The organism is Erwinia sp. AC075 (genome assembly GCF_979253995.1).
In genome coordinates, this window is the sequence record NZ_CEEDEU010000001.1 from 1366466 (window position 1) to 1597151 (window position 230686).

Below are 230686 nucleotides of genomic sequence, written 5' to 3' on the forward strand. Positions count from 1 at the left end.
CCGCCCTGTCGGTTATTGCGCACGTCCGGCGAATTGCGCCGTCAGGTCTACTTAACTCCCTTTCTCGTTAATCGTTTTAGCTAAACTTGCTAAATTCTTGTTAAGAAAAGTTCCGCCACAACTAACGGAACTTTCAGGAAGATATTCTCATCTGATTACATATTCGTTACATCTGACACGCATTATCCCTTGTCGGCCCGTTATGGCCTTCTGAATAAGGCAATGCTGCGCCCTTCCAGCTCGAAATCCTTTTCCCGGGTAATCACCAGCCCCGGTTTCGCGGTCAACGAGGTGGCGGTGGTCAGTTCAAGCACCCAGCCACCTTCACCAAACTGCGGGATCTGGAACGGTACGTTGCCCTCATACGGGTTAAACAGCATCAGCACGTCATGCCAGATGCCCTCTTCGGTATGCAGATCCGGGCGGCCAATATACACCCCGAGCGTAACGCCTTCGTCCCACTGATCCGGCTGCTGGAAACCACCGCCGGCATTGAACCACTTAATATCCATGCCATCGCGCCAGCTTTCACGGCGTAGCAACGGCTGTTCTGCACGCAGCTTGATCACCTGGCGGGTAAATTCGCGCAGTGCCGCACCGGTATCCGGCACTTTGTCCCACTCTACCCAGGAAATTTCGCTGTCCTGACAGTAGCCATTGTTGTTGCCCAGCTGGCTGCGGCCAAACTCATCGCCGGCCAGCAACATCGGCGTGCCGTGAGAGAAGAGAATGGTGGTGAGGAAATTGCGGCGCTGTCGATCGCGCACCGCGTTAATGCCTTCGTCCGTGGTCGGGCCTTCGGCACCATAATTGTACGATCGGTTATCATTATGGCCGTCGTTGTTGTCCTCGCCGTTGGCTTCGTTGTGCTTGTCGTTGTAGGACGTCAGATCGTTAAGCGTGAAGCCATCATGGGCGGTGATAAAGTTGACGCTTGCCCATGGCCGACGGCCCCGCAAATCGTATAAGTCGCCGGAGCCCAGCAGGCGTGCAGCAAACTCAGACGCGACGTTGTCACCTTTCCAGTATTCGCGCACCGTGTCGCGATATTTGTCATTCCACTCTGCCCAGCCCGGCGGGAATCCGCCCACCTGATAGCCGCCAGGCCCAATGTCCCACGGCTCGCCAATCAGCTTCAGTTTCGACAGCACCGGATCCTGCATTATGGCGTCAAAGAAGCCGCTGCGCTGATCGAAACCTTCCGGCTCGCGGCCAAGAATGGTGCCTAAATCGAAGCGAAAACCGTCGATATGCATCGATTCCGCCCAGTAGCGCAGCGAATCCATAATCATTTGCAAGACGCGCGGATGCGAGGTGTTTACCGTGTTGCCCGTACCGGTATCGTTGATGTAATAGCGGTGTTGTTCGGGGAAGGTGCGGTAATAAGAGTAGTTGTCGATGCCCTTGAATGACAGCGTCGGACCCAGCTCATTGCCTTCGGCGGTGTGGTTATACACCACGTCGAGGATCACCTCGATACCGGCATCGTGATAAGCCTTCACCATATCGCGGAAACCCTGAATGCCATTCGGGCCGAAATAGCGGCTGGCGGGCGAGAAGAAATTCAGCGTGTTGTAGCCCCAGTAGTTCTTCAGCCCTTTTTCCAGCAGATGCTGATCGTCCGGGAACCAGTGAACCGGGAGCAGTTCAACGGAGGTAATGCCCAGGTTTTTGATGTAATCGACGGTGGCCTTGTGTGCCATGCCTTCGTAGGTGCCGCGGATGGCTTCCGGTACGGCGGAGTTGAGCTGCGTAAAGCCCTTCACATGGGTTTCGTAAATCACCGTTTCCGGCCAGCCGATCACCGGGCGATTCTCATCCTGCCAGTTGAACTCATCGGGGTCGATAACCCGGCATTTTGGCGTATATGGCGCGCTGTCGCGATCGTCGAAGGTCAGGTCTTTGTCATCATCATACAGGTTGTAAGCGAAGTGCGATTCGTCCCACTCAATTTCACCAGACAGCTCACGGGCATAAGGATCCAGTAGCAGCTTGTTAGGATTAAAGCGGTGGCCATTTTCCGGATCGTAAGGGCCATACACGCGATAGCCATACAGCGCGCCAGCTTGCAGATCCGGCACATAGCCGTGCCAGACTTCATCGGTGTATTCCGGCAGATCCAGCCGGGTGATTTCAAATACCCCGGTTGGATCGTAAAGACAGAGTTCGACCCGTTCGGCATGAGCGGAGAACAGCGCGAAATTCACCCCCTTGCCATCATAATTAGCGCCAAGACGCAGGCTGTTACCCGCGGTGATCCCGTAAGGTTTACCGTTAGACATGCCACTCTCCATTGCAAACGTTAATGTGACTGCGGTTTTTAGATTGTTTTTTTTCAATCAACCCTGAAGGATCACAGGGGTAACGCATTCAATATTTTCTAAATTGAAGCGGCCGCTGAGGAAGTGTTCTTCCCCGGTCAGCACATCGCGATAACGACGCTGAGCCAGCTCAGGCGGCAGGTTAATCACAGCGTTATTCCAGTATTGCTTCGGCCCGGCAGACAGGCTTTCACCCACCAGACCCAACACCAGTCGCGGCAGGATCACAATGATTGCGTTAGCCCCGTCGCTGCGGGCGAAGGCCAGAATGTTCTCCGCCTGCTTTCCGCTGGCCTGCAGCGGCAAATATTCGCCTTTTCTGAACAGCTCAGGATTATCCAGCCGCAGATGCAGCAGTCGGGCGATCGCCTGCTGTTTCAGCTTGCCGCTGCGCCAGTCGGCTTCTTCACAGGACGATGGCAATACGCTGTCAGCCGTCAGCTGGTGTTGCAGCAGCGGGAAATCAGGATCGCGACGGTTATCAGGATCGACCAGGCTGAAATTCAGCGCTTCGCTTCCCTGATAAATATCCGGTACGCCGGGTGCGACAAGCTTAATCACCGACTGGGTCAGGCTGTTGACCAGCCCCGCCCGCACAAAGGGTTGCAGCGAACGGTGGAAGTCCTGCAGGAAGGTCTGATTCTGCGGATCGAGAAGATGGCGGGTATAGTCGAATACCGCCTGTTCGTAGGGTTCGTTGGTGTCGGCCCAGTCGGTGCGCTGCTTCGCTTCGCGCAGGGCTTTTTCCACATAGGCGAGGAAGCGTTCTTCCAGCGCTTTTAAGCCCGCTTGATCCTGCGGCTCAAGCGTGGCCGGCCAGACGCCAGCCAGCGCCTGATACAGCATCCACTCTACCGCCGGTTTCGGCGCCAGGCCATCCGCCAGCTTGCTGACCTTATGCTGATTCATCTGCTGCCAGCGAACGATGCATGCCTGCCAGATGTGCGGCACTTCCGTCAGCGTATACAGTCGGGCGCGGGCATCCTCACCGCGTTTGGTGTCATGGGTTGAGGTGCTGGAAATCGCATCGGGCTGAAGTTGCAGCCGCTGCGCCATCTCCTGATGAAAACGCTCTGGCGTAAAGGTGCGCGGCAAGGGCTCGGCACCGACTTCATTCAGCGCCAGCTCCATATGCTGACGGAAGAACAAGGTGTCCTCTACCGATTTCGCCATCAGCGGTCCGGTAAGCTGCTGGAAACGGGTACGGAAGGTATCCGCCTCTTCCGTGGCACCGTCTGACACCTTGCCCGCGAGGATACGGGTGAGAAAATCTACCGCGCCACGATCAGGCACGTTCTCGCCCGTTTTAACCTCTCCGGCCACCTGGTGCAGCATTTCAGTGCCTTCTTCCGGCAGACCTTCTTCGGTGCCGTAGGTGCGGTACACCGGGAAAGCGATCAGCAGTTCGCGTAGCGCTTCCCGCCCGGTTTCCTCGTCCAGCCTGACGTTTTCTTTGTTGGCAATCTCGGTGGCCAGCGTCAGCAAGGTGCTGAACTCACCGGCGAAATTTCGGTCCGCCATCAGCATTTTGGCGGCGCGCAGTTCCGCCTCCATATCAACCTGTCGGCCAATCACCCGCTCATAGACTTTGCGCAAGGTGCCGATCTGCTTGCCGTCGACCAGCGCGTCGGAAATCGCCGCAATAAATTCATAGCCGGTGGTGCCGGAAATCGGCCAGTCCGCCGGGATAACCTCACCCTCACCCAGAATTTTCTCAACGGTCAGGTAGCAGTCCGGGCCAACCTGCTGGCGCAACAGCTCAAGGTAGCCTTTCGGATCGGCCAGGCCATCCACATGATCCACCCTGAGTCCGTCAACCGCGCCGGCATGCACCAGTTCGAGGATCAGCCGGTGGGTATCATCAAACACGGCGCGATCTTCCACCCGCACGCCCGCCAGACCGGTAATTTCAAAGAAGCGACGGTAGGAGAGCTCTTCTGGCGCATCGCGCCACGACATCAGCCGCCAGGGCTGAAGGTCATGCAGTTCAGCAATGGCCGTTTTGTCGGTGAGTTGCAGGATTTCCTGCTCTTTCCCTTGCCAGCTTTCCGGCGTCAGCGGATAAAAACTCTCGAAGTAGGCCAGCGCCGGACGCCCGGTGGCAGGATCGGCTTTGACCGTGATGTCGCCCTTTTCCAGCGCGACGTCAAAGGTGTCTCCAAGGAAAGGTAAGGTCAGCCGCCGCGACCAGTCGATATCGAAATAACGCGCATAACGGCTGTTTTCACCGTGTTCGATAACGTCACGCCACCAGGGATTTTCCAGCGAGGCCGCCATATGGTTCGGCACAATGTCGAGGATCAGGCCCAGTCCGGCGTCCTTTAACGCCCTGACCATGCGGTCAAAACCGGCGCGGCCACCGATATCCGGATCGATTTCATTGGCATCAGTAATGTCATAGCCGTGCGTGGACCCCTGGGTGGCGGTAAATATCGGCGATGCATACAGGTGGCTGATGCCGAGTTGCAGCAAATAAGGCACCAGATCGGCGGCACGATCGAAGGTCATGCCGTTGCGGAATTGAATTCGGTAAGTTGCAGCGGGAATGGTCACTTCAGCTCTCCCTGGCCAGACGGACAATAATGGCGTTTTGCGCCAGCTTTTCTTCAGCGGCAGGCCAGGCGAACAGGGTTTCACCCGGAAGGTCGACCAGCGGCTGAGCGGTTTCAGCCAGATTGATGGCCAGAGACAGCGTGCCATCCGGGAAGGTCCAGCTTACGGCGAGGAAACCTTCCGCCGTCTTCAGCACCTTGCCGCTGTTTCCGCCGGCCTTGTCCAGCAACGGCACGATATATTGCTGACGCAGCGTCAGCAGCTGTTTTGTCAGTGCCAGCCACTGCTTGCCGTCTTCGCGGGTGAGTTTCTCCCAGTCGAGTTTTGAGCTGAGGAAGGTTTGCTTGTCGTTAGGATCGGGCACGCGTGTCCCCTGGTGTCCGGCGTGACCCGCGAACTCCCGTGCGCGCCCTTCGCGCACCGCTTTGGCCAGATCGCCATGGAAGTCGGTGAAGAACAGGAACGGCTGGGTTTCGCCATACTCTTCGCCCATAAACAGCAGCGGTATGTGCGGTGAAAGCAGTAGCATTGCCAGCAGCACCTGGGTGCGCTCGGCACCCGCCAGATCGATCAGCCGTTCGCCGAGCGCCCGGTTACCGATTTGGTCGTGGTTCTGGATGAAATCAATAAAGGTCACCGGCGGTTGACTGAGGCTACTGACGCCTCTTTTCTCGCCAGACTGCGGCGCCACTTCGCCCTGATAGGCAAAGCCTTCGGTCAGCGTTCGGGCCACCAGCTTTTCGGGCTGCCGGGCAAAATCCTGGTAATAGGCATGGGTTTCGCCGGTGGCAAACACATGTACCGCATTGTGGAAGTCATCGTTCCATTCGGCGGTAAACAACGGCGCTGAGCCGTCCGCCGCGCGCGGATGCAGGAAGGTGACATTGCGGCAATCTTCGGTCGACAGATGGATATGGCGGTCAGGAAACTGATGGCGGATGCGTTCGGCAATTTCAATCAGCGCATGCTTCTCCGAGCTGTCTTCAATCTGGTCGATGGCGTCAAAGCGCAGGCCGTCAAGGTTGTACTCTTCCAGCCAGAACAGCGGCGCTTCAACCATATAGTCGCGCGCGGCCGCAACATCATAGGCGATGCCCGCTCCCCAGGGCGTCATCCGCTCTTTATGGAAGAAGTCCGGTGCCAGCAGCGGCAAATAATTGCCTTCCGGCCCGAAGTGGTTGAGCACGATATCCAGCACCACCGAGATGCCGTGATGGTGGGCACTGTCGACAAAGGCCTTAAAATCATCGGGCGTGCCGTACGTCGAGTGTGGCGCGTACAGCAGCACGCCATCATAACCCCAGCCACGACGGCCGCCGAACTGCGACAATGGCAGAACTTCAATCATGGTGATGCCGAGGTCGGCCAGATAAGGCAGCTTTTCACTGGCGGCGGCGAAGGTCCCTTCAGGCGTGAAGGTGCCGATATGCAGTTCATAAACCACGCTTTCAGACCAAGGACGGCCTTTCCAGTCGGCGTTATGCCAGATGTAGTGCTCAGGATCGACCACCAGCGAGGGACCGTTAACGTCCGACTTTTGCGCACGTGATGCCGGATCGGGTACCACCATGCCATCGGCCAGCACGAAGTTATATTCCGCCCCTGCTGAAACGCCGCTGGCCTGATATTCAAACCAGCCGTCGGCTTGCGCCGTCATCGGATGATCTTCACCCGCAAGCCTTAAGATCACCTCTTTTTGCCCGGTCGCCCACAAACGAAAGCGGACTTTTCCGTCGCCAACGATCTCACTACCCCAACGTTTGATAAAAGATTTGGACGCCATTCGATTCCCTCGTTTAAGCCAGCAATGGGCAAAAGCAATAATGGTGGAGAAGAAAAAACGCGGTGGAGTCCGGTTCTCAGGCACTCATGGTAAAAAATAATCATAGACGATGAATTACCCGCTGATGGCCAGCCGGTGAAACTTTCCCCGGCTCAAGCGCCCGGAAAGTCAGGTGTTGCCCGCAGGATTGATCGGACGTCCGGACCGAATCAGACCGATGGCCAGCTAAGGACATTCGCCGGACAGCCAGCTGAATCGAGTTCAGCTTTTCGCTTTTCGTCCTCTTCCAGGTCACATCCCGTTGATGAAAACTAAAATAACGCTCATGATTTCGTGATGAAACTCTAAGTTCTGCCGCCTTTTTCAACGAATTTACCTTGCGGTGACCCTGTTCACGTTTTTAATGCTCAGTGCTTTGTACTCTCGGGACGTTTTCAGCTAAATCAATTCAGCAAAAAGGCAGATAATAATGAAAAAACGTACCCTGGCTCTCGCACTACTCGCTGTAATCAGTACCCAGACCCCAGCTAAAACCTGGGTGCTGACGGACACAAGCACCAGTACTGAAAAGGGAAACTGGAAAATCTCCAGCGATCAGCTGAAGGCTGGCGGAGAGAACTTCAGCATCGAACAGCAGGTGTTGCACGGCGGCAAGCAGGAAGGATCGAAAATTATTACCCTGACCAGCGCCAACGGCCTGACTATCACCCTCAGCCCAACCCGAGGCATGGATTTACTGCATGTGCAGGGTCATGGCGTGCGTTTAGGGTGGGATTCCCCGGTGAACGAAGTGGTTAATCCGGCTTATATAAATCTGGAGAGTCGCAACGGCCTCGGCTGGCTGGAAGGCTTCAACGAAATGATGGTGCGCTGCGGCTTTGAGTGGACCGGCCATCCGGTGACCAAAGACGGCGTTATTTATACGCTGCATGGCAAGGCAGGCAATACACCAGCATCAAGAGTCGAGGTGATTGTTGATGACCAGGCGCCGCACCAGATCCGCATCCGCGGTCTGTTGAAGGAACATACCTTCAAGAAAGCCAATCTGGAGACCTGGACGGAACTGCGCTATACGCCGGGCAGCGACTCCTTTACCGTGCATGACGTGCTGACCAACCAGGCGGATTACCCGCACGACTACCAGATTATTTATCACAGTAACTTTGGTACGCCGATCCTCGAGAAGAATGCCCGCTTTATCGCTCCGCTGGAATCGGTATCGCCGTTCAATGACTATGCCAAAAAAGGCCTGGATGGCTGGTCAACCTATGGTGCGCCAACCAAAGACTTTGATGAGATGGTGTTTAACCTGAAGCCGAAAGCGGACAAAGATGGCAAGACGCTGGCCGCGGTGATTAACAGTAAAGGGGATAAAGGCGCGTCGATTGAGTTCGATACCCATCAACTGCCGTTGCTGACCATGTGGAAGAATACCGACACGCTGAAACAGGGTTATGTCACCGGCATTGAACCGGGCACCAACTACGCCTATCCGGTCACCATCGAAAAAGAACAGGGTCGGGTTAAGCAACTGCAACCGGGCCAGAGCACCGAATTCACCCTCACCTATTCCCTGCTGAAAGACGCGGCGGCGGTGCAGAAAGTTGAACAGCGGGTTAAAACAATTCAGGGAGATGAGCCGGCCAAGATCGATGAGAAACCGATTGCGGTTGAGTAAGTCGGGATCGCGATTGAACTGAACCAAACGCCCGGCTCTGCGCAACAGCAGTTCGCAGAGCCGGGGCATTCAGCCTTTACTCACTGACAAGGGCCACCGTCTCAGGCACGGCTTCTTTTGCGGGCTCGCTGCGGCGGGCTTTTAAGGTAATCAACGTCAGTTCCGAAGGACGTCCCAGCCTCAGCGCCATGCCCGGCCACAGGCCGGTACCGTTGTTGACGTAAAGCGTCATCCCCTCCACATCATAAAATCCCGAAACAAAACCGCCATTCGCCGGTGCGAAGAACCGATCGAGCCCGGAAATCAATCCGCCGTGCGTATGACCAGAGAGCTGCAGCTGAACACCGCGTGCCGCGGCCTGGCGGGCATTTCTCGGCTGATGATCAAGCAGGATAATCGGCGCGCCGACCGGGGCATTTTCCAGCGCCTGATCCAGATCGGATGAGGTGGAAGAACGGTTGCTGGCGGAAAGATCGTTCACGCCGGCCAGCAGCAGCTTAGCACCGTTGCGGTTGATGACCGCATGCTTGTTCGGCAGTGACTTCATGCCCAGCTGGATCAGGTGTTCCGTCCATTTTTTCTGTTCAAAGAAATATTCATGGTTGCCGGTGATCACATATACGCCATCCGGCGCGCTCAGGTCACGCAGCGGTTCAACATCCTTCCGGCGATTGTTAACGGTACCGTCAATCACATCGCCGGTAATCGCAATCAGATCCGCGCCCAGTCCGTTGGCTTTTTTCACCACGGCCGCCGACCACGAGGCAGGAAACAAGCGGCTGATGTGCATATCGGTCAGTTGCACAATCTTATAGCCCTCAAACTCGGCCGGCAGACCGCTGACTTCCACAGTGATGTTTTTCACCGGCGGCACCCGTATCGCCTGATGCACGCCATACGCCGACAGCACCACGGCAATCAGTCCGATGGTGTAACGGTAGCCCGGCAGAATGGCGATTTTGTGCTGAACGATCAGCGAAATCAGCGCGACCGCATCGGTGGCGATCTGCATCAGCGCGATCAGGAAGATGGCGCAGAACGCCCAGTTAAACAGAATAACGATAAAGCGCGGCATTTCCGGCGCAAACACGCTGCCTGAAGAAAAGCGGCAGAAAAGATGGTACTGAGAAGCGATCAGCAGCAACAGCGCCGTTGCCAGCCGGACGGACAATGGCCAGGGCATTGGGCCAATAAAACGCGTAATAACGTACAGCGAAGGCAAACTGAAAATCAGGTGAAACATGGAACTGCTCCTCAGTGAAAGACGGTAACCGTAATACCGGCTGAATGGCACGGCGGCGCCGGACTCGCCAGACTACGCGACAATCCGGGGAATAGCAGCACACAGCGTGCTCAGATGAATGAAACATTTCTCTGCTGGCAACGCCTGCCGACGCGTTTTAAGGTAGGGGCTCTCTTGATGACTTAACAGGATCACACAATGCGTATTCTGGTGGTGGGTGCCGGAGCAACCGGCGGCTATTTTGGTGGACGTCTGGCGCAGGCCGGTCGTGATGTAACCTTTCTGGTGCGCGAACGTCGCCTGCAGCAGTTGCAGCAAAACGGGCTGATATTACAAACGCCCAGTGGAACCGAGACGCTGCATCCGCAGCTGGCGCAGGCCAGCACGCTCAACGGGCCGTTTGATTTGATTATCCTGACGGTCAAAAGCGTCGGCCTTGAACAGGCCATGCAGGATATCGCGCCGGCGGTCGGGCCGGAGACGCTGATCATGCCGATCCTCAACGGCATGCGCCATATCGACACCCTTCGCGATCGCTTTGGCGAGCACCGTGTCATCGGCGGCCTGTGTAAAATCAACGCCACGCTGGGAGCCAATGGCGAAGTGGTGCAAATGACGCCGCTGCAGCAAATTTATTACGGCGCGCTGGATGGCAACAATGACGCGCGCCTGGAGCGGGTCGATGCGGCGTTAAGCGATTGCGGCTTAGAGACGATTTTCAGCGACGACATTATCAGCGAGCTGTGGGAAAAGTGGCTGCTGCTCAGCACGCTGGGCGCGGTCACCTGCCTGTCACGCGGCAACACTCAGCAGATCCTGCGGTCACAAGGCGGCGAAGCGCTGTTGCAGGGCGTGTTCAGCGAGATCCTCGCGGTCATCAGCGCCGATGGCTATCACCCTCGCCCGGCGGTGACCGCCAAAATTTACGCCATCCTCAGCAACCCTGACACGCCGATGACCTCGTCGATGTACCGCGATTTGAGCCAGGGCTATGACATTGAGTCAGACCAGGTGATTGGCGATTTGCTGCTGCGCGCGTCAAGGAACAGCGTCAGCACGCCGCTACTGAACGCGGTAAACGTCAATTTGCAGGTGTATCGTCAGGCCTTAGCCTGACCGGTTAGCCAGTATTTTTTATATTTGGCCGGTGGGATCCCCACCATATTATTAAATATGCGGTGGAAGTTATTCACGTTATCGTAACCCACCGCATTCGCCACTTCCGTCACGCCCAGTTCGGTACTGAGTAATAAGTTCTGCGCCTCACCTATTCTGCGACGGCTCTGATAATGCTTGGGCGAGTAGCCTGAGAAATCCTTAAAGACATGGGCCAGATAAAACGGACTCATATTGATGGCCGCGGTAATCGATTTCAGGTCGATATCCTCTTTATAATGATCGTCGATATAATCTTTAATGCGCTGCCCCAATAATACTTCCGTGGTGTCATCAAGCGCTGTATTTTCGATCCACAGGCTGCGGCAAAGCAGTAACAATACGTTCAACAGATTGTTGCCAATGTCCGCACCATGCAGCTTTTTAGCGCTGACGTGTCGCCACATTTGCTCAAAAAGATGACGGATCTCATCGTAACACTCACCGCTGGGCATCACCGCAATGTGCGAACGTGGCGTCAGAACGTTAACCGGCAATCCTTCAAATTTCAGCTGCTCAACACCACAGCTGTACAGCAACAGATCGTCTGACGCATGCGGGTTTTCATCATGCAACACGCCGACATTAAACAGCATCAGGTCACCGCGTTTGACCTGATAACCGCGTCCATCAATGTTGTAGCTTCCCGTCCCTTCAACCACAAACATCAGTTCAAAACGCTCGTCATGCTTGTGCATTATCCTCGGTTTAGCCGCTTCTTTTCCCTGATGTTTGCAGATGAACATCAGCCGGGGACGACTGTCCTGGGCAAAACCGCCTGATGAAGGCTGTTGGTTACTGCAAAAAGTCAGCATGGCGCCTCCGCTGAGTTTGTCGCTATTCTTGCGGCCTGTTGTACGACCAATTTTGCGTGTTAATTAAAACTACGCAACTGATTTCCTGAATCCCGTCGCGTTATCTTTTTTCGGCCCATTTTTCGCTTATTTCGCTTCTCTCCATTCTTGCTATGTCAACGCGTTAAACCGTAACTGGGATGACCGTCACGGCTATTTCTCTTTTTGTATTCAGATAATTGATCTTCAGCACAGTCTGAAATCACGCTTTTTTCCGCTGCGTCGCTTTCATTCATCTCTCTGTTATAACGATGCTCTGACTCTGAATAAGGATATGTTATGAAACTCGCCCTTTGTACCGACGTTCTGGCTGATTTATCGTTTGAGAAAATGTTGGATAAAGTTAAAAGCTACGGCATTACCGGCGTTGAAATGACGGCCGGCGGCTGGTCGCCCTGCCCGCATGTCAATACTGAAGAACTGCTCTCCTCGGCAGAAAAGCTCGACCAGTTTCGTCACGCGCTTGCCCAGCGTGAAATGGAGATTGTTGCCCTTAACTGCTCAGGGAATCCTTTAGCGCCGGGTGAGCTGGGCGAGCAACACACGCAAAGCAGCTATCGTACCGTTGAGCTGGCAGGCAAGCTGGGTGTTAAAAAGATCGTGATGATGAGCGGTTTGCCCGGCGGCGGACCGGAAGATCGTATACCCAACTGGATCACCTCAACCGTTTCCTGGCCGGGCTATATGCCAGGAGTGATTGATTATCAGTGGAACAAAGTGGCTATTCCGTGGTGGAAGAAATTTGTCGCCCATGCCAGAGAACATGGCATTGAGCAGATTGCGATCGAAGAGTTCCCTTGCCAGCTGGTGTTTAACCCATCGACATTACTGCGTTTGCGGGAGGCGGTCGGCGAGATGATCGGGATGAATCTCGACCCCTCGCACCTGATTGCCATGGGCGCCGATCCTATCGCTGCAGCGCGCAAGCTTGAGGGTGCGGTTTACCATGTTCATGGCAAAGATGCGCGCATCGAACGCGGGCTGGCCGACATCGATGGGCTGATGGAGTATCAGCCGGTGACCAACACCAAAACCCGCACCTGGAACTATGTCGCGGTCGGCTGTGGCCAGGATCTGCGCTGGTGGAAAGAGTTCTTTTCGGTGCTGCGTATGACCGGCTACGACGGCTATGTTTCGCTGGAGATGGAAGATCTGACCATGAGCGTCGAGGCGGGGTTACAAACGTCGATTGATGCGCTGAACGCCACGCTCAGCCGTTAATCGGACGGGATGATAACGACGCAACCCCCTCTGCAGCGGGGGTTGCGTCTTCAGTACGGACGGGTGTCAGTGGATCCACAGGCTTAACAGCAGCACCATTCCCAGGCCGACCACCGAGTTAATTAACTCAAGCAATCCCCAGGTCTTAAAGGTGTCTTTCATCGAGATGCCAAAGGTCTCCTTAAACAGCAGGAAACCCCCGTCATACATGAGCGTAATGGTGTTACTGCCGCAGGCTACGGCCAGCACCATCAAGGCCGGATTAAGATGGAAGGCACCGACCATCGGCGCCACAATGCCGGCGGAGGTAATGGCGGCCACCGCACCCTGACCGGTCAGGATGCGAATGACGGCGGTAATCAGCCAGGCAATCACAAATGGCGAGAACGGCACGCTGCTCATCACGTGGACAATGCTGTCGCCAACGTCCGAATCAATAATCACCTGTTTGAGTATCCCGCCGGCGCTGATCACAAATAGCACGTTAGCGATCTGCGAAATCGACAGGCTGACGTTATTTGTCACGGCGTCCGCGGTCATCCCACGTCGGATACCGAGGAACCAGATGGCGGTACAAGTAGCAATTAACATGCTGATTTCCGCACTGCCGAGGAAATCACATAACTGCGTCAGCAAGGTCCCCTTGTCGGCCAGTGGCTTAATTATTGATGCCAGAATCATCAAAATAGCCGGGATCAGCGGCACCATGATGCTGGTTTTAAACGAAGGCAGCGACTGCGGATCTAACTCGGCAACGGGTTTGATCATCGAATTGAGCGGGATGTTTTTAATGCCTGGCAGGAATTTAGGCAGCAGGATCCCGGCACAAAACAGCGCAGGTATAATCACCAGCACGCCATACAGATAGACCTGCGCGATATCGGCATTAAAGGCACTGATGAGTGCCACCGGCCCCGGTTGCGGCGGGAACAGGCTGTGTCCCATAGTTGCACCGACAACAGTTGGGATCACCAGCTTCATATAGGGGATGTTGGCTTTTTTGGCGATATTCATCACCAGCGGCATAGCGATCAGGAAGGCCACTTCGTAAAACATGGCGATACCGAAGATGACCCCGATAAACATCAGCCCGACGCTCAGATATCGCGTGCCACAGCGCCGGATTACCGTGTCGGCAATTTGCTGGCTGGCACCGGATTCGGTCATAAACTTACCGATCACTGCACCGAAGATAATAATCAGCGCCAGGTGGCCCATGATACTGCCAATACCCTGCTGTACCGTGGAAACAATCTTATCTAGCGGGATCCCCTCTAAAATCGCCACCAGCACGCCGGCAATCAACAGCGAAAAGATATTATGAAATTTATATTTGAGATTCAGTACGACTAATAACGCAATCCCTAGCAGAACCCATGTAAGTGATAATACAGGCGACATAATGATCCCTCATAATGATGTTATCTATCTGTAAGCCGACACCGGGAAATAGCGGGGAAAGCTCCCCGCTGGAGAGGTTATTTACTGCTGACGGCTTCCCACAAGCCAAGAAGATAGGTAACGCCTAATGCACGATCGTACAAACCATAGCCCGGACGACCGGTCTCGCCCCAGATAAAGCGGCCATGATCCGGACGGATATAGCCATCAAAGCCATTGTCGTGCAGCGACTGAATGACCTTCAGCATATTCAGGGAACCGTACTGAGTGGGATGCGCCGATTCGTAGAAATCCTTGTCCTGAATGATTTTGATGTTGCGGACATGGGCAAAGTGAATGCGCTTACGACGCGAAAACTCAGCCAGAATGCCGTACACGTCGTTAGCCGGATCTTCCGCAATGGAACCGGTGCAGAGCGTAATGCCGTTTGCCTCGGAATCGACCGCGTTACAGATCCAGTCCAGATCGTCGCGGTTTTTCACTACGCGCGGCAGGCCGAAAATGGAATACGGGGGATCGTCCGGGTGGATCGCCATCTTCACACCGACTTCTTCACACACCGGGATCACCGCTTTCAGGAAGTAGGCCAGATTTTCACGCAGTTTTACATCATCGACGTCTTTATACTGGGCAAAAAGCTCCTGCACTTTACCCAGACGCTCCGGTTCCCAGCCTGGCAAGGCAAACCCGTTGGAATTTTCCAGAACCTCTTTCACCACCTCTTCCAGACTCTTGTCGATACCCTTCTTCTCGAAGGCCATGGTCAGGGAACCGTCTGGCAGCACGTAGTTCATATCGGTCTTCATCCAGTCAAATACCGGCATGAAGTTATAACAAATCACCTTCACACCCGCTTTGGCCAGATGACGGATAGTTTGCTGATAATTGGCGATGTAACGGTCACGGCTTGGCAGGCCAATCTTGATGTCGTCGTGAATATTCACGCTTTCGATCACTTCCATCGTCAGTCCTGCGGCCTGAGCCTGCCCCACCAGCGCGGCAATCTTCTCTTCCGGCCAGACTTCACCGACGGCGACATCGTACAGTGCCCCAACCACGCCTTCCACGCCCGGTACCTGACGGAAATACTCCAGGGGGATTTTGTCCTGCTCCGGACCGAACCAACGCATCGTCATTTGCATGATAAATTCTCGCTATACTGTTTATCTTGTATGGTAGCCTACCATCGTAGTATAAACAGATAGCCAGCAATTGGGTTGATGGCCGTCACAGAATGAATTGTTGTCCCGGAGAATATGGCAGCGGCGACTCCCAAACAGGATTAATGCTGCTGTCCGGCCATCAGCACATATTTCACCTGCACATATTCCTCAATACCGTAATGCCCGCCTTCACGACCGTAGCCGGAATGCTTGATGCCGCCAAAGGGAACCGACGCGGTGCCAACCGAGCCGGAATTCATGATGATCATCCCCGCTTCCAGCTGTTTCGACAGGCGGAAAGCGCGGCCAAGCTGGTTGGTCCAGGCATACGTCACCAGGCCATATTCGGTGTTGTTGGCGCGACGGATGGCTTCTTCCTCGGTTTTGAAGCGATACAGGGCGAATACCGGGCCGAAAATCTCGGTGTTGTGCAGCGCTGAGCTGTCCTGTAAATCACCGAGGATAGTCGGCTGGAAAAACAATCCGCCTTTTTCATGCAGTTTCCCACCCAGATGGACGGTCGCGCCTTGGGTAATGGCATCATTCACCAGCGACGTGACTTTGTCCACCGCCTGCTGGTTGATCAGCGGCCCGACAACAAATTCCTCCTGCATGCCCTGGTCCACCCGAATTTTCGAGACGGCCGCGATGAGCTGCTCTACAAAACGGGAATAAATGCCTTCCTGCACAAAGATCCGGTTGGGCGAAATACATACCTGTCCAGAATTACGCAGCTTGGCGCTGACCAGGCCGGCTACCGCGTCCGTAAGCGTGGCATCGTCGAAGACGATAAATGGCGCATTGCCACCCAGTTCCAGGGTCATTTTTTTCAGCGTGGTGCCGCACTGGCTCGCGAGGATCTTTCCAACGCGGGTCGAACCGGTGAACGACACCTTATGGATACGCTCGTCGCGGGTAAAGGCTTCGCCTATCGCTTGCGGATCGCCGGTGACCATTTCAAACACCCCGGACGGAATACCGGCTTCGCGCGCATATTCCAGTAACTTCCACGCCGTCAGCGGCGTCTCTTCTGCCGGTTTGATCACCATGGTGCAGCCCGCTGCCAGCGCGGTGGCCACCTTGCGGGTGATCATCATAAAGGGGAAATTCCATGGCGTAATGGCGGCAGTCGGGCCAACCGGCTCCTTCATCACCAGCACCGAGGCATTGGCATCGTGCGACGGGAGGGTGTCGCCATACACGCGTCGCGCTTCCTCGGCATACCATTCGATAAAGCCCAAACCGTACTCGATTTCGCCCAGCGCTTCGCTCAGGCATTTGCCGTTTTCTCTGACCATCAGTTCGGCGAACACGCGCTTATCGGCGCGCACAAGGTCATACCAGCGGCGCAGGATATCGCTGCGTTGTTTGGCGGTTTTTAGCGCCCATGCCGGAAAGGCTTCACAGGTGCGGTCGATCGCCTCGGCGACCTCTGCCGGGCTCATTAACGGCGTCTGGCCGATCACCGAGCCGTCGGCGGGATTGATTACATCGATCATGATGATTTCCTGGGTTGTCGTCTGAACAGGCTCTTCTCAATCGGACGGAGGAGAGGTGTCCCGAGAGTGTGCTGCGATAGCTTTCTCGCCACAATCGATTAAAATTACGCAATCATTGAGAAAAACTAAATCGGGAAATTTCTGTGCGTGAGCTTCCACCGTTAAATGCCCTGCTCGCCTTTGAATCCGTTGCCCGCACCGGCAGCGTGCGCGCCGCGGCGGAATCCTTGTCGGTGACGCCTGGTGCGGTCAGTCGGCAGTTGCGCCTGTTAGAAGAACATTTTGCCACTGAACTGTTCCGTCGACAGGGACGCGGCTTGCTGCTGACTCACGCAGGGAATGCGTATTACCAGCAGGTCAGCGTGCATTTTGAAGGCTTACGCAAGGCCGGCGGCCTCTTGCATCGGAGCGCAGGGAAATCCGTTATCCGCCTGCACTCTTTTACCACCTTCGCCACGCGCTGGCTGATCCCCAGGCTGACGTCATTTCAGCTGGCGCATCCGGCTATCGATATCCGGCTGACCACCGCCTCGGACTGGGACGATGCCACCGATTATGATGCCGCTATCCGCCTGGGCAGCGGCGACTGGCCGCAGCTCCATGCCACCGCCTTAGTTGGCAACGTGCTGGTTCCGGTCTGTCGACCGACGCCGGGCAGAAAAGAAAGTTTCCGGCCCGACAGCCTGAATAAACATACCTTGTTAAGCGTGCGCGGAAGACCGGATGACTGGCAGATTTGGGGTGAGGCGTTTGGCGTCGATCTGAATCAACAGAGCTGGCGTGAACTGGAAAGCTCCGCGCTGGCGTATCAGGCGGCGCTTGAAGGTCAGGGAATTGCTCTGGCGCAACGGGTCTTGGTTGAAAGCGAGCTGCAGGCTGGTTCGCTGATCGCCATGGAAGCGCACCAGGTTGACTGCGGCAAGCTGACCTACTATCTGGTGTGGAGAGAAAACAGTCTGAAGGAAGCCAGTTTACGGCTACTGGAAAACTGGCTTAGCAAGAATGGTTAATGGGTTAACGTCCCCGGTCTGACCCACCGGGGAAATCGTCAGGTCGGCGCCGAGTGATAATTACGCCACGATCCTGCGATCGATATATCGTTGTCGGTTATTTACTGGCAAGAAAGAGATTTTTCTTATCGCTATTAAACGAAATTTCCGCCCCGACTTCTTTTTTCAGCCGGCGCGCCTGGTAATAAACCGATTTCCAGTACGGATTATCCAGCGACGAACGCATCACGCCATTACTGACTGACGCATGCAGGAACTGATCCTGAGTATCATAAAAACCAACATGCAGCTCATTATGAATACGGAAAAACACCAGGTCGCCGGTTTGCAGTTGATTTCTTGCGACCGGCTTACCCATTTCAATCAGCTCTTTGGTAGTCACCCGGTCCATTGGAATATTGAAGCGATCCTTTAACGTGCGCCAGACAAACCCGGAGCAGTCAACGCCCTGCAGGTTGGTCCCGCCCCAGTGATACGGCGTGCCCTGCCAGGAGTGCATTTGATCGTGCAAAGCGGCGAGCACCGGAATCAAATCGGGTTGCTCCGCCGTGTTACTATTTTGCTGTTCATTATTATCTGCAACGTCACGGCCAGAATCATGTTTCGATGAACATCCCGCAATGACGATAAAGGCGAGAGTGGACAGATTCTTGAATGTGAATAAATGTTTCATTAATACGGCCGCAGGGAGAGATAAAAGATAACAACTTATACCGTATATAATTATCCGACTAAACAGCCAGTGTTAACAATCCACCCCACCTTACTTATCTTTACAAAACTTCCCTGCTGAAAAATAACATCGGGCGACGCTCAGGAGAAAAATTGCACTTATTTCCCCTGCCCCCCCTTATTAACGCCAGCTCGCTGTGCTTATTTTCAAGGTGAATCTACCCTCATCTGTTAACGACGAAGCGGCGCTTCAGGCAGCAGCCAGGATAAAATAAAGGCGAGGATCATCACGCACATCGCCATTAAAAATGCCGCATGAATGGCATCCCCAAACGCCAGCAGATAGTCATGATGAATGGCCGTCGGCAAATGCTGTATCGCTTTGGGATCCATGCTGCGCGGCAATTCTGTTCCTTCCGGTATCAGACGTTCCAGCCCGGACTTCAGCACCTGACTGAATACCGTGCCAAACAGCGCCACGCCAATCGAGCCGCCAACGGAGCGGAACAGCGTCACGGATGAGGTCGCCACGCCGAGCAAATGCGGCTCCACGGTGTTCTGCACCACAATAACCAGCACCTGCATCACCATGCCCAGCCCCATTCCCATCACGCAGGTAAACAGATAAAGATGCCAGGTGGGCGACTCGGTGGTAATGGTGGTCAGCAGCCCCATACCGATACTGGCCAGTAAGGTGCCGGCAATCGGGAAGACGCGATATTTACCGGTGCGGCTGATGATGCGGCCACTGATAATTGACGTCAGTAATAACCCGCCCATCAACGGCAACAGCTGCATTCCCGCCTGGGTGGGCGTTGCCTCTTTCACTATCTGCAAATAGAGCGGCAGGAAGGTCACGCTGCCGAACAAAGACATGCCGATAATAAAGCCGATCAGGCTCGACAGCAGGAAGCTACGCTCGCGGAACAGCCGCAGCGGGATTATCGGCTCCGAGGCCAGCCGCTCTTCGTGGATAAAGCCAATCACACCGACGATGCCAAACGCCAGGATGCACCATAATGCCGGATCGGACCAGGCTTTCACCGAGCCGCCTTCACTGGTAAACAGCGTGATGCCCACCAGCGCCATGCTGAGATAAAAGGCGCCCAGCACATCAATCTCATGCTGTTTGCGCTTGCCGCCGGGCTTCAGCACCAGGCCAATAATCACCAGCGCCAGCAGCCCCAGCGGCAGATTGATATAGAAAATCCAGCGCCACGACATATGCTGGACGATAAAGCCGCCGGTTAACGGCCCGATCACTGTGGCCAGGCCAAACACGCCGCCGAACAGCCCCTGATAACGACCCCGCGTGGCGGGTGGAACCACATCGGCCACCGCCGCCATACTGACCACCATCAGCCCGCCGCCGCCAAGCCCCTGAAGCGCCCGGGTCAACACCAACTGATCCATGTTTTGCGCCAGTCCGCACAGCGCCGATCCCAGCAGGAACAACACGATCGACAGCTGCAGTACCGGCTTACGACCGTAAAGATCGCCGAACTTACCGTACAGCGGCACCACCACCGTGGAGGCCAGCGTATAGGCCACCACCACCCAGGTGAGCTTATCCAGCCCGCCCAACTCGCCCACGATGGTCGGCAGCGCCGTTGATACGATGGTCTGGTCCAGTGCGGCCAGCAGCATAACCAGCAGTAATGCGCTAAACAGCAGACGCAAAGAAGGCTCTTTGGTCTGGACGTCAGGCTGATTTAATGAAGTGGATTCTGAATCCATGAGATGACTCGCTTGTAATTAATTAAATGCACAATTAATATTTACCGCAAAGCTTAACATGAACGCAACAGGCAGGTAAAAAATGTCCGCACTGAAAGCAAATTCCGGCGCTAAGCTGCTGAAAACTGGTCCACGTAAGCCAGGCCGCCCTCGCGGCGGTGCGATTAACGTCGAGCAGCGCGATCATCTGCTGGATATTGCGCTCCATCTTTTTGCCCAACAGGGCATCGCCGAAACCTCAATGAACGCCATCGCCCGTAACGCCGGTGTGACGCCGGCGATGATGAATTACTACTTTCACTCCAGAGAAGCCCTGCTCGATATCATTATCGAAGAGCGTTTCCTGCCGGTGCGCAGTCGTATTTTTGCGGTTTTTGTCGCCAACGCTGACGCACCGATGCTGGCGATTGAACAGATGGTCAGGGAACTGGCGTCCACCGCGCAGCGCGACAGCTGGTTTGCCCCCCTGTGGATGCAGGAAGCGGTCAGTGAAAACTCGCCCCTTCGCCTGCGGATCCAGGAAAAATTTGGCAAAGAAGCGCGAATAAAAATCCTCAGCATTATGGAGGGTTGGAAAAAACAGGGAAAAATCAACGCGCAAATCAATACTGTGCTGTTGATGAGTTCTCTACTTAGCCTGGTGCTGGTGCCCCTCGTTCAACTGCGGCCGGGTAATGATGATGAAATCCGTGAAGCGATCGTCCAACACGCGCTTGCCCTGTTGTGCAAAGGGATTTCGCCGGAGTAACCGCCCCACCATTCTTGCCTGCCTTATGTCCGACATAATGACAGGCGTTATTTTCAAGGCCACTTTAAATATAAAGGTTTTTTAAAAGTGTCGTCATTATCACCATTTCAGTCACCTTATATTATCCCTTTTCTCAGACGATATAATCCCGCATATATTGCACATGTACAAAAAAATTGCACAGGTCAGCCGCAAACCTGTACAGAATTATTTCAATCGTCCACATTCATCTTCACGTTGCTGTATTCCTTCCATAAAATCTTCCAACCCCAAAGCTGATAACAATGCACGCATTGGATAAAAAACCATATTTTTCATGGATATATGAAAATTTTCCGTTTTTACAAAGATCCTGCCTTGCATAACGTAAGGTTTTTACTAAGGTTAATTCAAAATATTACTGATTTAACAAACACATTTTCTCATTGGAACATCACGTTATTTGATTTTTAACCGTATCGCTGCTGAGCCTGAATTTTTCCTCGAATTAATTACCCTGATAACTAATTTTAACGTGAGAGAAATATCCATTTTTTACAGCCATTCTTTCTTCTGAAAGCAGGCAAATGTCAGTGCGAACCTGATTAATCGGGTCAGGTTCGCCAACTTTCGATAGCGGTTTGCTGCGCGTAATCACTGAGGACAGGAATGTGAAGATCACCTTAAAGCAACTGGCTTGCGGAAGTGTTGTACTGATGTTTTCAGGCCATGCCATTGCGGGCGGCCTGTATCTCTACGAGATTGGCACCGATGACCTGGGCCTGGCCGGCGCGGGCCAGGCGGCGCGCGCTCAGGATGCGGGCACGCTGTTTACCAATCCGGCTGGGATGACGCTGCTTCCGGATCGTTCCCTGTCTTTGGGTGGCCAGGCGTTATATGGCGATACCCCCTACCATCTGAGTGATGACGCGCAACTAAACGGCAAAAGTCCCGGTAACGTGATCGGCTGGTTTCCGGGAGGTAGCGCTTTCTATACGCAAAAACTCAGTCCTGACGTTACTGCCGGGATTGGCCTGTACGGTAATTACGGCTTAGGACTCCACTTCGGTAACTGGGCGGGTGAAAACCTGATAAAAGACAGCACGTTGCTGGCATTAACGCTGATGCCAGCCATGGCCTGGCAGGTTAACGACGCGCTGTCACTGGGTGCCGGAATCGGCATTAACTACGGGTATCTCTCCCTCAAGCGGCAAAATCTACAGGGTGATACGCAAGAACAGACGGATCATGACTGGGCCTTAAACGTCAAAGCAGGCGCGTTATATCAGTTCAACAGCCATACCCGGGCGGGGATCACCTATACCAGCCGCACCGATTACCATTTCAATATTGCGCCCACCGTCACCCTGTCACAGTTAAATGATTCGCCCTCCTACACCCTGCCGATTGCAGCCACCGTCAACACGCCACAACAGGTGATGACCAGCCTGTATCACGATCTGAACGCGCGCTGGGCGATCATGGGTGACCTGGGCTGGCAGGACTGGAGTGCATACAGCAACAGCGACATTCGGGTAAATGGACGTTCGACGGCGGGCAACGATCGCCTGCGTGATACCTGGCATCTGGCGCTGGGTACGCAGTTCCGCGCTACCGAAGCCTGGACGTTTAATACCGGCGTCGCCTTTGACAGCAGTTTTTACCGCAACCAGAACGATGCCTCCATGACCATGCCGTCGGGCGATACCTGGCGATGGGGTGTTGGCACGCGTTATCAGCTTGATAACAGCAGCAGTATCGGTGCGGCATTCGAATATGCCCATATCGATTCTTCCCAGGTTTCCTCCCCGCTGCTGAAAGGCGGATATTCCAACCCGGCACTGTATTTCTTTGGCGTGAACTACAACCGGACCTTTTAACCCTCGCGACGGGAGGATTTAAGCCCAAGCAGTCCAGCCTCTTTGCCGTCAATATCCTGCCGGCACAGGTAAACCCAAAGCTCAACCCAATGGAGCGCAAAATGTCACGAATGCCTTTTTGCAAAACCTTGTTAGCCTCGATGCTGTCTGTTGCCTGCTGTTCATTCAGCGCACAGGCGGCACCGGCCAGCAATACCGCGACCACCGCCCCGGAACAAAGTAAGGGCAAACCCAATATCGTGGTGATCTTTGGCGATGATATTGGTTACTGGAATCTCAGTACCTATAACCAGGGAATGATGGGGTATAAAACCCCGAATATTGACAGCATCGCGGCGGAAGGGGCTAAGTTTACCTCCTACTACGCGGAGCAGAGCTCCACCGCAGGCCGTTCGTCCTTTATCACCGGCCAGATGCCGTTTCGTACCGGGATGAGCAAAGTCGGCATGCCTGGCGCGCCGCAGGGTCTGCAGAAAGAAGACCCCACCATCGCGTCGGTTCTCAAACAACTCGGTTATGCCACCGGCCAGTTTGGTAAAAACCACCTCGGCGATCGGGATGAGTTTCTGCCGACGGCCCATGGCTTCGACGAGTTTATGGGTAATCTCTACCACCTGAATGCGGAAGAAGAACCGGAGAACCCGGACTATCCGAAAGACCCGGAATTCCGCAAAGAGTTCGGCCCGCGTGGCGTCATCAAATCGACTGCCGATGGCAAGATTGAAGACACCGGCCCGCTTAACACCAAGCGCATGGAAACGGTCGATGAAGAGACGCTGGCGGCCAACAATGATTTTATGGAACGTCAGGTTAAAGCCAATAAGCCTTTCTTTACCTGGTATAACACCACCCGCATGCACAATAAGACCCATATCAAAGCCGCTGATAAAGGCGTGACCGGATCGGGTGACTACGCTGACGGCATGGTTGAGCACGACAAGATTGTGGGCGAAGTGCTGAAGAAGATAAAAGATCTCGGCATTGAGGATAACACCATCGTGGTTTACACCACTGATAACGGCCCGATGATCGCCACCTGGCCTGACTCGGGCATGACGCCGTTCCGTGGCGAGAAAAACACCGGCTGGGAAGGCGGTTTCCGCGTACCGGCGATGGTCAAATGGCCAGGGCACATCAAGCCAGGCACGCTGATCAACGATATGTTCGGCAGCAATGACTGGTTCCCGACGCTGGTTGCCGCCGCCGGGGTACCGGATATCAAACAACAGTTGCTGAAGGGTTACAAAACCAGCGCAATGACCTACAAAGTTCATCTGGATGGCTATAACCAGCTGGACTTCCTGCAGGGTAAAGCACCGGATCAACGTAAAGAGTTCTTCTACTGGAGTGATGACGGCGACTTACTGGCGATGCGCTATGGCCGCTGGAAAATGCACTTCATGATCCAGGAACATACCGGTCTGGATCTGTGGAAATACCCATTTGTTAAGTTGCGTACGCCGCTGCTGTTCGATCTGGAAATCGATCCACTCGAAAAAGGGGATGACGGCATGGACTACAACCACTGGTTCTATGACCGCCTGTTCCTGCTGGGCGGCGCGCAGAAATACGCCAAAGAAATGATTGAAAGCTTCAAAGAATTCCCGCCGAGGCAGAAACCGGGCTCCTTCACCGTATCGGATGTATCCGCGTTGATCGAGCAAGGTAATCCGTCAACTAACTGATGTGACGACCCACAGCCGGGCGGTTATCTGCCCGGCTTCCGGAGGCTGAGATGAAATACAGTACCACTCTTCCTGCTAAGGCACTGCCCACGGCAGAAAAGTACAACGGTCGGGGCCCGGAATATAAGCGCCGTTTTCATGTTATGGCGAAACCCACGGGATCGCGTTGCAATATCGACTGTAATTACTGTTTCTACCTGCATAAAGAGCAGTTGCTGAAGCAGGATCACAGCGGGATGAGCGATGAGGTGCTCGAGGCTTTTATCCGCGATTACATCGACAGTCAGGATGGCGAACAGGTGGTGTTTTCCTGGCAAGGCGGCGAACCCACGCTGATGGGACTGGCGTATTTTGAGAAAATTGTTGCGTTGCAAAAGCGATATAAGAAGCCCGGCCAGCGGATTGAAAACGATCTGCAAACTAACGGCATTTTGTTGAATGATAAGTGGGCCACATTTTTGAAGCGGCACCATTTCCTGGTGGGTCTGTCGATTGATGGCCCGGCGGAACTTCACGATCGTTACCGCGTGACGCGCAGCGGCAAACCAACCTTTGCCATGGTGATGAAAGGCGTCGAGGCGCTGAAGCGCCATCAGGTGCCGTTTAATGCCCTGGTCACCGTTAATCGCACCAATGCACAGTATCCGCTGGAGGTTTATCGCTTCCTGACGCGGGAACTGGGTGCCACCTATATTCAGTTCAATCCGTGCGTCGAGCCGGTGGACTTCAAAAGTACCGCGCCGCAATTCTGGCGTGATGACAGCATTCCGATCACCGGCACCCGTCGCGCAAAACCCGGAGACCTGGATTCCATCGTCACCGACTGGTCGGTCGATCCTGATGACTGGGGCAGCTTCCTGATTGCCGTCTTTGAAGAGTGGGTTAATAACGACCTGGGCCGCGTGCAGGTCAATCTTTTCGAAACCGCCGTTGCCCAGACCATGGGCATGCCCGCGCAGATCTGCGTCACCTCGGAGTTCTGCGGTAAAGGGCTGGCCATCGAAAAAAATGGCGATATCTACTCCTGCGACCACTATGTCTACCCCGAATACCAGTTGGGCAATATCAAACAAACCAAACTGGCGCATCTGGCGTTTTCTGAACGGCAAAAAGCCTTCGGCTACGGTAAGCGCGAAACCCTGCCGCAGGCCTGCAAAAGCTGCCCCTATCTGAAGCTGTGTTATGGCGAATGCCCGAAAAATCGTCTGGTGCGCAGTGAAGACGGCGAACTGGGCCTCAACTATCTCTGCCCAGGCATTAAAGCCTTTTTCAACTATTCACACCCGATGCTGGTTGGCCTTGCCACCCTTCTGCAACCTAAACCGGTGGAGCAGCTATGACTCAAAGGGAAAAAATGCTGGCACTGGAAACCGAGATGAACGCGCAGGTGCTCGGGCAGGAAGAGCTGGTCAGAATGTTGATCGTGGCCCTGCTCTGCGACGGCCATGTGCTGCTTGAGGGTTTGCCCGGCCTGGCAAAAACCCGTGCCGTGCGCGAACTGGCGAAACACCTTGAGGGCGATTTTTGCCGTATCCAGTTCACCCCCGATCTGTTGCCGTCGGACATTACCGGCAGCGAAATCTACCAGCAAAATGCCACGCGCGAAGAAGACCAGTTCCGCTTTCGTCCTGGCCCGGTGTTCGGCAACATTATTCTGGCGGATGAAATTAACCGCGCCTCAGCCCGCGTGCAGTCGGCATTACTGGAAGCGATGGAAGAGCGGCACGTCACCGTGGCCGGGAAAACCTGGCCACTTCCCGGCGTGTTTATGGTGCTGGCAACGCAAAACCCCATCGATCAGGAAGGCACCTGGCCGTTGCCGGAAGCGCAGCTGGACCGCTTTCTGATGAAAATCCTCGTCAGCTATCCGTCACAGGAAAACGAACAAAAGGTGATGCAACTGGTGCGGGCCGAGCAGCAGGCACAGTATCAGGCGGCCAAGCCCGACGCCGTCGCCGCAGCGATCACCCGGCTAAGCCAGGCCGACATAGCCAACTGCTGGCAGGAGATTGCCAGCGTTTACGTCGCGCCAACGGTGGAGAGTTACATCGTTAATCTGGTCGAAATGACCCGGCAGCCCGCCTCAGTCAGTGACACCTTTGCCAGCTATATCGCCCTTGGGGTCAGCCCGCGCGGCACGCTGGCGCTGGATCGCTGTGGTCGCGCGCTGGCGTGGCTCGAAGGCCGCGATGCGGTGTTACCCGAAGACATCAAGCGCATTGCGCCTGCGGTGTTACGCCACCGCCTGCTATTGAGTTATCAGGCCAATGCCGATAACTGTAGCGCCGATCGGGCAATACAAATGCTGCTTGATGCCGTGGTGGCATGATGAGCAGCCCTCTGGTGATCGATCGTGCCGCGCTGATGGCGCTGGCTGGCGAAGCCCGCAGGCTGAACAACCCGCCGGGACAGATGCCGCCAGGAGCCATGGCGGGTGAACGGGCGTCAAAACAGCAGGGTCGCGGCCTCAATTTTGACAGCCTGCGTCGCTATCAGCCGGGGGATGATGTCCGGCTGATTGACTGGCAGGCCACGGCCAGGCTGCGTTCGCCCTGGATAAGGCTGTATAACGAAGAGCGTGAGCGCCCGGTGTTTCTGCTGGTCGATCAGCGTCTGGATATGTATTTCGCCACCCGGGGGCAGAGCAAGTCGGTGGTTGCTGCAACGCTGGCCGGGCTGCTGGCCTGGCGCAGCTGGCATGATGGCGATCGCCTCGGGTGCCTGGTTTTTGACGATGAAACCTGTGCGCTGACTCCCTGCCGCTCGCCCAAAACCAGCCTGACCCCGCTGCTGAGCCACCTTGAGCGTTATAACCAGCGTTTAGCGGAACAATATCCGCAGGAAGTAACCACAACGATGACCCTGGCAGGCAGCCTGGAACGGATCGCTGGCAGCGTGCCGGCCGGTAGCTGGCTGGCGATTATCAGTGATTTCCACGACCTGGATGATCACAGTGAAGCGCTGTTGGCGGGTTTGCGCCGTCGCTGCGAAATCAGCGCGTTTGTTACCCTCGACGACCTGCATCTGAGTTTACCGGCACAAGGCCAACTGGCCGCCTGGTATCAGGATCGGCAAACCACCCTTTCGCTTTCGCCCGCCCTGCGCAGCCAAATTCAGGACAGCGTGACCACCCGGCTGGCAAACCAGAAGAACCGGCTGACACGGCTGGGTATTAAGGTCAATCAGATTGTGGTCGGTGATGATCTGCTACCGCAATTACAAAAGGGGTTTTAAATGCTGGCAAAAGGATTTTCCGTGCCTGATTTGGCGCATCCCGCCCTGCCTGCGGCGATCCCGTGGCTGCCCTTGCCGCCGGGCTGGATTGTGCTCGGCGCGTTACTGTTCGCAGCGTTGCTGTTGTGGTTCTGCCTCCGGCTGTTGCGCTGGCGGCGGAACCGGTGGCGACGTGAAGCGCGACGCCATATCCGGCAGGAGCAAAGTGCCGACGGCTGGCTGGCGGTGATCAAACGCATTTTGCTGGTGCACCATCCGCGCGATGACATCTCAACGCTGGACCGTCCAGAAGCCCTGCTCGCCCGTTTGCCGCTGGATGAACCGGACCGACAACTGCTGATTGGTCGCTATTGTCAGCGGGATAACCGGCTGGAGCCGGATCAGAATGCACGTCTGCAACAGCAACTCTCTCGCTGGCTGGAGACGCTACCCGATGTCTGAGCTGCTGACGCACATTGATTTTGCCTGGCCGCTGGCCTGGATCCTGTTGCTGCTGCCGCTGCTTATGCGCTTTCTGCCGACAAAAGAACGGCAGCAGGAAGAAAAAGTCCGCGTGCCGTTTTTACCGGCGCTGGCGGAAGAGCTGAAGCTGCATACCCCACCGGCAAAAATTCGCTGGCCGACCCAGCTGGTATTCTGGCTGGTGTGGACGCTGCTGGTGTGTGCGCTGGCCCGGCCGGAATACCTGATGCCGCCACAGCAAATCATCAAGCCGATGCGCAATATGGTGCTGATTCTGGACGTGTCCGGATCGATGGAGAAAAACGATGCGCAGGATGGCATCACCCGGCTGCAGGCGGTACAGCGATCGGTACGTGCTTTTGTCGCCCAGCGCAAAACGGATCGCATCGGACTGGTTATTTTTGCCAGCAGCGCCTGGCCCTTTGCGCCCATCAGTGAGGATAAGCAGGCGTTACTCTCGCGGATTAACCAGCTGGCGCCCGGCATGATTGGCCAGCAAACCGCCATCGGTGATGCGCTGGGTGTGGCGGTCAAGTTGCTGGACAGCAGCCTGGATCGGGATGCCAGCAAGTTGGCGATCCTGCTGACCGATGGCAATGATACCGCGTCACAGCTCTCTCCGGCGCTGGCGGCACAGCTGGCAGCAACGCATCACGTTCAGGTGCATACCATCGCCTTTGGCGACATCAACAGCAGTGGCGAGGACAAGGTGGATACGGCGCTGTTGAAACAGATCGCCCAGTTGACCGGTGGGGAAGCCCTGCAGGCAAACACATCCGCTGATGCGCTGGACAACGTCTGGCAGCAGATTGATGCGATGACGCCTTCGCAGGTCAAGACCACGGGATTCTCCTGGCACCTGCCGCTGTTCCACTGGCCGTTAATGCTGGCGATGTTTCTGCTGCTGGCGTTCACCGTGCTACGGCTTATCCGGGAGCGCAGATCATGACGGACTTGCACTTTATCTATCCGTGGCGGCTGCTGGGACTGCTGCTCTGCCCGCTGCTGTGGTTTCTCGCCAGCGGTTCGCGCAGCGCCTGGCACCGGATTATGACCAAACCCTTCGCACGCGCACTCATTCATGGCCAGCGCCGCTCGCTGTTCCAGGTGCTGCCGTGGCTGTTCGCGGCGGGCTGTATTGCGCTGGCCGGGCCGAGCTGGCAAAAAGATCTGCCCGCCGGCATGACCTCGCAAACTCAGGTCATGGTGATCCTGCAACAGGACCTGGGCATGATGGCGCAGGATTTACCGCCGTCCCGTCATCAACGCATGCAGCCGAAAATTGAGGCGTTGATGAGCCGGCTTCCCGGCAGCCATATGGGCCTGGTGGTGTACAACGCGCAGGCATTTTTGACCACGCCCATGACCAACGACAGCGCATTTTTCCGGCTGTTTCTCGACGCGCAGCAGCCCACGCAACTGCCCGAAGGGGAAGGTTCCGGATTACAGGCAGCCATTGCGCTGGCGCTAAAAAACCTGCCGCAGTCGCCGACGGTGCCGCACAGCCTGCTGCTGGTGGCCGACAACCTCAGCGCGGAAGACGCGCGCTGGCTGGCGGAACAGAAACTGCCGTTGCAGGTATGGGTGCCCGGCACGGCTAAAGGCGGCGCGCTGCCGGAGGCGCTGGCAGCGCGAGGGATTGATACCCGCCTGAACGTGCCGCGTTTCGAACAGCTGCGCAATAACGGTATTCCGGTAACGCTGGCGACCGCTGACGATGACGACCTGCCCGCCATTCTGCAAAACATTCAGCAGTCCGTGGTGGCGCAGCAAAACTCCCTCAGCGATCTGCATTGGAAAAACAGTGGTTACCTGCTGATTATCCCAATGCTGTTATTGCTGCTGGTCTGGCGTCAGCAGATGATTTTACTGCTGCTGATCGCCGTCTCGCTGACCACCTTTACGCCACCGGCCGCCGCAGCCTGGACTGAGGCCTTTATCAGTCCGGATCAACAGGGGCAGCGGGCCTTCAACCGGGGTGATTATGCTGAGGCAGCAGCGCATTTCACCAATCCCCTGTGGCGCGGCATTGCCCTTTACAACGCCGGCGATTTCCCTGCGGCCACCAGCGCTTTTCTTCAGGCGCCAGCCACACCCGATACCCTGCTGTGGATCGGCAACAGCTACGCGCAGCAAAAGCAGTGGCAGCAGGCGCTGACCAGTTATGACCAGGCATTAAGCCTGCGGCCTGACTGGACGATGGCGAAAGATAACCGGGCGAAGATTGCGCACATCATCATGCAATTACTGCAAAAAGAGCGCGATCGTCAGGATTCTCAGCATAAGGAACAGGATGAAACGCCCGATGCGATCAAAAACGATCTGAAGAAAGATCAGGGCGTTAAGCAGCAGGATATGCAGGTCACGGCGGGCAACTCGCCGCAGGTGAACCAGTGGTACGACAATCTCAGCCTGTCACCCAGCGGCCTGCTGGAAAACCTCTACAACTCAGCGCCTGCGGAGGGGAAATGAGACCGTTTCTGCTGATACTTTTACTGTTTTCCGCGATGCCGCAGGCGGCAATGACGCTGACCCGCGAACTGGAAGCTCCGGATCATCTGGTCCCCGGACAACCTGTACGGGTGGCGATCACCTTCTGGACGGACAGCTGGTTTAATCCTCCGCCAGAATGGCCAGAAATGACGGTCGAAAATGGCACGCTGCTGACCACTTCGCTGCCCAACCAGCTGGTTTCACGGCGCGATGGAAGTACCAGTTGGAGCGGCATCAGGATGGAGCGCCAGCTGGTGGCCTGGGATGGCGGTATGCTGAGGCTGCCGGCGATGGATTTGACGCTAAGCCCGGCCGGGCAGCCGCCGCAAACGGTGACGCTGCCGGCGATAGAGAAACAGGTCAGCTGGCCTGCCGGCGTACAGCAGCCGGATCGTTTTCTGCCGGCCAGCGCCCTCAGCCTGAGGCAGAAAATACAGGTCTGGCGGGCCGACGGCGACCGGACGATTCATGTTGGCGACGTCATTGAACGGCAGGTAACGGTGCAGGCGCAGGCGGTGATCCCGGCGCAGATCCCGCAAATCCTGTTCGCCATTCCTGGCTCAGGTACACAACGCCTGACGCCGGAAAACAGCCTGCTAACCGAGGGCCGCGGTGAGGTGATCGGCGCCCAGCGCACTGAACGCCTGCGCTATCTGCCCGCCACGGCCGGCACCCTGACCCTGCCCGAGATCAAGCTGCGTTGGTGGGACACCCGCAATCAGCAGTGGCAGACTGCCTCGCTGCCCGCAGCCTCCTACACCATCGCGCCCGCACGGGCGGCAGGCAGTGAAAACGTCCTGCGAGCTAAAGGCACGAGCACCCTTTGGCCTGCCGTATCGATTGCTGTCGCGCTCATTTTGCTGGCGATTGTCGGCTGGTTTATGCGTCACGCGTTATGGCGAACGGGCCGTTTTGTTATCCAACGCGGGTTGCGGACCTGGCGCATTGTGCCGCTGCCCGACCTGGCAACGCTGAAAAGGAAGAAAACATGAAGAGTAAACTCTGTGCTCTGGCACTGTTATGCGGCGTGGGCGTGTGTCAGGCTGCCGCCGATCCGACGCTGTCGGCATGGAATGACACCGCCGCCAAAACGGCCATCGAACAGTGGGTTGGCCATGCCACAACGCCGGGCGATCCCGCCTTTATCCCGCAGAAGCAGCGCTACGTGGTGTTTGATAATGATGGCACCCTGTGGCCAGAAGCGCCGGTCACCTTCCAGCTGCAGTTTGCGCTGGATGAGCTGAAGCGGCTGGCACCAGCCCACCCGGAATGGCAAAGCGATCCGCTGATTTCTGCGGCGTTAAAGAACGACATCAAAACGCTGGCCGCGTCGGGCAGCAAAGGACTGTTTAAGCTGGTCGCTCTGACCCACAGCAATATGACCACCGAAGAATTCACCCAACGCGTGACCGACTGGGTCAGCACGCAGAAACACGCACGCTTTGGTTGCGGTTACGATCGGCTGGGGTATTTACCGATGCGCCAGTTGCTGGATTATCTGCGGCAAAACGGCTTTAAAACCTGGATTATCTCCGGTGGCGGCGTGGATTTTATGCGTGTGCTGGCAGAGAAAATGTATGACATCCCGCCTGAGCAAGTGGTGGGTTCCTTTTCGTTATCTGAATTTTCCCTTACCGACAACGGCACCCAACTGCGCAAAACCATGAACGGTGCGTTCTATGATGATGCCGCCGCCAAGCCGGTGGCGATCCATCTGTTTATGGGCCATCGCCCGGTAGCCGCTTTTGGCAACAGCGATGGCGATGTGCCCATGTTGCAATACACTTCAGCTAATCCCGACGTGAAAACCTTTGGTTTGCTGGTACACCATACCGACAGCCAACGCGAATATGCCTACGATGCGCATCCGCCGGCCAGCGGAACCTTAGTGAACGGATTAACGCTGGCAGGAAAATACGGCTGGACGATTGTTGATATGAAAAAAGACTGGAAAACGGTGTTCGATCCCGCCTTGTGTCCGGGGAATGGCACCGTACTCACCACCACAACGCCCTAACTTCTGCAGGAGCAACAGCATGAACTTTCGCAAAACGATTCTGGCCGGTGTTTTATTTTCGCTGACGGCTTCCGCCGTGGCAGCACCGTACGACGACCTGGCTTATGCGCTGAGGCAGCAAAAAATCATCAATGACTTACGCAGCCATTGCCAGATTGATCCCGCTATTCCCGATGCAAAAATAAAATCCACGTTCCTGCACGATAAGCAGACCGAATCGCAGATCCTCGCCGTGGCCGCGGCGTTACGGAATAAAAACAACGACGCCTACGGCGAAGCTATCGACGACATAGAGTGCCCTGACATTAAATAGTGAATGAACACGGGAAGCCATTCTGCGGCAGCAAACGCCGCGGTCAGGTGCGATTTTTTTCCGGATGTGCCAGAGGTTTGCCGATGATCAAACCCGCGATCTGCTGCCTGCTCTGGGGAATATTGCTGTCATTCCCTTTTCTTTCTCATAGCGCCGAGCCGCGCCAGTCGCCTTCTCCGCAGGAGAGAGCCCGCACGCTGTTCTTACTTAATCAACCGGTGGTGATGCTTCAGGCGAAATTCGGCCTCACCACGCCCGAGGAGCGGGTAAAGCGCATTGTGAATACCGTGCGGGCTTTGAGCCAGGATGACCTGCGCCATCCGCTGGTCCTCACCCCAATCACCCGTTATCAACGCCAGGCGGTCTTGTTTAGCGTCAATAACAAGCCCCTTATGCTGCTGGCCGATAGCGATCTGGATGAAGGCGATGACCTGACGTTGCCGCAGGCCGCCACGAAAGTGGCACAACGATTACAGACGCTGCAACAGGCGATGATTGAGCAGTATTCACCGAAATACCTGCTGTTATCACTGGGCAAAAGCCTTGCCGGTTTGATAACGGTCATCGCCTTGTGTGTTGCGGCGGGCTATTCCATCAGGCCGGTGAAGCACTTCTTCGCTGAACGTCAGCAAAAGAACAAAAGCCTGATCCCCCGATCGTTACGGGGTTTTATCGGCGCTTTTGAACTGCGGTTATATTTATTACTGGTCACCCTTGTGTGCCTGCTGGCCTTCTATCTCTGGATCAGTTGGGTACTCAGGCTGTTCCCCTATACGCGCATCTGGGGCATGGAGCTGGGTGGCTACAGCGTGGGCATGGTGCAAAAAGCCGGGGTGATTCTCCTGTCTGCCCTGCCTGGGCTGTTTATCGTCTGCGTTATCTTTGTTCTGACCGGAATTATCCAGCGTCTGCTCAAACTGGTTTTGCAGCGGGTTGAAACCGGCAGCCTGCAGCTGCCGGGATTGCACCCGGATACCGTTGGCGTCACCCGTAAATTAATCAGCGTGATGATCTGGCTGTTTGCGCTGTCGATCGCCTATCCATTTCTGCCGGGTGCAAATTCACTGGCCTTCAAAGGGATCAGCGTGTTCTTTGGTTTAATGCTGACGCTGGGTTCCGCCGGGGTGATGAACCATGCGATGAGCGGACTGGTGTTGACCTATTCCCGCGCGCTGCGCCGGGGTGACATTATCCGGCTGGCGGATCATGAAGGCATGGTCAGTGAGGTGGGCATTCTGGCGACGAAAATCATCACCCGGGAAAATTATGAAGTGACGGTACCCAATGCCGTGGTGGTGAGCGGGAAAATTGTCAATCTGAGTACCCACGTCCAAAGCGGCGGCGTTAACATGACCACCGGCGTCACCATCGGTTACGACACGCCGTGGCGACAGGTACATGCAATGCTTGAGCTTGCCGCCAGCCGGACAAGCGGCATCGATGGCATGCAGCCGCCGGTGGTGCGCCAACTGGCGTTAATGGACTGGTATATCTCGTATGAATTGCAGGTGAGACTGCTGAAAGGCCAGTCGCTGGCCGCGGTCAGAAGTGAACTCAACGGCCATATACAGGACGTGTTCAGCGAATTTGCCGTGCAGATTATGTCGCCTAACTTTGTGAATCAGCCCGACGCGCCGGTCCTGGTGAAAGAAGCGGACTGGTACAGTGCGCCGGCAAAAAAATAACGGCGGGTAGCGATAGCGGAACAGCGGCCAACCTTCAGCGCTCACCCTGCTGACATGCGCTGCGTGCCCCTAACGGCACCAGCGGTTACGGCCCTGCTCCTTGGCACGATACAGTGCGGCATCGGCCTCGGCGAGGATCTGCGCCACGCCCTTACTGCCATCCGATGAGGCAATGCCCATACTCACCGTGACAGTGTCACTCACATCTGACCGTTCGTGCCGCAGATGCGCCTGTTGCAGGTTAGCCTGAATGCGTTCGGCAATCTGCTCTGCGCCCGCTGGCGTTGCGCCAAACAGCATCACCACAAACTCTTCACCGCCATAACGCGCCACCAGATCCTCGGAGGTGCGTACCGCCGTTTTCAGCACCGCAGCCACTTCCGCCAGACAGACATCTCCGGCCTGATGACCATAATGGTCGTTGTAGCGTTTAAAATAATCGACATCGAGCATAATCAGCTCAACGCTCGCCTGTCGGCTGACGGCATTGTGCAGATGATCTTCCAGCGCACGGCGGTTGGCGGTGCCGGTCAGAACATCCTGGTGGGCCAGCGTATCCAGCCTGGAAATCAGCAGCTGATTTTCCTGAAAGCGCAGCCAGGCTTCATTAAACCAGCCCTGCAACATATGGCGGCCGTAAATCAGGATCAGCGTGAAGATCAGGCACACCGCTGAAAAACGCAGATTCAACCCGGCATTGACCTGCAGATTCCCCGCCACCGTGGCCAGCCAGATGGGCACCACAAACAGCAGCAGACCTGAAGGCCAGTAATAGAGGGCGGCCAGCGCGCTCATCATCAAGATCGAACTTAAGGGATAGGCAAGCGGCGTCTGCAACGCGGTGATAAAGCTGAAGCAGCTGGCGGCCCAGAGTCCGCTTTGCAGCAGCAACAGGAGCGAGAGTAAAGGCTTAATTGCTGGAGATGGCTTCGCCTTCAAAACGAAAGAGATGGCCAGCATGGCGACCGACACCAGCAGGGTCGCTAACATCAGCAGGTCGATCACCGTCAGAAGTTTGCCAGAGACAACCACTCCCGCATCAAAATTGCCAAACATGATGTTGCGCAGGTAAATCATCAGCGCAAAGCTGCCGTTCACAAAGGCGAACCAGCTCAGGCTTTTCGCTAAGGCATGGCTGACCATATGGCCACGGCTCTGCCACAAGGGAATGGAGGAAAGCGTGGTTTTACGCTGCTCGTTGATCACGACGTTGTTCCTTAACATGATAAAAATGAATCATTAAAAGAGTATGCGACGGATCCGGCCTTCTCGCCAATGGCGGCATGGGCGCTGTGATCCACCCTGCGCATTCCCCTTTTCACCGTCCCTGCCCACAGGCCGAAATGAACATAACGTGCGCAATGCCGATCGCTGTCTGTTGCTATTTACTATCGTAAGATATAAAACTAGCACTATCTTACGATACAGTCGTAAGATACCTTTCAATCTGGAGAACCCTATGTTTAAAGAAATGTTTAATGATCGCCGTGGCGGTCGCCACCATTCTCACTCCCAGTCTCAGGACCGTCGCAGTGATTGCTTCCAACAGGCCGAAAGTCGCGAAGAGGCGCTGGCGATGATGTTTGACCAGTGGCGTGAAGCGATGCGCAATGAGCGGATGCGCAGCCGCCATGAAGATCCCCGCAGCGGACATCAGCACCACCATCGCGGGCGTCATGATGCGTCTGGTGAACGTCATTTCGATCGCCGTGGCGATCGTCATGATGGGCATCGCGGCGGACACCGTGGCGGCCGGGACGACGCCGGTCATCGCGATCGCCCTTCTTTCCTGCGTGGCCGTAAGTTTGGCGCGGACGAACTGCAGTTGCTGCTGCTGTCCCTGTTAAAAGTACAGGCCAGCTACGGTTATGAGCTGATTAAGATCCTGACCGACAAGAGCGGTGGCTTTTATACGCCAAGCCCAGGCGTAATTTATCCGGCGCTGACCTACCTTGAGGATGTGGGTTTTGTGACCGTTCAGCAGGAAGGCAACCGCAAACGCTATGCGATTAATGAGCAAGGCGAAGCGCATCTGAACGAAAACAAGGCGGTGGCTGATGCCCTGATTGCCAAGCTGGCCCTGTTTGCCAGCCAGAGTGATTCCGTCAGTCAGGCGATGTTCGAACACCGCCAGCCGTTTTCACCGGAGTTGACCCAGGCCATCCACGATTTGCGCAGCCAGCTGCATGCGTATCACGGCAGCGATGAAGACACGCAGCGCAAGGTTGCAGAGATTCTGCAGGCGACGCTGGTACAAATGCAGTCCGTTGGCCGTTAAGGCGACGCGCGGGGGGCATTTCCCCCGCACGTTATCAACTTAAGCCAAATTGATTTTCAATTTAAATTAATAAACGCTGGCCCCAAATAATAAACAAAGTTATCATCACACAATGTTATTACATGGAGTGTAGAAGAAGCGATGGCACTGAATGGAACTCTGATTCTGAACGGCGCGGATTACGTACCCTTTAACCTTTATGGTGTGGGCGTTTTTATGGCCTTTTCTGGCAAAGGCGCTTACATGAACAATGCCGCCTGCGGAGCAATTCCCAACGAAGGGCCTGTTCCACCAGGAAAATACTGGATAGTTGAGCGTGGTGGCGGTGGGTTAGGCTCGTGGCTTAAAGCCAAGTCTCAAGATATTTATAACAGCATTTATAATGGCGCTGAATTTGGTCGTGATGAATGGTTTGCATTGTTCAGGGATGACTTGACGATTGACGATCATACCTGGATAAATGGAGTTAAACGTGGATTATTCAGACTTCACCCCGGCCGTTCCTCTGAAGGATGCATTACATTAGTTCATAACTCTGATTATGCCTTGATTCGTGATGCATTACTTCAAACTGCACCAGTACAGGTTCCCTGCATGAAATCTCTTATGGCTCGGGGATTGATAGAGGTGATTGCCGGTGGCAATAAGAACTTTTGTCCGTAGAACAATCAAAGCAATCTTTTATTTCGGGGTGTCATTAATCACCGGAAGAGCGCTCGGCAGTCCTGAATTTTGGTTTGATCATGATTTAGCGACTAGGATTGCTAGACTTATCTATGGTGATGTAGAGATAGGAGCTGATAATTTTTACGATCTGTATTTTTATATCTCTGTCATCTCTGTATTTTCCATAACTACTGTAATTTATATTTTAACAATGAAGTTACTACGAAAAATAAGGAGAAGTTAAATGCCAATTCCACCTTATATGTGGCTAACCGATGATGGCGGCGCAGTAATTAAAGGCTCTGTCGATGTTCGTGATCGTGAAGGAAGCATTGAAATAATTGGATTAAGTCACGGCATAAACCTACCGGTAGACACTGCAGCAGGAAAAATTACAGGCACGCGACAGCACTCATCAATGCGTATTGAAAAGGATGTCGATAGCTCAACTCCCTATCTATACAAGGCAGCAGCTACCGGACAGTCATTAAAAAGTGCTGAAATCCGCTTCTATAACATCAATGATGCGGGGCAAGAGGTTTGCTACTATATGGTGCTTCTGGAAAATGTAAAAATCACCAGCGTTCACTGCTCAGTGCCCAATGTAAAACTTACGGGAAACGATAAAATGAACCACTCAGAAAGCGTCAGTATGCAGTATGAAAAAATTACCTGGCGCATTGTAGATGGCAATATCCAGTACACTGATGCATGGAATGAAAGAGCTACAGCATAATTGAGGTTGACGATGAATCAGTCCCCTGTCCGTTTTGAGCTTACGTCTGTCCCGCCACCCAAGACCTTCCCTGATGCAAAATCGCCGGCGATCGGCGATGAGGCGATGCGTCAGCGGCTGCAGAATATTCTCCTGGCCATGCAGCAGCATCGGCTTGATGCCATTGCGATTTATGCCGACAAAGAGCATGGCGGGAATTTCGAATACCTCGCCGGATTTATTCCGCGCTTTGAAGAAGCCTTGCTGATCCTCACGGCGCAGGGGGAACTGACTTACGTGATGGGTAATGAGAATCTGAAACTGGTTCCCTTTGCGCGCAACGGCGGCAAATGCCTGCACGCACCGGCCTTTTCCCTGCCTAATCAACCAATGGATAACGACGCGCCGTTAGTGGATGTACTGCTGCAGGCAGGCCTCACCAGCGGAAGCCAGATCGGCGTGGTCGGCTGGAAGTTATTTACCAACCGGCTGCGCGACACCCGTTATACCTTCGACGTGCCGTCGTTTATTGTTGAAGCCATTATCGACGCCGCAGGCGAGCGGAAAAATGTGGTTAACGCCACCTCGCTGTTTATTTCCGCTGACGTTGGCGTGCGTCGGCTAAATACCGCCAGCGAAATCGCCTTTTATGAGTATGGCGCTAATCTGGCTTCAACCAACGTGCTGGCCGCGCTTGAGCAGATTGAACCCGGTAAAACCGAGAAGCAGATTGGCCAGCTATTAGCTGCGGATGGTCAGCCGAATAGCGTCATTACCATCGCCGCCACCGGCGACCGCTTTGCCAATGCGGGCTTATACCCCACGGATAAAGCGATTCAGGCCGGTGATAAGTTCTCGATGACCGTCGGCTTTAAGGGCGGGCTGACCAGTCGTTCCGCCTATGTGGTGGCGGCTGAAAATGAACTGCCTGCGGCAGTGGCGGATTATCTGCCGGCGTTAGCCATCCCCTACTATCGTGCGGTAACCCGCTGGCTGGAAGCCCTTCGCCCAGGCCTGACGGGCGGCGAGCTTTATCAGGTTGTTGAAGAAGCCATGCCGAAGGCGAAATGGCACTGGCATTTAAATCCGGGCCATCTGGTGGCGGATGAAGAGTGGCTCTGCTCGCCGGTCTACCCGGATTCGACGATCGCGCTTGAGAGCGGAATGATTTTTCAGATCGACATTATTCCGTCACTGCCTGGCTATGGCGGTTGCAGCATTGAAGATACCGTTGCGCTGGCTGATGCGGCGCTAAGAGAAGCACTGCAAACCCACTATCCGGATGTCTGGCAGCGGATGGAAACCCGCAAACGCTATCTGCGCGATGTGCTGAATATCACGGTATCAGAGGATGTCATCCTGCTTTCCAACACCGTCGGTTATCTGCGCCCTTTCCTGCTGGATAAAACACGGGCGCTGGTGCGTCAACCCTGATCGCTCCGCCAGCCACATCCTTTGTGGCTGGCGTTAATCAACCCCCTCACGTTAACACCACGCAACATCCTCTTGACACTTCCTCACAACCCATGCATAACTAAACCGTACAGTTCAGTTATAAACTGAGTTTATCCACTGACCTTTCTCTCTCCTTATTCCAGGGCCTAAAAATGATCAGACCGTCGACTGTTGCCTTACTCACCGTAGCTGTTTTCCTGACCGGTTGTGCCGGCACGCCACCCGGCCGCTATGCCGGGATAGATTCCGCCTCGCGGCTGACACCCAATACGGGCGATGAAGCGGATCGCATCCCGTTTAAGTACAGCACGCAGGTGGACTGGAATCAGTACAGCACCATGATTGTTGAACCGGTGACGATTTATCAGGGTGCTGACAGCCAGTTTGGCGATATGTCGCCAGCCGATCGCCAACAGCTGGCGGCCTATATGAAGGAGAAATTCACCGCCAGTCTTCGCGCGCACTATCAGGAAACCACCGTGGTTGCGCCGAAAACGTTGCGGATAAAACTGACATTGACCGGAGCGGATACCACCACCCAGGTCGTGGGTACCTTCACCAAATTCGATCTTGCAGGCGGCCCGTACAATATCGTGCAGTCGGTTCGCGGTGGCCGGGGCATGTTCAGTGGTTATGTCGACTATGCGGTTGAAGTTTACGATGCGCAGAGCAATACATTACTGACTGCCTGGGTTGCCCGTCAGTATCCGAATGCCATGAACATCTCCGCAACGATTGGATCGCTTAGCGCGGCCAAAGTCGGCATCGACAAAGGGGCCGATGAATTAGCGAATACGCTGAAGTGATCCGCCACGGCCGGCCCATGAACCCAGAATCAGAATTGGTGGTGTGCCCACAGTGCAACTACCTGCATCGCCTGTCTCCTCCGGTTGGAAGTCAGGCGGCACTCTGTTGTCGCTGTCGTGCACCGCTGTGGCGAAAAGCAGGCCAGGCGCCATCGCTGTTACCCCTTGCTGTCGCGGCCGCGCTGGGCTGGCTGTTTGCCTGCCTGTTGCCCGTGATCAGCCTGAATTTTCAGGGCAGCTCAAAAGAGATGACGTTATGGCAAGCCGCCTGGCTGGGTCCGGGCGAGGCACACTCGCTGCTGCTGTCGGTGCTGTCGACTTTTTTGATCGTCGTCGCGCCGATGACGCAGATTTTGCTGATCGTCTGGCTGTCACTATTTGGTCAATTTCAGCGAAAAGCCCCGGGTTTTGCTGCAATTACCTCCCTGCTCAGAACCATCGCCCCCTGGAGCATGCCGCTGGTGGTTGCCGTGGGGTTTCTGGTGGTGGGCATCAAGCTATCCACATTGCTTCAGGTAAAACCCGGTGCCGGCGCATGGGCACTTGCGGCGTCTGAGCTGCTTTTCTTCCGGCTATCTGCACGGGATCTTCGTCCCTTCTGGGCAGCACCGTCGGTACCTGACCAGCATGGAGGCAACGGTCAGGCGTGGGCGCTGTTGATAGCCGCGATGATTTTTTACCTGCCCGCGAATGTGCTGCCGGTGATGTTTACCTCTTTTTTCGGCACCGGCAGCGAGAAAACCATCTTCGAGGGGATCATTGAGTTCTGGCGCAGCGGATCTCCGGGCATTGCGCTGCTGATCTTCCTGGCCAGTATGGTTATTCCTTTTATTAAATTTATCGCATTGGGCCTGCTGCTGCTGACCAGCCAGCGCAAAAGCCCGTGGGCGCGACGCGAAAGAGACCGGTTGTATCGCTTCACCGAATGGGTCGGGTGTTGGTCAATGCTTGATGTCTTCGTGGTGGTGATTATCACCGGTCTGGTGCAATTTCCGGGCTTGAGTGAAGCCGAACCCCGGCCTGGGATTATCTATTTCGCGCTGGTGGTGATCCTGACGATGCTGTCGGCACAGCGTTTTCGTTCACAAAGTATCTGGGAAGTCACGCCATGAACGCACAGCCAACTGACGAGCCACTCTATCTGCGCAGCCAACCCTATCTGATTTGGCTGGTGCCCATGGTGGCTTTGGTGATCGGGATAACCCTGCTCATACAGTCTCATCTGGCCGCAGGGCCGCTGATCACCGTTGTCTTCACCAATGCTTCAGGACTGGAGGCGGGAAAAACCGTGGTGAAGTTCAAAGAGGTCAACGTCGGTGTGGTGGAGGCGGTTTCGCTAAGTTCTGACGATGCAAAGGTGCTGGTGCAGGTCAGACTGAATAAAAATGCAGAGAATTTAACCGCCGCAGACAGCCGTTTTTGGGTCGTCCGGCCGCGCGTGGCTATCAATGGCGTGAGCGGAATTGATACCTTGTTTTCCGGTGCCTATATCGGCGTGGATAAAGGCAAAGCCGCGCAACATGCCAGCGAATTTACCGGGCTTGAACAGCCGCCTTCGGTGATCAACGATACGCCCGGCAGTCAATTTCTGCTTAACACAGACGATCTGGGCTCGCTGGATGTGGGTTCGCCGGTCTACTTTCGCCGGGTGCAGGTTGGCCGCATTGCCTCCTACCATCTTCAGGAGGACGGGAAAGGCGTTCAGCTGCGAGTCTTTATTGACGCCCCTTACGATCGCCTGGTCACCGCCAATAGTCGGTTCTGGAACGTCAGCGGGCTGGATCTTTCCGTTGGCAGTAACGGTTTCCAGTTAAAGACACAAACGGTGGCCGCCATTATGGCCGGCGGCATCGCCTTTTACACGCCGGACAGTCAGCCATCAGCACCCGCTAATCCTGCCGCCATTTTCCCGCTGGCCGCCGATCAGGATAAAGCGATGGCGCCCGCAGATGGTCAGGCGATGACTTTTCGCCTTAGATTTGAACACTCGGTGCGTGGATTGGAGGTGGGCGCGCCGGTGGTGTTCGCCAGCGTCAGGATCGGCCGGGTCTCTGCCGTCTCGCTGGACTACGATCCCCACGGCTATCGTTTCCCCACGCTGGTCGATATTGAGGTCTATCCGGCCAGAATGGGCAACGTGCTCAATAAACTGCCTAAATCTTCAGGCGATCCGGCAATGGCGGCCGCTGTTTTCACCGAGGATCTGGTCGATCACGGGTTACGGGCGCAAGCCGTTGCCAGCAGCCTGTTAACCGGACAGCTGACCCTGACACTGGATTTTTTCCCCAAGGCGGCAAAGGTCCCGTTTGATCGCCATGCCCGGCCGTTAATGCTGCCAACGATCGGCGGCGGACTGGATGAAATTCAGCAACAGCTCGCCGATATCGTCGGTAAGGTCAATAAAATGCCGCTGGAATCGATCGGCAACCGGTTGGACAGCACGCTGTTCGAACTGAGCAAAACCCTGCGCATCGTCAATACACAAACCTTACCTGGCGCCAATTCGCTGCTGCTGTCGGTACAGAAAAGCAGTGACAACGTTCAGAACATAACTTCCGAAGATTCACCGCTGTTAATGGGGTTAGTGCAGACCCTGCAGGAATCGGCACGGGCGTTTAAAGCGATCAGAAATGTCAGCGACCAGCTGAGCCGCCATCCCGAATCGTTGATTCAGGGCCGCGCGGCCGATCGCCAGGCGAAGTCAGAAGGGAAACAGTAATGGAGGGTCGAGTGAGATATTTACTGCCCGGAATATGCCTGCTGCTGGCGGCATGTACGTCGCCTGATAGTCACTATCACACCTTAATGAGCAGCACGCCTTCCGCCGCTTATCGGAGCCATTTTGATATCAGTGTTTTGCCGGTTATCGTGCCGGCACAGCTCGATATGCAGCAGGTGGTGATCAGAGAGAACAGCAGCGGCGCGGCGATACTTGAAAACGAGCGCTGGTTAAGCCCGCTGGCTGATGAGTTTACCACCGCCCTGTCCGCTCAACTGGCGGAGCGACTGGCAACGCAGGATATTTCCGGGTTGGCGAATCAGCCGAACCGGCCCGAGGTCACCGTGAAGGTAAAAGTGCGCCGTTTTGACAGCTGGCCAGGAAACAAAATCCACCTGCAGGCTGACTGGGTGCTGACGCTGAAACCTGAAAACCGTCAGGCCCTGTGTCACAGCGATTTATCACAAGCGGTAAGGGGTGACGTTTCAGCGCTGTTCCCGGCGTGGCAAACCCTGCTCAACCGGCTCAGTGAACAGATTGCAGCGACCGCAATCACCTTGTCGACGCAAACAGCATCCTGTCCGGCACAGGGAAACTTATGACTGGCGACCCGCCTGCCCAGCCAGGGTGCCGTACAGGAAGACGTTCACGCCCCTGGTCACCATCAGTGCGATCTGCCCTGAGGTGAATTGGGGAATTTCCCGCTGCAGCATGAAACCGTCTATCTCGGCTTTCATTAACGACGTGAATTGCTGGGCTCGCAGCATCGGATCGGCTTCACTCAGCTCACCTTTCCGCATGGCTTCAGACATCACCTGGCCAAGCGTGCCCATACTTTCGCGAATGCCGGCATCGAGGAAAAGGTTGCCGATATCAGAATGCCCCGCTTCACCGACCACCACGCGGTAAATTTGCATCGCCTGATTGTCACCGCCCAGCACCTTCAACATCCCTTCCCCAAACTGAATAAGCCGTTGTTCCAGGTTCTGGCCAACGTTTTCTTCTGCCACCAGTTGCAACGCGGCTTCAGTCAGAAAGCGGGTGCTGTGATGGCGGACCACCGTTTCAAAAAGCGCTTCTTTCGAAGCGAAATAGTTATACAGCGTGGCTTTGGAACCGCCGGCTCGTTTTGCTACTTCATTCATTGAGGCGCGTTCGTAGCCAACATCCTGGAAAAGTTGGGAAGCCGCGACAATGATTGCCTGACGTTTTTCCTCTGTCAGTGTTCTCATAATTATTCCTTAAAAACGGGTTGAGCCTTGATGCGATGACGATCGGAACCGCATTATTAATTACTGAACCGTACGGTTTATTATACGCAGTATGCCACAGCTCAGGACGATAGCGTATTTTGCGGCCGACAGACGCTCAGCAGCAGTTGGCGCAGCCAGCGATGTGCGGCATCCGCATCCAGCCTGGGATGCCACATCTGCGCAACGGTGATCTCGGCCGTTTTCACCGGCAGCGCAAAGGCAACCAGTCGCCCCGACAGCATGGCGTTGTTCAGGCAGGAAGCGGGCACCAGCGCCACCAAATCGGACGCTTCAGCTACCGCCAGCGCGGCAGAAAAGCCCGGCACCACTGCCGCAATTTTCCGCTGCAGGCCGGACTCTGCCAGCGCGTCATCTACCGGACCCCGTAGCTTTCCACGGCGTGAAGCGATCACATGACTAAAGGAAACATAACTCGCTTTGCTGACAGGGGTTTCTGCCGCCAGCGGATGCCCTTTTCTGACCACGCCAACAAAACGATCGCGGAACAGCGCCTGCAACCGTACCTCCGGCCCCATCTCACCCAGTACGCCGATCTCAATATCAATCAGCCCTTCCCTGAGCGGTTCGGCACTTTTTTCCGGCTTGGGCGCAAACCGCAGACACACGCCGGGCGCAACGGCAGCGGCGGCTGCAATCAATGCCGCACCGAACGTTTCCACAAAACCGTCATTGGTACGCAGCGTAAAGGTTCGCTCCAGGGTGGCTAACTGCAAGGTGTTGGTGGAAGGTCGCAGCAGCGATCGGGCATCGGAAACCGCGTGATGGGTGCGTTCGCGCAGGCCGTCGGCATAGGGTGTCAGCACCATTTTTCGTCCGGCACGCACCAGTAACGGATCGCCGGTTACCGCACGCAGCCGGCTCAGGGTGCGGCTCATCGCCGAAGCTTTTAAGCCAAGCCGACGCGCAGCGCCAGCCACACTGACTTCAGCCAGCAGCACATCTAACGCAATCAGTAAGTTCAGATCGGGATCAGTCATGCCCTATCCTGGCATGCAACAGAAACGGTGGGAAGGCGTTTGATGCAGGTTATTACTGCAAATGCTGCGTCTTCCGCCCGGTCTGTTACGGGTCTATATTTCTTTCAGTGACGCAAACGTCTTCGCTTCCCAGACCGGAAGCCTTATTCAGAGGAACTGCATAATGCCTTTATCACATGCCAAAACCGTGCTGATCGTCGGCGCTTCTCGCGGGCTGGGATTCGCGCTGGTCGAAGAGTATCTGCAGCGCGGCTGCAAGGTGGTTGCCACCGGCCGCAGCGCTTCCACCGAAAAACTGGAGATGCTCGCAGAGCAGTTCCCGCATGCGCTTGAAGTGGAAACCGTCGACATCACCGTGCCGGACGAGGTTCAGGATCTGCACTCACGCCTCAGTGAACATCGCTTTGAGATGCTGTTTGTTAATGCGGGGGTGAAAAACAAGGACGGAGAAACCATCGCCGATGTGTCCACCGAGGAGTTTATTCGCGTGATGATCACCAATGCCCTCAGCCCGATGCGCTTTATCGAAGCGTTTCAGGATTTGGTGGAGCAAAACGGAACCCTGGCGGTGATGTCTTCCGGCCAGGGCAGCCTGACCAATAACACCAACGGCAATTACGAACTCTATCGCGGCAGCAAGGCGGCGTTGAATATGTTTATGCGCAGTTTTGCCGCGCGCCACAGTGATGACAGCAAAACGCTGCTGTTGATGGCGCCAGGCTGGGTACGTACCGATATGGGCGGTGCCGGCGCGCGGTTAACCATCGGTGAAAGCATCCCGTCACTGGTCAATACCATGGCGGAATATGAAGGCCGCCGCGGGCTGCACTATCTGGATTATCAGGGAAAGGTGGTGCCGTGGTAAGGCGCGGATCATTGATCTGGAGAGGGGTTATTGTGTTATAACGCCTTAAAATCAGAGCAAAAAGGGACCGCAATGAAACTGACCGTCAGCCATAAAATTACCGATAAAGATCGTGAAGAATTGCTGGATGGGCTTCGAGCGTATAACCGCCAATTTTTCAGTAACAGCCAGTGGCATGAGGTGGGGATTTACCGCCACGACAGTGAAGGCAAGATGACCGGCGGGTTAATTGCCGCCAAAAGAGGTCCCTGGCTGTGCATTGATTATCTGTGGGTCAGCGAAAGCAGCAGAGGCTCTGGATTAGGCAGTGAACTGATGAAAGCGGCAGAGCAGGAAGCCCTGACGCTGGGCTGCCTGCATGTTCAGGTCGATACGATGAGCTTCCAGGCGCTGCCGTTTTACCAGAAACTCGGCTATGCGCTGAAAATGTCTCTGCCGGATTTCCCCGAGCGAGGCATGCAGAGACATTATCTGACCAAAGAGGATCTGGCTGACTAAAGGGTCATCACCACGCGGCCAATGCGGCCGCGCTCTTCTGCACGGCGATGGGCTTCGGCCACATCGGCGAAGGCGAAGGTGGCGTCAATCGGCACGTTCAGTTCGCCGCTAAGCGCCTGGTTGAGCAGTTCCTCAATCAGTTTACGCGGTTCCGGCTCACCCATAATTGGGCCAAGCAGGCAGCCAATCACCGTTTGACGGCGCATCAGCAATTGTCCGGCATCGATTTGCGTTTTGCGGCCACCGAATACACCAACCAATACCGCCCGTCCGCCTTCGTTCAATGCCTGAAGCGCGTCATTTAATACATCGCCGCCGACGTTATCGATAATCAGATCGACGCCTTTGCCGTCCAGCAGTGCGCGAACCTGCTCATGGGCGGTTTTATCGGCGGTGACGATGGCGTCAGACAGGCCATATTCGCGCAGTTTTTCCAGGCTTTCCGCACGGGTGCCGGTGCCAATCACGCGCGCGCCCTTCTTCGCCGCCAGTTGCACTGCCGCCACGCCCACGCCACCGCTGGCACCTAACACCAGCACGGTCTGACCGGCCTTGAGCGCGCCCAGTTCCAGAACCCATGCCGCCGTTCCGGCACTGACCGGGATGGTGGCCGCCACGCCCAAATCCAGCCCATCCGGTACCACAAAACAGTTGCCCGCCGGAACAGCGCGCAACTCAGCGTGGGAGCCTTTCCACGAGAAGGTCGTGACCTTTTGACCCAGACTAAATCCGCTGACGTCTTTACCGATTTGTACGATTTCACCGGCGGCGGAATAGCCGATCACCGCATGGTCTTCCTGAGGAAATTCGCGGCGATTTACCAGATCACCCCCCTCAATGCTGATCGCTTCAACCCGAATCAACAGTTCATTATCCGCAGGAACCGGATCGGCAACGTCAGCAATATGGAGGACTTCAGGTTTGCCAGGTGAGGTGTAGATTGCAGCTTTCATGGGTAATCCTTTCGTTATTCGTCATAAACCAGCGCTGACCGTCAGGTCGTTGCCATGATGAATGAAAGAGTATCAGCCATAAATGCCTGCTCACTTGCCCGAACATGCCTTAAGCGCTAAGAAGCCTCTGATTTACTGGTCTTTCTTTTTCCAGTTCGCCCAGGGATCTTCGGTGAGGATGTCTGGCTCGTGCGTCGCGCTGTGATCGGGCACCGGCGCAGATTGCGGCACTGCTGTGGCGCGGGTGGTCGCGGCAGATTTGTCGTTCAGCGAGGCAAGGTACAAATCCTCCACTTCCTTACGTGCCCACGGCGTGCGGCGCAGGAATTTCAGGCTGGATTTGACGCTCGGGTCGCTTTTGAAGCAGTTGATGTTGATGCGGTTGGCCAACTCGGCCCAACCAAAGCGATCCACTAAAGCGAGAACGACGGCTTCAAGGGTTACGCCATGCATTGGGTCATTTGAAGAGTGAGTGGTCATGGTATGTCCTGATCCGGGTGAGAATGGCGGACAACATACTGAATGCTGCGCGGGAGTGCAATAACACTGATTATAGCGGGTGAATGCCCGGCTTCAGACAATAAAAAACCAGCGCACAGTGCGCTGGTTAACAATGTCAGGAACTTTTAGGCGCGAATCAGAAATCCGCTTTCAGAACCACACGGAAATTCGCTTTACCGGCGCGGACATGATCCAACGCGTCGTTGATTTTCGACATTGGGAAGAACTCGACCTGTGGGGCGATATTGGCACGGGATGCCAGCTTCATCAGAGAGCGCAGCTGGCCCGGAGAACCGGTAGAAGAACCCGTTACCGCTTTGTCGCCCATAATCAGGTCGAACGCGCTGACCTGGAACGGCTTCATCACTGCACCCACGGTATGGAATTTACCCTGTGGCGCCAGCGCGTCAAAGTACGGTTTCCAGTCGAGGTCGACAGCCACGGTGCTGAGGATCAGATCGAAACGTCCGGCCTGCGCTTTCAGGGCTTCAGGATCGCGGCTGTTCACCACTTCATCTGCACCCATATCCAGAATCGACTGCTTTTTGCCTGGCGTTGAGCTGAATGCCACCACTTCCGCGCCCATTGCACGCAGGATTTTGATGGCGATGTGGCCCAGACCACCAATCCCAATCACCGCGACGCGGCTCATGGCGTTGATATTGCTCATCAGCAGCGGTTTGAACACCGTAATGCCGCCACACAGCAGCGGACCGGCGCTGGCCACGTCCAGACTTTCCGGAAGCGGGATCACCCACTGCCAGTCTGCACGCAGTTTTTCAGCAAAACCGCCGTGATTCAGGATGGTCGGCGTTGAACCATTTTCACAGTTAACCTGTTCACCCTTGATACAGGAATCGCAGTGCTGACAGCTTTTCGCCGTCCAGCCAATGCCGACACGCTGACCGACTTTCAGGCCTTTGCCCGCAGCCGCTTCGCCCAGTGCCGAAACGCGACCAATCACTTCATGGCCGGCAATGGTCGGGTAGCTGGAGATGCCCCACTCATTATCAATCATCGACAGGTCAGAATGGCAGACGCCGCAGTATTCAACCTCCACTTCCACTTCTTCTGTACTCAGTGCACCTGCTTCGTATTCGTACAGTTCAAGGGCCTGTCCGGCTTGCATAGCTGCGTAGCTTTTAATTTTCACTCTTCACCTCGGTTTTTGAAATTACCTGAGAGAGTTTAGCAAACCGCTCAAGGCTGCCATGGACCGAAACGCGTCATAAGAGACCAGTCTATTGTATCTGATTGTAACTATTGCGGTTTTATCGACCAGACCGCGCGAAAATTAACCTCGCGGTAAAATGAACCGCGAGGCGTCGATAACCAGAGATTACGCCGGGCGCCACTTAATCCGTCAGTTTGTGGGTAACGTGGCCGATCGCTTCGACAACCTGCGAGGAATTGGCCTGAATATCGACGATCACGTTGCCCGCTTCGCGCACCAGATGGACGCCTTCATCGGCGCGCACCAGGTTTGCGGTGATGTTCTTCTGCGCCATCGCCGCTAACTCGTGATTGCGATCGACCACGCCGGAGATCTCCTGACTGGCGGTATGAATATTGGCCGCCAGGCTGCGCACCTCGTTGGCAACCACCGCAAAGCTGCGGCCATGGGTGCCGGCGCGTGCAGCTTCCACCGCCGCATTCAGCGCCAGCAGGTTCGTCTGGCTGGCAATCGAGCGGATAGTTTCGACAATCACCCCAATTTGCGCCGACTGCGAGCTGAGCCCGTTAATATCGTTGGAGACTTTGCGCAGCTCGCTGGCAATTTCATTCATTTTGCGCACGCTGTTTTCAATCACCGTCACGCCAACGCGGGTATTTTCACTGGTTTCCAGCGCGGCCTGATAGGCGTGCTCGGCGGCTTCGCGCTCCTGCTGGTTTTTCATCACCTGTGGTGAAACGTCGGTGGCAAACTTCACCACTTCATACAGCTGATTGTTTTCGTCGAATACCGGGTTATAGGTGGCGCGCAGCCAGATGGTTTTGCCCTGCTTATTGATGCGCGCAAACTGCCCGGAAACAAAGTCGCCACGGCGCAGCTTTTTCCAGAACTCGGCATATTCCCGGCTGTTCGCCAGCTCAGGCGTACAAAACTGGCTGTGATTTTTGCCGATAATTTCATGGGACTGGTAGCCCATGGTTTTCAGGAAATTGTCATTGGCGCGCAGCACCTGGCCGCGCAGGTTAAAGGCAATCACCGCCATTGAGCGGTTAATCGCATTGGTCATCGCCCGCTGTTCCTGCGCATCCAGAATGTGGTCGGTGATGTCCGAGGCCAGCTTAACGATTTTGATCACCCGCCCGCTGCGGTCCTGCACCGGCACGTAATTGGCCTCCAGCCATAAGGGACGGCTGTTTTTGGCAATGCGCAGAAATTTATTGCTAAAGCTTTCGCCCTGTTTCAGCCGTTGCCAGAAGTGGGCATATTCGGGCGAACTGACCAGTGATGGCGGGCAAAACATCCGGTGATGCTGTCCAATCACCTCATGCAACTCGTAATCCATCTTTTCTAAAAACAGCGCATTGGCATTCAAAATAATGCCTTCGGGCGTGAATTCGATCATCGCAATGGCGTCGTTCAGCGAACTTAATGTCGCTTTTGAATGACGGGTATTGTTGTAGAAAACACGTGATAAAACCCCGGATTTAATCGTGCTAATCATGTTGTAACCTTATTGTCATATTTATGGTATTCGTCACAAGTACACTATCGGCAGATTTGGCGGAAATTTAAGCTGTAATTGAGAGGCATCTTTAAAACGGTTTTTTCTGATTATTTTCAATGCGATTTGAAACCCTGTTGATTTCATGGCTATACTTCGGGCACCGATTAACCCTTAACCAATAGTAAGGAGGCCCCCATGCAGTATTGTGAAATGAATTTATTTTCACGTACTTTTGGTATTTGGGCTGCTCAGGCTAATCCGCTTTCCTGCGGCGATGACCTGAGCTTGAGCGAAGCTACCTACTGATTTTCCCTTCCCTCCAGCTTTCCGGGTTGTCGTCTGCTTTTTATGACGACGGGCATGCTTTTGCCTGCAACTCTGGATTAAGCAATGAGCACATTACTTTCTGCACAATCACTCTGTTTTGATAACGCCTTTGGTCCGCTGTTGGATCGGGTTTCCCTGACGCTTTCACGCGGCGATCGTATTGGCCTGATTGGTCATAACGGCTGTGGCAAAAGCACCCTTCTGCATCTGCTTTCCGCCGAGATCGAGCCTGTTTCCGGTTCGGTGACTAAAGCCAGTCATTGTCTGATGGCGCATATCGAACAGCACCTTCCCGCCGCGTTGACCCAATCGACGTTGATTGACGCGGTTGTTGCCCAACTTCCCGCTGCCGAACGTCAAAGCGATCGCTGGCAGGCCGAGGTAATGCTCGACCGCTTAGGCTTTGACGAAGCGGTCTGGCAACAACAGGTTGATACCCTCAGCGGCGGACAGCATACGCGTCTGCTGCTGGCGAGAGCGTTAATGCTGCAGCCCGATTTATTGCTGCTTGATGAACCGGGCAACCACCTGGATTTGCCGACGCTACTGTGGCTGGAGCAGTTTCTGAAAAGCTGGCACGGCAGTTTTGTACTGGTGTCTCATGACCGCTATCTGCTGGATCGCGTCACTCAGCGCAGCTGGATTATGCGTGACCAGCAGCTGCACAGCTTTCACTTGCCCTGTAGCCAGGCGCTGGCGGAACTGGCCCTGCGGGATGAGACCGATGCGTTACGCAATCAGGCCGAGCAGCGTGAAATCGATCGGGTGACGAAAAGCGCGAAACGGCTGGCAGTATGGGGACAGGTTTACGATAACGAGGATTTGTCCCGCAAGGCTAAGCAGATGGAGAAGCGCGTCGACAAGCTCCGGGATGAGCAAACGCTGCTGACGGAAGGATCGAAATGGCGGCTGACGCTACAGGGCGAAGCACTGCCTGCCGATCGGCTTATTGAGCTACACAATGCGGCGATTTCCGCCGATGTTGGCTGTCCGCGGCTGTTTACCGTCAACAGTCTGAAGGTCAAAAGTGGCGATCGCGTGGCGATTATCGGCGCCAACGGCGGCGGTAAATCCTCTCTGCTGCGTACCGTCTGGCAGGGATTTTCGCACCCGCGTGACGGGCTGGTGTTTCATCCCCGCGTTGAGGTGGGCTATTACGATCAGCGGCTAATGCAGCTCGATGAGCGTGAAAGCCTGAGCGATGCGCTGGCGCGTTTTGCCCCGATGACCAGCGAACAGCGGAAAATGGCGTTAATCAGCGCCGGATTTTCGTGGGTACGCCATCAGCAAGCGGTCAGTACGCTGAGCGGCGGCGAGCGATCGAGGCTGCTTTTTGTCGGCCTCTCGCTGGCGCGTTATTCCCTGCTGCTGCTCGACGAGCCGACCAACCATCTGGATCTGGATGGCAAAGCGCAGCTCGCCGCTACGTTAGGTAACTATCAGGGTGCCGCGCTGATCGTCAGTCACGACCGGGAGCTGATCGCCTCAAGCTGCAATCGCTTCCTGCTGATCGACCAGCATCGCATTGAGGAATGGCACGATCTGGACAGGCTGTACGCCCGTTTAGCCGGCGAGTAAACGGTTAAACGGCAGGATATCCCCCGGCCATGGATGGCCACCGTGAATTTTCACCCTATTCAGCACCGCCTTTCGCGCATCCCATTGCGAAAGTAATCACCTGTTTACCCTCTTATTTCCGCCTTAGCCTTAAGTCAAATTCAACTACACTATCGGCAACACTGGAGAATAGTTTACTTTCCACTTCTGACTAGAAGGTCCTTTTTGCGTGGCAAAATCATTCTTACGCAGCGGAAGTCTGGATGCGGTTCTGCCTCTTGGCGAGAACGGTCAGCCCGTTTATTTGTCAGCCCTGCAACTGCGCGAAACGCTGCGCCTCAGGAAACAACCTCAGATTGCTGATTGCCTGGCTATCCCTCAGCCTAACGATGCCGGCGATCGCCTTGACTGGTACTCACCGATTTCCGGAAAGGTCACTTCCTGGGCCGCCGCGAGCGAAAGCTCCCGCAGCCATGCGCTCAATCAGCTGATCGCCTGCCAGCAGGCCGTTGCGGATATGTGCCAGAAAGCACAGCAGTCAGAAAAAACCAGCCAGAAGCTGTTCGGTGCCCTGCTCGCCAAGGCGCTGCAGTTCCCCGACCAGAACTTTGTCTATCTGGTGGGCGGTAAGCCGGTGCTGACCTTCTGGGGCTTCGTCAGCCTGGATAAAAAATCCCGTCAGGATGCACTGGATTGCCTGCGCGCCGTGGAAGAGGACGAGCCGCCACTGAATCTCTCCAAAATGACGGCGACGATCCCCGCGGTTACCGCCGTGGCCCCGGTTATCGTTCCTGCTCCGGTTGCCGCCGCACCTGACGTGCTGCCAGAGCCGGTTGCCGTGACGCCTTTATTACCGGAAGCCCCGGTGGATGCAGCCCCTGCAGCCGTAGAAGCGCAACCGCCGGTGACATCGCCTGCCGCGAAAAACAAGCTGATCCGCTACGGCTGGATGGTGCCGGCTGCCGCGTTGCTGATTGCCTTTGGCGTGCAGATTAAAGGCTGTGTTTCCCAACCGGATACGGCGAAAACCGCCACGCCGGAGGAAGTGAAACCGGCCGCGCCTGAAGCGACGAAAGCGCAGCCAGAAGCCCAGCCACAGCCTGAAGCGACAGCCACAACGCCCGCCGTAGCACCTCAGTCTGCTGCCGCACCTCAGTCCGCAGCTGCACCTCAGCCAGCAGCCGCGCCTGAAGCCGCTAAACCGCAAACGCCTGCCGACGTGAAACCTGCGCTGCCGGTCGCGCCTTCAACCGTTGCCCCGGTTGACGCGACGCCTGCGGCGACACCCGCGGCACAACAACCCGCTGAACCGGTCGCCGACCTGCCACCCGCGCAGAAAGATGACCTGGTGCTGCCGGCCAATGCGGTGAAGCTGGGATCAACCAAATTCCTTGACGGTCAGTGGCGCGTGATTGTTGGCGGCAAGAACCCGATCACCGGCAAGCCACCGAGCCTGCGCTATCAGATGAAAGCCGGCAAAGGCGTGGCAAAAATGACCATGGGCGATGGCATCGTGTGCCGCGTTGATGTGTATGCCGGCCTGATGAAATCCGGCAACCTGGTGATCAACAGCCGCACCAAAGCCAAATGCAGTGACGGTTCGCGCTATCAGATGCCGGACCTGGTATGTAAACAAGGCCTGACTGGCGCAGCCGAATGCAGCGGACAGTACGATGCCAATACGGTGTTACCGATGACGATGAAGCGCGAGAGTAAATGATGATGCTGGCAACGATCGCTGATTTTAAACCGAATATGACGCTGATTCAGAACAGTGGCATTCAGTTCCTCGACTTTGCGCTGACGCCTGAGCTGGACGCCGATCTGCCGGGCAAATTTGTCCGCCAGACCGCCAACGGCCCGCTGCTGCGCCTGAACTTCAACACGCAAAATGGCAAATATATGCTGCCGGTGAACGCCGGCACCGCGCCTGAAGTGGTGAAGCCGGAGTTCAGCTTCCCGCTGGCGCAATCCCTTGCGCTGCTGAACGGCATCTGGCTGCCGCTGCCCTTCCTGCGCTTCAATCCACCGCGCACCTTTATAGGTGGCCCGGATAACTGGGCGCGCATGCAGATTATCGCCCTTGAAAAGCCGGATCAGAATGGCAACTCGCACCGCGTCTGCCTGGCCTTTGAAACCCGTGTCTGGGCCGAAGGTGAAGATGAGTCGCTGGCGCTGAACGAAAGCGACGTCAAAAATGGCGTCAGCTTTGCGCTGGCACATCGCAGTAACGAACTGGGTGAATTCCTCGACCACACCTGGATTGACGGCTGGCTGCGCGAAGTGTTCAGCCAGCAGGCAGCCAGCGTGGAAGACCGCCCGCAGGTCAATATTCGTGCCGCCCTGCGCGAGTTTGAATATCAGGCGCATTACCTGAATGTCCTGCATATGCTCGGCGAGCAGCTAAACCTGCCAGAGCTGAAAATCAGCGCCGCCACTCTGCAGGAACCGGCGATCCCGGTGGATTTAATCCTCGATGTCGGCAACTCGCACACCTGCGGCATTATGGTGGAAGAGCATGTTGACGATCATCATGGCCTCAAGCACACCTACGAACTGCATCTGCGCAACCTGAGCGAACCGCATCAGCTGTTTAACGAGCTGTTTGAAAGCCGCGTGGAATTTGCCCAGGCCAACTTTGGCAAACAGAACTTCTCGGTCGAAAGCGGCCGCGATGACGCCTTTATCTGGCCGTCGATCACCCGCGTTGGCCGCGAAGCCAGCCATCTGGCGTTGCAACGTCTCGGCACCGAAGGCGCCACCGGCATCTCCAGCCCGCGTCGCTACCTGTGGGATGAAGAGAGCTACACGCCGGGCTGGCGCTTCAGCCGGACGCCGGGCAACGCCGCTCAGGAGCCGCTGGCCACCGCTGCGCCGATGACCAATCTGGTCAATGACGAAGGCCAGCCGCTGTATAATCAACCGTTTGATGAGCGTCTGCCGGTGTTCCTGCCGCAGTACAGCCGCAGCTCGGTAATGAGCTTTATGCTGTCCGAACTGCTGGCCCAGGCCCTGATGCAGATGAACAGCGCCATCCAGCGCCAGAAAATGCTGCACAGCAGCGCGCCGCGCCAGTTACGCAACATCATCCTGACGCTACCGTCGGCGATGCCGAAACCCGAGCGGGAAATCTTCCGCCGCCGGATGCACGAAGCCATCGCGCTGGTGTGGAAAGCGATGGGCTGGCACCCGGCGGATGACGACTTTACCAGCGCCAAAGACAAGGCCAAAAGCCTGGTACCGGTGCCGGAAGTGCAAATGGAATGGGATGAAGCCACCTGTGGTCAGATGGTCTATCTCTACAATGAAACCCAGGTGAACTTCGGTGGCCGTGCGGAAGCCTTCTTTGTCAGCATGGCACGCCCGGACCGCGCCCGCGCGGCGGATGAGCCGGTTGGCAAAACCCTGCGCATCGCCTCGATTGATATCGGCGGCGGCACCACGGACCTGGCGATCACCCAGTACCGTCTTGATGATGGCGTCGGCAACAACGTCAAAATCATGCCGCGCCTGCTGTTCCGTGAAGGCTTTAAGCTGGCGGGTGACGACATCTTACTCGACGTGATCCAGCTGTATGTCCTGCCGGCCTTACAGGCGGCGTTTAAGCAGGCTGGGATGGTCAACCCGGAAGGCGTGATGACCCGCCTGTTCGGCCATGAAGGTCGTCTGGACGGACACTCCACGCTGCGTCAGCAGGTGACCTTGCAGGTGTTTATTCCGGTCGGCCAGGCGATTCTGGAAGCCTACGAGCGCTTCGACCCGCTGGATCTGAATGCCGAAGTGGATGCCCGCTTTGAAGAGTTGCTGGCGCTGCCACCGACCAGCAAGCTGCTGGATTACATCAACCGGGAAATCCAGCGCGAGCTGCCGGGTGAAGCCGATGAGTTTGATATTCTGCGCGTGCCGCTGATCGTCAAGTTGAGCAAGCTGCACGCCGAGTTCCTTTCACCGCGCATGAATATCACCCACAGCCTGCGTTCGATGGCGGAAGTGGTGGCGGTATATGATTGCGATGTGCTGCTGCTTACCGGCCGCCCTTCACGCTTCCCTGGCGTGCAGGCGCTGTTCCGCCACCTTCAGCCGCTGCCGGTCAGCCGTATTCTGTCGCTGGACGGTTACCACACCAACGACTGGTATCCGTTTAACAAACAGGGCCGCATTGAGAACCCTAAATCTACCGCCGCCGTCGGGGCAATGCTCTGCCTGCTGTCGCTGGATTTACGCCTGGCGAACTTCTGGTTCAAGGCCGGCGATTTCCAGCCCTATTCAACCATCCGCTATCTGGGGATGCTGGACAGCAACGGCGCGCTGAGCACGGATAACGTCTGGTATGGCGATATCGATCTGGATGACGAGAAGTTCAGCCTCGATTCCCGTCAGCGTTTCCAGGTACGCGGTGCCCTGACGCTGGGCTTCCGTCAGCTGGATAATGACCGCTGGCCCGCCTCGCCGCTTTACACCCTGCACATTGCCGATCCACAGCTGGCGCGCAGCGTGGCTGGCGATAAGGTGCTGAAAATTAAACTTGCTGTCGCTAAAGAATCCGGCGACTTTGGCCCGGAACGCTTTGAAATTGCGGACGCCACGCTCGATGACGGCACCCAGGTTCCGCTGGAGCATTTACGCCTGAAGCTGAATACCTTAGCCAGCAGCGGATCGGGATTAACCCATTACTGGATCGACAGCGGGAGCGTATACAAGAAATGAAACCTTTGACGCCAAAACAGCTGTCCGGCACCTTCGGCAAAAAACTGGAAACGCTGGCCAAAGGCATTGAGCGCTCGGTCAGCTGGCTGGAAAGCGCCCGCGAAACCTCGCCGCGCCTGAATATGGAAGCCGATCGCCTGAGCGTGCGGCTGCAGCGTCAGCTGAATAAAGCCACTAACCTGCTGGAAGCCGCCGGGAAAGAGTGCGCAATTGGCTTCTTTGGCCTGTCGCAGGCGGGAAAGTCCTATCTGATCACCTCCCTGGCGGCCAGCGAAAAAGGCAAAACCGAAATTGCGCTGGGCAGTTCAGTGATCGACTACAGCGTGCTGAATCCGCAGCAGCTGACCGGCACCATGGTGGTTCGCTACAGCGGTCAGCAGGTTCGCGTTGATAACGAGTGGCCGGTGCAGCTGGCGCTGTTAAGTGAAGCAGAGCTGGTCGCTATTCTGGCCGACGTCTGGTCACGCCGCTGCGGCGATCAACCGGCGGTGCTCGACGAGCAGCAGATTTCTGAACGGCTGAAAACAGTATCGATGTACCGTCAGCCAGAGGCCATCGAGGGCATGAGCCGTCAGGACGTGGTGGCCTTGTGGGATCGCCTCGCCACCTCGCAGCTGTGTTCCGGTAAAGCGCTGGAAACGCACTTCTGGCCGCTGGCGATTGAGCTGGCGCCGATGCTCGGCGTCGACGATCGTGCCCGCCTGTTCTCGCTGTTATGGAATGAAGATCGCGGGCTGACCGCCCTTTATCGCCAGCTGGCGCACGTGCTGCATCATGTCTCCTGCGTGCCTCGCGTGCTGGCTCCGCTGGCGGCGCTGGACGATGCGTCCCTGAGTATTTTGAACAGCAACGGCCTGCGTTATTTCAACGCCTCGTCGGATCGCGTGATTCAGGTGGTGCCTCAGCATAACGGCCGCAACCTGCAGCCGGTCAATCTGCCGCTGGCCGAGCTGGCGCTGTTAGGCCGTGAAGTGCTGATGCCGCTGTACAGCGCCCCGCGTGAGAGCCTGTTTGAGCAGGTTGATATGCTGGATTATCCCGGCTTCGAACAGCCTGCGGTGCTGCCCGATGATGAACACCATGAGCTGGCGCTGGCCTTTATGACCGCCAAGCGCCCTTTCCTGTTAACCCGTGCCGCAGAGCATCAGGATGTTAACCTGCTGATGGTGTGCAGCGCCGTCGGTCACCGTTCAGAGACCCGCACCGTTGGCCGCGTGCTGGATAACTGGGTGAAGCAGACTCAGGGCGAAAATACCCAGGTGCGCAGCCGCCGCAAGCCCGGCCTGATTTGGGCACTGACGCCGTTCGATCAGCGCATCACCCGTGGACAGAACTTTGATGCTGCCGTTCAGCGTTATGTCGGTAATCCGGGCGATGTCTGGGGATCGATGCTGGCGATGGATGAAAAAGGCGTTAAGCGCATGGCGGGCTGGCTGATGACCGAGATCCGTCGCGAAGCCAAAGTGGAAAGATTGCAGGAACAGAGCGCCGAAATCCGTCGTGAACTGGCAGAAAACCTGCTGGGCCGCTGGTATCTGGCCTCCGAGAAGGAAGAGCCGCAGGCGCGTCTGCGCATTGCCGGAAGCCTGCTGAAATCCTTGCAGGCCAGAACCGGCGTGCATGGCGAGCTGCTGGAAAGGTTGTTGCCTGCGCGTGAAACCCTGCGTCACCTGTTCCTGCAGCGTCAGAACCCCGGCGAGCGTCCGCTGGTGGAAGAGTATGCGTTAAGTGAAGATGACCCGTTTGGCATCGGCATGAGCATCGATTTACTGAGCGATGAGCCGGTTGCCGGACTGCTGAATGCGGAAGAGCAAAACATCGCCGAAGAGCCTGAAGCCGAATTTGCCCAGCAGGTGTATCGACACTGGATCAATATTCTGCGTCAGTTGCCGGATCAGGGGCCGCTGCTGGAGCTGCTGGGCGTGAACAAGCCGACGTTGGAAATGCTGACCGAAGAGTTGGTGACCGCCAGTATCCGTTTAGATATTGAAGCCCTGCTGGTGAAAAAGCTCACCGATCATGACGCGTCAGGCACGCCGGTTGAAATGATGGCCGATCGTCAGGTTTCCCGCGCGCTAAGCGTGATGGGGGATTTTGTCGCCTGGTTAGGTTTCCAGCACGTGCCGGAAGCCGAACGTCCACAGAGCAAGATCAACCGTGGAAAGCCGATTTTCGCCAAACCGGAAACGCAGACAGCGAGCCTGGGCCCCGGCCAGCGCCTGACCAAACTGGATCTGAAACCGAACAATTACGCGGCCTGGTATATTTATGACTGGCTGGTGGGATTAAACGAGATGATTTTACAAAACGCGGGCTACTCGGCGGCGCGTGAAATCAACAGCGAACAGCGTGACGAGCTGGCGTTAATTCTGAAGCAGATAAAGTAGACGATAAAAAACCGGGGCAGAAAGCCTGCCCCGGCAACACAATTAGTGCAAAACTACAGCAAACCTCAACACACGACCCTACTTTCAACACATTCCTTCACCTCACGGTGATGGTTTCGACGTTCATTCATTACGCTACACGGACTTTCCCGATGGATTTCCTAAGCTGTGACCCACTTACGGGGTTACTGCGATTCAGCGTTGGCAAACCATCTTGGATCGAAATTGCCAAAATCCAGGCCATACATACCGGCGATAGGAATAATCGACTCAAACACGCGTTCTGAGATCGGATTGTGATTGGCCATTTCATCGGTTTGCCCGTTAGCGATCTGCCCAAACAGGCGAGTTAACCAGTTGCTCATCATCATCTCCTAAAGGATTATTCGTTCTGTGACACCAGATTTACCGGATCCCAGCATTGAACGGAAATAAGGATATCTGCATCCGTTATGCGGTGGACAGATATGCCAGGCGCTCACTTATCTGACCTTATAAAAGCCGCGACCTGTTCGCCGACATATCATCAGTGAAACAGGTTGCCACCCTGTTTCTATCGCCTTAATTTATCTACAAAAAACCCCGCTTATGCGGGGTTAAATTTATTCTAACGTCAACTGTTCGGGATCACACTTATAGAGTTGGGCAAGCCTTTCTAAATTATCTTTTCTGGGTTTTTCTGACTTTTCAAACTCTGAAACAGTTGCTTGAGTGATTCCTAATTTTTCAGCAACTTGCTTTTGAGTCATGCCTCTGTAGAGTCGCCAGGCAGCCTGCATGGTGCAGTTTTTCGATGAGAATATGTTTATCACCTCATTGGGGTATTTAACGTTATCGCTGGGGCCCCTTTCGGTTTCAAGGTATTCATAAAGCTCATCTAACTCGCTGTTAAAAATTAACTTTTTAAACAAATCCATAGGCACAATAGCCGAAAGTTTTTCACCTTTACTGTTGGTGATATATTGAATCGCCATGCCATTAATCCTTCCTAATTCAGAGAGTTATAAAATTATCATTATGCTGCTTGTTTTGGCGTCTTAGCCCAAAAATCATAAGCTAAGGTGAAAAGCCAGACGGATCGCCCAGTTTGCTTAGTAGGTCGAGTTGTTTCGGCGAAGAACGTGCAGAATTTCAATCACTACTGGGGTTCCACCATGTAACTCTATGAGGACACGATAATTTCCAACTCTGAGGCGAAACTGGTTTTTCATATCGGTAAGCTTTTTGAAATCAAGATTGCCGATAATGGGGAAATCACCCAGAGAATTAACCTTGCTGCGCACAGCTTCCTGGTCTCTCGCTGGTAGTTTTCGCAGGTCTTTCGCTGCTTTACCTGTCCAATAGATCTGAACCATATAACATCCTTGTTAGCTTAACATCCTTAAAACGCCATCCCAGCGCCATGCGAAATATAGGGTCGAAAACCTATATTGTCAACAAATCAACCCTATACTTCTGCAAAATACCAATATTTTTAATAAACAATCCCCTGCGGATTCACCGTGGAATGAGCAATCGCTTCATCCTGCTCGCCCCAGCGTTGCAGCACCTGTTGATACTGCCCGCCGGCAATGGTGCCATCCAGCGCGGTTTGTAATGCCGGGGCCAGGCCGTTGCCCTTTTTGGTGGTGACGGCCACCCAGGCGCGGAATGGGCCGTTGCCCACCAGTTTGGTTTGCCCACGAGATGCCACTTTCCAGGCGGCGATAGAGTGTGGACCAAACATCGCATCCGCGCGGCCGGATAGCAGCGACAGCGTCGCCGAGGCATCATCGGTCAGATAAATCGGCTCAACCGGCGCCAGCCCTTTTTCCCGGTTCTGCTGGTCCCAACTCAACAGGATGCGTTCCTGATTGGTGCCAGAGGCAACGATAATCCGCTTACCGGCGACATCCTTCGGCGAATTAATGGCGGCGATCGGGCTGTTGGCCTTCACCGAAAACGCATGGTTATCCGAGCGATAGGTGGCAAAATCGAACTTCTTTTTGCGCTCTTCGGTGACCGCAATATTAAACATCGCCACATCATAACGCCCGGCCGCGATCCCTAACGGCCAGTCCTCCCACGAAGCCGGCACCAGTCGCAGCTTTAAGCCCAGACTGTCGGCTAATAAGCGGGCGATATCCGGGTCGCTGCCAATGCGGGTTTTATTGTCCGACGCCAGCAACGCCAGCGGCGGCGAATTGGTGGCTGAGGTCGCCACCGTCAGGTAACCCGGTTCGATAAAATGAAATCCCGCCGGGATCTTGCCGATCGCGTCCGGGTTCGCCGGCGCATTAATTGGCGTTTCGTTCTTCAACACGTCCAGTTTTTCTGCCGCCGTGGCGGTAACGCTGCTGAGCCAGATCACGCTGGTCAGCGAAGCGGCAAGCAGACTGCATTGCCATAATGGGTTTGCTTTGATCATCATGTCCCTTCCTTACAGCACACGGGCGAGGAAACGCCGCGTTCGTTCATGACGGGCATTGTTCAACACCTGGGTGCTGCTGCCCTGCTCGATGATTTTGCCCTCGTCCATAAACACCACATGGTCCGCCACTTCACGGGCGAAGCCGATCTCATGGGTAACGATCACCAGCGTGGTGCCGGACCGTGCCAGCTTCTTGATCACGTCCAGCACTTCGCTGACCAGCTCCGGATCCAGCGCGGAGGTCGGCTCGTCAAACAGCATCACCCGCGGATTCAGCATCAGCGCCCGCGCAATGGCGACGCGCTGCTGCTGACCGCCGGAAAGATGGCGCGGCCAGGCATCGGCCTTGTGACGCAGGCCAACAATATCCAGCAGCTCACCGGCGCGAATAATCGCATCGCGTTTTGACAGCTGACGATGGGCGATCGGTGCTTCAATCAGGTTCTCCAGCACGCTCAGATGGGGAAACAGATTGAAGTTCTGGAACACGTAGCCGACGTTGATGCGCTGCCGCAGGATCGCCTTCTCCTTCAGTTCATACAGCTTGTCTCCCCGCTGCTGATAGCCAATGTAGTCGCCATCAATGCGGATAAAGCCCTCGTCAACCCGCTCCAGATGGTTAATCGAGCGTAGCAGGGTGGATTTCCCGGAGCCCGACGGGCCGAGGATCACCGTGACCGAACCGGGTTCCAGTTCCAGCGAGACGTCGTTCAACGCCTTATGCTGGCCAAAGCTTTTGCTGACGCCGGTAATGCTGATGGCACCGGTGGCATTGACGTTGCGGTAATCAATGGCTTCTGACATGAACGATCTCCTCTGACGGGGTAACAGGCGTGACGCGGGTACGCCATTGACGCCAGCGTGAAGGTCTAGGTTCGCGGGTGACGCTGCGTGCCAGCCAGCTTTCCACGTTATGTTGGATCACGGACAGCACGGTGGTGATAATCAGATACCAGGCCGCACCCACCATCAACAGCGGGATCACTTCCTGATTGCGGTTGTAAATCATCTGAATGGTGTAGAACAGTTCCGGCATCGCCAGCACGTACACCATCGCGGTGCCCTTCGCCAGGCTGATGATTTCATTAAAGGCGGTCGGAATAATGGCGCGTAACGCCTGCGGTAAAATGATGCGGAAGGTACGGCGGAAAGCCGATAAGCCGAGCGCCGACGCCGCTTCGTGCTGACCAAAATCCACCCCGAGGAAACCGCCGCGAATGATTTCGGCGCTGTACGCCGCCTGCACCAGCGTCAGGCCAATAATCGCGGCCGGGAACTGACCGAGCACGTTAATGGTCTGGAAATGGCCCCACGACAGGCTGGTAAAAGGTACGCCAACCGACAGGGTTTCGTACAGGTACGAGAAGTTATACAGAATGATCAGCACCACAATCAGCGGCAGCGAACGGAACAGCCAGATATAGCCCCAGGCCAGGCTGCTCAGCAACCAGGAGGAGGAGAGCCTGGCCAGTGCCAGCACGCCGCCGAACGCCAGGCTGAACACCGTGCCTAACAGGGTCAGCAGCAGCGTCTGGCCCAACCCGTGCAGGATCACCGGATCGAAGAACCAGCGGGCAAACACGCCCCATTCCCAGCGCGGGTTAAAGGCCACCGACTGCACCACACCGGCAAGAATAAACAGGGCGACCACCGCCCCGATGATGCGCCCCGGGTACCGGGCCGGTACCACTTCCAGCTGCTTTTCCATGCTCACTCCTTAACTGGCCTGGGCGATGCGGTCCGCATCGACCACTTTAATAAAACGCAGGCGACCATCATGCGGCGGCTGGCTGTAACGCTCCAGGTCGCCACTCAGATCGAACTGCGGCACGTAGCCATGTCCGCTGTACAGGCGCACGGCTTCGGGCTGACGGAATCCGGTGGTGAGGAAAAAGCGGCTGTAGCCGGCGAGGATCGCCCGGCGCTCCAGCTCTTTGACCACAATCAGCGCCAACCCCTGACGACGCAGATCGCTGCGCGTCCAGATGCGCTTCAGCTCTGCCGTCTGCGCGTCATACGGCTTATACGCGCCCATTGCGATGATCTCGCCATCACTCTCCAGCACGATAAACAGCCCCTGCGGCGGCAGATACCATTCGGTCAGCTCCACCTCTTTCAGACTGCTAAAGTAATCGCCGTAGCGCGCGGCATACTCGCCAAACAACCCGGTGAGGATCGGTTGCAGTTCGGGCGCCTCCGGCGAGACATCGCGGAATTGTCTGTGGCTCATTGCGGGCTCCTTAGTCGCCTAATCCTGGTGGGTTGATTTCGGAATGGTCGATGGCTTCAACCCCTTCTCCCCAGCGATTCAGCACCTTTTGGTAGTCGCCGTTCTTCATCACGCCATTCAGCGCGATATTCACCGGATCGACCAGGCCGCTGCCTTTTTTCAGCGTCACCGCGATATGCGCCGCCTTTGGCCAGCCACCATCGACGCTGCCGACCAGTCGGGTTTTACCGGTCAGCGCCGCTTTCCAGGCACCTATCACGTTCGGGCCAAAATAGGCATCCGCGCGGCCGGACTGCAGCGCCAGCGTCTGGGCGGCATCATCTTTGGAATAGACCGGGGTAAACGGCTTCAGCCCTTTCGCCTGGTTCTCTTTATCCCAGGCCAGCAGAATCGCTTCCTGGTTGGTGCCGGAACCGACGATGATGCGCAGGCCAGCGATGTCTTCCGCTTTGCTCAGCGATTTAATCGGGCTGCTGGTTTTGACGTAGAAGCCCAGTGAGTCTTTACGGTAGGTGGCGAAATCAAACTTCTCTTTGCGCTCTTTGGTGACGGTAATATTGGTGATCGCCGCATCATATTTGCCGGAAGCCACGCCCAGCGGCCAGTCTTCCCAGGAAGTCGGCACCACGTTGAGCTTCAGGCCGAGGCTGTCGGCCACCAGACGGGCGATATCCACTTCGCTGCCGAGCAGGGTTTTGTTGTCATCGGAAAACACCGTCAGCGGCGGCGAATTCAGCGCTGCCACCGCCACGGTAAAGGAGCCGGGAACCGCCGGGCGGAATCCAGCGGGTAATGCCGAGACCGCCTGCGGATTTTTTTCGGTATTGACCGGGGTTTTATTGGCTTCAAGACTGACGCGCTGACCGTTAACCGCCACATTGGTGGTATCTGCAAGGCTACTGCCGCTGGCGGCCAGTAACAGTAAGGCGATAAAGGTATGAGTTTTCTGCATTGTTCAGGCTCTTATTATTTAGCGAACTGATTAAGGGGATTTTTCAGGGCAAAGCTGTCGCGCAGGGTTTTGCCGGGATACTCGCTACGTGACAGGCCTCTTGCCTGCAGGATCGGCACCACGCGATCGACAAAGCGCTCAAAGGTATCCGGCGTCCCGCCATTGATGATGAAGCCATCGGCCGCTTCGCTGTCGAACCACAGTTGCAAACCGTCGGCGACCTGTTCCGGCGTGCCGTGGAACAGCGGACGCGGCGTGGCCGATTCCAGCGCGGCCTGACGCAGGGTGTGGCCGTGCTGACGGGCTTTCTGTTTGATCTCATCGGTGGTGCTGCGGAAGCTGTTCTGGCCAATCTCGCCCAGCTCCGGGAACGGCTCATCCAGCGGGTATTGCGAGAAGTCATGATGGTCGAAGAAACGCCCCAGATAGTTCAGCGCATCTTTGATCGACACCAGCGCGGCGGTGGCCTGATACTGATCCTCAACATCCTGCGCATCGTTACCGACAATCACGCTGACGCCCTGGAAAATATGCAGCTCATCCGCCTGACGGCCGTTCTGCACCACCTGATTTTTCACATCGCGGTAAAAAGCCTGCGCCTCTTCACGGGTCGGTTGATGGGTAAAGATGGCATCAGCATGGCGGGCGGCCAGCTTGCGACCATCTTCAGACGCGCCGGCCTGGAAGATCACCGGACGGCCCTGCGGCGTGCGCTCAATGTTCAGCGGGCCCTGCACCTGGAAGAAATCGCCGTGGTGATTTGGCGTGTGCAGTTTCTGCGGATCGAAGAACTGACCGCTCTCCTTGTTGCGCACAAACGCGCCCTCTTCCCAGGAATCCCACAGCCCTTTCACCACCTGCAGATATTCATCCGCAATGCGGTAGCGCAGCGCGTGTTCCGGGTGCTGCTGGCGCGAGAAGTTCTTTGCCGAGCCTTCCAGCGGCGAAGTGACCACGTTCCAGCCGGCGCGACCGCCGCTCAGGTGATCGAGGCTGGCAAACTGTCGGGCGACGGTAAAGGGTTCGCTGTAAGAGGTGGAAACCGTTCCCACCAGCCCCAGATGCTCGGTGGCGCCCGCCAGTGCGGACAACAGCGTTAGCGGCTCAAAGCGATTGAGGAAGTGCGGGATCGACTTTTCGTTGATAAACAGACCGTCGGCGACAAACAGGAAGTCCAGCTTGCCCTGCTCGGCTTTACGGGCGATTTTTTTGGCGTAATCAATGTTGATGCTGGCATCTGCCTGCGCCGCCGGATGGCGCCATGCGGACATATTGCCAGATGCGCCGTGCAGAATAGTGCCCAGTCGAAGCTGTCTACGGGTCATGATGTTCTCTCTTTTTTAGCGATAGCGGTGCCGGACGGGAGGACGGTGATCCTCCCGCTCAGGCGTTAATCGGGGATTTAGTGCGTTTCGGTCAGGGGCGTACAACATCGGGCGTTAAGCTGTTGCAACGCCTTCTGCGCCAGTAGCGCGAAATAGTGTGAGGCCGGGGCGATAGACGCCTCGTCAGGATTGAAGCTGCCGTGATGCAGGCCATATTCGCTGGCGCTGCCGATGCTGACAAAAGCGCCTGGCACCTGTTGCAGATAGAAGGCAAAGTCTTCGCCCCCCAGATGCAGATCGGCATTCAGCACCCGGTAACCGGCCTGCTCAGCGACTTGCGCGCTGAACTGCGCCCAGTCCGCATCGTTCACCAGCACCGGCGGGCCGGCATGCCAGCTCAGGGTGGCTTCTGCGCCGCTGGCCAGCGCGTAGCTTTCCACCAGCTGGCGCACGCGGGCTTCCAGCTCTGCGCGCACCTGCAGATCGTGGGTCCGTGCGGTGCCACCAAATTCGACGCCCGCTGGCAGCACGTTCCAGGTTTTTCCGCCGTCAATGCGGGTAATGCTCAGCACCAGGCTGTCGAGGGTATTGAAGCTGCGGCTGGTCAGCCCTTGCAGCCCCTGAATAATCTTGCTGGCGACGACAATCGCATCAACCCCCTGTTCGGGATGGGCGGCGTGCGCGCCTTTGCCGGTCACCCGAATAATAAATTTGTCGGCGTTGGCATAAAACGCGCCGCTGCGCGTGGCAAAGGTGCCGACCGGCAGGCCCGGCTCGTTATGCATGCCGAAAATCGCCTGCACGCCGTCGAGCAGTCCGGCGGCGATCAGTTGCTTTGCCCCGACGGCGATCTCTTCCGCCGGTTGAAACAGGATGCGTACCCGGCCTTTCAGCTGCGCTTCATTGGCCTTCAGCTCCAGCGCGGCACCGAGCATCACCGCGCTGTGCAGGTCATGACCGCAGGCATGCATCACGCCCGCTTCCCGCGAGTGAAAACGCACGCCGCTGGTTTCAAAAATCGGTAACGCATCGATGTCCGCACGCAGCGCAATCAGCGGTTCACCCTCACCGATTTCCGCCACAACGCCGGTTTCCAGCGCCGTTTCCAGCAGCCTGATGCCGGCATTCTGCAACCATTCACGCAGGCGTCGGGTGGTGGCAAACTCTTTGCCGGACAGCTCCGGCCAGGTGTGCAATTCGCGACGCCATTCAATCAGCTGTGCTTCATTTGGCTTCAAGGTAAACCTCCGCTGCACGTTTCAGGCCGCGATCAGATGATGGGTCGCCAGCAGTTCCAGCGAGTTTCGTCGCGCTGCGGCATCGACGATCGGTGTATCGATGATGAATTCATCAATGCCAAAGTTCTGATGGAGCGCTTCAAACTGCGCATGAACCTGCGCGGCGGTGCCTTTCAGCAGCGATGGCGTGCGCGGTTCGATCAGGTAATCGGTAAAGCCGCCCTGTCGTATATAGCGTTCCGCCTGTTCAAGGCTGGCAACATTAACGCCGGGACCGTTTTTGACCTGCACGTGGAACTGCTTCATGCCGGAGACCAGCAGCTCGGCCTGCGCCGGCGAGTCCGCCGCCACCACCTGCACCGCCACCAGCGCTTTCTGTCCCTGGCTTAAGCGTGCATAGGTGTTTAACGCGTTTTCCAGCTGCTTTCTGTCGCCGTTGATATGCGCCGCGAAGACAAACTGCCAGTTCAGCTCAGCCGCCAGCCGCGCACTCTCTTCACTGGCCCCCAACAAAAAGCGGGACACCGGTTTTAACGGCAGCGGCGTGGCATTCAGCGTTTCCTCATCGGCTTCATCACCCGGCGATGGGGTTTGCAACCAGTTATCCAGTAAGCTCAACTGTTCGGCAAAGCTGCCCTTTTCGTCAGCATGAACGCCTTGCTGTAATGCATGGGTCGAAAGGGGTAATCCACCGGGCGCTTTACCGACGCCAAGATCAATTCGACCGGGCGCCAGTGAGGCGAGTAAATTAAAATTCTCGGCAACTTTATACGGGCTGTAATGCTGCAACATCACGCCGCCAGAGCCGACGCGAATATGTCGGGTCTGGGCGATAATCCACGCAATTAATACTTCTGGCGAAGGCCCAGCCAGATGACGGGTATTATGGTGTTCAGCCAGCCAGAAACGATGAAAGCCCCAGGCTTCCGCCTGCTGAGCCAGTTGCAGCGTGCGCTGCAGGGCTGCGCCCGGCGTTTCACCCGGTGCAACCGGTGATTTATCTAACAGACTCAGTCGATATGCCATTCACCCATTCCTTTTCACGTCTAATTGCCACTGAGTGTGGCGTGGCAATGCGAACAGGTAAAACAACAAAAAGTGAAATATGTAGTGATAAAATGGCAATACGCCATTTACCTCGCAAGCAGATTGAAGTTGACGTAATTAACACGGCAAAATTCGGTTATTTTATTTTCGGCAAAGCTTTGCCTGAAACAGATTAAGCAATGCGGTTTGCTGTATTTGGGGTGGGGTTTTCATGGCCAGTTAAATGGCACACGGGTAATAAAAGGGGATGGTTCGAGCTTCAGGCTAATTATGGTTTTCAAGCGGCGTGAGGAAACGGAAAAAAGCCCCTGTCCGGCAGGAGCTGTGAAATAGTGAACTTACGGCGCTTTGATCTGTTGCGCCTGGACATGGCGGGATTTGCCCTGACCTTTCACATAGCCGCTCAGGCGGACCAGATCTTTGGCGCTGTACTCTTTACCTTTCCAGGCGCTTTGCGGCACGGTGACGCGGATGGTGCCGCTGTCATCGCGGAAATCGAAGGTTTCCGCCCCGGTTTTCTTAATCAAAAATCCTTCCAGCGTCACCCAGGCATTTAATCGTTGATCCGCCAGTGAGGCGACCGTGCTTTCGGCGGTATCTTCGGTGCCTTTTTTACCCGCATCTTTCTGCTGCGGTGGCGGTGGCGCTTCGCCGGTTTTATATCCGCCCTCTGCGGCCATCGTGTGGCTGCTAAAAGCCAGTAATGCGGCCAGTGCCAGCATCTTTTTCATTGGTTCTCCTTAAGGTCTCAGGCGATGTCTTATGCTATGCATCGCTGTTAAGCCTGGCACAGGAAAGCAGGGTTAGCTGGGTTCAGAGCGGTTATGACGGTACTGGCTGATGGGATGATCGTCCGGCAGCCTTGATTGCCCTTCGCCCTGTAACCGCTCACGCAGCGTTAAGGGCGTGGCCGGTCTGGCGGCGATCCTGCCGCGCGCCGCGAGTTCAGGCACCACATAGTGGACGAAATCTTCAAAGCTGCCGGGACTGATCGCATAACCGATATTAAAACCATCGACGCCGGATTCAGCCGCAAACTGCTCAAGCCGATCGGCGACAGTGGCCGCGCCGCCGACCAGCGTCGGATGCAGGCCACCAATGGCGATGTAACCTGCCGCTTCCCGCAGCGTCCACTGTCGGCCTGCGTCAATTCGGGTCAGGCTGGCCAGCGCGGAACGGCAGGCATCGGTTTCGATATACTCCAGCGGACGATCCAAATCGAACGCCGACCAGTCAACGCCGGTCCAGGCGGAGAACAGCGCCAGCGCCGCCTCTTCACTGATGTAGTGCTGGAAATCCTCATAGCGCGCCTGGGCCTGCGCATCGTTTTCCCCGGTGACCACGGTGACCGCCGCAATAAAGCGCAGCGAGGCGGGATCGCGCCCGTACTCCGCCGCCAGCGTGCGAATAAGCGCAATATCGTTGCGGATCGCCTCGGCGGTCAGCCCGGCCATAAAAATGACTTCGGCATGTTTCGCGGCAAAGTGGCTGCCGCGCGATGAGGTGCCCGCTTGCAGCAGCACCGGCGTGCGTTGTGGACTGGGCTCGCTGAGGTGCGCATCCGGCACCTGATAATAGCGGCCCTGGTGCGCGATCGGATGCACCTTGCGCGGGTCGGTATACACCCCCTGCCGTTTGTTATTCCGCACCGCGTCGTCTTCCCAGGACCCTTCCCATAACTTGCCGGTGACCTGCAGAAACTCTTCCGCGCGATCGTAGCGTTCGTCATGGGAAATTTGCCGGGTCAGTCCGAGGTTGCGAGCCGCTGAATCCAGCATTGAAGTGACGATATTCCAGCCAATCCGGCCGTTGGTCAGATGATCGAGGGTGGTGAATTTTCGTGCCAGCAGATAGGGGTGTTCATAAGTGGTCGACACCGTCACCCCAAAGCTCAGATCGCGGGTGGCGGCCGCCATCGCCGAAACCAGCAGCAGCGGATCGTTCACCGGCATCTGCGCCGCCAGTCGCAAGGCGCTGTCAGCGTTGCCCTGGTAGACATCCAGCTGCCCCAACGCATCGGCGAGGAACAGCGCGTCAAAGCCCGCATCATCCAGCAAGCGGGCGATCTCCACCCAGTAGCGGATATCCTTATAGCGGTCGGCGCTGTCCTCGGGATGGCGCCATAATCCGGCGGAAATATGCCCGACCACGTTCATCATAAAGCCGAACAGGATAAAGGGTTGCGGCGTCTTGTCAGTCATCATTGTTCCTTGTTCAGGCGCGTTGCCGGCCTTTCAGCGCACCGGCGGCCAGCACCAGAAAAATCAGCACGCCGGTGGCGACCTGCTGCCAGTAAAAGTTCCAGCCAATCAGCAACAGCCCGTTGGCGACAAAGCTCAGCAACACCACGCCCAGCAAGGTCCCCGCGACGTTGGGCCGCCGTTGAGCCGAAAAGGTGCTGCCGATAAAGGCCGCGCCGATAGCGTTCAGCAGGTAGGCATTGCCCGACATCGGCACCCAGGCCTTAACGTTGGCGGCCAGCATCAGCCCCACCACGCCCGCCACCACCGCGCTGAGCACAAATCCCACCGCCAGCGTGCGGCCCACGGCGATGCCCGAGTAGCGGGCGACGCTGATCTGCACGCCGGTAAAGGTCAGCGCGCGACCAAAGCGGGTGCGTTGCAGCAGGATATGCAGCACCACGGCAATCACCAGCACGTACCACAGCGGCAGCGGGATCCCCGCCAGCGAACCGTGGCTGATGGCGGAGAAGCCTGGCGGCAGCACCTGGCTGAGTAAATAGACCGGCTGGCCGCCGCCCGACGAAAGCTGTTGCACGCTCTGGCCGATAAACAGCGTGCCGAGCGTGGCCAGAAACGGCTCCACGCCGAGCACCGCCACCAGAAAGGCGTTGAACAGCCCGACGCACAGCGCCGCCAGTAACGCCGCGCCCAGCGCCAGCGGCAGGCCGACCTGATGCAGCATCAGCGTCACCAGCACCAGGCAGGCAAAATCGATGGCGGTACCGATAGACAGGTCAATGGCCCCCATCGAGGCCACCACGGTCATCGCCAGCGCGGCAATCGCCAGCGGCGCGACATTATTCAGCAGCACGCTTTGCAGATTATTGAGGCTGAAGAATCCTGGCGCGAAGCAGCTAAAGAAGATCAGCAGCGCAGCAAAACAGATCAACACGCTGACCCGCAGCAGGTTGCCACGCAGCCGGGTCAGGACCGGCGACAGAGTGATATCAGACAAGGACCTTACTCCTTTGATGGCGTTGACGCAGGAAGGCGGTCAGCGAGACAACCAGCAGGATCAGCACGCCTTCCACGCCGTTGATCCAGTAGCTGGAGACGTTGATCAGCTGGAAACCATTGGCGATCAGCCCGAGGAACACCACGCTGACCAGCGTGCCGAGGATGGTGGGCACCAGCCGACGCGAGAAGACCACGCCAAGCAACACGGCGGCGATCACCATCAGCAGGTTATCGTTGGCACCCGGCGAACTGCCGCTGAGCACCGTGACCGAACCGAATGCCGCCAGACCGGCTGCCAGCCCGCAAAGCACGTAGCTGGCGGCAAGATAGCGCGCGACGGACAGCCCGTTGGCCCGTGCGGCCAGCGGATGACTGCCCACCGCCTGCAGCCGCAGGCCGAACGGAGAAAGATGGGTCAGAACAGCGAACAGCCCTGCCACAATGGCAAAGGCCCAGGCCAGCCACGGCAGCGATAGCGGCCCTGCGCCAATCAGCGTATCGAACAGCGGGCCGCTCACCGGCACCGTTGAATTCTGCGTCACCACCATCTCCAGCCCGAGGGCAATATTCATGGTGGTCAGGGTGGCTAACAGCGGCAGAATCTTCAGCCACACCACCGCGATGGCGTTGACCAGCCCGACCGCGCCGCCGGTAAGTAATGCCAACAGCAAGGCGGTTTCAAGCGACGCGCCCTGGCTAAGCTGAGTGGCAAAAACCGCCGCGCTGAGGCCCATATTGGCCGCCACCGACAGATCGATGCCGCCGGTCAGCGAATGGCTGCCGCCACCGCTCAGCACCAGCGTCAGGCCAAAGGCCAGCGTGCCGGTGACCGCAGTTTGCTGCAGGACGTTGCCCAGATTGCCGAAGGTGAGGAAAATGGGTGACAGGAAGGCAAACACCGCCAGCACCGCAATAATCAGCAGAAACGCGCCCACTTGCAGCAGCGGCCCTTTACGATCGCGCGCGGAGGCAGTGCGTCCGCTAACCGCCGTTGCTGACGCAGCAGAAGAAAGTTCGGTCATGTTAACGCTCCCGTCTCTGCCGACTGTGCGCCAGCGGCCCAGGCGAGGATTTCATGGTCATCGGTGTCCGCGCCCTGCAGGGTTTTCACCACTTTGCCGCGCGCCATCACCAGGATGCGATCGCTGAGCGACTGCAACTCCAGTAAATCGGTTGAGAACAGGATCACCAGCGCCCCTCTGGCCGCCAGCTGGTGCAGCGCGCGGTAGATTTCGGCCTTCGCACCGATATCCACCCCCACCGTCGGCTCATCCAGCAGAAAGACTTTCGCCCCGGTATTCAGCCATTTTGCCAGCACCACCTTTTGCTGGTTGCCGCCGGACAGCAGGCGCACGGCGGCCCGCTCGCCGGGCGTGCGGATCCCCAGATCGCGGATATTGTCCGCCACCAGGCGGCGTTCTTTACCGCCATCGATCAGCAGCTTTTGCGTTAAGGCCGACAGGCTGGTCAGCGCGATATTTTCCCTGACGCTCAGATCCGGCGCGATGCCGTTGGCCCGGCGATCTTCCGGCACAAAGGCCACGCCATGCTTCACCGCCTGATGCGGCGAATGCGGCAGCCAGGCCTCGCCATCCAGCGTCAGCGCGCCGCTCAGGCCATGTTCCAGCCCAAACAGCGCGCGCACCAGCGCCTTGCCGCCGGAGCCCAGCAGGCCGGTGATACCAAGGATTTCACCGCGATACGCGGTAAAGCTGACCTGTTCGAAGCGCCCGGCGGCCGCCAGATTGTCAACCCGCAACAGCGGATGCGTTTGCGGCTGCGCATCCCGGCGGGTCAGCGCTTTTTGTTCGCCGCCAAGCATATCGCCGATCAGCTGGCTGGCGGTGATCTGACTGACCTGATGATGGGCGACGTTACGGCCATCGCGCAGCACGGTCACCTGCTGACAAAGCGCGGTAATTTCATCGAGATAATGCGAGACGTAGAGGATCGCCAGACCCTTTTGCTGCAAGCGGCGAATGGCGCGAAACAACGCCGCCACTTCATGTTGCCCTAATGCGGCGGTCGGCTCGTCAAACACCAGAATGCGCGGCGACTGGCGCATGGCTCGGGTAATCTGCACCAGCTGCTGCTCCGCCACGCTTAAATCGGCGATCAGGCGATCGGGAGGAATGGCGATGCCAAACAGATCGGTAATCGCCTGTGCCGCCGTGCGGCGCATCAGCCGTCGGTTGATCAACGGCAGGCCGGGATAGCGCGGCTCCTCACCCAGTAACAGCGCTTCCGCCACCGTCAGGCTCGGGGCCAGCAGCCGCTCCTGATGGACAATTTCAATCCCCAGCGCCTTTGCCGCCTGCGGCGAAGGAAGCGCGGTTTCCCGCCCTTCCAGCACAATCTGCCCGTCATCCGCCTGCTGCAGCCCGGCGAGAATTTTGATCAGCGTCGATTTGCCCGCGCCGTTATGGCCGATCAGGCCATGGATTTCCCCGGCTGCCAGCGTCAGCGACACCTGACGCAGCGCCGGGATACCGGCAAAAGCTTTACTGATGTTGCTCATCGCCAGCAGCGGAGCGCTATTTTGCATCGCTCTGTCCCAGCGTTTTCTGCACCTCAGCGGCATTCTCTTTGGTCACCACCAGCGCCGGTACGTAGGTGGCTGGCGGCAGAGAACGATCGCCCGCCAGATAGCGTGCGACGTTCTGCACCGCGGTCTGGCCGATCAGGTACGGTTGCTGCGCCACGACCGACGCGGCGCTGGATTTCGGATCCTTCACCAGCGACACCACGTCCGGGCTGCCGTCAACGGCGTAGGTTTTGATTTCGCTGCGCCCGGCGGCATCCACCGCCTGGGTAGCCCCAATTTGCGGCACATCCCACGCCGCCCAGATCGCCTGCACCGTGCCTTTCGGGTATTTATTTAACAGCTGGCTAATTTGCGCATAGGCATCCTGCACCGTATTGGGGATCACATCACGCAGTTCCGGCTGAATGATTTTAATTTTTGGATACCATTTTAATACCGCTTTGAGCTGGTCATAACGCATGGCAACCACCGGCACACCATAGAAACCGTTAAATACCAGAATATTGCCCTCGCCATGCAGATCGTTAACCATTTTCAGCGCCAGCTGCTCGCCAATATAAAAGTTATCTGAGGTGGTAACGTTAATACTCGACGGACTGGCGGTATCGACGGTAAATAAGGGGATCCCGGCGGCGCGAATCTTTTTCAGCCAGGGTTCCAGTACCGAGGCGGTGCCGAGCGTTTCGATAATTGCGTCCGGCTTTTGCGCGATCAGCGTCTGGATCTGGCCGATTTGCTGCGCCTCCTTCCTGCCGCCATCCAGCGCGATTGGTGTGCCGCCAAGGCGTTTCACCTCATCCACCTGACCCTGATAGGCTTTCAGGTCCCAGTAGTGATCGGTCCCGGCCACGGTGATCCCGATGCGTTTCCCCTGCAACGACGGCACTTCACCATTCGGTGCCGCCTGAGCGGATAAGGAAAATAACACCGACAGGGTAAATAAGGCTAAACCTGACGCACGCAAACCTGACTTAATAACCGCACTGTTTTTTATATTTTGGCTAATCATCATCTGTACCTGGTGAAATTAATAAGAGTTCAACTTAGCATGCTGAAATTAATCCATTCAGATCAATTTCAGCTAAGCCTGAGCGAGTTTTAGCAATAGAACGGATTACTGATTATTGCGGTAATTCCGCCCTCCTTTACGCCAGGCTGCGGCCGGATGGCGTTCGGCAAGCCTGTCGCTATTAAACAGTTTTTTCCGCAGCGAGCCGGGCTGATAAGCGGTCTTATACCGCCCGCGCTGTTGCAGTTCCGGCACCACTAATTCAATAAAGTCGATATAGCTTTGCGGATTAACGATGCGCGTGAGGTTAAAGCCGTCGATCCCGGCCTGGTCGATCCAGTCGATCAGCGCGGTCGCGACCTGTTGCGGATCGCCGACAATCAGCGCGTAGCGTCCCCCCAACGCATGCTGCTCCAGCAGCTGACGTTTGGTCCAGCCGCTGTAGGCTTTGCTGACCGACTCGATCGCCCGGGTGGCACCGCTCTGAATCGGCTCATCAAGGTCGAACGCCGCCAGATCGATGCCGGTCGAGCTGGAGAAGTGGGCAATGCCCGCCTCCGGGCTGGCATAACGCAGGTATTCCTGATGCTTCTCCTGCGCCTCGCGTTCGGTGGGAGCGACGATCACCGAAATGCCCATAAAGATTTTCAGATCCTCCGGCAACCTGCCGGCCTCTTTCGCCGCCTGCCGCAGCCTGTCCACCTGTGCGCGCATCGCCTGTGGCGTGCTGCCATTAACAAAGGTGCACTCCGCATGGCGCGCGGCGAACTGGATGCCCCGTGCAGAACTTCCCGCCTGGAACAGCAGCGGCGTGCGTTGCGGAGACGGCTGGGAAAGGTGATAACCCTCAACCTGATAAAATTCCCCGTGATGACGCACAGGATGAATTTTGCTGGCATCGGCATAGCGCCGCTGTTGACGGTCGGCCAGCACCGCATCCTCTTCCCAGCTGCCTTCCCACAGCTGATAGCTGACGTCGAGGAACTCATCGGCCTGATCGTAGCGACGGTCATGCCCCAACAGCTGCGTCTGCCCCATGGCGCGGGCGGCGCTGTCGAGATAACCGGTGACGATATTCCAGCCCACCCGACCGGCGGTCAGGTGATCGAGCGTCGAAAAGCGGCGGGCAAACGGATACGGCGCTTCGTAACTCAGGTTGGCGGTCAAACCAAAGCCCAGATGTTCGGTGACGCTGGCCATTGCCGACACCAGCATCAGCGGATCGTTGACCGGCAGCTGGATAGATTCGCTGGCGGTCAGGGCGATCCCCTGCTGATAGACGTCGTACACGCCGAGAATGTCGGCGATAAACAGCCCGTCAAACAGCCCTTTTTCGAGGATCTTCGCCAGGTCCAGCCAGTAACTCAGGCTGTTAAATTCCGTGGAACGATCCTGAGGATGCGTCCACATGCCGTGATGAATATGCCCAACGCAGTTCATATTGAAGGCGTTTAACAGGATTTTTTTCGGCGCGTCCACAGCCCTATTCCCCATTGCCAATCTGCCAGATAAACGTCGGTTCGCGGCCATTAACCGCCCAGTCGCCGACGTTGCGGATTTTGTAAATCACCGGGTTGTGTGACGCCACGGTGCGCGCGTTACGCCAGTGACGATCCAGCGCCTTGCTGACGCGGGTGTCCGATGCGCCCAGCGCGTTAAACAGTTCGGTGGCGGCACGCGGGATCAGCTCGGTGGCAATCACCTGCGCTTTGGCAGCTTCCAGCTCCGCCTGCACGTTGGCCTGCTGGATCGCCTCTTCGCTGCCGCCCTGATGCTCGACGTCAAACGCCCGTTGCAGCGAATGGCCGGCGCGCTGCACGGCGGACTCCACCGCCCATGCCCAGCTGTCGATCTGTCCGACCACCTGCAGCACCTGCACATCCTGCTTCACCAGCGGCGCGTTGCCGTGGCTGTAGATACGCTTACGCGCCGCCACGCCCTGCGCAGCATCGCGGCTGACGGCGCGGCCAATGCCGGCCAGCGTCGCCAGCAATACGTGCTGGTAAAACGCGGTCTGATAGCGGAAGCGTTCGCTGAAGTCATAGACGTGCGCCTGCTCCACCTCCGCCTCGTTAAAGCGCGTGGTGCCGCTGCCGGTCAGGCGCTGACCAAAGCCATCCCAGTCATCGTCGCGCTGGACCGCCGGTTGATGGGTACTGACCAGCGCAATCACATCGCGGTCGTTGTCGGTGCGCTTCGCAAAGACATCGATCCAGTCGGCGTACAGCGTGCCGGTGCTGTAAAACTTCTCGCCGTTCAGCCGCCAGCCGTTTTCGCCCGGCGACACCCGGGTTTTGATTTCGCCCAGCTTCAGGTTGCCGATTTCGCTCCAGCCGCTGCCGACCAGTTCACCGTCGGCAAACCGGCTGAACCACTGGCGACGCCCTTCACTGTCGGGCTGATTCAGGCGATCTTCGACAAAGGCAAAATGGGCGCGCAGCGCCTGCGGCAGGTTGGAGTCGGCTTCGGCCAGTTCAGTCAGCAACTGGAACAGCTGCGGCAGGCTGGCACCCAATCCGCCCTGATCGACCGGGATGCGCAGGGTGCCGAATCCGGCCTGCTTCAGCCAGCGGATCGGCTCATCGGCCAGCGTCCGCTGATGTTCACGCGCGACCGCGCCTTCGGCAATCTGGTTAAATATCGGACGGAATCGGGCGGCCAGAATTTCGTAATCCGGGTAAGTGGCTTCAGACATGGTGTTCTCCAGTTTCGTGTTCGGTGTCAATGTCCTGACGGGTCGGTTCGAAGCGAATAATCAGCAGGAAGAAAATCGGGATAATGGCGGCCAGCGAGACAATCCAGAACATATTGGTGCCGTACGCCGCCTGCAGGATCGGCAGGATAAACAGCGCCAGCGCGCTGCCAATGCCCGACAGCGAGCGGCCAAAGCCGACGCCGGTGGCGCGAATATGGGTGGGATAAGAGAGCGCCGGATAGATCATCATCTGCGCGCCAGGGCCAAAGCCTTCGGCGAACAGCCACAGACCCAGCATCAGCATGGCAAACACCACCCCGGCGGTCGCTTCAGGATGGCCGACCAGCGCCAGCGAAATCAGCGCGATAAACTGCAGCGCAAAGCCGGCGATCGCCACATGCCGTGACGGGAATTTCCACGCCAGGCGCATGCCCAACAGGCCGCCGGTAAAGGCAAACAGTGCGTTAAGGCCGAGCGAGGCGGAGATGGTTTCAAACACGCCGGCGCCCAAGAACTGCGCCAGAATCGACGGCAGGAAGAAGGCAATCGCGGTGTATTCAAACGAGATACAGACGTTCATCACCGCGGTCACCACGGTGCGCTCCAGATAGGGTTTCTGGAACAGCACGCGGAAGCTGACCTTTGGCGGCGCTTTTTTCTCAACCGCCGGCTTTTCTGGCTCAGCCTCGTGGGCAACGATGCCGTAGGAATCGCGCAGGATACGCACCGCACCACTCAGATCGCCCTGATTGGCCGCCCACAGCGGCGATTCATTCATAAACTTGCTGCGCACGGCGATGATCAGCAGCGCAGGCACCGCGCCAAACAGCAGCGATGCGCGCCACAGCCAGTCCAGATGCTCTTTCGGCAGCAGGAAATAGAGGGCAAAAATGATAAAGAAACAGGCCGAGGACGCGGCGTACCACATCGGGCACCAGGCTGCCAGCCGCGAGGCTTTATTGCCCTTGCCGGTGAATTTAGAGAATTCCGCCAGGTAGGCCATCGCCACCGGCAAATCAATCCCGACGCCGACGCCCATCAGGAAACGCGCGCCGATCAGCACCCAGACGTTCGGTGCCAGTCCAGCAGCGATCGCCGACACCACAAAAAACAGCATGTCGGCCATAAATACCGAGTAGCGGCCGTACTTATCGGTCAGCCAGCCGCCGACCAGGTTGCCGACGATGGTGCCGATCATGATCGACGAGGTCACCAGCCCGGTCAGGGTTGGCGTCAGCCCGAACTCTTTCACCACGTCATCAATCCCGTAGGACAGCGTGGTCAGATCGTAGGCATCGAGGAAGACGCCGCCCAGTGCCAGAAACACGATCCAGCGGGCGTAGCTGTTTTTACTGCTGCTGCTGTTAATGACGTTTGCCACGTCACTGACAGAGCTTATCGGTGTTGAATGCGGCGGCGGGAGTATCCGTTCGCCCTCAAGATTAATCGTGCTCATACTGGCCTCATCATTTTATTATTCGCGGGTGATGAGCTGTTTATAGAAGGATCTTGCGGCGGGGACAAACAACAAATAATCATTATAAAACCATAAAAATCAATAAGATATTCACGTTTTTTTGACAAGCTGAATCACCGGATAAGCCAAAGGCCTATCCGGTGATTCAGGGTTAAAACGCGCGCGATTATTCTGCCGAAACAGGCACCAGCACACCTTTCACTAACGGGTCATTGGTCTCTTTCAGCCACTGCTGCAAGCGTGGGTCGGCAAAGGCCTTCTTCAGCTTGACGATGTTCTCGTCGTCCAGATACGGCGTGCCAATCACCAGCTGCGAGGCAAAGGTTTTCGGCGCGGGCGGGAAAAGGATCCCTTTCTCACGCGGGACTTTGCCGGCGTCAAACTGGGACACGTAGCCAATCGCCGCATCCACCGAGTTCAATGCGCGCGGCATGGTTAACAGGTCCAGCTCCTTGAACTTGAAATTATGCGGGTTGGTTTTGATGTCCTTAAGCTGCGCCATTCGCGGCTCCACCGCCGGATCCAGACCAATCAGGCCGATGCGTTGCAACAACCACAGCGCCTGGCCCTGATTGGCACCGTCATTGGGCACCACAATTTCCGCGCCTTCCGGTAAATCCTTAATCGAGCTATAGCGATCGGAGTAGATGCCAAACGCCCACTGGAAAATCGGCAGCGCCGGGGTTAAAGCAAACTTGTTGGCGTCGACCACCTGCTTTAACCACCACTGATGCTGATAGACGGTGGCGGCATACTGGCCGTCGGCCACCGTGCGGTCTGCCTGCACCGGATCCTGCAGGCCCACCGCTTCCAGCTTGATGCCGTAATCCGGCGCGATATGCTGACCGACGTACTGGATAATGCGCTCCTCACCGGCCATCGCCGGTTCAAAGTGGACTTTCAGCGTGTCGGTAAAGGTGACGGCGTCACTCTTTTTCGCCAGCAGATGCCAGGCCACGCCCGCCACGGCAATCACTACCACCACGGCGACAACGCCCGGCCATTTTTTCTTTTTTCTGATTTCAAACTGGTGCTGCGACATGGTCAGGATCCCTGAGAAGGTTGAAGTGCGGCAACCAGGCGGTCGCCAGTAAACTGAATCAGTTGAATGGTGGCAATAAGCACCAGAATGGTGGCGATCATGATGTGGTTGTCGAAGCGCTGATAGCCGTAGACCACCGCCAGATAACCGATACCGCCTGCGCCGATGGTGCCGGCAATCGCCGAGTACTCAATCATCGAGATCAGGTTAAGCACGATAGCCGCAACGATGGCGGGCAAGGCTTCGCTGACCTGCGCCCGGCGGATGATTTGCCAGGTCGACCCGCCGGAGACCAGCCCCACGGCGGTGACGTCAGCCGGCAGCTCGCGCAGCGCCGTTTCCACCAGCCGGGCAAAGAACGGCGTACCGGCAACAATCATTGGGATCACCGCCGCAGGGATGCCGATGGTGCTACCCGTCAGCCAGAAGGTGAACGGAATGATCGCCGCCATCAGCACCAGAAACGGCAGTGAGCGTCCCATGTTCACTATCCAGCTCAGGCTGCGGTTCAGTGCCACATGTGGAAACAATCCGCGCTTTGAGGTGTTAAACAGCACGATGCCCAACAGGCCGCCGAAGGTGACCACAAACAGCATCACGATGCCGACCATCAGCCAGGTTTCGCCGTAGGCCGGCAGCATCAGGGTGTGGATATCGCGCCACGGGGTGTCATGGCTCATGACGTCTGCGGGTTTCATCCGGCCTCCTGCAATGCGGGCTGGAGATCGAGAATTTCGGCATTGATACCCAGTTGATAAAGCTGCTGGATCAGCACCTGATGGCGGGGCCGCTGCGCGCCAAAGCGCACGGCGATGCGCATCCGCCCTGCCAGCCGCTCACCCACCTGCTCAACGTGCGCCGCCAGCAGATCGATGTGCAGCTGATATTGCTGGCTAAGCTGGCTGATCCAGTCGGTGGCCAGCGGGCGATCGCCATAGGTCAGCTGCAGCAAAATATCCCCCGACGCCTCCAGCGGCTGTAGCGGAAACAGCCGTTGTCCCAGGCTCGACTGCGGGCTGGAGAGCAGATCGCTCAGGGTGCCCTGCTGCACCAGCCGACCGTCGCTGATTTCGGCTACCGCATCCGCCGCCCTGCGCACCACGTCCATTTCATGGGTGATCAAAATAATCGACAGGCCAAAGCGATCGCGCAGCTGTTTCAGCAATGCGAGGATTGAACTGGTGGCCTGCGGATCCAGCCCCGAAGTGGCTTCATCGGCCAGCAGCACCGACGGTTTCAGCGCCAGCGCGCGGGCAATCCCGACACGCTGGCGCTGGCCGCCGGACAGCTGCGCCGGAAAGGCGTTGGCTTTATCGCTCAGGCCGACGCTGTCCAGCAGCTGCCCGACGTGGCGTTTGATTTCACCGGGCACCACGCCGAGCCACTCCAGCGGCAGCGCGATGTTTTCCCAGGCGGTTTTACGCTGCAACAGCGCTGACGACTGAAACACGGTGCCAATGGCCCGGCGTTTGGCGCGCAGCGCGTCACCCGACAGCTGCGACAGATCCTCGCCATTGACCCGGATGCTGCCCGACGAGGGTTTTTCCAGCAGGCTGATGCACTTCGCTAGCGTGGATTTTCCCGCGCCGCTCGGGCCGACCACGGCGGTGATCGACGCCACTGGTACGGTCAGCGAGATGCCTTTCAACACCTCCACCGTTTTCCCGCCCGGCGCGGGATAGTGTTTTTTCAGCTCAGAGATTTCAATCATTGAGCACCTCACTCTCCGGCTGCGGCACGTCGCCCGACACGCGGCGATAGCCCACGCCAGGATGCGGCGCTGCAAGACGGTCGCCCTGGCCAAACAGTTTTTCGCGCAGGGTGCCCGGCTGATAGTCCTTCTTGTAGACGCCGCGTTTTTGCAGCTCCGGGATCAGCAACTCCACCACATCGGTGAAGGTTTCGTGAGTGACGGCGTAGGCGAGGTTAAAGCCATCGACATCGGTCTCTTCCACCCAGCTTTGCAGCTCGTCGGCGACGGTTTCTGCACTGCCCACCAGCAGCGGGCCAAAACCACCAATCCCCACCCAGTCGGCCAGCGCCTGCACCGTCCACTGACGATCCGGATCGGCGGTGGAGAAGGTTTCCACCGCCGACTGGATGGCGTTGGTGTGCAGGTGTTTAAGTACCTGGTCCGGCTGATACTGGCCAAAATCGATCCCGGTCCAGCCGGAGATCAGCGCCAGCGCGCCCTCATAGCTGACGTATTTTTTGTACTCTTCCCACTTCGCCTGCGCTGCCTGGTCGGTTTCGCCGACGATCACCGTTTGCAGGTTAAAAATCAGGATACTGCGCGGATCGCGGCCGGCCTCCGCCGCGCGACGGCGAATATCCGCCACGGTTTTCTTCAGCAGCACTTTTGATGGCGCGGCAACAAACACGCACTCGGCATGCTCAGCAGCAAACTGCTTGCCCCGGCTGGAGGCTCCGGCCTGATACAGCACCGGCGTGCGCTGCGGCGACGGTTCGCACAGGTGAATGCCCGGCACCTGGAAGAAGGTGCCCTGATGGTTAATCGGGTGGATTTTTGTCGGATCGCTGAAGATGCCGCGCACGCGGTCGCGTACCACCGCATCGTCTTCCCAGCTGCCTTCCAGCAGCTTGTACACCACCTGCAGATATTCGTCGGCATAGTCATAACGCGCATCGTGATCGGTCTGGCTCTGATGACCGATATTCTTTGCCCCGCTCTCCAGATACGAGGTGACGATGTTCCAGCCGATGCGACCTTTGGTCAGGTGATCCAGCGTGGAAATGCGGCGGGCAAACGGATAAGGATGCTCGAAGGAGAGCGAGGCGGTCAGGCCAAAACCAAGGTGTTCGGTGACTAACGCCATTGGGGTGATCAGCGCCAGCGGATCGTTAACCGGTACCTGGGTCGCGTTGCGGATCGCGGCATGGTTGTTGCCGTCCAGCACGTCATACACCCCCAGCACGTCGGCAATAAACAGCCCGTCGAATTTGCCTCTTTCCAGCAGGCGGGCCAAATCGGTCCAGTAGGCCAGATCCTTATATTCCCACGAGCGGTCGCGCGGGTGCGCCCACAGGCCGGGAGACTGGTGACCGACACAGTTCATATCAAAAGCGTTCAGGCGAATTTCACGTTGCGATGACATAGCAGACTCCATAGCAGGCACGGCAAGGGCTCGCCCTTCCGTTCCGGCAATCAGTAAAAGGATATTTTTCAGGAAAAATCAGCGGATCAGGACGGGGGACATCGCTCGCCGTCGGACGGGGAAACGATCCCCAGCAGCTGCTGCGCCAGGGATTCGGCGTGTTCGGCAACCTGCGGTAAGCCCATTAATTCACCGAAGCGGCCGCGCGCGGCGGGCCCGACGACGTAAAGATGGGGATTGCTTTGGTCGTGGCGGTTCAGGGTGCGGGAATGGGCATCGACAGCGATCCCCAGCGCCAGCGGATCGGCCTTAATCAGCCCTTCCGTCGCCAACTGCTGTAGCAGCGGATTACTGCTTAACAGCGCGCCGTGGGCCGGGCCGGTGGTGACGATCAGCCGGTCGACCTGCACGCTGTCGGCCTGTGCCTGGCCGCGTCGCTTCAGGGTCAGGATCACCGTGTCATTATCGACCGCCACCTGTTGCAGGCTGGCGGCCAGCACCTGAAGGTGCCCGCTGTGCAGCAGTCGCGTCAGCACCGCGCTGACCTGCGGCGCAATGCGGTAGCGATGAACATCCCACCACGGCCGCAGATGGCGCAGAAAACTGCGCTGCTGGCTGAGCGACAGCTGTTGCCACAGGCGTTGACCGTTGAGGCGAATATCGTCCAGCACCAGCTGCCACGGCTGCTGTTCGGCGGCGGCCAGACGAACTTCCTGGCGGATACGGCGCAACCAGCCAAGCGCCGTCGCGGCCTGCGGTTGCTGGTAATCCAGTGGTCGCGGCGCAAAGTCACCGGTGATATTCGGACGCGGCAGCTGACCCCGGCGGGAGAAGGCGACGATGCTGCCGCGATGTCCCTGACGGTGCAGCGAGGCAACCACGTCCGACATGGTTAAGCCGGATCCGATAATGGCCACCCGATCGTCTTTCGCCACCTGACTTAGCGCATCGCTCTGCCACGGATTGGCGATCAGGCCCGGATGCCCGCCCAGCGCCTGCTGAAGTTTTGCCGGCACCGCAGGCGGCGGATGGCTGACCGCCAGCACCACGTCATCCGCGCGGTATTTTCTGCCGGATGCCGTCAGCACCTCGCCGTTTTGCAGCGCTATCGCCCGATCCTGAATATGGCTCACCCGCACCGCCGAGGTTTTCAGCGCCTCGGCCAGCTTGCCTGCCACGTAAGCGCCAAACTGGCCGCGCTGCGGATAGACCTTGCCGTCCTGCCACAAGGCTTTGGCATCGATCTGAAAGGCGGCCGAGGCGCGATACCAACGGTCAAAGTCGCCTTCTTCCGCCGCTGAAAGCTGCATTCTGGCCGCCGGCACGTTAATCCTGTGCGCCGGATCGATGGTGCCATAGGCCACCCCCTGAGCCAGCTGGGCGCGCGGTTCAATAATTGTCACCTCCAGTCCGGCGTGACCCAACCGCGCCAGGTGGACAGCCAGCGCCGTGCCGGTAAAGCCGCCGCCGATAATGACAATCTGCCGATCGCTCATGACTCAGTTTCCCTGTTTGCCCGGACGGCGATCGCCACCGATGGTTTCGCCAAAGGGTCCGGTATTGATGGTACGCTGGCGCTTCTCGGCATTGCTGGCCAGCGGCAGCAACGGCATCACCAGTTCCGCAAAGCGGTGCGCTTCTTCCAGATGAGGATAGCCCGAGAAGATAAAGTTTTTGATGCCCAGTGCCTGATATTCACGAATACGATCCGCCACCTGCTGCGGACTGCCTACCAGCGCCGTGCCCGCTCCGCCACGCACCAGGCCAACGCCGGCCCACAGGTTAGGCGCGATGCGCAACCCGTCTTTCGAGCCGCCGTGCAGCGCGCTCATGCGGGCCTGTCCGGTGGAATCCATCCGCGAGAAGATCTTCTGCGCGGCGGCGATGGTGTCATCATCAAGGTGGGCAATCAGCTTGTCGGCGGCGGCCCAGGCTTCTTCTTCGGTTTCCCGCACAATCACGTGCAGACGAATGCCGTAATCCAGCGTGCGGCCCCGCTCTTCAGCGCGCTGACGCACCACGGCGATTTTCTCCGCCACCTGTTCAACCGGTTCGCCCCAGGTCAGATAGGTATCGATCTGGTTGGCGGCCACCTCCAGCGCTTCTTCCGAAGAACCACCAAAGAACAGCGGCGGACCGTCTTCCTGCACCGGCGGGAACAGCACTTCAGCCCCTTCCACGCGGATATGCTCGCCGTGGTAATCGACCTTCTCGCCCTTTAACAGGCGCGAATAGACTTCGAGGAACTCGCGGGTGACCTGGTATCGTTCGGCGTGGCTGAGGAAGATGCCGTCGCCCTTGTTTTCTACCGGATCGCCGCCGGTCACCACGTTGATCAGCAGACGCCCTTCCGACAGGCGATCCAGCGTGGCGGCCATTCGCGCGGCCAGGCTCGGCGGCTGTAAGCCGGGACGCACCGCGACCAGATAGCGCAGCCGTTTGGTGATCGGCGCCAGCGCGGAGGCCACTAACCAGGAATCCTCGCAGCTTTTGCCGGTGGGGATCAGTACGCCGTAATACCCCAGATTGTCGGCGGCGAGCGCCACCTGCTGCAGGTACGGCAGATCGACGGCTCTTCCGCCTTCGGTGGTGCCGAGATAACGGCCATCGCCGTGGGTCGGTAAAAACCAAAATACGTTGAGATTGTCCTGCGCTGCGTCGCTCATTATCCGTTTCCTATATAACGATATCTGAATTTATTGTATTGATTATTCTCGTTTGGTTATAAAGACCATAGCAGGAACCATGCCACAATTAAATCCTGCCATTGTTATTATTTTTCAATGGGTTAGATTTTAAGATCCCCGTCCCTTTTTGCTGCAAATGCAACAGCCACTGATGACCGTCTGCTGCATTTGCAGCAAACCGGCCGGTCACCCCCTCGTTATCGCCCGCGTCTGAAGGTATGGTTTCCGTTCCGCTTAATGTGAGGGATCCCCGATGCAAACCCACGGCCCGGTGTTAATTGATCCTGCTTCTATTGCCTTCCAGAGCGTTCTGGACCGCCTGGCGCCGACCGACGCCACGGTGCTGATCGTCGGGGAAACCGGCACCGGCAAAGAGGTGGTGGCGCGCTATCTGCATCATCACAGCCCGCGACGCGACCGGCCGTTCCTGGCGGTTAACTGCGGTGCGCTGACCGAAAGCCTCGCCGAATCCGAACTGTTCGGTCATGAGAAAGGCGCCTTTACCGGCGCGGCAGATCGTCATCAGGGCTGGTTTGAAGCGGCGGAAGGCGGCACGCTGCTGCTGGATGAAATCGGCGAGCTGAGCCTGCCGTTGCAGGTGAAGCTGCTGCGGGTGTTGCAGGAGCGCGAAGTGACGCGGGTGGGATCGCGTCGCCCGTTAAAGGTCAACGTTCGGGTGGTGGCGGCCACCCATGTCGATCTGGCGCATGCCATCCGTGAACGTCGTTTCCGTGAAGACCTCTATTACCGGCTGAATGTCGCGGCGGTGGCGCTGCCGCCGTTACGCCAGCGGCGGGAAGACATTCCGCTGCTGGCCGATCACTTTTTAACGCTGTATGCCCGGCGGCTGGGCCGTCCGCAGCTGCGTCTCAGTGAGGAAGCGCTGGGCACGCTGATGGATTATGCCTGGCCGGGGAATATACGCGAGCTGGAAAACACCCTGCACAATGCGGTGCTGTTGAGCAGAGAGCCGCTGATTACGCCGCAGCAGCTGCGGCTCAGCGCCGCCAATCTGACCTCGCTGCCCCATGATGACGATTCGCTGGATGCGTTCTTACGCCAGCAGCTGGTGGAAAATGACAGCCCGCTTTATCAGCGGGTGCTGGATTCGCTGGTGCGCAATGCCTTTGAACTGAGCCAGGGCAACCAGCTGCAAACTGCCACCCTGTTGGGCATCAGCCGCAATACGCTACGCACCCATCTTGGCCATCTGGGCCTGATTAAAGCCCGCCGCAGTGTGGCCGGCGCGACAGGCAAAACCCCGAACGAATCGGGCAGCAGCGAGCGCGAACTGCGGATTGGTTACCAGAAGTTTGGCAATCTGGGGATTTTGAAAGTGCGGCAGACGCTGGAAACGCAGTTTGCCGATCGTGGCGTCAGCGTGCTGTGGAGCGAGTTCCCCGCCGGTCCGCAGTTGCTGCACGCGCTGACCAACGGTGAGATCGATTTTGGCACCACCGGCGAGGTGCCGCCGCTGTTCGCCCAGGCCAGCAACAGTCCGCTGCTGTATGTCGCCTGGGAACCCGCCGCGCCGCAAAGCGTGGCGCTGCTGGTGGCGCACGACAGCCCGGTGCAGACGCCGGCCGATTTACGCGGCAAGCGCATCGCGGTGAATAAAGGCTCCAACGTCCATTACCTGTTGCTGCAAATTCTCGATGAGGCGGGCCTGACGGTGGACGACGTGCGCGTGGTCTATGCCCCGCCGAAATATCCGCTGACCCCCAGCGATCATCATGCGGTCGATGCCTGGATGATGTGGGACCCGCTGCTGAGCGATGCCGAACACGGCGAGCAGCTGCGGGTGATCGCCAACGGCGTTGGCCGGGTGAACAACCATCAGTTCTATCTGGCGCATCGCGACTTTGTCGGGCATTCCGCCGATTTGCTGGACACGCTGATGTCGGCCCTGGAACACACCGGACAGTATATCGAGGCACACCGCGATGAGGCCGCCGCGCTGCTCTCCGCCGAGCTCGGGCTGTCCACCGCGTCCCTCGGCCATGCGCTGGCGCGCCGCAGCCATCAGCCCCGGCGCATGGATTTGACCATTATTCGTCAGCAGCAGGCGATTGCGGATCGCTTTTACGCGCTGGGCCTGCTTTCCCGTGCGATCAAGGTGCGAGAGGCGGTCTGGCCATGATTTTTTCAGCTAAGCAAAGCAATTTTACTCGTTAAGCCGTTTTCATGCGGTTTGCTATGTTGCTGAAACATTACCTATTACACCGGGATTAAAGATGAAAAAAATCGTATTGAGCGGCCTGATTGCCGCCGCACTCAGTGCCTCGGCGTTTAACGTTATGGCAGAAACTGCCCCTAAACAGGTCACTATCGGTTTCCAGAAAGCCAATATTTTTGCGCTGCTGAAGTACCGCGGCACGCTTGACGCCGAGTTTAAAAAACAGGGCATCGCGGTGAAGTGGGTCGAATTCCCGGCCGGCCCGCAGATGCTGGAAGGGCTAAACGTCGGCAGTATCGATCTGGCCGCCACCGGCGATGCGCCACCGACCTTCGCCCAGGCGGCGCAGGCCGACCTGGTGTATCTGGCGCACTCGCCCGCTAACCCAAAAACCGAAGCGATTGTGGTGCCGGAAAACTCAGACATCAAAACCGTGGCCGACCTGAAAGGCAAACGCGTGGCGCTGAATAAAGGCTCCGACGTTAACTATCTGCTGGTCAGCGCGCTGGAAAATGCCGGATTAAGCTACAAGGACGTGAAGGCCATTTATCTGCCGCCTGCCGATGCGCGTGCCGCCTTCCAGCGTGGCGCGGTCGATGCCTGGGTGATTTGGGATCCCTACTACGCGGAAGTGGAAACCAATGCCAAAGCCCGTTTGATCAAAAATGCCGAAGGGCTGGTGCCGCATTACACCTTCTATCTCTCCAGCCGTAAGTTTGCCGATACCTATCCGCAGACCGCCAAACAGGTGGTCGATCAGCTCGGCACGCTGAGCGACTGGGCCAACAAAAACCCGGAAGAGGCAGCCAAAATACTGTCAACGTCGACCGGTTTGCCGCAGCCGATCTGGCAGCGGGCGATTGCCAGAATGCCGTTTGGCGCAGAGCGAATGACGCCGGAAGTGTTTAAGGAACAGCAGGCGCTGGCAGATAAGTTTACCCAGATTGGCCTGCTGCCGGTGAAGGTTAACGTTGCCAGCGCAACCTGGTCGCTGGATAAGAAATAATGTTGATGTAATGGCAAAAAGGGCAATCAGCTGATTGCCCTTTTTTATGGGCTGGGGTGACTCAGGCGATCGCTTCCGCCTGGCGATTCAGCGCGGCCGCCTGCAGCTGTTCAACGCTGAGGGCGGGATCGAACAGGCCGGTGGAGAGGTAGGTCAGGCCGCTGTCCGCGAGGATCGCCACAATCCGCTTGCCGGCATATTCCGGCCGCCGGGCAACCTCGCGCGCGGCATACAGCACCGCACCCGAGGACTCACCCACCAGGATGCCATCCGACAAGGCGACTTCCCTCGCCGTCTGCACCGCCTGCCAGCTCTCCACCGCAATCGCTTCATCGCACAAACCGCGATCGAGCGTCAGTGGCACCCGCTCCGGGGGCACCTCGCTGAAGGCATGCACGCCGGTGATCTCGCGGGTGTCCGGGTTGTCCTTGTCCGGGATGCTGAAGCGGCCGGGCTCGACGGCGATCAGTGCGATCTGCGGGTTAAGCTGCTTAAGATAGCGTCCCGCCCCTGACAGCGTGCCGCCGGTGCCGACGGACGCGATCAGCACGTCAACCTGCCCTCCGGCCTGTTGCCAGATTTCCGGCCCGGTATTGTGGAAATGGGCCTGCGGATTGGCCGGGTTTTCCAACTGGCAGGTGAAGCAGATATTCGGCTCTTTCAGGATCACGTTATCGGCCAGCCAGCGGGCGGCAGCCACAAAGTCGCCGTCACTCGCTTCGATCACCTTGTCGAAGCCGGGCACCGCGCTAAACGGGATGATTTCCGCACCAAAGGCGTTGAGGATGGCAAAACGTTCGGCGCTAAGTTTGTCATGCAGATAGACGCGAAACTTATAGCCTTTGGCCGCGGCAATCGCGGCCAGGCCAATGCCGGTATTGCCGCTGGTGGTGTCGACCAGCGTCATGCCCGGCCTGAGCTTGCCGCTGCGCTCCGCCGCTTCGATCATCGCCAGCGCGGTGCGATCTTTGATGCTGTGATTGGGATTAAAATATTCCAGCTTGGCGACCAGATCGGCAGTCAGTTGATGCTGTTGGGAAAAGCGGGTGAGGCGTAATAGCGGGGTCTGACCTACCAGTTCGGTAATGCCATTATGTATTGTCATCATGCGCTCCAGTCAGGCGGGTTAAGCAATCTACTGGCAAATATTCCGCTTATCGTCTGAAAGGTAAATTAAGAAATAGCGCAAAGGTTTCCAGAGAAATAACTAAGTCCGCGAAGCATAACGCCTCGATGTGAAAAAGGCCGGTTTCCCGGCCTTTGCATAAACAAAACCTGGAATCAGTTATTCACCGGAATAACGGCACCTTTATATTTGGTGCGGATCCAGTCCTGAATTTGTTTCGAATGCAGCACGGTGACCAGCGCTTTTATATCCGGCTTGTTTTCATCGCCACGGTGCACGGTGATGATATTGGCGTACGGGTTATTTTCACCGCTTTCAACGGCAATCGGATCTTTTACCGGATTAAGGCCAGCATCAATGGCGTAGTTGGCGTTAATCACCACCGCATCGCCTTCGTCATTGTTGTACATCTGCGGCAGCAGCGCGCCTTCGACGTTAGCAATAAACTGCAGGTGTTTTGGGTTCTCAACCACGTCGCTGATGCGCGCGTCCACTTTGCTGACGCCAGGCTTCAGCTTAATCACGCCTGCCTTCTCAAAGATTGACAGGATACGGCCCTCTTCCGCCACCGCATCACGCATGATCACTTTGCCGTTCTGTGGCAGATCCTTCAGCGATTTGTATTTCTTCGAGTAAATGCCAATGGGCTCGATATGGATTGCGCCAGCGCTGACAAAATCATAGGTCTTGTCGTCGGCATGGTCTTTCAGCACGCTGTTCAGATACGGCACGTGCTGGAAGTAGTTAGCGTCGATATCACGGCTGGCCAGCGCGGTATTTGGCAGGATGTAGTCCTGGAAAGGTTTGATTTCCAGATCGATGCCCTGCTTCGCCAGGATCGGCTTGGCCTGCTCCAGAATTTCAGCATGCGGCACGTTGGACGCGCCAACGGTCAGCGTATCAGCCCATGCGCTCAGACTCATCGCAGCCAGAGTGGCAGCAGCCAGCAGTGTCAGTGTTTTTTTCACAGTAAATCCCCTAAAAGTTAACGTTTATCGAGCCGTGTGGTCACGAGATCACCTACGAACTGGATGATAAAAACAATCACCAGAATCATTGCCGTCGCCACCAGCGTCACATCGCCGTGGTTACGTTGAAAACCTTCCAGATACGCCAGATTGCCGAGGCCACCTGCGCCAATCACCCCGGCCATCGCGCTGTAACTGACCAGCGCAATCAGCGTAACGGTGATGCCCGACACCAGGGCTGGCGAGGATTCCGCCAGCAGCACGCGGAAAATCAAGGTGCTGATGCGCGCGCCCATCGAACGCGAGGCTTCAATCACCCCTTTATCAACTTCGCGCAGGCCGATTTCCACCAGCCGCGCGTAGAACGGCGCCGCCCCGACAATCAGCGCCGGCAGGGCCGCATCCGCGCCCAAAATGGTGCCGATCAGCTTTTTGGTGAACGGGATCAGCAGCACAATCAGAATGATGAACGGGATCGAGCGGAAGACGTTGACCAGCACCGAGATCAGCGCATAGATCGCCCGGTTCTGGAACAGGCCGCCGCGCGCGGTCAGGAACAGCGCCAGCCCGAGTACAATTCCCAGCACAAAGGTCGCCACGCCGGAAATCGCGGTCATGTACAGGGTTTCACCGGTCGCAGACCACAGCTGGTCCAGTTTCAGGTGCGGAAAGAGGGACTCAATCATTGGCGACCACCTCGGTTGTAATGCCATGCGCGTGCAGGTCCTGCAGAATGTTCTCCAACTGGCTGCGGGTGGCGTTGACCTGTAACCACAGTTCGCCAAAAGTGCCGTTGCTGGTTTGCGTCATCTTGCCGTGCAGGATGTTGAACGGCAGCGCGTATTTCAGCGTCAGTTCGCCGACAATCGGCTGGCGGGTGCTCTGACCGATAAAGGTCAGCTTCAGCACGCTGCCGCCCGTCTCATCCACCAGTTCAGCATTGAACGGCGTGTCTGCGCGGCTGTACTCGCTGGTTTGCTTCACGAACTGGCGGGTGATCGGCTGTTGCGGATGGGTAAAGACCGACAGCACCTCGCCCTCTTCGACGATGCGACCGTCTTCCATCACCGCCACGCGATGGCAGATTTTGCGCACCACGTGCATTTCGTGGGTGATCAGCACGATGGTCAGCTTCAGCTTGCGGTTGATATCCAGCAGCAGATCGAGGATGGCATCGGTGGTTTGCGGATCGAGCGCCGAAGTGGCTTCGTCACACAGCAGCACTTCGGGATTGTTGGCCAGCGCGCGGGCAATGCCGACACGCTGCTTCTGCCCGCCGCTGAGGTTGGCCGGATAGGTCGACTCTTTGCCGGTCAGCCCCACCAGCTCAATCAGCTCTTTGACCCGCGCCTGGATCGCCGCTTTCGGCGCGCCGGCAATTTGCAGCGAAAAAGCGATGTTTTCGCTGACGGTGCGCGACCACAGCAAATTAAAGTGCTGAAACACCATGCTGATTTTCAGCCGTGCCGCGCGCAAAGCTTCGCCTTTTGCCTGGGCAATATCCTGCCCGGCAATGGTCACGCTGCCCGACGTGGGTTTTTCCAGCCCGTTAAGCAGACGGATCAGCGTACTTTTTCCCGCGCCGCTGTAGCCGATAATGCCGTAGATCTGCCCCTGTTCAACCTGAAGGCTGACATCGTCGACGGCCCTGATCGGACCCGCCGTGCCTTTGAAGGTCTTGAATACGTTGCGTAAAACTATCATCTGTTGCCTGTCTGTCTGCGGCGATTGAATCGCTTATTAAATGAACTGATTGTTTTTGCTGCATTATTGATAAAACTTATGACACGGGATAGTAGGCAGAGCCGATATGACTGGAAAGGACTTAAAGGGAATGTCTTATAGCTAAAGTGAATATGATGGGCGGGTGCGGGGTGGGAATATCTGGCAATTAACGGGTTTAGCGAAATGTGCCGATGTGAGAAAAGAAAACCCGGCATCCGCCGGGTTTGGGCTGGGAGATTATCTTGCAGGATGTTGTGCTATTTCTTGCCTGACCTCTTCAATCACCTCCTGCAGGGTTCCAAGGCACCCCGCCGCCTCAGGACCAGCCCTTTTTAGCGCCGGTTCAGCCCTGGCAAAATAGGCTTCAATTTGCTGTTGAGTAAAGTGGGTCATGCCGGGTATGGCGCAAATAAACGAGCTACCGAAACGCTGTTTTAACGGGTCGGCATTGTGATCCAGCGCGCGGGTTGCAGTAATTACCGCGACAGGGTCTTTAATCAGCGCCCTGCTAAGCGCGGTCGTCAGCGCCTCCGTCTGCCGATCGTCAAGGGTGTCGCCAATACGGTTAATCTCCTGCGGCAGTGCCTGCAGCGTTTTGCCGTCGGCCTGTTCCACCAGCCGAATATAAGCGTGCCAGTCGTTTGCTGCTGCCATGCACGCCGTCGATAAGATACCGGCAATTAAAATCATGGTACGTCGGATCATCTGATGAATATTGCCGCTAACCCCTAAATAAACTGATATTGCCATTCGATGAACTCCATTTCATGATAAGAAGGATGATTATTGCTTCCTGGCGGTTTAGGATGAAATAGAGATTGAAACTTTATTGCTATAAATCAATTAAATGCTTCGTTAAAAATGAAAAGTGAAGGATCGAATTTGAACAGGAAAGTAAAAATAGGGATATGGGCGATTGTGCTGATAGTTACCGTGCCGCTGGCGGCAGTCATTGCCCTTATCTACCTGCGCACCGGGCACTATCTTTACAGCGAGGAGAATCTGGCGAAGTGCCAGAAGTTCACGCCTGAACAGGCGAAAATTGTAGTCTTACGCTCCCGGCTGAAAAACTATGATGGCTGGTCGTCTGAGGGTAAAGCCTGGTCTGCCGCTCAGGCGGCTCAAATTACTTTCCTTGATGGCGAAATCCATAAAACAGATTCAGACTGGTTCATCCCCTTTACGCAAACCAACACCGAAAATGTGAAGAAATACTTTGCGATGTTGGACTGCGGCACGCTGATCGTTGAATATGCCGCAGAGCCTGAAGAGCCGCCCCGCTGATCGTCGGTATCACCCTGAATATCCGGGCTGAAGCAGCGTTTGTGCAGCTTCAGCCCACAATAAGACTGCCGTACCGTCAATCCCGCCTATATTCGCCTGCCGATTAACCTTAGATGATTTCCTTGGTTCACCCCGCTCCTGCTAAAGCCTGATATTTAACGTCACTTCCCTGAAAATATTGACGTTAAAGGATCCCACTATGCCACACACTTTCCGCCCTGAGGCGCTGGCTCGTCCGCTGGCTTTAAGCATTGCCCTTGCCCTGTTTGGTGGAAACGCCGTTGCGGCGGATTCGCCGGTTAAAGGCGGCACGCTGATTTATCTGGAGCAGCAGGCGCACACCAACCTGTATCCCCCGGCGGGCGGTTTTTACCCTAACGGCGGCATCCTGAATCAGATTACCGACAAGTTGACCTGGCAAAATCCGGAAACCCTCAAGGTTGAACCCTGGATTGCCCAGAGCTGGACCACTAACGCCGATAAAACCGAATACACCTTTAAACTCCATCCCGGCGTAACCTTCTCCGACGGCACCCCGCTGGATGCCAATGCGGTCGCCAAGAACTTCGACACCTACGGATTGGGTAATAAAGCCCTGCGCCTGCCGGTTTCAGAAGTGATTAACAATTATGATCATAGCGAAGTGGTCGATCCGCTGACCGTGAAGTTCTATTTCAAAAAATCGTCCCCCGGCTTCCTGCAAGGCACCGCCACCATCGGTTCAGGACTGGTGTCACTCAGCACCCTGGCGCGCAGCTTCGATCAGCTGGGCGATGCCCGCCATATCATCGGCTCCGGCCCGTTTGTGGTCAGCGATGAGAAGCTGGGTCGTGAGGTCGATCTGGTCGCCCGTAAGGATTACCAGTGGGGACCGGCAAACATCTCTCAGCAAGGCCCGGCGAACCTCGACGGCATCAAGATTATTGTGACGCCTGAGGATAGCGTGCGCATCGGCGCGTTGCTGGCCGGTCAGGCGGATTTTATCCGCCAGGTGCAGGCCTACGACGAGAAGCAGGCTAAAGAGCAAAACTTCCCGATTTATGCCGCACCCACCCGTGGCGTCAACGACAGCCTGAGCTTCCGTCCTGATAACCCGCTGGTCAGCGATCTGCGCGTGCGTCAGGCCCTGCTGACTGCCACCAACTCGAAGCAGGTGGTGGAAACGCTGTTCTCCCCTAACTATCCGCAGGCCACTTCGGTGATTGCTACCACCGCCGCAGGCTACGTCAACCTTGCCGACAAGCTGACCTTCGATCAGGCGAAAGCCAAAAGCTTGCTGGATGAAGCGGGCTGGAAACCGGGCGCCAACGGCATCCGCGAGAAAGACGGCAAGCCGCTATCACTGACCGTTTACGAGTCCCTGCCGCAGCCACAGAACAAAGAGGTGCTGCAGCTGATTGCTCAGCAGTGGCGTCAGGTCGGTGTGGAACTGAAAGTGAAGGCGGGTGATGCAGGCAGCAAAACGCTGGACAGCCTTGACCCGCTGAAAACGCCGTTGAACGTCACCGAAGTGGGCCGTGCCGATCCGGACGTGATCAAAAGTAGCTTCTATCCGGCCAACCGCGATGCGCTGCTGCAAAAAGGCGGATCGAGTGACAAGGTGAAAAGCTTCCGGGATGACAAGCTGAATCAGCTGCTGGTGAATATTTCTGCCGAGATCGATCCCGCCAAACGTCTTCAGCTGACCGGCGATGTGCAACGCTACCTGCTGGAGCAGGCTTATGTGATCCCGATTTTCGAAGAGCCGCAGGTGTTTGCCGGCGCGCCATGGCTTAAGGGCGTGAAGTTCGAAGCGGTCGGCCGTCCTGCGCTGTACAGCGCCTGGCTTGAAAAGCATTAAGGAGATCTGAATGCGCCATTATCTGCTGTATCGGGTTGGGCATGGGGTGCTGGTGCTGTGGGCAGCGTTTACGCTCTCCTTTGTGCTGCTGCAGGTGCTGCCCGGCGATGCGATCCTGATTAAGTTTCAGAACCCGGATTTGGGGCTGAGCCCGCAACAGATCGCCGAGATGCGGCAGGCCTATGGCGCAGACAGTCCGTTGTGGCAGCAGTATCTGCATACCCTCGGCGCGATGCTGCAAGGCGATTTTGGCTATTCGGTACAGGCCGGCGTGCCGGTCAGCGAACAGTTGCAGAGTAATCTCCCAGAGACGCTGCGCCTGGCCGGCTGCGGTTTTGTGCTGGCGGTGGTGCTGGCATTTGTGCTGGCCGCGTTGTCGCGCATTCCGGCGCTGCGGGGCTTGCGAAACCTGCTGCAATCGGTGCCGGTGCTGTTTATCTCCATCCCGACCTTCTGGCTGGGTATCGCGTTAATTCAGCTGTTCTCTTTCCAGTTGCGCTGGATACCGGTGATCAACCCTTCCCCGCTACAGGGCCTGATTCTGCCGGTGATCACCGTGGCAATCCCGATCTCCGCCCCGCTGGCGCAAATCCTGTTACGCAGCATCGACGAGGTGGCAACCCGACCGTTTGTGGCGGTGGTTCGCGCCAAAGGCGCCAGCGAAAGCTGGGTGTTATGGCGGCACGTGCTGCGTAACGCCATGCTGCCGGTGCTGACCGTCGCCGGACTGCTGCTGGGCGAGCTGATCGCCGGTGCGCTGATCACCGAAACGGTGTTTGGTTTAGGTGGCCTCGGCCAGTTAACGCAACAGGCGGTGAATAATCAGGATGTCGCGGTATTACAGGCGGTGGTGATGATTTCGGCACTGGGCTTTGTGCTGATCAATATGCTGGTCGATCTTTTAATGCCGCTGTTCGATCCCCGTCTGCAAACCGTGACCAGAGGTGCCGTATGAGCCTTGTTGATTTTGCCACCGCGCGGCAAAAGCCCACGCCCACCCGTCAGGCCTGGAACGTTCAGCCCGGTCTGTGGCTGGCGTGGTTAGTGATGCTGCTGGCGGCCATCGCCGCGCTGTTTCCCACTTTACTGACGCCTTACAGCGCGGTTGAAGGGATTGCCGGCGCGCAGCGTCTGGCCCCGCAGGCCGGACACTGGCTGGGAACCGATCAGCTGGGTCGTGACGTTTTCGCCCGCATTGTCTATGGCGCGTCGCACTCGTTGTCCGCCGCGCTGCTGGCGGTGGCCATGGGCGGGATTTTTGGCACCGCGCTGGGCGTGCTGGCCGGTGCGGTAGGCGGTAAAACCGAGTCGGTAGCGATGCGTGCGGTTGACGTGCTGCTGTCGATTCCCTCGCTGCTGCTGTCGTTAAGCGTGCTGATCCTGCTGGGCTTTGGCACCCTCAACGCGGCAACGGCGGTGGGGATTGCCTCCATCGCCAGCTTCGCCCGCCTGGCGCGCGGTGAAGTGGTGCGCATTCGCCACAGTGATTACGTCGAGGCGGCGTTTGGCAGCGGCGGACGCTTTCTGTCGGTGCTGTGGCGCCATATTTTACCCAACGCGCTGGCCCCGGTCATTGCCTATGGTGCGCTACAGTTTGGTCAGGCGATCCTCGCCCTTTCTACCCTGAGTTTCCTCGGCTACGGCACCCCGCCGCCAGCCCCGGAATGGGGATTGCTGATCGCCGAAGGTCGCAACTATCTGGCCACCGCCTGGTGGCTGACCACCTTCCCCGGTCTGGTGGTGGTGTTCGTGGTGCTGGCGGCCAACCGCATCAGCCAGCAACTTTCAGGAGGCCGGAAATGAGTTCGCAACCCGAGTTACTGCTCAACGTTGAGCAACTGAGCCTGAGCTATCGCACTGGCGCAGCCTGGAAAGAGGTGGTGCATCAGGTCAGTTTCCAGCTTAACAAAGGGGAAATGGTCGCGCTGGTCGGCGAATCCGGCTCAGGTAAAACCACCACCGCGCAGGCGATTATTGGCCTGCTGGCGGAAAATGGCCGTCGCGACGGGGGTCGTATCCTGTTGAACGGCGAAGATATCAGCCAGTGGTCGTCGCGACGGCTGGACAGCGTTCGCGGCGCGCGTATCAGCCTGGTGCCGCAGGATCCGGGCAACTCGCTTAATCCGGTGAAAACCATTGGCGATCAGGTGGAGGAGATTTTACGTCTGCATCGCGTCTCTGACCGCGCCGGACGCAAACAGCAGGCGATCGAGCTGCTGACCCGCGTCGGGCTCAGCCATCCTGAGCAGCGCGTTAACCAGTATCCTCATCAGCTGTCAGGCGGCATGAAACAGCGCGTGCTGATTGCCATCGCCCTGGCGCTGAAACCGGACATTATTATTGCCGACGAGCCGACCAGCGCGCTGGATGTCACCGTACAGAAGCGCATTCTCGACCTGCTGGATCATTTACGCCGTGAGTCCGGCACCGCCGTGCTGTTTGTCACCCATGACCTGGCGCTGGCCGCCGAGCGCGCCGACCGCATTATTGTGTTCCGCAATGGTGAGATTCAGGAACAGGGCGCGACCTCGCAGGTGATCGGCGCGCCAAAACAGGCTTATACCCGCCAGTTGCTTGCCGATGCCCTGCCGCGTCCGCGCCAACCTGACCCCGCCAGCCCGCGTTCATTCTCGACTCCGGCGATTCAGGCCTCGCGCATCAGCAAGGGTTTCGCGCTGGGGAAAAGCCAACGGTTACAGGCGCTGAACGAGGTCAGTTTTGCCGTGGCCCGTGGCACCACCCACGCTATCGTCGGCGAGTCGGGTTCGGGCAAAACCACGCTGGCGAGGATCCTGCTGGGATTTGAGTCGTCGGACGCTGGCCGCATAACCCTCGACGGTATCGTGGTCAACGGCCTGCAGGGCGAATCATTACGCCAGCTGCGACGCCGCATCCAGTTTGTTTACCAAAACCCGTTCGCGTCACTCGATCCGCGGCAAACGCTGTTTCGCATTATTGAAGAGCCGCTGCTGAATTTTGACCGGCTCAGCCGCGACGAACGCCGCCAGCGGGTGGAAGCGGTGACGCAGAAGGTGGCGCTGCCGCTCGATATCCTGTCGCGCAGCGCGCGGGAACTGTCCGGCGGCCAACGCCAGCGCGTGGCGCTGGCCCGGGCGCTGATCCTGCAACCGTCGATTCTGGTGCTGGATGAAGCCACCTCGGCGCTGGACGTCACGGTGCAGGCGCAGATCCTCGCCCTGCTGCAACAGTTGCAGGCAGAACAGGGCCTGACCTACCTGTTTATTACCCACGATTTGGCTACCGTGCAGCAGATTGCCGACACCCTGACCGTGCTGAAGGCCGGTGAAGTGGTGGAATCTGGTGACGTTGTCACTATTTTTAACGCGCCACAACACGCTTATACCCGCGAGCTGCTGGCCGCGATCCCTGTTTATTCCCCGCCGGTTAAGGAGTTTTCATGACCGCTAAACGTATCGGCTTTTTCACCCGCCTGCTGGATAAGGTCCCGGCCAGCGCGCGCTACCGCCTGGCCACCGAGCAGATCCAGCACGCTGAGCGGCTGGGATTCGACAGTGCCTGGATAGCCCAGCACCATTTCCATGAAAACGAAGGCGGTTTGCCTTCGCCGCTGCTGTTTCTGGCGCATGTTGCGGCCCATACCCAGCGCATCCGTCTGGGTACGGCGATTATCACGCTGCCGATGGAAAATGCCCTGCGCGTGGCGGAAGATGCCGCAGTGCTGGATTTGCTGGCCGAAGGTCGACTGGAGATTGGACTGGGTTCCGGCGGCACACCAACCTCGTTCCTGCCGTTTGGCCTGACCTTCGAACAACGCGGTGCGGTGTTTGGAGAACATCTGCACACGCTGCTCAGTGCCTGGCGTGGCGACTCGCTCAGCCATCCCGATAATCACCTGTATCCCCCGGCGCCGCAGCTGGCGGACCGCGTGTGGATTGCCACCTTCTCGGTGGAAGGCGCAGTACGCGCGGCGAAAAGTGGGCATGGACTGATGCTGTCACGCACCCAGCCTCGCCCGGCTGACCAGCCCAATCTGCCGCTGGATGCGCTGCAAAACCCGATGATCGATGCCTATCTCGACGCCCTTCCGGCCGGCGTTGAGCCGAGGATCCTCGCGTCCCGCACCGCCTTTGTTGCCGACTCCGATCACTACGCCCGCAAGCTGGCAGAGCCGGGTATTCGTGCCCAGGTCACCCAGTTTGTGGCCTCCGGTCAGCCGCTGCGCGGCGACAGTTTTGACGACTATTTACGCCAGGTTGACGCCCATGTCGGCAACGTGGAACGGGTCACCGCATCGCTGTTGCAGGACAGCGTGCTGCCCCGCGTCACCGATATCTCTTTCCAGGTTCATTCGGTTGAACCGCCGCACGCCGACACGTTGCGCTCTGTTGAGCTGATTGCTGAGCACATTGCGCCACTGCTAAGAACCCTGAAACCTTAACCGGAGATGATGATGACCACTGCAACGGATTTACTGGCTTCGCTGGCGGATATCGCGCCGGATTCTGAGCTTGCCCAGGCCCGCAACACGCGGGAAGCGGCAACCCGCCACGCGCAAGGCAGCTATGAGGTGATCTTTAGCCAGCAGGATGCCGATTTCCCGCTGGCTGAACGTTTCGCCCTGGCGGCACGGGTGGCGGAATGGAATGCGCAGCCCACTTTACAGGCGCATTACCAGCCGCAGGCTGGCGCACTGGATAACAGCCCCCGTCATGAGCTGGCGTTAGCCTGGGCGCACCGTCTGACCTTCGAGCCGGTCAGCGCCACGCCTGAACATCTGCAGGCCTTACAGGCGGCGGGCTGGACCGCGCGCGGCATCGTGACACTGTCACAGTTAGTGGCCTTTATTAACTTCCAGAGTCGCCTGCTGGCCGGCTTACAGCTGTTGCAGGGCCACGCCTCAACCGCCACCGCACTGCCGGTGGTGGCAGGTGTCTGGCATCAGGCGGCCACCACCGCCAGTGGCAAAACCGCGCTGACCGCCTTCACCCAGCAGGACCTCGGCTGGGAACCCTGGCTGGCCGCCAAACCGCTGACGGAATTCACGGATGAAGAGAAACAGGTGCTGGTGAAGTTTGGTCATAGCGACTCCGATTATTTCCGCCTGCTGGCGCGGAATTTACCGGTGCTGGAACAGCGCACGCTGACGGATAAAGGCATTTTCTTCACCTCCGGCGGCCTGCCACGCGCCGACCGCGAACTGGCGGCTGCGGTGGTCAGTAAGGTTAACGGCTGCATCTTCTGCGCCTCGGTACACGCCCGCAAAGCCAGCCAGCTGTCGAAAGATTTCGATTCGGTCGAAAAACTGATTGGCGTCGCCCCCGGCGGCAAGCTGTCCGAAGGCCAGTCCGCGCGTTGGGCGGCCATTATCGATTTCTCCGCTGCCCTGTCCGTGACGCCGCAACAGGCCACGCTGGGACAGATTGTCGCGTTGCAGCAGCAGGGTCTGGATACCCTGGCGCTGCTGGATGTGATCCAGTCCAGCGCCTTTTTCGCCTGGGCCAACCGTCTGATGCTGACGCTGGGCGAACCCTTTATCCCTTCTGACGTATAAGGAGCCGTATGACTTCGTTACCCTCCAGCCAACTGGTGCAATGGCGCCGTGAGTTGCATCAATATCCGGAGCTGTCGAATCAGGAATTCGCCACCACGGAACGGATTACCGCGTGGCTGAAGCAAGGCAATATCCGCCTGCTGCCGTACGATCTGAAAACCGGCGTGGTGGCTGAAATCGGCCAGGGCGAACCGCTGATTGCCCTCCGGGCCGATATTGATGCGCTGCCGATTGATGAAGCGGTGAATCATCCCTGGACGTCGACCCATGCCGGCGTGATGCACGCCTGCGGCCATGATATCCATACCTCGGTGATGCTCGGCGTGGCGCATCAGCTTAAGCAGCAGGAAGCCGAACTGACGGGGCGGGTGCGCATCCTGTTTCAGCCGGCGGAAGAGACCTTTAACGGCGCGCAACAGCTGATCGATGCTGGCGTGCTGGACGGCGTTCAGGCAATTTTTGGTATGCATAACGCGCCCGATCTGCCGCTGAACAGCTTTAAAACCCGCGCCGGTCCGTTCTATGCCAACGTCGACCGTTTTGTGATCCGCCTTGAGGGCAAAGGTGCGCACGCCGCACGGCCACATGAAGGCATTGATTCAATCGTGATTGCCAGCCAGATCGTCACCGCACTGCAAACCTTGCCGAGCCGGACGTTCAGCTCGCTGGAGTCGGTGGTGGTCAGCGTGACGCGCTTCACCGCCGGCAACACCTGGAACGTGCTGCCACAAAGCGTCGAGCTGGAAGGCACGGTGCGCACGCACAATGCGGCTATCCGCGCGGCAATACCTGAAAAGATCACGGCGTTGATTAAGGGCATTGCCGGAGGCTTTGGCGCCAAAGCCGAACTGGAGTGGATTGAAGGTCCGCCCGCGCTGGTGAATACGCCGGAATGGGCGGAGTTTGCGCTCGATCTGGCCAGCGAGGCCGGCTTTAAGGCGGAAGCCGCCGCGACGCCGCAGATGGGCGGCGAGGACTTTGCCTTCTATCTGCACCATGTGCCGGGGGTGTTTGTCAGCATCGGCAGCGCAAGTGAATTTGGCCTGCATCATCCAGGCTTTGATCCTGACGAAGCGATCATTGATTCCTCCGTCCGCTATTTTACCCAGCTGGTTCCTCGCGCCTTAGCGCGGGTGGCGGCGAAATAATAAAAAAAGGAGCACCATTATGCCTGTCCCTACCCCTAAGGCGGTTCTTGATCATGTGGTGATTAACGTCGCCGACCAGTTAGATGCTGCCAGCGCGCTGTACCGCAGGTTAGGTTTTCAGCTGACCGAGCGGGGTCATCATTCTCTTGGCTCCAGTAATCATCTGGCAATTTTTGGTGAAAATTACCTTGAGCTGCTCGGCTATGAGAAAGGTAAAAAGAGCAGCCGCGCCGATCTCTGGCAGGCGTCTCCGGGCCTCAGTGGCCTGGTGTGGAAAACGGAGGATGCCGATCAGGATTATAAGCATCTGTTACGTCAGGATTTAGACGGCGATGAGCCCGCCTCTTTCCACCGTCCGGTGACCCTGCCGGACGGCACGGTGACTGAAGCGAAGTTCCGCACCGTCCGGGTTCGTCCGTCGCTGATCGCCGATGGCCGCAGCTTTTTCTGTCAGCATTTAACTCCGGAAGCGGTGTGGCAGCCCGCGTGGCAACAGCACCCGAACGGCGTGAAAAACATCAGCGAGTTTGTGATTGTGGCCAGAGATCCGGCCTCGGTTGCCTCGCTGTACAGCCGCCTGTTTGGCACCAACAGCCTGAGAGCCTGTCAGGAAGGCGCCTTTTTGCTGACCGCCGGCGTGACCAGCGTGCGCTTTGCGACGGAAGATTACGTCAGGTCGCGCTTCCACGCGCTGCCGGATAATTATGATGGCTCGGCACGCATGGCGGCGTTAAGTTTTCAGACTGAGGATCTGGCGAAGGTCAGAGCGGCACTGCATCAGGGCGATCTGCAGTTTAGCGAGGCGGAGGACGCGATTGTGGTCGTGCCGCAGCAGGGCTTTGATGTCGCCCTGCGCTTCCATCAATAGCGTTAGCGAATGCGCAGGCTGAATTTTCCCCCGGAAGCCTCTTCCGCTTCCCGCAGCACGGCAATCACGCCGTCAAACTGCTGAGGATCGGCATGCGCGGTCAGATGACGCAGCGTTACGCGCGCCGGCAGTGCGATCATGCCGGTTAGCGCATCCCAAAATGCATCCAGATTGTTGCCGAAGGCCATCTCAATGGCGAACTTGTGGCAGAACTGACGATAAAAGTCTGCTACGTCGGCGATATGCTCAAAGTCGAAGCTGACCGTGTTCATCTTAATACACCTGTTCAACGTTGCGGTAATGGTCTTTGGTCACGTAAATCAACCCGTCGCTGGAGTACAGCATGCGGTCGCTTCCCCGGCGGCCGCAGTCATAATTCACGTCCGCTTCAAACCAGTGCCGCCCCTGCTTTTCCGGCAGCACTTTTTCCCGGTTGGAGAAGCGATCGCCACCGATTGCCCGGCCTGGCAGGCTCTGGCACAGATTGCCCCGCGACGGTTCCCAGCCCTGTTTTCTGGCTTCTCCTTTGGTCAGGTAATAGGCAGGAAGGCGCTGATGCTGGTGCAGATAGTCGGCCACCCGCTGCTGTTGCGTGAGCGTGCTGATATCGCTGCTGCTGTTGCTCGCGGAGGCGGTTGAGGTGTGCGCCGCCTGCTGACGATCGGCAGGCGGTTTGGACGGGTGGCGTAAGCCGGCGGCGGTGGCCACAATGGCGAGGATCGCCGCAATGATCAGTTTTTTATTCATCGCCGGAGTTTACCGCGACGGCAGATTTAGCGTCTATTCCTTATCAACGTATTTTTGTAACGTGGCCGGGGTGACCAGCTCAAACGGGATCCAGTAATACGGGTCGAGCTTTTCGCCTTTAATCATCTTCTGCGCCACATCCACCGCTGCTTTGCCCTGGCCAATCGCATCCTGGAAAACGGTCACCTGCATTTTGCCCGAGGACATGGCTTTCAGACCGTCCGGCGTGGCATCAATGCCGCCAATCAGGATTTTGCTGTCTTTCTTGCCGGCCTGTTGCAGGCCCATAATCGCGCCAATCGCCATTTCATCATTGTTGGCGGCCACGATGTCGATCTCTTCACCGTTAGTCATCCAGTTGAGCATCAGATCCATCCCCTCATTGCGGGAATAGTTGGCGGTTTGCTTCTGTACCACGCTCATTTTCGGGTACTTGGCGACCACCTGCTCCACGTCTTTGGTGCGCTGAATGGCACCCGCATCGGTCAGGTTGCCGATCATGATGCCCACTTTGCCCTGATAGTTTGCCAGACGCGCCAGCTCTTCCATCTGCAGGGTGCCGGATTGCTTCTCATCAGAACCAACAAACACCACGCCGCTCGGCAGTTTGATATCGCCAGGCGTGCGGTTGACGTAAACCAGCGGAATTTTGGCGGCGGTCACCAGTTTGGTCATCGCCGGAGTGCCGGCCGAGTTGACCGGATCGACGATGATGGCATCAACGCCGGCGCTGATAAAACTTTGCACCTGATCGGTCTGCCGGCCGACGTCGCCGCGCGCATCTTCAAACTGCACGGTGATGCCACGGGCTTTGGCCTCTTTATCAATCGACTGGCGGATGATGGTCAGGAAGTTCTGGTCGAAATAGGCCATTGAAACGCCGATGGTTTCCGCCAACACGCTGGTTGAACAGCTCAGTGAGGCGACGAGCAGCAGGGCTTTGTAGGTTTTCATTCTTCTTCTCCGGAGGTAAGGATCGGTCCGTTTAGCCGTGCTTATAAACGAAACAAAATTACCGATAAAAGAAGATAATGAAATAAACGTACTTACCGCAAGCGTCTCGCGTCAGTTCCGCCAGCTGGCTCACACTTCCTCGTCAGGCAAGGTCCATTAGCATTAGCAGCAGCGGCGTGGTCACCGCGGAGAAAACCGTCGACAGCAGCATGCTGGTGGCGGCCGGGCCAGTTAAGGCATTGAATTGTTGGGACATTAAATAGACGTTGATGCCGACTGACATCGACCCTAACAGCACCACCACTTTGCTTTCCAGCGGCGGCAGGCCCAACAGTACCGCCAGGCCCCAAATCACCAGCGGCTGGACAATCAGCTTCAGCAGGCAAATCGCATAACTCTCTCTCAGGCCCTCCTTCACTTTGTAGGCGGCCAGACTCATCCCTAACGCCACCAGCGCCAGCGGCACGGCGATGGTGCCCAGCATGCTCACCGGTTTATCAATCATCTGCGGCAGCGGGATGCCGGTCAGGCTGAACAAGGTGCCGGAAAGAATGGCGATAATCAGCGGATTTTTCAGCACGCTGATCGCGGTTTTGCCAAACCCTTTCAGATTAAGCGCGCCGTGCTTGACCCACTCGACGGACACCGTGGCCAGCGTCCATAAAATCAGGCCGTTAAATACCAGCACCAGCGCCACCGACGGGATCGCCTTTTCGCCCAGCATCACCGTGGCAATCGGCAAGCCCAGCATCACGTTATTGGAGAAGATGCCGCCCAGCGCAAATACCGACCCGGAAATGCCATCCAGCTTGAAGAGCCGGCTGGCCATCACTCTGCCGAGAACAAAAACGATCAGGCAGCTGCCAAAGAAAGCGATCAGTAAGCGGGCATCGACCGGCGGGCTTTGACCAAAATCGCTCATCAGCCGGAATAACATCGCCGGAAGCGCAATTTTAAACACCACGCGGTTTAGCGCTTCGGTAATGCTGTCGGGCCATTTTCGCCAGCGAACCAGCATCCAGCCTAAGGCAATAAGGATAAATAACGGCATGGAAAGCAGGATTTGGTGCAGCAACGTGTGCAAAAGCGCGGGCATGGCGGGCTCAACTGTCAGTCGTTTTTCCTACCATAAGATCGATGTGATGTGGCGTAAAGCCTTGATAGTCGCGACGGTGGGAAAAAGGCAGTGCGGGCCTGATATCAGGCCCGAGACAAGGATTAAATCAGCCGGGCAATGCGCAGCTCGCTTTTCAGGTAGGCGTAATAGACCGGTGCCGCGACCACCCCGGCCAGACCAAAGGCGGATTCAAACACCAGCATCGCCAGCAGGATTTCCCAGGTTTTGGCATTGATCCGCGAACCAAAAATCCGCGCGTTGATAAAGTATTCCAGCTTATGCACCAACATCAGGAACACCAGCGAGATCACCGCCGCCTCAAGGGAAATCGACAGGCCAATCAGCACAATCACCGTGTTGGAGATCAGGTTGCCAATAATCGGCAGCAGCCCGGCGACAAAGGTCAGTACCACCACCGTTTTGCCAAACGGGAAGTGCAGGTCGAACAGCGGCAGCACGCCGAACAGGAAGCCACAGGTCAGCACTGTGTTCACCAGCGAGACCTTGATCTGCGCGAAAACCACGTTGTGGAACGAGTCGGCCAGTACGGTCAGACGCTCGAGCAGCGCATGGCGCAGCGGTGCATCCTGCGTATCCACATTGCTGATGCGCAGGGAGATGATAGCCCCCAGCAACATGCCAATCAGCATGGTGGCAAAGGTGTGGGCCGCGGTTCGACCAAAGGTCTGGACCACCACCAGATGCTCGCGCAGCCAGGTGACCACCTGATGTTGCAGCTCATCAATATCGGCCGGTAAATAGCGGGAAACCACCGGAGAAAGCGTACGCTGGGCGTCTTCCAGCAGTTTGCTGGCCGCCGCATGGAACGCTGCCGGGTTCTGGAAATCATTCAATAAGAAGCCGATCAGCTTGCTGACGCCAACCACCAGCCCTAACACAATGATGACGGTAAGGAAGAATATGATGATCCAGCGGGCAATCGGCCCTTTGACCAGCCGCTCAACCCACGGCGTCAGCGCCAGGATGGTTTCATAAACGATAAATCCGGCCAGAAAACAGGGCAGCAGGCGTAACGGGAATATCATAAAGAGCGCGGCGAAAATCAGTAGATAACTGGCCGCCTCGCACCAACCCTGTTTGTTCTGTTTCCACATCAGTGACAATTCCTGTCTGAATAGTAATAAAAATCAGCGTGATTCAGACAGTATACAATGCGTTGTGGCTATCGGGCGGAATAAACAAGACGAGTCTGAGGTGTGGACGGGACTTATTGCAGAAATCACAGCGGGCTGAGACGCCCGCTATTATTGAAGAGATGCGCAGTTTATGAACAGGCGCTGACCTGAACCTGGCGACGCCATGCGCCCGGAGACTGGCCAAACTGACGTTTGAAGCTGCGGTTGAACGACTGCTGGGAATCAAATCCAAACGAAATCGCCACATCCAGAATCGGCTCACCACCCGTTGCCAGGCGCTCAGCAGATTTTTTCAGACGACGTGCGCGGATGTATTCGCCCAGTGCGTAGCCGGTATGCTGCTTGAACATCCGTTGCAGGTGCCATTTCGAATACCCGGCCCGATCGGCAACGGTATCCAGATCCATTTTCCCTTCGATGTGGGTGTCGATCCACTTTACGAGATCGGTAATAAAATCATCATGGCTCATTGCGCTTCCCCTTTTAATGCTTTTTGTTTTAGCCTGGCTTGACCTCTCCCCCGCAGAAGGGTAAAAGGTAACTGTAATGAATGCATATCCACAAGTTAAAGCAGCCGACCGCTTAATGCAAGTTTAATTGTTGCATTAAATGCGATTCGCTGGCACTCTCCTCTTTATCGCCTCACTCTTCCCCCTGTTTTCTTGCCGTTCACATTTTGATACGGGTGTTGACAAGAAAATGCTAAAAGCAACAATAACACTTGCACTTAATTTACCCTCTCCCTACAATCCCTGCGTTTAGTGTATTCATCATAAATACATTTTATGCATTATGCCGTGCTCCTTTTATCACGTCGTCAGCATCTGCAAGGGATTAATAACCATGAAATCTTTCACCTCATCGCACCTGCGCCTCAGTGCACTGTCGCTTCTCACAGCAATCTGGCTGGTGGGCTGCGACTCCAAAGGGGCTGAACAGAGCGCACCGCCTGCCCCGCAGGTCAGTGTCGCTGAGGTTCAGCAACAAACCGTCAGCCAGTGGGATAACTTCAATGGCCGCATTGAAGCGGTGCAGAGCGTCCAGCTGCGCCCGCGCGTGACCGGGTATATCGATAAAGTGAACTACACCGAAGGCCAGGAAGTAAAAAAAGGCGACGTGCTGTTTACCATTGATGACCGAACCTATCGCGCTGAGCTGGAACGCGCTCAGGCCGATCTCGCCAGTGCCATCACTCAGGCACAGCTGGCCCGCAGCGAGTCCGGCAGGACCGAGAAGCTGATTGGCACCCAGGCGATTTCACGTGAGGTGTGGGAACAACGGCGTTCAGCCTCAACACAGGCGCAGGCGAACGTGCTGGCGGCGCAGGCCGCAGTGGATATGGCGCGCCTGAATCTCGATTTTACCAAAGTCACCGCGCCGATTGATGGCCGCGCCAGCCGCGCAATGATCACCTCCGGTAACCTGGTGACCGCCGGCGACAGCAGCAGCGTGCTGACCACGCTGGTGTCGCTCAACACCGTGTATGTCTATTTCGACGTCGATGAAGCCACCTTCCTGCGTTATCAGCGCATCAGCCGCGAAGGCGAAAGTGCGGCTGCGGCGCATCACGCGCTGCCGGTAAAAATCGGCCTGGTCGGTGAGGATGGCTATCCGCACACCGGTAAAGTCGACTTTACCGATAACCAACTGACTGCCAGCACCGGCACCATCCGCATGCGCGCCCTGCTTGATAACGACCAGCGTCTGTATACGCCAGGGCTTTTCGCCCGCGTGCAGCTGCCGGGCCGCGCCGACTTCCCTGCCCTGTTAGTCAATGACAAAGCGGTGCTGACCGATCAGGACCGTAAGTTTGTCTGGGTGATCGATGCGCAGAATAAAGCCCAACGTCGTGATATCCAGCCCGGCCAGATGGCTGACGGCCTGCGCATTGTGCAGCGCGGCCTGACGTCCGGCGATCGGGTGATTGTCGACGGCGTGCAGAAAGTATTTATGCCTGGGATGGCGGTAAATGCCAAAACGGTGCCTATGGCGCCAGCCTCCCTTTAATTTAAGCTGCGGGAACTGTTATGGATTTTTCCAGATTTTTCATCGACCGACCGATATTCGCGGCCGTGCTGTCGATTCTGATCTTCGTCTCCGGGCTGATTGCCATTCCGCTGCTGCCGATCAGTGAATACCCTGATGTGGTACCGCCCAGCGTGCAGGTGCGTGCGGAATACCCAGGCGCCAACCCAAAAGTGATTGCTGAAACCGTGGCGACGCCGCTGGAAGAAGCGATTAACGGCGTCGAAAACATGATGTACATGAAATCGATTGCCGGTTCCGATGGCGTGCTGGTGACCACCGTCACCTTCCGTCCGGGGACCGATCCGGATCAGGCGCAGGTTCAGGTGCAAAACCGCGTGGCGCAAGCCGAAGCGCGTCTGCCGGAGGATGTGCGCCGTCAGGGTGTCACCACGCAGAAGCAGTCGCCGACCATGACGCTGGTGGTTCATCTGGATTCACCGTCCGGTCGCTACGATTCGCTGTATCTCCGCAACTACGCGCAGCTGAAGGTGAAAGATGAGCTGGCGCGTCTGCCGGGTGTCGGCCAGGTGCAGATTTTCGGTGCCGGTGAATATGCCATGCGTATCTGGCTGGATCCGACCAAGGTTGCCGCGCGCGGTATGACCGCAGGCGATGTGGTGTCGGCGATCCAGGAGCAGAACGTGCAGGTGTCTGCCGGGCAGCTTGGCGCAGAGCCGATGCCCAATAAAAGCGATTTCCTGCTGTCGATCAATGCGCAGGGACGCCTGCAGAACGAAGAAGAGTTCGGCAATATCATTCTGAAAAGCGGCGAAGACGGGCAGATTGTTCGCCTGCGCGACGTGGCCCGCATTGAAATGGGCTCGGGCAGCTATGCCTTACGCTCGCAGTTGAATAATAAAGACGCGGTAGGGATTGGTATTTTCCAGGCACCGGGCGCCAACGCCATCGATCTGTCGAATGCGGTTCGGGCGAAAATGGCCGAGCTGGCGACCCGTTTCCCGGATGGCGTCGAGTGGAAAGCCCCTTACGATCCGACTATTTTCGTACGTGATTCCATCAGTTCCGTGCTGCATACCCTGCTGGAAGCGATTCTGCTGGTGGTGCTGGTGGTGATCCTGTTCCTGCAGACCTGGCGCGCCTCGATCATTCCGTTGCTGGCGGTGCCGGTGTCGGTGGTCGGGACCTTCTCAATCCTGTACCTGTTGGGCTTCTCGCTTAACACCCTCAGCCTGTTTGGGCTGGTGCTGGCGATAGGGATCGTGGTCGATGATGCCATTGTGGTGGTGGAGAACGTCGAGCGAAATATCGAAGAAGGTCTGGAACCGCGGGCGGCAGCGCATCAGGCGATGCGCGAAGTGTCGGGTCCGATTATCGCCATTGCGCTGGTGCTCTGTGCGGTGTTTGTGCCGATGGCCTTCCTGTCAGGCGTGACCGGACAGTTTTACAAGCAGTTTGCGGTGACCATCGCCATTTCCACGGTGATCTCAGCCATCAACTCCCTGACGCTCTCTCCGGCGCTGGCGGCGCTGTTGCTGAAACCGCATGATGCGAAGAAGGATCGCCCTACCCGGATTATCGATGCGCTGTTCGGCTGGCTGTTCCGTCCGTTTAACCGCTTCTTTAACCGTAACTCTGCGCGCTACCAGGGCGGTGTTTCCCGCATCCTGAAGCGCCGTGGATCGGTGTTCGGCGTCTATATTCTGTTGCTGATTGGTGCCGGCGTGATGTTTAAAGCGGTGCCGGCGGGCTTTATCCCGACTCAGGACAAGCTGTACCTGATTGGCGGCGTGAAGATGCCGGAAGGATCCTCGCTGGAACGGACCGATAAAGTAATCCGCCAGATGAGCGATATTGCGCTGCACACCGACGGTGTTGCCGATGCGGTGGCGTTCCCTGGCCTGAATGCGCTGCAGTTCACCAACACGCCGAATACCGGCACGGTGTTCTTTGCGCTGAAACCGCTGAATCAACGCACGCGCTCCGCCTCTGAGATTAACGCCGAAATCAACGCCAAGCTGTCGCAGATTCAGGAAGGCTTCACCTTCTCGATTATGCCACCGCCTATCCTCGGCCTCGGCCAGGGTGCCGGTTATTCGCTGTATATTCAGGATCGCGCGGGATTAGGCTATGGCGCATTGCAGGAGGCTGCCAATGCCATGGCCGGCACCATTATGCAAACGCCTGGCCTGCACTTCCCGATCTCCACTTATCAGGCCAACGTGCCACAGCTGGATGCACAGGTTGACCGTGATAAGGCCAAGGCGCAGGGCGTGGCGTTGACCGATCTGTTTGGCACGCTGCAAACCTATCTCGGATCGTCTTACGTTAACGACTTCAACCGGTTTGGTCGTACCTGGAAAGTGTATGCGCAGGCCGATGGTCAGTTCCGTGACAGCATTGAGGATATTGCCAACCTGCGCACCCGCAATGCGAATGGCGAAATGGTGCCGATCGGCAGCATGGTGCATATCGGCACCACCTATGGGCCCGATCCGGTGATCCGCTATAACGGCTTCCCGGCGGCGGACTTGATTGGCGATGCCGATCCGCGCGTGCTCTCTTCTGCCGAAGCGATGCAGGCGGTACAGCATATTGCCGACCAGATCCTGCCAAACGGTATGAACATTGAATGGACCGACCTGAGCTATCAGCAGTCCACGCAGGGCAATGCGGCGATCATCGTCTTCCCGGTGGCGGTGCTGCTGGCCTTCCTGGTGCTGGCTGCGCTGTACGAAAGCTGGACGCTGCCGCTGGCGGTGATCCTGATTGTGCCGATGACCATGCTGTCCGCGCTGTTTGGCGTCTGGCTGACCGGCGGGGATAACAACGTCTTCGTGCAGGTGGGATTAGTGGTGTTGATGGGGCTGGCCTGTAAAAACGCCATCCTGATCGTCGAGTTTGCCCGTGAACTGGAAATGCAGGGACGGACTATCGTTCAGGCCGCGCTGGAAGCCTGTCGCCTGCGTCTTCGCCCGATCGTGATGACCTCAATTGCCTTTATCGCCGGGACCATCCCGCTGATGCTGGGCCACGGTGCCGGTGCCGAAGTGCGTACCGTTACCGGCATCACCGTGTTTGCCGGCATGTTGGGCGTCACGCTGTTCGGCCTGTTCCTGACGCCGGTGTTCTATGTTGCCCTGCGCAAGCTGGTGAAAAAGGAAGAACCCGCAGCAGAACCGTCACCGGCCTTTGAAGGCTAAACCTTAAATTCCGGGGTGGACGTTTGCCCCGGTTGATCCGGGACGCCAAGCGCCTCAACGCAAAAAGCCGGACAACATTACGCTGTCCGGCTTTTTTTATGCGCCTGGCATCACGCCTTTAACAGCGGAACCGCATCCTTTCCCGCCGCAATCCGCATCGGGCTGGACGGATGGTTCACCGCACGCCACACCGCTTCGGCCACATCCTGCGAGGTGGTGACGTCGTCGGATGGTGCGGTCAGCTGTTCAAAAACCTGTTGTGCAAAGCCTGCGTAGGCCGGCGGGAATTCACCCAGCCGCGAACGGGCGTTTTCTCCGAAGCGCGTTTCCGGCGACTTGCCTGGAAGCACCAGACTCAGACGAATATTGAAGGGAGCCAGTTCCAGCGCCAGTGATTCCGTAAAGGCATTCACCGCCGCCTTGCTGGCGGTGTAGACAGGCAGCATCGGCAGCGCTTTCAGCGTCACGCTGGAGGTCACATTCACGATCACCCCCGCCTGCTTTTCTCTGAACTGCGGCAGCACCGCCTGGATCATCGCCATGGTGCCAAAGGTGTTGGTTTCAAAAATCTCCCGCGCGGTATCCAGCGACAGGTTTTCAAAAAATGCCAAACAGCCCGATGCCGGCATTATTCACCAGCACATCAATCGGTCCGGCGGCCGCAATGGCTTGCTGGATACTGTCCGTGTCGGTCACGTCCAGCGGCAGCACGGTAAGATTGTCGGAAGCGGGGAAAATTCCCTCTTTCGGCGTGCGTAAGGTGGCGATAACCTTCCAGTCCCGTTGCAAGAAATAGCGTGCGATATCAAGACCAAAGCCGGATGAACAGCCGGTAATCAGAATCGTTTTCATCAGAGTTTCCGTGGTGTTGTGAACAGAGCAGAAACAATAGGCGCATCGTTCCGGACTTGCTACACTCAAACGTCCAGATTTCATTAGCAGGAGTCCAGCCATGATCGATCCGCTTGCCGAAGTCGTTACCCTTTTACAACCGGGTACGCCGTTCTCAAAAGTGGTCAGTGCGGCGGGAACCTGGGGGATACGGCGTTCCGTCTCGGGTGACCCCTTCTACTGCGTGATTCTTAAGGGCGCGTGCTGGCTGACAATGGATGGCAAAGCGCCGCTGCTATTACAGCAGGACGACTTTGTGCTGATCCCCGCGGCTGAGGGCTTCATCATGACCAGCCAGCAACGCATCGCAGCTGACGATTTTTGCCTGCCGGTGGCGTTGCAGCCCGGTCACTTCCGCTTAGGCGCGCAGAATGGTCCGCCCGAGGTGCAGACGCTGGTCGGCCATTGCGTTTTTGGCTCGCCCGATGCCAGCCTGTTGGTTTCCCTGCTTCCCGAATTGGTGCATATCCGTGGCGAAAAAAGGCTGGCGACGCTGCTGCAACTGGTCGGCGATGAATGCCGCGCCCAGCGTCCGGCAAGGGAGGTGGTTCTGGCGCGGCTGCTGGAAGTGATGCTGATCGAAGCGTTGCGATCCACTTCCGAAGCCGCTGCCTCGCCGGGCCTGTTGCGGGGAATGGCCGATGAACGCCTGGCCAGCGCCATTACCAAAATGCATGAGCAGCCGACCTTTCCCTGGACGGTTGCGCAGCTGGCAAAGGAAGCCGCCCTGTCCCGTTCGACGTTTTTTGAACGTTTCCGTCAGGCGGTAGGCGTGGCGCCGATGGCTTATTTACTGGGATGGCGGATGGCGATGGCCAAAAATCTGCTGTTGCGTAAACAGGGAGGGATTGCCGACGTGGCGGAACGCGTGGGCTATAACTCGGCCAGCGCGTTTAGCGTCGCCTTCACCCGCCATGTCGGGATCCCACCGACGCGCTATTCCGGCGAAGAACCCACGCCGCCTGAGGAAGCGTCGGCCTGGTAACGGACATAAAAAAACCGGGCATCATCACGATGTCCGGTTTCTTTGTACGGGAGGGCTAGCTTTCAGCTTCTTCGCGGGCGCGTGTTGCCTCGCAGCTGCCTTCCGGATCACGCCTGTCGCGCTCAAAAATTTCCCTTAACGCATCTGCGACCGTGCGCTTAGCCAGCACGTCCAGCGAAGCCTGTTCAGCTTCTCGCGCCAGTTCCTTGAAGAACCAACAGGTGTTGGCACTGACCAGACAGCGGGCAGGCACTTCAGGGCGCCCTGCCAGTAACGGCTTGTCTTCCAGCACAGACGTATAGATATCACATAAGGTGATCTCGTCTGCCGGTCGGCCAAGACGAATGGTCCCGGCCCGGCCTAGTGTGGAAACAATAATGCCATCGCGAGTCAGCGGCACCATCATCTTGCGGACAAAACTGGGATTGGCCTCAAGGCCCATCGCCAGAATTTTGCTGGTGCTGCGTTTACCTTCCCGCTCCGCCTGGGCCACACAGAGCACCATTTGTAAGGCTGTAGGAAAACGAATATCAAGCATGTTCAGATCCTTGCTTTTAGCTGTGCATCACCGTTTTTGCGGCGGTCTTAAAAAGCATTAAAAATCAGTCAACTAGTAAAAACAATACCTGTTTAATATAACAAATACTGTTGCACTTTAGAAGGTTCTGCCTAAGCGATTACTGCTATTCACCTTATCATTATGATATTTAGGGGATTATGACTGAGCCGATCGTCGACCGGCCCGCTTTTTTAGCCGGACTTCTCACTAAGATAGCGATAAACCACCGACAAATCTTTCTCTCCATAGCCCGCGTCCACTGCATCCTGCCAGACATCCGAGATCAGGTTGAGGCCAGGCAGTTCACTGTTTTTGGCCGCCGCTAACGCCAGGTTAACGTCTTTTAATGCCCATGTAAGATGCATTTGTGGGTCATAAGTTCCCTCTTTCATCATCTCCAGCTTACCTTTTACATAAGGTACCGCCAGCGGACCACCGTCCAGCACCGACCACAGGTCATCCGGCGTGAAGCCAAACTCTTTCGCCATCTGGGTACTTTCTGACAGGCCCTGCACCATCGAGATCAGCCAGGCATTCACCACCAGCTTCATTTTTGAAGCGGCACCCGCTTCGCCCAGCCATTTGGTGCCTTTTGAAATGGCGGCAAAAACCGGCTCAACCGCGGCAGCACGTTGACGATCGCCGCTGGCAAGCACCACAATTTGGGCATTTTCGGCCGGGGTTTTGGTGCCGGAAACTGGCGCGTCGAGAAACACCACATCAGGGCGCTGCTGCTGGAAGGTGGCAATCAGTTTTTCGGTCGATTCAACGCCAATGGTGCCCATTTGCACCACAATCGCGCCGTTTTTCATCGAGCCTTGCGCCTGAGCCAGCACCGATTCCGTGGTTTGTGCATCGGCCAGCATGGCGATCACCACATCGGCCTGTTCTACCGCCTGTTCTGGGCTGTCCGCCAGCTTCAGTCCTGCGCCCTGCAGATCTTCGCCGCGGGCTTTGGTACGGTTCCAGCCAGAGGTGGTAAAGCCATTTTTCACTAAATTAGCGGCGAAGGCGTGGCCCATCGCGCCTAATCCCAATACTGCAACAGTGGGACGTTGAGTCATTACTGAATTCCTTATGCTGAGAAACGGGAGCGACATTGCTGCCGCCTTCACTGACCAGGGTAGCGCAATGCGCGGGGGATTGCTTAACCTGAGAGGGGAATAATGCGCCCTGAATTGGTAAGAGGGTGTGAATTAGCGCGGCAATTATCCGCTAGCTGTCAGCGGTGATCTGGCTTAACGCCGCCGCGCTGTTTTCATCTTCCGGGATATAAACCAGCAGACGCTCACCGTTTCGTGGTGCGGAGAACCAGTTATTTTGCCGCAGGGTTAAGGCACCCACTTTAGGATGGAAGAAGCGTTTAACCTGATTTTCAATCGCGCGGATTTCATATCGTTCCCAGATATTGCGGAACTCGTCCGAGCAGGCCAGCAGACGATCGACCATCGATTTCCAGTGCGGATCTTCAAGGTTATCGCCCATTTGCGCGCGGAATCTTGCCACCATATTCGGCATCACCGTTTCCCAGTCCAGCATGGAGTCCCGCCAGGCCTGACTGGTAAATGCCAGCAAAATGCAGTTTCGGTCTTCCGGAGGAATGGCCTGTAAATCCAGATTGACCAACTTCTGCCACGCCTGGTTGTAGCCAATAATATCAAAGCGCGCCGACTGAATAACGGCGGGTAACGGATGCAGCGCATCGAGGGTGATTTGCCCATGCGCCGACACTTTCGCGCAGACCCGTGCCGCGGCCTGCACCGGATACTGATGACCGGCCAGCGAAAAAAGATGTTGAGTTTCCGCTTCGTTACACTGTAACGCCGAAGCAATCGCCGTCAGCGTTTTATTGGAGGCTTTGATCTCCCTTCCCTGTTCCAGCCAGGTATACCAGGTGACGCCGACGTCGGCCATCTGCGCGACTTCTTCCCGCCGCAGGCCCGGCGTACGGCGGTTTCGCATGCGCGGAAGCCCCAATCGGTTAGGATCCAGGCTTTCCCGACGGCGGCGCAGAAAGGCCCCCAATAACTGACGGTTATTTTCCGCAGCAGGAATAACGGTAATCTCAGGCATGTCGGGCTCTCCAGGGCATACGGGTAGCATTTATACCATGATAATCAAAAACTGGTACCCGTTTCACAGATCGCTGATGCTATGCCTCATTCTGATTGCTGACAAGGTTTTTACCTGATGAACAACGCCTCCGATTCTCCAACGCTGGGCCGCAGCGGCCTGCTGGTCTTACTGGCGGGGCAACTGCTGCCGATGATCGATTTCTCCATCGTTAACGTGGCGCTGGATGCCATGTCCACCACCCTGCACGCTTCGCCGATCCAGCTGGAGCTGATCGTTGCGGTGTATGGCATTGCCTTTGCCGTTAGCCTGGCAATGGGCGGCCGAATGGGAGACAACTATGGCCGCCGCCGGGTGTTTACGCTGGGCGTGGTGGTGTTCGGCATCGCTTCGCTGCTGTGTGGCCTGGCGGATTCCGTCTGGCTGTTGCTGGTTGCCCGTGCATTACAGGGTATTGGCGCGGCGATGGTGGTACCGCAGATCCTCGCTACGCTGCACGTCTGCCTGCACGGGCGCGCCCATGCTCGCGCAATTGGCCTGTACGGCGGCATCGGCGGGCTGGCCTTTATTATCGGTCAGGTACTGGGCGGTTTCCTGATTGCCGCCAACCTTGGTGGCTATGGCTGGCGCAGCGTGTTCCTGATCAACATCCCGCTCTGTGTCCTGATCGTGCTGTTTGCCGCGAAAAGCATCCCTGAAACCAAAAAATCGCAGAAGGTCTCCATCGATTTGGCCGGCACGGTTCTCCTCGCCAGCGCCATTGGCTGCCTGCTGTTAGCGCTGGCGCTGGGGCCGTTGCTGCACTGGTCCTGGCCTTGCATCCTGCTGCTGGCCGCTTTCCCGGTCTTGCTGCACCGTTTATGGCGGGTGGAAGTGACGCTGGAACAGCAACAGGGGCATCCGCTGTTGCCACCCAGCCTGATGCGTCTGAACGGTGTGCGCTTCGGCCTGTCCATTGCGGTGCTGTTCTTCTCCTGCTGGAGCGGTTTTATGTTTGCCGTGGCGCTTACCCTGCAGTCCGGCCTGGGTATGACGCCTTTCCAGTCGGGGAACGCCTTTATTGCGTTGGGCGTGGCCTATTTTATTGGGTCGCTGTGCACCACCCGCATCGCTGAGAAGTTAAGCCGCATCGCCATGCTGCTGACCGGCTGTGGGATTCAAATGGCGGGATTGCTGGCATTGATGGCCACCTTTAAAACCGGCTGGCCTGACGTTGGCATTTATGCGCTGATCCCGGCAACCGCCTTAATTGGTTTTGGCCAGTCGTTTATCGTCAGCTGCTTCTATCGTATTGGCCTGTCTGATGTGCCGAAAGATCATGCCGGTGCGGGAAGTGCGATGCTGTCTACCGTGCAGCAGGCCGCGTTTGGCCTGGGACCGATGCTGTTAGGCACCGTTTACAGTCAGGTATTACAACAGCATGGCAGTTATCAGCAGGCGGTATTGCTGACGCTGGCCGCTGAATGGATTGTGATGCTGGTATTGGTGATCCGAGCGGTAGCGACACGCCGGAGTTTACTGGTCCAGCCTGGTTAAGGGCGGTAAGACGCTAAGCAGGTCCCCGGCAGCTGGCTGAATCGGTCGGACAGGGTGTTTCCCGCCGACAGCCAGCCGTTTTTTTACCTCGGCTAAGGCATTATTAAGACACATGAAGGCCGTTGCGGCCTTTTTATTGGCGAAGAGTCCGACAATTATACTGTTTTACAAAAAAGGGCACTTTTTCGGTGTCATCTGGCGGATAAATAAAACACAATACGCGCTTAATTTCTTAGATTCCGCCCGATGTGGAATTAACTTTCTATCAACAAGTCGTTAACTCCAATGCAATCTACTAATCCTGTTTCACGCAAAACAGCGTGGCTACGTGTCTTCATGTTAGCCATTGCCGCATTTATCTTTAATACCACCGAGTTTGCACCGGTCGGTCTGCTGTCTGACATTGCGGCCAGCTACAATATGAACACGGCACAGGTCGGGTTGATGCTGACCATTTATGCTTGGGTCGTTGCCCTGCTGTCACTGCCGATGATGTTGCTGACAAGAAATGTTGAGCGTCGCTTCCTGCTGATTGCCATTTTCACGCTGTTTATCGCCAGCCACGTGCTCTCGACCTTTGCCTGGAGTTTCAATATCCTGGTACTGTCGCGTATCGGCATTGCCCTGTCTCATGCCATTTTCTGGTCGATTACCGCGTCTCTGGCGATCCGCGTTGCGCCGGCGGGCAAAAAGACTCAGGCATTAAGTATGCTGGCAACCGGCACCGCGCTGGCGATGGTATTGGGCCTGCCGATTGGTCGCATGATTGGACAGTACCTCGGCTGGCGTATTACATTCGGGGTGATTGGATTCGTCGCGCTGGTGACCATGCTGTGCCTGGCGAAATTATTGCCGAAGCTGCCAAGTGAGCACACTGGCTCACTGAAAAGCGTGCCGATGTTATTTAAGCGCCCTGCTCTGGTTTCGCTTTATTTACTGATTGCCATCGTCGTGACCGCGCATTATACCGCCTACAGCTATATCGAGCCGTTTATTCAAAGTGTGGCGGCGATGGGTGCCAACTTTACTACCTTCCTGCTGTTGATATTTGGTGCAGCCGGAATTGTCGGTAGCATTCTGTTCAGTACCCTCGGCAATAAATTTCCGGCGGCATTTTTACTGGGTGCCATAGCGCTAATTACCCTTTGCATGCTGACGCTGTATGTTTCGGCCACCCATACGTTGGCGATTTCCACGCTGTGTATTTTCTGGGGCATGGGAATAATGATTATCGGGCTGGCGGTGCAGGTTCGCGTGCTGGCGCTGGCACCGGATGCAACTGACGTCGCCATGTCGTTACTCTCGGGGATTTATAATATCGGGATTGGCGGCGGCGCGTTGCTGGGTAATCAGGTTAGCCTGCATCTGGATATGCAGAATATTGGTTACGCTGGCGGTACGATTGGCCTGCTAGCGCTGGCCTGGTGTGCGTGGAGCATGCGGCGTTATCCGCAGTTACGCATTAATGGCTAAGCGGATTTAAGCTTAAAAAAAACCACCTTTTCAGGTGGTTTTTTGTTTTCTCAGTCCAGATAAAACACCGACTTGAGCTCAGTACTTACCGGGCTGTTATCCGCGTTAGACGGCATCAGTTCACACATCGATTGCCACCAGCGCTGGCATACGTCGGTTTCTGCCACCGCATTCCAGCGCGCTTCTGATTCTATCTCCACCACGCCAAACAGCAGGTTGCGCTGCGCATCAAGAAAGATGCTGTAATGATGCGCGCCATGCTCCTTGAGGGTTTTCGCCAGTTCAGGCCAGATCGGGTTGTGCCGCTGCTGATACTCCTGATGCTTATCCGGATGAACCTGCATCACGAACGCTTTACGCAACATGAGGATGACGCGCCTCCAGTGCAGCCTGCCACGGCTTAACGTTAAAGCGTTCGCCCAGCGCAATCAGCTCTGCGGTGGTGATACTCTGCTTCATACCGCCCATCGACAGCACTTTCACCACCACTTCTGACGATTTCTCCGCGGTATCAATCAGACCAAAGGTCTCGTCAAGCGTCGGTCCTGCGCCAAAGATGCCGTGGAATGGCCACATCACCAGGCTGTGGGAGGCCATCTGTTCAGCGGTTTTTTCGCCGATGCCGTCAGTGCCAGGCACCATCCACGGCACGATGCCCACGCCATCGGGGAAGACCACCAGACACTCGGTACTGCCTTCCCATAACAGGCGGGTGAAACGGGCAGAATCCAGCTCAACCACATAACTTAGCGACATAAAGTGGGTGGCGTGACAGTGCATGATCACGCGGTCGGCACCGTTGGTGGCCTTGATGCGCACGCTGTGCGACTGGAAATGTGATGCCAGTTCAGACGTCGGAAGGCCGCCGTTGGTCAGCCCCCAATAAATGCTGTACGCGCGGCCATCTTCGCTGACCCGAAGCAGCACCAGGCTGTCGGCAGGATCCAGCTGCACATTGCGGAAGAACTTGCCCGATCCGGTCACCAGGAACCAGCAGTTTGCCAGTCCCGGAGCCGGTTGCGTCAGCTCAACGGTACGTGGCTCGCGATCGAAGTCCTGCGCAAAAGGCCTGACTTCTTCGTCCAGTAAACGCAGGCTGACGTTACCGCCGTTGCGCTCATCCCATCCTTTCAGCCACATATCGCTGGTGGCTTTGACCATGTCCCGCACAAACCAGGCATTGAGAATATTTTGCATGTTAGATCCTTAACGTTTGCTGAGAACGTGTTGTTCATAGTGGCGAACATCGCCTAACCAACCGGCACCGGCCGGCACATCGTGACGCAGGCAGTAGGCTTCCCACACGGCCTGCCACGGCAGAGATTTTTGCTCTTCATACAGCGCCATACGCGTGGTGTAGTCCCCTTCCAGCTCGAGCGTTTTCAGGGTGTCTACCGGCTCAAGCAGCGCACGCAGCAGCGCCTTTTTCGCGTTGCGGGTACCGATGACCCAGGCCGCAATACGGTTGATGGAGGCATCAAAGAAGTCCAGGCCGATATGCACTTTGTCGAATAGCTTCTGGCGGACGATTTCATTGGCTATGGCCTGAGTTTCATCATCTAGCGCCACCACATGGTCGCTATCCCAACGTACCGGGCGGCTCACATGCAGCAACAGACGCGGAACGTACAGCATGGCGGTGGAGATTTTGTCAGAGACCTGCTCGGTTGGATGGAAGTGACCGGCATCCAGGGTCAGCGCCGTCTGGCGGCTGCTGGCATAGCCAAGGCAGAATTCATTGGAGCCCACGGTGTAGCTTTCCGCACCGATGCCGAACAGCTTGCTTTCCACCGCATCGTAATGATGTGCAGGGTCGAGCTTCTCGCTGATAATCTCATCCAGCGAGTTCATCAGTCGTTCGCGCGGGCCAAAACGATCGATGGTTTGATCCTTCATGCCGTCCGGGACCCAGATATTCATAATTGACGGCGTTCCCAGCTGTTCGCCAAAGGAGGCGGAAATTTTCCGGCTGGCCTTGCAGTGTTCAATCCAGAACTGGCGGATTTCAGGATTAGGGTGCGCCAGAGTAAAACCATCCTCACTGAGCGGATGCGAGAAACAGGTAGGGTTAAAGTCCAGACCGAGCTTATTTTTCTTCGCCCATTCAACCCACTGGCTGAAATGCGCGGGCTTGATGTCGATACGATCGACCGGGCTTTCGGCATCGAGATAAATAGCGTGCAGATTCAGACGCTTCGGTCCTGGGATCAACGCCATCGCCTGATCGAGGTCGGCACGCAGTTCGTTAGCCGTGGTGGCTTTGCCCGGATAATTCCCGGTGGCCTGAATACCGCCCGTTAGCGCGCCCTGCGGATTTTCAAAGCCTTTTACATCGTCGCCCTGCCAGCAGTGCATGGAAACGGGTAGCTCGTCCAGCTGGGCCATCGCAGCGTTGACGTCAATGCCAATTTCAGCGAAACGCTGTTTCGCCAGCTCAAACGCCTGTTCGATTGCTCGGGTCATATACATAGCTCCTTTGCCTTGTGTGTCAGTGACTGGAAACGCGGCCAACTGCGGCGATAGACGTCACTGGCGTGAGGGGTAAACGTTTTAAGAGAGAAGTTTTGTTTGATCAGCTGGCGCAGATGCGTGACGTCCTGAATATCACCACTGGCAATCAGCTGGCTGCCGATGTTGCCGAGCGTGGAGGCTTCAACTGGCCCGGCGATCACCGGGATACCGCAGGCATCCGCGCAAAGTTGGTTGAGTAACGGGTTCTGACAGCCTCCGCCGACAATATGCAGCCAGCTAAAAGCATGGCCCCGCAACGCCTCAAGTTCATGAAGGACCTGGCGATAAAACAGCGCCAGGCTGTCGAAAATACAGCGGGCAAGTGCCGGTGCGTCCGTTGGCGCAGGCATACCCTGTTCAACGCAGGCATCCTGAATTTCCCGCACCATATTCGTTGGGTTGATAAAGCGATCGTCGTTGGGGTTGATCAGCGACCGGCAGGCTGGCTGGCGTTCTGCTTCATCGATCAACGCACATAAATCCTCGATAGCCAGTTCGCTGCAAACACGCTGAAGCAACCACAGGCCCATAATATTTTTCAGCACCCGATAGCGGCCTTCCGCGCCGCCTTCGTTGGTGATATTCAGTGCCAGCGCGGCGTCACCGGTAAAGGGTTCGAGGCTTTCAAAGCCCATCAGCGACCAGGTGCCGGAGCTCATCCACGCGGCATTGGTTCCGGCGACGGGTGCTGCCAGCACGGCGCTGGCGGTATCGTGGGTGGCGACCGCAATCACCGGCACCTGCTGGCCATCGGCGCTGGTCCAGTTACCCAGTGGCGTCCCCGGCTGCGAAGGCGTGCCAAACCAGCTGGCCTTTGCACCGGTCCACGCCAATAACGTCTCGTCCCACTCTCCGCTATCAATGTTCAACAGCTGGGTGGTGGTGGCGTTGGTGTATTCCCAGTTCAGCTGGCCAGTTAAACGATAATGAAGGTAGTCCGGGATCATCAGCGCATGCTTAACCCGATCCAGCCATTCAGGCTTGGAGGCGGTCAGCGCGCGTAGCTGATACAGGGTGTTAAAAGGCAGGAACTGGATGCCGGTATGTTGATAGATCGCCTCACGGGATAACGCCTGACAGGCTTGCTGCATCACGCCCTGCGTACGGCCATCGCGGTAGGCCACCGGCAAACCGACCCTTTCGCCATCCTGGTCCAGCAGAACGTAGTCCACGCCCCAGGTATCGATCCCGATGCTGTCCGGCACGATACCCTGTTCGACCAACGTGTTCAGTGCGCGGGTGATAAAGGTTTCCAGCGCATCCACATCCCAGCACTGCTGCTCATCCACGGTGACCAGACGGTTAACACAACGGGCCACTTCTTCCAGCTGAAGCTCACCCGTTTGGGCATCAAAACGGGCCAGCATCACGCGGCCGCTGGAGGCACCCAGGTCGATGGCAACACAATTTCGCAAGGTCATAGCATTGGCTTCCTTTCTGTTCGATAGCCACAGTCTAAAAGCCTGACGATCTGACACCTTCCCGTAACTGCCAGCCGCTGTCGGCCGCTGGCAATCTGGCAAAGGTGAACGTGAATCAGCTCACAGTTTTGTTTTTCAACTGCTTAGGGTGTCGATGTGACACGCCGCGCAAATCTGTTATTCCCTTGCACCATTCTTAGAAATACAGCTCGTTTGCGGCTAATTGCTGTCGAAAATTCAAGGTCAGCGCCCCGCGTCGGGCAGTAGACTTGCCCGATGACTGCTAAAGAGGAAAGATCATGACCGTATTACACAGCGTGGATTTTTTCCCGAGCGGCGGACTGCCGATAGCCATAGAACCGCGTGCCCCTCAGGGTGCGTTTCCCGAGCACCATCACGATGATTTCCATGAGATTGTGATTGTCGAGCAAGGTGCGGGCATCCATATCTTTAATGGCGAGCCGCGTCCTTTATGCGGTGGCTGCGTCTGCTTTGTGCGCAATCACGATCGCCATCTGTACGAAAATACCGACAAGCTGATCCTCACCAATGTGCTCTACCGCGGGCCGGAAGCCTTCCGCTTTGTCACCGGCTTTCAGCATCTTCTGCCGCAGGAATGCGAAGGCAACTACCCGTCCCACTGGCGCATTGGCAACAAGGTGCTGGCACAGGCGAAAGCGCTGATTGATGATTTGGGCAAGTCGCCCGATCGCGCCGACTGGGAAAATCAGGCGGAACAGGAGATGCGCTTTATGCAGCTGCTGGTGCTGTTGCGCCGTGGGTGCAGCGAATTGCCAGGAGACGATCAGGATGGCCGGATGCGCGGATTGCTTAACTGGCTGGCCGAGCATTTCAGTGAAGAAATTGACTGGGAAGCGCTGGCAACCCGCTTCTCACTGTCGCTACGAACCCTGCATCGCCAGTTAAAACAACAAACTGGCAGCACACCGCAACGTTATCTGAATCAACTACGTCTGTTGCAGGCGCGTCATTTGCTACGGCACAGTGAAATGCGCATTACCGATATTGCTTATCAGTGTGGATTTGGTGACAGCAATCACTTTTCTACATTGTTTAAGCGCGAGTTTGGCACCTCTCCGCGTACCATCAGACAAAATGATCTGTGAGGTGAACCTTGACGCCAACCCTTCGCCTGGCGAAAGCCGACTATTTCCCTTCTGAGCTGATGCCTGTGGCGGTTGCTGACCGCGCGCCACAGCCCAGCTTCCCGCCGCATATCCATGAATTCAGTGAGTTAGTGATCGTCTGGCGGGGCAACGGCCTGCATGTGATGAATGACAAACCCTGGCTAATCACCTGCGGGGATTTGTTCTACCTGCGCCCCGATGACTGTCACAGCTTCCAATCGGTTAACGACCTGGTGCTGGACAACATTATCTACTGTCCGGAACGCTTCACGCTGGGACTGGATTGGAAAAACTTCCTGCCGGAAAATGATGGTTCCGCCTGGCGGCTGACGACCCGAGGAATGGCGCTGGCCCGTGGAGTCATTCAGCAGCTGATGCAGGAGAGCCGGAAAAGCGACCAGCTCTCCAGGCAGCTAACCGAAACCTTATTCCTGCAGCTGGTGTTGACGTTACAACGTCACCGATATGCCGCGGACAGCGCCTGGCAATTACCGGAAGGTGAGCAGTTAGACCTGTTGATGTCCGCCATTCAGGGACAGATTGCCACTAACTTTGACCTCAGCGCATTTTGCCAACAGCATCAGCTGTCAGAACGTGCATTGAAGCACTTGTTCCGCCAGCAAACCGGGATGACGCCTGGCCATTATATTCGCCAGCTGCAGCTGTGCCGGGCGAAGGTGTTACTGCGCAGCAGCGACTGCCTGATCGGTGAAGTGGCCGCCCGATGCGGCTTTGATGACAGTAACTATTTTTCGGTAGTGTTTACCCGCGAAACGGGCTTAACGCCGAGCGCCTTCAGGCAACAGTTTGAACATGGCAATCAGCGTAAAACGCATTTTGCCCGACACGAAGGATAAAGGAAGGAAGGAACGGCCGGCACCACGTCCCTGTGGTGACGGTAACAACCTCGGGCATCCTGCCCACTCAGGCTTGCCTCAGGACATCATGCCCATTCCGACGATATTCGCTGCGAGGATAATCACCGCGCAGCCACCGCAAAGTACGCTGACCGGACGACGCCCTACATTTTTCCACTCCTTTAATACCAGCCCGACCAGACCACCACACAGAACGTAGAAGCTCATATGCAGCATCCAGCTGATAAAGTCATATTCCGCAGGAATGCGGGCATGGCCCCAGGCATAGAAGAAGAACTGCAGATACCACATGGTGCCGCCCAGCACGGAGAGCAGCACGTTGCTGATCAGCATGGATTTGGCCACCGAGAAATCTTTTCTGACCGAAAGATCGGATTTTGTTGCCAGACGAATAAAGCAGAAGCCGAGATTGACCAGCGCACCGCCGCCCATAATCACTACATAGCTCGGCAATGCGGTATACAGCGGGTCGATACCCAGGGCCGCCGCCGCATCATGCATCGGCTTAGCGGCGTTCATCGCGAAGGACATGCCGGCGGAGAAGATGCCGCAGATCACCGCCAGCACCAGCCCCTTTTTCAGGTTGAACTCTTCGGCGGTGATGCCCATCGCCCGCTCTTTTAATAAGCCCGCGCGTGAAACGATGGCCACACCAATCAGCGCAACCAGGACGCCCAGCAGCGTTAGCCTGCCCCCTGCTGAGCTGAACAGTTCGACGAAGCGGCCCTGCAGTAACGGCGTCATCAGCGTGCCGACCACCAGAGTGATACCGATGGCGATACCAATCCCCATCGACATGCCCAGATAGCGCATGGTCAAACCGTAGTTAATATTCCCTACGCCCCACATGGCGCCAAAGAGAAAGACAGGCAACAGCTGAGAGAGAGAAAAGCTGCTGTAGTACCCCCAGAAGTTTGGCAGCAATACGGCACTGACCGCCCAGGGTAAAACGATCCACGATGCGATACCGCCAACTGACCACATGGTTTCCCATGACCAGTGACGGACTTTTTTGAACGGAGCATAGAAGCAGGCGGCGCTGGCCGCGCCCACCAGATGCCACAGGATGCCTGAAAGGATTGCTTGATTCATTATTATTTCCTTCGTAGGAGGGTGAGGTGCCCGGTATCCGCAGTCTACGAAGGATCGAACCGCGGGCACCTTAGGCTGACTGCCCGCTGTGGCAGAAACCTGGCAAAATTCAGCGCCTCCTGCTGACCGCGATCACAAATCCTGTTTCTGATGCCATTCCATGAAAATCCCCTTCCCACCTGATAATCCCCTCATTTTTAAGCGTAAATTGCTTTTTCACCTTCAGGCCCTGCGGTTCTTTTAGATTCTGCCAATCCTCATGACTGAATGGCAGTCAGGGAAAGGTCATCGCGCTTTTCCTGCGGCAGTATTTTATAACGCAACATTTCATTAACCTCACCATAAAATAGTGTTTACGGAGAATCTGCCATGACCGCACGCCAACATCGCCTTTATATCAATGGCCAGTTTGTAGAAAACCGCAGCGGACGCTGGATTGATGTGATTAACCCCGCGACGGAAGCATTGCTCTCTCAGGTGCCGGAAGGCAACCGTGAAGATGCAGACCGGGCGATAGATGCCGCAGAAGCGGCACAGCCCGCCTGGGAAGCCCTTCCTGCCGTGGAACGGGGCAACTGGCTGCGCAAAATTTCTGCCGGTATCCGCAGCCGTGAAGCAGAAATCACCGCCACCATTGTTGCCGAGGGCGGTAAAACCCAGCAACTGGCGCAAACGGAAGTGCTGTTTACAGCAGATTACCTCGACTATATGGCTGAGTGGGCCCGCCGTTATGAAGGCGAGATCGTACAAAGCGATCGGGTGAATGAAACCATCATGGTATTTAAAAAAGCGATTGGCGTTACCACCGGCATTTTGCCGTGGAACTTCCCCTTCTTCCTGATCGCGCGTAAAGCGGCCCCGGCCTTAATCACCGGTAACACCATCGTGATTAAGCCCAGCGAACTGACGCCGAATAACGCCATGCTGTTTGCCGACATTGTCGACCAGGTGGGTCTGCCTGCGGGCGTCTTTAACCTGGTAACCGGTTATGGTCCGGAGGTCGGCCAGGCGCTGGCCGCCAATCCCAAGGTCGGAATGGTCAGCCTGACGGGTAGCGTCAACGCTGGTATTGCCACTTTGCAGGCAGCGGCGCCGAATATCACTAAAGTTTCTCTTGAGTTGGGCGGAAAAGCGCCTGCAATAGTGATGAATGATGCAGACCTCGATTTGGCGGTAAAAGCCATCGTCAGCTCCAGAATGATCAATACCGGGCAGGTTTGTAACTGTGCCGAGCGGCTCTATGTGCAAAGGGAGGTTTATGACGAGGTTGTCGGGCGTCTGGCGACCGCTTTCGGCCAGGTGACCAGCGGCAATCCGGCAGAACGCAGCGACATCGATATGGGCCCATTGATCTCCGCCGATGCCCTGACGCGCGTTGAACAAAAGGTCGCGCTGGCGGTTGAACAAGGCGCGACAATTGTCACCGGCGGGAAACGCAGTGGCCAGCGCGGCTATTTCTTCGAGCCGACGCTTCTGACCAACGTGTCTCAAAAAATGGCGATTATTCAGGAAGAAACTTTCGGCCCGGTGCTACCGGTTATTCCCTTCAACACCCTTGAAGAGGCGATTGAAATGGCCAATGACAGCGAGTATGGCCTGACCTCCTCTATTTTCACCCGTGATTTGAACACCACAATGCAGGCACTCAAACAGCTGAAGTTTGGCGAGACCTATGTGAACCGCGAGAATTTTGAGGCGATGCAGGGGTTCCATGCCGGCTGGCGAAAATCAGGTATCGGCGGCGCCGACGGCCGCCACGGTCTGGAGGAGTACTTACAAACTCACGTGGCCTATCTGCAGTATCATTAATTCACATTGTGTTTCCAGTAATGAAGCAGCCGGCGGGGTTTTACCGGCTGCTTCCGGTCATATCAGTCCATGCCGCATTCATTCAGCCCCCTTATACCGGGCTCCAGGAATAGTCCCATAGTTAAGGGTCCTTAACTATTCATGATGACCGGTTGTGTTCCCCGGCATTTTGGCAGAAGTTGCTAATCATTTGTCGCCGTTAAATTCCCAGTATTAGCACTGTGTTGCCTGAATTCAGCACCTTGCTGACGGTTAAACAAAAAACAATTATTAGCGCCATTTATTACTTGCACACTTTATCCAAAATTAATTAAAGCAACAGGTACAGGAAATTCCTAAACTAATTAAAGTTGTATTTTACATATGGAAATAAATGATTAAATCAGGTTAATGTATCACCTCACACAGAGCGCGTTTGAGCTTATGTGTTGAAAGAAAGACACACACAGCAATCTCATTACAAAGAGGCCAATAAAGGCCCAATGATAAAATCCATCAATCTTCAATTCTAAAAATGGATATGCTCCCTGCCCCTCACCGTTCTGCGGTGAGGGGTTTCCTACACAGCACCGGGGTCATTTACATGAAAAATAATTTACTCTCTATTACCTGGCTGCACGCCGCAGCCTGTTTATTGATCGTACTCTGCAATGCAGAAAGTTTTGCCGGTAAATTAAGTGACGTGAAATTTTCAGGTTTGGCAGGTTATGGTTCTTCAATCGGTCAGTTAGGCGTTTTCCTTTTTTTTATGAGCAGTGGCTATCTTATTTCAAGCCTGCACTGGAATGACTTTGGCGAAGGAAAGGTTATTCCGTTTATTAAAGGAAGACTGGTAAAAATATTGCCGGTTTATTATTTATTCACGCTGGTCACTATTGTATTTTGGGTGATACAACCCTCGTGGTTTCCATCTACAACCGTAGAACCTGTGGATAATATCCTGTCACTGCTTTTTATTCCTTCGGTCTACATTAAAGAGCTCGGTTCGTTGACGCCGGTGCTCTCCTCAGGCTGGATATTCTGCTACGAGATGTTGTTTTATCTGATTTTTTCTACTGGCTTATTGCTGGCACGCCGTTCTGGCCTGACCTTGATTTTCCTCAGCGTGATTGTGTTGGCCGCCGCCAGTTTACTGGTTCCGAGCGATAACCCCTGGTTCCAGTTCTATACCAATCCAGTAATGCTTTATTTTCTCAGCGGTGTTTTTTGTTTTGCCATACAGCCGAGATTAACGATACCCTGGTTTCACAGCGGATATTCGCTGCTGATGGTGGCCTTCCTGGTTATCGTTGGGACAACGCTTTCCCAGGGTTTCCTGCAACTGGTGGTGCTGACCCTGAGTTTCTTTATTCTGACGTTTTTCAGTTTCCGCATCAGTAAAACGTCTTCTGCGGGTCGCGTATTAACGGCCGTCGGTCTGGCTTCCTATTCAATCTATGTCTGCCATCGCCTTTTGATGGGGGCACTGGTGGAAATCATTCAGTTGATTATTCCTGCGGGCAGCAGCCAGACTATTCTGTACCTTGCAATGGCGCTGTTATTGGTTGGCTCAGTCGGCTTCGGTTACCTGGTTTACTGGATGATTGAACGGCGTGCCTCAGTGATCCTGCAGGTAAAAGCGGGGTAAACGTTCCTTGAAAGTGCACCTCCAATTGTCCGTTGCCTGCGGACAATAGAGGTGCATTTTTTCGTTATGCCGTTACGCGTTTTAGCGACTGGGTTTTATACAACGCCCATCCGCTGAGCAATGCCAGTGCCATTAGATAATAGCTTGGCGCTAAACTTGTTCCGGTAGCGGTAATCAACAGGGTACAGATTAAGGGCGCAAAGCCACCAAACACCGTCACGGCGATGTTGTAGCTGATCGCCATCCCGCTGGCCCTGGTGGTCATTGGGAACAGATCGGCCATCATTGACGGCACCGTCGAGAAATAAACCGATTTCAGCAACGCCATCCATCCCACCAGCATCAGCAGCATTCCCGCCGTAGGACGGTTCACCACCAGCAGGAAGGCCGGGTAAATCGTCAGGATCAGCAAGATAAGCGATCCCCACATCAGCGGTGTGCGCCCTATTTTCTCCGCCCAAAGCCCCATCAATGGCGTGACCACCGTCAGAATAACCCCGGCTAACAGGGTGGCGCTGAACGCCGCCGTCCCAGAGAGGTGCAGGCTTTTGGTGGCATAGGTGGGGACATAATTCAGCATGTAGTTAATGCCGGTCGAGATCACCATCAGTCCGATGGCCAATAGCATCAGATTCTTCTGCTGCCCGGCCAGCAATTTCAGCGGAGAATGAGCTTTCTCCTGCGCGACAAAGCTGGCGGGTTCATGCACATGCCGACGAATATAGAGGCCGACCGGGCCAATTAACAGTCCGAAAGCAAAAGGAATGCGCCATCCCCAGTCCTGGATTTGCGCTTCGCTTAGCCACTGGGTTAATCCCAGTCCGAACGCCGACGCTAACAGGGTGCTCGCGCCCTGGGTTGCGAACTGCCAGCTGGCGATAAATGCGCGGCGATGAGGAAAGTGTTCAACGAGGAAGGCGGTGGAACTGCCAAACTCGCCACCTGCAGAGAACCCCTGAATCAGTCGCGCCAGCAGGATCATGATTGGCGCGATCAGGCCGATGGTGCCGTAAGCCGGCATCAGCACAATGATCAGCCCGCCGACCATCATCAGGGTGATCGACATCATCAGTGCCTTTTTGCGCCCGACGCGGTCAGCATAAGCGCCCAGTACGATCGCCCCCAATGGCCGGATCAGGAAGGACACGCCAAAGCTGCCAAAGGTCAGCAAAAGGGAAACGGCGGGATCCTGAGTGGGGAAAAACGCATGGGCGATATAGCTGGCGAAAAAGCCGTATACCGCGATATCAAACCATTCGAGAGCATTGCCCACGCAGGTGGCAAACAGGGTTTTATACAGGTTCGGCGTGGTGCTTAACGTGTCAGACTGCGGGTGAACGACGCTGCTCATACCGTCTTCTCCTGCTGCTGATACTGTTGATGGCTGGCCAGCAGATCCGCGCCCTTCTCGCCCAGCTCCCACAACAGCTGGGTCATCATTTGCAGCCCTTCGCGGGCAATGGATTTCAGCATATGTTCATCAACGGCATGCTGACCGCAGGAGGGATAGGAATGCGGCACCCATAACGTCGGCAAGCCGAGGATTTTAGCGAAGACATCATTTGGCAGCGAGCCGCCGAGGTTGGGTAACAGCGCCGGTTTTTTCCCGCTAATTGAGGACATCGCCTGAAGCGCCCAGTCCACCAGCGGATCGCGTGGGTCAAGCCGGGTTGCAGGCGATCCTCGCAGTACTTCTACCTCAACCTGGCTGAAGCCATGACTGTCGAGATGCTGACGCAGATGCTGAGCGATATTTTCCCAGTCGGTGCCGACCACAAAACGCAGCTGGCACACCGCCGTAGCTTTGCCGGGAATGGCATTCATTGGCCTTTCTGGATTACCGGTCAGGAGTGAGAGCACTTCGAAGGTATTCCAGCCGTATAAGCGTTCGGTTGGCGTCAAACCGGCTTCGCCCCAGTTAACCTCAATCTGCGGGCCATCGGTGCTGTCCAGAACATCAATATCACTGAGGATTTCCCGCACGGCAGCGGAGATCGCCGGCGGTTTGAGCGCTGCAACCTGAAGCTGACCATGTTGATTGACCACGCAGGCCAGCGCGTTAGCCAGTTGAGTTCCGGGATTGGTCAGTAAACCGCCCCAGTTACCCGAATGATAATCGCGGTCGCGCGCATGGATACTGAGTCGGACGTTTACCGCGCCACGCGATCCGAGGAACAGCGTTGGGCGCTGCGCATTCAGCCGTGGACCATCAGAAGCAATAAAGATATCGGCCTTCAGCAATTCTGGGTTTTCGGCACAGATTTGCGCCAGGCCAGGTGAGCTGATCTCTTCACCCATTTCAAACAGGAACGTGCAGTTAAAGCCCAGCTTGCCGCCGCGCGCGCGGAAGATTTGCTCAAGCGCCGCGATGTTTACCGTGTGCTGTCCTTTATTATCGGCACTCCCACGGCCGTACCAGCGGTCGCCCTCTTCGGTCAGTTGCCAGGGATCCAGCCCCTCGCGCCAGTTTTCATCATCGCCAAATACCACATCGCCATGTCCGTAACACAGCAGCGTAGGTAAGGCTGCATCTTCGATTCTGCTGGCCACTAAAAAAGGGCGTGCGTGTGCGCTGGGATTTTCAAGCTGGGTCAGCGTAAACCCAAGCGCCTGCATCGCCGGGGCAATCTCTTCATCAAGGTAGCGCTGCAGTTCTTCATCACGATCGTTGCGCTGACTTTCAGTACGCAAGGCAACGCGTCGTGCCAGTACCTGTTTAAATTCGCCGCTATCAAAATACGCTGTGGCCTGCGCCACTGCCTGTTCACCCGTCATAGGTCCGCCCGTTGTGTTTGCTTGTTTGTTGTTATGTTCTGCATCCATCTAAGCTAAAATCGGGGTTTGCCACAATCATCAAAATATCAAACACGCGTTGCTTTTAAAGCAAGGCAAGATTGCACAGTTAAGCAGCATGCACCAGCAGAAGGCAAAGCAATGCACAGTTCTGAAATTCGCTATTTTCTGGCCGTCGCCAACTGCGGCTCATTGAGTGCCGCCAGCCAACAATTGTTTGTCGCGGTTTCGGCCATCAGTCGCCAGATCCAGAAGCTTGAAGCGGAAATCGGCGCCCCGCTGTTCGACAGACATGCGCGCGGTATGGTGCTGAACGATGCCGGGAAGATTTTTGAAAATCATGTGCGCCGGAGCCTGATGGATATGGAACATGCGATGGCGGAAATCAAAGGGCTGAAAGCGGTGAGAAGAACCGCGCTGCGTATTGCCTGCACTGACGGCATGGCGTTCAGCCTGCTGCCCGCGCTCTGTTCGCAGTTTCGTCATCTGAATCCGTCGGTCAGTTTTAATCTGACCGTGGGCAGCGCGCTGGAAGTGGCGGAGATCCTGCGCCGGGGAGAGTGTGATGTTGCTTTTCAGTTCAGCCTGCAGCCGGAAAGAGGCGTCGATGTCGTGGCCTCTTTCCCTGCGCCGGTATTGATCGTGATGCAACAGTCCCATCCGCTGGCGAAAAAGGCGTTTACCCTAAAGGATTTGCAGGCCTTCCCCGTGGCGTTACCCGATCAGGGCACCACCGTCCGCCAGCTGTTTGAGCTCTCCTGCCAGATGAGCGGTACTTTTATCGAGCCGGCGATCACCTGCAATAATTTCAGTACGCTCTATTTTTTCCTGCAGCAAAACCCGCAGGCAATCACCATTTGCAGCCAGTTTACCGTGCTGTATCAGGCCAAAGAGCACGGTCTGGCATTACGGTCTATCGGCATCGATCAGCTCACCCAGCGCACGCTTCAGGTCCAAACGGTCAACGGCCGCCAGCGATCCGCAGCGCTGAATCTGTTTCTCACCTTTGTCAGTGAGCAGTTGCAGCAGCAGAATGAATTTTTCCGTAGCGAGTATGGGTTCTGAGTGGGTATGCGGTTTTAAGTTTAAAGGCATTAAGGTCGAAGGATTTAGGTCAACACCGGCTCGGGGGTTTGGCGTCAGCATAGAGCCCGGTATCCGAGACGCCGTGAACCCATCCCTGGGGGCTTGGCTGCGGCATCCCTGCCGCAGACACTCGGCTACCGGGCTCTATGCCGCCACCCCATAACATTAGTGTCGCTGGGTGGCCTGGTGGATACACAGGTCAAAGCAGGTGTGATGGAATGGCGTTGACATAAAGGATCCAGGCACTGGGAAGTAGGTTTTGATTTGTGTGACCCCATTGAAACAGGCAACAATGAAGCCTTGGGGAAGGGAGAGAAGGTTGATAAGCAAAGCATCGGCGACAGGGATGTCGCCGCTGAGCCCCCAGGGATGGGTGCACGGCGACGTTGCGTTCAAACTTCTCTCCCTGAACAGTCCACCAGACCATCCAGACGACTTGCTCTGTAACAGCGGCAAACTAAGCCAGCACTGAGGGAAAGGTTAACAACGACTTTGCGCCCTGACGAGGTCACCGAAGCATCCAGACGACTTGCTACAGCAATAAACAGAGCAACCAAACAACTTACCCCTGTAAGTCATTCTTGAGGAAGCCATAACGTGGACAGCAAATTACTGGGCAGTTACCTGAAAGATCGGCGTGCGAAGCTGAATCCGGCAGATTTCGGTATTTCTCCTATCCGCCGCCGCACGCCGGGATTGCGGCGGGAGGAAGTGGCCAACCGCGCCAACGTCAGCGCCACCTGGTATACCTGGCTGGAACAAGGCCGCGGCGGCTCGCCTTCGGCTGAAGTGCTCAACCGTATTGCTGAAGCGCTGGGACTGACGCCGGTGGAACGCGAACACCTGTTTTTCCTGGCGCAGCAGCGTGCGCCGCAGGTGCATTATCAGGCCTGGGAGCCCATCTCTCCGCAACTTCAGCGGGTGCTGGACTCGCTGGAATACAGTCCGGCGATGGTGAAAACCCCGACCTGGGACATCATTGCCTGGAACGAAGCCGCGCGTGCGGTGCTGAAGGACTACAGCAAAATGGCGCCCGAACAGCGGAATATTCTGCGGATCCTGTTTGGCGATCCTCGCGTGAAAGAGCATATGGTGAACTGGCTGCAGGATGCCACGTTTGCCGTCGCGGCTTTCCGATCGGAAGTGATGCGCGCCGGTGCCATGGATTCCGTGCAACCGTTGATTGATGAGCTTTGCCAGAGCAGCAGCGAATTCAACACCATCTGGCAAAATTATGATGTTCAGCAGTACGGCGAGGGCATCAAACATACGCGCCTACCGTTAGTGGGCGAGTGCAATTTCGAATACTCTTCGTTTGCCGTTGATGGCCGCGCCGATCTGGGCCTGGTGATTTATACCCCTTCCCGGCCGATCGACCGGGAAAAAACTGCCACGCTGATCGCTCACTGGCGTCAACAGCAAAGGGGATAAACGACGGCCCCCGTCAACGAGGGCCACCGGCATTACTTCATATCAACCTGATAGAAGATATGTTTGCCAAACGGATCGATCTCATAGCCGGTCACCTCTTTGCGTACCGGTTCAAAGATGGTCGAATGGGCAATCATCACCGCAGGGGCCTGATCGTGCATGATTTGCTGCGCCTGGCGGTAAAGCTGGATGCGTTTATTATGATCCTGCTCGCTACGGGCTTCGGTAATCAGCGTGTCGAACGGCTTGTAACACCATTTCGAGGAGTTCGAGCCCCCGTTGGCCGAGGTACAGCTGAACAACGGACCGAAGAAGTTATCCGGATCGCCGGTTGCGGTGGTCCAGCCCATCAGCGCGGCCTGATGATCACCATCCTTCACCCGCTTCAGGTATTCACCCCATTCAAAGCTGACGATTTTGGCATTGACGCCCACTTTCGCCCAGTCGGCCTGGATCATCTCCGCCATGCGGCGCGCGTTCGGGTTATACGGACGCTGAACCGGCATTGCCCACAGCTCGATAGTGGTGCCCGGCTTGATGCCGGCTTCTTTTAACAGGGTTTTGGCTTTCTCAGGATCGTAGTCGTAATCCTTCAGATCCTGATCGGCACTCCACACGCCCGGCGGCAACAGATTCTTCGCTGCGGTGCCGGTTCCCTGGAAGACCGCCTGAATGATCGCCGGCTTATTGATGGCCATGGTCAGCGCCTGACGGACCTTAACGTTATCCATCGGCGGCTTTTGCGTGTTGAATGCGAGGAAACCGGTGTTCAGGCCGGGCTTCTGCATCAGCACCAAATCCTTATTCTCTTTCATGCGCGGCAAATCGGCGGGATTCGGGAACGGCATCACCTGACACTCGTTCTTCTCCAGCTTGGCTAAACGCACCGACGCATCCGGCGTGATGGCGAATACCAGCCGATCCAGCTTGGCTTTACCCTGCCAGTATTCCGGGAAGGACTTGAACAGGATGCGCGAATCTTTCTGATACTGCACCAGCTCAAAAGGTCCGGTCCCGATCGGCACCTGATCGACCTTCTCTGGCGTGCCCGCTTTTAACATCGCGTCAGCGTATTCAGCCGAGAGAATCGAGGCAAAGTACCAGCCGAGATCGGCGAGGAACGGCGCTTCTGCATGGGCCAGCGTAAAGCGCACGGTGTTGTCGTCAACTTTTTCAATATTCTGGATCAGCGAGCCAAACTCCAGGCTTTCAAAGTTGGCGTAGGTGCCGTTAGAGACATTGTGGTACGGGTTTTTTGGATCTTTCTGCCGCATAAACGAGAAAATCACGTCATCGGCGTTGAAGTCGCGGGTCGGTTTGAAGGCTTTATTGCTCTGGAACTTTACGCCTTTCCGCAGATGGAAGGTGTAGGTTTTACCATCGGGGCTGATATCCCAGCTCTCTGCCAGACTCGGGATCAGTTCTGTGGTGCCCACTTTAAAATCCACCAGCCGGTTATATACCGGCACGGCGCTGGCATCAACGCTGGTCCCTGAGGTGTATAACTGCGGGTTAAAGTTTTCCGGCGATCCTTCCGAACAGAACACCAGCGTTTTCGCCGCGGCCCCAGAAGCCACAACCAATGCCAACGCGGCAACGGCCGTCCTTAATACTGATTTTCTCATCTCCATCCTCACTTTAAAGTGCTTTTATTGTCTGTCCTGAACAGTTAACAATCTAATCGCTATCGCCAGAGGGAGCCAGTAAAAAGACGCATTTTTGACCATAAGATTGGGTTATATTTCAAATGATTGAAAATTATTTACGTGCGGGATCGGTGAAATATCCACCTGAAAAGCGAGTGGCGTCTGACGAGATGTCACAGAGAAGTGAGGGTAGGACGGGGGGTAAAATGACTGTTCCCCACCGGATGGCAGGGAACACAGAGCGTCAAGAAGACTGAAGGATCAGTTCAGCTTGTACTCGAGGGTAATCTCAGCGTTTAACACCTGAGAGACCGGACAACCGGCTTTCGCCTGGTTGATAATTTCATCGAATTTGCTGCTATCAATGCCCGGCAGTTTGACCTGGCTTTGCAGGGCAATTTTGGTGATTTTAAAACCATCACCCGACTTATCCAGTGACACATCGGCCACGGTATCGATGCTTTCCGGGGTGAAGCCCGCATTGCCTAACATCAGCGACAGCGCCATTGAGAAACAAGCCGAATGGGCCGCGCCAATCAGTTCTTCCGGGTTGGTGCCTGGTTTGCCTTCAAAACGGGTATTAAAGCCATATGGCTGCTCTTTCAGCGCGCCGCTTTCGGTGCTGATCGTGCCTTTACCCTGCTTAATATCGCCTTCCCAGTGCGCCTGCCCTTTCTTATGAATGGTCATGACTGTCCTCCTGTTTGTTTATCATGAACATTCAGTATAGTGGCTTCTCAGCGCTTCGCCGGAAGAAGCCTTTCAACTGGCTATTTACTGACCAGTCCACCCCGTCATTTCTCCGCTCCGGGCTTTGACCTGGGCCTGACTCTCTGATAGTTATAACAAATCCGCTTTACCCCCACACAGACACAGGAAGACAGGATGAATCAGCAACTGGCCAGCCAGCTCAGCACCCGTTTTTACCGTTACCTTGCCGTCACCAGCCAGAGTGATGCCTCGGCTAAGGTTCTGCCCAGCACGCCTGAACAACACAATATGGCTAAAATGCTGGCCGAAGAACTGCGTGAACTGGGATTACAGGATGTGGTGATTGATGAATTCGCTACCGTCACCGCCGTTAAACCGGGTAACCGCCCTGCTGCACCCCGCATCGGCTTTATCACCCATATTGATACCGTCGACGTTGGTCTGTCTCCGCATATCCATCCGCAGACGTTGCGCTTTGAAGGGAAAGACCTGTGCCTGAATCAGCAGGAAGATATCTGGTTACGCACTGCGGAACACCCGGAAATCAATGCCTATCATGGCCAGGACGTAATCTTCAGTGACGGCACCAGCGTGCTGGGTGCGGATAATAAAGCGGCGGTCACCGTGGTGATGACGCTGATGGAAAATCTGACTCACGACACGCCGCACGGCGATATCGTGGTGGCGTTTGTGCCTGATGAAGAAATCGGCCTGCGTGGGGCGAAAGCCCTCGATCTGAAATCGCGCTTCGATGTCGATTTTGCCTACACCATCGACTGCTGTGAGCTGGGTGAAGTGGTGTATGAAAACTTTAACGCGGCGGCGGCTGAAATCCGGCTGACCGGCGTGACCGCGCACCCAATGTCCGGCAAGGGCGTGCTGGTCAATCCGCTGCTGATGGCAATGGATTTTGTCGGTGAGTTCGACCGTTTCGAAACCCCTGAACATACCGAAGGCCGCGAAGGCTATGTCTGGTTTAATGATATGACCGCCAACGCCAACGAAGCGCGGCTGAAGGCCTCAATTCGTGACTTTGACCTGGCCTCATTTGAGCAGCGCAAACAGAAAGTTGCCGATGTGGCCGAGAAAATCCGCCAGCAGTACCCGACCGGTAGCGTGGAATTTACCATTACCGATACCTACAGCAATATCAGCAATGCGATCGGCGAAGATCGTCGCGCCATTGATTTGATCTTTGCCGCCCTGGAAGCACTGGATATCACCCCGAAAGTGACGCCTATGCGCGGCGGCACAGACGGCGCGGCGCTTTCCGCCAAAGGGCTGCTGACGCCAAACTTCTTTACCGGTGCGCATAACTTCCATTCGAAGTTTGAGTTCCTGCCGGTGCCCTCGTTTGTGAAGTCCTACCTGGTGGCAGAGCAGCTCTGCCTGCTGGCGGCGAAATAAAAACAAAAAAGGGGCGAATTTCTTCGCCCCTTTTCACTCTGCCTCTTAGCGTGACTTCACGCCCGCACGTTATTCTTTAACCGCAACATCAATGCCTGGGAAGAATTTCGCCGCCAGCTTGGTCACGGTGCCATCAGCCTGAACTTTGGTGATAGCCGCATCCAGTTCCTGCTTGCGTTTGGCATCGTCTTTACGCAGGCCAAAACCGATACCCACGCCGAGGATCTGCGTGTCTTCTACCGCGCCACCCGCAAAGGCAAAGCCTTTACCCTGCGGCTTTTCCAGGAAGCCAGACTGACCCGCTGCGGACATCACCAGCGTGCCATCAAGACGGCCAGCAACCATGTCGTTGTAAACCTGGTTCTGATCCTGATAAGAGGTGACAGTCACGCCCTGCGGTTCCCAATGCTTCTTGGCGAAGGTTTCCTGCACTGAGCCCTGCAACACGCCGATGTTTTTCCCTTTTAGAGAGTCAACGGTCGGTTGCAGGCCTGAGCCGCTTTTGCCAATCAGCTGGCTTGGAATACGGTAAATCGGTTTGGTGAAGCCAATGCTTTTCATGCGCGCTTCGGTGATGTTCATCGCCGAGTTAATGGCGTCGAATTTCTTCGCCGCCAGTGCCGGGATCAGAGCATCAAAGCTGCTTTCTACCCAGCTACATTTAAAATTGCCCGCCTGGCAAATCGCTTTGCCCAGCTCGATATCGAACCCTTCCAGCTCACCGGAGGCGTTGCGGCTTTCGAATGGCGGATACTGCGATTCCAGACCGTAACGCAGCGTTTCCTGCGCCAGTGCAGACATGGAAGAGAGCAGGCCTACAGCCACAAACAGTGCATTCAGTTTCTTCATCAACTTCCCCTCAGGAGATTTATTAGCGAGGCTTCACCTGGCACAGCGCCTGAGCGCCCGCCTTCAGTGTGGCTTCGTCTTTTGCGAAAGAGAGACGGATCAATTTATTGTCAGTACCATCCGTGTAGAACGCCGAAAGTGGGATAGTTGCTACACCGTGATCAACAATCAAACGTTTTACCATTTCGCTGTCAGATTCGTCACTGAAATCTGCATAGCTGGCCAACATAAAGAACGAACCGGCCGACGGCAGCAGCGTAAATGGCGACGCTTTCATCAGTTCCGCCAGCATGTCGCGCTTACGCTGATAAAACTCCCCCAGTCCGAGATAGTTAGCCGGTTCGCGCAGGTAATCCGCAAACGCAACCTGCATCGGGGTGTCGGCGGAATACATCATAAACTGGTGAACCTTGACCATCTCTTCCATCAGCTCCGCCGGGGCCAGGCAATAGCCAACACGCCAGCCGGTGACGTGGAAGGTTTTGCCAAACGATGAGACGATCACGCTGCGTTGAGCCAGCTCCGGATGCGTTGCCATGCCCTGATGTTGGCGACCATCAAACAGGATATGTTCATAGACTTCATCGGACAGCACCACGATATTGGTGTTGCGGGTGATGGCCGCCAGCTGATCAAGATCGGCCCGCGACAGCACCTGAGCACTCGGGTTGTGCGGGGTGTTGATGATAATCATCCGCGTGCGCGGCGTAATTGAGGCGCGCACTTCATCCCAGTCGATGGCGAAATCCGGCACCTGCAGCTTCAGGCCGACCGGCACACCGCCCTGCAAGCGAACCACCGGCGCATAGCTGTCAAACGCCGGCTCAAAGAAGATCACTTCGTCGCCGCTGTGCACCAGACCACCGATTGCCGCATAAATCCCCTGGCTGGCGCTGCCGGTGATCAGCACTTCGCTGGCCGCGTCATACTGCTGGCCATACAGCGTCTGCACCTTGCTGGCTAACACCTCTTTCAGCGCTCCCAGCCCGGTCATCGGCGCATACTGGTTATGCCCCTGCTCCATGGCTTTGGTGACGCCGTTGATCAAGGCCTCGTCGCACGGGAAGTTGGGTGCGCCCTGGGACAGGTTAATGGCGTTATACTGGGCAGAAAGTTGGCCGATCACGGCGAAAATGGTGGTGCCAACATCCGGTAATTTTGAACGCTGCTGTACAGAGGATTTGATGGTCATGCTGTCTCCGTTGGAGGTGGAATGCGCAATGTCTCTATTCAACGTGAGCACACTTGAGCCGACAAGCGAATTGTTGTCATAATAGCTATGACTTTTAAACATAGCTCAGAGGCAAACAATGTCACGGCGCACGCTCCCGCTCAATGCAATTCATGCCTTCATTGTCACTGCCAGGCACCTGAATCTGACCCGCGCTGCCGGGGAACTGTGCATCACCCAGGGCGCCGTTAGCCGCAAAATCGCTTCGCTTGAGAACTGGCTGGGGTTTGCGCTGTTTGATCGCCACGCCCGTGGCCTGACCCTCACCGCTCAGGGCGCCAGCCTGCTTCCCGCAATGAAAACCCCCTTCGAACAGATGATGCAGGCGGCCGAACAGGCCAGCAAAACCCATGGCGTGATCCGGCTGAAGGCACCGACCTGTGCCATGCGCTGGCTGGTGCCTAAACTGGTGGCGCTGGAGCAGGCGCAACCCGATCTCCACGTCTCGCTAACCAGCACCGTCGACCACAGCACCCAGCTGGATAATCATGACGTGGCGATCCTCTACGGCAGCCAGCCAGTCGGCAGTTGCCGGTTGTTTGATGAGGAGCTGACGCCGGTTATCGCCGCCAGCCTGCAGCCTGAAAAACCGATGGCAGTCAGCGATCTCTCAGGCTTCACCTTTTTGCATCCCACCGCCGACGGGCGTGACTGGCAGCTGTGGTTAAGCCAGCAGCCGTCAGCGGTGTTGCTGAAGCGCAACCAGCATTTCGATACCATGGATTTGGCGATCAGCGCGGCGATTCAGGGATTTGGCGTGACGGTGGCCGATGTGACCCTGATCGCAGCGGATCTGGCGATGAAGAGGCTGATCGCCCCGTTCAGTGAGACGGTGAAAACGGGCGCAGTCTACAGTCTGATCCAGCGCCCGCCGGAAGAAGCGCCACCGCAGCTGGCTGCATTGGTGGCGTGGTTATGCCAGCGGTGAATTCCGCGGGCACAACCCTTAGAACGATACCCACTCATCTGCCGAAGCCGCCGCCGGTTTAGCCGTCAGCGCGCGCGTCATACCGCCGGCGGGCTTAACATAGGCAGCCGGTGCGGGCGCTGCTGCGGCAGACACGGGCGACAGGCGGAATTTCGAGACCGACAGGGTCAGCTCTTCCGTCTGGCGTTCCAGCTGACTGGCCGCTGCCGACACCTGCTCTACCAGCGAGGCGTTCTGCTGGGTGACGCTGTCCATTTCGGTGATCGCCGTACCGACCTGCGAAATCCCTTTACTCTGTTCTTCAGAAGCCGAAGCGATCTGCTTCATGATTTCGGTCACTTCCACCACGCCGCTGAGGATCGCGTCCATGGTGCTGCCGGCTTCACCGACCAACAGCGATCCTTTTTCCACGCGGGAAACTGAGTCAGCAATCAGCATTTCAATCTCTTTCGCTGCACCGGCGCTGCGCTGCGCCAGGTTACGCACTTCGCTGGCGACCACCGCAAAGCCACGGCCCTGCTCACCGGCCCGCGCGGCTTCAACTGCCGCGTTCAGCGCAAGAATATTGGTCTGGAAGGCGATGCTGTTGATCACGCTGGTGATCTCGGCAATCTTCTTCGAACTGCCCGCGATGCCCTGCATGGTGGTGACCACATCATTCACCAGCTTGCCGCCTTTGCTGGCGGTGACCGAGGCATTCTGCGCCAGGTCGCTCGCCTGACGGGCGTTGTCGGCGTTAAATTTCACCGTGGCCGTCAGCTGTTCCATACTCGCCGCCGTTTGTTCCAGCGCCGCAGCCTGCTCTTCAGTGCGAGAAGAGAGATCGTTGTTGCCGGAAGAGATTTCAGCCGCGCCGCGATAGATATTGTCCGTACCGCTGCGGATGGCGCTCACCGCTTCACGCAGGCTGTCCTGCATGGCACGCAGCAGAGGCACCAGTTTTCCGACGCAGTTACGACCGATATCTTCCAGCGGATGGCTCAGATCGCCATCGGCAATCAAGCGGAAATGCTCACGCATGCCGTCGAGCGGACGCACCAGCATTTTGACCAGGTAGCGGTCAGTAAACAGCAAGATAAACAGGCCGACGATTACCGACAGCACAATGACAATTTTGGTGACATCGGTCAGATGGTCAACGGTAACGCGGGTGGTATCCAGCTTCTGACCCGCCGCCAGATTGAATTTGTCGACGGTGGCTCCGAACTCGCGGCTCAGGGCTGGCGTGACGCCGGTCGCCTGGCGCCGAAACGCATCCATATTGCCCTGCTGTGCCAGCTGCATCTGTGGCAGCACGCCGTTATCCAGCAGCTTTTGCCAGCTGCCGATCACCGCTGCGGAATAGCCCGCATCCATCGGCCCCGGTGACTGGGCTTTAAAATCGGCCAGCAACGCAGACATGTTATCGAGCGCCTTTTGCACCGACGCCATATCCGCCGCAGCAGAGGCGCTGCCAGACTGGCGGGACTCCACGGCACGCGTCAGGCGGGTGATAAAGCGGAAATACTGATCGTTGCCTTTGCTCAGGGTGGTCATCTGATTGACCAGTTCACGATCGACCTCATTTCCGTGGCCCAGCGCATTGAGGGAATAGACGCTGTACATGCCGACGGCAGACCACATCAGGCAGAACAGCCCGAGGATCCAGAGCATCACGCTGCGGATGGTAAAGTTTTTTAACAGGTTCATAACTACTCCGTAACGGTATTAATGCGGATTACATCGCCTGAAAGATCGGGCGCTTATCCGCTATTATCGGCACGGAGTGAGAAAAACTGAGGGGATATCCGCTGGCGATTCAAAAACTTAGACTGACCTCCATATCAGTTAAGTCCTTGCTGCCAAAGTCATTTAAGGCAAAAATCGCCAAAACATTCGATTTAGCGGGGAAATAATTATGTTACGCAACTAGTCGTTTAACCGCACCATCCCTTTCATCAACAGACGGAACAACTGGGTCCGTCGGCGCATAAAGCGCTTTTCCAACTTCAGCACCGCCTGCCCCTTGACGCCAAAGCGCATCACCTTGTCTTCCCACGGACGCCAGGCCGGCCAGTTGATCTCGCCCTCGATTTGATGCGAGAAGGCGCTGGCATCTCGGGCAAAACTCAGCCAGTAGTCGCTGACCTTTTTGGCGAATGCCCGATCGTTGTCGGTAAACGGTCGATCGCTTATCTCGTCACCGAAGGCGTCCAGCGTATCCAGCGTGTAGGGGATTTCGTTACCGTGCCAGGTGCCGTTCACATACAGATCGCGCGCGTTTTCAGAGACATAATCAAAATAGTACCGCCACGCCGGCATGCCGTTGCGGTGCTGCGCCAGCGCGGCGATATAGCCCATGGTGGTGAAGGTCATATCGCGGGCCACCTGTCGGCCCAGCTCACTGTCGTCATACACGCCGTCGTACATCATGCGGATCATTTTCAGCCGCAGCCCGATTCGCTGCGTCTGGCGTACTCCGGCAATCACTTTTGCCGGGTCAACGCCAAAGTAGCTGAGTACGCTGGCTTCATCGCTGTTACTGCCGATCATCAGCGGCAGTTTTAGCTGTTTCGCGGCGGTGAAGACGCTGAGCATCGGTTCCGGTAACACACAGTCGCCGGCGATGGCCACCGGTCCGTTAGCCAGCGAGCTGTCCAGCTGCCAGAAGGCGTCAGCAGGCAATTCCCTCAGCTGCTCGGCCGTTGCCTGTTCCAGCCCGAAATGGCTGGCGAGCCTGACGCCGGTGTTGAGGGCTTTTTGGCGGGGAACATCCGGCAGCGTATAGGCGCTCTGGGCAATGCCTTTGTGGAAAAGCCCGGCGGCCAACGGCGAAGCAAACAGGGACAGAACGCTTCGCGCCCCGGAAGATTCGCCAAACAGGGTGACGTTGCTGCTGTCGCCACCAAAGCTGGCGATATTGCGCTGTACCCATTGCAGCGCGGCAATCTGATCGAGCAAGGCAAAGTTATTCACCACCTCACCCGCCGGATACTCTTTGTCTAACGCCGGATGGGCAAAAAAGCCCATATGGCCCAGTCGGTAGTTGATGGTGACGATCACCACCCCGCGCGAAGCCAGCGGCAGTCCGTTATAAGGTGCCAGACCGCCCGCGCCCATGGCATAACCGCCGCCATGGATCCACACCATCACCGGCAGTGGACGAGCCGGTTCCAGATCGGGAGTCCAGACGTTGAGATACAAACAGTCTTCGCTAAAGTTACCCGGATCGCCTCCGCCTACCGCCAGACAATATTCCCGGTTCTGCCAGCTGGCATTTCCCCAGGCGGTGGCATCGCGCTCACCTTGCCACGGTTTGACGGGTTTAGGCGGCTGCCAGCGTAACGCACCCACAGGTGGTGACGCATAGGGAACGCCCCTGAAGACAAAAACACCGTCCTCGAGACTTCCGCGAAGCCGTCCTTCCGCGGTACTGGTCCTTAACAAACGATCGTGTCTCATCATCTCATCCTGAAATAGCCTGCTAATCATTATTTGCAGCCGTGAGACGAAAGTCCAATCTTTGCGGCCATTTGCAGATTATGCTGAGCGGACAGCAAATCGATTGAAAGAGAGATTCAGAGGATTTGAGTTTCATCGCTGTTCATTTTTGATTATGTTTTCCTCTCCCCTTATCTGAAAGGATTTGACCATGTTTTCGGCCCTGAATAATGGTTTTTCCCGCCTGACCGATCGTCCTGATTTCGGCAAGCTGGTGTTGCGCCTGACCTTTGGCATTTTGCTGCTGTTTCATGGCGAATTTAAGGTAATCCATGGCGTCGGTTGGATTGCCAATATGTTGAAACCGCATGGCATACCCGGCTTCGTAGCGTACGGCGCGTATATTGGGGAAATTGTTGCCCCGATTATGATTATTATCGGTCTGATGACCCGTCCGGCCGCATTTGTGATTGCGGTGAATCTGGTGGTGGCCACGCTGCTGGTCAAAACCGGCGCGATTTGGGACCGTACCAACGTAGGGGCCTGGGCGCTGGAAGGCGAGGCGCTTTACCTGTTTGGTGCGCTGGCGATTATGTTCCTCGGCGCGGGTAAATATGCGCTAATAAAAAATCCACGTTTACAGTAAAAAAACCGGGGCATGCGCTCATGCCCCGGTTTTTTTAGCTCATCTGCGTCACACCACATCTCGCCAGACTGGCTTTTTGCCGCTGGGCATAGAGTGCAATTTCATCCTGCACCGCCGCGCCTAACGCTTTTTCAAACTCCGCTTTGCTGCTGTGGCCCTGACTCCGTGCTTTGGTTTCGCTGCCTAAATTCGACTGGAAGATCCCGGCGGCACTGACCGGCAGGAAATCCTCATAGATCATTGGCGTGGCGCTGATTAGCCCCGCATCCAGTAAAGTCTCGATATTTTGCTGCGCGGCAATCTGCTCAGGAAGCGCGCGGCCCTTTTCGCTCAGGCGGAAAGTAAACCAGGCCAGCTGTTGCACGCGTAAGGTTTTGGCATCATCCGGGAAGGCCTGGAAAATGTCGCCCAGCTTCTGCTGGTGAACGCGGTTGTCAGTGCCCGTTTCACTCTCCTGCAGCAGGCGATCGTACAGCTCGCGGCCTTTGGCAGTGAGCGCAATGCCCCGCTGTTCAATCTCGCCAAACCTGGCGGTGTGCGTGCCCTGCTGCGCGTCGCGAAAACGCACCGCCTCATCCAGCGCTTTAAAACTGGTCTGCCGCAGCAGGATCGGCACCTCGCGACGCGGCGGCCCTTCGATGATCGCTTTCGGCGTGATGCCCGCGTCTGGCATCAGCGCCTGCACGCGATCGATATCCAGCGTGCGCGGCGTCAGGTGGTTGATATGGCAGCCGGGGAAACAGACCACATCGGCGATCAGACGGTGCTGGTCGAGTAAGGCCTGATAGGTGCCCTGGTCAACGGTGGTTTGCTGATGCCAGCGGAAAGTTTCCAGCACTTGCGGAATAAACTCTTCCGCCTGCTGCTCGGTCAATCCACCCTGCTGCTGATGCAGGCTGACCAGTTCACGGCAGCGCGGCGTAAAGATATCGCGCGCGGCCAGAATTTCTGCCGCCTGCTGCTGCAGGGAAGGATCGTCGATCAGCTCTAAACGAAGTAACGAGGTAAACAGACGGAAAGGATTGGCATTCAGCGCGTCATCGTCCAGCGGACGAAACGCCGTGGAGTGAACCGGCACCCCGGCCTGAGAAAGGTCATAATAGCCGACCGGATACATGCCCATAATGGCAAACACCTGCCGCAACATAGCCAGTTCAGCCGCGGTGCCCACCCGAATTGCGCCGTGGCGTTCAACGCTTAACCGCGACAGCTCATTGTCCCGCTCAAGCTGCTGTTTCAGGGCCGGATTCTGCGCCAGCACCTCGGCATTAACCTGTGAGACCAGTTTCAGCAGCGTGCCATATTGCGGCACCTCCTGCTGATACATCGCCGACATCGCACTGGCAAACCCGGCGCGAAGGCTATCGGCAGACACCCATCTACTTTCCATTTTCTGACCCTTATTGCAGTGATGCAGTCAGATTACTGGAAAGCGCAGGAGCCGGAAAAAATTATTGGTAATTTGTGATCGGCCCCGGGATTGCGGGTTAGCGACGGTAGCCGTAACGGTATTTCGCCAGCAGCAGTAATGAGGTCAGCACCGCCGGGATCGCCAGGCTGCTAAACACTTCGGTGATGTTCCAGCCCATCGACAGCATTTGCGCGCCGGCAAACGCGCTGAGGATCGCGCCAACCCGCCCGACGCCATGCATCCAGCTGGAGCCGGTGGCACGGGCGTGAGTGGGATAATAGCTGGCAGACAGCGCGTTCATTCCGGTATTGGCGCCATTCAGGCAAAAACCACTGCAGAAGGCCACCAGGCTGAGCACCAGCGTGTGGGCTGGGGCAAAGCCAATCGCCACCGTGGCGATGGCACCGGTAAAATAGATCGCTGCCAGCGCCAGGTTGGCATTGAAGCGGTCCATCATCCAGCCCGCAAACAGCGAACCCACCGTGCCGCCTGCCTGATACATCGCGGTGACCAGCGCCGCTTGCGTGACCGTCATCCCCATGTCTTTCACCAGCGAAGGCAACCAGCTGCCGATCAGATACACCAGGAACAGCCCCATAAAATAGGCGCCCCACAGCAGCGTGCTGCCCAGCAGGTAAGGACGGCTCAACACCAGCCGCGCCGCGCCGTGGCACTGCGGTTTTTCCGCCATGGCGAACTGACGCCCGTTCAGTGCCTGGTCCGGTGCCATTTTTGCGACGATCTGGCGGATGCGTTCAGCGGGCGCCTGTCTGGCGATCAGAAACCGCACCGATTCCGGCAATCCCTTCAGCAAGATTGGCACCATCAGTAACGGTAAAATTCCACCCACCACCAGCACCGCATGCCAGCCGAAGGTGGGGATCAACCACGACGCCGCAAATCCGCCGCCCGCCGCACCAAAGGTGAAGCCGCAGAACACCACGGTGATAATGAAGGCGCGTTTACGTTCAGGAGAGTATTCCGCCACCAGCGTGCCGACATTGGGCATTGCCGCGCCCATCCCCAGCCCGGTGAGGAAGCGGAACAGCATCATTTGATCGACGTTGTGCGACAGCGCGGTCATCAGCGTCCATAAGCCGAAGAAGAACACGCTGCTGATGATCACCACCCGACGGCCAAACCGGTCGGCCAGCGGACCTGCCAGCATCGCCCCCAGCGCCAGGCCAATCAGTGCGGCACTGATCACCGCCCCAAGCTGATGAGTGCTGACGCCCCAGTCACTTTTCAGCGCCGGTGCAATAAACCCCATCAGGGCAATGTCCATGCCGTCCATTGCCACCACGGCGAAGCACAGGGCAATAATCCTTTGCTGGTAACGGCTGATGCTGCCTTGATTAATTAAGGCACGCACATCAATCGCAGCGGTACTCTCCACGTTAGCGCTCCATGGGCCAGCAGCAGTCAGGGGCTGGCGACGTTTCCTGAAAAAAAGTGTCGGCTATGATAACGGATTGTCTGCGTGTTGACCTGTCTTATTAAGGAACAACCGTTACGACAGCGGTGAATAAAGGCCGGTTTGATAATGCGCTTTGATACTTAGCCGCTATGAACGCGGTTAAAAGTGATGGAAAACTGTGCAAAAGCCGTAAATGTTAACTAAATTTTGCAATAAGGTTAACAAATCTCTCTTATGCGCCTTGCCAGTTGGCTGGCCTGCTACTTACGCTGGGTTATGGATAAAAATTACCTGTTTAATCAGCGCATTCGCTTGCGCCATCTGCACACTTTTGTCGCCGTTGCTCAGCAAGGGACGCTCGGTCGTGCCGCCGAAACGCTGTCGCTGAGCCAGCCTGCGCTGTCCAAGACCCTTAACGAACTTGAGGAGCTGGCCGGTGCACGGTTATTCGATCGCGGGCGGCTGGGCGCGCAGTTAACCACTATGGGCGAGCAGTTCCTGACCCATGCGGTGAGGATCCTTGATGCGTTGAATCACGCCGGGCAATCCTTCAGCCCGGCAGAGATTGATCAGCCGGCGGTGCTGCGCGTGGGCGTGTTGACTACCGTGGCGCTGGGGATGCTGCCGTCGATACTGGATCGCTTCCACCAGCTGCAACCTCAGGCGATTGTTCAGGTGGCTACCCTGCACAATAATGTGCTGATTGCCGGTTTACGAGCCGGAGAATTTGATGTCGGCATTGGTCGTATGGCCGATCCGGAAATGATGACCGGACTGACCTATGAACTGCTGTTTATGGAAAATTTACGGCTGGTGGTGCGGCCCGATCATCCGCTATTGAGTGACAACGTCACGCTGTCCAAAGCCTTGTCCTGGCCGGTGGTGATTTCGCCGGAAGGCACGGCACCCCGGCGTCTGGCGGATGAGATGATCAAAGAACAGGGCTGCCGCTTGCCGTCCACGCTGGTGGAAACGTCGGCGACGTCCCTCGCCCGGCAGCTTGCCTTGCGTTACAATTACGTCTGGTTTGTGCCGTCGGGCGCGATCAAAGAGGATTTGCTGCATCAGTCGCTGGCCGCGTTGCCGATTGCGTCGCACGGGCCTGGTGAATCGGTGGGCATCATTACCTGTACCGGCGCGCCGTTAAGCCTTAGCGCGGAAGTGCTGCTGGCTACCGTGCGTAAATCTCATTCAGGGTAGCCAGCACAACACTTAACGACTGCGTTTGGCGTGGCGTTCGCGGTTTTCCAGCCGGGCCTGCTCGGTTTTCTTCAATCCCACATAACAGGCCCCGCTGCCGCCATGTTGCGGCAACGCGCAGCAGTATGCCTGTACCAGATCGAACTGCTGCAACCAGCGGTCCAGATAGCTGCGCACGATGTTGGCATGTGAATCATCTTCCCGCCCTTTACCGTGCACAATCAACAGATTGCGGTAGTTCTCCTGCTCGGCCAGCAGCATAAAGCTGTAAAGCGTCTGTCGGCAGGTTTCCACCGGCTGCCGCAGCAGATTCAGCGTGGCGTTGGCGGGATATTTTCCGTGGCGCAGCTTATCCAGAACGCCCTGCTGAATACCTTCGGCCTTGAATTCTAACGGCGTTTCGCGTGGGATAATGGTGAGAAAACCGCTGGTCAGGGGATTATCCAGCTGCAAGTCTTCCAGGGTGCTGCGGGGTGATTTGGTTGAGGGGGATTTCAACCAGTGAACATTGGCGCAATCCTTTAGCGGCTTAACGTCGTCCATTGCCATCGCATCTTTAAACAGATCCTGCTCGTCAAGATTCATCTTGCGGTCCCCCGGAGGTCAAAAAAACGGAGGTGGAGAATGGCTCCACCCAGCAAGTTTAGCAAAAGTCTCGCCGGAAGCTATCCCCTTAATCGCCCCGAGAAAGCGCGTAACGGGCGCTGGCCTCATCGGTGATCAGCCCGGTCACCCAGCGTCCCCGTAATGCGGCGGCGATCGCTTTATGCTTGTCCTCACCGCCCGCAAAGGCGATCACTTTACGTTGCGTCTGCGCGGTGAGTTCCACGCTGGTCAGCCGCCGATCTAACTCGCTTGGCACCCGCTGGCCATCCTCGCCGATAAAGTGCCCGAGCATTTCTGCCGCCACCTTCAGCGATTCCAGCGTGCTCACCTGACTGTCGGTGATAAAGCCGTCGGCATTCAGCGGGCAGCCTGCGGCAACCTGCCCGATGCCAACGAACATGATATCGGCACTGGCCGCTTTATCGGTGACGGTGCGATAGATGCGGTGGTTGCACCACAGATCGCGGTCTTCTACGCTGTCGGCATACAGCGGCGCAGGCAGAATAAAATAGCGGCCCTGGGTTTTCTCCGCCATCCACAGCGGAACGTCATAGCGGGTACAGGAACCATCGCTGGCGATTGCGCCAATCAGCGACACGCAGCTGTGCTGCGGCCGGTCAAACTCGGGCAGTTCATCAATGGTTGCCCGCAAGGTGCGGCCCGAGCCGACAGCAATGGTCTGCGCGTCTTCCAGTTTCAGCGTTTGTGCCATCACTTCCGCGCCGGCAACCGCGATCATCTGCTGCAAGCCTTCGCCATCCACTCCCGCCGACGGTACCACCTGACAGACCTGCAGATTGAACCGGGTTTTCAACTGTTCGGCCAGCGTCATACAGTCAGCCACCGGATGGGTAATGCTGACGCTCACCAGGCCCTCCTCTACCGCCAGCGCCACCAGACGCTGGGCCACCTGGCGTGATACGCCGAGCTTGTCGGCAATGTCGTGCTGGGTTTCGCCAGCGACGTAATACATCCAGGCGGCTCTGGCAGCCTGATCCAGTTTCTTATTGTGCTTACTCATTCCGTTGCTCCGCGATTTTTTTCCAGCTTACTCTGAATAATTGCCCGACCATCGGGCAAAAGCAAATTTTGTGATCTATCCCGCAGACAGTCGAGCGCAGAATCCGCAGGCTATAACGCATCAGGCAAAAGCCCCCTTTGAGAGCAAAAGCCCAAAATCAGGAGAGAATGATGACCACTGCGACCCCGTCGATTTGGCTGCACATTGGTGCAGGATCCTTTCACCGTGCCCATCAGGCCTGGTATCTGCATCGCCTGATGGCACAGGGTGACTGCCGCTGGGAGATCGCGCTCAGCAATATTCGCGATGATGCGGTACCGCTGTTTAACACGCTGGCCGCGCAAAATGGCGAGTACACGCTGGAAACCGTCACCCCGGAAGGGGAACGTCAGTATGAGAAAATTACCTCAATAAAAACCCTGGTGCCGTGGGACGCGGAGCTTAAAGGGCTGATCAAGCAAGGCGCCGATCCGCGTACTAAAGTGATTGCCTTTACCGTGACCGAGAGCGGTTATTTTCTGGATAACGATCACCAGTTAGACCCTGAGCATGCGGATATCAAAGCCGATCTGCGGGGAGAGGCACGGACGATTTATGGTGCCCTGACCCGCGTGCTGCTGGCCCGCATGGCCGCGCACGGCAATCCGCTGACGTTGCTTAACTGCGACAACCTGCGGCATAACGGCGAACGTTTCCGCCAGGGTTTCCTCACCTTTCTGAAACTGCGCAACGAGCCGGCTTTACTGGCCTGGGTTACGGAAAATACCACCTCGCCCAATACCATGGTCGACCGTATTACGCCGCGTCCGACTGCCGATATCGCGCCACGCGTGCTGGACGCCACCGGTTTTGCCGATAACGCGCCGGTAATGGCGGAAGCCTTTATCCAGTGGGTAATTGAGGATGACTTTGCCGCCGGACGACCGGCGCTGGAAAAGGTCAATGTGGAGATGGTCGACTCCGTGCTGCCATGGGAAGAAGCCAAAATCCGCATCCTGAACGCCAGCCACAGCTGCATTGCCTGGGCCGGGACGCTGGTCGGGCAGGACTTTATTCACCAGAGTACTCAGACCCAGGAAATTAAAGAGATGGCCTGGGAGTATGTCACTCAGGACGTGATCCCGTCGTTGTTGCCAAGCCCGTTAGATCTTGAGAACTACCGCGACGTGGTGCTGGCCCGCTTTGCGAATCCGTATATTCGCGACACAAACCAGCGCGTGGCCGCCGATGGTCTCTCGAAGATCCCTGGTTTTATTACCCCCACCCTGATGGAAACCTACCAACGGGGCGAAACGCCGCGCGCGACCTCGCTGCTCCCGGCGCTGTTCTTCCTGTTCCTGCAACGCTGGCATCAACAGGATCTGCCTTATGACTATCAGGACGGTGCTCTTGATGCAGCGGCACGCCATGAGATGTTCAGCCATAAGGATGCGCTGGCGCGCTATGCCGCCGATGCCACCCTGTTTGGGCCGTTGTCACAGCGCGCAGAGTTTGCCGCGTTACTGGAGCGTTCGGTCGCCAGCCTGCAAAGCTGGGCCAGACATCCGCAGCCGGTAAGCGAATAAGGAGCCGGTTATGTATCTCGGAATTGATGCGGGAACGTCGGAAATCAAGGCGCTGGTGATCGATCGGCATGGTGAGATTATCGCCACTTCAGGCGCGAAACTCACGGTGCAGCGCCCTCATCCGCACTGGTCTGAACAGGATCCGGCTGAATGGTGGCAGGCGCTGCAACAGGCGGTCAGCAGCCTGCGTTCAAAAGTCGGCGAACGTTGGGCCAGCGTCCGTGCGATAGGACTCTCCGGCCAGATGCATGGCGCCGTGCTGCTTGACGGTGATAATCGGGTGCTGCGTCCGTGCATTTTATGGAACGACACCCGCAGTGCCGCAGAATGCCAGGAGCTAATGGCATTAGCCGCCGATCTGTCGGCGATTTCCGGCAATCTGGCGATGCCCGGTTTTACCGCGCCCAAGCTGTTATGGGTGGCGCGCCATGAACCGGCAATTTTCGCCCAGACGGCCAGCGTCCTGCTGCCAAAAGACTATCTGCGCTGGGAAATGAGCGGTGAGAAACTGAGTGATATGTCGGATGCGGCGGGCACCCTCTGGCTGGATGTGGCGAAGAGAGACTGGTCCGACAGCCTGCTGGCTGCCTGTGGCCTGACTCGCGATCATATGCCGCGCCTGGTTGAGGGATCTGAACCTGCGGGAAAACTCAAACCGGAACTGGCCCGCCAGTGGGGATTGCGTGATGAGGTGATCATCGCCGGCGGCGGCGGTGACAATGCGGCCAGCGCGGTGGGCATTGGCGCCGTCAATGCGGGCGATGCGTTTATTTCTCTGGGCACATCCGGCGTGCTGTTCGCGGTTAACGATCGCTTCCGCCCTAATCCGGCGTCTGCGGTCCATGCATTTTGCCATGCGTTACCTGAGCGCTGGCACCAGATGAGCGTGATGCTGACGGCTGCCAGTGCGCTGCGCTGGCTGTGCGATCTGCTGGGAGCGTCAGAAACCACGCTGTTAGCGGAAGTGGCCACCTTAAGTGCTGCTGAACAGCTCAACGCGCCGGTGTTTCTGCCTTATTTATCGGGCGAACGCACGCCGCACAACGACCCGCAGGCGACAGGATCGTTTCATGGGCTGACGCACGCCACCCAGCGATCGTCACTGGCCTATGCCGTGCTGGAAGGCGTGACCTTTGGCATGGCTGACGGCCTGCAGGTGCTGGAGGAGGCGGGCACCCGCATCAACAGCTGTTCACTGATCGGCGGCGGCGCCCGCAGTCCGTGGTGGGCGCAACTGCTGGCTGACGCGCTGAATATCCCGATTGTTACCCATCAGGGCGGTGAAGCTGGCGGTGCGCTGGGCGCCGCGCGATTAGGCTGGCTGGCTGATGGCGGTGACGAAGCCGTGGTCTGCCGCAAGCCTGCCGAATTAACCCGCTATCTGCCTGAGGCTGGCCGCCATCAGCGGCTGCAAAAGCGGCTGGCTTATTTCCGCTTGCTCTATCAACAACAGCGCGAGGCTCGCGCACTCGGTTTCTAAATCATCCCGGACGCCATGTCCGTCCGGGCCCTGCACGCCTTAGAGGAATCATCATGCAATCAGCAAAAAACTGGTTCGGCCTCCCCTTGTCTTTGATTTGGGGTTATATCGCCATTGCGGTGTTTATGAGTGGCGACGGCTTCGAAATGGCCTTCCTGTCAAAACACATCACCGACCTCGGATTCAGCCCGGCAGAGTCCGCTCTGGTGTTCACGATTTACGGTGCGGCGGCGGCGCTGGCGGCCTGGAGCTCGGGCGTGGTGGCAGAAATTATCACCCCACAGCGCGCAATGCGCATTGGCTTCATCCTTTGGGTGGTGATGCATATCCTGTTTATGACCCTCGGACTGGGCATGCGTAACTATCCGCTGATGTTGCTGTTCTACGGCATCCGTGGGCTGGCGTATCCGCTGTTTATCTACTCGTTTGTGATGCTGGTGGTGCAAAACGTTCCTAAACATCAGCTTTCATCGGCGATGGGCTGGTTCTGGGCGATGTACTCGGTGGGTATTGGCTGTATTGGCAGCTATCTGCCGAGCTTCACCATTCCGTGGATAGGCGAAACCGGCACGCTGTGGTTCGCAATTGCCTGGGTGGTGGTCGGCGGCGTCCTGGCGATGGTGCTGCTGCGCAAAGTGGGTGGCGAAAGTGAAAAGGCCAATCTGACCACCCGGGAGAAGTTCACCGAGCTCTCCCGAGCGGTGACGATTCTGTTCACCAACCGCAATATCTTCCTCGCATGCCTGATCCGCATTATCAATACCCTGTCGCTGTTCGGGTTTGCGGTGATCATGCCGATGCTGTTTGTCGGCCGGTTGGGCTTTAGCATGTCGGAGTGGCTGCAGATTTGGGCGGTGTTCTTCTTTGTCACCATCTTCACCAATATTATGTGGGGCGTGCTGGGAGAATATATCGGCTGGATCCGTCAGGTTCGCTGGTTCGGTTGCCTGGGTTGCGCCCTGTCCAGCCTGGCGTTTTACTATCTGCCGGTCACCTTTGGCCACAATTACTGGGTGGCGATGATCCCGGCAGTGATGTTAGGGATTACGGTTGCCGCGTTTGTACCGATGACCGCGGTATTCCCGGTGCTGGAACCGAAACATAAAGGTGCGGCCATTTCGATTTATAACCTGTCTGCCGGGTTGAGTAACTTTTTAGCTCCGGCGATCGCCTCGCTGGTTTTGCCCTTCTTTGATATCGTCGGGGTTGTCTGGACCTATACCGGTTTGTACCTGTTTGCGGGGATCTTGACGCTAATCATAAAAGTAGAACAACCTGCTCGCGTGAACGAAAAGAGTAAAACAAAGCACTATTCGGGCAGCATTACCGCAGTGGATAAGCCTTAGGTTTGATTAAAATCAATATATTCAACGGGATGCAAATTTAAACAGCATCCCTTCTTTTTATATGGCTAAAACTGCTCGGATCAGTTCCCTTCTGTGACTAAAAAATGTTAAAATTGACCCCAGTCAATAATCAATCGAGCGTATCTCTATGATCCCGGAAAAGCGTGTTATCAACAGACGTATCCAGTCTGGCGGTTGTGCTATTCACTGTCAGGATTGCAGCATCAGCCAGCTCTGTATTCCCTTCACGTTGAACGAGCATGAGCTCGATCAGCTGGATAATATTATCGAACGCAAAAAGCCGATTCAGAAAGGCCAGACGCTGTTCAAAGCTGGGGACGAGCTGAAATCGCTGTACGCTATTCGTTCCGGAACCATTAAGAGCTATACCATCACCGAACAGGGTGACGAACAGATTACCGGATTCCACCTTGCGGGTGACCTGGTGGGCTTCGATGCCATCAATGGTGGCCAGCATCCGAGTTTCTCCCAGGCGCTGGAAACGGCCATGGTGTGTGAAATTCCGTTTGAAACGCTGGATGACCTGTCAGGCAAAATGCCAAGCCTGCGTCAGCAGATGATGCGCCTGATGAGCGGTGAGATAAAAGGCGATCAGGAAATGATCCTGCTGCTCTCCAAGAAAAATGCCGAAGAGCGACTGGCGGCCTTTATCTACGGCCTGTCTCGTCGCTTTGCCGAACGCGGCTTCTCTCCACGCGAGTTTCGTCTGACCATGACCCGTGGCGACATTGGAAATTATCTCGGCTTAACCGTTGAAACCATCAGCCGTTTGCTGGGTCGCTTCCAGAAAAGCGGAATGCTGGCGGTAAAAGGCAAATACATCACCATTGAAGATCATGATGTGCTGTCGCAGCTGGCCGGACAAAGCCGCGCCATCGCCTGATTAAACTCCGCCGGGTTGGCCTGCTAACCCGGCGTTTTTGCCCCCTTCCCGCCTTTTCAGTGCTGTTTATCTTAACTTTAGCACCAGCTTTATATAAAAGAAGAAATCACTCGGACTGTTAATTCCCTTACCCAGTCTTGAAAGCGAAATATTCCCCTTAAAGTTGCGCTTAATTTTATCCTTATCCCGTACCCGGTTGCGGTACAGTCCAAGAAAATGTCGCGTCTCAACCAGGGCATGCCGCAATAAACAGAGCCTGACCGACTCATATCCTGGCTTACGGGAATAGTTGATTAATTTTTTAATCACATCGATATAGCTGGTTGCTCTGAGATCAAAATAATCCCCGCGATTGGTAATCGACTGAGCATTGTGCAGATAGGTATAGTCTTTCTCATCCGAAATATAAAAGTTGCCATTATTGATGGCTAATTCTACCGTCCACAGAATGTCCTTGTGGCTTTTGCCTTCATGGAAGGTCATTCGATGCCTTTTGACGTAGTCCGACCTGACCAGCTGTAGCCAAAGGTAATGGGGCCACTCATCGTTATCAACGCAGCTTTGCATCCAGCTGAATCCGCTAATCACTTTATTGCAGGATTGCTTCTGGTGGATCGCCACCTTATGTTCATGCCCGAAGCCATCGCGCCAGGCATTCATCACCAGTACATCAACGTGGTTCTCTTCCGCCAGCATTAAGCGGTTATAGATAAACCCGTCCCCGACACGATCATCCGCATCGAGGAACATCAACCATTTACCGCGGTGAACGGCCAAACCGGCATTTCTTGCCGCGTAAACGCCCTTGTTCACCTGGTCTATCAATACCACCCGTGGATCGGCGATGGCGGCGATAATGTCGCGGGTGTTGTCGCTGGAACCGTCATTAATGACGATCAGTTCAAAATTAACCCGTGTTTCACGGCAAATTTCGTCTATCAAATCACCAATGCTATCTGCTGCATTAAACACCGGAATAATGATGCTCACATCAATATTATCCGTCATGGGTAAACCACTCTTATTTAACATTGTTGTCAGCCCCAGCATTCTGTTGGCATTGCCGGTTTCTCAGTTCAATCACTTCAGTATGTAAACACTCTTCACACAGCGCTTTATCCGTAGAGGTGACTCTGTCGAATAAATTCCTGTCCTTATCACATCGTTCACACTCTTTTTTCGCTAACACCACATTCAACCCCAAAACATCAATTTTTTATCAGATTATTCATTCATGACTTATAATGACTGCCGTTACTAACCTGGCCGCAGATTATTGTGCCGGTCATTCATTGGTTCACGCTTCGGTTATAAAGTTCAGGGTTAGAGATTCCTAAAGTGCGAAATGATGAAGTTATAAGATTAATTTCAACGGCTTGATGGCGGGATGTTTTTAACACCAACGGCTTTGAATCACCCCTATTTCTGATTTCTGAAAAATGACCGCGTCTTGCTTTGCACACGCTAGCTACCGCTGATGGCGTGGGGTTGCGGGCGCCGGGTTGGCAACGCGGTTTTGCTAAGCCTTTTTTCTGCTGTTGTTAGCCGGCTGGCGAGGTGTGAATAGCCTGCTTATTATTTGTTATAATATTGATCCGCCTATAACTTTTTCCTTCTGCACGGGCCGCTATTGGGCTATCTTTAACCTATCACGATCAGTGTCTGGAGAACCCGTTATGACCAAGTATCAAAACATTCTCGTGGCGGTCGATCCGCAGCAGGACGATCAGCCTGCGCTACGCCGTGCCGTGTACCTGAACCAGCGCCTCGGTGGCCGGATCACGGCTTTCCTGCCGATTTATGATTTCTCATACGAAATGACCACCCTGTTGTCGCCTGATGAACGCACCACCATGCGAAAAGGCGTGGTCAGTCAGCGCACCGAATGGATCCGCGAACAGGCCCAGTCTTATCTGGATGCGGGCGTCCACATTGAGATCAAGGTGATCTGGCATAACCGCCCTTACGAGGCGATCATTCAGGAAGTGTTGAATGGACGTTATGACCTGGTGCTGAAGATGGCTCACCAGCACGATCGCCTGCAGGCCGTGGTCTTTACCCCTACCGACTGGCATCTGCTGCGTAAATGCCCGTGTCCGGTTTGGATGGTGAAGGATCAGCCGTGGCCTGAAGGTGGCCGCGCCGTGGTGGCCGTTAACCTTGCCAGTGAAGAACCGCATCATGACCCACTCAATACCAAGCTGGTGAAAGAGACGCTGGAACTGGCTGATTTAGTCAACCATACCGAAGTCCATCTGGTGGGTGCTTACCCGATTACCCCCATCAATATCGCCATTGAACTGCCGGACTTTGACCCGAGCGTTTATAACGATGCGATCCGCGGTCAGCATCTGCTGGCGATGAAAGCGTTGCGGCAAAAATTCAGCATTGATGAGAAGTTTACCCACGTCGATAAAGGCCTGCCGGAAGAGGTTATCCCGAATTTAGCGGAACATCTGGATGCGGGTGTGGTGGTATTAGGCACGATTGGCCGAACCGGGATATCTGCGGCGTTCCTCGGCAATACCGCGGAACAGGTTATTGATCATCTGCGCTGCGATTTGCTGGCGATTAAGCCCGACGGTTTTACCTCGCCGATTGAACTTGATGATGATGAAGACGATTAATATCAGTCTCTGAACAACAAAAAGGCCGGGAAATCCCGGCCTTTTTTTACACCTGAAGCCCCCGCTGACGGGGCATTTTTACAGGGCTTTCAGAATGGCATCGACGGTGGCTTTCGCATCACCGAACAGCATCTGCGTGTTTTCCTTAAAGAACAGTGGGTTCTGCACCCCCGCATAGCCGGTATTCATTGAACGCTTAAATACCACCACGTTTTGCGCTTTCCACACCTCTAACACCGGCATACCCGCGATTGGACTGCGTGGATCCTCCTGTGCAGCCGGGTTCACCGTGTCGTTGGCACCAATCACCAGCACGGTATCGGTGCTGCTGAAATCGTCGTTGATTTCATCCATTTCCAGCACGATATCGTATGGAACTCGCGCTTCAGCCAGCAGCACGTTCATGTGCCCAGGCAGACGACCCGCGACCGGATGGATACCAAAACGAACCTTGATGCCCCGGGCGCGCAGCTTTTCAGTAATTTCCGCCACCGGATATTGCGCCTGTGCGACCGCCATGCCGTAGCCTGGGGTAATGATCACCGAGGTGGAGTTTTTCAGCATGTCTGCCGTGCCTTGCGCATCAATCTCACGGTGTTCACCCACTTCATCGGTTTCACCGGTTGAGCTGCTGTCGGTGCCAAACCCACCGGCAATCACGCTGACAAACGAGCGGTTCATCGCCTTACACATAATGTACGAGAGGATTGCCCCGCTGGAGCCCACCAGCGCACCGGTGACGATCAGCAGATCGTTGCTGAGCATAAAGCCCGCTGCCGCCGCTGCCCAACCTGAATAGGAGTTGAGCATTGACACCACCACCGGCATATCCGCGCCGCCGATTGAGGCCACCAGATGCCAGCCGAAAGCCAGCGCAATCACCGTCATAATCAGCAGAGCAAACACCTGTACTCCGGTGCTGTCGGTGCGGACAAAGGCGATCAGCAGGCAGAGTGAAACCACCAGCGCCAGCAGATTCAGCTTATGACGATGCGGCAGCATCAACGGACGGGATGAAATTTTGCCGCGCAGTTTGCCAAAGGCCACCAGAGAACCGGTGAAGGTCACCGCACCGATAAAGATGCCGATAAACACTTCGGTCAGATGGATATTTTCCAGCACCAAATCAAGGCCCGGGCCATGATCGAGGTAGCTGTTGAAGCCCACTAACACTGCGGCCATACCGACAAAGCTGTGCAGCACGGCAACCAGCTCTGGCATTTCAGTCATTTCGACCTTCTTCGCCAGACGGATACCGATGGTGCCACCGATGACCATCGCTAACAGGACCCAGCCAACGTTGCCGCTGTCCGGGCCAAGCAAGGTCGCCAGCAGCGCAATCGCCATACCGCTGATACCGAACAGGTTGCCCTGTTTAGCCGTCTCATGTTTCGCCAGCCCAGCCAGGCTGCAGATAAAAAGAATTGCGGCAACAATGTATGCTGCAGTCACTAATCCTTCAGACATTGATTACCCCTTAGTTCTTACGAAACATTTTCAGCATGCGCTGAGTGACGGTGAAACCACCGAAAATATTAATACTGGCAATCAGCACCGCAACAAAGGACAGGAAGCTGACCCAACCGCCATGACCGATTTGCAGGACGGCACCGACCACGATGATGCCTGAAATGGCATTGGTCACCGACATCAGCGGCGTGTGCAGGGCATGGCTGACGTTCCAGACCACGTAATAGCCGACCACACAAGAGAGTGCAAAAACGGTAAAGTGCGACAGGAACGCCGCAGGTGCGACATTGGCGAACCAGCCAAACAGCACGATCGCCAGCACGAACAGCACATATTTACGCAACGGAGAAACCGGCGCCTTCTCAACTTTCTCGACAGCTTTCGCCGCTGGAGCCGCTTTCGGGGCAGCAGACACCTGAATCGGCGGTGCCGGCCAGGTCACTTCACCTTCACGGATAACCGTGACGCTGCGGATCACCACATCCTCGAAATCTACGCTGATTTCGCCGTTTTTCTCTTTGCACAGCAGCTTCAGCAGGTTAACCAGGTTAGTGCCGTACAGCTGTGAGGACTGCGTCGGTAAACGGCTTGGCAGATCGGTATAACCGATGATTTTCACGCCGTTTGCGGTGGTGGTCACTTGATCGGCGACGGTCAGTTCGCAGTTACCGCCGGTTTGCGCCGCTAAATCAACAATCACGCTGCCCGGCTTCATCGAAGCCACCATTTCAGCGGTGATCAGCTTCGGTGCCGGGCGCCCTGGGATCAGCGCGGTAGTGACAATAATGTCGACCTCTTCGGCTTGTGCCGCAAATAACGCCATCTCCGCCTTAATAAAGGCTTCTGACATCACTTTTGCGTAGCCGTCGCCACTGCCCGCTTCCTCTTCAAAGTCCAGCTCAAGGAACTCGGCGCCCATGCTCTGCACCTGCTCTTTCACTTCCGGGCGGGTATCAAAAGCACGGACAATCGCGCCAAGGCTGCCAGCGGCACCAATCGCTGCCAGACCCGCCACACCCGCACCGATCACCATCACTTTTGCCGGCGGTACTTTGCCTGCGGCGGTGATTTGACCGGTGAAGAAGCGGCCAAACTCATGGGCGGCCTCAACAATCGCGCGGTAGCCGGCGATGTTGGCCATCGAACTCAATGCATCCAGCGACTGAGCGCGTGAAATGCGCGGCACGGCGTCCATCGACATCACGGTCACGTTGCGCGCTGCCAGTTTCTCCAACAGTTCAGGATTCTGGGCTGGCCAGATAAAACTCACCAGCGTGCTGCCCTCGCGGGTCAAGGCAATCTCGGCATCATCCGGTGCATTGACCTTCAGAATAATATCTGACTGCCAGACGGTAGCGGTGTCGACCAGCGTGGCGCCGGCGGCCGCATAGGCAGCATCATCAAAACTGGCCAGCTTCCCGGCATCGTGCTCAATCGCCACGCTGAAGCCGAGTGCTAAAAGCTGCTCTACCGTTTTCGGTGTTGCAGCGACTCGCGCTTCGTTGGGCAACCGCTCTTTGGTTATTCCAATTAGCATAATAATCCCTTTCATCAGAGGTGAAATGATGGTTGGTCCTGCTGCAACGGCCCAAACGACCGGTGCAGGATCTGTTTCAAACTGTTTATAACCTACTGAAAATATGTGCTGCGATCCAGCCACGGCACGACACTTCGCGACTTTTCATATAAAAATTCAGAGGAAAGCGGCAAAGGCATCACTTTGATACTGTATTTACTCGACAAACACGCATAATCTGCTAGCAAAAAACATCCTGACGGGCCTGCCAGCGTGGGAAAAACATATTATTTAACAATGAATTAACGATATAAGTGATATCAATAACCAGCTTAGGTGGTAAGCGGACGGCTAAGCGCGCAATTTAACAATTATTTAATATCCTCACCGTGGGTGTGCTCAGCGCAGACAACCAATCGCTCAAAATGGCTGAGACAGCAGGCATTATTACATGCAATAATCGGCTGCTAATCTGTTACACATCAAGAGTCCAGCACGTTTTCGTACTCATTTTTTGCGTAAGGCGAAGGATTATTTTTATGAAGCTGAAGAACACCATTCTGGCGTCAGCCCTGTTGTCACTCACATCATTATCCGCTTTTGCGGCACAGGAACTGTCACCAGAAAAAGCGGCCGCGCTGAAACCCTTTGATCGTATTGCGATTTCAGGCCGTTTTAATGCGATTAACGACGCCAGCGCTGCCGTGTCAAAACGTGCCGATGAGTTGGGCGCCGCTTCTTATTACATTCAAAGTATTAATGATACCAACGGCAATGGCGGGAACTGGCGTGTTGTGGCAGACGTGTATCACAATGATGCGCCTGCAGCGGCACCTTCTAACGACCGCGTGATCAACGGCGTTCGTGAACTGAATAAAGCTGAAGCCTATAAATTAGAACCTTACGATACGGTTTCGATCAGTGGTTTCTACCGCAGTCAGCCTGACGTCAATGATGCCATCACTAAAGCGGCAAAAGAGAAAGGCGCTGCGTCCTTCTTTATTGTTCGTCAGATTGATGCCAACAGCGGCGGCAACCAGTACATCACCGCCTATGTCTATAAAGCCAATGCGCCAGAGCGTAAAGTTCAGTCTCCAGACCTGATCCCTGCTGATTCTCAAGCCGGTAAAGCGGCGCTGGCGGCGGGTGGTGCGGAAGCGGCGAAGGTACAAATCCCAGGCGTTGCGTCCTCGCAAACGCCAAGCGCGGATGTGGGACGTTTCTTCGAGACGCAATCCTCTACCGGTCAGCGCTACACGGTCAAAACACCGGACGGCAAGAGCGTGCAGGAAGTGAGCGCCATCACTGCGGCACAGATGCAGCCGTTCGACAGCGTGACCTTTACCGGCCACTTCGGTACCCCAACCGAAATTTCTGATGCTGTTGGTCAGGCGGCGATTAAGAAAGGCGCGAAGTACTATCACATCACGCGTCAATGGTCTAACCAGAGCGGCGGTAACCTGACGGTCTCTGCTGACCTGTTCAAGTAATCTCGTCAGAAGACGGCTCCCGGGCCGTCTTCTCTCTTTTGCATACTTCCTACCCTGATTGTGCATAACCAGTCACAAACCAGCCTGTTCGCATTGCATCTCCTGCCCTCACTCCGTAGAATCCCCGCCTTCTTCAGTTGATCCCTTCACGGCCCATGCTGTTTACACGCATTAAACGCGACGGATTATCACTGAACTGGTGTTTTATTCTGCTATCGGGATGCTTTTTTGGACAAAAAATTAGGTCTTACCGCGCTGACCGCGTTGGTTCTCAGCTCGATGCTTGGCGCGGGCGTATTCAGCCTGCCGCAAAATATGGCGGCAGTTGCCAGCCCGGCAGCGCTGTTGATCGGCTGGGCCATCACCGGCGCGGGCATTATTTTGCTGTCACTGGCGTTGCTGTTACTGACGCGCCTGAAGCCCGAACTGGATGGCGGCATTTTTACCTATGCCCGTGCAGGTTTTGGTGAGCTGGTCGGGTTTTGTTCCGCCTGGGGCTACTGGCTTTGTGCGGTGATCGCCAACGTTTCCTATCTGGTGATTGTCTTTTCCGCGCTCAGCTTCTTTACCGATTCGCCGGGACACGTGGTGTTCGGTGATGGTAACACCTGGCAGGCGGTGCTCGGCGCTTCCGTGCTGCTGTGGATGGTGCACTGGCTGGTGCTCCGTGGCGTGCAAACCGCCGCCAGCATCAATCTGGTGGCCACGCTGGGTAAGCTGGTGCCGTTAGGGCTGTTTGTGGTGCTTGCCGCCGTGGCATTTAATTATGACCGTTTCCATTTTGACTTTACCGGCCTGGCGCTACACACGCCGGTCTGGCAGCAGGTGAAAGACACCATGCTGATTACCCTGTGGGTGTTTATCGGCGTGGAAGGCGCGGTGGTGGTGTCTGCCCGCGCGCGTAATAAAAAGGATGTGGGCCGCGCGACCTTACTGGCGGTAATGGCGGCACTGATTGTTTATCTGCTGGTCACCCTGCTCTCTTTAGGCCTGGTGCCAAGAGCGGAACTGGCTGGCATGCGCAATCCATCGATGGCCGGATTAATGACCCGTCTGGTCGGATCCTGGGGAGATGTGATCATCGCCGTGGGCTTAATTGTGTCGGTGTGCGGTGCATATCTCAGCTGGACGATTATGGCCGCCGAAGTGCCGCTGATGGCCGCAGAGCATGGCGCCTTCCCGCGATCGCTGGCAAAACAGAACCATCGCGGCGCGCCTTCCGCGTCGCTGTGGCTAACCAATATCAGTGTGCAGGTGTGCCTGGTGTTGATCTGGCTGACGGGGTCGGATTACAACACGCTGCTGACCATTGCCTCAGAAATGATCCTGGTGCCGTATTTCCTGGTGGGTGCGTATCTGTTTAAGGTGGCGCGTCAGCTAAACCGACCGGGCATCATGGCTATCGCCAGCGGCGCCAGTGCGTATGGCCTCTGGCTGCTGTATGCCTCAGGCCCACTGCATCTGCTGCTTTCGGTAGTGCTGTATGCGCCAGGCGTGCTGCTGTTCCTGTTTGCCCGCCGGGGTGGACGCGGCACAGCGCAGCTTAACGTGCTGGAAAAAGGGGCGATGGCATTGCTGGTGGTGGCGTCGGCACCTGCGATGTGGATGCTGGTTCGCTAGTGCGAAAAGGCCGGAAGGTTGACCGTTAAGCGGTCATCTTTCTGCTGCAGGGTCAGCGGCTTGACGTACTCCTGATGGACGAGGTCAAGCTGACGATCCGAAAGCGGATAAGGCAGAAGAATATCAAACTGCTCAATGTGTTGTTGTTCAGCGAGGGTAATCAATCGGGCGATGTTTATCTCATCGCTGACCTGGGTCGAAATGATTTGTAACGCCAGCGCTTTGAGTCTTTCAGAAGGGATTTCAGGCAGGTCGCGGGAGTTTCGGGTCACCACACCGAAAATCGGGATAACCCCATAGATCGCATCCATAAAGCTCCAACGCTTTTTGCAGGATGCGGCGAGAAAATCGATATAATTGAGGCAGATATAATCACTGCACCCGGCAGATGCCAGCTTATTATCAGACACTCTCGTTCTCCTTTCTCTCAAGATTATTCCCCTGAGTCGCCACGGCAACCCGGCGGATATAATGGCATAGTATAGGGTGCTTATACTATACATCTGACGTTATTTAGCAGCGGGTAATAGTAGTTAAGTTTAACAAAGGGTAATCTTGCCTTTCCATTTCAGAAAAACAGCCCTATGAACAAAATCGTGTTTGTCGAAGATGACCAGGATGTTGGTGAACTGATCGCCGCGTACCTGAGTCGCCATGATATTGAAGTGATTGTTGAAAGCCGTGGCGATCGGGCCGAAGCGACCATCGCGGCAGCCATGCCAGACCTGGTGATGCTGGATATTATGCTGCCTGGCAAAGACGGCATGACCTTGTGTCGGGACCTGCGTGCAGGCCAGGACTGGTCGGGGCCGATCGTGCTGCTGACGTCCCTCGACAGCGACATGAATCACATTCTCTCTCTCGAGATGGGGGCCAATGATTACATTCTGAAAACCACCCCACCCGCGGTATTGCTGGCGCGGCTACGCCTGCATCTGCGTCAGGCTGGCAGCAGCAGCCAGAGTGATGAGATCGCGCCTAAAGTTGCCGGTCAGAATGCGTTGCGCTTCGGCACGCTGGCTATCGATCCGGTCAACCGCCAGGTTTCGCTGAATAATGAAGTCGTCGCCCTTTCAACTGCGGACTTTGATCTGCTGTGGGAGCTGGCGACGCATGCCGGGTCGATCCTTAACCGCGATGCCCTGCTGAAAACGCTGCGTGGCGTCAGCTATGATGGCATGGATCGCAGCATTGACGTGGCGATCTCCCGCCTGCGTAAAAAGTTGCTGGACAGCGCCACCGAACCCTATCGCATCAAGACCATTCGTAATAAGGGCTACCTTTTTGCGCCACACGCGTGGGACGCTAAATGAAGAAGCTGTTTATTCAGTTTTACCTGCTGCTGTTCGTCTGCTTTCTGGTCATGGCGATGCTGGTCGGCCTGGTGTATAAATTTACCGCCGAGCGGGCCGGTCGTCAGTCGATGGATGACCTGATGAAAAGCTCGCTCTATCTGATGCGCAGCGAACTGCGTGAAATTCCGCCACGCGACTGGAATAAAACCATCGATAATCTGGAGCTGAATTTATCTTTCAAGCTGCATATAGAACCGATGAGCAGCTATCAGCTGGATCCCCCGACCCTGCGCCGCTTGCGCGCCGGTGAGATTGTGGCGCTGGACGATCAGTACACCTTCCTGCAGCATATTCCCCGCAGCCACTATGTGCTGGCGGTTGGGCCTATTCCCTATCTGTTCTTCCTGCATGAGATGCGCATTCTGGATATCGCGCTGTTAGCCTTTATTGGCATCTCGCTGGCGCTGCCGGTGTTTATCTGGATGCGACCGCACTGGAAAGACATGCTCAGGCTGGAAACGGCCGCCCAGCGCTTTGGCCAGGGCCATCTGAACGAGCGCATCCATTTCGACAGCGCCTCCAGCCTGCTGCGCCTTGGCGTGGCGTTTAATCAGATGGCCGACAACATCAATACGCTGGTGGCCAGTAAAAAACAGCTGATTGACGGCATCGCCCATGAATTACGCACCCCGCTGGTTCGCCTGCGTTACCGGCTGGAGATGAGCGATAACCTCACCGATGCCGAAGCGGCGGCGCTGAACCGGGACATTGGTCAGCTTGAAGCGCTGATTGAAGAACTGCTGACCTATGCCCGGCTGGATCGCCCTAAGGTTGATCTGAATTTGCAGTCACTGGATTTAGCCGAATGGCTGCGTGAACGGCTGGATGATATCCGCTCGGTTCAGCCTGACTTCACTATCGAACTGGATATGCCGCAGCGTCAAAACCTGGGCGTGGCGGATACCCGCCTGATGGAGCGGGTGTTGGACAACCTGGTCAACAACGCGCTGCGCTATGCTGACCAGCGGCTGCGGGTCGGCCTGTGGTTTGACGGTGATACTGCCTGCCTGCAGGTGGAAGACGATGGTCCGGGCATTCCGCTGGAAGAGCGCGAGCGCGTATTCGAGCCCTTCGTGCGTCTCGATCCCAGCCGTGACCGCGCGACTGGCGGCTGTGGCCTGGGCCTGGCGATTGTCCACTCCATTGCCCAGGCATTTGACGGCTATGTGCTGATCGATGCCAGCCCGCTCGGCGGCGCCAGCGTTCGCTTTTGCTGGCCAGTTAATTTACCCTTATCGTCACCTCGCGCTGCCTGACAGCGCCATAAATCATTCAAGGGAGCGCCATGTCATCTGCCTACGCTAATTTAACCCGGACCTTCACGCGCCTGTCGCGATTCGGCCACCTCTCCGCCATTGCTGGCTGGGATATGATGACCATGATGCCGCCAGGTGGCAGCAGCGCGCGCGGTGCTGCCCTGGCGGAACTGAGCGTGCTGCAGCACGAAATCCTGACCGCAAAAGAGGTTGGCCACTGGCTGGATGAAGCTGAACAGGCTTCACTGAATGATGTTGAGCGCGCCAACCTGTTCGAGATGCGCCGCGCATGGCAGCAGGCTGCCCTGCTTCCCGCCTCGCTGGTGGAAGCCAAATCGATTGCCGGTTCCCGTTGTGAGCACGCCTGGCGTCAGCAGCGTCCGGCTAACGACTGGCAAGGGTTTGCTGAGAACCTGAAGGAAGTGGTGAAGCTGAGCCGCGAGGAAGCCGAAATCCGCGCCCAGGCTAACGGTTGTTCGCGCTACGATGCGCTGCTGGATATTTACGAGCCGGGCATGACCAGTGCCAAACTGGATAAGACCTTTGGCGAGATCAAAGAGTGGCTGCCATCGTTACTGCAGCGCATTGTTGATAAGCAGGCTCAGGAAGTGGTGGATGTGCCGGTTGGCCCGTTTGCGGTCGAATCGCAGAAACAGCTGGGTCTGGCGGTGATGAAGCAGCTGGGCTTTGATTTCAATGCGGGCCGACTGGATGTCAGCGCGCATCCGTTCTGCGGCGGCGTTCCTGATGACGTGCGCATCACCACCCGCTATAACGAGAACGAATTTATCAGCGCGATGATGGGCGTGATCCACGAAACCGGTCATGCGCGCTACGAGCAGAACCTGCCAAAGCAGTGGGCAGGCCAGCCGGTTGCTCATGCCCGCTCCACCGCGATCCACGAATCGCAAAGCCTGTTCTTTGAAAAACAGCTCGGACGCAGCGCGGATTTCCTCAGCCTGCTGCTGCCCCAGGTTAAGCTGCTGATTGGCGATCGTCCGGAGCTGGAAGAAGGCAATTTTATCGCGCTGAATCAGCGGGTGAAGCCAGGCCTGATCCGCGTTGATGCCGATGAAGTCAGCTACCCGGCACACATCATTCTGCGTTATGAGATTGAACGTGCGTTAATCGAAGGCGAGATTGAGGTCGACGATATCCCGGATCTCTGGCAGGAAAAAATGCAGTCACTGCTGGGTCTGGATACCACCGGCAACTACCGTGACGGCTGTATGCAGGATATTCACTGGACCGATGGTGCCTTTGGTTATTTCCCAACCTATACCCTGGGTGCCATGTACGCCGCTCAGCTGTTCCAGGGCGTGAAGAAAGCGCTGCCTGACGTTAATGAACTGCTGCGCGAAGGCAACCTGCAGCCGGTATTTGACTGGTTACAGCAAAATATCTGGCAGCACGGCAGCCGTTTCAGTACCAAACAGCTGATTGAGAACGCCACCGGGGAAGATCTTAACCCGCAATACTTCCGTCAACATCTGGAAAATCGTTATTTAAACGGCTTCTGATCCCCCTGCAAGGCAGGCTACACGCCTGCCTTCCTCACTTCGTACAATCCGTTACACGCCGATACCAATCACTCACTGAAAGCCTTTCCCCCTTCTCATATAGTTACTTCACCGGCCCCGCAGTGGGCTGACACATGAACTAAACTTTTGAGGGTTTTTCAATGAAAAAATTATTTGCTCTGGTTGTAGCCGCTGCAATGGGTATGTCTTCAGTTGCTTTCGCTGCTGAAACCACCGCCGCTCCAGCAACCACTTCTGCTGCAACGACTGCTGCTCCGGCTAAAGCGACTACCGCTAAGCATCACAAAAAACACAAAGCAACTGTGCAGAAAGCGCAGGCTGCCAAGAAAGTGCACCACAAGAAAACCGCTAAGAAGCCAGTAGCTCAGAAAGCGCAGGCTGCTAAGAAAGTGCACCACAAGAAAGCCGCTAAGCCAGTAGCTCAGAAAGCGCAGGCAGCGAAAAAAGTACATCACAAGAAAGCCACTAAGCCAGTTGCTCAGAAAGCGCAGGCTGCTAAAAAAGTGCACCACAAGAAAGCCGCTAAGCCAGTCGCTCAGAAAGCGCAGGCTGCTAAAAAAGTGCACCACAAGAAAGCCGCTAAGCCAGTAGCTCAGAAAGCTCAGGCAGCGAAAAAAGTACACCACAAGAAAGTTGCTAAGAAAGCCGCTGCTCCTAAAGCGTAATTCATGAAGCGGGAGCCAGACTCCCCCCTCAACAGCCTTTCAATCAAACACCCGGATTATTCCGGGTGTTTCTTTCCTGGAGTATCGGATGATGGTGCGTCGCTATTTATTCGAAATTATCCTGGGCTTTATGATCCTTTGTGGTGTTATCGCCGCCAGTTTTTACCTGTAACTTTCGTAGCGTGCTGATATTCCAAATTAAACTCCCTTTTTTTTGACTATACGACTATAGTTATTATCACGCCGTGGTTAACTCCCCCCACTAATTCTCCACTCAGAGAGAGACATGCGACTGACAGCTGTTTTTTTAATCGGATGTTTAGCCTTTTCGTTTTATGCCCACGCAGATGATGACGATGAAAGCCCAAGTGCCGCTGACGTCAAAACCCTGTTCTTTGGGAAAGACGATCGCAAACCTGTCGCTGATACCGCCAGCCAACCCTGGGAAGCCATCGGCCAACTGGAAACGGCAAGCGGCAATCTCTGTAGCGCTACCCTGATCTCTGCGCACCTGGTTCTGACCGCCGGCCATTGCCTGCTGGCCCCGCCGGGTAAAGTCGATAAAGCCATTGCTCTGCGCTTTATTTCCAATACCAAAGGTCGCTGGCGTTATGATATTCACGATATCGAAACCCGTGTCGATCCCGAACTCGGCCATAAATTAAAAGCAGACGGTGACGGCTGGATTGTCCCTTCTTCTGCGGCCCCTTATGATTACGGTCTGATTATTTTGCGCAATCCGCCTTCCGGTATTACGCCAATCCCGTTATTTGACGGCAGCCGCAGCGATTTAACCGATGCGTTAAAAACCCAGGATCGCAAAGTGACCCAGGCAGGCTATCCGCTGGATCATCTGGAAACGTTGTATTCTCATAGCGATTGTCTGGTGACCGGCTGGGCGCAAAAAGGCGTGCTTTCACACCAGTGTGATACCTTGCCTGGCGACAGCGGTTCCCCGCTATTACTGAAGGTGAATGATGCGTGGCAATTGATTGCGGTGCAAAGCTCAGCACCCGCGGCGAAAGACCGTTATCAGGCCGATAACCGGGCGATTGCCGTGACCGCTTTCCGCGATAACCTGGAAGCATTAGCTCAGGAATAAGTCAGATGGGCAAGTGAGGTTCTGATTCGCTCCTGAATCTACCCCGCTTGCCCTTACCCCGTTAACTCCTTCCCCATCCTGCAACAATGATCAGCATGCCGCTAAAGGCGATGATGGCACCCAGCCAGTCGTACTGGCTCAGCTTTACACCATCGACAAAACGCAACCACAGTAACGCGGTCACCACATAGACGCCGCCGTAAGCGGCATAAACGCGTCCGCTCGCCGCAGGATGCAGAGTTAACAGCCAGACAAAGGCGGCAAGACTGGCCGCTGCCGGCAGCAGCAGCAACACAGAACCGCCCTTTTTAAGCCACAGGTACGGCAGGAAACAGCCTATAATTTCTGCCAGCGCGGTGAGAAAAAACAGCAAGGTTGTCTTAAAAAACAGCATTCATTCACTCTCTGAAACCTAAACGAAGACGCGGCTGACTGGTGAGCCTTTTCAGCCTGATGATATACTATCTTAAGCATACGCTTGCCGACAGGCGTTGGGATCAACAGCAAAACCAAGGAAATGACGATGAAACAATGGCAAAAACATCTGAGCAAGGCTGCTCTGCCGCTGGTGCTTTTTGGCACTTTGTTCAGCATCCAGCACAGCGTACAGGCGCAAACTGACAGGTTGATTATTCAGGATGGCAATAATGCCCTGAGCAATGAGCAGGCTCGTCAGGAAAAAGAGCAATGGGATGAAACTCATCGTTTACGTAATAAAGTAAACTCGCGCGTTGAGAAAAATTTCGACAAGTACGATCGGGCTGCTGATACCCGTGATGCCTGCGATCAAAGCCTGAACGTGAATGCCTACTGGGAGCCGAATACTCAGCGCTGCCTGGATCGCCGCTCTGGCCGTCAGATCATTGCGCCCTGAGCTGCTATAGTTAGCACAGTATTGATAGCACACGCAAAAATAGGGATGACATGATGAAACACACTAAGTGGATGTTAGCCGCACTGATGGTTGTTGCACCTCTGGCCGCACAGGCTTCCTGTGAAACGGTAAAAGCGGATATTAATCAGAAGATTATCAATAATGGCGTAGCGGCGGGCGATTTCTCGCTGGATATCGTGCCAAACGATCAGGCAGACCAGGCCGGCGGCCAGGTTGTCGGTCACTGTGAAAACGATACGCAGAAAATTGTCTATAAGCGCAACGGCGCCGATAATGACGCGGTGCCAGCCAGCACCGGCACTTCACAGGATGCACCCGCTTCCTGACGCGTTGGGGGCGAAACGCTTCGCCCCCTTTAACTCTTTAACTCTTTAACTCTTCAACTCTTCAACTCTTCAACTCTTCAACTCTTCAACTCTTCAACAATTCTGCCATGCCCGTGCCACCTAATGCGGTTTTGTCGCCGGGATAAATCGCGCGATCACCAGACTCGCCATCGCAATGCCCACCGACACCGCAAAAACCCAATGCAACGACAAGGCAATCTCACTCACCATCTGGTGCAGCGTGCCATGATGCAACGCTTCACGCTGTGAATGCGACATGATTTGTTGTACCGGATCGTTGTAATCCGGCAGGCGGATCAGCAGGTTATAGTTAAGTACCGCGCCCAATACCGCCGTGCCCAGCGCTGAACCCAACATGCGGCTAAACATAATCGATGCGGTGCAGATGCCGCGAATATGAAACTCCGCAGTGTTTTGTACCGCAATCAGGAAGGTGGTGCTGGTCATCCCCATGCCGGTGCCGATCACAAAAGCTGATATCCCGGCGTGAAAGACCGAACTGTTGCTGTGTAGCGTCAGTAGCATCGCCGTGCCCACAATCAACAACACCGAACCCAGCTGCGCGGTAAACCGGTATGAGGTTCGCTGCATCAATCTGCCACTAAGGGTGCTGGCAAGCGGCCAGCCGATCGACATCATCGCTAACGCGCTGCCTGCCTGCAGCGGCGTGCCGCCGTTTACTCCCTGAATCCAGGTGGGCAGAAAGGCACTGATCCCCATCATCGCTGCGCCAATCACCAGATTTCCGGCATTGCCGGCGACCAGCGTGCGGCTGCGCCAGATAGCCATCGGGAACAACGGCTCATCAGCGCCCCGCTCATGCCTGACTAACGCATAGCCCGACAACAGAGCGATGACCAACAGCGCCACCGACCAGTAACCGAGGCTCTCGGCCTGTAACAACGCCGTTAACAGCGCTGTCACGGTGAGCATCAACCAGCCGCTGCCGGCCAGATTGAGCTTTTGCGTCTGTTCTTTGCTGGATTCAGGAAACCATTTGGCCAGCATCAGCATCGAGATGATGCCAATCGGCACGTTCACCCAAAATATCAGCGCCCAGTTAAAGTGCTGAACGATCCATGCGCCGGTCAGCGGTCCGGTAATGGCCGCAATTCCCCATACGCTGGAAAGCCACCCTTGAATGCTGGCCCGCTCTTTAGGCGGGTAAACATCGGCGATGATGGTTGAGGTCAGCGGCATAATCGCCCCTGCGCCCAGCCCCTGAAATGCGCGGAACAGGATCAGCCAGGCCATATTGCTGGCAAATCCACAGAGTATTGAGCCGATCAAAAACAGTGAAGTGCCAATAAAGAACACCCGTTTCCGGCCCCAGAGATCCGCCAGACGTCCGTAGATTGGCACGCTCACTGCCTGAGTCAGCAGGTAGATAGAAAAAACCCAACCAAACAGCGAAAAGCCGCCGAGTTCGGCAATGATCGTTGGCATGGCGGTAGCAACAATAGTCACTTCAATGGCCGCCATAAACATCGCCAGCATGGCGGCGACCAGTATCCAGTGGCGATGCGTGACCTGGTGTTGTGCTGATTCAGACATAGGGTTCCCTTGATAAACTCCTTCTATTCTGGCCTGGTTTTAAGGACAGAGTTTCCGAAACGTGCTTTCTTATAAACGGCTATTTGTTACGGTGTCACCAATTTGACGATAAAATATTTTCATTGAACTCAAGCCAGTGCTGGTAAGGCTTCTGCATCAGTATGGTCGAAAACTATCCTACTGATTTTCGGCCTAAAACTTGGCACAGCCGTGACTAGCCTGCTATAGGTTTTAAGGCGCTTTCAAACCCTTTATCCAATAAAAGCGTTTAACGTCACATTTATAACCGTTTCCGGGGCACGCTTCATTCCGGAATATCAGGGAGAAAGGAATTCATGCAAAACCAAACGCTTCTCCGGCGTGCTGCACTGGCCGTTCTGTTTCTTGCCGTAGTCATTGGCTTGCTGGTATACGGCCTGGGCGTTGAAAGCATCAAAGCCCGCCAGGTAGACCTGGTGTACCTTGGCCAGCAGCATATGATGCTGGTGTTCTGGTCAATGCTGTTCGCCTTGCTGGTCGGCATCCCCAGTGGGATTATCCTCAGCCGCCCCGCCGCCCGAAAGTGGGCCGAGTATGTCATGCAGATCTTCAATGTGGGTAACACTTTACCGCCCCTCGCCGTTCTGGCGCTGGCGATGGTGGTGATTGGCATTGGCGATCGTCCGGCGATTATCGCCCTGTTCCTCGCGTCTTTGCTGCCCATTGTGCGAAATACCTATTCGGGCCTCTGTTCGGTGCCGGCCTCGCTGATTGAAGCGGCCAACGGCATTGGCATGACCAAAGGTCAGCGCCTGCGTAAGGTAGAATTGCCCAATGCCTGGCCGGTGATGCTGTCCGGCATCCGTGTGGCTACCGCAATTAACGTCGGAACCGCGCCGCTGGCGTTTCTGATTGGTGCCAGTAGCTATGGCGAGCTGATCTTCCCCGGCATCTACCTTAACGACTTCCCGACGCTGATCCTGGGTGCCGCTGCGACCGCGCTGTTTGCGCTGATCCTCGATATGTTGCTGGCAGGCCTTGGCCGTCTGGTCAGCCCGCATACGGCCGTTTAGAAGAATAATAAGGAGCAATACATGGCTAAGGCCTCTTCGTTAACCCGCTGGGTTCGTCATACCGCACTGGCGCTGAGCGCCACGCTGGCCATGAGTGCCACCGTGGTCGCCGCTGAACCGATTGTGATGGCGACGAAAAGCTTCACCGAGCAGCATATCCTTTCCGCGTTGACCACCCAGTATCTGCGCAAGAAAGGTTTCCAGATTGAAGCGAAAACCAATATCGCCACCACCATCGGCCGCAATGCGATGATCAATAAGCAGGTTGATATGACCTGGGAATATACCGGCACCTCGCTGATTATTTTTAACCATATCAACAAGCCGATGTCCTCCAAAGAGGCTTACGAGACGGTGAAAAATCTTGATGCCAAACTTGGCCTGGTATGGCTCAATCCGGCGCCAATGAACAACACCTACGCGTTTGCTATGCAGCGCAAACGTGCCGATGAAGAGCATATCGACACCATGTCACAGCTGGTGGCGAAGATTGAAGAGGTGCGCAAAAACGATCCCGACCATAACTGGATGTTAGGGCTGGATCTGGAATTTGCCGGCCGCTCTGATGGCATGAAACCTCTGCAGAAAGCCTACAACATGCCGCTGGACCGCCCGCAAATCCGCCAGATGGACCCGGGCCTGGTATACAACGCCATTCGTGACGGTTTTGTCGATGCCGGACTGATCTATACCACCGATGGCCGCGTAAAAGGGTTTGAGCTGAAAGTGCTGAAGGATGATAAGAACTTCTTCCCAAGCTACGCGGTAACGCCGGTGGTCACCAAAGAGACGCTGGATTCCCATCCGGGACTGGCCGATGCGCTAAATACCCTGTCACCGTTTATCACCGATGAAGCCATCACCGAGATGAACAAGCGCGTTGATATCGATCATCAGTCGCCGCAGACGGTCGCGAGTGATTTCCTTAAATCGAAAGGCTTAATCTAAGGAGGCAGTATGGATACCATTCATTATATTATTGATAACTGGAGCTATTTAGCCTCACTGACCTTTCAGCATCTGTGGCTGGTCGGGCTGGCCGTCGGTATGGCGATCGTCATCGGCGTACCGCTCGGCATCGTCATTGTTCGCTATAAGTGGCTGGCAACGCCGGTGCTGGGCCTGGCGACTATCGTGCTGACCATCCCGTCTATCGCGCTGTTTGGCCTGATGATCCCGCTGTTTTCCATGATCGGTCAGGGCATTGGCGTGCTGCCTGCGGTCACCGCGGTATTCCTCTATTCCCTGCTGCCGATTGTGCGCAACACCCATACCGCGCTGGAAAATATCCCGCCGGGTTTGCGTGAAGCGGGACGTGGAATCGGCATGACCTTTTCGCAGCGTCTGCGTTGGGTGGAGATCCCAATGGCGCTGCCGGTCATTTTCGGCGGTATTCGTACCGCGGTAGTGATGAATGTGGGTGTCATGGCGATTGCCGCCGTGATTGGTGCGGGTGGTCTCGGCCTGCTGTTGCTTGACGGCATCAGCGGCAGTGACGTCCGTATGTTGATTGCAGGCGCGCTGATGATTTGTTTGCTGGCAATTATTCTCGACTGGCTGCTGCACCGCTTGCAGCTGGCGCTGACTCCGAAGGGGATTCGATAATGATAAAACTGGAAAATCTCACAAAAACGTTTAGCCAGAAAAATGGGTCCACCTTTAATGCCGTGGATAACGTCAGCCTGAACGTGCCGGAAGGCGAAATGTGTGTGCTGCTCGGCCCTTCTGGCTGCGGAAAGTCCACCACACTGAAGATGATTAACCGTCTGATCCCGTCAACCAGCGGCAAAATCCTGATTAATGGCGAAGACACCAGCGGGCTGGATACGGTGACGCTGCGCCGCAACATCGGCTATGTGATCCAGCAGATTGGTCTGTTCCCTAACATGACCATCGAAGAGAACATTACCGTGGTGCCAAAAATGCTTGGCTGGGATAAAAAGCGCTGTCGTGAGCGCGCGACTGAGCTGATGAGCATGGTGGCGCTGGATCCGAAAACCTTCCTGCATCGCTATCCGCGTGAGATGTCCGGCGGACAGCAGCAGCGTATCGGCGTGATCCGTGCGCTGGCCGCAGATCCACCGGTACTGCTGATGGATGAGCCCTTCGGCGCGGTCGACCCGATCAACCGTGAAGTGATCCAGAATGAGTTTCTGGATATGCAGCGCCAGCTAAAGAAAACGGTGATGCTGGTCAGCCACGATATTGATGAGGCGTTGAAACTGGGCGACCGCATCGCGGTGTTCGGTCAGGGGAAAATCGTGCAGTGCGCCAGCCCGGATGAGCTGCTGGCGAAGCCGGCAAACGACTTTGTTGGCTCTTTCGTTGGCCAGGACCGTACGTTGAAACGCCTGTTGCTGGTTCAGGCCGGCGACGTCACCGATCAGCAGCCCACCATCACCGTGAAGAAGAATACGCCGCTGTCTGAAGCGTTCGGCATGATGGATGACAACGACATGCGCTCCATTACCGTGGTGGATGATGACGGCAAGCCGCTGGGCTTTGTAAAACGTCGTGAGGCGCGCGGTGCCACCGGACAGTGTATTGAAATGCTGAACAAGTTCACCGTCACCGGTCGCGCGGAAGAGAACCTGCGTATCGTGCTGTCGAAACTGTATGAGCACAATCTGGTGTGGATGCCGATTGTCGATGAAGAAGGCCGTTACAGCGGGGAGATTTCGCAGGATTATATTGCGGGCTATCTGAGTTCCGGTCGTACACGTCGCGCCTTGAACCTGTCCTGATCCGAGGTTAACTGACTTTCAGCAATTAGGACGCCGCTGAAAGTCAGTTAAGGGCTTTCCTGACAGGCCGATGCAAACCGTCAAAACCTCACTGCGCTTAAATCGATGTATTTCGCCAAATCGCGCGTTTCAGCCCGTGGCAGATACGGCAGTTCCCCTAACAACGGTGCCTGAATGCTGTTGCTCAACACCTTAATAATTTCAGCGTAATGCGCCAGCCCCGGATTGATGCGATTCGCGACCCAGCCCAGCAGCGGCAAACCATCATTAATAATCGCTTCCGCCGTTAACAGCGCATGACTCAGGCAACCCAGCTTGATGCCGACCACCAACACCACCGGAATTTTCTCTTCCACCACCCATTCAGAAAGCGGCCGTAAATCGGTCATTAGGCTGCGCCAGCCGCCGGTACCTTCCACCACCACATAATCCGCCTGCTCAGTTAACGAACTGAGTCCGGTGCTTAATGTGGCGTAATCAACAAAGATGTCCTGACTGGTGCTCACCTCATCATCGAGCACGGTGAACGGATTGATCGCGGCATAAGGCAATTGCAGCGTGGAGGAAGATTGCAGGATCAGCGCATCTTTATTTCTGAGCCCCTGCTCTGTTTGCTGACTGCTTTTGGCGACAGGCTTATAGCCCACCGTGCTTTTATTGCCTTCAGCCAGCTTCTGCAGGAGCGCGCGGCTGATTACGGTCTTCCCCACTTCAGTATCCGTGCCCGTCACAAATATCCGCTTCAACATTGCTGCCCTCCGTTAGTCATAACCGATCAAATTGATTAAAAAGAATTAACAATTAACAACCGGCATAGTAGGACAGTCTGCGGAAAGTCAGCTTGCGTTAGCGCAATATTTTATCGATAAGCGAGGAGAATCAGCCCTGCAGCAGTTTAACCAGCAAGGTGCCATCATAAAGGGCATCTTTTACCAGCGCGGCACCGGGCATCGTTCCGACGTTAAGAAATTGTGTCGGCTCGAGGGCGATCTGCTGGCTGTAAGCCGGGAGAGACTGGCGATGGATGCAATCTGCTATCGCCGGGAAGAGAATGTCTCTGGCCTGATTGAGCGGAGAACCAATCAGTATTTTTTGTGGATTAAACAGGTTGACCATGATCGCCACAATACGTCCCACGCTGTGACCGACACCAACGATCAGCTCGGTAGCCAGTGGGTCGCCTTGTAAGGCCGCATCGCACAACGCTTCCAGCGTCAGCGGTTGGTCATTGAGCATGCTGTCAGCGGAGGTTTCGAGCCGCAACGCCGCTTGTTCCAGCAGATTCTCGCTGCTGGCAACGGTTTCGAGACAGCCGTGATTACCGCAGTAGCACTGCTTGCCGTGAGGATCGACCTGGGTATGACCAATTTCAACCAGCGTGCTGCTGCCGTTATGTAACAGCCTGCCGCCGGTGATCACGCCGGCACCCACCTGATGGTCAATCACCACCTGGATGACATTCTTCGCTTCCTGAGCAGCACCAAATAACGATTCCGCCAGCGTCCAGGCACAGACATCATGCTGAATATAGACCGGCAGACCGGTCCGCTTTTCCAGCTCGGGACCCAGCGGCATATCGGTGATGTGATAGAAAGGCATGCGATGAACTATGCCGCTGCGGGCATTGAGAATGCCGGGCAAGGTGATGGCGATCGCCGTCAGACGCTCGAGTTTCTGCTGATGACGGATAAAGAAGGCGTCCACTTCAGCTATAATGCGCCCGACTAACGGCTCGCTGTTTTCCACCGGCAACGGGCAGAGATCCTCGGTCACCAGCTGGCTGCTTAGATCGCGTAACGAGAGGGTAATATCACCGTTGCCAATACGAACTGAAAGGTAATGCCAGGCCTGAGTATCCAGAATTAATCCCACCGCGGGACGGCCGCGACTGCCGGCTTCCTGAAACTCGGTTTCCTGAACCAGGTGGGCTTCCAGCATCTCACGCACAATCTTGGTGATGCTGGCAGGCGCAAGCTGCGCCTTGCGGGCTAATTCTATACGCGAAATGGGACCAAACCGATCAATCAGCCGATAAACTGCCCCTGCATTTGTCTGTTTGATCTGGTCAATGTGGCCAGGCTGACCGTCCGCTATCACACCCCTGCTCCCACTTATTTTCGCGCTTCAAAATAAAGCTTTTGGTCATGGTGAAACACTTCGCGGATGGCGTCAAATATTTGATTCGGAATGTGATTTACAGCACATAAAAGCCGTTCAGCCGGCTGATAATCCATCAGTTGGCGAGGGTAACAGCAGTTCTTTCATGTGTTTCATCAACGCGGTGGTTTCCCGCCGCTTCGCCCAAACCAGCCACACTTCTGACCAGGCATCCGCTTCTTTTAGCGCCACCCAACTGACATCCTCAAGACGAATGCGGCTGAATGAGGCCGGCAGAATTGAAATGCCTAATCCCGCTGAAACCAGTCCGAGAATGGTCATCGCCTCGCCCACTTCCTGGGCAATATTGGGCTGGATCTCGTAGCGTTGTAACAACGCCAGCGTTTCCGTGTACAGCGCCGTACCGACTTTAGGATCGAAGAAAACAAAAGGTTCCTGCGCCAACGCTTTGACAGAAATCGCCGGGCGCGTGGCCAAGCGGTGGGATTTCGGTAATACCGCAAATAACGGCTCGCGCAGCATCAGCTGATGGTCCAGGGTTTCTGGTAACGGCGTATTGCGCATCACCCCCAGATCCAGCCGCCCTTCGTTAATCGGCTCCAACTGCTGGCGGGTGTTGATTTCCTGCATCTGAATATGCACGCCGGGATAGCGCTGGCGAAAGGTAAACAGCGCATCAGAGACGGCGGTAATAAAAGGTGCGGATGAGGTAAAACCTATGCGCAGTTCCCCCTCATCTCCCCGGTGCAGCCTGGCGGCCTTATCAGCAGCCTGATCGACCTGCAGCAGGATTTGCCGGGCATCGAGCAAATACTGGCTGCCTGCGGCGGTAAGCTGCACGCTGCGGTTGGTGCGGGCAAACAGCCTGGCACCAATTTGCTGCTCAAGGATTTGGATCTGCTGGCTGAGCGGTGGCTGTGAGATATTCAGCCGCTGCGCCGCCCGGCCAAAATGCAGCTCCTCTGCAACCGCAATAAAGTAGCGCAGGTGACGAAGCTCAATAGTCATATTTTAAACATCTCATTCGAGATTATTAATAGATTAGACATCATATTAATCCCTTATTACAGTAAACAGAATAATTTCATTTCAAGGATTTGCAGTGAATCGCTCATCACCTTCCGCGACGCTTCCTGACAGCCTGCAGCGGCCTTCTGAACCCCTCCCGCTCAGCAATGAGTACATCAATCGCGGCACACCGCAGTTTATGCGGGTCACGCTGGCGCTGTTTTCCGCCGGACTGGCGACCTTTGCCCTGCTTTATTGCGTGCAGCCCATAATGCCGGTGCTCTCGCAGGAATTCGGCGTGTCTCCGGCGGCCAGCAGCCTGTCACTTTCCGTTGCGACCGGCTTGCTGGCACTCGGGCTGTTGGTAACGGGGCCGCTGTCGGATGCGATTGGCCGTAAATCGGTGATGGTGACCGCGCTGTTGATGGCAGCAGTCTGCACCTTGCTTTCTGCCACCATGACCAGCTGGCACGGCATTTTGATTATGCGCGCGCTAATCGGGCTGTCATTAAGCGGCGTGGCGGCCGTTGGCATGACCTATCTCAGTGAAGAGGTGCATCCTGGGGTGATTGCCTTCTCAATGGGCCTTTATATCAGCGGCAATTCGATTGGCGGCATGAGCGGCAGGCTGCTGAGCGGCGTGATCACTGATTTCACTTCCTGGCGGGTGGCGGTGGCGGTAATTGGCTGCTTTGCGCTGGCTTCGGCGCTGATGTTCTGGAAAATTCTGCCACCCTCGCGCCATTTCCGGCCCGCCTCGCTCAAGCCGCGCAGTTTGCTGATTAACTTCCGGTTGCACTGGCGCGACAGCGGTCTGCCGTTGCTGTTTGCGGAAGGCTTCCTGCTCATGGGCGCGTTTGTGACGATGTTTAACTACATTGGCTATCGCCTGCTGGCGCCGCCTTATGGGCTCAGTCAGGCCATTGTGGGCCTGCTGTCCGTGGTGTATCTGACCGGATCCTGGAGTTCCCCTAAAGCGGGCGCGATGACCGCCAAATATGGCCGCCCGGCAGTACTGTTGTTTTCCATCGGGATGATGGTGATGGGCATTCTGCTGACACTGTTCAGTTCGGTATGGCTGATTTTACCGGGAATGATGCTCTTTACCGCGGGGTTCTTTGCCGGCCATTCGGTTGCCAGCGGCTGGATTGGCCCACGCGCCAGACGTGCCAAAGGACAGGCAAGTTCGCTGTATCTGTTTAGCTATTATCTGGGTTCGAGCCTGGCGGGCACGTTGGGAGGCGTTTTCTGGCATCAGTTTGGCTGGGTTGGCATTACCGCCTTTATCTGTACCTTACTGGTGCTGGCGTTGCTGGTGGGCGTTCGTCTTCGCAGCAAAGCGTTATAAAAGAACGGGCCTTGCGCCCGTTCTTTTGTTTGTCCGCTACTTGGTACGGTCAGCGTAACGTTTGTGCAGCTTCTGCAGTTTGGCTGGGATCACGGCCAGGCAATAACGGTTCTGTTGCCCTTCACCTTCCCAATAGTTCTGATGATACTCTTCCGCCGGATACCACTCGGCCGGACCTTCAATGGTGGTCACGATCGGGCTGGTCTGATCTTCCTGCGCACGCACAATCGCCGCTTTTGCTTCTTCTGCCTGCGCTTCATCAGCCGGGAAAATTGCCGAACGGTACTGCGTGCCGATATCATTGCCCTGGCGGTTCAGCTGGGTAGGATCGTGGGTGGCAAAGCTGATATCCAGCAGATCGCCATAGCTGACTTTCTCCGGATCGAAGCCAAGACGAATGGCTTCTGCATGGCCGGTGTTGCCGTCGCAAACCTGGCGGTAGGTTGGATTGCTGGTGTGGCCACCAATATAGCCACTCTCTACCGACACGACGCCAGTAATCTGTTTAAAGACCGCTTCTGTGCACCAGAAGCAGCCCCCGGCGATGGTTGCATATTCAATTGTCATGGTGACTCCTCTTTTACGATCGTGCCGGACTCAGTGACAGCCTGTCCGGCTTAATATCGGCCATTGCAGCATAAGCGTATCAATAATGCTATCCAGTTCTGCGCGGCTGGCGCCTTCCCGGGCGCGCACGGACATGCCCTGCAAAACGCATCCCAGATAAGCAGAAAGCGCCGTAATGTCGGTCTTCGCGTCCAGCTCACCTGCCGCCTGACGCGCCAGCAGAAACTCATTCAGGTGATTCTCCTGACTGTTGTGGCGCGCGCGCAGCATATCAGCGACCTCGGATGAATCCGCTGAGAGTGCGGTAGAGGTACAGATAAAGAAGCAGCCGGCCGGTTTATTGCCATCGGTAAAGCAGGCGGCGGTGGAACGAAAATAACCTTCCACGCCTTTCTCAACGCAGCTTTCAGGGCAAGCCAGAGCCGCCTGCCGCTGTTCGGCAAACTTCTCTATATAGCGATCCACTGCGGCGCGGAACATCCCTTCTTTATTAGTAAATTCGGCGTACAGCGTTGGCGCTTTCGCCCCGGTCGCTTCAACCAGATCGGAGAGTGAAGTGGCTTCATAGCCATGGCGCCAGAACAGCTCAAGTGCAATGTCTAACGCCGCTTCCCGGTCGAAGGTTTTTGGCCGTCCCCGGCCCTTACGGGTGCAGATTTCCTGATCGGTCATAGATCCTCTCTTTGGCAACGCAATGAGGAATAAATTACCGATCATTATAAAAACAATCAAGCGGCCATGTCGAGCCTGTTCGTCACTTTCCTTGTTTACGAGGATGTTGTGGGGGAAATCCGCGTCGGGAAAAACTTTTTTGAAACTTTAAATCATTTTTTATCAAGCGCTTGCCAATTAAATTAACGGTCGTTAATAAAATTCGGTTGACGGATCGTCGTGGCAGGAATACCATTTAGTTATCGATCGTTAACTAATAACGACGCAGACATCAACTAAACCGAATTGAGAGAGAATAAAGACTATGAAAAACCTGAAAATGACCCTGGCTGCTATCGCACTGACTTCCGTTTCCTTTGCTGGTTTCGCTGCTGACAGCGTCGGTCAGGAACCGGTTAATCAACAGCAGGTCGGCGTGGTTACCGCCACCGGCACTAACCTGTCTTCCCTGGAATCTCAGCTGTCGGCTAAAGCCGATGCAGCCGGTGCAAAATCGTTCCGGATTACCTCAACCACCGGTAATAACCGCATGCATGCTACTGCAGAGATTTATCAGTAATTGCACCGTATGAGCTTTTTGCACCATAACAAATTTTAAATTAAGGGTATCGTCATGAAAAACATCAAATTAGCTGTAGCTGCTGTGATTTTAGGTTCATTATCTTTCGGTAGCATGGCTGCCGACCTGGTCAGCAGTGCCCCGGATAACCAGCAAAAAATCGGCGTGATCAGCGCAACAGGTAGCACCAATCTCGCCTCACTGGAGTCACAACTCTCGGAGAAGGCCCAACTGGCGGGCGCGAAATCTTTTCTCATCACTTCGACCTCTGGTCAGAACAACCTGCATGGCACAGCCATCATTTATAACTAATTGCTTTTCGCCCGCACTGCCGCCAGCTCATCCCTGGCGGCATTCTTATTTCTGCCGCTACGAATATTCCTGTCAAAACCTCCGCCAAATAAAGCCACACTTTATGTGGAAATAAAGCCAACAGTTTCCATACTGAAATTATTTTTAATTGAATGCTCAATCAATAAAACCTATGATAGTGGCTTCTTTTGACAAATCTTCAACAAAAAAGGTGAGAAATTGACGAATTAATACAACCAAATCAGAAGGATAAATTCACAACCTGACTATTGCCCAGTGTAGTTAGCGGATATGCGGCGGAATTTCCCAGTATGCGCTAAGGCACGCTTTGCAAAGATCGGGGTCAATCTTGATTATTTTCGGAGATGGTATGCCGACGACTGAAATATCCAGGAAAGAACAAAAAGACCGCATCAACCCAGTGGTTTTCTTCACTTCAGCAGGACTGATTCTGCTTTTCTCCCTCACCACTATTTTCTTCACGGATTTATCGGATCGGTGGATTAACAGTGCCCTTGAATGGGTCTCCAATACCTTCGGCTGGTATTACCTGCTGGCAGCTACGGTCTATATCGTCTTTGTGGTGCTGATTGCCGCCTCGCGCTTTGGCTCAATCAAACTGGGGCCGGAGCAATCCAAGCCGGAGTTTAGCCTGACCAGTTGGGCAGCGATGCTGTTTGCGGCGGGTATCGGTATCGATCTGATGTTCTTCTCCGTGGCCGAGCCGGTGACGCAGTATATGATGCCGCCAGAAGGCCAGGGACAAACCATGGAAGCTGCGCGTCAGGCCATGGTCTGGACGCTGTTCCACTACGGACTGACCGGTTGGGCGATGTATGCACTGATGGGCATCGCGCTGGGCTACTTTAGCTACCGCTATGGTCTGCCGTTGACCATTCGTTCCGCCTTATACCCTATTTTCGGCAAGCGTATTAATGGCCCGATTGGCCACTCCGTGGATATCGCGGCGGTGATCGGTACCATCTTTGGTATTGCCACCACGCTGGGTATTGGTGTGGTGCAGCTGAACTACGGTCTGCATGTACTGTTCCATGTGCCGGAAGGATTGACCGCGCAGGCGGCGCTGATTGCCTTATCGGTAATAATGGCGACGATTTCCGTTACCTCGGGCGTGAATAAAGGTATTCGCATTCTGTCGGAGCTGAACGTACTGCTGGCGCTGTTCCTGATCATCTTCGTGCTGTTTGTCGGCGATACCAGCTTCTTACTGAATGCGCTGGTGCTGAACGTCGGTGATTACATCAGCCGCTTTATGGGCATGACGCTGAACAGCTTCGCCTTTGACCGCCCGACTGAATGGATGAATAACTGGACGCTGTTCTTCTGGGCGTGGTGGGTTGCCTGGTCGCCATTTGTGGGCCTGTTCCTGGCGCGCATCTCTCGTGGACGTACCATCCGTCAGTTCGTGGTTGGCACCCTTACCATTCCATTTATCTTCACGCTGTTATGGCTGTCGATCTTTGGTAACAGCGCCCTGCACGAAATCATCGGCGGCAACATGGCCTTTGCGCAAGAAACGCTGGCGCACCCGGAACGCGGATTCTACAGCCTGCTGGCGCAGTATCCTGCCTTCACCTTCAGTGCCTCGGTCGCCACCATTACCGGCCTGCTGTTCTATGTGACCTCTGCCGATTCGGGTTCGCTGGTACTGGGTAACTTCACTTCAAAACTAAGTGATATCAACAATGATGCGCCGAACTGGCTGCGTATCTTCTGGTCACTGGCGATAGGCCTACTGACCGTGGGTATGCTGATGGTGAATGGCGTGACCGCGTTGCAGAAAACCACCGTGATCATGGGTCTGCCGTTCAGCTTCGTGATTTTCTTTGTGATGGCCGGGTTGTATAAATCCCTGCGGGTGGAAGATCACCGTCGCGCGAGCAGCGTGGTGAATACCCAGCCTATGCCGGTATCGCGTGAAGATCGCCTGAACTGGAAACAGCGTATCTCCCGCGTGATGCATTATCCGGGCAGTACGCATACCCGCAAGATGCTCGACACCGTGTGTCTGCCAGCGATGCAGGAAGTTGCGCTTGAACTGGAACGTCGCGGTGCTCAGGTGCAGGTCAATGAACTGCCGCCGCTGGAAGATGAACGTCTGAACCATCTGGAAATGTCGGTAGCGCTGGGTGAAGAGCAGAGCTTCCTGTATCAGATCTGGCCACAGCAGTACTCGGTTCCGGCCTTCACCTACCGTGCGCGTAGCGGTAAAACCGATTACTACCGACTGGAAACCTTCCTGCTGGAAGGCAGCCAGGGCAATGATTTGATGGATTACACCAAAGAGCAGATCATTAATGACATTCTCGATCAGTACGAACGTCATTTAACCTTCCTGCATATTCACCGTGAAGCACCAGGAAACGCCATGCCGTTCCCTGAAACGCAGTAAAGCACGGCGCAATAAAGCCGGGTTACCGCCCGTTAATGTCGAAATGCCTCTGACATGACTGCGCGGTAACCCGGCTTTTTGTTTTTCAGGGATGCCGATCCTGCTTACGCTGTCGGGATGCCATCGAATTGGCGACCCACCTCGCCAGCGCCGGGCCGGTTAATAACACCACTATAAAGCGGCCGGTTTGCATCGACATCACGAAAGGCATATCCACGTGACTGGATGACGCAATAATCGCGACTGAATCCGCCCCACCCGGACTGGTTGCCAGATAGGCGGTCAGCGGATCGATTCCGGCGAAATGCACCAGACAAAATGCGAACAAACCACAAATCGCCACCAGGCTTAATATAGACAGCAACAGTCGGGGAAGTGCTTTGGCGGCATACAGCAGAATGGCGCGATTAAATCGCAGACCAATGCTCCAGCCAATAATCGCATACGCCACCATCAATAACGCCGGCGGCAATTCAATGGTCAGCAGATTAAAATCCTGCAGAATCACCCCACCCGCTAAGGTCATTAACAACGGTCCCGCCGGAATGCGGAAAACTTTGCCGGCCAACACGCCACCGAGGATCACCAAAACAGTGATGGCAAAATATCCCCAGGCGACAGGCTGAATAATATCAAAGCTGGAAGGCGCGGCACCGGCAGGCACCTCCGGCGCCCAAATCCGCGCCACGATGGTTGCCGCAACCGCCACAATCACCACGCGAAGATATTGCATAAACGCCACTAGCCGTACGTCCGCACCATAACTTTCCGCCATCAGCGTCATGGCGGTAGCCGCACCAGGCGATGAGCCCCAAATGGCCGTCGAACCGGGCAACACCTGAAAACGTGTCAGTAACCAGCCGAGCAGCGAACTGGCGATAATGACCGAGAAAATACTGGCGATAAATAAGGGCCAGTTTTTGGCGATTTCGACAAATATTGAGGCGGGTATGGCGCGGGCAATCATGCTGCCCACAACGCCCTGTGCCAGATAAAACAGATTGCGATGGATGATTAACGGTTTGTCTCGCGCGGCAAAAACGATCGCCATTGCCATTGGCCCCAACAGCAGCGCCGCCGGCAGATTCAAACTTTCCAGGCCAACGACAGCCAGAGTGGAAAACAGAATCAACCAGAACCAACGCAGGGGAGGTATTTTCATCAACGACTCCATAAAGTGCCTGACAGATACGCATTCCATTTTATCAGCTCATTCTGCCCTGCCTGACTTTTTAACCGCGATATCGGTGATAAGTCTGACCCAGAGCTCAAAGCCACGCTATTATTCTCAAAAGGATTTAGTATGTTGTAACTAAAGTGAGCAGTTAACCTTGGTGGTTCTTTGACTGCGTGCCGGGTGGACGCGAATTTACGACGTATTGCCTGAGCGTTCGCCTTATCAACCGGACGATCGTCCGTGAATACTCACTGGCAGAGTGGTTATAACGGCTGTCCCCGAGGCCAGGTTAACTAAGCCAGCCTGTGGAGGCCCACTCATATTAATGCTGGCGCTGTAAAGCATTTATTTGAATATAAGAAATCGACAAAAATAGCGCAATTATTGCTATCCGCCAGAATGGGAGTTGTTCAATTGCCCAACGTAATGCCCTGGCAGATGTTAAGATTTGTCTCAATATTGTAAATATAAGCTTGTCAGAATTGAGACCCCGGTAGTTAAACAGCGTAAAAATAGCGAAAATAAATAAACATTTTCATGATTAGGTGTTTTTTACCGTCAATTTTCTCTGTACACTGGTCCTCGATACATACACTGATTAATTTTAAACCACTCAACGCTACGGATTCCTTATGAGCGAAACTCTGAAAGTATTAAATAACATTCGAACCCTTCGTGCTCAGGCTCGTGAAGTTTCTTTAACTGAACTTGAAGAGATGCTGGAAAAACTCGAAGCGGTTGTTAATGAACGTCGTGATGCAGAAGCGGCTATCGCTTCTGAAGTTAAGGAAAAAGAAGAGAAGCTGGCTAAATACCGTCAGATGCTGTTGGACGACGGCATTGATTTAAGCGAACTGACTTCTGCAGAGACTTCTACCGGTAAATCTCGTGCCAAGCGTGCTCCACGTCCGGCCAAATACCAGTACACCGATGAAAACGGTGAAACTAAATCCTGGACTGGCCAGGGCCGTACTCCTGCGGTAATTAAGCAGGCGCTGGACCAGGGTAAAAAACTGGAAGATTTCCTGATTTAATCTTCCTGCCACGTCAGTTTTCGCTGGCGTGGCTACCCTCCCTTCCCTTTTTATCTCACGACTCTTTTCTTTGTCGCTTTATAATTCTCTCCCGAAACAGCCTGACCGATTGTTGATCCCTGAAGCGCGCGACAATAGTGAGTATGTTGTAACTAAGAGTGACTTCTTATGAGCCGATATGATGCCGTAGATAACCTGCACCGCAGTGTGGAAGCGCTGCAGACCGCGTTGGCAGCCTTAACCCAGCAGCTTCCTCAACTGCGTCTGCTGATGGCACGGGTTTTTGAATTGCCGCCGGTGCATAAAGGCCAGGAACATCAACCGCTGCTGGAAATTAACGTTACCCAGCACCTGGCACAATCAGCATTAAATCTGGCACTAAGTCATTATTCCCGCCTGTTTATCCAACATCAGTCTGAGTCATTAAGCACTAAAGCTGCGGTACGCTTGCCTGGCGCAATTTGCTTTGAAGCCAACCCGGAGCAATCGGCGCTTATCCGTCAGCAGGTTGAGGCGATTAATAGCCTGAAATACCGTCTGGAACAGATTATTACCGTTGATTCTGGGGTAGAGGCTGAGGAACGCTTTGAATTTGTCCATACCCATCTCAGAGGATTAATAACGCTGAATGCCTACCGCTCTATTACCCTGCTGGAATCGCCCGATTCGCTGCGATTTGGCTGGGCAAATAAGCACATTATAAAAAATGTCAGCCGGGAAGAGATGCTGGAAAAGCTGAAAAAAAGCGTGGCGTCGGGACGGGCAATGGCACCCTGGACCCGTGAACAGTGGGCGGAAAAACTGGAGGAGGAGATGGCGATAATTAATTCTCTGCCAAAGGGAGCAAAGTTAAAGATTAAGCGCCCGGTAAAGGTGCAGCCGATTGCCCGCGTATGGAATAAACAACAGCAAACGCAAACGCAGCTGGCCTGCCCTTCTCCTTTACTGGTGCTCTGCGAAGATGCAAACCAGCTGCCGAAGCTTGGCGAATTACGCAATTATGATGCGGCGAACGTGGCCCATAAATTTAAACCTCAGGCCACGCCGCTGTTTGCGGTGATCCCGAGGTTGCATTTATATAGTGATACAAACCTGTAACAGGTTGCGGGCGGCAAAAAAAAGAGCGGAATAAATTCCGCTCCTTCATCAATCTGTCATTAAGACTTCATGCTGCCAACCATATCTTCCGGTCGAACCCAGGCATCAAACTCTTCCTCGGTCAGATAACCCAGTTTCAGCGCCGATCCTTTCAGGGTTAAGCCTTCTTTATGCGCTTTCTTGGCAATTTCTGCCGCTTTATCGTAGCCAATATGCGTATTTAATGCCGTCACCAGCATCAGTGACTCATTTAATAGCTGGCTGATACGATCGAGATTCGGCTCAATACCGACGGCGCAATGGTGATTGAAGCTGTCCATCCCGTCTGCCAGCATCCGCACCGATTGCAGGAAGTTATGGATGATCATCGGACGATAAACATTCAGTTCGAAATTGCCGGATGCACCGCCCATATTGACCGCCACATCGTTACCCATCACCTGGCAACAGAGCATGGTCATCGCTTCACACTGGGTCGGATTGACTTTACCTGGCATGATAGAGCTGCCTGGCTCGTTTTCAGGAATGGCAATTTCGCCGATACCACAACGCGGCCCCGACGATAACCAGCGCACGTCGTTGGCGATCTTCATTAATGATGCGGCCAGCCCTTTCAGTGAACCGTGGGCATGGACCAGCGCATCACAGGTTGCCAGTGCTTCGAATTTATTTGGCGAGGTGACAAAAGGCTGTTTGGTCAGGTCAGCCAGCTCTTTCGCCACGCGTACCGCATATTCCGGGTGCGTATTCAGCCCCGTCCCTACCGCCGTACCGCCTAACGCCAGTTCCGCGACATGCGGAATGCTCTGCTCAATATGCCTGAGGTTATGGTCCAGCATCGCCACCCAGCCGGAGATCTCCTGGCCGAGGGTTAATGGCGTGGCATCCTGCAGATGGGTTCGGCCAATTTTGACGATATCCTTAAAGGCGTCGGCTTTATCGTTCAGAGTTTTTTGCAGGATTTTAAGCTGAGGAAGCAGATGCTCCTGAATGGCCAGTACCGCCGCGACATGCATCGCGGTCGGGAAGACATCGTTGGAGCTCTGACTTTTATTCACATCGTCGTTTGGATGCACCAGGCGTTCCATGCCCCGCACGCCGCCAAGGATTTCACTGGCGCGGTTGGCGAGCACTTCATTCATATTCATGTTGGTCTGGGTACCGGAACCGGTCTGCCAGATTGCCAGCGGGAATTCTGTACTGTGTTGGTCCGCCAGCACTTCATCCGCGGCGGAGATAATGGCCGTGGCCCGCTCATTGGGCAACAGGCTTAAATCACTGTTCACCTTTGCCGCAGCGCGCTTGGTCAGCGCCAGAGCGTGCACCAGTTCAACAGGCATTTTTTCGGTGGAGATACGAAAGTGTTCCAGTGAGCGTTGCGTTTGCGCGCCCCACAGTTTATCAGCAGGAACTTCGATGGGACCCATTGAATCTTTCTCAATGCGGTTGGCAGCCATGACTCTCTCCTTTTTGCACAATAATATGATTTTGAACCGTTACTTTGCCCTGAAGGGCCAAAAGCGCGGGCGATATTCTGGCATACAAGAATTTAACATTATGCGACTCATTCGACCTTCTTGCACTCCGCATTGTCTTTTTGACGTGGTTTTCTGCTTTAATACACGCAGTTATTATCCGATTATGTGTGAGTTAACATGCAAAAATTAATCAATTCGCTGCAAAATTATGCCTGGGGTAGCCCCACTGCCCTGACCGAACTGTATGGCATTCCTAACCCGGATAACCTGCCGATGGCGGAACTCTGGATGGGTGCGCATCCCAAAAGCCCTTCCTTTATAGACGTTGAGGGTCACAAGCAGTCATTACGTGCGGTGATTGATGCCGATAAAGAGGCGATCCTCAGCAAAGCCGTCGCTGCGCGCTTTGGTGAACTGCCGTTCTTATTCAAGGTGCTTTGCGCCGATCAGCCGTTGTCGATTCAGGTTCACCCAAGCAAAGCGGCAGCCGAAGTCGGCTTTGCCAAAGAGAATACGGCTGGCATTCCTTTAGATGCGCCAAACCGTAACTACAAAGACGCCAACCATAAGCCCGAGCTGGTGTTTGCACTGACGCCGTTTAAGGCCATCAACGGTTTTCGTGAGCTTCACGAAATCATCTCCCTGCTGCAGCCGGTCGCGGGTGCACATCCGGCGATTGCCCATTTCCTGCAGAACCCGCAGATGAGTGGCCTTGAGGCGCTATTTACCGCGCTGCTGTCGATGGATGGTGAAGAGAAGAGCCTGGCGCTGGACGTGCTGAAGAGCGAAATCCCGCGTCAACAGGGCGAACCCTGGGCCACCATCTCGCTGATTGAGACCTTCTATCCTGATGACAGTGGGCTGTTCTCCCCGCTGCTGCTGAATGTGATTGAGCTGCAACCTGGCGAAGCGATGTTCCTGTTTGCCGAGACGCCACACGCCTATCTGCAAGGGGTGGCGCTGGAAGTGATGGCCAATTCGGATAACGTGTTGCGCGCGGGATTAACGCCGAAATATATCGATATTCCCGAACTGATGGCGAACCTGAAATTTGATGCCAAGCCGTATGCCAACCTGCTGACTCAGCCGGTGCAGCAAGGCGATTCGCTTAATTTCCCGGTACCGGTGGACGATTTTGCTTTCTCCCTCCACCAGCTCAGCGCCCAGCCAACCGCCGTTCAGCAGCAAAGCGCCGCGATACTGTTCTGCGTGGATGGCCAGGCGGTCATCAGCCATAACGACCAGCAGCTGACGCTCAAACCCGGCGAGTCCTGTTTTGTTCCGGCCACGGACGCCCCGGTGACGCTGGCAGGCAATGGTCGGGTGGCGCGCGTCTGTAACCTGCTGTAGGATTTACGGCTGACGTTAAGCGCCACAATTGCTATTATTAATCAAATTATTAAGCAAAACGCCTCAGGGCGTTTTTTCTTCGCCAGGCATTTGCCCACAGGATCGATTTGCCGGCGCCAGTGACTAAAAGGACGACTGACAGATGAAGAAGACAAAGATAGCGATTGGCGTAGTAGTCGCACTCGGCGTGATTTGGACCGGAGCCGCGTGGTTTACCGGCAAACAACTGGAATCGCACATGGATGAGCTGGTGCAAAATGCGAATGCCCAGATGAACAACATGGCGCCGGAAAACCGCCTCAAGCTGAGCTATCAGGATTTCCAGCGCGGTGTGTTCACCAGTACCGCCCGCTTTGTCCTGCAGTCCAACTCGCAGACTGAAGACAACTCGCTGATCAAGCCGGGCCAGAGCATCGTGTTTAATGAAAAAATCGATCACGGTCCTTTCCCGTTCGCCCAGCTGAAAAAATTCAACCTGATCCCAAGCATGGCGTCGGTGCATACCCAGCTTGAGAACACCGATGCCGTGAAGAAGCTGTTTGAAATGACCAAAGGTCAGTCGATCGTTCAGGCTGATACCCGCGTCGGATACAGCGGCGCAACCGCGTCTGCCATCAACCTGCTGCCGGTGGATTATAACAATGCGCAAACCGGCGAGCGCTTTGCGTCTAACGGCGGTACGGTCAATATCGACGCCGATAACAAAGGCGATAAGGTCAATTTCAGTGGCGATCTGGACAGCCTGGTGCTGACCACCAAAAACCAGCTGGATATGCCGGTGATGTTTACCGCTAACGGCCTGAAACTGGATGCCAGCACCCGTCTCAGCCCGGAAGGGATGCGCATTGGCGATCAGAGCATCAACCTGAAGAAACTGACTGCCGTGGTGGATGGCAAAGAAGCCTTTACCGCGGAAGGCCTGAACGGCAAATCGTCGTTTAACTCAGAGAAAAGCCTGATTTCCGGCAACATCGATTACGCACTGGATTCCCTGAAGCTGCAGGACCAGAACTTTGGCCAGGGTAAACTCGCTATCAAGCTGTCCCAGTTTGACGCCAACGGCATGAAAGCGTTCTCTGACAACTACAACAGTCAGGTCCAGGCACTGATGAACGAACCGGGTATCAGCGATAATCCAGCGCTTTACCAGCAGCGGATGAGCCAGATCTTCTCGGCAAACCTGCCGCTGCTGCTGAAAGGCGATCCGATTGTCAACATCGCGCCATTCAGCTGGAAGAACGATAAAGGTGAGAGCAGCTTTAACCTTTCCGTCCACTTCAAAGATCCGGCCGCCAACACCACCCCACCGCAGAACATCGGTCAGGCCGTGGACAGCGTGCTGAAAACCCTGGACGGTAAGCTGTCGATCAATATGCCTATGGCCACCGAAATGATGACTCACGTGGCGATGGCGGAAGGCTATAAGCAGGAAGATGCCGCCAAACTGGCCGATCAGCAGGTTAAAGGTGTGGCGGCAATGGGCCAGATGTTTAAGCTCACCACCCAGCAGGACAATAACATTGTCACCAGCCTGCAGTACGCGACCGGACAGGTCACCATGAACGGCGACAAAATGGCGCTGGATCAGTTCCTGGCCCGCTATATGTTGGGTGGCGGTGCGGCCCCGCAAGGGATGCCGCAGTAACCTGATTAGCACTAATAAGGGGCGCGATTATCGCGCCCTTTTTTTATGCCGATCCGCGTTCAATCAGCACCGGCGGCAGGATCACGTTCTGCACCGCGCCTTCCGGGTCGGCCATACGCTGTAACAGGCGCTGTGCGGCGCTTCGCCCTATCTCGCGTGCTGAACTGGTGATAAAGGTCAGCGGCGGATCGGTCAGCTCGGCCTCCGGCGAATCGCCAAATCCCACTAACGCCATCTGCTGTCCGTAATAGCTGTCCATGCCCCCTTTGCCAATGGTTCGGCCGGTGCGCTGCAGGCCGAAATAGCAGCCCAGCGCCACCGAGGCGTTATGGCAGAGAATGGCGGTGATGGTTGGATGATGATGGATCAGATTCTCGGTCACCTCCGCCACGTCCCGCTGATGGCGACCGCTTTCAATAATCCAGTCGCTGCGAAACGGCAGACCGTATTGCATCAGCGTGGAACAGTAGCCACCAATCCGTTCGGCCCGCGTCAGCGATGAACCGGATCCGCCCAGCCAGGCGATGCAGTGATGCCCGCGCTTGATCAGGTATTCCGTGGCAATTTTTGCCGCATGCATATTGTCGGGGCGGATAGAGTCGGTGTTCTCCAGGCTGCTGGCTCGCGAAGCACAGATAATGGCGATGCCCTGCTCCCGCGCTTTTTCCACCAGATGCGAGGCATTATCTGCGCCGCCACCCAATACGATGCCCTCCACGCCCTGCGCCACCAGCGTGTCGAAGCAGCGATCGAGTTTTTGCCCTTTCGGCCCGCTTTGGGTCAGAAACAGCACCTTGCCGTTTTTCTCCAGCCCTTCACTTAACCCTGCGGTCATCTCGGCATAAAACGGCTGGCACAGGTCCCGCACGATCAAGCCGATGACGCCGCTGCCTCCGCCTCTGAGCATGGTGGCAGAACGATTGGGAACGAAGCCCAGCGCCTGAATAGCCAGATTAACCCGTTCAGAGGTGGCAGACGAAATGCGTCCCTTGCCGGAAAGCACCAGCGAAACCGTGGTCACAGAGACGCCCGCTTCGGCGGCAACATCATTAATGGTGATTTTTTTCAGCGACATATTTTGTCCAGTCAGCCCTGGCTGACCTGTTCGTACAACATGATCGAAACAGCAGGGTAAAACGTTACACCTGCAGGCCGATAAATAAAACCTTCGTGGCCGGGAAGAGTGTGACATGTCGCGCATTAATGGGTGGTAAAACGTTTTATCATTTTTTACCTCAGCAGCGGCTGAGCATTTTATGCCAGGAGAGACCATGTCGGCCACCAAACAAAAAATTACGCTTTGGGAGTTTTTCCAGAGCTTAGGCAAAACCTTTATGCTCCCCGTCGCGCTGCTCTCTTTCTGCGGCATTATGATGGGTATCGGCAGCTCGTTGAGCAGCCATGATGTGATTACCCTGATCCCGTTCCTCGGTAATTCGGTGCTGCAGCTGATCTTTATGTGGATGAGCAAAGTCGGCTCCTTCGCCTTTAGCTATCTGCCGGTGATGTTTGCCATCGCTATCCCGTTGGGAATGGCGCGCGAAAACAAGGGCGTTGCCGCCTTCTCCGGCTTTGTCGGCTTCGCGGTGATGAACCTGGCGGTGAACTTCTGGCTGAACGCCAAAGGCATCCTGCCATCCACCGATGCTGCGGTGCTGAAAGCCAATAACATTCAGAATATTATCGGCATTCAGTCCATCGATACCGGCATCCTCGGCGCGGTGATCGTCGGTATTATCGTGTTTTATCTGCATGAGCGCTTCAACACCATTCGCCTGCCGGATGCGCTGGCGTTCTTCGGCGGTACCCGCTTTGTGCCGATTATCACCACGCTGGTTATGGGCCTGGTCGGTCTGGTGATCCCGCTGATCTGGCCGTGGTTTGCCGCGGCAATTACCGGCCTGGGCTGGGTGATTAACGGTGCTGGCGAGTTCGGTCCGATGATCTTCGGCACCGGCGAGCGCCTGCTGCTGCCTTTCGGCCTGCAGCATATCCTGGTGGCGATTATCCGCTTCACCGATGCCGGTGGCACCATGGATGTCTGTGGTCACAGCGTCAGCGGGGCGTTAACCATCTTCCAGGCCCAGCTCTCCTGCCCAACCTCTGCTGGTTTCTCTGAAAGCGCCACGCGCTTCCTGTCACAGGGCAAAATGCCGGCCTTCCTCGGCGGGTTACCGGGTGCGGCACTGGCGATGTATCACTGTGCCCGTCCGGAAAATCGTCACAAGATTAAGGGCCTGCTGATTTCGGGTGTGGTGGCCTGCGTGGTGGGCGGCACCACCGAACCGATTGAGTTCCTGTTCCTGTTTGTGGCGCCGGTGCTGTATGTGATCCATGCGCTGTTAACCGGCCTGGGCTTCACGGTGATGGCCATGCTGGGCGTGACCATCGGCAATACTGACGGCAACGTGATCGACTTTGTGGTGTTTGGGATCCTGCACGGTCTGTCGACCAAATGGTATTTCGTGCCGGTGGTTGCCGCCATCTGGTTTGTCGGTTACTACGTGATTTTCCGCTTCGCGATAACCCGCTTTAATATCAAAACGCCGGGACGCGATCTGGACACCTCCACCGTTGAGAAAAATATCTCGGCCACCGTCGGCAAATCGGGTTACAACACGCCAGCGATCCTTGCAGCGCTTGGCGGCATGGACAATATCGCCTCGTTGGATAACTGTCTGACTCGTCTGCGTCTGACCATCAACGATATGAGCCTGGTGGATGATGCGGCGCTGAAAGCCAACCGGGTGATTGGCGTGGTCCACCTTAACGAGCACAGTTTGCAGGTGGTGATTGGACCACAGGTGCAGTCGGTGAAAGATGAGATGGCCAGCATGATGGCGACGGTTCCGGGCTGATCCCACGCTGAACCTGAGCAACGCGGGGCTGAAGCCGATTTCAGCCCCGCTTTATTTTGCCGTCATTAACAGAGTTGAGGCTTTTATGTTTGATTTTGACCGGGTAATCGATCGCCACGGCAGCTGGTGTACCCAGTGGGATTTTGTGGCCGACCGCTTTGGCCGCGATGATTTACTGCCCTTCACCATTTCGGATATGGATTTCGCCACCGCGCCCTGCATTCTGTCGGCGCTGCAGCACCGTGTGCAGCATGGCGTGCTGGGTTACAGCCGCTGGCAGCATGAGGATTTCCTCACCGCCATCGACCACTGGTACCAGCAGCGGTTTGCGCTGCACGTCGATCGGCAGCAGATTGTCTACGGACCGTCGGTGATCTATATGGTGGCGCAGCTGATCCGCCACTGGTCATCCGCGGGCGATGCGGTGCTGATCCACACGCCGGCCTACGATGCCTTTTATAAAGCGATTGAAGGCAACGATCGTCAAATACTGTCGTTGCCGCTGGTTCGCAACGGTGCAGAGTGGCAGTGCGATATGGCGGCGCTTGAGAGCCTGCTGAGCCGCGACGAGTGCAAAATCATGCTGCTGTGCAGCCCGCACAATCCGACCGGCAAAGTGTGGCGTCGCGATGAGCTCCAGCAGATGGCCGATCTGTGCCAGCGCCATGGTGTGCAGGTGATCAGCGACGAAATCCATATGGATATGGTGATGGGCGACCAGCCGCATGTGCCGTGGATCGCCGTTGCGCGCGGACGCTGGGCGCTGTTCACCTCCGCCTCCAAAAGCTTTAACGTACCGGCGCTGACCGGTGCCTATGGCTTTATCAGCGACGAGGCCGATCGCGAGGCCTGGTTCCACGCGTTAAAAAATGCCGATGGCCTCTCTTCCCCGGCGGTGATGGCCGTTGCCGCACATATCGCCGCCTACCGCGAAGGGGCGGAATGGCTGGATGCCTTACGGGACTATCTGCGGGCTAATCTGCAGCAGGTCGCCCGCCGGCTGAATCAGGCGTTTCCACAGCTGAACTGGCAGCCGCCGCAGGCCACCTATCTGGCGTGGATTGACCTTAATCCGCTGGGGCTGGACGATAAGGCGCTGCAAAAGGCGCTGATCGAACAGCAAAAAGTGGCGATCATGCCGGGCTACACCTACGGTCCGCAGGGCAACGGTTATCTGCGGCTGAACGTCGGCTGCCCACGCAGCAAACTGGATGATGGCCTCGATCGGCTGATAGCAGCCATTGAGAGCCTGCTTTAGCCTGCCTTCCCTGAATCTGCGGGCGACAGGCCCGTCTGAGCACAAATTATCGGCACTTGACGCGTCGTTTGCGCAATTCACTGGCGGTGTTGCGCAAAATGTTTTTATACTGCTATGCACTTATTAAAACTACATGAGTGCGCCGACATGATTGATACCCAGCTTCCCCTCACCGATATTCATCGCCACCTTGACGGCAATATTCGTGCACAAACCATTCTGGATTTAGGCCGCGAGTTTAACCTTACCCTGCCCGCCACTACCCTGGAACTGCTGCGTCCGCACGTTCAGGTCACCCAAACCGAGCCGGATCTGGTCAGCTTTTTAAACAAGCTGGACTGGGGCGTCAAGGTACTGGGTTCACTGGAGGCCTGCCGCCGTATTGCGCAGGAAAACGTGGAAGATGCCGCCCGTGCCGGGATCCATTATGCCGAGCTGCGTTTCTCGCCGGGCTATATGGCAATGACCCACAACCTGCCGGTGGCGGGCGTGGTGGAAGCGGTGATAGACGGCGTGCGCGCCGGTTGTCAGCAGCACAATATTGACGTGCGCCTGATTGGCATTATGAGCCGTACCTTCGGTGAAGAAGCCTGCCTGCGCGAGCTGGAAGGCCTGCTGGCCCACCGTGATGGCATTACCGCGCTGGATCTGGCCGGTGATGAGTTGGGCTTCCCGGGCAGCCAGTTCCTCAGCCACTTTAACCGCGCGCGCGATGCCGGTTTCCGCATTACCGTCCACGCCGGTGAAGCCGCTGGCCCGGAAAGTATCTGGCAGGCCATTCGTGAGCTGGGCGCCGAGCGTATTGGTCACGGCGTGAAGGCCGTTGACGATCCGGCGCTGATGGATTTCCTTGCGGCGCATAAGATTGGCGTGGAATCCTGCCTGACCTCGAATATTCAGACCAGCACCGTGGCCTCGCTGGCACAGCATCCGCTGGCGAAATTCCTCGATCACGGCATTCTGGCGACCATTAACACCGACGATCCGGCGGTTCAGGGCATCGAGTTGCCGTATGAGTATGAAGTCGCGGCACCACAGGCGGGTCTGAGCCTGGCGCAAATCCGCACGGCGCAGGAAAACGGTCTGAAGATTGCGTTCCTGACCGACGCGGAGAAAGACGCGGTGCGCGCCCGCGTGGCGGCATAGAGACGAAGTAATATCAGGTCGACCTGACGGCGACCGCAACAAAAAGCCCCACGGATATCCCGCGGGGCTTTTTTATGGCCTGGACTATTCAGGCCGTTACTGCAGCGACTTTTTAGCGTAAAGCGTTTACTTCAAAGATAGGGTCTGACGCTTTTCGGCCGACTGCAGGCCCAGTTCAATCAGTTCCATCACCTGAATCGCTTCTTCAGCGGTTACCGGGTTGCTGCCGTCACCGGTGATTGCATCGCGGATGCCCGCATAGTACGCCGGGTAGTTGCCTGGAATGGTCAGCAGCGTCTCTTCCGCCATCATCTCACCATTCACCAGCGTCAATACGCCATCACGCATATCGTAACCCCAGTCTTCCTGCGGTGGACGTGCGCCCGCTTTCAGACGGTCTTCCTGCGGATCCAGGCCGTATTTCACATAGCTGCCTTTGGTGCCGTGAACCTGGTAACGCGGAGATTCCGCCGCCACCAGCATGCTGCCATGCAACACCACACGACGCTGAGGATAGGTCAGCACGGCGTGGAAATAGTCGGTGGTTTGCGCGCCCGGACGCAGCTCGGCGGTATCGACATTGATGGCGACCGGAGAACCGAACAGCTGCAACGCCTGGTCCAGCAGATGCGGCCCCAGATCGTACCAGATGCCGCTGCCTGCGCCCTTCTGCTCGCGCCAGCGGTTACGCACTTCCAGACGGAAGCGGTCGAAATGCGATTCAAAGTAACGCACTTCACCCAGCGTGCCTTCGGCCAGCAGCGTTTTCAGCGTCAGGAAATCACTGTCCCAGCGGCGGTTGTGGAACACCGACAGCATCAGCCCTTTAGCTTTCGCCAGCGCGTCCAGCTCGCGCGCCTGCGACAGCGTCACGGTGAAAGGTTTGTCCACCACCACATGTTTACCGGCGTTCAGCGCGGCTTTGGCCAACGGGAAGTGGGTATCATTGGGGGTTGGGATGACGATCAGTTGCAGCCCAGGATCGTCAAATAACGTTTGTGGATCGGAGACTACCTGAGTGGATGGCCAGTCAGCGTGCACTTTGCTGGCATCACTGCTGGAGACGGCGGACAGTTCCATGCCCGACGTACCGGCGATCAGTGGCGCATGGAAGGTCTTGCTGGCAAAGCCGTAACCGACCAGCCCTACACGAATTTTGTCGCTCATTTGCATTCCTCTTGTCACTTACCCTGATGATTTAAGACTATCAGCAGGGTAAGGACAAGCGGGAATTACCTGAATTATCCGTTTCGCTTAACTATTGGCACTTCTGGGCAAATCCCAGCTTTCCTGCGCCACCAGCGCATCGTGTGCGTCCAGCGAACGGCGGCGGAAATCGCTCGGACTGACGCCAACGCGTTTGCGGAACACGCGGGAGAAATAGAGCTGATCGTCGTAGCCGACAATCCTGCCGATAGTGGCGATCGGCTCCTGGGTGGTTTGCAGCAGCAGCTTGGCGCGGATCACCCGCTGATCCTCGCGCCAGCGCAGCAGGTTGACCCCCATTTGCTCGCGGAACAGGTGCGCCAGCCGCGAAGGCGACAGGCAGACATGGTTGGCCACTTCGTCAATTTTTAGCTCGCCGGCCAGGTTGCTGGTGACGAACTGGCAGGCCTCAATCACCCGCGGATCGCGAATTTGCTGATGGCTGCGCGGATCCTCTTCCACCGCCCGCAGCAGCAGACGCTCCAGCAGGTTCATCGCCAGCTCTTCGGCAAAGCGTCGCCCGGAGGTGTGCGTTTGTTCGATGTTGGCAAACAGGCGTTCAAACTCGCCGCGCAGACGTTCCGGCAGCCGCAACCGGCCAACGCCCTTCTTCTCGTCCTGCCACACCAGCCAGTCGCTCCAGTAGGCGCGGGGACGGAAGTAAATCCAGCGGTGGTGCCAGCAGTCGCTTTCTGGCGATCGGCCATAGTAATGCTGGGTTTTTGGCTGGAACAGCAGCAGATCGCCAGGTTCACAGTCAAAGGCATCCTCACCGTTAAACACCTGGCCCCGCCCTTTGGTGGTCAGGTTAATGATAAAGCCTTTCATGCCCAGCGGACGGTCGATAAAGAAGTCCAGACCATCCCCGGCGTTAATCGGCGTCAGTCCCGCCACCAGCCAGGCATTGAACTGATAGCCAGGTAACAGCGGGTTAGATTGCGCCACGGGCGCTAAGCGATGGTACATAACGCCTCCTGATCAGGCTGCTTTAGCTTTCTGTTTGTAACGGTCGAAAATCACCGCCGCTAACAGTATCAAACCGCGCACCACATACTGTGAGAAAGGCGAGATATTCAATAAATTCATCGCATTCTCCACCGTTCCGAGGATCAATACCCCGGCAACCACATAGGAGATTTTGCCAATTCCGCCTTTCAATGACACGCCACCCAATACGCAGGCGGAGATCACAATCAGCTCATAGCCCAGTGAGGTCATCGGCTGGCCGCTGGTCATACGCGAGGCCAGAATAATGCCCGCCGCAGCGGAGACCAGGCCGGACAGAATAAAGATGATAATGCGGGTGCGCACCACCGGAACCCCGGCCAGACGCGCCGCTTCTTCATTACCGCCAATCGCCAGCGTGTTGCGGCCAAAGGTGGTTTTATTCAGCAGGAAACCAAAGATAATCATGGTGCCGATGGTCAGCCAGACCGGTGCAGGCACGCCGAACCAGTTGGTGTAACCCAGCGCAAAGAAGCGCTCGTCTTCGATACCTACCGCCTGACCATTTGAGAAGATATAGGCCAGCCCGCGCACAATCTGCATCGTCGCCAGGGTGGTGATCAGCGCATTGATTTTCAGCTTAGCGATAACGAAACCGTTCACAAAGCCGCAAACCACGCCCAACAGCAGACCGGCGAAGATGCCAATCCACAGGCTTTCGGTCATATTGATCACCACCGCGGTGGTGACGCCGGCACAGGCGATAACCGACGCCACCGACAGGTCAAAATCGCCGGAGGCGAGGCAGAACAGCATGCCGCAGGCCACCATGCCGGACATCGACATCGCCAGCCCCAGGCCTTTCATATTGATCAGTGAACCGAAGTTCGGCACGAAAATAGTGCAGCCGATAAACAGCACGGCAAACACCACCAGCATACCGAAGTGATCCCAGATGCGGCCCAGATTAATACGCTGGGTTTGTTTCGGTGGCGTCGCGGGTGACGTGGTGTGAGATGACATTTAAATACTCCTTCTTATCAGGCCACAGCTGCGGCGCGTTGAGTCGTTTTCGGCATGGCAAGACCAAGGGTCAGCGCTTCGGTGGCCTCGGTATGGCTCAGTTCACCGGCGATTTCGCCCTCTCTCATCACCAGGATGCGATCGGCCAGCCCCATCACTTCAGGCAGGTCGCTGGAGGCAAACAGCACCGCAATGCCCTTTTCTGCCAGCGCATAGATCAGGTTATAAATTTCATTTTTCGCCCCAACGTCGATGCCGCGCGTCGGCTCATCCAGCAGGATTACTTTCATCTCTTCAGAGAGCCAGCGGCCAAGAATGGCTTTCTGCTGGTTACCGCCGGAGAGGTTCATGATCAGCTGGTCGGCTGACGGCGTTTTGATGTTGAGCGATTTAATGTGCGAGGCGGCATTTTTGCTTTCCCACTGGTTGTCGATCAGACAGCCGGCGGTCAGGTTATTGCGCCTTGCGCTGATATTGATGTTGTCGCGCACCGAGTGAACGGGAATGATGCCGTCCGCCTTACGATCTTCCGGACAAAGCAGGATCCCGGCGCGAATGGCGTGGGCCGGCTCCTTGATCACAATCACTTCGCCATCCAGACGCAGTTCGCCGCCGGTCAGTTTGGTGGCTCCAAACAGCCCTTTCATCAGCTCACTGCGACCGGCACCGACCAGGCCGAACAGACCGACGATTTCACCGGCATGCACTTTTAATGAGATCGGCTGACGTACGCCTTTGGCCTGCACGTTATCCAGCTGCAAGCGCACCGCGCCGGTTTCGCGTGGCGAATAGCCATAAATGTCGCCGATTTCGCGGCCGACCATCGCCTGCACCAGCTCGTCGTGGGAGGTGTTGGGCACGTCTTCAAAGGTGCGCACGTAGCGCCCGTCCTTAAATACGGTGATGGCATCGCTGAGGGCAAAGATCTCTTCCATACGGTGCGAGACGTAAAGCACCACGCGGCCCTGCTGGCGCAGCTGGCGGATCACCCGGAACAGGTGTTCAATTTCGCGGGCGGAAAGCGAACTGGTTGGCTCATCAAAGGCGATCACCTTGGCGTTACGCGCCAGTGCCTTGGCGATTTCCACCATCTGCCACTGGCCGAGCGACAGAGATTTCAACGGGGTATCCGGGTCGATATCCATCCCCAGGTTTTTCAGCTGCTCTCCGGCCTCATAGCGCAGCAGTTTGCGGTTTACAAAGCCCGCCCGCTGCGGCAACTGACCAAGGTAGATGTTCTCCGCTACCGACATTTCCGGCACCAGATGCAGCTCCTGATAAATAATGGCTACCCCCGCATCCAGCGCGTCGGTGGTGTGGGTAAAATTGACGGGCTGCCCCTTCAGACGGATTTCGCCGCTGGTTGGCTGGTAGCTGCCGCTAAGAATTTTCAACAGCGTGGACTTGCCCGCGCCGTTTTCGCCCATCAGGGCGTGGATCTGGCCCGCGCCACATTCAAAACTGATGTCCTGCAACGCCTTCACGCCTGGAAAGGTTTTTCCGATGCCGTGAAAGCTCAGATATGCGGGTTGCGTACTCATGTTATCTCCTGACCGGTTACCGACCTTCGCAGGGCAACGGCGCCATGCGCGCCGTTGCCCACGGTGTTGTTACATCAGGCCTTTTTTCGCCAGTTCTGTTTTGAAGTTGTCACGGGTGATCAGCACCACGTCGGTCACTTCGGTGAACTTCGGTGGTTCAGCGCCTTTGTTCACCCAGTTGTACAGCATCTCGATGCTCTTATAGCCATGCACGTCCGGGCTTGGCAGCAGCGAGCCGTAGAAGCCGGTCGCCTGGCCTTTCGACAGTTCGTTCACCGCATCGACACCGTTGATGCCGATACCAATCACGTCCGGTGCCTTAAAGCCCTGACCTTCCGTCGCACGCACGCCACCCAATACGGTGTTGTCGTTCATGCCCAGCACCAGCCAGTGTTTCACGCCGGGATGCTGTACCAGCAGGGAGTTACCGGCATCGAACGCGCCAGGGATATCGTTAGATTTGGTGGGCACTTTGTAGATCTGGTTAGCCGGGAAGCCTGCGGCCTTCAGGGCATCCATTGAGCCGCCGGTACGACGACGCGCGGTATCCAGCTCATCCGCGGTGATCGCCATCACGCCAGTATCCTTCGCATCCCAGCCGCGTTTTTTCATCTCTTTATACAGTTCCTGCCCCTGACGCTCGCCAATTTTGGTGGCGGCCATCATCACCAACGGCACGGTGTCCATCGGTTTGCCTTTAGCGGTCACAAACTGGTCATCCACGGCAATGACTTTCAGATCGTAACTGCGGGCCTTGGCAACAATGGCAGAACCGAGTTTCGGATCGGGCGTACAGATAACGAAGCCTTTGGCGCCGCTCGCCGCCAGGCTGTCGATGGCATTCAGGGTTTTTTCACCATCCGGCACGGCAATTTTAATCACTTCAAAGCCCATCTCTTTCCCGGCTTTGTCAGCAAATTTCCACTCGGTCTGGAACCAGGGTTCTTCGGGCTGTTTGACCAGGAAACCAAGTTTCATGGTCTCGGCCATAGCTGATTGTGACATAACGGCTGCAAGGCCAATGGCAGCAAGCGCGTAGGGTATTTTGTGCATGAGGCTCTCCGGCTCAGTTCCCGCTTTTCGGCGGTGTGATGTAAACGGTATCATTCGGAATGCTGCCCACTTAAGGGCTTAAAACAGCAAGTTTTTCGGTCAGGACAGAAGGACCTGTGCCGATGAGCGCTAGTTTTAACGGGAACTTACGTGAGAAAGGGAGAGCGGTATCACACCCTGAGATTACAGTTATTCTGTCCATACATTTAGCTAAATTAACCTTCATGTAACCTTTGAGCTACATCACAGAATCCCGCACCATGACAGAAAAGTGCATATTTGCAGCGTCCTTAACCTAACGGCAAAGCGCGCCACTTCTTAGGGTAGTCAGACAGGTTTATACATACCGTCTGGAGAGAAGAACATGCAGTTGGGAGCCATAACAATAGGTCTGGATTTTGGCAGTGATTCGGTTCGTGCTCTGGCGGTGGATTGTGCCAGCGGACAGGAATTGCATTCACAGGTAGTGGCTTACTCTCGCTGGCAAGCCGGGCTTTATTGTCAAAGCCGCATCAACCAGTTCCGCCATCATCCTCAGGACTATATCGACGCCTTTGAACAGGCCATTCGTGACGTTGTCACTAAACTAACCCCCGGGCAGCGACAGAATGTGGTGGGCATCGGCGTGGATTCCACCGGTTCAACCCCTGCCCCCATCGATCGCCACGGTAACGTGCTGGCATTGCTGCCTGAGTTTGCCGAGAACCCCAACGCGATGTTCGTGTTGTGGAAAGATCACACCGCGATAAAAGAAGCCGAAGAGATTAATGCCCTGTGTCATGGCGGAAAGTTCGAAGACTATTCACGCTTTATCGGCGGTATTTACTCTTCCGAATGGTTCTGGGCGAAGATCCTGCACGTCAGCCGTGAAGATCGCGCGGTGCGCGAAGCGGCGGTCTCCTGGATCGAGCTGTGTGACTGGGTGCCGGCCTTACTGAGCGGCACCACGGCACCGCAGGATATCCGTCGCGGGCGCTGTGCGGCGGGGCATAAATCCTTGTGGCACCCGGAATGGCAAGGCCTGCCGACCCGCGAGTTCCTTGACGCGCTGGACCCGATGCTCACTGCACAGCTGGATACTCCGCTGTTTAACCAGACCTGGACCGCCGATTTACCGGTTGGCCAGATCACCGCTGAATGGGCCGAACGCCTGGGCCTGCCCGACACCGTGACCCTGTCCGGCGGCGCTTTTGACTGCCATATGGGCGCCGTCGGCGCGGGCGCACGTCCGTATACGCTGGTGAAAGTGATTGGCACCTCGACCTGCGACATTCTGATTGCCGACCCGCAGCGCGTGGGCGATCGCGCCATTAAAGGCATTTGTGGTCAGGTGGACGGCAGCGTGGTGCCGGAGATGATCGGTCTGGAAGCCGGCCAGTCTGCCTTTGGCGATATGTATGCCTGGTTCAGCCGTCTGCTGAGCTGGCCGCTGGATCAGGCGGCACAAAACAACCCTGAGCTGGCTCCGAGCCTGGCCGCCATCCGTAAGAACCTGCTCAACGATTTGACCAAAGCCTGGGCTGACGATCCGCAGCTGGAGCATCTGCCGGTGGTGCTGGACTGGTTTAACGGTCGCCGTACGCCGTTTGCGAATCAGCGTCTGCAGGGGGTGATCACCGACCTGAATCTGGGCACCGACGCCCCTGCGCTGTTTGGTGGATTTATTGCCGCCACCGCTTTTGGCGCGCGCGCCATTATGGAGTGTTTCGAGCAGCAGGATATCCCGGTCGAAAGCATTCTGACCCTCGGCGGCATTGCCCGTAAATCGCCGGCAATTATGCAGGTGTGTTGCGATGTGATGAACCGCCCGCTGGATATCGTCGCCTCTGACGAGTGCTGCGCGCTGGGTGCGGCGATTTTTGCCGCCGTCGCCGCCGGTGTCTACCCGGACGTCCCGTCCGCGCAACAAAAGATGGCCAGCCCGATTGCCACCACCTTGCAGCCCGACGCCAGCCGCGTCGATCGCTATCAACAGCTTTATCAACGTTACCTTCAGTGGTGTGAAGTGGCCGAACCGCAGTTTGCCGCTCAACCGTCCAAAATTTAAGGAGAATGAAAAATGACTCAGCCTAATGCGCTTAACGTCTGGTTTGTGATTGGTACTCAGCATCTTTACGGCGCGGAAACCTTGCGTCAGGTGGAACAGCATGGCCAGCAGGTCGTGGACGGGCTTAATCGTGACGGTCGTCTGCCGTTTAACCTTGTGCTGAAGCCACTGGTGAAAAGCCCGGACGAAGCGCTGGCGCTGTGCCGTCAGGCCAATCATGCGGAAGACTGCCTGGGCATCGTCACCTGGCTGCATACCTTCTCGCCGGCCAAAATGTGGATTGGTGGCTTAACCCTTCTCAACAAGCCGCTGCTGCAATTCCATACCCAGTTCAATGCTGAGATCCCGTGGGACAGCATGGATATGGACTTTATGAACCTGAATCAGACCGCGCACGGCGGCCGCGAGTTCGGCTTTATCGGTGCACGTATGCGTCTGCAACACAGCGTGATCACCGGCCACTGGCAGGATAGGGTCGCGCAGGAGCGTCTGGGCCAGTGGATGCGCGCGGCGGCGGCGAAACAGGCCAGCCAGAATCTGAAAGTGGCGCGTTTCGGCGACAACATGCGTGAAGTGGCGGTGACCGAAGGCGACAAAGTGGCGGCACAGATCCAGTTCGGCTATTCGGTCAACGGCTGGGGCGTCGGCGATCTGGTTGAAGTGATCAACGGCGTCAGTGACGGCGACGTCAACGCGCTGGTAGATGAGTACGAAAGCCTGTACGACTTCACCGCTGCGGCCGCCGTCAACGGTGAGAAGCGCCAGAACGTGCTGGACGCGGCGAAAATCGAGCTGGGCATTAAGGGCTTCCTGCAACATGAAGGCTGCATGGCGTTCACCACCAACTTCCAGACGCTGCATGGCATGACCCAGTTGCCGGGCCTGGCGGTGCAACGTCTGATGCAGCAAGGTTATGGTTTCGCCGGCGAAGGCGACTGGAAAACCGCCGCGCTGCTGCACGTGTTTAAGGTGATGGCCACCGGCTTGCCGGGCGGCACCTCGTTTATGGAGGATTACACCTATCACTTCTCACCGGGCAATGAGCTGGTGTTGGGTTCCCATATGCTCGAGGTCTGTCCGTCGATCGCCAAAGAGAGCCGCCCGTTAATTGACGTGCAGTATCTGGGCATCGGCGGTAAGGCCGATCCGGCGCGGATGATCTTCTCCACCCCTGCGGGCCGCGCGGTGAACGCCAGCGTGATCGATATGGGCGATCGTTTCCGCCTGCTGGTCAACGTGGTGGATGCCATTGAACAGCCTAAGCCGCTGCCTAAGCTGCCGGTCGCGCGGGCGTTGTGGCATGCGCAGCCGTCACTGGCCACCGCGTCCGAAGCCTGGATCCTTGGCGGCGGCGCGCACCATACGGTGTTCAGCCAGGCGCTGACGGTTGACGATATGCGACAGTATGGCGAGATGCATGGCATTGAAGTGCTGGTGATTGATGATGAAACCACCCTGCACGGCTTTAAGGATGCGCTGCGCTGGAACGAGGCCTATTACCGTCTGAATCAGCGCTACTAACTCAGTAATGGCCTGAGTTCATAAGGCCTTAAACGAAAAGCCCTTCTGGTTGCAGAAGGGCTTTTTTTACTAATGGTGAACCAGGGTGGCGAAGTAATAAACCAGCGGGATGGCGAGGATCAACAGCCCCAGCGGCACCTCGCGGATCTTACCGGCCACCAGTTTGATCAGGATATAGAACAGCAGCCCACCGGCGATCCCGGTACCGAAACTGTTGGAAATCAGCGTAATCATCACCATCATCAACACCGGCAAGGCTTCGGTGAAATCCGCTAAATCCACCTTGCGCAGGTTGCTGAACATGTTAAGGCCAATCAGCATCAGTGCAGGCGCGGTCGCCTCTTTCGGGATCATCAGCGCCACGGGCGTAAAGAACAGCATCAGCAAAAACATCACCGCGGCAGCCAGCGCGGTCAGCCCGGTTTTGCCGCCCGCGTCAGCCGCGGCCGAGGACTCAATCAGCGCGGTGGCCGCAGGAATACCCACAATCGGCCCCAGTGCCGCCGCAATCGAGTCGACGATAAACGGCCGGTTTATCTGCGGCATATTGCCGTGCTCATCCAGCAGCCCCGCTTCGCCGCCGACCGCCAGCGTGGTGCCCATGGTGGAGAAGAACTCCGAGGCGAAAAAGATAAACAGGAAAGGCAGGAAGGCGATATTCAGCGCCCCCCACAGATCGACCTGGCCAAACAGCGGCGCAAGCGAATGCGGCAGCGACATGCCGTGTTCCGGCAGATGGGTAACGCCCAGCGGGATACCGGCGGCAGTAGCCAGTAAAATCGCCCACAGTATCGCGCCCGGCACTTTGCGCGCCTGCAATCCGACCGCCACCAGCAGCCCCAGCAGCGCAATCAGCGCGCCGGGCGCGGTAAAATCGCCCAGCGCCAGCGCATGCGTTTTGGCATTGGCCAGCACCAGTCCGGCGTTACGAAAGCCCAGCAGCGCCACAAAAATCCCGATTGAGGCGGTCAGTCCCAGCTTGATCGACTGCGGCACCGAGCGCGTCACCACCTCGCGCAGCCCGAACACCGTCATCACAAAGAACACAATCCCTGACCAGCAGGCAATCCCCAGCGCGATGGGCCAGCTGATGCCATCGCCTGCCAGGGTAATGCCAACCAGCACCGATCCGCCGATGCCCGGCCCGACCATAAACGGCAGATTGGCGTAAAACGCCATCAGCAGCGAGCCCAGCACAAACACCAGGATCACCCCGGTGGTGGCCGCGCCCTTATCCATGCCGCCCGCCGCCAGCAGGCTGGGGATCACCACCAGCAGATAGGCTGCGGCAAGAAAACCGGTGATACCCGCCAGGCACTCGGTTTTGCTTTTGGTCTGGCGCTGACGCAGCTGGAAACGGCGCTGTAGCCAGTTGTCTCCGGCGACGGCGACGCTATTTTTTACCTCACTTTCGGCCATGCTTCACTTCCCCTGAATGTTGTTATTGTTGTGTTAAAGCGCGTCCGGCCAGATGGCCAGCACCGGATCGACAATTTCGCGCGTTGCGCCGTCGGTCAGGCCGAGATCCGTTAAGTGCGGCCCGGCGTTACAGGCCAGACAGGTGCCTTCTATCGCCTTAAACACCCGATACGGCGGCTCCCAGTCGGCAACCTGACCGCTCAGCTCACGCAGATTTTTAAACTGCTCCGCCAGCGTTTCTGCCGGCAGCTCAGACAGCATGCCGGCAATCGGCATCGCCACCTTTGCCAGCAGCTTGCCGTGCTGGCTGAGCGCCATCCCGCCACCGCAGGCGATCAGCTGATTGGCGGCCAGCGCCATATCCCGCGGATCCCGGCCTATCACCACCAGATTGTGCGAGTCATGTGAATACGAGGTGGCAATCGCCCCGCGCAATTCGCCCCAACCTTCCAGCAGGGCCATCTGTGGCGTGGCCGCATGGCGTCCGTGACGGTGCTTGACCCAAATCAGGCTGAAGCCATCCGGCAGTTTCACCGCGCCATCACGCACCGCCACCGTCACTTCACTCCACTGGGTGAACCGCGCGCCCTTGATGTTCCGCAGGCGGGCCGTGCCCTGTTGCAGACCTGGCACCCGCAACTGGAAGTCCGCTTCTGTCAGCGCATCGATGCGCAGCGTATCGCGCGGCGGGCTGACATCGCTTGCCGCAGCCGGCGTAAACAGCAGTTTTCCCTCGCGGGCAACGCAGTCACCACCGACGTAGACGCAGGCCGGATTAAGGTTTTCCAGTGAATCAAAGGCAATAATATCGGCGGTGCGACCGGCAGCGATCAGCCCCAAATCCGCCCGTTGCAGCCGGTTTGCCGCGTTCAGCGTCGCCATTCTCAGCACGTCTTCCGTACGCATGCCCGCGGCCACCAGCAGTTTCACCAGTGCTATCATCCCGCCTTTCTCCAGCAGATGGTCCGGCGGCACGTCGTCGGTGCAAAGGGTAATTTGTGAAGAGAGATGCGGTAAGGCCAGCAGCGCCTGGGCGATATCGGGCAGCAGATAAGGATGGGAGCCGCGAATTTGCAGGGTTAATCCGGCGCGCAGTTTTTCCAGCGCGTCTTCTGCCGAGGTCAGTTCATGATCGGAGGTGACGCCAGCGGCAAGGTAGGCCTGCAACTGCTCATCCTTCAGACCGCGCGCATGGCCCTCGATCAGCTTGCCGCTTTTCAGGCCCGCATCAAGGATCGCCATCATTTTTTCGCTGCCGTTAAGCACCCCGGCCATATCCATCACTTCCGCCACGCCCGCCACCTCGGGCCAGCTGAGCATGGTTTGCATCTCTTCGCCGCCAACGTCTGCGGCGGACATTTCCAGTCCCGGCGTCGACGGCACGCTGGACGGCGCGGCGCAAATCACCCGCAGCGGCAGATTGCGGCTGGACCGCACGGCATACTGCACCCCGGCCACGCCCAGCACGTTTGCCAGCTCATGCGGATCCCAGAACACCGTGGTGGTGCCCTGCGCTACCACGATCTCCGCGTATTTTTCCGCAGGAAGATGCGAGCTTTCGATATGCACATGGGTGTCAATCAGGCCGGGAGAGAGAAAATGGCCGGACAGGTCATCGGTGTGGGTAGCCTGGGTAAATTTGCCGCGAGGATGCACGCTGGCAATCATGCCGCCGATCAGGCCGACATCGGCGTCACGGATCTCGCCGGTGACCATATCGACGATCGCCGCGTTAATCAGCAGGCGGTCGAAGGGGATTTTGCCCAGCGCGGCCTGGATAGCCCGTTGACGCAGGGGCATGGGCGCGGTTGTCTCGTTCAAGTCGGTGTCCACAGTGGCGGAAGGTTGAGGCTAATGTAGGCAGCGGACGAGGCTTTGCCCAGATGAATTATTTTATCCGTTTATAAGATGCGGTTATGCTTAGCAATCGTTTTCCCTGTTTCGTGAATTGGCTGGCCATTATGTCTGAACCCTGGCGTCGGCTTCCGGCGTTATCCCTGAAGCAAATTCAGTACTTTGTCGCGCTGGCGAAGCTGCGCAGCTTTACCGAAACCGCTAACCGCCTGGCCATCAGTCAGCCGGCGTTAAGCAGCGCATTACGGCAGATTGAGTCGGTGCTCGGCGGCAAATTATTGAAGCGTACCGCGCAGGGCGTGAGCCTGACCGAACAGGGAGAAGCGGTGCTGCCCTATGCCGAGCGGCTGTTGAATACCGCGCACAGCGCGTTTGATGATATGCAGCAAATTATGCAACAGGGCGGCGATGGCACCTTACGCATTGGCCTGGTGCCGTCGGTCAGCACGCTGCTTTTTCCGGTGGTCCCGCAACTCTTGTCGGCGCACTTTCCGGCGATGCGGGTGGAGTTCCACGATCTGACCAACGACGCTTTACTGCTGGCGGTAGAAAACGGCTCGGTCGACTTTGGCATTGGCGCCACGGACAGCACGGTGCCTGACACCATCGCCGTGTATCCGCTGCTTGAGGATCCTTTTGTCGCGGTGATCCGCCGTGACGATCCGCTGGCTGAAGGCCATAACATTCCGTGGCGACAGCTGGCCAAACGGGAACTCGCGCTGTTTTCTAAAGGGAACGTCAGCAGACTGGTCACCTCAATGATTGAGAGTCACCGGTTGCAGTTGCGGGTGGGATATCGGGTCGATTTTCAGGAAACGCTGTATGGACTGGTGCGGTCACGTCTGGCGCTGGCCATCCTGCCCGAGCTGTACACCGCGACCTTAAACGATAACGAACTGAGGGTGATCCATTTACAGCAGCCGACGCTGAGCCGCACCGTTGCCATGATGCGCAAGCCTGCCCCACTGCGATCGCCCAAAATTGAGCACTGTTTCCAGTTTTTGCTGCACTCCTTCCATCGGCAGATCGCCGGGCAAGCGGCAATCTGAATTCACCGGCGCTGGGTGACCCGCTGAGGCCACCCATTGCCGGGGTTTTTATCCTGCCAGACGCTTCACCGGCGCATTCTGCTGGCGGTCCCACATCACAGTCAGCAGCCGCTGCAGCGCGATAAAGGCGAACAGCAGGATGCCGATGGCAATCTTGGTCCACCAGGAACTTAAGGTGCCGTCAAAGTTAATCCAGGTCTGGATCAGCCCCTGGATCAGCACGCCAAACAGCGTACCCAACACCGTGCCAACCCCGCCTGACAGCAGCGTACCGCCGATCACTACCGACGCGATGGCATCCAGCTCGACGCCCATCCCCGCCAGCGCATAGCCGGACGAGGTGTAGATCGAGAACACGATGCCGGCCAGGGTAGCCAGCGCAGATGACAGCATATAGATACGGATGGTGGTGCTGCGGGTGGAAATCCCCATCAGCTGGGCGGAAGTGACGTTGCCGCCGATGGCATACACCTGATTGCCAAAGCGGCTGCGGTGCGCCAGCACGATGCCGAACACCACCACCACCAGCATGATCACCGCCAGCAGGCTGAGCCGCCCGCCGCCTGGAATTTTCCAGGCCAGGCTGGAGAGCGTGCTATACAGCGGATGATCGATCGGCAACGAGCTTTCGGAGACCAGGAAGCTGCTGCCGCGCAGGAAGAACATCCCGGCGAGGGTAATAATAAACGCCGGGATTTTCAGCGCGTCGATCAGCCAGCCCATAAAGGCGCCAAACGCCGAACCCATCACCATCACCAGCGCAAACGCCAGCCAGGGATCAAGATGGAAATCACCGATGGCGCGGGCAAGGAACACGCCGGTAAAGGCGATCACCGCGCCGACGGACAGATCGATGCCGCCGGAGAGGATCACAAAGGTCATGCCGACCGCAATAATGCCGAGGAAGGCGTTATCGGTCAGAATATTGGCGATCACCCGCGTGGAGGCAAAGCCGGGAAACTGACTGAGGCAGAACAGATACCCGGCAACAAATACCAGCAGGGTAATCATCAGGGGGAGATGACGTTTAAGCACCTTTGCGTCCTCGCTTGAACAGTTGAATAAACCGTGGCGACTGAATCAACAGCACCGCCATCACCACCACCGCTTTCACGACCTGATTCAGTTCAGGCGGGAAGCCTGACAACAGGATCCCGGTGTTCATTGCCTGGATAATCAGCGCGCCAATCAGTGACAGCAGCAGGTTGTAACGCCCGCCCATCAACGACGCGCCGCCGATGACCACCGCCAGGATGGCATCCAGCTCCAGCCACAGCCCGGCGTTATTGGCGTCGGCGCCGCGAATATCGGCGGCCACAATCAGCCCGGCCACCGCCGCGCATAAGCCACTGATCACATAGGTGGTCATTACGATCAGCCAGCCATTCACCCCGGCATTGCGTGCGGCGCGCAGGTTGATGCCCACCGCTTCGATAAACATCCCCAGCGCCGTTTTACGGGTCAGCAGCCAGACCAGCAGCGCCATCACCAGGGTGATCCACACCGGCACCGGCAGGGTAAACAGCGTGCCGCTGCCCAGCCGCGCCAGCGAATCACTGTCGAAGGTGACGATTTGCCCCTGGGTGATCAGCTGCGCAATGCCGCGCCCCGCCACCATCAGGATCAGCGTGGCGACAAACGGCTGGATCTTCAGCAGGGCCACCAGCACCCCATTCCATAAACCGCAGAGAATGCCGGTGCCCAGCGTGGCCAGTACGATCACCGGCAGGCTGTGTCCGGAGACGGTCAGCGTCGCCGCCGTGGCACCGGCAATCGCCATCACCGCGCCCACCGACAGGTCGATGCCGCCGGTGGCGATCACCAGCGTCATGCCGATCGCCAGTATGGCCACCGGCGCCGCACGGTTAAGGATATCGATCGGGCTGCCAAACAGACGGCCGTCCTGAATATGAATGGCAAAGAAATTATTGGCCACCAGGCTGTCGATAATCAGCACCAGCACCAGCGCCGCGATTTGCGGCATCCCTGCGGGCAGTTTGCGTTTGAACATGCGCGTTTTCCCCGGCACCAGATGTGACTCAAGCATTTTGGGTTCCCCCAGCGGCGATAGCATTAACAATGGCGGCGACGGAGAGTTGCTCAAGCGGAATTTCCGCCACCTGCTGACGATCTCTGAGGATCACCACCCGATCCGCATAGCCCACCAGTTCTTCAAGTTCAGAGGAGATCACCAGCAGCGCCAGCCCATCCGCACACAAGGATTCAATCAGGCGAATAATTTCGGCATGCGCGCCGACATCGATACCGCGCGTGGGCTCATCGAGGATCAGGAACTGCGGTTTTGTCACCAGCCAGCGGGAGAGCAGGACTTTTTGCTGATTTCCCCCCGACAGCAACTCGACCGGCTGATCGGCATTCGGCGTGCGGATGCCCATCGCTTTGATAAAGCGGTCGGCGATCTGCTGCTGCTCACGGCGCTTAATGGGACGCAGCCAGCCGCGCTGGGCCTGCAACGCGAGGATGATGTTTTCCCGCACCGATGCCGCGCCGACGATGCCGTCGGTTTTACGATCTTCCGGGCAGAAGCCCATGCCGAGGTGCGAGGCCTGCGCCGGCGTGCGGATAGTGCGCTTTTTGCCTTTGATCCAGGCCGTGCCGCTGTCGGCCCGGCGGATGCCAAAGAGCAGTTCGGCGGTTTCTGTCCTGCCGGAACCCAGTAATCCGGCCAGACCCACCGCTTCGCCCGGACGGACGCTCAGGCTGAAGGGTTCAATGGTCCCTTTCTTACCGTAATCCTTAAATTCCACCACCGGCTGATTGCTTTTAAGGGTGCTACCGGCGCGTTGCAGTGCCGTTTCCAGCAGTTCACGTCCCAGCATCAGCTTAATCAGTTCAATTTGCGGCAACGCCCGGGTATCACGTGTGGCAACGAACTGGCCGTTACGCAGCACCGTGATGCGGTCGCTGACTTTGTAAACCTGGTCGAGAAAGTGGGTGACGAAAATCAGCCCCATGCCTTTAGCTTTCAGCTGATTCATCAGCGTGAACAGCATCTCCACTTCACTGGCATCAAGACTGGCGGTCGGTTCATCGAGGATCAGCACTTTGGCCGACAGATCCACCGCGCGGCAGATGGCAATAATCTGCTGCATCGCCACCGAGTACTGCCCCAATGGCCGGGTGACATCCAGTTCGAAACCGTAGCTGTGCAGTAACGCCTCGGCCTTACGCACCAGCGTTTTGCGGTCGATCAGACCAAAGCGGCGCGGTTCACGGCCAATATACAGATTGTCCGCCACCGACATATTCGGCAGCAGGTTAACTTCCTGATACACGGTACCAATGCCGATGCTCTGCGCTTCAGCGGTGTTTTGCGGATTGATTGCCTGACCGTCCAGCGTCACGCTGCCACTGTCGCGTTTATAGACGCCGGTCAGCACTTTGATAATGGTGGATTTACCGGCACCGTTTTCCCCCAGCAGCGCCATAATTTCGCCCGGGCGGACATCAAAAGAGACATTATCCAGCGCTTTAACGCCAGGAAAGGCTTTGCTGACGCCACTGATGGTGAGCAGTGGCGTCATTGAGGTGTTCTGGGAGTTCATACGACTTCGCCTCAACCATGAAAAAAGCCGCCTGAGGAGCAGGCGGCGCGGTGGTTAGTAACCCATGCCTTTTTTCTTGTCTAACTGAGACTGCGCATCGGCAGGCAGATAAAGCTTCGATTCGGTTTTGATGATTTTTGGCGGCATGGTGCCGTCTTTCTTGAATTTCTCCAGCGCATCGAACGCCGGGCCAGCCATATTTGGCGTCAGCTCAACGTTGGCATTCGCTTCGCCAGCCTGCATGGCTTTATAGATATCCGGCACGCCGTCGATTGAACCGGTCAGGATATCTTTGCCTGGCTTGAGACCGGCTTCTTTGATGGCCTGAATGGCACCGATAGCCATGTCATCATTGTGGGCATACACCATGCAGATATTTTTGCCGTTGTTCTCAGCTTTAATAAAGCTTTCCATGACTTCCTTACCTTTGCTGCGGGTAAAGTCACCGGACTGAGAACGAATAATCTTGATGCCAGGCGCGCTGGAGATTGCTTCCGCAAAGCCTTTTTTACGGTCGATGGCGACGCTGGCGCCAACGGTGCCTTGCAGCTCAACCACGTTACACGGCTTACCATTCTGCTGTTTGACCAGCCAGTCGCCAATCAGCTTACCTTCGTAGACGTTATCGGCGGTGACCACCGCCATATACAGCGACTTGTCTTTTACCACGATGGCGCGGTCTAACAGGAACACCGGGATCTTGGCGTCTTTCGCTTCTTCAAGCACCGGCTCCCAACCTGTCTGCACCACCGGCGCGATAAAGATCGCATCCACGCCCTGCGCGATAAACGAACGCACGGCCTTGATTTGGTTCTCCTGTTTCTGCTGACCATCAGCAATTTTCAGGGTGATCCCGCGCTTCTGGGCCTCGCTTTTCGCCACGCTGGTTTCCGCTGCACGCCAGCCTGATTCGGAGCCAACCTGCGAGAAACCGACCGTCATGGATTCAGCCAGTGCGGCGCCGGAGAGGCTTGCACTGATGAGGGTGGTTAAAAGTAAACGCTTCCACATGATCATTTTTCCTCTGATGGGATTTGGTTGTGTAGGGTCAAACGCCACTAAATCCTGGACTATCCTGAAGCAAACATTTACGACAACGCTCACAAAACACAACAATTAAAAGAGGTTACGCGATTTGACCGCTGGCAACGGCAGGCGGCTGATATGGATAAAACGCGCGGAGGGTTTTCAGGACATGTTAAATAACTGTAATAAACATAAGCGCTTAACAATTGCCTCAATGGAAGCGATTACAACACCGCGTCAGGTTCTGTCACGCGCTGCGGCGGTTTTAGCGGCGAAGGTAATTAACAGTTTTGTGACTCACACCACATCTGCACAAGACCAGCAGCAGAAAAGCTGATGGCAGAATGACCGAATGGGATTAAAAATACGCAAAATTCCTGGGCTATAGTCTGAATTTACAGTCAGTTACTCGTTTGTCCTCTGGACAGAAACCCTGCCAGCCATATACTTGGGCCTCCTGATCCCTATCCCTAACGGCCATCATGACAGTCGAAGATTATCTGTTGAAGTTTCGTAAAGTGAGCTCGCTTGAAACGCTGGAAAAGCTGTTCGATCATCTGAATTATTCTCTTACCGATGATAATGAGATTTCGAATATGTATCGCGCTGCCGATCACCGCCGCGCAGAGCTGACCTCTGGCGGTCGTCTGTTTGATTTGGGTTGCGTGCCAAAATCGGTCTGGCGCTATGTGGTCTAAATTTTCCGTTCAATAATGAACTGGCCTTCCGTATACTCTTTGGTCCTCAAGGTGCGTGACTGGTTTGGATCACAAACGGTCGTTATTACCCGATTTAAAAGGATTAAAGAGTGGCTACAGCTTCACCCCCACGCATTGCCGGACTGCTTCTGGTGCCGCTCGCCTGGTTAATTATGACCATGCTGACCAGTGCCGTTGTGGTGGCCATGTATTTGAGCGCGTTATTAACGCCAGAACTGCGCAGCGCCCTGTTTAATAACACCCATGCGTTTACGCTGCAGTGGAGTATTTCACTGTTGACCTCTCTGGTGGTCTGGGCCTACAGCATTTGGGTGACATGGATTTTTTGCAAACGCTCACGTCGGCTGCCCCGTCATTACATTATCTGGCTGCTGATTACCGTACTGCTGGCGATCAAGACCTTCGCGTTTTCGCCGGTCAGCGATGCGGCGGCGATCAGAACTTTGTTGATTGCGCTGCTGGCCGCAGCGGTGCTGGTGCCGTACTTCAAACGCTCCCAGCGGGTGAAAACCACCTTTATTGAGCCGTGAAGCTGAAAAAACCAGCAAAAATTTAATCCTCCGTGCGTTTAGGGAATATCCTTACTGCTGGTATGTTGTCGTAAAGCCGCCAATGTTCGATAATAGGCGGCTTTCTTTTTATCAGGCCAAAACATGACCGAATACCTGCTTCTTTTTGTTGGCACAGTGCTGGTGAACAACTTCGTTCTGGTGAAGTTTCTCGGCCTCTGTCCCTTTATGGGCGTTTCCAAAAAACTGGAGACGGCGATTGGCATGGGACTCGCCACCACATTCGTTATCACCCTGGCCTCGATCTGCGCCTGGCTGGTAAACCACTTTATTCTGCTGCCGCTGGATCTCGTTTACCTGCGCACGATGGCCTATATCCTGGTGATCGCGGTGGTGGTGCAGTTCACCGAGATGGTGGTGCGCAAAACCAGCCCGGATCTCTATCGTCTGCTGGGGATTTTCCTGCCGCTGATCACCACCAACTGTGCGGTGCTGGGCGTGCCGTTGCTGAGCGTTAACCTCAATCACACCTTCCTGCAGGCCGCGTTGTTTGGCTTTAGCGGCGCGCTGGGCTTCTCGCTGGTGATGGTGCTGTTTGCCGGCATCCGCGAACGTCTGGTGCTGGCTGAAGTCCCTGCCCCGTTTAAGGGCTCCTCGATTGCGCTGGTGACGGCGGGTCTGATGGCGTTGGCCTTTATGGGCTTCACCGGGCTGGTAAAATTCTGATGACTGCGGTGTGGATTGCTATTGCTGTGTTGAGCGTGCTGGGCCTCGTGTTTGGTGGCCTGTTGGGCTACGCCTCACGCCGTTTTGAAGTGGAAGAAGACCCGATTGTTGAGCAGATCGATGCGATTTTGCCGCAGAGCCAGTGCGGCCAGTGCGGCTATCCTGGCTGCCGTCCATACGCTGATGCGGTGGGCAACAACGGTGAGATGATCAACAAGTGTGCGCCAGGCGGCGAGCAGACCATGCTGAAGCTGGCGGCGCTGTTAAACGTTGAGCCGCAACCGCTCGGTGACGAAGCGGTGCTGGAGCCAGAGCGCAAGGTCGCCTGGATCGATGAAGAGAACTGTATCGGCTGTACCAAATGCATTCAGGCCTGCCCGGTTGACGCCATCGTTGGCGCGACCCGCGCGATGCACACCGTGCTGAGCGACGTCTGCACCGGCTGCGACCTCTGCGTGGCCCCTTGCCCAACTGACTGTATTGAGATGCGTCCGGTTGCGCCAACCACCGCCAGCTGGAAGTGGGATTTAAACACTATCCCGATCAAAGTTATTCCTGTAGAACGTCATGCGTAATCTGTTCAAATTCTTAAAGAAAGAGCCAATCTGGGATTTCGAAGGGGGCATTCATCCTCCTGAAATGAAAACCCAGTCTAACGGCACGCCGTTACGCCAGCTTCCTTTGCCCGCGCGCTTTATCATTCCGATCAAGCAGCATATCGGCCATGAAGGTGAACTGCTGGTGAGCCCAGGTGATAACGTGCTGCGCGGCCAGCCGCTGACCTTTGGTCGTGGCCGGATGTTGCCGGTGCATGCGCCCAGTTCCGGCACCATCGAAGCGATTGGGCCGCATATCACCGCGCATCCTTCCGCGCTGGCTGAAATGTGCATTTATCTGACGCCTGACGGTGAAGACCGCTGGTGCGAACTTCAGCCGGTGGCGGATTACCGTCAGGCCGATCGCAGTGAGATTGTGAACCTGATCCACCAGGCGGGCGTGGCCGGTCTCGGCGGTGCAGGCTTCCCTACTGCCACCAAGCTTAAAGGCGGTTTGCGCGGGGTCAGTACGCTGATCATCAACGCGGCCGAGTGCGAACCCTACATTACCGCTGACGATCGTCTGATGCAGGACTGCGCGGACGAAGTGATCGAAGGCAGCCGCATTCTCGCCTGGGTGCTGCAATCCGACCGGGTGTTGATTGGCATCGAAGATAACAAGCCTGAGGCCATCGCCGCGCTGAAAAAAGCGCTGGGTGAAGCCAAAGATATCCAGATCCGCGTGGTGCCGACCAAATATCCGTCGGGCGGCGCCAAGCAGCTGACCAAGATTCTGACCGGGCTGGAAGTGCCGCACGGCGGCCGCTCAACCGATATTGGCGTGCTGATGCAGAACGTCGGCACCGCCTTTGCGGTTAAACGGGCGATCGTCAACGGCGAACCGCTGACCGAGCGCGTGGTGACGCTGACCGGCGAATCGGTCGGCAAACCCGGCAACGTCTGGGGTCGTCTCGGCACCCCGATCAGCCATCTGCTGCACAATGCCGACTTCAGTCCGGCATCCGGCCAGATGGTGGTGATGGGCGGCCCGTTGATGGGCTTTACGCTGCCCACGCTTGATGTGCCGGTGGTGAAGATCACCAACTGCATTCTGGCCCCGGCGGCCAACGAAATGGGCGACAACGAAGCAGAGCAATCCTGTATTCGTTGCAGCGCCTGTGCCGATGCCTGCCCGGCCGCCCTGCTCCCTCAGCAGCTGTACTGGTACAGCCGCGGAAAAGATCACGATAAAGCGCGCGAGCACAATATCGCCGACTGCATTGAATGCGGCGCCTGTGCCTACGTCTGCCCAAGCAATATTCCGCTGGTGCAGTATTACCGTCAGGAAAAAGCCGAGATCCGCGCCATCGACCTTGAAGCCGAGCGGAATGCGCAGGCCAAGGCCCGGTTTGAAGCGCGTCAGGAACGTCTTGAGCGAGAAAAGCTGGCCCGTGAAGCGCGCCATCAGCAGGCTAAACGCCCGGTCACCCGCAGCGATGCCGACAACGTTGAAGCAGCGTTAGCCCGTGTGAGGGCGAAAAAAGAGGCTGAGGCGCTGGCCGGGGAAGAAAATCCGGTTCAGATCGCCCAACGCACTGCACGCCATGCTCAGGCACTGGCGCATGGCGCCGAACGCCAGTCAGAAACCGAACCGGCGACCCGTCAGGTGGGCGATCCGCGTAAGGCGGCGGTTGAAGCCGCCATTGCGCGCGCGAAAGCCAAAAAAGCCGCGCAGGTTGAACCGGCGACAGCCGATGCCGAACCGGCGGTCGATCCGCGTAAAGCCGCAGTAGAAGCCGCCGTGGCGCGGGCGAAAGCCCGAAAAGCCGCGCTGGCCGCTGATAAAGAAGCCGATGCTGAGCCGGTGGCGCAAGCCGCTGCGCCGGAGCCGACTGAAGAACCGGTCGACCCGCGTAAAGCGGCAGTTGCGGCCGCTATTGCCCGTGCTAAAGCCAAGAAAGCCGCGCAGGCGGCTGAAGCTGAGCCAGTAAAACAGGCTGATGTTGCGCCAGAACAGACTGCCGCTCATGACGACACGCATTCCGCAGGGCCGTCTGAACCTTCAGACGATCCCCGCAAAGCGGCAGTGGCGGCGGCCATCGCACGTGTAAAAGCGCGCAAGGCGCAGCAATCGACGCAAGAGGATTAAATGGCTTTTCGTATCGCAAGTTCGCCCTACACCCACAACCGCCGCAGCACCAGCACCATCATGCTGCTGGTGTTGCTGGCTGCCTTACCGGGCATTGCCGCCCAGCTGTACTTCTTTGGCTGGGGTAACCTGATTCAGGTGCTGATTGCCGCCGCCGCCGGGGTCGCTGCGGAAGCGGCGATCCTGAAAATGCGTAAGCTGCCGCTGTCAAAAACCCTCGGCGATAATTCCGCCCTGCTGACCGCGCTGCTGTTGGGGATCAGTATTCCCCCACTGGCACCCTGGTGGCTGATCGTCATCGGGACGGTGTTTGCGGTGGTGATCGCCAAACAGCTGTATGGCGGATTAGGCCAGAACCCGTTTAACCCGGCGATGGTCGGTTATGTGGTGTTACTGATTTCGTTCCCGGTGCAGATGACCAGCTGGTTGCCGCCGGATACTTTGCAGTCGATCACGCCGGGCTTTATGGACACCCTGAGCATGATCTTCCAGGGTCATACGCTGGCTGGCCATACCATGCAGCAGTTGCAGATTGGCGTGGATGGCATCAGTCAGGCCACGCCGCTGGATACCTTTAAAACCGGTCTGCGTGCCGGGCACAGCGCTGAACAGTTGCGGGCACAGCCGATTTACAGCGGCGTGATTGCCGGTCTGGGCTGGCAGTGGGTCAACGTCGGCTATCTGGTCGGCGGCCTGTTCCTGCTGTTTACCAACAGCATTCGCTGGCACATTCCGGTCAGCATCCTGCTCTCGCTGGCGCTGTTTTCCTTCGTGGGCTGGTTCTTCTCGCCGGACAGCCTGGTGTCGCCAATGGTGCATCTGTTCTCCGGTGCCACCATGCTGGGCGCGTTCTTTATCGCCACCGATCCGGTCACCGCATCAACCACCAATAAAGGCCGCCTGGTGTATGGCGTGTTGATTGGTTTGCTGGTGTGGCTGATCCGCAGCTTTGGCGGCTATCCGGATGGCGTGGCCTTTGCGGTGTTGCTGGCAAATATCACCGTGCCGTTAATTGATTACTACACGCAGCCGCGCGTTTACGGCCACCGGAAGGAAAAATAATGCTGGATGCGATTCGTAAAAACGGCGTCACGCTGGCGGTTTTCGCTGCCGTGACCACCGGCGTGACGGCGATAATCAATAATGTCACCAAGCCAACCATCGATCATCAGACCGAACTCCAGCAAAAAATCCTGCTGGATCAGGTGGTTCCGACCGACCTGTATAATAACCACATTCAGCAGGAATGTTACATTGTCACCGATCCGGCGCTGGGCGCGGGCCCTCAGCACGTCTACCTGGCGCGTAAAGATGACAAGCCGGTGGCCGCTGCGGTTGAGACTACGGCACCGGACGGCTATTCTGGAGCCATTAAGATGATTGTTGGCGCCGACTTTAACGGTAAAGTACTGGGCGTGCGCGTGGTTGAACACCATGAAACGCCGGGCCTTGGCGATAAAATTGAGCTGCGCATTTCGAACTGGATCAACAGTTTTAACGGCGTGCAGCTGAAAGGCAAAGACGACGCCCAGTTTGCGGTGAAGAAAGATGGCGGCACCTTCGACCAGTTCACCGGGGCGACCATTACCCCACGCGCGGTGGTCAACGCCTCTAAACGCACCACGCTATATATTGAAACATTGCCAGGTAAGCTCGCTTCCCTGTCACCTTGTGGAGAGTCCAATGAGTGAAGCAAAAACGCTGATTGTCGGCGGCCTGTGGAAGAATAACTCCGCGCTGGTTCAGCTGCTGGGGCTGTGTCCCCTGCTGGCAGTCACCTCGACCGCCACCAACGCCCTTGGCCTCGGCCTGGCAACGACCCTGGTGCTGACCTGCACCAACTCGGCGATCTCGGCTTCACGTCGTTGGGTGCCTGCTGATATCCGCATTCCTATCTACGTGATGATCATTGCGGCGGTGGTGAGCTGCGTACAGATGCTGATCAATGCCTATGCCTACGGCCTGTATCAGTCGTTAGGGATCTTTATTCCGCTGATCGTCACCAACTGCATCGTGGTGGGACGCGCCGAGGCGGTTGCTTCGAAAAGCAGCGTTGCGCTGTCGGCGCTCGACGGCTGTTTCATCGGACTGGGTGCCACCAGCGTGATGGTGGTGTTGGGTTCACTGCGCGAGATCATCGGTAACGGCACCATTTTCAATGGCGCAGACCAGCTGTTAGGCCCGTGGGCGAAAGTGCTGCGCATTCAGGTGTTCCATTTTGATTCGCCAATGCTGCTGGCAATGCTGCCACCGGGCGCGTTTATTGGTCTCGGTATGCTGCTGGCCGCCAAATACGTTATCGACAACAAGCTGAAGGCACGTGCGGCGCTGAAAGCCGCTCAGGAAGCCCAAAGCCTGCCTGAAGGGAAAGCGAGCGCGCTGTGAATAAGGACAAACGTCAGCAAATTTTGAGCCGGTTGCGGGACAATGACCCGCATCCCACCACGGAACTGGTATTTACCTCCCCTTTTGAGCTGTTGATTGCGGTACTGCTTTCCGCGCAGGCGACCGATGTCAGCGTCAATAAAGCCACCGCCAAACTCTATCCGGTGGCCAATACGCCGGAAGCGATGCTGGCGTTAGGCGTGGAGGGCGTTAAGGAGTACATCAAGACCATCGGCCTGTTTAACACCAAAGCCGAGAACGTGATCAAAACCTGCCGCATCCTGCACGAGCAGCATCAGGGCGTGGTGCCGGAAGATCGTGCCGCGCTGGAAGCGCTGCCCGGTGTGGGTCGCAAAACCGCTAACGTGGTGCTGAATACCGCCTTTGGCTGGCCGACCATCGCTGTCGATACCCATATTTTCCGCGTCTGCAATCGCACCAACTTCGCCCCCGGCAAGAACGTTGAGCTGGTCGAGGATAAGCTGCTGAAGGTGGTGCCGAAAGAGTTCAAGGTCGACTGCCATCACTGGTTTATCCTGCATGGCCGCTACACCTGCGTAGCGCGTAAGCCGCGCTGCGGCTCCTGTCTGATTGAAGATCTCTGCGAGTTTGGTGAGAAAACCGAGGTCTGACCGGCCCCGGTTTATCGTGCCAGCACCTTCTCTCCCGCATTCTTTTCCAGCCGCCAGACATCCACCAGCGACATCACCACCAGCATGGCAATCGCCGCAAAGGCGATATGAATATCCTGCTGGCTGGGTGAGGTTTGCCCGGCAAGCTGCATGGAAAATCGCAGGATCATCGCCGAAATGGCAATGCCAAAGCTCATGCTGAATTGGAACAGGATGCTGAAAATCACCGAGGCTTCACTGAGTTTTTCACGCGGCACATCGGCAAATCCCATGCTGTTATAACAGCTGAACTGCAACGACCGCGACAGTCCGCCAATAAACAGGATGGCGGCAATCAACAAATATCCCTGCGCCGGCGTGATAAACAGGCAGCTCAGTATTGAGAAGACGCTGAGCATCCCGTTAAGAAACAGGATCCGTTTAAAACCAAATCTGAACATCAGCCAGGTGGTCGCCGGTTTCATCGCCAGATTCCCGGCAAATACCCACAGCACCATTGACCCTGCCTGCGCGGCACTCCAGCCAAAACTCAGCTGGAACAGCAGCGGTAACAGGAACGGAATGGCATTAATCGACGCACGGAAGAAGGATCCTCCCACCACCGCACTTCTGAAGGTCGGAATTCGTAGCATCGACAGTGAGAGCAACGGCGTTGCATGTTGCAGGCTGTGACGCCACGCCAGCAGGCTGCACACCACGCCCAGCGCCAGCAGCAGAATGCCCAGCGACATCGACAGGCCGCCCATGCATTCAATGGCAATGATAATCAGGGTGCAGGTCGAGGAGATCAGCAGGAACCCCTTAACATCAAACTGCCGTTTCTCTTCAGCTTTAAACTGCGGCATCAGGTACAGGGTGACAATAATTGCCACTATTCCCAACGGGATGTTTAGCCAAAAAATCCACGGCCAGTGACCGTAGCTGACGATCATTCCGCCGAGCAACGGCCCAATAACGGGCGCAATCAGACCCGGCCAGGTGATAAAGGCGATGGTTTTGACCATGTCCTTCTTTTCCGTCACCCGCAGCACCACCATCCGCCCGACCGGCACCATCAGCGCACCACCGATTCCCTGCAGGATCCTGCTGAGGGTAAACAGCATCAGGTCCTGGCTCAGGCCGCAGAGAATCGAGGCGAAGGTAAAAATCAGGATGGCGGCGGTAAAGATGGTTCGCGCGCCGAAACGGTCCGCTAGCCAGCCGCTGATCGGAATAAAGATCGCCACCGCCAGCAGGTAGGCGCTAATACCGATGTTCAGTGACACCGGACTGACGCTGAACTCTTTCGCCATTTGCGGAATGGCGGTGGTGATCACCGTGGCGTCGAGGTTTTCCATAAAAAAGGTCACTGCAACAAGCAGCGCTAAGGCGGTGGCTTTGGTCATGTTAAGCGTCGGTCCATGGACTAAAGGTTTACTATAGGAAAAAATGATCGCGGGCGGGTTAAAAAAAAAGGGCGGAATTTTCATTCCGCCCTCTTCGCTATCGGCTTCACGTAACAGGAGTGTTCCCTGCTCCGACAGTCAGTGATTATTTAATGCCTTCTTCAGCCGCCACTTCGGCCTGTTCACGCTGCAGCTGGTAATACTCCGCGGTGGACAGCGCCAGCGGCGTTTTGCCACGGATCAGATCCGCCATTTTCTCGGCAATCATTACCGTTGGCGCATTGAGGTTACCGGTGGTGATTTGCGGCATGATCGATGCATCGACCACTCGCAGGTTTTGCATACCGTGTACGCGGCCCTGGGCATCGACCACGGCCATCTCGTCGTTCCCCATCGCGCAGCTGCCGCAGGGGTGATAGGCGGTCTCTGCATGCTCGCGGATAAAGGTATCGATATCTTCATCGCTCTGCACATGTGCGCCAGGCTGGATCTCTTCGCCACAATATTCGGCAAGCGCCTGCTGTTGCATGATTTCACGCGTCAGACGCACCGCGTTGCGGAACTCTTCCCAGTCACGATCTTCAGACATGTAGTTGAAGAAGATCGACGGCGCGGCATACGGATGCTTCGAGGTCAGCTTGACGCGGCCACGGCTCATCGAACGCATTGGGCCCACGTGTGCCTGGAAACCGTGCTCTTTTACCGGGCTGCTGCCGTTGTAGTTGATGGCAACGGGCAGGAAGTGGTATTGCAGATCCGGCCAGTCTGGCTTGTCATCACTGCGAATAAAGCCGCCGGCTTCAAACTGATTGCTGGCGCCAATGCCGGTGCCGTTAAACAGCCATTCGGCACCGATAGCCGGCTGGTTCCACCACTGTAACGACGGATACAGGCTGACCGGTTTTTTGCAGCGGAACTGCATATACACTTCCAGGTGATCCTGTAAGTTGCGACCGACGCCCGGCAACGCATGCACGACGTCAATGTCCAACTCGTGCAGCCACTCTTCAGGGCCGACACCGGAACGCTGCAGGATCTGTGGCGAGGCAATCGCACCGG

General features: G+C 56.4%; 201 protein-coding genes and 1 pseudogene (1 of these 202 only partly in view). 100 read left to right on the forward strand and 102 right to left on the reverse strand.

Annotated features, from left to right (window positions below; all coding sequences use genetic code 11):
- Positions 1 to 200 precede the first annotated feature (200 nt).
- From glgX to treZ, 3 genes are read right to left on the reverse strand one after another with little or no spacing between them, the layout of a single operon-like run.
- Positions 201 to 2282, reverse strand: coding sequence for a glycogen debranching protein GlgX (glgX, locus tag AC0IXH_RS06445; protein ID WP_206401199.1), 2082 nt, complete (start codon positions 2280 to 2282; stop codon positions 201 to 203).
- 57 nt (positions 2283 to 2339) lie between these two features.
- Complete coding sequence (gene treY, locus AC0IXH_RS06450; protein ID WP_471721129.1) at positions 2340 to 4874, reverse strand: malto-oligosyltrehalose synthase; 2535 nt, start codon at positions 4872 to 4874, stop codon at positions 2340 to 2342.
- A gap of 1 nt (position 4875) precedes the next feature.
- A complete protein-coding gene (gene treZ, locus AC0IXH_RS06455) occupies positions 4876 to 6657 on the reverse strand; it encodes a malto-oligosyltrehalose trehalohydrolase (protein ID WP_471720207.1) in 1782 nt (593 codons plus the stop codon).
- A gap of 469 nt (positions 6658 to 7126) precedes the next feature.
- On the opposite strand from treZ, the gene AC0IXH_RS06460 reads away from it, so the two are divergent.
- Complete coding sequence (locus AC0IXH_RS06460; RefSeq protein WP_471720208.1) at positions 7127 to 8335, forward strand: aldose 1-epimerase family protein; 1209 nt, start codon at positions 7127 to 7129, stop codon at positions 8333 to 8335.
- Positions 8336 to 8411: 76 nt separating this feature from the next.
- Here AC0IXH_RS06460 and AC0IXH_RS06465 read toward each other — a convergent pair whose 3' ends face one another.
- Positions 8412 to 9578, reverse strand: a complete 1167-nt coding sequence (locus AC0IXH_RS06465; protein WP_471720209.1) for a metallophosphoesterase — start codon at positions 9576 to 9578, stop codon at positions 8412 to 8414.
- Positions 9579 to 9776: 198 nt separating this feature from the next.
- Here AC0IXH_RS06465 and AC0IXH_RS06470 point away from each other — a divergent pair, with 198 nt between their 5' ends.
- Complete coding sequence (locus tag AC0IXH_RS06470; protein WP_471720210.1) at positions 9777 to 10694, forward strand: ketopantoate reductase family protein; 918 nt, start codon at positions 9777 to 9779, stop codon at positions 10692 to 10694.
- On the opposite strand, the gene AC0IXH_RS06475 is transcribed toward AC0IXH_RS06470, so the two are convergent.
- Positions 10679 to 11548: a helix-turn-helix transcriptional regulator gene (locus AC0IXH_RS06475; RefSeq protein ID WP_346594632.1), complete on the reverse strand. Its 870-nt coding sequence runs from the start codon at positions 11546 to 11548 to the stop codon at positions 10679 to 10681. The two genes, AC0IXH_RS06470 and AC0IXH_RS06475, sit on opposite strands and share 16 nt — an antisense overlap.
- A gap of 318 nt (positions 11549 to 11866) precedes the next feature.
- On the opposite strand from AC0IXH_RS06475, the gene AC0IXH_RS06480 reads away from it, so the two are divergent.
- A complete protein-coding gene (locus tag AC0IXH_RS06480; protein ID WP_013202156.1) occupies positions 11867 to 12808 on the forward strand; it encodes a sugar phosphate isomerase/epimerase family protein in 942 nt (313 codons plus the stop codon).
- A 66-nt stretch (positions 12809 to 12874) separates the two neighbouring features.
- Here the strand turns inward: AC0IXH_RS06480 and gntP are convergent, their stop codons facing one another.
- The 3 genes from gntP to AC0IXH_RS06495 form a co-directional block, all read right to left on the reverse strand.
- The gene (gene gntP, locus AC0IXH_RS06485) at positions 12875 to 14209 is read right to left on the reverse strand and encodes a gluconate permease GntP (protein WP_471720211.1); all 1335 of its coding nucleotides are present in this window, start codon (positions 14207 to 14209) and stop codon (positions 12875 to 12877) included.
- A gap of 77 nt (positions 14210 to 14286) precedes the next feature.
- Positions 14287 to 15351: a mannonate dehydratase gene (gene uxuA / locus AC0IXH_RS06490; RefSeq protein ID WP_013202154.1), complete on the reverse strand. Its 1065-nt coding sequence runs from the start codon at positions 15349 to 15351 to the stop codon at positions 14287 to 14289.
- Positions 15352 to 15491: 140 nt separating this feature from the next.
- On the reverse strand, positions 15492 to 16871 hold the full coding sequence (locus tag AC0IXH_RS06495) for an NAD-dependent succinate-semialdehyde dehydrogenase (RefSeq protein ID WP_471720212.1): 1380 nt from the start codon (positions 16869 to 16871) through the stop codon (positions 15492 to 15494).
- Between the two features lie 143 nt (positions 16872 to 17014).
- Between AC0IXH_RS06495 and AC0IXH_RS06500 the strand changes: the two genes are divergently transcribed.
- Positions 17015 to 17881 carry a LysR substrate-binding domain-containing protein gene (locus AC0IXH_RS06500; protein WP_013202152.1) on the forward strand — a complete coding sequence of 289 codons (867 nt, stop codon included), beginning with the start codon at positions 17015 to 17017 and terminating at the stop codon, positions 17879 to 17881.
- A gap of 97 nt (positions 17882 to 17978) precedes the next feature.
- Here the strand turns inward: AC0IXH_RS06500 and AC0IXH_RS06505 are convergent, their stop codons facing one another.
- Positions 17979 to 18554 carry a C40 family peptidase gene (locus tag AC0IXH_RS06505; RefSeq protein WP_471720213.1) on the reverse strand — a complete coding sequence of 192 codons (576 nt, stop codon included), beginning with the start codon at positions 18552 to 18554 and terminating at the stop codon, positions 17979 to 17981.
- Positions 18555 to 18784: 230 nt separating this feature from the next.
- Positions 18785 to 20290, reverse strand: coding sequence for an MDR family MFS transporter (locus AC0IXH_RS06510; protein WP_471720214.1), 1506 nt, complete (start codon positions 20288 to 20290; stop codon positions 18785 to 18787).
- Between the two features lie 82 nt (positions 20291 to 20372).
- Here AC0IXH_RS06510 and AC0IXH_RS06515 point away from each other — a divergent pair, with 82 nt between their 5' ends.
- The 13 genes from AC0IXH_RS06515 to AC0IXH_RS06575 all read left to right on the forward strand — a co-directional run bounded on the left by AC0IXH_RS06515 (position 20373) and on the right by AC0IXH_RS06575 (position 34786).
- On the forward strand, positions 20373 to 21038 hold the full coding sequence (locus AC0IXH_RS06515) for a TetR/AcrR family transcriptional regulator (RefSeq protein ID WP_471720215.1): 666 nt from the start codon (positions 20373 to 20375) through the stop codon (positions 21036 to 21038).
- 695 nt (positions 21039 to 21733) lie between these two features.
- Complete coding sequence (locus AC0IXH_RS06520) at positions 21734 to 22897, forward strand: OmpP1/FadL family transporter (protein ID WP_471721130.1); 1164 nt, start codon at positions 21734 to 21736, stop codon at positions 22895 to 22897.
- Positions 22898 to 22998: 101 nt separating this feature from the next.
- Positions 22999 to 24582, forward strand: a complete 1584-nt coding sequence (locus AC0IXH_RS06525; protein WP_471720216.1) for an arylsulfatase — start codon at positions 22999 to 23001, stop codon at positions 24580 to 24582.
- 50 nt (positions 24583 to 24632) lie between these two features.
- Positions 24633 to 25922, forward strand: coding sequence for an anaerobic sulfatase maturase (locus tag AC0IXH_RS06530; protein ID WP_471720217.1), 1290 nt, complete (start codon positions 24633 to 24635; stop codon positions 25920 to 25922).
- Entirely contained in the window at positions 25919 to 26911 is a 993-nt protein-coding gene (locus AC0IXH_RS06535) for an AAA family ATPase (RefSeq protein WP_471720218.1), read from the forward strand. The genes AC0IXH_RS06530 and AC0IXH_RS06535 overlap by 4 nt, the downstream gene beginning before the upstream one ends.
- The gene (locus AC0IXH_RS06540; RefSeq protein WP_471721131.1) at positions 26911 to 27816 is read left to right on the forward strand and encodes a DUF58 domain-containing protein; all 906 of its coding nucleotides are present in this window, start codon (positions 26911 to 26913) and stop codon (positions 27814 to 27816) included. Before AC0IXH_RS06535 ends, AC0IXH_RS06540 begins: the two co-directional genes overlap by 1 nt.
- Positions 27817 to 28257, forward strand: coding sequence for a DUF4381 family protein (locus tag AC0IXH_RS06545; protein WP_053143156.1), 441 nt, complete (start codon positions 27817 to 27819; stop codon positions 28255 to 28257).
- Positions 28250 to 29227, forward strand: a complete 978-nt coding sequence (locus AC0IXH_RS06550) for a VWA domain-containing protein (protein WP_424692095.1) — start codon at positions 28250 to 28252, stop codon at positions 29225 to 29227. The genes AC0IXH_RS06545 and AC0IXH_RS06550 overlap by 8 nt, the downstream gene beginning before the upstream one ends.
- A complete protein-coding gene (locus AC0IXH_RS06555; protein WP_471720219.1) occupies positions 29224 to 30750 on the forward strand; it encodes a vWA domain-containing protein in 1527 nt (508 codons plus the stop codon). Before AC0IXH_RS06550 ends, AC0IXH_RS06555 begins: the two co-directional genes overlap by 4 nt.
- Positions 30747 to 31763: an oxygen tolerance domain protein gene (locus AC0IXH_RS06560; RefSeq protein WP_471720220.1), complete on the forward strand. Its 1017-nt coding sequence runs from the start codon at positions 30747 to 30749 to the stop codon at positions 31761 to 31763. The genes AC0IXH_RS06555 and AC0IXH_RS06560 overlap by 4 nt, the downstream gene beginning before the upstream one ends.
- Positions 31760 to 32788, forward strand: a complete 1029-nt coding sequence (locus AC0IXH_RS06565) for an HAD family hydrolase (RefSeq protein ID WP_013202140.1) — start codon at positions 31760 to 31762, stop codon at positions 32786 to 32788. The genes AC0IXH_RS06560 and AC0IXH_RS06565 overlap by 4 nt, the downstream gene beginning before the upstream one ends.
- A 19-nt stretch (positions 32789 to 32807) precedes the next feature.
- Positions 32808 to 33101, forward strand: a complete 294-nt coding sequence (locus tag AC0IXH_RS06570) for a YicS family protein (protein ID WP_013202139.1) — start codon at positions 32808 to 32810, stop codon at positions 33099 to 33101.
- A gap of 83 nt (positions 33102 to 33184) precedes the next feature.
- A complete protein-coding gene (locus AC0IXH_RS06575) occupies positions 33185 to 34786 on the forward strand; it encodes a mechanosensitive ion channel family protein (RefSeq protein WP_471720221.1) in 1602 nt (533 codons plus the stop codon).
- A gap of 69 nt (positions 34787 to 34855) precedes the next feature.
- Here the strand turns inward: AC0IXH_RS06575 and AC0IXH_RS06580 are convergent, their stop codons facing one another.
- Positions 34856 to 35992, reverse strand: coding sequence for a GGDEF domain-containing protein (locus tag AC0IXH_RS06580; protein ID WP_471720222.1), 1137 nt, complete (start codon positions 35990 to 35992; stop codon positions 34856 to 34858).
- Positions 35993 to 36245: 253 nt separating this feature from the next.
- Here AC0IXH_RS06580 and AC0IXH_RS06585 point away from each other — a divergent pair, with 253 nt between their 5' ends.
- From AC0IXH_RS06585 to AC0IXH_RS06620, 8 genes are all read left to right on the forward strand, one after another.
- Entirely contained in the window at positions 36246 to 37064 is an 819-nt protein-coding gene (locus AC0IXH_RS06585; RefSeq protein ID WP_471720223.1) for a PadR family transcriptional regulator, read from the forward strand.
- A 141-nt stretch (positions 37065 to 37205) separates the two neighbouring features.
- Positions 37206 to 37727 carry a DUF2778 domain-containing protein gene (locus AC0IXH_RS06590; protein WP_013202135.1) on the forward strand — a complete coding sequence of 174 codons (522 nt, stop codon included), beginning with the start codon at positions 37206 to 37208 and terminating at the stop codon, positions 37725 to 37727.
- Positions 37728 to 37974: 247 nt separating this feature from the next.
- On the forward strand, positions 37975 to 38466 hold the full coding sequence (locus AC0IXH_RS06595; RefSeq protein WP_013202134.1) for an Hcp family type VI secretion system effector: 492 nt from the start codon (positions 37975 to 37977) through the stop codon (positions 38464 to 38466).
- A 12-nt stretch (positions 38467 to 38478) separates the two neighbouring features.
- On the forward strand, positions 38479 to 39879 hold the full coding sequence (locus AC0IXH_RS06600; RefSeq protein WP_471720224.1) for a M24 family metallopeptidase: 1401 nt from the start codon (positions 38479 to 38481) through the stop codon (positions 39877 to 39879).
- Positions 39880 to 40052: 173 nt separating this feature from the next.
- Entirely contained in the window at positions 40053 to 40706 is a 654-nt protein-coding gene (locus AC0IXH_RS06605; protein ID WP_471720225.1) for a DUF3313 domain-containing protein, read from the forward strand.
- Between the two features lie 17 nt (positions 40707 to 40723).
- On the forward strand, positions 40724 to 41818 hold the full coding sequence (locus AC0IXH_RS06610) for a paraquat-inducible protein A (RefSeq protein ID WP_471720226.1): 1095 nt from the start codon (positions 40724 to 40726) through the stop codon (positions 41816 to 41818).
- Positions 41815 to 43425, forward strand: coding sequence for a PqiB family protein (locus AC0IXH_RS06615; protein ID WP_471720227.1), 1611 nt, complete (start codon positions 41815 to 41817; stop codon positions 43423 to 43425). Before AC0IXH_RS06610 ends, AC0IXH_RS06615 begins: the two co-directional genes overlap by 4 nt.
- Positions 43426 to 43436: 11 nt before the next feature.
- Positions 43437 to 44027, forward strand: a complete 591-nt coding sequence (locus AC0IXH_RS06620) for a PqiC family protein (RefSeq protein WP_471720228.1) — start codon at positions 43437 to 43439, stop codon at positions 44025 to 44027.
- Here the strand turns inward: AC0IXH_RS06620 and AC0IXH_RS06625 are convergent.
- Positions 44022 to 44657 (reverse strand): TetR/AcrR family transcriptional regulator, encoded by a 636-nt coding sequence (locus AC0IXH_RS06625; RefSeq protein WP_013202128.1) that lies wholly within the window; start codon positions 44655 to 44657, stop codon positions 44022 to 44024. The two genes, AC0IXH_RS06620 and AC0IXH_RS06625, sit on opposite strands and share 6 nt — an antisense overlap.
- Before the next feature lie 101 nt (positions 44658 to 44758).
- Positions 44759 to 45676, reverse strand: coding sequence for a LysR family transcriptional regulator (locus AC0IXH_RS06630; RefSeq protein WP_471720229.1), 918 nt, complete (start codon positions 45674 to 45676; stop codon positions 44759 to 44761).
- A 163-nt stretch (positions 45677 to 45839) separates the two neighbouring features.
- Here AC0IXH_RS06630 and AC0IXH_RS06635 point away from each other — a divergent pair, with 163 nt between their 5' ends.
- The gene (locus AC0IXH_RS06635) at positions 45840 to 46541 is read left to right on the forward strand and encodes an SDR family NAD(P)-dependent oxidoreductase (protein ID WP_013202126.1); all 702 of its coding nucleotides are present in this window, start codon (positions 45840 to 45842) and stop codon (positions 46539 to 46541) included.
- 72 nt (positions 46542 to 46613) lie between these two features.
- Positions 46614 to 47039 (forward strand): GNAT family N-acetyltransferase, encoded by a 426-nt coding sequence (locus tag AC0IXH_RS06640; RefSeq protein WP_134824104.1) that lies wholly within the window; start codon positions 46614 to 46616, stop codon positions 47037 to 47039.
- Here the strand turns inward: AC0IXH_RS06640 and AC0IXH_RS06645 are convergent.
- The 4 genes from AC0IXH_RS06645 to AC0IXH_RS06660 form a co-directional block, all read right to left on the reverse strand.
- Positions 47036 to 47992 (reverse strand): quinone oxidoreductase family protein, encoded by a 957-nt coding sequence (locus tag AC0IXH_RS06645; protein ID WP_471720230.1) that lies wholly within the window; start codon positions 47990 to 47992, stop codon positions 47036 to 47038. The two genes, AC0IXH_RS06640 and AC0IXH_RS06645, sit on opposite strands and share 4 nt — an antisense overlap.
- Before the next feature lie 132 nt (positions 47993 to 48124).
- Entirely contained in the window at positions 48125 to 48472 is a 348-nt protein-coding gene (locus AC0IXH_RS06650; RefSeq protein WP_013202123.1) for a VF530 family protein, read from the reverse strand.
- Positions 48473 to 48629: 157 nt separating this feature from the next.
- Positions 48630 to 49646 carry an NADPH-dependent aldehyde reductase Ahr gene (gene ahr / locus AC0IXH_RS06655; protein ID WP_013202122.1) on the reverse strand — a complete coding sequence of 339 codons (1017 nt, stop codon included), beginning with the start codon at positions 49644 to 49646 and terminating at the stop codon, positions 48630 to 48632.
- 202 nt (positions 49647 to 49848) lie between these two features.
- Positions 49849 to 51168, reverse strand: a complete 1320-nt coding sequence (locus AC0IXH_RS06660; RefSeq protein WP_013202121.1) for a methyl-accepting chemotaxis protein — start codon at positions 51166 to 51168, stop codon at positions 49849 to 49851.
- Between the two features lie 393 nt (positions 51169 to 51561).
- On the opposite strand from AC0IXH_RS06660, the gene AC0IXH_RS06665 reads away from it, so the two are divergent.
- The 4 genes from AC0IXH_RS06665 (at position 51562) to AC0IXH_RS06680 (ending at position 60149) form a co-directional block, all read left to right on the forward strand.
- Positions 51562 to 53076 (forward strand): ABC-F family ATP-binding cassette domain-containing protein, encoded by a 1515-nt coding sequence (locus AC0IXH_RS06665; RefSeq protein ID WP_471720231.1) that lies wholly within the window; start codon positions 51562 to 51564, stop codon positions 53074 to 53076.
- Positions 53077 to 53284: 208 nt separating this feature from the next.
- Positions 53285 to 54775, forward strand: coding sequence for an SrfA family protein (locus AC0IXH_RS06670; protein WP_471720232.1), 1491 nt, complete (start codon positions 53285 to 53287; stop codon positions 54773 to 54775).
- Positions 54776 to 54777: 2 nt separating this feature from the next.
- Positions 54778 to 57762 carry a virulence factor SrfB gene (locus AC0IXH_RS06675; RefSeq protein ID WP_471721132.1) on the forward strand — a complete coding sequence of 995 codons (2985 nt, stop codon included), beginning with the start codon at positions 54778 to 54780 and terminating at the stop codon, positions 57760 to 57762.
- Positions 57759 to 60149 carry a virulence factor SrfC family protein gene (locus AC0IXH_RS06680; RefSeq protein ID WP_471720233.1) on the forward strand — a complete coding sequence of 797 codons (2391 nt, stop codon included), beginning with the start codon at positions 57759 to 57761 and terminating at the stop codon, positions 60147 to 60149. Before AC0IXH_RS06675 ends, AC0IXH_RS06680 begins: the two co-directional genes overlap by 4 nt.
- A 185-nt stretch (positions 60150 to 60334) precedes the next feature.
- Here AC0IXH_RS06680 and AC0IXH_RS06685 read toward each other — a convergent pair whose 3' ends face one another.
- The 11 genes from AC0IXH_RS06685 to AC0IXH_RS06735 form a co-directional block, all read right to left on the reverse strand.
- Entirely contained in the window at positions 60335 to 60514 is a 180-nt protein-coding gene (locus AC0IXH_RS06685) for a hypothetical protein (RefSeq protein ID WP_134824099.1), read from the reverse strand.
- 237 nt (positions 60515 to 60751) lie between these two features.
- Entirely contained in the window at positions 60752 to 61123 is a 372-nt protein-coding gene (locus tag AC0IXH_RS06690; RefSeq protein WP_013202115.1) for a helix-turn-helix domain-containing protein, read from the reverse strand.
- Between the two features lie 117 nt (positions 61124 to 61240).
- Positions 61241 to 61504: a type II toxin-antitoxin system RelE family toxin gene (locus AC0IXH_RS06695; protein ID WP_013202114.1), complete on the reverse strand. Its 264-nt coding sequence runs from the start codon at positions 61502 to 61504 to the stop codon at positions 61241 to 61243.
- Between the two features lie 119 nt (positions 61505 to 61623).
- Positions 61624 to 62559 (reverse strand): ABC transporter substrate-binding protein, encoded by a 936-nt coding sequence (locus AC0IXH_RS06700; RefSeq protein ID WP_013202113.1) that lies wholly within the window; start codon positions 62557 to 62559, stop codon positions 61624 to 61626.
- Positions 62560 to 62568: 9 nt separating this feature from the next.
- Positions 62569 to 63363 (reverse strand): amino acid ABC transporter ATP-binding protein, encoded by a 795-nt coding sequence (locus AC0IXH_RS06705; RefSeq protein ID WP_013202112.1) that lies wholly within the window; start codon positions 63361 to 63363, stop codon positions 62569 to 62571.
- The gene (locus AC0IXH_RS06710; protein WP_471720234.1) at positions 63347 to 64267 is read right to left on the reverse strand and encodes an amino acid ABC transporter permease; all 921 of its coding nucleotides are present in this window, start codon (positions 64265 to 64267) and stop codon (positions 63347 to 63349) included. Before AC0IXH_RS06710 ends, AC0IXH_RS06705 begins: the two co-directional genes overlap by 17 nt.
- Positions 64268 to 64276: 9 nt before the next feature.
- Positions 64277 to 64789: a GNAT family N-acetyltransferase gene (locus AC0IXH_RS06715; RefSeq protein ID WP_105759032.1), complete on the reverse strand. Its 513-nt coding sequence runs from the start codon at positions 64787 to 64789 to the stop codon at positions 64277 to 64279.
- Positions 64790 to 64799: 10 nt separating this feature from the next.
- A complete protein-coding gene (locus tag AC0IXH_RS06720; protein WP_013202109.1) occupies positions 64800 to 65741 on the reverse strand; it encodes an ABC transporter substrate-binding protein in 942 nt (313 codons plus the stop codon).
- Positions 65742 to 65755: 14 nt separating this feature from the next.
- Complete coding sequence (locus tag AC0IXH_RS06725; protein WP_013202108.1) at positions 65756 to 67066, reverse strand: LLM class flavin-dependent oxidoreductase; 1311 nt, start codon at positions 67064 to 67066, stop codon at positions 65756 to 65758.
- 77 nt (positions 67067 to 67143) lie between these two features.
- A complete protein-coding gene (locus tag AC0IXH_RS06730; RefSeq protein WP_471720235.1) occupies positions 67144 to 68304 on the reverse strand; it encodes an amidohydrolase in 1161 nt (386 codons plus the stop codon).
- A gap of 21 nt (positions 68305 to 68325) precedes the next feature.
- Positions 68326 to 69330 carry an MsnO8 family LLM class oxidoreductase gene (locus AC0IXH_RS06735; protein ID WP_013202106.1) on the reverse strand — a complete coding sequence of 335 codons (1005 nt, stop codon included), beginning with the start codon at positions 69328 to 69330 and terminating at the stop codon, positions 68326 to 68328.
- 41 nt (positions 69331 to 69371) lie between these two features.
- Here AC0IXH_RS06735 and AC0IXH_RS06740 point away from each other — a divergent pair, with 41 nt between their 5' ends.
- Entirely contained in the window at positions 69372 to 69527 is a 156-nt protein-coding gene (locus tag AC0IXH_RS06740; RefSeq protein WP_157868017.1) for a hypothetical protein, read from the forward strand.
- A gap of 162 nt (positions 69528 to 69689) precedes the next feature.
- Here AC0IXH_RS06740 and AC0IXH_RS06745 read toward each other — a convergent pair whose 3' ends face one another.
- From AC0IXH_RS06745 to ssuD, 15 genes are all read right to left on the reverse strand, one after another.
- A complete protein-coding gene (locus AC0IXH_RS06745) occupies positions 69690 to 70082 on the reverse strand; it encodes a YgiW/YdeI family stress tolerance OB fold protein (protein ID WP_013202105.1) in 393 nt (130 codons plus the stop codon).
- 72 nt (positions 70083 to 70154) lie between these two features.
- On the reverse strand, positions 70155 to 71552 hold the full coding sequence (locus AC0IXH_RS06750; RefSeq protein WP_471720236.1) for an LLM class flavin-dependent oxidoreductase: 1398 nt from the start codon (positions 71550 to 71552) through the stop codon (positions 70155 to 70157).
- A gap of 13 nt (positions 71553 to 71565) precedes the next feature.
- Positions 71566 to 72549, reverse strand: a complete 984-nt coding sequence (locus AC0IXH_RS06755; protein ID WP_151037503.1) for an ABC transporter permease — start codon at positions 72547 to 72549, stop codon at positions 71566 to 71568.
- Entirely contained in the window at positions 72542 to 73573 is a 1032-nt protein-coding gene (locus AC0IXH_RS06760) for an ABC transporter permease (protein ID WP_471720237.1), read from the reverse strand. The genes AC0IXH_RS06755 and AC0IXH_RS06760 overlap by 8 nt, the downstream gene beginning before the upstream one ends.
- Positions 73570 to 75096 carry a sugar ABC transporter ATP-binding protein gene (locus tag AC0IXH_RS06765; RefSeq protein WP_471720238.1) on the reverse strand — a complete coding sequence of 509 codons (1527 nt, stop codon included), beginning with the start codon at positions 75094 to 75096 and terminating at the stop codon, positions 73570 to 73572. Before AC0IXH_RS06765 ends, AC0IXH_RS06760 begins: the two co-directional genes overlap by 4 nt.
- Entirely contained in the window at positions 75086 to 76108 is a 1023-nt protein-coding gene (locus AC0IXH_RS06770) for a sugar ABC transporter substrate-binding protein (protein WP_013202100.1), read from the reverse strand. Before AC0IXH_RS06770 ends, AC0IXH_RS06765 begins: the two co-directional genes overlap by 11 nt.
- 102 nt (positions 76109 to 76210) lie before the next feature.
- The gene (locus AC0IXH_RS06775; protein WP_013202099.1) at positions 76211 to 77584 is read right to left on the reverse strand and encodes an LLM class flavin-dependent oxidoreductase; all 1374 of its coding nucleotides are present in this window, start codon (positions 77582 to 77584) and stop codon (positions 76211 to 76213) included.
- Positions 77585 to 77588: 4 nt separating this feature from the next.
- On the reverse strand, positions 77589 to 78800 hold the full coding sequence (locus AC0IXH_RS06780; protein WP_471720239.1) for an acyl-CoA dehydrogenase family protein: 1212 nt from the start codon (positions 78798 to 78800) through the stop codon (positions 77589 to 77591).
- Positions 78793 to 80256: an MFS transporter gene (locus tag AC0IXH_RS06785; RefSeq protein WP_105759041.1), complete on the reverse strand. Its 1464-nt coding sequence runs from the start codon at positions 80254 to 80256 to the stop codon at positions 78793 to 78795. Before AC0IXH_RS06785 ends, AC0IXH_RS06780 begins: the two co-directional genes overlap by 8 nt.
- Before the next feature lie 187 nt (positions 80257 to 80443).
- Positions 80444 to 81319, reverse strand: a complete 876-nt coding sequence (locus AC0IXH_RS06790; protein ID WP_265910421.1) for a MetQ/NlpA family ABC transporter substrate-binding protein — start codon at positions 81317 to 81319, stop codon at positions 80444 to 80446.
- A gap of 2 nt (positions 81320 to 81321) precedes the next feature.
- A complete protein-coding gene (locus AC0IXH_RS06795) occupies positions 81322 to 82017 on the reverse strand; it encodes a methionine ABC transporter permease (protein ID WP_471720240.1) in 696 nt (231 codons plus the stop codon).
- Positions 82014 to 83030 (reverse strand): methionine ABC transporter ATP-binding protein, encoded by a 1017-nt coding sequence (locus AC0IXH_RS06800; protein ID WP_471720241.1) that lies wholly within the window; start codon positions 83028 to 83030, stop codon positions 82014 to 82016. Before AC0IXH_RS06800 ends, AC0IXH_RS06795 begins: the two co-directional genes overlap by 4 nt.
- A complete protein-coding gene (locus AC0IXH_RS06805) occupies positions 83023 to 84435 on the reverse strand; it encodes an LLM class flavin-dependent oxidoreductase (RefSeq protein WP_013202093.1) in 1413 nt (470 codons plus the stop codon). The genes AC0IXH_RS06800 and AC0IXH_RS06805 overlap by 8 nt, the downstream gene beginning before the upstream one ends.
- A gap of 86 nt (positions 84436 to 84521) precedes the next feature.
- A complete protein-coding gene (locus AC0IXH_RS06810; RefSeq protein ID WP_471720242.1) occupies positions 84522 to 85931 on the reverse strand; it encodes an FAD/NAD(P)-binding protein in 1410 nt (469 codons plus the stop codon).
- A 3-nt stretch (positions 85932 to 85934) separates the two neighbouring features.
- Positions 85935 to 87101: an FMNH2-dependent alkanesulfonate monooxygenase gene (gene ssuD, locus AC0IXH_RS06815; RefSeq protein ID WP_013202091.1), complete on the reverse strand. Its 1167-nt coding sequence runs from the start codon at positions 87099 to 87101 to the stop codon at positions 85935 to 85937.
- Positions 87102 to 87375: 274 nt separating this feature from the next.
- Here ssuD and AC0IXH_RS06820 point away from each other — a divergent pair, with 274 nt between their 5' ends.
- Positions 87376 to 89262 (forward strand): aliphatic sulfonate ABC transporter substrate-binding protein, encoded by a 1887-nt coding sequence (locus AC0IXH_RS06820; RefSeq protein ID WP_471720243.1) that lies wholly within the window; start codon positions 87376 to 87378, stop codon positions 89260 to 89262.
- 94 nt (positions 89263 to 89356) lie between these two features.
- Positions 89357 to 90304, forward strand: coding sequence for a sulfonate ABC transporter substrate-binding protein (locus AC0IXH_RS06825; protein ID WP_013202089.1), 948 nt, complete (start codon positions 89357 to 89359; stop codon positions 90302 to 90304).
- A gap of 61 nt (positions 90305 to 90365) precedes the next feature.
- Here the strand turns inward: AC0IXH_RS06825 and AC0IXH_RS06830 are convergent, their stop codons facing one another.
- The 5 genes from AC0IXH_RS06830 to AC0IXH_RS06850 all read right to left on the reverse strand — a co-directional run bounded on the left by AC0IXH_RS06830 (position 90366) and on the right by AC0IXH_RS06850 (position 94873).
- Positions 90366 to 91409, reverse strand: coding sequence for a PLP-dependent cysteine synthase family protein (locus AC0IXH_RS06830; protein ID WP_346598807.1), 1044 nt, complete (start codon positions 91407 to 91409; stop codon positions 90366 to 90368).
- 176 nt (positions 91410 to 91585) lie between these two features.
- On the reverse strand, positions 91586 to 92398 hold the full coding sequence (locus tag AC0IXH_RS06835) for a MetQ/NlpA family ABC transporter substrate-binding protein (RefSeq protein ID WP_013202087.1): 813 nt from the start codon (positions 92396 to 92398) through the stop codon (positions 91586 to 91588).
- A gap of 17 nt (positions 92399 to 92415) precedes the next feature.
- Positions 92416 to 93084, reverse strand: a complete 669-nt coding sequence (locus tag AC0IXH_RS06840) for a methionine ABC transporter permease (RefSeq protein WP_013202086.1) — start codon at positions 93082 to 93084, stop codon at positions 92416 to 92418.
- Positions 93077 to 94102 carry a methionine ABC transporter ATP-binding protein gene (locus tag AC0IXH_RS06845; protein ID WP_053143315.1) on the reverse strand — a complete coding sequence of 342 codons (1026 nt, stop codon included), beginning with the start codon at positions 94100 to 94102 and terminating at the stop codon, positions 93077 to 93079. The genes AC0IXH_RS06840 and AC0IXH_RS06845 overlap by 8 nt, the downstream gene beginning before the upstream one ends.
- 258 nt (positions 94103 to 94360) lie before the next feature.
- Positions 94361 to 94873, reverse strand: coding sequence for a hypothetical protein (locus AC0IXH_RS06850; RefSeq protein ID WP_471720244.1), 513 nt, complete (start codon positions 94871 to 94873; stop codon positions 94361 to 94363).
- 132 nt (positions 94874 to 95005) lie between these two features.
- Between AC0IXH_RS06850 and AC0IXH_RS06855 the strand changes: the two genes are divergently transcribed.
- The 9 genes from AC0IXH_RS06855 to AC0IXH_RS06895 all read left to right on the forward strand — a co-directional run bounded on the left by AC0IXH_RS06855 (position 95006) and on the right by AC0IXH_RS06895 (position 104796).
- Positions 95006 to 95407 (forward strand): hypothetical protein, encoded by a 402-nt coding sequence (locus AC0IXH_RS06855; RefSeq protein ID WP_013202083.1) that lies wholly within the window; start codon positions 95006 to 95008, stop codon positions 95405 to 95407.
- 199 nt (positions 95408 to 95606) lie between these two features.
- Positions 95607 to 97247 carry a TIGR04028 family ABC transporter substrate-binding protein gene (locus tag AC0IXH_RS06860; RefSeq protein ID WP_471720245.1) on the forward strand — a complete coding sequence of 547 codons (1641 nt, stop codon included), beginning with the start codon at positions 95607 to 95609 and terminating at the stop codon, positions 97245 to 97247.
- Between the two features lie 10 nt (positions 97248 to 97257).
- Entirely contained in the window at positions 97258 to 98202 is a 945-nt protein-coding gene (locus AC0IXH_RS06865) for an ABC transporter permease (RefSeq protein ID WP_013202081.1), read from the forward strand.
- The gene (locus AC0IXH_RS06870) at positions 98199 to 99050 is read left to right on the forward strand and encodes an ABC transporter permease (RefSeq protein WP_471720246.1); all 852 of its coding nucleotides are present in this window, start codon (positions 98199 to 98201) and stop codon (positions 99048 to 99050) included. Before AC0IXH_RS06865 ends, AC0IXH_RS06870 begins: the two co-directional genes overlap by 4 nt.
- Positions 99047 to 100669: a dipeptide ABC transporter ATP-binding protein gene (locus tag AC0IXH_RS06875; RefSeq protein ID WP_471720247.1), complete on the forward strand. Its 1623-nt coding sequence runs from the start codon at positions 99047 to 99049 to the stop codon at positions 100667 to 100669. The genes AC0IXH_RS06870 and AC0IXH_RS06875 overlap by 4 nt, the downstream gene beginning before the upstream one ends.
- Positions 100666 to 101667 (forward strand): putative FMN-dependent luciferase-like monooxygenase, encoded by a 1002-nt coding sequence (locus tag AC0IXH_RS06880; protein ID WP_013202078.1) that lies wholly within the window; start codon positions 100666 to 100668, stop codon positions 101665 to 101667. The genes AC0IXH_RS06875 and AC0IXH_RS06880 overlap by 4 nt, the downstream gene beginning before the upstream one ends.
- Before the next feature lie 12 nt (positions 101668 to 101679).
- A complete protein-coding gene (locus tag AC0IXH_RS06885) occupies positions 101680 to 102780 on the forward strand; it encodes an alkylhydroperoxidase domain protein (RefSeq protein WP_471720248.1) in 1101 nt (366 codons plus the stop codon).
- A gap of 8 nt (positions 102781 to 102788) precedes the next feature.
- The gene (locus tag AC0IXH_RS06890) at positions 102789 to 103928 is read left to right on the forward strand and encodes an amidohydrolase (RefSeq protein WP_134824071.1); all 1140 of its coding nucleotides are present in this window, start codon (positions 102789 to 102791) and stop codon (positions 103926 to 103928) included.
- Between the two features lie 19 nt (positions 103929 to 103947).
- Positions 103948 to 104796 (forward strand): VOC family protein, encoded by an 849-nt coding sequence (locus AC0IXH_RS06895; protein ID WP_471720249.1) that lies wholly within the window; start codon positions 103948 to 103950, stop codon positions 104794 to 104796.
- 2 nt (positions 104797 to 104798) lie between these two features.
- Here the strand turns inward: AC0IXH_RS06895 and AC0IXH_RS06900 are convergent, their stop codons facing one another.
- The 6 genes from AC0IXH_RS06900 to AC0IXH_RS06925 form a co-directional block, all read right to left on the reverse strand.
- Entirely contained in the window at positions 104799 to 105068 is a 270-nt protein-coding gene (locus AC0IXH_RS06900) for a barstar family protein (protein ID WP_346567844.1), read from the reverse strand.
- Position 105069: 1 nt separating this feature from the next.
- Positions 105070 to 105543: a ribonuclease domain-containing protein gene (locus AC0IXH_RS06905; RefSeq protein WP_105759064.1), complete on the reverse strand. Its 474-nt coding sequence runs from the start codon at positions 105541 to 105543 to the stop codon at positions 105070 to 105072.
- Positions 105544 to 105576: 33 nt separating this feature from the next.
- Positions 105577 to 106497, reverse strand: a complete 921-nt coding sequence (locus AC0IXH_RS06910) for a sugar ABC transporter substrate-binding protein (RefSeq protein ID WP_053143335.1) — start codon at positions 106495 to 106497, stop codon at positions 105577 to 105579.
- Positions 106498 to 106639: 142 nt separating this feature from the next.
- Entirely contained in the window at positions 106640 to 107593 is a 954-nt protein-coding gene (locus tag AC0IXH_RS06915) for an AEC family transporter (protein ID WP_134824069.1), read from the reverse strand.
- Between the two features lie 122 nt (positions 107594 to 107715).
- Positions 107716 to 108729 (reverse strand): AI-2E family transporter, encoded by a 1014-nt coding sequence (locus AC0IXH_RS06920; protein ID WP_013202070.1) that lies wholly within the window; start codon positions 108727 to 108729, stop codon positions 107716 to 107718.
- A gap of 170 nt (positions 108730 to 108899) precedes the next feature.
- The gene (locus AC0IXH_RS06925) at positions 108900 to 109241 is read right to left on the reverse strand and encodes a helix-turn-helix domain-containing protein (RefSeq protein WP_013202069.1); all 342 of its coding nucleotides are present in this window, start codon (positions 109239 to 109241) and stop codon (positions 108900 to 108902) included.
- A gap of 373 nt (positions 109242 to 109614) precedes the next feature.
- Between AC0IXH_RS06925 and AC0IXH_RS06930 the strand changes: the two genes are divergently transcribed.
- Positions 109615 to 110778: an efflux RND transporter periplasmic adaptor subunit gene (locus AC0IXH_RS06930; RefSeq protein ID WP_013202068.1), complete on the forward strand. Its 1164-nt coding sequence runs from the start codon at positions 109615 to 109617 to the stop codon at positions 110776 to 110778.
- Between the two features lie 20 nt (positions 110779 to 110798).
- A complete protein-coding gene (locus AC0IXH_RS06935) occupies positions 110799 to 113960 on the forward strand; it encodes an efflux RND transporter permease subunit (protein WP_105759066.1) in 3162 nt (1053 codons plus the stop codon).
- A gap of 110 nt (positions 113961 to 114070) precedes the next feature.
- Here AC0IXH_RS06935 and AC0IXH_RS06940 read toward each other — a convergent pair.
- Positions 114071 to 114812: pseudogene (locus AC0IXH_RS06940) on the reverse strand (SDR family oxidoreductase).
- A gap of 100 nt (positions 114813 to 114912) precedes the next feature.
- On the opposite strand from AC0IXH_RS06940, the gene AC0IXH_RS06945 reads away from it, so the two are divergent.
- Entirely contained in the window at positions 114913 to 115836 is a 924-nt protein-coding gene (locus AC0IXH_RS06945; RefSeq protein WP_013202065.1) for an AraC family transcriptional regulator, read from the forward strand.
- A 55-nt stretch (positions 115837 to 115891) separates the two neighbouring features.
- Here AC0IXH_RS06945 and AC0IXH_RS06950 read toward each other — a convergent pair whose 3' ends face one another.
- From AC0IXH_RS06950 to AC0IXH_RS06960, 3 genes are all read right to left on the reverse strand, one after another.
- On the reverse strand, positions 115892 to 116374 hold the full coding sequence (locus tag AC0IXH_RS06950; RefSeq protein WP_013202064.1) for an RrF2 family transcriptional regulator: 483 nt from the start codon (positions 116372 to 116374) through the stop codon (positions 115892 to 115894).
- Between the two features lie 212 nt (positions 116375 to 116586).
- Entirely contained in the window at positions 116587 to 117459 is an 873-nt protein-coding gene (locus tag AC0IXH_RS06955; RefSeq protein ID WP_013202063.1) for an NAD(P)-dependent oxidoreductase, read from the reverse strand.
- A 151-nt stretch (positions 117460 to 117610) separates the two neighbouring features.
- Positions 117611 to 118468 (reverse strand): helix-turn-helix transcriptional regulator, encoded by an 858-nt coding sequence (locus AC0IXH_RS06960; RefSeq protein ID WP_013202062.1) that lies wholly within the window; start codon positions 118466 to 118468, stop codon positions 117611 to 117613.
- 117 nt (positions 118469 to 118585) lie between these two features.
- Between AC0IXH_RS06960 and AC0IXH_RS06965 the strand changes: the two genes are divergently transcribed.
- Together AC0IXH_RS06965 and AC0IXH_RS06970 are read left to right on the forward strand one after the other, a co-directional pair.
- Positions 118586 to 120004 carry an MFS transporter gene (locus AC0IXH_RS06965; protein WP_134824066.1) on the forward strand — a complete coding sequence of 473 codons (1419 nt, stop codon included), beginning with the start codon at positions 118586 to 118588 and terminating at the stop codon, positions 120002 to 120004.
- 285 nt (positions 120005 to 120289) lie between these two features.
- On the forward strand, positions 120290 to 121477 hold the full coding sequence (locus AC0IXH_RS06970; protein ID WP_013202060.1) for a sugar transporter: 1188 nt from the start codon (positions 120290 to 120292) through the stop codon (positions 121475 to 121477).
- Between the two features lie 50 nt (positions 121478 to 121527).
- On the opposite strand, the gene rhaM is transcribed toward AC0IXH_RS06970, so the two are convergent.
- The 4 genes from rhaM to rhaB are packed head-to-tail and all read right to left on the reverse strand — an operon-like array spanning position 121528 to position 125409.
- A complete protein-coding gene (rhaM, locus tag AC0IXH_RS06975) occupies positions 121528 to 121842 on the reverse strand; it encodes an L-rhamnose mutarotase (RefSeq protein WP_013202059.1) in 315 nt (104 codons plus the stop codon).
- A complete protein-coding gene (gene rhaD / locus AC0IXH_RS06980; protein ID WP_013202058.1) occupies positions 121832 to 122674 on the reverse strand; it encodes a rhamnulose-1-phosphate aldolase in 843 nt (280 codons plus the stop codon). The genes rhaM and rhaD overlap by 11 nt, the downstream gene beginning before the upstream one ends.
- A gap of 9 nt (positions 122675 to 122683) precedes the next feature.
- Positions 122684 to 123940 carry an L-rhamnose isomerase gene (locus tag AC0IXH_RS06985; protein ID WP_013202057.1) on the reverse strand — a complete coding sequence of 419 codons (1257 nt, stop codon included), beginning with the start codon at positions 123938 to 123940 and terminating at the stop codon, positions 122684 to 122686.
- Entirely contained in the window at positions 123937 to 125409 is a 1473-nt protein-coding gene (gene rhaB / locus AC0IXH_RS06990; protein WP_134824063.1) for a rhamnulokinase, read from the reverse strand. Before rhaB ends, AC0IXH_RS06985 begins: the two co-directional genes overlap by 4 nt.
- Before the next feature lie 299 nt (positions 125410 to 125708).
- Here rhaB and rhaS point away from each other — a divergent pair, with 299 nt between their 5' ends.
- Together rhaS and rhaR are read left to right on the forward strand one after the other, a co-directional pair.
- Positions 125709 to 126536: an HTH-type transcriptional activator RhaS gene (rhaS, locus tag AC0IXH_RS06995; protein ID WP_013202055.1), complete on the forward strand. Its 828-nt coding sequence runs from the start codon at positions 125709 to 125711 to the stop codon at positions 126534 to 126536.
- Positions 126537 to 126544: 8 nt separating this feature from the next.
- Complete coding sequence (rhaR, locus tag AC0IXH_RS07000) at positions 126545 to 127414, forward strand: HTH-type transcriptional activator RhaR (RefSeq protein ID WP_471720250.1); 870 nt, start codon at positions 126545 to 126547, stop codon at positions 127412 to 127414.
- A gap of 78 nt (positions 127415 to 127492) precedes the next feature.
- On the opposite strand, the gene rhaT is transcribed toward rhaR, so the two are convergent.
- The gene (gene rhaT, locus AC0IXH_RS07005; protein ID WP_013202053.1) at positions 127493 to 128527 is read right to left on the reverse strand and encodes an L-rhamnose/proton symporter RhaT; all 1035 of its coding nucleotides are present in this window, start codon (positions 128525 to 128527) and stop codon (positions 127493 to 127495) included.
- 369 nt (positions 128528 to 128896) lie between these two features.
- Here rhaT and aldA point away from each other — a divergent pair, with 369 nt between their 5' ends.
- Both aldA and AC0IXH_RS07015 read left to right on the forward strand, forming a co-directional pair.
- Positions 128897 to 130336, forward strand: a complete 1440-nt coding sequence (gene aldA, locus AC0IXH_RS07010) for an aldehyde dehydrogenase (protein WP_338568647.1) — start codon at positions 128897 to 128899, stop codon at positions 130334 to 130336.
- A 583-nt stretch (positions 130337 to 130919) separates the two neighbouring features.
- Positions 130920 to 131963 carry an acyltransferase family protein gene (locus tag AC0IXH_RS07015; protein ID WP_471720251.1) on the forward strand — a complete coding sequence of 348 codons (1044 nt, stop codon included), beginning with the start codon at positions 130920 to 130922 and terminating at the stop codon, positions 131961 to 131963.
- Positions 131964 to 132027: 64 nt separating this feature from the next.
- On the opposite strand, the gene AC0IXH_RS07020 is transcribed toward AC0IXH_RS07015, so the two are convergent.
- Entirely contained in the window at positions 132028 to 133314 is a 1287-nt protein-coding gene (locus AC0IXH_RS07020) for an MFS transporter (protein ID WP_013202050.1), read from the reverse strand.
- On the reverse strand, positions 133311 to 134738 hold the full coding sequence (locus AC0IXH_RS07025) for a M20 family metallopeptidase (RefSeq protein ID WP_013202049.1): 1428 nt from the start codon (positions 134736 to 134738) through the stop codon (positions 133311 to 133313). The genes AC0IXH_RS07020 and AC0IXH_RS07025 overlap by 4 nt, the downstream gene beginning before the upstream one ends.
- 159 nt (positions 134739 to 134897) lie before the next feature.
- Here AC0IXH_RS07025 and AC0IXH_RS07030 point away from each other — a divergent pair, with 159 nt between their 5' ends.
- Positions 134898 to 135821 carry a LysR family transcriptional regulator gene (locus AC0IXH_RS07030; RefSeq protein ID WP_013202048.1) on the forward strand — a complete coding sequence of 308 codons (924 nt, stop codon included), beginning with the start codon at positions 134898 to 134900 and terminating at the stop codon, positions 135819 to 135821.
- Positions 135822 to 136439: 618 nt separating this feature from the next.
- Positions 136440 to 137273: a helix-turn-helix transcriptional regulator gene (locus AC0IXH_RS07035; protein ID WP_013202047.1), complete on the forward strand. Its 834-nt coding sequence runs from the start codon at positions 136440 to 136442 to the stop codon at positions 137271 to 137273.
- A 32-nt stretch (positions 137274 to 137305) separates the two neighbouring features.
- On the opposite strand, the gene AC0IXH_RS07040 is transcribed toward AC0IXH_RS07035, so the two are convergent.
- A complete protein-coding gene (locus AC0IXH_RS07040; protein WP_013202046.1) occupies positions 137306 to 138898 on the reverse strand; it encodes an ABC transporter substrate-binding protein in 1593 nt (530 codons plus the stop codon).
- Positions 138899 to 139180: 282 nt separating this feature from the next.
- Positions 139181 to 139609 (reverse strand): OsmC family protein, encoded by a 429-nt coding sequence (locus AC0IXH_RS07045; RefSeq protein ID WP_013202045.1) that lies wholly within the window; start codon positions 139607 to 139609, stop codon positions 139181 to 139183.
- A gap of 195 nt (positions 139610 to 139804) precedes the next feature.
- Between AC0IXH_RS07045 and pepT the strand changes: the two genes are divergently transcribed.
- Positions 139805 to 141037: a peptidase T gene (gene pepT, locus AC0IXH_RS07050; protein WP_134824056.1), complete on the forward strand. Its 1233-nt coding sequence runs from the start codon at positions 139805 to 139807 to the stop codon at positions 141035 to 141037.
- A 69-nt stretch (positions 141038 to 141106) separates the two neighbouring features.
- Here the strand turns inward: pepT and AC0IXH_RS07055 are convergent, their stop codons facing one another.
- Both AC0IXH_RS07055 and AC0IXH_RS07060 read right to left on the reverse strand, forming a co-directional pair.
- Positions 141107 to 141886, reverse strand: coding sequence for a transporter substrate-binding domain-containing protein (locus AC0IXH_RS07055; RefSeq protein ID WP_013202043.1), 780 nt, complete (start codon positions 141884 to 141886; stop codon positions 141107 to 141109).
- A gap of 22 nt (positions 141887 to 141908) precedes the next feature.
- A complete protein-coding gene (locus tag AC0IXH_RS07060) occupies positions 141909 to 143078 on the reverse strand; it encodes a methionine aminotransferase (RefSeq protein WP_471720252.1) in 1170 nt (389 codons plus the stop codon).
- A gap of 118 nt (positions 143079 to 143196) precedes the next feature.
- On the opposite strand from AC0IXH_RS07060, the gene AC0IXH_RS07065 reads away from it, so the two are divergent.
- Positions 143197 to 144045 (forward strand): LysR substrate-binding domain-containing protein, encoded by an 849-nt coding sequence (locus AC0IXH_RS07065; RefSeq protein ID WP_471720253.1) that lies wholly within the window; start codon positions 143197 to 143199, stop codon positions 144043 to 144045.
- 18 nt (positions 144046 to 144063) lie between these two features.
- Here the strand turns inward: AC0IXH_RS07065 and AC0IXH_RS07070 are convergent, their stop codons facing one another.
- Together AC0IXH_RS07070 and AC0IXH_RS07075 are read right to left on the reverse strand one after the other, a co-directional pair.
- The gene (locus AC0IXH_RS07070) at positions 144064 to 145734 is read right to left on the reverse strand and encodes a methyl-accepting chemotaxis protein (protein ID WP_013202040.1); all 1671 of its coding nucleotides are present in this window, start codon (positions 145732 to 145734) and stop codon (positions 144064 to 144066) included.
- Positions 145735 to 145953: 219 nt separating this feature from the next.
- Positions 145954 to 147486, reverse strand: a complete 1533-nt coding sequence (locus AC0IXH_RS07075) for a carboxylesterase/lipase family protein (RefSeq protein WP_105759086.1) — start codon at positions 147484 to 147486, stop codon at positions 145954 to 145956.
- Positions 147487 to 147676: 190 nt separating this feature from the next.
- Between AC0IXH_RS07075 and AC0IXH_RS07080 the strand changes: the two genes are divergently transcribed.
- A complete protein-coding gene (locus AC0IXH_RS07080) occupies positions 147677 to 148111 on the forward strand; it encodes a DoxX family protein (protein ID WP_105759087.1) in 435 nt (144 codons plus the stop codon).
- A 34-nt stretch (positions 148112 to 148145) separates the two neighbouring features.
- On the opposite strand, the gene hglS is transcribed toward AC0IXH_RS07080, so the two are convergent.
- A complete protein-coding gene (gene hglS, locus AC0IXH_RS07085) occupies positions 148146 to 149501 on the reverse strand; it encodes a 2-oxoadipate dioxygenase/decarboxylase HglS (protein WP_346567869.1) in 1356 nt (451 codons plus the stop codon).
- A gap of 97 nt (positions 149502 to 149598) precedes the next feature.
- Positions 149599 to 150918, reverse strand: a complete 1320-nt coding sequence (locus AC0IXH_RS07090; RefSeq protein WP_471720254.1) for an MFS transporter — start codon at positions 150916 to 150918, stop codon at positions 149599 to 149601.
- A gap of 297 nt (positions 150919 to 151215) precedes the next feature.
- Between AC0IXH_RS07090 and AC0IXH_RS07095 the strand changes: the two genes are divergently transcribed.
- Positions 151216 to 152139, forward strand: coding sequence for a LysR substrate-binding domain-containing protein (locus AC0IXH_RS07095; protein WP_041692291.1), 924 nt, complete (start codon positions 151216 to 151218; stop codon positions 152137 to 152139).
- A 12-nt stretch (positions 152140 to 152151) separates the two neighbouring features.
- Here the strand turns inward: AC0IXH_RS07095 and smrA are convergent, their stop codons facing one another.
- Complete coding sequence (smrA, locus tag AC0IXH_RS07100) at positions 152152 to 152724, reverse strand: DNA endonuclease SmrA (protein ID WP_471720255.1); 573 nt, start codon at positions 152722 to 152724, stop codon at positions 152152 to 152154.
- A gap of 88 nt (positions 152725 to 152812) precedes the next feature.
- On the reverse strand, positions 152813 to 153766 hold the full coding sequence (locus AC0IXH_RS07105; protein ID WP_471720256.1) for a sugar-binding transcriptional regulator: 954 nt from the start codon (positions 153764 to 153766) through the stop codon (positions 152813 to 152815).
- Positions 153767 to 153936: 170 nt separating this feature from the next.
- Here AC0IXH_RS07105 and dalD point away from each other — a divergent pair, with 170 nt between their 5' ends.
- The 4 genes from dalD to AC0IXH_RS07125 all read left to right on the forward strand — a co-directional run bounded on the left by dalD (position 153937) and on the right by AC0IXH_RS07125 (position 159061).
- Complete coding sequence (gene dalD / locus AC0IXH_RS07110) at positions 153937 to 155331, forward strand: D-arabinitol 4-dehydrogenase (protein ID WP_471721133.1); 1395 nt, start codon at positions 153937 to 153939, stop codon at positions 155329 to 155331.
- A gap of 10 nt (positions 155332 to 155341) precedes the next feature.
- Complete coding sequence (gene xylB, locus AC0IXH_RS07115; protein WP_471720257.1) at positions 155342 to 156811, forward strand: xylulokinase; 1470 nt, start codon at positions 155342 to 155344, stop codon at positions 156809 to 156811.
- 53 nt (positions 156812 to 156864) lie between these two features.
- Positions 156865 to 158157 (forward strand): MFS transporter, encoded by a 1293-nt coding sequence (locus AC0IXH_RS07120; protein ID WP_346567876.1) that lies wholly within the window; start codon positions 156865 to 156867, stop codon positions 158155 to 158157.
- A 148-nt stretch (positions 158158 to 158305) separates the two neighbouring features.
- Entirely contained in the window at positions 158306 to 159061 is a 756-nt protein-coding gene (locus tag AC0IXH_RS07125; RefSeq protein ID WP_013202029.1) for an FNR family transcription factor, read from the forward strand.
- A 66-nt stretch (positions 159062 to 159127) separates the two neighbouring features.
- On the opposite strand, the gene AC0IXH_RS07130 is transcribed toward AC0IXH_RS07125, so the two are convergent.
- Positions 159128 to 160111: a glycosyltransferase gene (locus tag AC0IXH_RS07130; protein ID WP_471720258.1), complete on the reverse strand. Its 984-nt coding sequence runs from the start codon at positions 160109 to 160111 to the stop codon at positions 159128 to 159130.
- A 626-nt stretch (positions 160112 to 160737) separates the two neighbouring features.
- On the opposite strand from AC0IXH_RS07130, the gene uspE reads away from it, so the two are divergent.
- On the forward strand, positions 160738 to 161688 hold the full coding sequence (gene uspE, locus AC0IXH_RS07135; protein ID WP_013202026.1) for a universal stress protein UspE: 951 nt from the start codon (positions 160738 to 160740) through the stop codon (positions 161686 to 161688).
- Positions 161689 to 161766: 78 nt separating this feature from the next.
- On the opposite strand, the gene pntB is transcribed toward uspE, so the two are convergent.
- Entirely contained in the window at positions 161767 to 163155 is a 1389-nt protein-coding gene (gene pntB, locus AC0IXH_RS07140) for a Re/Si-specific NAD(P)(+) transhydrogenase subunit beta (protein ID WP_013202025.1), read from the reverse strand.
- A gap of 10 nt (positions 163156 to 163165) precedes the next feature.
- Positions 163166 to 164695, reverse strand: a complete 1530-nt coding sequence (gene pntA, locus AC0IXH_RS07145) for a Re/Si-specific NAD(P)(+) transhydrogenase subunit alpha (RefSeq protein WP_471720259.1) — start codon at positions 164693 to 164695, stop codon at positions 163166 to 163168.
- Between the two features lie 518 nt (positions 164696 to 165213).
- Between pntA and ydgH the strand changes: the two genes are divergently transcribed.
- The gene (ydgH, locus tag AC0IXH_RS07150) at positions 165214 to 166164 is read left to right on the forward strand and encodes a DUF1471 family protein YdgH (RefSeq protein ID WP_013202023.1); all 951 of its coding nucleotides are present in this window, start codon (positions 165214 to 165216) and stop codon (positions 166162 to 166164) included.
- A 228-nt stretch (positions 166165 to 166392) separates the two neighbouring features.
- Positions 166393 to 167784, forward strand: coding sequence for an amino acid permease (locus AC0IXH_RS07155; RefSeq protein ID WP_053143415.1), 1392 nt, complete (start codon positions 166393 to 166395; stop codon positions 167782 to 167784).
- Here the strand turns inward: AC0IXH_RS07155 and AC0IXH_RS07160 are convergent.
- Positions 167781 to 168194 (reverse strand): hypothetical protein, encoded by a 414-nt coding sequence (locus AC0IXH_RS07160; RefSeq protein ID WP_013202021.1) that lies wholly within the window; start codon positions 168192 to 168194, stop codon positions 167781 to 167783. The genes AC0IXH_RS07155 and AC0IXH_RS07160 overlap by 4 nt on opposite strands.
- A gap of 174 nt (positions 168195 to 168368) precedes the next feature.
- Between AC0IXH_RS07160 and rstA the strand changes: the two genes are divergently transcribed.
- The 6 genes from rstA to AC0IXH_RS07190 all read left to right on the forward strand — a co-directional run bounded on the left by rstA (position 168369) and on the right by AC0IXH_RS07190 (position 173703).
- Entirely contained in the window at positions 168369 to 169097 is a 729-nt protein-coding gene (rstA, locus tag AC0IXH_RS07165) for a two-component system response regulator RstA (RefSeq protein WP_013202020.1), read from the forward strand.
- A complete protein-coding gene (rstB, locus tag AC0IXH_RS07170) occupies positions 169094 to 170395 on the forward strand; it encodes a two-component system sensor histidine kinase RstB (RefSeq protein WP_053143416.1) in 1302 nt (433 codons plus the stop codon). The genes rstA and rstB overlap by 4 nt, the downstream gene beginning before the upstream one ends.
- A 29-nt stretch (positions 170396 to 170424) precedes the next feature.
- Entirely contained in the window at positions 170425 to 171915 is a 1491-nt protein-coding gene (locus AC0IXH_RS07175; RefSeq protein ID WP_013202018.1) for a carboxypeptidase M32, read from the forward strand.
- A gap of 161 nt (positions 171916 to 172076) precedes the next feature.
- A complete protein-coding gene (gene asr, locus AC0IXH_RS07180) occupies positions 172077 to 172601 on the forward strand; it encodes an acid resistance repetitive basic protein Asr (protein WP_134824045.1) in 525 nt (174 codons plus the stop codon).
- Between the two features lie 91 nt (positions 172602 to 172692).
- Complete coding sequence (gene ydgU / locus AC0IXH_RS07185; RefSeq protein WP_471721134.1) at positions 172693 to 172773, forward strand: small membrane protein YdgU; 81 nt, start codon at positions 172693 to 172695, stop codon at positions 172771 to 172773.
- A gap of 114 nt (positions 172774 to 172887) precedes the next feature.
- The gene (locus AC0IXH_RS07190) at positions 172888 to 173703 is read left to right on the forward strand and encodes a trypsin-like serine peptidase (protein ID WP_053143422.1); all 816 of its coding nucleotides are present in this window, start codon (positions 172888 to 172890) and stop codon (positions 173701 to 173703) included.
- Positions 173704 to 173764: 61 nt separating this feature from the next.
- Here the strand turns inward: AC0IXH_RS07190 and AC0IXH_RS07195 are convergent, their stop codons facing one another.
- Entirely contained in the window at positions 173765 to 174097 is a 333-nt protein-coding gene (locus AC0IXH_RS07195) for a YnfA family protein (protein WP_013202015.1), read from the reverse strand.
- Positions 174098 to 174226: 129 nt separating this feature from the next.
- Between AC0IXH_RS07195 and AC0IXH_RS07200 the strand changes: the two genes are divergently transcribed.
- Positions 174227 to 174577 carry a DUF1283 family protein gene (locus AC0IXH_RS07200; RefSeq protein ID WP_346567885.1) on the forward strand — a complete coding sequence of 117 codons (351 nt, stop codon included), beginning with the start codon at positions 174227 to 174229 and terminating at the stop codon, positions 174575 to 174577.
- A gap of 50 nt (positions 174578 to 174627) precedes the next feature.
- Positions 174628 to 174924, forward strand: a complete 297-nt coding sequence (locus tag AC0IXH_RS07205; protein WP_013202013.1) for a DUF1161 domain-containing protein — start codon at positions 174628 to 174630, stop codon at positions 174922 to 174924.
- A 120-nt stretch (positions 174925 to 175044) separates the two neighbouring features.
- Here AC0IXH_RS07205 and AC0IXH_RS07210 read toward each other — a convergent pair whose 3' ends face one another.
- Entirely contained in the window at positions 175045 to 176499 is a 1455-nt protein-coding gene (locus AC0IXH_RS07210) for an MDR family MFS transporter (protein WP_013202012.1), read from the reverse strand.
- Positions 176500 to 176834: 335 nt separating this feature from the next.
- On the opposite strand from AC0IXH_RS07210, the gene osmY reads away from it, so the two are divergent.
- The 4 genes from osmY to osmV are packed head-to-tail and all read left to right on the forward strand — an operon-like array spanning position 176835 to position 180295.
- Positions 176835 to 177551 carry an osmoprotectant ABC transporter permease OsmY gene (gene osmY / locus AC0IXH_RS07215; RefSeq protein WP_013202011.1) on the forward strand — a complete coding sequence of 239 codons (717 nt, stop codon included), beginning with the start codon at positions 176835 to 176837 and terminating at the stop codon, positions 177549 to 177551.
- A 21-nt stretch (positions 177552 to 177572) separates the two neighbouring features.
- On the forward strand, positions 177573 to 178499 hold the full coding sequence (locus AC0IXH_RS07220; RefSeq protein WP_471720260.1) for a glycine betaine ABC transporter substrate-binding protein: 927 nt from the start codon (positions 177573 to 177575) through the stop codon (positions 178497 to 178499).
- A 9-nt stretch (positions 178500 to 178508) separates the two neighbouring features.
- Positions 178509 to 179156, forward strand: coding sequence for an osmoprotectant ABC transporter permease OsmW (gene osmW / locus AC0IXH_RS07225; protein ID WP_013202009.1), 648 nt, complete (start codon positions 178509 to 178511; stop codon positions 179154 to 179156).
- Positions 179156 to 180295: an osmoprotectant ABC transporter ATP-binding protein OsmV gene (osmV, locus tag AC0IXH_RS07230; protein ID WP_013202008.1), complete on the forward strand. Its 1140-nt coding sequence runs from the start codon at positions 179156 to 179158 to the stop codon at positions 180293 to 180295. Before osmW ends, osmV begins: the two co-directional genes overlap by 1 nt.
- A gap of 80 nt (positions 180296 to 180375) precedes the next feature.
- Here the strand turns inward: osmV and bioD are convergent, their stop codons facing one another.
- The 3 genes from bioD to AC0IXH_RS07245 all read right to left on the reverse strand — a co-directional run bounded on the left by bioD (position 180376) and on the right by AC0IXH_RS07245 (position 183421).
- Positions 180376 to 181044 (reverse strand): dethiobiotin synthase, encoded by a 669-nt coding sequence (gene bioD, locus AC0IXH_RS07235; protein WP_013202007.1) that lies wholly within the window; start codon positions 181042 to 181044, stop codon positions 180376 to 180378.
- 130 nt (positions 181045 to 181174) lie between these two features.
- Complete coding sequence (mlc, locus tag AC0IXH_RS07240) at positions 181175 to 182392, reverse strand: sugar metabolism global transcriptional regulator Mlc (RefSeq protein WP_471720261.1); 1218 nt, start codon at positions 182390 to 182392, stop codon at positions 181175 to 181177.
- Between the two features lie 117 nt (positions 182393 to 182509).
- Positions 182510 to 183421 (reverse strand): LysR family transcriptional regulator, encoded by a 912-nt coding sequence (locus AC0IXH_RS07245; protein WP_346594715.1) that lies wholly within the window; start codon positions 183419 to 183421, stop codon positions 182510 to 182512.
- A gap of 94 nt (positions 183422 to 183515) precedes the next feature.
- Between AC0IXH_RS07245 and AC0IXH_RS07250 the strand changes: the two genes are divergently transcribed.
- The gene (locus AC0IXH_RS07250; protein ID WP_471720262.1) at positions 183516 to 184769 is read left to right on the forward strand and encodes an MFS transporter; all 1254 of its coding nucleotides are present in this window, start codon (positions 183516 to 183518) and stop codon (positions 184767 to 184769) included.
- 36 nt (positions 184770 to 184805) lie between these two features.
- Here AC0IXH_RS07250 and msrA read toward each other — a convergent pair whose 3' ends face one another.
- Positions 184806 to 185336 carry a peptide-methionine (S)-S-oxide reductase MsrA gene (gene msrA, locus AC0IXH_RS07255; RefSeq protein ID WP_013202003.1) on the reverse strand — a complete coding sequence of 177 codons (531 nt, stop codon included), beginning with the start codon at positions 185334 to 185336 and terminating at the stop codon, positions 184806 to 184808.
- Between the two features lie 30 nt (positions 185337 to 185366).
- Entirely contained in the window at positions 185367 to 186008 is a 642-nt protein-coding gene (locus AC0IXH_RS07260) for a TetR/AcrR family transcriptional regulator (RefSeq protein WP_471720263.1), read from the reverse strand.
- Between the two features lie 304 nt (positions 186009 to 186312).
- Between AC0IXH_RS07260 and bhsA (AC0IXH_RS07265) the strand changes: the two genes are divergently transcribed.
- The 3 genes from bhsA (AC0IXH_RS07265) (at position 186313) to AC0IXH_RS07275 (ending at position 189292) form a co-directional block, all read left to right on the forward strand.
- Entirely contained in the window at positions 186313 to 186567 is a 255-nt protein-coding gene (bhsA, locus tag AC0IXH_RS07265) for a multiple stress resistance protein BhsA (protein ID WP_013202001.1), read from the forward strand.
- Positions 186568 to 186621: 54 nt separating this feature from the next.
- Complete coding sequence (gene bhsA / locus AC0IXH_RS07270; RefSeq protein ID WP_013202000.1) at positions 186622 to 186879, forward strand: multiple stress resistance protein BhsA; 258 nt, start codon at positions 186622 to 186624, stop codon at positions 186877 to 186879.
- A gap of 370 nt (positions 186880 to 187249) precedes the next feature.
- Positions 187250 to 189292 carry a choline transporter gene (locus AC0IXH_RS07275; RefSeq protein ID WP_013201999.1) on the forward strand — a complete coding sequence of 681 codons (2043 nt, stop codon included), beginning with the start codon at positions 187250 to 187252 and terminating at the stop codon, positions 189290 to 189292.
- Between the two features lie 85 nt (positions 189293 to 189377).
- On the opposite strand, the gene AC0IXH_RS07280 is transcribed toward AC0IXH_RS07275, so the two are convergent.
- A complete protein-coding gene (locus AC0IXH_RS07280; protein WP_049789601.1) occupies positions 189378 to 190454 on the reverse strand; it encodes an AbrB family transcriptional regulator in 1077 nt (358 codons plus the stop codon).
- A 647-nt stretch (positions 190455 to 191101) separates the two neighbouring features.
- Between AC0IXH_RS07280 and AC0IXH_RS07285 the strand changes: the two genes are divergently transcribed.
- A complete protein-coding gene (locus AC0IXH_RS07285; protein ID WP_013201997.1) occupies positions 191102 to 191503 on the forward strand; it encodes an H-NS family histone-like protein in 402 nt (133 codons plus the stop codon).
- 168 nt (positions 191504 to 191671) lie between these two features.
- Positions 191672 to 192601 carry a DNA replication terminus site-binding protein gene (gene tus, locus AC0IXH_RS07290; RefSeq protein WP_471720264.1) on the forward strand — a complete coding sequence of 310 codons (930 nt, stop codon included), beginning with the start codon at positions 191672 to 191674 and terminating at the stop codon, positions 192599 to 192601.
- 59 nt (positions 192602 to 192660) lie between these two features.
- Here the strand turns inward: tus and fumC are convergent, their stop codons facing one another.
- Complete coding sequence (gene fumC, locus AC0IXH_RS07295; RefSeq protein ID WP_206401424.1) at positions 192661 to 194058, reverse strand: class II fumarate hydratase; 1398 nt, start codon at positions 194056 to 194058, stop codon at positions 192661 to 192663.
- A 198-nt stretch (positions 194059 to 194256) separates the two neighbouring features.
- On the opposite strand from fumC, the gene manA reads away from it, so the two are divergent.
- The gene (manA, locus tag AC0IXH_RS07300) at positions 194257 to 195429 is read left to right on the forward strand and encodes a mannose-6-phosphate isomerase (RefSeq protein ID WP_471720265.1); all 1173 of its coding nucleotides are present in this window, start codon (positions 194257 to 194259) and stop codon (positions 195427 to 195429) included.
- Between the two features lie 142 nt (positions 195430 to 195571).
- Complete coding sequence (locus AC0IXH_RS07305; protein ID WP_346567904.1) at positions 195572 to 197074, forward strand: YdgA family protein; 1503 nt, start codon at positions 195572 to 195574, stop codon at positions 197072 to 197074.
- Between the two features lie 43 nt (positions 197075 to 197117).
- Here the strand turns inward: AC0IXH_RS07305 and AC0IXH_RS07310 are convergent, their stop codons facing one another.
- Positions 197118 to 198149 (reverse strand): Mal regulon transcriptional regulator MalI, encoded by a 1032-nt coding sequence (locus tag AC0IXH_RS07310; protein ID WP_013201992.1) that lies wholly within the window; start codon positions 198147 to 198149, stop codon positions 197118 to 197120.
- Positions 198150 to 198345: 196 nt separating this feature from the next.
- On the opposite strand from AC0IXH_RS07310, the gene malX reads away from it, so the two are divergent.
- The 3 genes from malX (at position 198346) to add (ending at position 202336) form a co-directional block, all read left to right on the forward strand.
- Positions 198346 to 199932 carry a maltose/glucose-specific PTS transporter subunit IIBC gene (gene malX / locus AC0IXH_RS07315; protein ID WP_471720266.1) on the forward strand — a complete coding sequence of 529 codons (1587 nt, stop codon included), beginning with the start codon at positions 198346 to 198348 and terminating at the stop codon, positions 199930 to 199932.
- A gap of 85 nt (positions 199933 to 200017) precedes the next feature.
- Complete coding sequence (locus tag AC0IXH_RS07320; protein ID WP_471720267.1) at positions 200018 to 201190, forward strand: MalY/PatB family protein; 1173 nt, start codon at positions 200018 to 200020, stop codon at positions 201188 to 201190.
- Positions 201191 to 201337: 147 nt separating this feature from the next.
- A complete protein-coding gene (add, locus tag AC0IXH_RS07325; RefSeq protein WP_013201989.1) occupies positions 201338 to 202336 on the forward strand; it encodes an adenosine deaminase in 999 nt (332 codons plus the stop codon).
- 126 nt (positions 202337 to 202462) lie between these two features.
- On the opposite strand, the gene AC0IXH_RS07330 is transcribed toward add, so the two are convergent.
- From AC0IXH_RS07330 to AC0IXH_RS07350, 5 genes are all read right to left on the reverse strand, one after another.
- On the reverse strand, positions 202463 to 203503 hold the full coding sequence (locus AC0IXH_RS07330; protein ID WP_134824031.1) for an oxidoreductase: 1041 nt from the start codon (positions 203501 to 203503) through the stop codon (positions 202463 to 202465).
- A gap of 87 nt (positions 203504 to 203590) precedes the next feature.
- Positions 203591 to 204508, reverse strand: coding sequence for an arabinose operon transcriptional regulator AraC (gene araC / locus AC0IXH_RS07335; RefSeq protein ID WP_013201987.1), 918 nt, complete (start codon positions 204506 to 204508; stop codon positions 203591 to 203593).
- Between the two features lie 12 nt (positions 204509 to 204520).
- Complete coding sequence (araH, locus tag AC0IXH_RS07340) at positions 204521 to 205510, reverse strand: L-arabinose ABC transporter permease AraH (protein WP_013201986.1); 990 nt, start codon at positions 205508 to 205510, stop codon at positions 204521 to 204523.
- 17 nt (positions 205511 to 205527) lie between these two features.
- The gene (gene araG / locus AC0IXH_RS07345; RefSeq protein ID WP_471720268.1) at positions 205528 to 207051 is read right to left on the reverse strand and encodes an L-arabinose ABC transporter ATP-binding protein AraG; all 1524 of its coding nucleotides are present in this window, start codon (positions 207049 to 207051) and stop codon (positions 205528 to 205530) included.
- Positions 207052 to 207120: 69 nt separating this feature from the next.
- Positions 207121 to 208104: an arabinose ABC transporter substrate-binding protein gene (locus AC0IXH_RS07350; protein WP_134824029.1), complete on the reverse strand. Its 984-nt coding sequence runs from the start codon at positions 208102 to 208104 to the stop codon at positions 207121 to 207123.
- A gap of 364 nt (positions 208105 to 208468) precedes the next feature.
- On the opposite strand from AC0IXH_RS07350, the gene AC0IXH_RS07355 reads away from it, so the two are divergent.
- Positions 208469 to 210151, forward strand: a complete 1683-nt coding sequence (locus AC0IXH_RS07355) for a ribulokinase (RefSeq protein WP_471720269.1) — start codon at positions 208469 to 208471, stop codon at positions 210149 to 210151.
- Between the two features lie 12 nt (positions 210152 to 210163).
- Positions 210164 to 211672, forward strand: coding sequence for an L-arabinose isomerase (gene araA / locus AC0IXH_RS07360; RefSeq protein WP_105759115.1), 1509 nt, complete (start codon positions 210164 to 210166; stop codon positions 211670 to 211672).
- Between the two features lie 69 nt (positions 211673 to 211741).
- Here the strand turns inward: araA and AC0IXH_RS07365 are convergent, their stop codons facing one another.
- The gene (locus AC0IXH_RS07365; RefSeq protein WP_471720270.1) at positions 211742 to 213091 is read right to left on the reverse strand and encodes an NCS2 family permease; all 1350 of its coding nucleotides are present in this window, start codon (positions 213089 to 213091) and stop codon (positions 211742 to 211744) included.
- Positions 213092 to 213124: 33 nt separating this feature from the next.
- The gene (locus AC0IXH_RS07370; RefSeq protein WP_471721135.1) at positions 213125 to 214891 is read right to left on the reverse strand and encodes an adenine deaminase; all 1767 of its coding nucleotides are present in this window, start codon (positions 214889 to 214891) and stop codon (positions 213125 to 213127) included.
- Between the two features lie 161 nt (positions 214892 to 215052).
- Here AC0IXH_RS07370 and AC0IXH_RS07375 point away from each other — a divergent pair, with 161 nt between their 5' ends.
- Positions 215053 to 215994, forward strand: a complete 942-nt coding sequence (locus tag AC0IXH_RS07375; protein WP_428980702.1) for a LysR family transcriptional regulator — start codon at positions 215053 to 215055, stop codon at positions 215992 to 215994.
- Between the two features lie 48 nt (positions 215995 to 216042).
- Here AC0IXH_RS07375 and yjfF read toward each other — a convergent pair whose 3' ends face one another.
- Genes yjfF through ytfQ form a run of 4 tightly spaced genes read right to left on the reverse strand, consistent with a single transcriptional unit; the run spans position 216043 to position 220571 of the window.
- On the reverse strand, positions 216043 to 217029 hold the full coding sequence (gene yjfF / locus AC0IXH_RS07380; RefSeq protein ID WP_134824024.1) for a galactofuranose ABC transporter, permease protein YjfF: 987 nt from the start codon (positions 217027 to 217029) through the stop codon (positions 216043 to 216045).
- A complete protein-coding gene (gene ytfT / locus AC0IXH_RS07385; protein WP_013201977.1) occupies positions 217022 to 218041 on the reverse strand; it encodes a galactofuranose ABC transporter, ATP-binding protein YtfT in 1020 nt (339 codons plus the stop codon). The genes yjfF and ytfT overlap by 8 nt, the downstream gene beginning before the upstream one ends.
- Positions 218034 to 219560, reverse strand: coding sequence for a galactofuranose ABC transporter, ATP-binding protein YtfR (ytfR, locus tag AC0IXH_RS07390; RefSeq protein ID WP_471720271.1), 1527 nt, complete (start codon positions 219558 to 219560; stop codon positions 218034 to 218036). The genes ytfT and ytfR overlap by 8 nt, the downstream gene beginning before the upstream one ends.
- A 54-nt stretch (positions 219561 to 219614) precedes the next feature.
- Positions 219615 to 220571 (reverse strand): galactofuranose ABC transporter, galactofuranose-binding protein YtfQ, encoded by a 957-nt coding sequence (gene ytfQ / locus AC0IXH_RS07395; RefSeq protein WP_013201975.1) that lies wholly within the window; start codon positions 220569 to 220571, stop codon positions 219615 to 219617.
- Between the two features lie 497 nt (positions 220572 to 221068).
- Between ytfQ and ydgT the strand changes: the two genes are divergently transcribed.
- From ydgT to nth, 9 genes are all read left to right on the forward strand, one after another.
- Complete coding sequence (gene ydgT / locus AC0IXH_RS07400) at positions 221069 to 221284, forward strand: transcription modulator YdgT (RefSeq protein ID WP_013201973.1); 216 nt, start codon at positions 221069 to 221071, stop codon at positions 221282 to 221284.
- Positions 221285 to 221394: 110 nt separating this feature from the next.
- Complete coding sequence (locus tag AC0IXH_RS07405; RefSeq protein ID WP_013201972.1) at positions 221395 to 221835, forward strand: DUF2569 domain-containing protein; 441 nt, start codon at positions 221395 to 221397, stop codon at positions 221833 to 221835.
- 123 nt (positions 221836 to 221958) lie between these two features.
- Entirely contained in the window at positions 221959 to 222540 is a 582-nt protein-coding gene (gene rsxA, locus AC0IXH_RS07410) for an electron transport complex subunit RsxA (protein ID WP_013201971.1), read from the forward strand.
- Positions 222540 to 223115, forward strand: a complete 576-nt coding sequence (gene rsxB, locus AC0IXH_RS07415) for an electron transport complex subunit RsxB (protein ID WP_013201970.1) — start codon at positions 222540 to 222542, stop codon at positions 223113 to 223115. The genes rsxA and rsxB overlap by 1 nt, the downstream gene beginning before the upstream one ends.
- Complete coding sequence (rsxC, locus tag AC0IXH_RS07420) at positions 223108 to 225225, forward strand: electron transport complex subunit RsxC (RefSeq protein WP_471720272.1); 2118 nt, start codon at positions 223108 to 223110, stop codon at positions 225223 to 225225. The genes rsxB and rsxC overlap by 8 nt, the downstream gene beginning before the upstream one ends.
- The gene (rsxD, locus tag AC0IXH_RS07425) at positions 225226 to 226287 is read left to right on the forward strand and encodes an electron transport complex subunit RsxD (RefSeq protein ID WP_455915318.1); all 1062 of its coding nucleotides are present in this window, start codon (positions 225226 to 225228) and stop codon (positions 226285 to 226287) included.
- Positions 226287 to 226916, forward strand: coding sequence for an electron transport complex subunit RsxG (gene rsxG, locus AC0IXH_RS07430; protein ID WP_105759119.1), 630 nt, complete (start codon positions 226287 to 226289; stop codon positions 226914 to 226916). Before rsxD ends, rsxG begins: the two co-directional genes overlap by 1 nt.
- Positions 226909 to 227610 (forward strand): electron transport complex subunit E, encoded by a 702-nt coding sequence (locus AC0IXH_RS07435; RefSeq protein ID WP_013201966.1) that lies wholly within the window; start codon positions 226909 to 226911, stop codon positions 227608 to 227610. The genes rsxG and AC0IXH_RS07435 overlap by 8 nt, the downstream gene beginning before the upstream one ends.
- Positions 227607 to 228242, forward strand: coding sequence for an endonuclease III (gene nth, locus AC0IXH_RS07440; protein ID WP_455915316.1), 636 nt, complete (start codon positions 227607 to 227609; stop codon positions 228240 to 228242). The genes AC0IXH_RS07435 and nth overlap by 4 nt, the downstream gene beginning before the upstream one ends.
- 11 nt (positions 228243 to 228253) lie before the next feature.
- On the opposite strand, the gene AC0IXH_RS07445 is transcribed toward nth, so the two are convergent.
- Positions 228254 to 229627 carry an MFS transporter gene (locus AC0IXH_RS07445; protein ID WP_471720273.1) on the reverse strand — a complete coding sequence of 458 codons (1374 nt, stop codon included), beginning with the start codon at positions 229625 to 229627 and terminating at the stop codon, positions 228254 to 228256.
- Between the two features lie 145 nt (positions 229628 to 229772).
- Positions 229773 to 230686, reverse strand: partial view of a choline dehydrogenase gene (gene betA / locus AC0IXH_RS07450; protein WP_471720274.1) — the 3' portion only. The gene runs 769 nt beyond the window's last position; 914 of the gene's 1683 nt are visible here — the last part of the coding sequence; its start codon lies beyond the right edge, outside the window; the stop codon is at positions 229773 to 229775.

Coding starts and splice junctions, on each gene's coding strand:
- glgX (WP_206401199.1), bottom strand. CDS start 2,282: ATGTCTAACGGTAAACCTTACGGGATCACCGCGGGTAACAGCCTGCGT.
- treZ (WP_471720207.1), bottom strand. CDS start 6,657: ATGGCGTCCAAATCTTTTATCAAACGTTGGGGTAGTGAGATCGTTGGC.
- AC0IXH_RS06460 (WP_471720208.1), top strand. CDS start 7,127: ATGAAAAAACGTACCCTGGCTCTCGCACTACTCGCTGTAATCAGTACC.
- AC0IXH_RS06465 (WP_471720209.1), bottom strand. CDS start 9,578: ATGTTTCACCTGATTTTCAGTTTGCCTTCGCTGTACGTTATTACGCGT.
- AC0IXH_RS06470 (WP_471720210.1), top strand. CDS start 9,777: ATGCGTATTCTGGTGGTGGGTGCCGGAGCAACCGGCGGCTATTTTGGT.
- AC0IXH_RS06475 (WP_346594632.1), bottom strand. CDS start 11,548: ATGCTGACTTTTTGCAGTAACCAACAGCCTTCATCAGGCGGTTTTGCC.
- AC0IXH_RS06480 (WP_013202156.1), top strand. CDS start 11,867: ATGAAACTCGCCCTTTGTACCGACGTTCTGGCTGATTTATCGTTTGAG.
- gntP (WP_471720211.1), bottom strand. CDS start 14,209: ATGTCGCCTGTATTATCACTTACATGGGTTCTGCTAGGGATTGCGTTA.
- uxuA (WP_013202154.1), bottom strand. CDS start 15,351: ATGCAAATGACGATGCGTTGGTTCGGTCCGGAGCAGGACAAAATCCCC.
- AC0IXH_RS06495 (WP_471720212.1), bottom strand. CDS start 16,871: ATGATCGATGTAATCAATCCCGCCGACGGCTCGGTGATCGGCCAGACG.
- AC0IXH_RS06505 (WP_471720213.1), bottom strand. CDS start 18,554: ATGAAACATTTATTCACATTCAAGAATCTGTCCACTCTCGCCTTTATC.
- AC0IXH_RS06510 (WP_471720214.1), bottom strand. CDS start 20,290: ATGGATTCAGAATCCACTTCATTAAATCAGCCTGACGTCCAGACCAAA.
- AC0IXH_RS06515 (WP_471720215.1), top strand. CDS start 20,373: ATGTCCGCACTGAAAGCAAATTCCGGCGCTAAGCTGCTGAAAACTGGT.
- AC0IXH_RS06520 (WP_471721130.1), top strand. CDS start 21,734: ATGTTTTCAGGCCATGCCATTGCGGGCGGCCTGTATCTCTACGAGATT.
- AC0IXH_RS06525 (WP_471720216.1), top strand. CDS start 22,999: ATGTCACGAATGCCTTTTTGCAAAACCTTGTTAGCCTCGATGCTGTCT.
- AC0IXH_RS06530 (WP_471720217.1), top strand. CDS start 24,633: ATGAAATACAGTACCACTCTTCCTGCTAAGGCACTGCCCACGGCAGAA.
- AC0IXH_RS06535 (WP_471720218.1), top strand. CDS start 25,919: ATGACTCAAAGGGAAAAAATGCTGGCACTGGAAACCGAGATGAACGCG.
- AC0IXH_RS06540 (WP_471721131.1), top strand. CDS start 26,911: ATGAGCAGCCCTCTGGTGATCGATCGTGCCGCGCTGATGGCGCTGGCT.
- AC0IXH_RS06545 (WP_053143156.1), top strand. CDS start 27,817: ATGCTGGCAAAAGGATTTTCCGTGCCTGATTTGGCGCATCCCGCCCTG.
- AC0IXH_RS06550 (WP_424692095.1), top strand. CDS start 28,250: ATGTCTGAGCTGCTGACGCACATTGATTTTGCCTGGCCGCTGGCCTGG.
- AC0IXH_RS06555 (WP_471720219.1), top strand. CDS start 29,224: ATGACGGACTTGCACTTTATCTATCCGTGGCGGCTGCTGGGACTGCTG.
- AC0IXH_RS06560 (WP_471720220.1), top strand. CDS start 30,747: ATGAGACCGTTTCTGCTGATACTTTTACTGTTTTCCGCGATGCCGCAG.
- AC0IXH_RS06565 (WP_013202140.1), top strand. CDS start 31,760: ATGAAGAGTAAACTCTGTGCTCTGGCACTGTTATGCGGCGTGGGCGTG.
- AC0IXH_RS06570 (WP_013202139.1), top strand. CDS start 32,808: ATGAACTTTCGCAAAACGATTCTGGCCGGTGTTTTATTTTCGCTGACG.
- AC0IXH_RS06575 (WP_471720221.1), top strand. CDS start 33,185: ATGATCAAACCCGCGATCTGCTGCCTGCTCTGGGGAATATTGCTGTCA.
- AC0IXH_RS06585 (WP_471720223.1), top strand. CDS start 36,246: ATGTTTAAAGAAATGTTTAATGATCGCCGTGGCGGTCGCCACCATTCT.
- AC0IXH_RS06590 (WP_013202135.1), top strand. CDS start 37,206: ATGGCACTGAATGGAACTCTGATTCTGAACGGCGCGGATTACGTACCC.
- AC0IXH_RS06595 (WP_013202134.1), top strand. CDS start 37,975: ATGCCAATTCCACCTTATATGTGGCTAACCGATGATGGCGGCGCAGTA.
- AC0IXH_RS06600 (WP_471720224.1), top strand. CDS start 38,479: ATGAATCAGTCCCCTGTCCGTTTTGAGCTTACGTCTGTCCCGCCACCC.
- AC0IXH_RS06605 (WP_471720225.1), top strand. CDS start 40,053: ATGATCAGACCGTCGACTGTTGCCTTACTCACCGTAGCTGTTTTCCTG.
- AC0IXH_RS06610 (WP_471720226.1), top strand. CDS start 40,724: ATGAACCCAGAATCAGAATTGGTGGTGTGCCCACAGTGCAACTACCTG.
- AC0IXH_RS06615 (WP_471720227.1), top strand. CDS start 41,815: ATGAACGCACAGCCAACTGACGAGCCACTCTATCTGCGCAGCCAACCC.
- AC0IXH_RS06625 (WP_013202128.1), bottom strand. CDS start 44,657: ATGAGAACACTGACAGAGGAAAAACGTCAGGCAATCATTGTCGCGGCT.
- AC0IXH_RS06630 (WP_471720229.1), bottom strand. CDS start 45,676: ATGACTGATCCCGATCTGAACTTACTGATTGCGTTAGATGTGCTGCTG.
- AC0IXH_RS06635 (WP_013202126.1), top strand. CDS start 45,840: ATGCCTTTATCACATGCCAAAACCGTGCTGATCGTCGGCGCTTCTCGC.
- AC0IXH_RS06640 (WP_134824104.1), top strand. CDS start 46,614: ATGAAACTGACCGTCAGCCATAAAATTACCGATAAAGATCGTGAAGAA.
- AC0IXH_RS06645 (WP_471720230.1), bottom strand. CDS start 47,992: ATGAAAGCTGCAATCTACACCTCACCTGGCAAACCTGAAGTCCTCCAT.
- AC0IXH_RS06650 (WP_013202123.1), bottom strand. CDS start 48,472: ATGACCACTCACTCTTCAAATGACCCAATGCATGGCGTAACCCTTGAA.
- AC0IXH_RS06660 (WP_013202121.1), bottom strand. CDS start 51,168: ATGATTAGCACGATTAAATCCGGGGTTTTATCACGTGTTTTCTACAAC.
- AC0IXH_RS06665 (WP_471720231.1), top strand. CDS start 51,562: ATGAGCACATTACTTTCTGCACAATCACTCTGTTTTGATAACGCCTTT.
- AC0IXH_RS06675 (WP_471721132.1), top strand. CDS start 54,778: ATGCTGGCAACGATCGCTGATTTTAAACCGAATATGACGCTGATTCAG.
- AC0IXH_RS06680 (WP_471720233.1), top strand. CDS start 57,759: ATGAAACCTTTGACGCCAAAACAGCTGTCCGGCACCTTCGGCAAAAAA.
- AC0IXH_RS06685 (WP_134824099.1), bottom strand. CDS start 60,514: ATGAGCAACTGGTTAACTCGCCTGTTTGGGCAGATCGCTAACGGGCAA.
- AC0IXH_RS06690 (WP_013202115.1), bottom strand. CDS start 61,123: ATGGCGATTCAATATATCACCAACAGTAAAGGTGAAAAACTTTCGGCT.
- AC0IXH_RS06695 (WP_013202114.1), bottom strand. CDS start 61,504: ATGGTTCAGATCTATTGGACAGGTAAAGCAGCGAAAGACCTGCGAAAA.
- AC0IXH_RS06700 (WP_013202113.1), bottom strand. CDS start 62,559: ATGATGATCAAAGCAAACCCATTATGGCAATGCAGTCTGCTTGCCGCT.
- AC0IXH_RS06705 (WP_013202112.1), bottom strand. CDS start 63,363: ATGTCAGAAGCCATTGATTACCGCAACGTCAATGCCACCGGTGCCATC.
- AC0IXH_RS06710 (WP_471720234.1), bottom strand. CDS start 64,267: ATGGAAAAGCAGCTGGAAGTGGTACCGGCCCGGTACCCGGGGCGCATC.
- AC0IXH_RS06715 (WP_105759032.1), bottom strand. CDS start 64,789: ATGAGCCACAGACAATTCCGCGATGTCTCGCCGGAGGCGCCCGAACTG.
- AC0IXH_RS06720 (WP_013202109.1), bottom strand. CDS start 65,741: ATGCAGAAAACTCATACCTTTATCGCCTTACTGTTACTGGCCGCCAGC.
- AC0IXH_RS06725 (WP_013202108.1), bottom strand. CDS start 67,066: ATGACCCGTAGACAGCTTCGACTGGGCACTATTCTGCACGGCGCATCT.
- AC0IXH_RS06735 (WP_013202106.1), bottom strand. CDS start 69,330: ATGGCATATCGACTGAGTCTGTTAGATAAATCACCGGTTGCACCGGGT.
- AC0IXH_RS06745 (WP_013202105.1), bottom strand. CDS start 70,082: ATGAAAAAGATGCTGGCACTGGCCGCATTACTGGCTTTTAGCAGCCAC.
- AC0IXH_RS06750 (WP_471720236.1), bottom strand. CDS start 71,552: ATGACTGACAAGACGCCGCAACCCTTTATCCTGTTCGGCTTTATGATG.
- AC0IXH_RS06760 (WP_471720237.1), bottom strand. CDS start 73,573: ATGACCGAACTTTCTTCTGCTGCGTCAGCAACGGCGGTTAGCGGACGC.
- AC0IXH_RS06765 (WP_471720238.1), bottom strand. CDS start 75,096: ATGCAAAATAGCGCTCCGCTGCTGGCGATGAGCAACATCAGTAAAGCT.
- AC0IXH_RS06770 (WP_013202100.1), bottom strand. CDS start 76,108: ATGATGATTAGCCAAAATATAAAAAACAGTGCGGTTATTAAGTCAGGT.
- AC0IXH_RS06780 (WP_471720239.1), bottom strand. CDS start 78,800: ATGTCTGAAGCCACTTACCCGGATTACGAAATTCTGGCCGCCCGATTC.
- AC0IXH_RS06785 (WP_105759041.1), bottom strand. CDS start 80,256: ATGAGCACGATTAATCTTGAGGGCGAACGGATACTCCCGCCGCCGCAT.
- AC0IXH_RS06790 (WP_265910421.1), bottom strand. CDS start 81,319: ATGTCGCAGCACCAGTTTGAAATCAGAAAAAAGAAAAAATGGCCGGGC.
- AC0IXH_RS06795 (WP_471720240.1), bottom strand. CDS start 82,017: ATGAAACCCGCAGACGTCATGAGCCATGACACCCCGTGGCGCGATATC.
- AC0IXH_RS06800 (WP_471720241.1), bottom strand. CDS start 83,030: ATGATTGAAATCTCTGAGCTGAAAAAACACTATCCCGCGCCGGGCGGG.
- AC0IXH_RS06805 (WP_013202093.1), bottom strand. CDS start 84,435: ATGTCATCGCAACGTGAAATTCGCCTGAACGCTTTTGATATGAACTGT.
- AC0IXH_RS06810 (WP_471720242.1), bottom strand. CDS start 85,931: ATGAGCGATCGGCAGATTGTCATTATCGGCGGCGGCTTTACCGGCACG.
- ssuD (WP_013202091.1), bottom strand. CDS start 87,101: ATGAGCGACGCAGCGCAGGACAATCTCAACGTATTTTGGTTTTTACCG.
- AC0IXH_RS06820 (WP_471720243.1), top strand. CDS start 87,376: ATGCAAACCCACGGCCCGGTGTTAATTGATCCTGCTTCTATTGCCTTC.
- AC0IXH_RS06825 (WP_013202089.1), top strand. CDS start 89,357: ATGAAAAAAATCGTATTGAGCGGCCTGATTGCCGCCGCACTCAGTGCC.
- AC0IXH_RS06830 (WP_346598807.1), bottom strand. CDS start 91,409: ATGACAATACATAATGGCATTACCGAACTGGTAGGTCAGACCCCGCTA.
- AC0IXH_RS06840 (WP_013202086.1), bottom strand. CDS start 93,084: ATGATTGAGTCCCTCTTTCCGCACCTGAAACTGGACCAGCTGTGGTCT.
- AC0IXH_RS06845 (WP_053143315.1), bottom strand. CDS start 94,102: ATGATAGTTTTACGCAACGTATTCAAGACCTTCAAAGGCACGGCGGGT.
- AC0IXH_RS06850 (WP_471720244.1), bottom strand. CDS start 94,873: ATGGCAATATCAGTTTATTTAGGGGTTAGCGGCAATATTCATCAGATG.
- AC0IXH_RS06860 (WP_471720245.1), top strand. CDS start 95,607: ATGCCACACACTTTCCGCCCTGAGGCGCTGGCTCGTCCGCTGGCTTTA.
- AC0IXH_RS06865 (WP_013202081.1), top strand. CDS start 97,258: ATGCGCCATTATCTGCTGTATCGGGTTGGGCATGGGGTGCTGGTGCTG.
- AC0IXH_RS06870 (WP_471720246.1), top strand. CDS start 98,199: ATGAGCCTTGTTGATTTTGCCACCGCGCGGCAAAAGCCCACGCCCACC.
- AC0IXH_RS06875 (WP_471720247.1), top strand. CDS start 99,047: ATGAGTTCGCAACCCGAGTTACTGCTCAACGTTGAGCAACTGAGCCTG.
- AC0IXH_RS06880 (WP_013202078.1), top strand. CDS start 100,666: ATGACCGCTAAACGTATCGGCTTTTTCACCCGCCTGCTGGATAAGGTC.
- AC0IXH_RS06885 (WP_471720248.1), top strand. CDS start 101,680: ATGACCACTGCAACGGATTTACTGGCTTCGCTGGCGGATATCGCGCCG.
- AC0IXH_RS06890 (WP_134824071.1), top strand. CDS start 102,789: ATGACTTCGTTACCCTCCAGCCAACTGGTGCAATGGCGCCGTGAGTTG.
- AC0IXH_RS06895 (WP_471720249.1), top strand. CDS start 103,948: ATGCCTGTCCCTACCCCTAAGGCGGTTCTTGATCATGTGGTGATTAAC.
- AC0IXH_RS06900 (WP_346567844.1), bottom strand. CDS start 105,068: ATGAACACGGTCAGCTTCGACTTTGAGCATATCGCCGACGTAGCAGAC.
- AC0IXH_RS06905 (WP_105759064.1), bottom strand. CDS start 105,543: ATGAATAAAAAACTGATCATTGCGGCGATCCTCGCCATTGTGGCCACC.
- AC0IXH_RS06910 (WP_053143335.1), bottom strand. CDS start 106,497: ATGAAAACCTACAAAGCCCTGCTGCTCGTCGCCTCACTGAGCTGTTCA.
- AC0IXH_RS06915 (WP_134824069.1), bottom strand. CDS start 107,593: ATGCCCGCGCTTTTGCACACGTTGCTGCACCAAATCCTGCTTTCCATG.
- AC0IXH_RS06920 (WP_013202070.1), bottom strand. CDS start 108,729: ATGTGGAAACAGAACAAACAGGGTTGGTGCGAGGCGGCCAGTTATCTA.
- AC0IXH_RS06925 (WP_013202069.1), bottom strand. CDS start 109,241: ATGAGCCATGATGATTTTATTACCGATCTCGTAAAGTGGATCGACACC.
- AC0IXH_RS06930 (WP_013202068.1), top strand. CDS start 109,615: ATGAAATCTTTCACCTCATCGCACCTGCGCCTCAGTGCACTGTCGCTT.
- AC0IXH_RS06935 (WP_105759066.1), top strand. CDS start 110,799: ATGGATTTTTCCAGATTTTTCATCGACCGACCGATATTCGCGGCCGTG.
- AC0IXH_RS06945 (WP_013202065.1), top strand. CDS start 114,913: ATGATCGATCCGCTTGCCGAAGTCGTTACCCTTTTACAACCGGGTACG.
- AC0IXH_RS06950 (WP_013202064.1), bottom strand. CDS start 116,374: ATGCTTGATATTCGTTTTCCTACAGCCTTACAAATGGTGCTCTGTGTG.
- AC0IXH_RS06955 (WP_013202063.1), bottom strand. CDS start 117,459: ATGACTCAACGTCCCACTGTTGCAGTATTGGGATTAGGCGCGATGGGC.
- AC0IXH_RS06960 (WP_013202062.1), bottom strand. CDS start 118,468: ATGCCTGAGATTACCGTTATTCCTGCTGCGGAAAATAACCGTCAGTTA.
- AC0IXH_RS06965 (WP_134824066.1), top strand. CDS start 118,586: ATGAACAACGCCTCCGATTCTCCAACGCTGGGCCGCAGCGGCCTGCTG.
- AC0IXH_RS06970 (WP_013202060.1), top strand. CDS start 120,290: ATGCAATCTACTAATCCTGTTTCACGCAAAACAGCGTGGCTACGTGTC.
- rhaM (WP_013202059.1), bottom strand. CDS start 121,842: ATGTTGCGTAAAGCGTTCGTGATGCAGGTTCATCCGGATAAGCATCAG.
- rhaD (WP_013202058.1), bottom strand. CDS start 122,674: ATGCAAAATATTCTCAATGCCTGGTTTGTGCGGGACATGGTCAAAGCC.
- AC0IXH_RS06985 (WP_013202057.1), bottom strand. CDS start 123,940: ATGACCCGAGCAATCGAACAGGCGTTTGAGCTGGCGAAACAGCGTTTC.
- rhaB (WP_134824063.1), bottom strand. CDS start 125,409: ATGACCTTGCGAAATTGTGTTGCCATCGACCTGGGTGCCTCCAGCGGC.
- rhaS (WP_013202055.1), top strand. CDS start 125,709: ATGACCGTATTACACAGCGTGGATTTTTTCCCGAGCGGCGGACTGCCG.
- rhaT (WP_013202053.1), bottom strand. CDS start 128,527: ATGAATCAAGCAATCCTTTCAGGCATCCTGTGGCATCTGGTGGGCGCG.
- aldA (WP_338568647.1), top strand. CDS start 128,897: ATGACCGCACGCCAACATCGCCTTTATATCAATGGCCAGTTTGTAGAA.
- AC0IXH_RS07015 (WP_471720251.1), top strand. CDS start 130,920: ATGAAAAATAATTTACTCTCTATTACCTGGCTGCACGCCGCAGCCTGT.
- AC0IXH_RS07020 (WP_013202050.1), bottom strand. CDS start 133,314: ATGAGCAGCGTCGTTCACCCGCAGTCTGACACGTTAAGCACCACGCCG.
- AC0IXH_RS07025 (WP_013202049.1), bottom strand. CDS start 134,738: ATGACGGGTGAACAGGCAGTGGCGCAGGCCACAGCGTATTTTGATAGC.
- AC0IXH_RS07030 (WP_013202048.1), top strand. CDS start 134,898: ATGCACAGTTCTGAAATTCGCTATTTTCTGGCCGTCGCCAACTGCGGC.
- AC0IXH_RS07040 (WP_013202046.1), bottom strand. CDS start 138,898: ATGAGAAAATCAGTATTAAGGACGGCCGTTGCCGCGTTGGCATTGGTT.
- AC0IXH_RS07045 (WP_013202045.1), bottom strand. CDS start 139,609: ATGACCATTCATAAGAAAGGGCAGGCGCACTGGGAAGGCGATATTAAG.
- pepT (WP_134824056.1), top strand. CDS start 139,805: ATGAATCAGCAACTGGCCAGCCAGCTCAGCACCCGTTTTTACCGTTAC.
- AC0IXH_RS07055 (WP_013202043.1), bottom strand. CDS start 141,886: ATGAAGAAACTGAATGCACTGTTTGTGGCTGTAGGCCTGCTCTCTTCC.
- AC0IXH_RS07060 (WP_471720252.1), bottom strand. CDS start 143,078: ATGACCATCAAATCCTCTGTACAGCAGCGTTCAAAATTACCGGATGTT.
- AC0IXH_RS07065 (WP_471720253.1), top strand. CDS start 143,197: ATGTCACGGCGCACGCTCCCGCTCAATGCAATTCATGCCTTCATTGTC.
- AC0IXH_RS07070 (WP_013202040.1), bottom strand. CDS start 145,734: ATGAACCTGTTAAAAAACTTTACCATCCGCAGCGTGATGCTCTGGATC.
- AC0IXH_RS07075 (WP_105759086.1), bottom strand. CDS start 147,486: ATGAGACACGATCGTTTGTTAAGGACCAGTACCGCGGAAGGACGGCTT.
- AC0IXH_RS07080 (WP_105759087.1), top strand. CDS start 147,677: ATGTTTTCGGCCCTGAATAATGGTTTTTCCCGCCTGACCGATCGTCCT.
- hglS (WP_346567869.1), bottom strand. CDS start 149,501: ATGGAAAGTAGATGGGTGTCTGCCGATAGCCTTCGCGCCGGGTTTGCC.
- AC0IXH_RS07095 (WP_041692291.1), top strand. CDS start 151,216: ATGGATAAAAATTACCTGTTTAATCAGCGCATTCGCTTGCGCCATCTG.
- smrA (WP_471720255.1), bottom strand. CDS start 152,724: ATGAATCTTGACGAGCAGGATCTGTTTAAAGATGCGATGGCAATGGAC.
- AC0IXH_RS07105 (WP_471720256.1), bottom strand. CDS start 153,766: ATGAGTAAGCACAATAAGAAACTGGATCAGGCTGCCAGAGCCGCCTGG.
- dalD (WP_471721133.1), top strand. CDS start 153,937: ATGACCACTGCGACCCCGTCGATTTGGCTGCACATTGGTGCAGGATCC.
- xylB (WP_471720257.1), top strand. CDS start 155,342: ATGTATCTCGGAATTGATGCGGGAACGTCGGAAATCAAGGCGCTGGTG.
- AC0IXH_RS07120 (WP_346567876.1), top strand. CDS start 156,865: ATGCAATCAGCAAAAAACTGGTTCGGCCTCCCCTTGTCTTTGATTTGG.
- AC0IXH_RS07125 (WP_013202029.1), top strand. CDS start 158,306: ATGATCCCGGAAAAGCGTGTTATCAACAGACGTATCCAGTCTGGCGGT.
- AC0IXH_RS07130 (WP_471720258.1), bottom strand. CDS start 160,111: ATGCTGGGGCTGACAACAATGTTAAATAAGAGTGGTTTACCCATGACG.
- uspE (WP_013202026.1), top strand. CDS start 160,738: ATGACCAAGTATCAAAACATTCTCGTGGCGGTCGATCCGCAGCAGGAC.
- pntB (WP_013202025.1), bottom strand. CDS start 163,155: ATGTCTGAAGGATTAGTGACTGCAGCATACATTGTTGCCGCAATTCTT.
- pntA (WP_471720259.1), bottom strand. CDS start 164,695: ATGCTAATTGGAATAACCAAAGAGCGGTTGCCCAACGAAGCGCGAGTC.
- ydgH (WP_013202023.1), top strand. CDS start 165,214: ATGAAGCTGAAGAACACCATTCTGGCGTCAGCCCTGTTGTCACTCACA.
- rstA (WP_013202020.1), top strand. CDS start 168,369: ATGAACAAAATCGTGTTTGTCGAAGATGACCAGGATGTTGGTGAACTG.
- rstB (WP_053143416.1), top strand. CDS start 169,094: ATGAAGAAGCTGTTTATTCAGTTTTACCTGCTGCTGTTCGTCTGCTTT.
- AC0IXH_RS07175 (WP_013202018.1), top strand. CDS start 170,425: ATGTCATCTGCCTACGCTAATTTAACCCGGACCTTCACGCGCCTGTCG.
- asr (WP_134824045.1), top strand. CDS start 172,077: ATGAAAAAATTATTTGCTCTGGTTGTAGCCGCTGCAATGGGTATGTCT.
- ydgU (WP_471721134.1), top strand. CDS start 172,693: ATGGTGCGTCGCTATTTATTCGAAATTATCCTGGGCTTTATGATCCTT.
- AC0IXH_RS07190 (WP_053143422.1), top strand. CDS start 172,888: ATGCGACTGACAGCTGTTTTTTTAATCGGATGTTTAGCCTTTTCGTTT.
- AC0IXH_RS07195 (WP_013202015.1), bottom strand. CDS start 174,097: ATGCTGTTTTTTAAGACAACCTTGCTGTTTTTTCTCACCGCGCTGGCA.
- AC0IXH_RS07200 (WP_346567885.1), top strand. CDS start 174,227: ATGAAACAATGGCAAAAACATCTGAGCAAGGCTGCTCTGCCGCTGGTG.
- AC0IXH_RS07205 (WP_013202013.1), top strand. CDS start 174,628: ATGATGAAACACACTAAGTGGATGTTAGCCGCACTGATGGTTGTTGCA.
- AC0IXH_RS07210 (WP_013202012.1), bottom strand. CDS start 176,499: ATGTCTGAATCAGCACAACACCAGGTCACGCATCGCCACTGGATACTG.
- osmY (WP_013202011.1), top strand. CDS start 176,835: ATGCAAAACCAAACGCTTCTCCGGCGTGCTGCACTGGCCGTTCTGTTT.
- AC0IXH_RS07220 (WP_471720260.1), top strand. CDS start 177,573: ATGGCTAAGGCCTCTTCGTTAACCCGCTGGGTTCGTCATACCGCACTG.
- osmW (WP_013202009.1), top strand. CDS start 178,509: ATGGATACCATTCATTATATTATTGATAACTGGAGCTATTTAGCCTCA.
- osmV (WP_013202008.1), top strand. CDS start 179,156: ATGATAAAACTGGAAAATCTCACAAAAACGTTTAGCCAGAAAAATGGG.
- bioD (WP_013202007.1), bottom strand. CDS start 181,044: ATGTTGAAGCGGATATTTGTGACGGGCACGGATACTGAAGTGGGGAAG.
- AC0IXH_RS07245 (WP_346594715.1), bottom strand. CDS start 183,421: ATGACTATTGAGCTTCGTCACCTGCGCTACTTTATTGCGGTTGCAGAG.
- msrA (WP_013202003.1), bottom strand. CDS start 185,336: ATGACAATTGAATATGCAACCATCGCCGGGGGCTGCTTCTGGTGCACA.
- AC0IXH_RS07260 (WP_471720263.1), bottom strand. CDS start 186,008: ATGACCGATCAGGAAATCTGCACCCGTAAGGGCCGGGGACGGCCAAAA.
- bhsA (WP_013202001.1), top strand. CDS start 186,313: ATGAAAAACCTGAAAATGACCCTGGCTGCTATCGCACTGACTTCCGTT.
- bhsA (WP_013202000.1), top strand. CDS start 186,622: ATGAAAAACATCAAATTAGCTGTAGCTGCTGTGATTTTAGGTTCATTA.
- AC0IXH_RS07275 (WP_013201999.1), top strand. CDS start 187,250: ATGCCGACGACTGAAATATCCAGGAAAGAACAAAAAGACCGCATCAAC.
- AC0IXH_RS07280 (WP_049789601.1), bottom strand. CDS start 190,454: ATGAAAATACCTCCCCTGCGTTGGTTCTGGTTGATTCTGTTTTCCACT.
- AC0IXH_RS07285 (WP_013201997.1), top strand. CDS start 191,102: ATGAGCGAAACTCTGAAAGTATTAAATAACATTCGAACCCTTCGTGCT.
- tus (WP_471720264.1), top strand. CDS start 191,672: ATGAGCCGATATGATGCCGTAGATAACCTGCACCGCAGTGTGGAAGCG.
- fumC (WP_206401424.1), bottom strand. CDS start 194,058: ATGGCTGCCAACCGCATTGAGAAAGATTCAATGGGTCCCATCGAAGTT.
- manA (WP_471720265.1), top strand. CDS start 194,257: ATGCAAAAATTAATCAATTCGCTGCAAAATTATGCCTGGGGTAGCCCC.
- AC0IXH_RS07305 (WP_346567904.1), top strand. CDS start 195,572: ATGAAGAAGACAAAGATAGCGATTGGCGTAGTAGTCGCACTCGGCGTG.
- AC0IXH_RS07310 (WP_013201992.1), bottom strand. CDS start 198,149: ATGTCGCTGAAAAAAATCACCATTAATGATGTTGCCGCCGAAGCGGGC.
- malX (WP_471720266.1), top strand. CDS start 198,346: ATGTCGGCCACCAAACAAAAAATTACGCTTTGGGAGTTTTTCCAGAGC.
- AC0IXH_RS07320 (WP_471720267.1), top strand. CDS start 200,018: ATGTTTGATTTTGACCGGGTAATCGATCGCCACGGCAGCTGGTGTACC.
- add (WP_013201989.1), top strand. CDS start 201,338: ATGATTGATACCCAGCTTCCCCTCACCGATATTCATCGCCACCTTGAC.
- AC0IXH_RS07330 (WP_134824031.1), bottom strand. CDS start 203,503: ATGAGCGACAAAATTCGTGTAGGGCTGGTCGGTTACGGCTTTGCCAGC.
- araC (WP_013201987.1), bottom strand. CDS start 204,508: ATGTACCATCGCTTAGCGCCCGTGGCGCAATCTAACCCGCTGTTACCT.
- araH (WP_013201986.1), bottom strand. CDS start 205,510: ATGTCATCTCACACCACGTCACCCGCGACGCCACCGAAACAAACCCAG.
- araG (WP_471720268.1), bottom strand. CDS start 207,051: ATGAGTACGCAACCCGCATATCTGAGCTTTCACGGCATCGGAAAAACC.
- AC0IXH_RS07350 (WP_134824029.1), bottom strand. CDS start 208,104: ATGCACAAAATACCCTACGCGCTTGCTGCCATTGGCCTTGCAGCCGTT.
- AC0IXH_RS07355 (WP_471720269.1), top strand. CDS start 208,469: ATGCAGTTGGGAGCCATAACAATAGGTCTGGATTTTGGCAGTGATTCG.
- araA (WP_105759115.1), top strand. CDS start 210,164: ATGACTCAGCCTAATGCGCTTAACGTCTGGTTTGTGATTGGTACTCAG.
- AC0IXH_RS07365 (WP_471720270.1), bottom strand. CDS start 213,091: ATGGCCGAAAGTGAGGTAAAAAATAGCGTCGCCGTCGCCGGAGACAAC.
- AC0IXH_RS07370 (WP_471721135.1), bottom strand. CDS start 214,891: ATGCCCCTGCGTCAACGGGCTATCCAGGCCGCGCTGGGCAAAATCCCC.
- AC0IXH_RS07375 (WP_428980702.1), top strand. CDS start 215,053: ATGTCTGAACCCTGGCGTCGGCTTCCGGCGTTATCCCTGAAGCAAATT.
- ytfT (WP_013201977.1), bottom strand. CDS start 218,041: ATGCTTGAGTCACATCTGGTGCCGGGGAAAACGCGCATGTTCAAACGC.
- ytfR (WP_471720271.1), bottom strand. CDS start 219,560: ATGAACTCCCAGAACACCTCAATGACGCCACTGCTCACCATCAGTGGC.
- ytfQ (WP_013201975.1), bottom strand. CDS start 220,571: ATGTGGAAGCGTTTACTTTTAACCACCCTCATCAGTGCAAGCCTCTCC.
- ydgT (WP_013201973.1), top strand. CDS start 221,069: ATGACAGTCGAAGATTATCTGTTGAAGTTTCGTAAAGTGAGCTCGCTT.
- rsxA (WP_013201971.1), top strand. CDS start 221,959: ATGACCGAATACCTGCTTCTTTTTGTTGGCACAGTGCTGGTGAACAAC.
- rsxB (WP_013201970.1), top strand. CDS start 222,540: ATGACTGCGGTGTGGATTGCTATTGCTGTGTTGAGCGTGCTGGGCCTC.
- rsxC (WP_471720272.1), top strand. CDS start 223,108: ATGCGTAATCTGTTCAAATTCTTAAAGAAAGAGCCAATCTGGGATTTC.
- rsxD (WP_455915318.1), top strand. CDS start 225,226: ATGGCTTTTCGTATCGCAAGTTCGCCCTACACCCACAACCGCCGCAGC.
- rsxG (WP_105759119.1), top strand. CDS start 226,287: ATGCTGGATGCGATTCGTAAAAACGGCGTCACGCTGGCGGTTTTCGCT.
- AC0IXH_RS07435 (WP_013201966.1), top strand. CDS start 226,909: ATGAGTGAAGCAAAAACGCTGATTGTCGGCGGCCTGTGGAAGAATAAC.
- AC0IXH_RS07445 (WP_471720273.1), bottom strand. CDS start 229,627: ATGACCAAAGCCACCGCCTTAGCGCTGCTTGTTGCAGTGACCTTTTTT.